This window comes from Planomicrobium sp. YIM 101495, assembly GCF_009707665.1.
Taxonomy (GTDB): domain Bacteria; phylum Bacillota; class Bacilli; order Bacillales_A; family Planococcaceae; genus Planococcus.
Window position 1 is genome coordinate 633,201 of the sequence record NZ_WLZW01000001.1, and the last position, 230,686, is coordinate 863,886.

The 230,686-nt window shown below is 47.8% G+C and carries 248 protein-coding genes, 1 pseudogene and 1 riboswitch (2 of these 250 only partly in view); of the genes and pseudogenes, 16 read left to right on the forward strand and 233 right to left on the reverse strand.

Going from position 1 to position 230,686, the window contains the following annotated elements; genetic code table 11:
• From lhaT to GIW82_RS03365, 35 genes are all read right to left on the reverse strand, one after another.
• On the reverse strand, nt 1-131 hold the beginning of the coding sequence (gene lhaT, locus GIW82_RS03195; RefSeq protein WP_154748457.1) for a lipoprotein heptaprenylglyceryl N-acetyltransferase LhaT. Its footprint begins 481 nt before the window's first position; only the first 131 of its 612 coding nucleotides appear in the window; its start codon is at nt 129-131; its stop codon lies beyond the left edge, outside the window.
• A gap of 98 nt (nt 132-229) precedes the next feature.
• On the reverse strand, nt 230-1,012 hold the full coding sequence (locus GIW82_RS03200) for a menaquinol-cytochrome c reductase cytochrome b/c subunit (protein WP_154748458.1): 783 nt from the start codon (nt 1,010-1,012) through the stop codon (nt 230-232).
• Nucleotides 1,013-1,051: 39 nt separating this feature from the next.
• Complete coding sequence (gene qcrB, locus GIW82_RS03205; protein WP_370455979.1) at nt 1,052-1,726, reverse strand: menaquinol-cytochrome c reductase cytochrome b subunit; 675 nt, start codon at nt 1,724-1,726, stop codon at nt 1,052-1,054.
• A gap of 21 nt (nt 1,727-1,747) precedes the next feature.
• Nucleotides 1,748-2,251 carry a QcrA and Rieske domain-containing protein gene (locus GIW82_RS03210; protein ID WP_154748459.1) on the reverse strand — a complete coding sequence of 168 codons (504 nt, stop codon included), beginning with the start codon at nt 2,249-2,251 and terminating at the stop codon, nt 1,748-1,750.
• Nucleotides 2,252-2,390: 139 nt separating this feature from the next.
• A complete protein-coding gene (locus GIW82_RS03215) occupies nt 2,391-2,855 on the reverse strand; it encodes a DUF2487 family protein (RefSeq protein WP_370455980.1) in 465 nt (154 codons plus the stop codon).
• Nucleotides 2,848-3,411 (reverse strand): ReoY family proteolytic degradation factor, encoded by a 564-nt coding sequence (locus GIW82_RS03220; protein ID WP_154748460.1) that lies wholly within the window; start codon nt 3,409-3,411, stop codon nt 2,848-2,850. Before GIW82_RS03220 ends, GIW82_RS03215 begins: the two co-directional genes overlap by 8 nt.
• A gap of 18 nt (nt 3,412-3,429) precedes the next feature.
• Nucleotides 3,430-4,689, reverse strand: a complete 1,260-nt coding sequence (locus GIW82_RS03225) for a tetratricopeptide repeat protein (RefSeq protein ID WP_154748461.1) — start codon at nt 4,687-4,689, stop codon at nt 3,430-3,432.
• A gap of 84 nt (nt 4,690-4,773) precedes the next feature.
• Nucleotides 4,774-6,057: a 3-phosphoshikimate 1-carboxyvinyltransferase gene (gene aroA, locus GIW82_RS03230; RefSeq protein WP_154748462.1), complete on the reverse strand. Its 1,284-nt coding sequence runs from the start codon at nt 6,055-6,057 to the stop codon at nt 4,774-4,776.
• 14 nt (nt 6,058-6,071) lie between these two features.
• On the reverse strand, nt 6,072-7,163 hold the full coding sequence (locus GIW82_RS03235) for a prephenate dehydrogenase (RefSeq protein WP_154748463.1): 1,092 nt from the start codon (nt 7,161-7,163) through the stop codon (nt 6,072-6,074).
• Nucleotides 7,160-7,540, reverse strand: a complete 381-nt coding sequence (gene aroH / locus GIW82_RS03240; RefSeq protein ID WP_154748464.1) for a chorismate mutase — start codon at nt 7,538-7,540, stop codon at nt 7,160-7,162. Before aroH ends, GIW82_RS03235 begins: the two co-directional genes overlap by 4 nt.
• Nucleotides 7,537-8,613, reverse strand: coding sequence for a 3-dehydroquinate synthase (gene aroB, locus GIW82_RS03245; RefSeq protein WP_370455981.1), 1,077 nt, complete (start codon nt 8,611-8,613; stop codon nt 7,537-7,539). The genes aroH and aroB overlap by 4 nt, the downstream gene beginning before the upstream one ends.
• A gap of 3 nt (nt 8,614-8,616) precedes the next feature.
• The gene (aroC, locus tag GIW82_RS03250; protein ID WP_154748465.1) at nt 8,617-9,789 is read right to left on the reverse strand and encodes a chorismate synthase; all 1,173 of its coding nucleotides are present in this window, start codon (nt 9,787-9,789) and stop codon (nt 8,617-8,619) included.
• 186 nt (nt 9,790-9,975) lie between these two features.
• Nucleotides 9,976-10,422, reverse strand: coding sequence for a nucleoside-diphosphate kinase (gene ndk / locus GIW82_RS03255; protein WP_154748466.1), 447 nt, complete (start codon nt 10,420-10,422; stop codon nt 9,976-9,978).
• A gap of 98 nt (nt 10,423-10,520) precedes the next feature.
• Entirely contained in the window at nt 10,521-11,495 is a 975-nt protein-coding gene (gene hepT, locus GIW82_RS03260) for a heptaprenyl diphosphate synthase component II (RefSeq protein WP_370455982.1), read from the reverse strand.
• 20 nt (nt 11,496-11,515) lie between these two features.
• Nucleotides 11,516-12,214: a demethylmenaquinone methyltransferase gene (locus GIW82_RS03265; RefSeq protein WP_154748467.1), complete on the reverse strand. Its 699-nt coding sequence runs from the start codon at nt 12,212-12,214 to the stop codon at nt 11,516-11,518.
• A 20-nt stretch (nt 12,215-12,234) separates the two neighbouring features.
• Nucleotides 12,235-12,963 (reverse strand): heptaprenyl diphosphate synthase component 1, encoded by a 729-nt coding sequence (locus GIW82_RS03270; RefSeq protein ID WP_195913929.1) that lies wholly within the window; start codon nt 12,961-12,963, stop codon nt 12,235-12,237.
• Nucleotides 12,964-13,076: 113 nt separating this feature from the next.
• Nucleotides 13,077-13,298 carry a trp RNA-binding attenuation protein MtrB gene (gene mtrB, locus GIW82_RS03275; RefSeq protein ID WP_154748469.1) on the reverse strand — a complete coding sequence of 74 codons (222 nt, stop codon included), beginning with the start codon at nt 13,296-13,298 and terminating at the stop codon, nt 13,077-13,079.
• A gap of 24 nt (nt 13,299-13,322) precedes the next feature.
• Nucleotides 13,323-13,907 carry a GTP cyclohydrolase I FolE gene (gene folE, locus GIW82_RS03280; protein ID WP_370455983.1) on the reverse strand — a complete coding sequence of 195 codons (585 nt, stop codon included), beginning with the start codon at nt 13,905-13,907 and terminating at the stop codon, nt 13,323-13,325.
• Nucleotides 13,908-14,408: 501 nt separating this feature from the next.
• On the reverse strand, nt 14,409-14,681 hold the full coding sequence (locus GIW82_RS03285; protein ID WP_154748470.1) for an HU family DNA-binding protein: 273 nt from the start codon (nt 14,679-14,681) through the stop codon (nt 14,409-14,411).
• Between the two features lie 173 nt (nt 14,682-14,854).
• Nucleotides 14,855-15,565 carry a hypothetical protein gene (locus tag GIW82_RS03290; RefSeq protein ID WP_154749582.1) on the reverse strand — a complete coding sequence of 237 codons (711 nt, stop codon included), beginning with the start codon at nt 15,563-15,565 and terminating at the stop codon, nt 14,855-14,857.
• A 10-nt stretch (nt 15,566-15,575) separates the two neighbouring features.
• Complete coding sequence (locus GIW82_RS03295) at nt 15,576-15,776, reverse strand: DUF2768 domain-containing protein (protein ID WP_154748471.1); 201 nt, start codon at nt 15,774-15,776, stop codon at nt 15,576-15,578.
• A 90-nt stretch (nt 15,777-15,866) separates the two neighbouring features.
• A complete protein-coding gene (locus GIW82_RS03300) occupies nt 15,867-16,886 on the reverse strand; it encodes an NAD(P)H-dependent glycerol-3-phosphate dehydrogenase (protein WP_370455984.1) in 1,020 nt (339 codons plus the stop codon).
• 21 nt (nt 16,887-16,907) lie between these two features.
• On the reverse strand, nt 16,908-18,218 hold the full coding sequence (der, locus tag GIW82_RS03305) for a ribosome biogenesis GTPase Der (protein ID WP_154748472.1): 1,311 nt from the start codon (nt 18,216-18,218) through the stop codon (nt 16,908-16,910).
• Nucleotides 18,219-18,513: 295 nt separating this feature from the next.
• On the reverse strand, nt 18,514-19,569 hold the full coding sequence (gene fni / locus GIW82_RS03310) for a type 2 isopentenyl-diphosphate Delta-isomerase (protein ID WP_154748473.1): 1,056 nt from the start codon (nt 19,567-19,569) through the stop codon (nt 18,514-18,516).
• A gap of 1 nt (nt 19,570) precedes the next feature.
• Complete coding sequence (gene rpsA / locus GIW82_RS03315; protein WP_154748474.1) at nt 19,571-20,716, reverse strand: 30S ribosomal protein S1; 1,146 nt, start codon at nt 20,714-20,716, stop codon at nt 19,571-19,573.
• A 68-nt stretch (nt 20,717-20,784) separates the two neighbouring features.
• Nucleotides 20,785-21,375 (reverse strand): lysophospholipid acyltransferase family protein, encoded by a 591-nt coding sequence (locus GIW82_RS03320; protein WP_370455985.1) that lies wholly within the window; start codon nt 21,373-21,375, stop codon nt 20,785-20,787.
• Nucleotide 21,376: 1 nt separating this feature from the next.
• Nucleotides 21,377-22,051: a (d)CMP kinase gene (gene cmk, locus GIW82_RS03325; protein ID WP_154748475.1), complete on the reverse strand. Its 675-nt coding sequence runs from the start codon at nt 22,049-22,051 to the stop codon at nt 21,377-21,379.
• 88 nt (nt 22,052-22,139) lie between these two features.
• Nucleotides 22,140-22,823, reverse strand: a complete 684-nt coding sequence (prsW, locus tag GIW82_RS03330) for a glutamic-type intramembrane protease PrsW (protein WP_154748476.1) — start codon at nt 22,821-22,823, stop codon at nt 22,140-22,142.
• A gap of 163 nt (nt 22,824-22,986) precedes the next feature.
• On the reverse strand, nt 22,987-23,952 hold the full coding sequence (locus GIW82_RS03335; protein ID WP_154748477.1) for an asparaginase: 966 nt from the start codon (nt 23,950-23,952) through the stop codon (nt 22,987-22,989).
• An 18-nt stretch (nt 23,953-23,970) separates the two neighbouring features.
• Nucleotides 23,971-24,933: a YpdA family putative bacillithiol disulfide reductase gene (locus GIW82_RS03340; protein ID WP_154748478.1), complete on the reverse strand. Its 963-nt coding sequence runs from the start codon at nt 24,931-24,933 to the stop codon at nt 23,971-23,973.
• A 39-nt stretch (nt 24,934-24,972) separates the two neighbouring features.
• On the reverse strand, nt 24,973-25,737 hold the full coding sequence (locus GIW82_RS03345) for a metallophosphoesterase (protein WP_370455986.1): 765 nt from the start codon (nt 25,735-25,737) through the stop codon (nt 24,973-24,975).
• 170 nt (nt 25,738-25,907) lie between these two features.
• The gene (locus tag GIW82_RS03350; RefSeq protein ID WP_154748479.1) at nt 25,908-26,537 is read right to left on the reverse strand and encodes a CBS domain-containing protein; all 630 of its coding nucleotides are present in this window, start codon (nt 26,535-26,537) and stop codon (nt 25,908-25,910) included.
• 72 nt (nt 26,538-26,609) lie between these two features.
• The gene (locus tag GIW82_RS03355; RefSeq protein WP_195913930.1) at nt 26,610-27,344 is read right to left on the reverse strand and encodes a LysM peptidoglycan-binding domain-containing protein; all 735 of its coding nucleotides are present in this window, start codon (nt 27,342-27,344) and stop codon (nt 26,610-26,612) included.
• A 79-nt stretch (nt 27,345-27,423) separates the two neighbouring features.
• A complete protein-coding gene (locus tag GIW82_RS03360; RefSeq protein WP_154748481.1) occupies nt 27,424-28,848 on the reverse strand; it encodes a RecQ family ATP-dependent DNA helicase in 1,425 nt (474 codons plus the stop codon).
• Complete coding sequence (locus GIW82_RS03365; RefSeq protein WP_154748482.1) at nt 28,845-29,870, reverse strand: YpbB family protein; 1,026 nt, start codon at nt 29,868-29,870, stop codon at nt 28,845-28,847. Before GIW82_RS03365 ends, GIW82_RS03360 begins: the two co-directional genes overlap by 4 nt.
• A 103-nt stretch (nt 29,871-29,973) precedes the next feature.
• Here GIW82_RS03365 and GIW82_RS03370 point away from each other — a divergent pair, with 103 nt between their 5' ends.
• A complete protein-coding gene (locus GIW82_RS03370) occupies nt 29,974-30,225 on the forward strand; it encodes a ferredoxin (RefSeq protein WP_154748483.1) in 252 nt (83 codons plus the stop codon).
• A gap of 143 nt (nt 30,226-30,368) precedes the next feature.
• On the opposite strand, the gene GIW82_RS03375 is transcribed toward GIW82_RS03370, so the two are convergent.
• The 11 genes from GIW82_RS03375 to GIW82_RS03425 all read right to left on the reverse strand — a co-directional run bounded on the left by GIW82_RS03375 (nt 30,369) and on the right by GIW82_RS03425 (nt 42,207).
• Entirely contained in the window at nt 30,369-30,965 is a 597-nt protein-coding gene (locus tag GIW82_RS03375; RefSeq protein ID WP_154748484.1) for an ECF transporter S component, read from the reverse strand.
• Nucleotides 30,966-31,111: 146 nt separating this feature from the next.
• A riboswitch (FMN riboswitch) is annotated at nt 31,112-31,244 on the reverse strand.
• Between the two features lie 140 nt (nt 31,245-31,384).
• Nucleotides 31,385-32,560 carry a hypothetical protein gene (locus GIW82_RS03380; RefSeq protein ID WP_154748485.1) on the reverse strand — a complete coding sequence of 392 codons (1,176 nt, stop codon included), beginning with the start codon at nt 32,558-32,560 and terminating at the stop codon, nt 31,385-31,387.
• A complete protein-coding gene (locus GIW82_RS03385) occupies nt 32,550-33,083 on the reverse strand; it encodes an RNA polymerase sigma factor SigX (protein WP_154748486.1) in 534 nt (177 codons plus the stop codon). The genes GIW82_RS03380 and GIW82_RS03385 overlap by 11 nt, the downstream gene beginning before the upstream one ends.
• Nucleotides 33,084-33,128: 45 nt before the next feature.
• Complete coding sequence (locus GIW82_RS03390) at nt 33,129-34,910, reverse strand: ATP-binding protein (protein WP_154748487.1); 1,782 nt, start codon at nt 34,908-34,910, stop codon at nt 33,129-33,131.
• Nucleotides 34,903-35,619, reverse strand: a complete 717-nt coding sequence (locus GIW82_RS03395) for a response regulator transcription factor (protein ID WP_154748488.1) — start codon at nt 35,617-35,619, stop codon at nt 34,903-34,905. Before GIW82_RS03395 ends, GIW82_RS03390 begins: the two co-directional genes overlap by 8 nt.
• A gap of 973 nt (nt 35,620-36,592) precedes the next feature.
• Nucleotides 36,593-37,777: a c-type cytochrome biogenesis protein CcsB gene (ccsB, locus tag GIW82_RS03400; protein ID WP_154748489.1), complete on the reverse strand. Its 1,185-nt coding sequence runs from the start codon at nt 37,775-37,777 to the stop codon at nt 36,593-36,595.
• Entirely contained in the window at nt 37,774-39,432 is a 1,659-nt protein-coding gene (gene resB, locus GIW82_RS03405; RefSeq protein ID WP_154748490.1) for a cytochrome c biogenesis protein ResB, read from the reverse strand. The genes ccsB and resB overlap by 4 nt, the downstream gene beginning before the upstream one ends.
• A 12-nt stretch (nt 39,433-39,444) precedes the next feature.
• Entirely contained in the window at nt 39,445-40,008 is a 564-nt protein-coding gene (gene resA, locus GIW82_RS03410) for a thiol-disulfide oxidoreductase ResA (RefSeq protein WP_154748491.1), read from the reverse strand.
• A gap of 91 nt (nt 40,009-40,099) precedes the next feature.
• Nucleotides 40,100-40,831, reverse strand: a complete 732-nt coding sequence (locus tag GIW82_RS03415) for a pseudouridine synthase (protein ID WP_154748492.1) — start codon at nt 40,829-40,831, stop codon at nt 40,100-40,102.
• A 31-nt stretch (nt 40,832-40,862) separates the two neighbouring features.
• Nucleotides 40,863-41,456, reverse strand: coding sequence for an SMC-Scp complex subunit ScpB (gene scpB / locus GIW82_RS03420; protein ID WP_154748493.1), 594 nt, complete (start codon nt 41,454-41,456; stop codon nt 40,863-40,865).
• On the reverse strand, nt 41,434-42,207 hold the full coding sequence (locus GIW82_RS03425) for a segregation/condensation protein A (RefSeq protein ID WP_154748494.1): 774 nt from the start codon (nt 42,205-42,207) through the stop codon (nt 41,434-41,436). The genes scpB and GIW82_RS03425 overlap by 23 nt, the downstream gene beginning before the upstream one ends.
• Nucleotides 42,208-42,266: 59 nt before the next feature.
• Between GIW82_RS03425 and GIW82_RS03430 the strand changes: the two genes are divergently transcribed.
• A complete protein-coding gene (locus GIW82_RS03430) occupies nt 42,267-42,776 on the forward strand; it encodes a DUF309 domain-containing protein (RefSeq protein WP_154748495.1) in 510 nt (169 codons plus the stop codon).
• Nucleotides 42,777-42,831: 55 nt separating this feature from the next.
• Here the strand turns inward: GIW82_RS03430 and GIW82_RS03435 are convergent, their stop codons facing one another.
• From GIW82_RS03435 to GIW82_RS03465, 7 genes are all read right to left on the reverse strand, one after another.
• Nucleotides 42,832-43,203, reverse strand: a complete 372-nt coding sequence (locus GIW82_RS03435; protein WP_154748496.1) for a GNAT family N-acetyltransferase — start codon at nt 43,201-43,203, stop codon at nt 42,832-42,834.
• A 180-nt stretch (nt 43,204-43,383) separates the two neighbouring features.
• Nucleotides 43,384-44,706 (reverse strand): diaminopimelate decarboxylase, encoded by a 1,323-nt coding sequence (lysA, locus tag GIW82_RS03440; RefSeq protein ID WP_154748497.1) that lies wholly within the window; start codon nt 44,704-44,706, stop codon nt 43,384-43,386.
• 61 nt (nt 44,707-44,767) lie between these two features.
• Nucleotides 44,768-46,072, reverse strand: coding sequence for a pyrimidine-nucleoside phosphorylase (locus GIW82_RS03445; protein WP_154748498.1), 1,305 nt, complete (start codon nt 46,070-46,072; stop codon nt 44,768-44,770).
• A 15-nt stretch (nt 46,073-46,087) separates the two neighbouring features.
• Nucleotides 46,088-47,269, reverse strand: a complete 1,182-nt coding sequence (deoB, locus tag GIW82_RS03450) for a phosphopentomutase (protein ID WP_154749585.1) — start codon at nt 47,267-47,269, stop codon at nt 46,088-46,090.
• Between the two features lie 74 nt (nt 47,270-47,343).
• Nucleotides 47,344-48,246, reverse strand: a complete 903-nt coding sequence (xerD, locus tag GIW82_RS03455) for a site-specific tyrosine recombinase XerD (RefSeq protein ID WP_370455987.1) — start codon at nt 48,244-48,246, stop codon at nt 47,344-47,346.
• Nucleotides 48,247-48,330: 84 nt separating this feature from the next.
• On the reverse strand, nt 48,331-48,786 hold the full coding sequence (gene fur / locus GIW82_RS03460) for a ferric iron uptake transcriptional regulator (protein ID WP_154748499.1): 456 nt from the start codon (nt 48,784-48,786) through the stop codon (nt 48,331-48,333).
• Between the two features lie 113 nt (nt 48,787-48,899).
• Nucleotides 48,900-49,442, reverse strand: coding sequence for an NUDIX domain-containing protein (locus GIW82_RS03465; protein WP_154748500.1), 543 nt, complete (start codon nt 49,440-49,442; stop codon nt 48,900-48,902).
• 78 nt (nt 49,443-49,520) lie between these two features.
• Between GIW82_RS03465 and GIW82_RS03470 the strand changes: the two genes are divergently transcribed.
• On the forward strand, nt 49,521-50,423 hold the full coding sequence (locus tag GIW82_RS03470; protein ID WP_154748501.1) for an aldo/keto reductase: 903 nt from the start codon (nt 49,521-49,523) through the stop codon (nt 50,421-50,423).
• Nucleotides 50,424-50,466: 43 nt separating this feature from the next.
• Here the strand turns inward: GIW82_RS03470 and GIW82_RS03475 are convergent, their stop codons facing one another.
• The 5 genes from GIW82_RS03475 to GIW82_RS03495 all read right to left on the reverse strand — a co-directional run bounded on the left by GIW82_RS03475 (nt 50,467) and on the right by GIW82_RS03495 (nt 54,734).
• Nucleotides 50,467-51,414 carry a cation diffusion facilitator family transporter gene (locus GIW82_RS03475; RefSeq protein WP_154748502.1) on the reverse strand — a complete coding sequence of 316 codons (948 nt, stop codon included), beginning with the start codon at nt 51,412-51,414 and terminating at the stop codon, nt 50,467-50,469.
• Between the two features lie 102 nt (nt 51,415-51,516).
• A complete protein-coding gene (locus tag GIW82_RS03480; protein ID WP_255475146.1) occupies nt 51,517-51,951 on the reverse strand; it encodes a GNAT family N-acetyltransferase in 435 nt (144 codons plus the stop codon).
• Nucleotides 51,952-52,156: 205 nt separating this feature from the next.
• The gene (guaC, locus tag GIW82_RS03485) at nt 52,157-53,140 is read right to left on the reverse strand and encodes a GMP reductase (RefSeq protein ID WP_154748503.1); all 984 of its coding nucleotides are present in this window, start codon (nt 53,138-53,140) and stop codon (nt 52,157-52,159) included.
• Between the two features lie 172 nt (nt 53,141-53,312).
• The gene (locus GIW82_RS03490; protein WP_154748504.1) at nt 53,313-53,537 is read right to left on the reverse strand and encodes a DUF3886 domain-containing protein; all 225 of its coding nucleotides are present in this window, start codon (nt 53,535-53,537) and stop codon (nt 53,313-53,315) included.
• A gap of 12 nt (nt 53,538-53,549) precedes the next feature.
• The gene (locus GIW82_RS03495) at nt 53,550-54,734 is read right to left on the reverse strand and encodes an acetyl-CoA C-acetyltransferase (RefSeq protein ID WP_154748505.1); all 1,185 of its coding nucleotides are present in this window, start codon (nt 54,732-54,734) and stop codon (nt 53,550-53,552) included.
• A gap of 77 nt (nt 54,735-54,811) precedes the next feature.
• On the opposite strand from GIW82_RS03495, the gene GIW82_RS03500 reads away from it, so the two are divergent.
• Complete coding sequence (locus tag GIW82_RS03500) at nt 54,812-55,723, forward strand: hydroxymethylglutaryl-CoA lyase (RefSeq protein WP_154748506.1); 912 nt, start codon at nt 54,812-54,814, stop codon at nt 55,721-55,723.
• A gap of 135 nt (nt 55,724-55,858) precedes the next feature.
• On the opposite strand, the pseudogene GIW82_RS03505 reads toward GIW82_RS03500, so the two are convergent.
• From GIW82_RS03505 to GIW82_RS03570, 14 genes and pseudogenes are all read right to left on the reverse strand, one after another.
• Nucleotides 55,859-55,966 (reverse strand): annotated as a pseudogene (locus GIW82_RS03505) (YneF family protein); the annotation flags it as partial.
• A 127-nt stretch (nt 55,967-56,093) separates the two neighbouring features.
• Nucleotides 56,094-56,687 (reverse strand): hypothetical protein, encoded by a 594-nt coding sequence (locus GIW82_RS03510; protein ID WP_154748507.1) that lies wholly within the window; start codon nt 56,685-56,687, stop codon nt 56,094-56,096.
• Between the two features lie 12 nt (nt 56,688-56,699).
• Nucleotides 56,700-57,032 (reverse strand): hypothetical protein, encoded by a 333-nt coding sequence (locus GIW82_RS03515; protein WP_154748508.1) that lies wholly within the window; start codon nt 57,030-57,032, stop codon nt 56,700-56,702.
• A 76-nt stretch (nt 57,033-57,108) separates the two neighbouring features.
• On the reverse strand, nt 57,109-57,417 hold the full coding sequence (locus GIW82_RS03520; RefSeq protein WP_154748509.1) for a hypothetical protein: 309 nt from the start codon (nt 57,415-57,417) through the stop codon (nt 57,109-57,111).
• 49 nt (nt 57,418-57,466) lie between these two features.
• Nucleotides 57,467-58,300: a hypothetical protein gene (locus GIW82_RS03525; protein WP_230309159.1), complete on the reverse strand. Its 834-nt coding sequence runs from the start codon at nt 58,298-58,300 to the stop codon at nt 57,467-57,469.
• Between the two features lie 775 nt (nt 58,301-59,075).
• Nucleotides 59,076-60,455 carry a phage portal protein gene (locus GIW82_RS03530; RefSeq protein WP_230309160.1) on the reverse strand — a complete coding sequence of 460 codons (1,380 nt, stop codon included), beginning with the start codon at nt 60,453-60,455 and terminating at the stop codon, nt 59,076-59,078.
• Nucleotides 60,448-62,040 (reverse strand): phage terminase large subunit family protein, encoded by a 1,593-nt coding sequence (locus GIW82_RS03535; protein ID WP_154748511.1) that lies wholly within the window; start codon nt 62,038-62,040, stop codon nt 60,448-60,450. The genes GIW82_RS03530 and GIW82_RS03535 overlap by 8 nt, the downstream gene beginning before the upstream one ends.
• 3 nt (nt 62,041-62,043) lie before the next feature.
• Nucleotides 62,044-62,433 (reverse strand): hypothetical protein, encoded by a 390-nt coding sequence (locus GIW82_RS03540; RefSeq protein ID WP_154748512.1) that lies wholly within the window; start codon nt 62,431-62,433, stop codon nt 62,044-62,046.
• A gap of 39 nt (nt 62,434-62,472) precedes the next feature.
• Nucleotides 62,473-63,648, reverse strand: a complete 1,176-nt coding sequence (locus GIW82_RS03545; RefSeq protein WP_154748513.1) for a hypothetical protein — start codon at nt 63,646-63,648, stop codon at nt 62,473-62,475.
• Between the two features lie 413 nt (nt 63,649-64,061).
• Nucleotides 64,062-64,241: a hypothetical protein gene (locus GIW82_RS03550; protein ID WP_154748514.1), complete on the reverse strand. Its 180-nt coding sequence runs from the start codon at nt 64,239-64,241 to the stop codon at nt 64,062-64,064.
• Complete coding sequence (locus GIW82_RS03555; RefSeq protein ID WP_154748515.1) at nt 64,238-65,098, reverse strand: hypothetical protein; 861 nt, start codon at nt 65,096-65,098, stop codon at nt 64,238-64,240. Before GIW82_RS03555 ends, GIW82_RS03550 begins: the two co-directional genes overlap by 4 nt.
• 169 nt (nt 65,099-65,267) lie before the next feature.
• Nucleotides 65,268-65,438: an XRE family transcriptional regulator gene (locus GIW82_RS03560; RefSeq protein ID WP_154748516.1), complete on the reverse strand. Its 171-nt coding sequence runs from the start codon at nt 65,436-65,438 to the stop codon at nt 65,268-65,270.
• Between the two features lie 85 nt (nt 65,439-65,523).
• Entirely contained in the window at nt 65,524-66,375 is an 852-nt protein-coding gene (locus tag GIW82_RS03565) for an SU10 major capsid protein (protein WP_154748517.1), read from the reverse strand.
• A gap of 50 nt (nt 66,376-66,425) precedes the next feature.
• Complete coding sequence (locus GIW82_RS03570; RefSeq protein WP_154748518.1) at nt 66,426-66,818, reverse strand: hypothetical protein; 393 nt, start codon at nt 66,816-66,818, stop codon at nt 66,426-66,428.
• A 435-nt stretch (nt 66,819-67,253) separates the two neighbouring features.
• Here GIW82_RS03570 and GIW82_RS03575 point away from each other — a divergent pair, with 435 nt between their 5' ends.
• Entirely contained in the window at nt 67,254-67,817 is a 564-nt protein-coding gene (locus GIW82_RS03575) for a hypothetical protein (protein WP_154748519.1), read from the forward strand.
• A gap of 118 nt (nt 67,818-67,935) precedes the next feature.
• Here the strand turns inward: GIW82_RS03575 and GIW82_RS03580 are convergent, their stop codons facing one another.
• The 11 genes from GIW82_RS03580 to yneA form a co-directional block, all read right to left on the reverse strand.
• Nucleotides 67,936-68,160, reverse strand: coding sequence for a hypothetical protein (locus GIW82_RS03580; RefSeq protein WP_154748520.1), 225 nt, complete (start codon nt 68,158-68,160; stop codon nt 67,936-67,938).
• A gap of 198 nt (nt 68,161-68,358) precedes the next feature.
• A complete protein-coding gene (locus tag GIW82_RS03585; protein ID WP_154748521.1) occupies nt 68,359-68,706 on the reverse strand; it encodes a hypothetical protein in 348 nt (115 codons plus the stop codon).
• A 295-nt stretch (nt 68,707-69,001) separates the two neighbouring features.
• Entirely contained in the window at nt 69,002-69,991 is a 990-nt protein-coding gene (locus GIW82_RS03590) for a hypothetical protein (RefSeq protein WP_154748522.1), read from the reverse strand.
• A gap of 104 nt (nt 69,992-70,095) precedes the next feature.
• Nucleotides 70,096-70,272 (reverse strand): hypothetical protein, encoded by a 177-nt coding sequence (locus tag GIW82_RS03595; RefSeq protein ID WP_154748523.1) that lies wholly within the window; start codon nt 70,270-70,272, stop codon nt 70,096-70,098.
• 104 nt (nt 70,273-70,376) lie between these two features.
• Nucleotides 70,377-70,553, reverse strand: a complete 177-nt coding sequence (locus GIW82_RS03600; RefSeq protein WP_154748524.1) for a hypothetical protein — start codon at nt 70,551-70,553, stop codon at nt 70,377-70,379.
• A 629-nt stretch (nt 70,554-71,182) separates the two neighbouring features.
• Complete coding sequence (locus GIW82_RS03605; RefSeq protein WP_370455988.1) at nt 71,183-72,100, reverse strand: tyrosine-type recombinase/integrase; 918 nt, start codon at nt 72,098-72,100, stop codon at nt 71,183-71,185.
• Between the two features lie 221 nt (nt 72,101-72,321).
• The gene (locus GIW82_RS03610; RefSeq protein ID WP_154748525.1) at nt 72,322-72,579 is read right to left on the reverse strand and encodes a YneF family protein; all 258 of its coding nucleotides are present in this window, start codon (nt 72,577-72,579) and stop codon (nt 72,322-72,324) included.
• Nucleotides 72,580-72,701: 122 nt separating this feature from the next.
• Nucleotides 72,702-74,702: a transketolase gene (gene tkt, locus GIW82_RS03615; RefSeq protein ID WP_154748526.1), complete on the reverse strand. Its 2,001-nt coding sequence runs from the start codon at nt 74,700-74,702 to the stop codon at nt 72,702-72,704.
• A gap of 86 nt (nt 74,703-74,788) precedes the next feature.
• Nucleotides 74,789-75,022 (reverse strand): DUF896 domain-containing protein, encoded by a 234-nt coding sequence (locus tag GIW82_RS03620; protein ID WP_154748527.1) that lies wholly within the window; start codon nt 75,020-75,022, stop codon nt 74,789-74,791.
• Nucleotides 75,023-75,075: 53 nt separating this feature from the next.
• Entirely contained in the window at nt 75,076-75,729 is a 654-nt protein-coding gene (locus GIW82_RS03625; RefSeq protein WP_154748528.1) for a YneB family resolvase-like protein, read from the reverse strand.
• Nucleotides 75,726-76,043, reverse strand: a complete 318-nt coding sequence (gene yneA, locus GIW82_RS03630; protein WP_154748529.1) for a cell division suppressor protein YneA — start codon at nt 76,041-76,043, stop codon at nt 75,726-75,728. Before yneA ends, GIW82_RS03625 begins: the two co-directional genes overlap by 4 nt.
• A 163-nt stretch (nt 76,044-76,206) precedes the next feature.
• Between yneA and lexA the strand changes: the two genes are divergently transcribed.
• On the forward strand, nt 76,207-76,827 hold the full coding sequence (gene lexA, locus GIW82_RS03635) for a transcriptional repressor LexA (RefSeq protein WP_154748530.1): 621 nt from the start codon (nt 76,207-76,209) through the stop codon (nt 76,825-76,827).
• Between the two features lie 56 nt (nt 76,828-76,883).
• On the opposite strand, the gene GIW82_RS03640 is transcribed toward lexA, so the two are convergent.
• From GIW82_RS03640 to GIW82_RS03650, 3 genes are all read right to left on the reverse strand, one after another.
• Nucleotides 76,884-77,315 carry a hypothetical protein gene (locus tag GIW82_RS03640; protein ID WP_154748531.1) on the reverse strand — a complete coding sequence of 144 codons (432 nt, stop codon included), beginning with the start codon at nt 77,313-77,315 and terminating at the stop codon, nt 76,884-76,886.
• Between the two features lie 404 nt (nt 77,316-77,719).
• Nucleotides 77,720-77,959, reverse strand: coding sequence for a DUF3006 family protein (locus GIW82_RS03645; RefSeq protein WP_195913931.1), 240 nt, complete (start codon nt 77,957-77,959; stop codon nt 77,720-77,722).
• Nucleotides 77,959-79,548, reverse strand: a complete 1,590-nt coding sequence (locus GIW82_RS03650) for an S-layer homology domain-containing protein (RefSeq protein ID WP_154748533.1) — start codon at nt 79,546-79,548, stop codon at nt 77,959-77,961. The genes GIW82_RS03645 and GIW82_RS03650 overlap by 1 nt, the downstream gene beginning before the upstream one ends.
• Before the next feature lie 298 nt (nt 79,549-79,846).
• Here GIW82_RS03650 and GIW82_RS03655 point away from each other — a divergent pair, with 298 nt between their 5' ends.
• Both GIW82_RS03655 and GIW82_RS03660 read left to right on the forward strand, forming a co-directional pair.
• Nucleotides 79,847-80,653 carry a DUF3800 domain-containing protein gene (locus GIW82_RS03655; RefSeq protein WP_154748534.1) on the forward strand — a complete coding sequence of 269 codons (807 nt, stop codon included), beginning with the start codon at nt 79,847-79,849 and terminating at the stop codon, nt 80,651-80,653.
• A 22-nt stretch (nt 80,654-80,675) separates the two neighbouring features.
• Entirely contained in the window at nt 80,676-81,173 is a 498-nt protein-coding gene (locus GIW82_RS03660) for a type II toxin-antitoxin system PemK/MazF family toxin (RefSeq protein ID WP_195913932.1), read from the forward strand.
• Between the two features lie 150 nt (nt 81,174-81,323).
• Here the strand turns inward: GIW82_RS03660 and GIW82_RS03665 are convergent, their stop codons facing one another.
• The 49 genes from GIW82_RS03665 to GIW82_RS03900 all read right to left on the reverse strand — a co-directional run bounded on the left by GIW82_RS03665 (nt 81,324) and on the right by GIW82_RS03900 (nt 115,141).
• Complete coding sequence (locus GIW82_RS03665) at nt 81,324-82,748, reverse strand: glucosaminidase domain-containing protein (RefSeq protein ID WP_154748536.1); 1,425 nt, start codon at nt 82,746-82,748, stop codon at nt 81,324-81,326.
• The gene (locus GIW82_RS03670) at nt 82,732-83,013 is read right to left on the reverse strand and encodes a phage holin (RefSeq protein ID WP_154748537.1); all 282 of its coding nucleotides are present in this window, start codon (nt 83,011-83,013) and stop codon (nt 82,732-82,734) included. The genes GIW82_RS03665 and GIW82_RS03670 overlap by 17 nt, the downstream gene beginning before the upstream one ends.
• The gene (locus GIW82_RS03675; protein WP_154748538.1) at nt 83,003-83,542 is read right to left on the reverse strand and encodes a phage holin family protein; all 540 of its coding nucleotides are present in this window, start codon (nt 83,540-83,542) and stop codon (nt 83,003-83,005) included. Before GIW82_RS03675 ends, GIW82_RS03670 begins: the two co-directional genes overlap by 11 nt.
• Before the next feature lie 88 nt (nt 83,543-83,630).
• A complete protein-coding gene (locus GIW82_RS03680; protein ID WP_154748539.1) occupies nt 83,631-84,185 on the reverse strand; it encodes a hypothetical protein in 555 nt (184 codons plus the stop codon).
• Between the two features lie 11 nt (nt 84,186-84,196).
• A complete protein-coding gene (locus GIW82_RS03685) occupies nt 84,197-84,853 on the reverse strand; it encodes a hypothetical protein (protein WP_154748540.1) in 657 nt (218 codons plus the stop codon).
• Nucleotides 84,854-84,904: 51 nt separating this feature from the next.
• Entirely contained in the window at nt 84,905-85,435 is a 531-nt protein-coding gene (locus tag GIW82_RS03690) for a GNAT family N-acetyltransferase (RefSeq protein ID WP_154748541.1), read from the reverse strand.
• 75 nt (nt 85,436-85,510) lie between these two features.
• Entirely contained in the window at nt 85,511-86,095 is a 585-nt protein-coding gene (locus GIW82_RS03695) for a hypothetical protein (RefSeq protein WP_154748542.1), read from the reverse strand.
• Between the two features lie 161 nt (nt 86,096-86,256).
• Complete coding sequence (locus GIW82_RS03700) at nt 86,257-86,478, reverse strand: hypothetical protein (protein ID WP_154748543.1); 222 nt, start codon at nt 86,476-86,478, stop codon at nt 86,257-86,259.
• Nucleotides 86,475-86,981: a LamG-like jellyroll fold domain-containing protein gene (locus GIW82_RS03705; RefSeq protein WP_154748544.1), complete on the reverse strand. Its 507-nt coding sequence runs from the start codon at nt 86,979-86,981 to the stop codon at nt 86,475-86,477. The genes GIW82_RS03700 and GIW82_RS03705 overlap by 4 nt, the downstream gene beginning before the upstream one ends.
• 1 nt (nt 86,982) lies before the next feature.
• Entirely contained in the window at nt 86,983-87,729 is a 747-nt protein-coding gene (locus GIW82_RS03710) for a LamG domain-containing protein (RefSeq protein WP_154748545.1), read from the reverse strand.
• 4 nt (nt 87,730-87,733) lie between these two features.
• On the reverse strand, nt 87,734-88,828 hold the full coding sequence (locus GIW82_RS03715) for a phage upper tail fiber protein (protein WP_154748546.1): 1,095 nt from the start codon (nt 88,826-88,828) through the stop codon (nt 87,734-87,736).
• A gap of 17 nt (nt 88,829-88,845) precedes the next feature.
• Nucleotides 88,846-89,217 (reverse strand): hypothetical protein, encoded by a 372-nt coding sequence (locus tag GIW82_RS03720; protein WP_154748547.1) that lies wholly within the window; start codon nt 89,215-89,217, stop codon nt 88,846-88,848.
• A 12-nt stretch (nt 89,218-89,229) separates the two neighbouring features.
• The gene (locus GIW82_RS03725; RefSeq protein WP_154748548.1) at nt 89,230-90,996 is read right to left on the reverse strand and encodes a phage tail protein; all 1,767 of its coding nucleotides are present in this window, start codon (nt 90,994-90,996) and stop codon (nt 89,230-89,232) included.
• Nucleotides 90,997-91,011: 15 nt separating this feature from the next.
• Nucleotides 91,012-91,758: a phage tail domain-containing protein gene (locus tag GIW82_RS03730; protein WP_154748549.1), complete on the reverse strand. Its 747-nt coding sequence runs from the start codon at nt 91,756-91,758 to the stop codon at nt 91,012-91,014.
• 2 nt (nt 91,759-91,760) lie between these two features.
• A complete protein-coding gene (locus tag GIW82_RS03735; RefSeq protein ID WP_154748550.1) occupies nt 91,761-96,611 on the reverse strand; it encodes a tape measure protein in 4,851 nt (1,616 codons plus the stop codon).
• A complete protein-coding gene (locus GIW82_RS03740; protein WP_154748551.1) occupies nt 96,611-97,168 on the reverse strand; it encodes a Gp15 family bacteriophage protein in 558 nt (185 codons plus the stop codon). Before GIW82_RS03740 ends, GIW82_RS03735 begins: the two co-directional genes overlap by 1 nt.
• 9 nt (nt 97,169-97,177) lie before the next feature.
• On the reverse strand, nt 97,178-97,630 hold the full coding sequence (locus GIW82_RS03745; protein ID WP_154748552.1) for a hypothetical protein: 453 nt from the start codon (nt 97,628-97,630) through the stop codon (nt 97,178-97,180).
• A gap of 78 nt (nt 97,631-97,708) precedes the next feature.
• Nucleotides 97,709-98,161 (reverse strand): phage tail tube protein, encoded by a 453-nt coding sequence (locus GIW82_RS03750; protein ID WP_195913933.1) that lies wholly within the window; start codon nt 98,159-98,161, stop codon nt 97,709-97,711.
• Nucleotides 98,154-98,561, reverse strand: coding sequence for a phage tail terminator protein (locus GIW82_RS03755; protein WP_154748554.1), 408 nt, complete (start codon nt 98,559-98,561; stop codon nt 98,154-98,156). The genes GIW82_RS03750 and GIW82_RS03755 overlap by 8 nt, the downstream gene beginning before the upstream one ends.
• Complete coding sequence (locus tag GIW82_RS03760) at nt 98,561-98,887, reverse strand: minor capsid protein (protein WP_154748555.1); 327 nt, start codon at nt 98,885-98,887, stop codon at nt 98,561-98,563. The genes GIW82_RS03755 and GIW82_RS03760 overlap by 1 nt, the downstream gene beginning before the upstream one ends.
• Nucleotides 98,887-99,228, reverse strand: a complete 342-nt coding sequence (locus tag GIW82_RS03765; RefSeq protein ID WP_154748556.1) for a putative minor capsid protein — start codon at nt 99,226-99,228, stop codon at nt 98,887-98,889. Before GIW82_RS03765 ends, GIW82_RS03760 begins: the two co-directional genes overlap by 1 nt.
• Nucleotides 99,222-99,620, reverse strand: coding sequence for a head-tail connector protein (locus GIW82_RS03770; RefSeq protein ID WP_154748557.1), 399 nt, complete (start codon nt 99,618-99,620; stop codon nt 99,222-99,224). The genes GIW82_RS03765 and GIW82_RS03770 overlap by 7 nt, the downstream gene beginning before the upstream one ends.
• Before the next feature lie 27 nt (nt 99,621-99,647).
• Complete coding sequence (locus GIW82_RS03775) at nt 99,648-99,926, reverse strand: hypothetical protein (protein ID WP_154748558.1); 279 nt, start codon at nt 99,924-99,926, stop codon at nt 99,648-99,650.
• A gap of 11 nt (nt 99,927-99,937) precedes the next feature.
• Nucleotides 99,938-100,771, reverse strand: coding sequence for a N4-gp56 family major capsid protein (locus tag GIW82_RS03780; RefSeq protein ID WP_154748559.1), 834 nt, complete (start codon nt 100,769-100,771; stop codon nt 99,938-99,940).
• A gap of 19 nt (nt 100,772-100,790) precedes the next feature.
• Nucleotides 100,791-101,405 (reverse strand): phage scaffolding protein, encoded by a 615-nt coding sequence (locus GIW82_RS03785; protein WP_154748560.1) that lies wholly within the window; start codon nt 101,403-101,405, stop codon nt 100,791-100,793.
• A gap of 255 nt (nt 101,406-101,660) precedes the next feature.
• Entirely contained in the window at nt 101,661-102,833 is a 1,173-nt protein-coding gene (locus GIW82_RS03790) for a phage minor capsid protein (protein ID WP_154748561.1), read from the reverse strand.
• A 4-nt stretch (nt 102,834-102,837) separates the two neighbouring features.
• A complete protein-coding gene (locus GIW82_RS03795) occupies nt 102,838-104,394 on the reverse strand; it encodes a phage portal protein (protein ID WP_195913934.1) in 1,557 nt (518 codons plus the stop codon).
• Nucleotides 104,395-104,405: 11 nt separating this feature from the next.
• Nucleotides 104,406-105,764: a PBSX family phage terminase large subunit gene (locus GIW82_RS03800; protein WP_154749588.1), complete on the reverse strand. Its 1,359-nt coding sequence runs from the start codon at nt 105,762-105,764 to the stop codon at nt 104,406-104,408.
• The gene (gene terS / locus GIW82_RS03805; RefSeq protein WP_154748562.1) at nt 105,757-106,491 is read right to left on the reverse strand and encodes a phage terminase small subunit; all 735 of its coding nucleotides are present in this window, start codon (nt 106,489-106,491) and stop codon (nt 105,757-105,759) included. The genes GIW82_RS03800 and terS overlap by 8 nt, the downstream gene beginning before the upstream one ends.
• 167 nt (nt 106,492-106,658) lie before the next feature.
• Complete coding sequence (locus GIW82_RS03810) at nt 106,659-107,147, reverse strand: sigma factor-like helix-turn-helix DNA-binding protein (protein WP_154748563.1); 489 nt, start codon at nt 107,145-107,147, stop codon at nt 106,659-106,661.
• Between the two features lie 90 nt (nt 107,148-107,237).
• Nucleotides 107,238-107,765, reverse strand: a complete 528-nt coding sequence (locus GIW82_RS03815; protein WP_154748564.1) for a hypothetical protein — start codon at nt 107,763-107,765, stop codon at nt 107,238-107,240.
• Nucleotides 107,762-107,959 carry an XtrA/YqaO family protein gene (locus GIW82_RS03820; protein ID WP_195913935.1) on the reverse strand — a complete coding sequence of 66 codons (198 nt, stop codon included), beginning with the start codon at nt 107,957-107,959 and terminating at the stop codon, nt 107,762-107,764. The genes GIW82_RS03815 and GIW82_RS03820 overlap by 4 nt, the downstream gene beginning before the upstream one ends.
• 12 nt (nt 107,960-107,971) lie before the next feature.
• Nucleotides 107,972-108,190: a hypothetical protein gene (locus GIW82_RS03825; protein ID WP_154748565.1), complete on the reverse strand. Its 219-nt coding sequence runs from the start codon at nt 108,188-108,190 to the stop codon at nt 107,972-107,974.
• A 9-nt stretch (nt 108,191-108,199) separates the two neighbouring features.
• On the reverse strand, nt 108,200-108,400 hold the full coding sequence (locus GIW82_RS03830; protein WP_154748566.1) for a hypothetical protein: 201 nt from the start codon (nt 108,398-108,400) through the stop codon (nt 108,200-108,202).
• Nucleotides 108,397-108,864: a DUF1064 domain-containing protein gene (locus tag GIW82_RS03835; protein ID WP_154748567.1), complete on the reverse strand. Its 468-nt coding sequence runs from the start codon at nt 108,862-108,864 to the stop codon at nt 108,397-108,399. The genes GIW82_RS03830 and GIW82_RS03835 overlap by 4 nt, the downstream gene beginning before the upstream one ends.
• Nucleotides 108,865-108,876: 12 nt before the next feature.
• On the reverse strand, nt 108,877-109,023 hold the full coding sequence (locus GIW82_RS03840) for a hypothetical protein (protein ID WP_154748568.1): 147 nt from the start codon (nt 109,021-109,023) through the stop codon (nt 108,877-108,879).
• Nucleotides 109,020-109,334 (reverse strand): MazG-like family protein, encoded by a 315-nt coding sequence (locus tag GIW82_RS03845; protein ID WP_154748569.1) that lies wholly within the window; start codon nt 109,332-109,334, stop codon nt 109,020-109,022. The genes GIW82_RS03840 and GIW82_RS03845 overlap by 4 nt, the downstream gene beginning before the upstream one ends.
• Nucleotides 109,324-109,578 carry an MreC domain-containing protein gene (locus GIW82_RS03850; protein ID WP_154748570.1) on the reverse strand — a complete coding sequence of 85 codons (255 nt, stop codon included), beginning with the start codon at nt 109,576-109,578 and terminating at the stop codon, nt 109,324-109,326. Before GIW82_RS03850 ends, GIW82_RS03845 begins: the two co-directional genes overlap by 11 nt.
• Nucleotides 109,579-109,648: 70 nt before the next feature.
• A complete protein-coding gene (locus tag GIW82_RS03855; RefSeq protein WP_154748571.1) occupies nt 109,649-109,858 on the reverse strand; it encodes a hypothetical protein in 210 nt (69 codons plus the stop codon).
• Nucleotides 109,855-110,040, reverse strand: a complete 186-nt coding sequence (locus GIW82_RS03860; RefSeq protein ID WP_154748572.1) for a hypothetical protein — start codon at nt 110,038-110,040, stop codon at nt 109,855-109,857. The genes GIW82_RS03855 and GIW82_RS03860 overlap by 4 nt, the downstream gene beginning before the upstream one ends.
• Nucleotides 110,041-110,051: 11 nt before the next feature.
• A complete protein-coding gene (locus GIW82_RS03865; protein WP_154748573.1) occupies nt 110,052-110,873 on the reverse strand; it encodes an AAA family ATPase in 822 nt (273 codons plus the stop codon).
• On the reverse strand, nt 110,815-111,498 hold the full coding sequence (locus tag GIW82_RS15020; protein WP_154748574.1) for a DnaD domain-containing protein: 684 nt from the start codon (nt 111,496-111,498) through the stop codon (nt 110,815-110,817). Before GIW82_RS15020 ends, GIW82_RS03865 begins: the two co-directional genes overlap by 59 nt.
• A gap of 58 nt (nt 111,499-111,556) precedes the next feature.
• Nucleotides 111,557-112,444: a recombination protein RecT gene (gene recT, locus GIW82_RS03875; RefSeq protein WP_154748575.1), complete on the reverse strand. Its 888-nt coding sequence runs from the start codon at nt 112,442-112,444 to the stop codon at nt 111,557-111,559.
• A 12-nt stretch (nt 112,445-112,456) separates the two neighbouring features.
• Nucleotides 112,457-113,389, reverse strand: a complete 933-nt coding sequence (locus GIW82_RS03880; RefSeq protein ID WP_154748576.1) for a YqaJ viral recombinase family nuclease — start codon at nt 113,387-113,389, stop codon at nt 112,457-112,459.
• 97 nt (nt 113,390-113,486) lie between these two features.
• Nucleotides 113,487-113,705: a hypothetical protein gene (locus tag GIW82_RS03885; RefSeq protein WP_154748577.1), complete on the reverse strand. Its 219-nt coding sequence runs from the start codon at nt 113,703-113,705 to the stop codon at nt 113,487-113,489.
• 12 nt (nt 113,706-113,717) lie between these two features.
• Nucleotides 113,718-113,957, reverse strand: coding sequence for a hypothetical protein (locus GIW82_RS03890; protein WP_154748578.1), 240 nt, complete (start codon nt 113,955-113,957; stop codon nt 113,718-113,720).
• A gap of 164 nt (nt 113,958-114,121) precedes the next feature.
• A complete protein-coding gene (locus GIW82_RS14965; protein ID WP_255475127.1) occupies nt 114,122-114,244 on the reverse strand; it encodes a hypothetical protein in 123 nt (40 codons plus the stop codon).
• Nucleotides 114,241-114,771, reverse strand: a complete 531-nt coding sequence (locus tag GIW82_RS03895) for a hypothetical protein (RefSeq protein ID WP_154748579.1) — start codon at nt 114,769-114,771, stop codon at nt 114,241-114,243. Before GIW82_RS03895 ends, GIW82_RS14965 begins: the two co-directional genes overlap by 4 nt.
• Nucleotides 114,772-114,862: 91 nt before the next feature.
• Nucleotides 114,863-115,141 carry a group-specific protein gene (locus GIW82_RS03900; RefSeq protein WP_370455989.1) on the reverse strand — a complete coding sequence of 93 codons (279 nt, stop codon included), beginning with the start codon at nt 115,139-115,141 and terminating at the stop codon, nt 114,863-114,865.
• 149 nt (nt 115,142-115,290) lie between these two features.
• On the opposite strand from GIW82_RS03900, the gene GIW82_RS03905 reads away from it, so the two are divergent.
• Nucleotides 115,291-115,500 (forward strand): hypothetical protein, encoded by a 210-nt coding sequence (locus GIW82_RS03905; protein ID WP_154748580.1) that lies wholly within the window; start codon nt 115,291-115,293, stop codon nt 115,498-115,500.
• 197 nt (nt 115,501-115,697) lie between these two features.
• Entirely contained in the window at nt 115,698-116,075 is a 378-nt protein-coding gene (locus GIW82_RS03910) for a hypothetical protein (protein WP_154748581.1), read from the forward strand.
• A gap of 27 nt (nt 116,076-116,102) precedes the next feature.
• Here GIW82_RS03910 and GIW82_RS03915 read toward each other — a convergent pair whose 3' ends face one another.
• Both GIW82_RS03915 and GIW82_RS03920 read right to left on the reverse strand, forming a co-directional pair.
• Nucleotides 116,103-116,270: a hypothetical protein gene (locus tag GIW82_RS03915; protein ID WP_154748582.1), complete on the reverse strand. Its 168-nt coding sequence runs from the start codon at nt 116,268-116,270 to the stop codon at nt 116,103-116,105.
• 17 nt (nt 116,271-116,287) lie between these two features.
• Nucleotides 116,288-116,548, reverse strand: coding sequence for a helix-turn-helix transcriptional regulator (locus GIW82_RS03920; protein ID WP_154748583.1), 261 nt, complete (start codon nt 116,546-116,548; stop codon nt 116,288-116,290).
• A gap of 159 nt (nt 116,549-116,707) precedes the next feature.
• On the opposite strand from GIW82_RS03920, the gene GIW82_RS03925 reads away from it, so the two are divergent.
• From GIW82_RS03925 to GIW82_RS03945, 4 genes are all read left to right on the forward strand, one after another.
• Complete coding sequence (locus tag GIW82_RS03925) at nt 116,708-117,073, forward strand: helix-turn-helix domain-containing protein (protein WP_154748584.1); 366 nt, start codon at nt 116,708-116,710, stop codon at nt 117,071-117,073.
• Nucleotides 117,074-117,087: 14 nt separating this feature from the next.
• Nucleotides 117,088-117,576 (forward strand): putative periplasmic lipoprotein, encoded by a 489-nt coding sequence (locus tag GIW82_RS03930; protein ID WP_154748585.1) that lies wholly within the window; start codon nt 117,088-117,090, stop codon nt 117,574-117,576.
• Between the two features lie 72 nt (nt 117,577-117,648).
• Complete coding sequence (locus tag GIW82_RS03935) at nt 117,649-118,095, forward strand: ImmA/IrrE family metallo-endopeptidase (protein ID WP_230309163.1); 447 nt, start codon at nt 117,649-117,651, stop codon at nt 118,093-118,095.
• A 276-nt stretch (nt 118,096-118,371) separates the two neighbouring features.
• The gene (locus GIW82_RS03945) at nt 118,372-119,499 is read left to right on the forward strand and encodes a tyrosine-type recombinase/integrase (protein ID WP_195913936.1); all 1,128 of its coding nucleotides are present in this window, start codon (nt 118,372-118,374) and stop codon (nt 119,497-119,499) included.
• Nucleotides 119,500-119,600: 101 nt separating this feature from the next.
• Here the strand turns inward: GIW82_RS03945 and glnA are convergent, their stop codons facing one another.
• The 3 genes from glnA to GIW82_RS03960 form a co-directional block, all read right to left on the reverse strand.
• Nucleotides 119,601-120,935 carry a type I glutamate--ammonia ligase gene (gene glnA / locus GIW82_RS03950; RefSeq protein WP_154748588.1) on the reverse strand — a complete coding sequence of 445 codons (1,335 nt, stop codon included), beginning with the start codon at nt 120,933-120,935 and terminating at the stop codon, nt 119,601-119,603.
• Nucleotides 120,936-120,976: 41 nt separating this feature from the next.
• Complete coding sequence (locus tag GIW82_RS03955) at nt 120,977-121,360, reverse strand: MerR family transcriptional regulator (protein ID WP_154748589.1); 384 nt, start codon at nt 121,358-121,360, stop codon at nt 120,977-120,979.
• A 123-nt stretch (nt 121,361-121,483) separates the two neighbouring features.
• Nucleotides 121,484-122,704, reverse strand: coding sequence for a methionine gamma-lyase family protein (locus tag GIW82_RS03960; RefSeq protein ID WP_370455990.1), 1,221 nt, complete (start codon nt 122,702-122,704; stop codon nt 121,484-121,486).
• A 196-nt stretch (nt 122,705-122,900) separates the two neighbouring features.
• Here GIW82_RS03960 and GIW82_RS03965 point away from each other — a divergent pair, with 196 nt between their 5' ends.
• Nucleotides 122,901-123,506, forward strand: coding sequence for a trimeric intracellular cation channel family protein (locus GIW82_RS03965; RefSeq protein WP_154748591.1), 606 nt, complete (start codon nt 122,901-122,903; stop codon nt 123,504-123,506).
• Between the two features lie 62 nt (nt 123,507-123,568).
• Here GIW82_RS03965 and GIW82_RS03970 read toward each other — a convergent pair whose 3' ends face one another.
• The 81 genes from GIW82_RS03970 to GIW82_RS04370 form a co-directional block, all read right to left on the reverse strand.
• Entirely contained in the window at nt 123,569-123,868 is a 300-nt protein-coding gene (locus tag GIW82_RS03970; RefSeq protein ID WP_154748592.1) for a rhodanese-like domain-containing protein, read from the reverse strand.
• A 102-nt stretch (nt 123,869-123,970) separates the two neighbouring features.
• Nucleotides 123,971-124,195 carry an RNA chaperone Hfq gene (gene hfq, locus GIW82_RS03975; RefSeq protein ID WP_154748593.1) on the reverse strand — a complete coding sequence of 75 codons (225 nt, stop codon included), beginning with the start codon at nt 124,193-124,195 and terminating at the stop codon, nt 123,971-123,973.
• Between the two features lie 13 nt (nt 124,196-124,208).
• On the reverse strand, nt 124,209-125,162 hold the full coding sequence (gene miaA / locus GIW82_RS03980) for a tRNA (adenosine(37)-N6)-dimethylallyltransferase MiaA (RefSeq protein WP_154748594.1): 954 nt from the start codon (nt 125,160-125,162) through the stop codon (nt 124,209-124,211).
• Nucleotides 125,155-126,075, reverse strand: a complete 921-nt coding sequence (locus GIW82_RS03985; protein ID WP_154748595.1) for an alpha/beta fold hydrolase — start codon at nt 126,073-126,075, stop codon at nt 125,155-125,157. Before GIW82_RS03985 ends, miaA begins: the two co-directional genes overlap by 8 nt.
• Nucleotides 126,072-127,736 carry a glycerol-3-phosphate dehydrogenase/oxidase gene (locus GIW82_RS03990; RefSeq protein WP_154749593.1) on the reverse strand — a complete coding sequence of 555 codons (1,665 nt, stop codon included), beginning with the start codon at nt 127,734-127,736 and terminating at the stop codon, nt 126,072-126,074. The genes GIW82_RS03985 and GIW82_RS03990 overlap by 4 nt, the downstream gene beginning before the upstream one ends.
• Nucleotides 127,737-127,755: 19 nt before the next feature.
• Nucleotides 127,756-129,246, reverse strand: a complete 1,491-nt coding sequence (gene glpK, locus GIW82_RS03995; protein ID WP_154748596.1) for a glycerol kinase GlpK — start codon at nt 129,244-129,246, stop codon at nt 127,756-127,758.
• Nucleotides 129,247-129,260: 14 nt separating this feature from the next.
• Nucleotides 129,261-131,099, reverse strand: a complete 1,839-nt coding sequence (gene mutL, locus GIW82_RS04000; RefSeq protein ID WP_154748597.1) for a DNA mismatch repair endonuclease MutL — start codon at nt 131,097-131,099, stop codon at nt 129,261-129,263.
• A 4-nt stretch (nt 131,100-131,103) separates the two neighbouring features.
• Nucleotides 131,104-133,629 carry a DNA mismatch repair protein MutS gene (gene mutS, locus GIW82_RS04005; RefSeq protein ID WP_154748598.1) on the reverse strand — a complete coding sequence of 842 codons (2,526 nt, stop codon included), beginning with the start codon at nt 133,627-133,629 and terminating at the stop codon, nt 131,104-131,106.
• A gap of 110 nt (nt 133,630-133,739) precedes the next feature.
• Nucleotides 133,740-134,171 (reverse strand): YlbF/YmcA family competence regulator, encoded by a 432-nt coding sequence (locus GIW82_RS04010; protein ID WP_154748599.1) that lies wholly within the window; start codon nt 134,169-134,171, stop codon nt 133,740-133,742.
• Between the two features lie 284 nt (nt 134,172-134,455).
• Complete coding sequence (locus GIW82_RS04015; protein ID WP_154748600.1) at nt 134,456-135,253, reverse strand: TIGR00282 family metallophosphoesterase; 798 nt, start codon at nt 135,251-135,253, stop codon at nt 134,456-134,458.
• Between the two features lie 66 nt (nt 135,254-135,319).
• The gene (gene rny / locus GIW82_RS04020) at nt 135,320-136,876 is read right to left on the reverse strand and encodes a ribonuclease Y (RefSeq protein ID WP_154748601.1); all 1,557 of its coding nucleotides are present in this window, start codon (nt 136,874-136,876) and stop codon (nt 135,320-135,322) included.
• A gap of 279 nt (nt 136,877-137,155) precedes the next feature.
• On the reverse strand, nt 137,156-138,217 hold the full coding sequence (gene recA, locus GIW82_RS04025; RefSeq protein WP_154748602.1) for a recombinase RecA: 1,062 nt from the start codon (nt 138,215-138,217) through the stop codon (nt 137,156-137,158).
• Between the two features lie 174 nt (nt 138,218-138,391).
• A complete protein-coding gene (locus GIW82_RS04030) occupies nt 138,392-139,645 on the reverse strand; it encodes a competence/damage-inducible protein A (protein WP_154748603.1) in 1,254 nt (417 codons plus the stop codon).
• 17 nt (nt 139,646-139,662) lie between these two features.
• Nucleotides 139,663-140,241, reverse strand: coding sequence for a CDP-diacylglycerol--glycerol-3-phosphate 3-phosphatidyltransferase (gene pgsA / locus GIW82_RS04035; protein ID WP_154748604.1), 579 nt, complete (start codon nt 140,239-140,241; stop codon nt 139,663-139,665).
• A gap of 49 nt (nt 140,242-140,290) precedes the next feature.
• Nucleotides 140,291-141,166, reverse strand: coding sequence for a helix-turn-helix domain-containing protein (locus GIW82_RS04040; RefSeq protein ID WP_154748605.1), 876 nt, complete (start codon nt 141,164-141,166; stop codon nt 140,291-140,293).
• A 17-nt stretch (nt 141,167-141,183) separates the two neighbouring features.
• Nucleotides 141,184-141,981 carry a DUF3388 domain-containing protein gene (locus tag GIW82_RS04045; RefSeq protein WP_154748606.1) on the reverse strand — a complete coding sequence of 266 codons (798 nt, stop codon included), beginning with the start codon at nt 141,979-141,981 and terminating at the stop codon, nt 141,184-141,186.
• Between the two features lie 97 nt (nt 141,982-142,078).
• Nucleotides 142,079-142,798: an elongation factor P 5-aminopentanone reductase gene (gene ymfI, locus GIW82_RS04050; protein WP_370455991.1), complete on the reverse strand. Its 720-nt coding sequence runs from the start codon at nt 142,796-142,798 to the stop codon at nt 142,079-142,081.
• Nucleotides 142,795-144,096: an EF-P 5-aminopentanol modification-associated protein YfmH gene (gene yfmH, locus GIW82_RS04055; protein ID WP_154748607.1), complete on the reverse strand. Its 1,302-nt coding sequence runs from the start codon at nt 144,094-144,096 to the stop codon at nt 142,795-142,797. The genes ymfI and yfmH overlap by 4 nt, the downstream gene beginning before the upstream one ends.
• The gene (gene yfmF, locus GIW82_RS04060) at nt 144,089-145,363 is read right to left on the reverse strand and encodes an EF-P 5-aminopentanol modification-associated protein YfmF (protein ID WP_154748608.1); all 1,275 of its coding nucleotides are present in this window, start codon (nt 145,361-145,363) and stop codon (nt 144,089-144,091) included. The genes yfmH and yfmF overlap by 8 nt, the downstream gene beginning before the upstream one ends.
• A gap of 197 nt (nt 145,364-145,560) precedes the next feature.
• Nucleotides 145,561-146,520: an ABC transporter permease gene (locus GIW82_RS04065; RefSeq protein WP_154748609.1), complete on the reverse strand. Its 960-nt coding sequence runs from the start codon at nt 146,518-146,520 to the stop codon at nt 145,561-145,563.
• A gap of 1 nt (nt 146,521) precedes the next feature.
• Nucleotides 146,522-147,571, reverse strand: coding sequence for an ABC transporter permease (locus tag GIW82_RS04070; RefSeq protein WP_154748610.1), 1,050 nt, complete (start codon nt 147,569-147,571; stop codon nt 146,522-146,524).
• Nucleotides 147,561-149,129 carry an ABC transporter ATP-binding protein gene (locus tag GIW82_RS04075; RefSeq protein ID WP_370455992.1) on the reverse strand — a complete coding sequence of 523 codons (1,569 nt, stop codon included), beginning with the start codon at nt 149,127-149,129 and terminating at the stop codon, nt 147,561-147,563. Before GIW82_RS04075 ends, GIW82_RS04070 begins: the two co-directional genes overlap by 11 nt.
• Nucleotides 149,130-149,391: 262 nt before the next feature.
• The gene (locus tag GIW82_RS04080) at nt 149,392-150,474 is read right to left on the reverse strand and encodes a BMP family lipoprotein (RefSeq protein ID WP_154748612.1); all 1,083 of its coding nucleotides are present in this window, start codon (nt 150,472-150,474) and stop codon (nt 149,392-149,394) included.
• 46 nt (nt 150,475-150,520) lie between these two features.
• A complete protein-coding gene (locus GIW82_RS04085; RefSeq protein ID WP_154748613.1) occupies nt 150,521-151,249 on the reverse strand; it encodes a GntR family transcriptional regulator in 729 nt (242 codons plus the stop codon).
• Between the two features lie 1,457 nt (nt 151,250-152,706).
• The gene (locus GIW82_RS04090) at nt 152,707-155,064 is read right to left on the reverse strand and encodes an FtsK/SpoIIIE family DNA translocase (protein ID WP_154748614.1); all 2,358 of its coding nucleotides are present in this window, start codon (nt 155,062-155,064) and stop codon (nt 152,707-152,709) included.
• Between the two features lie 107 nt (nt 155,065-155,171).
• Complete coding sequence (locus GIW82_RS04095; RefSeq protein WP_370455993.1) at nt 155,172-156,839, reverse strand: ribonuclease J; 1,668 nt, start codon at nt 156,837-156,839, stop codon at nt 155,172-155,174.
• A gap of 218 nt (nt 156,840-157,057) precedes the next feature.
• The gene (locus GIW82_RS04100; protein ID WP_370455994.1) at nt 157,058-158,089 is read right to left on the reverse strand and encodes an aspartate-semialdehyde dehydrogenase; all 1,032 of its coding nucleotides are present in this window, start codon (nt 158,087-158,089) and stop codon (nt 157,058-157,060) included.
• An 82-nt stretch (nt 158,090-158,171) separates the two neighbouring features.
• Nucleotides 158,172-159,383 (reverse strand): M16 family metallopeptidase, encoded by a 1,212-nt coding sequence (locus tag GIW82_RS04105; protein WP_154748616.1) that lies wholly within the window; start codon nt 159,381-159,383, stop codon nt 158,172-158,174.
• Between the two features lie 103 nt (nt 159,384-159,486).
• Nucleotides 159,487-161,604 (reverse strand): polyribonucleotide nucleotidyltransferase, encoded by a 2,118-nt coding sequence (gene pnp / locus GIW82_RS04110; RefSeq protein WP_154748617.1) that lies wholly within the window; start codon nt 161,602-161,604, stop codon nt 159,487-159,489.
• A 141-nt stretch (nt 161,605-161,745) separates the two neighbouring features.
• The gene (gene rpsO / locus GIW82_RS04115; protein ID WP_154748618.1) at nt 161,746-162,015 is read right to left on the reverse strand and encodes a 30S ribosomal protein S15; all 270 of its coding nucleotides are present in this window, start codon (nt 162,013-162,015) and stop codon (nt 161,746-161,748) included.
• A gap of 134 nt (nt 162,016-162,149) precedes the next feature.
• Nucleotides 162,150-163,100 (reverse strand): bifunctional riboflavin kinase/FAD synthetase, encoded by a 951-nt coding sequence (locus tag GIW82_RS04120; RefSeq protein ID WP_154748619.1) that lies wholly within the window; start codon nt 163,098-163,100, stop codon nt 162,150-162,152.
• An 8-nt stretch (nt 163,101-163,108) separates the two neighbouring features.
• Nucleotides 163,109-164,032, reverse strand: a complete 924-nt coding sequence (gene truB / locus GIW82_RS04125) for a tRNA pseudouridine(55) synthase TruB (RefSeq protein ID WP_154748620.1) — start codon at nt 164,030-164,032, stop codon at nt 163,109-163,111.
• Nucleotides 164,033-164,105: 73 nt separating this feature from the next.
• Entirely contained in the window at nt 164,106-164,459 is a 354-nt protein-coding gene (gene rbfA, locus GIW82_RS04130; RefSeq protein ID WP_154748621.1) for a 30S ribosome-binding factor RbfA, read from the reverse strand.
• A 20-nt stretch (nt 164,460-164,479) separates the two neighbouring features.
• Nucleotides 164,480-164,758, reverse strand: coding sequence for a DUF503 domain-containing protein (locus GIW82_RS04135; protein ID WP_154748622.1), 279 nt, complete (start codon nt 164,756-164,758; stop codon nt 164,480-164,482).
• Nucleotides 164,755-167,064 (reverse strand): translation initiation factor IF-2, encoded by a 2,310-nt coding sequence (infB, locus tag GIW82_RS04140; RefSeq protein WP_154748623.1) that lies wholly within the window; start codon nt 167,062-167,064, stop codon nt 164,755-164,757. Before infB ends, GIW82_RS04135 begins: the two co-directional genes overlap by 4 nt.
• 4 nt (nt 167,065-167,068) lie before the next feature.
• Nucleotides 167,069-167,386: a YlxQ family RNA-binding protein gene (locus GIW82_RS04145; protein WP_154748624.1), complete on the reverse strand. Its 318-nt coding sequence runs from the start codon at nt 167,384-167,386 to the stop codon at nt 167,069-167,071.
• The gene (gene rnpM / locus GIW82_RS04150; protein WP_370455995.1) at nt 167,383-167,664 is read right to left on the reverse strand and encodes an RNase P modulator RnpM; all 282 of its coding nucleotides are present in this window, start codon (nt 167,662-167,664) and stop codon (nt 167,383-167,385) included. The genes GIW82_RS04145 and rnpM overlap by 4 nt, the downstream gene beginning before the upstream one ends.
• Nucleotides 167,665-167,684: 20 nt before the next feature.
• The gene (gene nusA / locus GIW82_RS04155) at nt 167,685-168,815 is read right to left on the reverse strand and encodes a transcription termination factor NusA (protein ID WP_154748625.1); all 1,131 of its coding nucleotides are present in this window, start codon (nt 168,813-168,815) and stop codon (nt 167,685-167,687) included.
• Between the two features lie 21 nt (nt 168,816-168,836).
• A complete protein-coding gene (gene rimP, locus GIW82_RS04160) occupies nt 168,837-169,322 on the reverse strand; it encodes a ribosome maturation factor RimP (RefSeq protein ID WP_154748626.1) in 486 nt (161 codons plus the stop codon).
• A gap of 124 nt (nt 169,323-169,446) precedes the next feature.
• Nucleotides 169,447-173,754 (reverse strand): PolC-type DNA polymerase III, encoded by a 4,308-nt coding sequence (locus GIW82_RS04165; protein WP_154748627.1) that lies wholly within the window; start codon nt 173,752-173,754, stop codon nt 169,447-169,449.
• A gap of 83 nt (nt 173,755-173,837) precedes the next feature.
• On the reverse strand, nt 173,838-175,541 hold the full coding sequence (locus GIW82_RS04170) for a proline--tRNA ligase (protein WP_154748628.1): 1,704 nt from the start codon (nt 175,539-175,541) through the stop codon (nt 173,838-173,840).
• 75 nt (nt 175,542-175,616) lie between these two features.
• Nucleotides 175,617-176,876, reverse strand: a complete 1,260-nt coding sequence (gene rseP / locus GIW82_RS04175; RefSeq protein ID WP_154748629.1) for an RIP metalloprotease RseP — start codon at nt 176,874-176,876, stop codon at nt 175,617-175,619.
• Between the two features lie 41 nt (nt 176,877-176,917).
• On the reverse strand, nt 176,918-178,063 hold the full coding sequence (dxr, locus tag GIW82_RS04180; protein ID WP_154748630.1) for a 1-deoxy-D-xylulose-5-phosphate reductoisomerase: 1,146 nt from the start codon (nt 178,061-178,063) through the stop codon (nt 176,918-176,920).
• Nucleotides 178,064-178,079: 16 nt separating this feature from the next.
• Nucleotides 178,080-178,871 (reverse strand): phosphatidate cytidylyltransferase, encoded by a 792-nt coding sequence (locus tag GIW82_RS04185; RefSeq protein WP_154748631.1) that lies wholly within the window; start codon nt 178,869-178,871, stop codon nt 178,080-178,082.
• Nucleotides 178,868-179,659 carry an undecaprenyl pyrophosphate synthase gene (locus GIW82_RS04190; RefSeq protein WP_154748632.1) on the reverse strand — a complete coding sequence of 264 codons (792 nt, stop codon included), beginning with the start codon at nt 179,657-179,659 and terminating at the stop codon, nt 178,868-178,870. The genes GIW82_RS04185 and GIW82_RS04190 overlap by 4 nt, the downstream gene beginning before the upstream one ends.
• Before the next feature lie 200 nt (nt 179,660-179,859).
• A complete protein-coding gene (gene frr / locus GIW82_RS04195) occupies nt 179,860-180,417 on the reverse strand; it encodes a ribosome recycling factor (protein WP_154748633.1) in 558 nt (185 codons plus the stop codon).
• The gene (gene pyrH, locus GIW82_RS04200; RefSeq protein ID WP_154748634.1) at nt 180,417-181,142 is read right to left on the reverse strand and encodes a UMP kinase; all 726 of its coding nucleotides are present in this window, start codon (nt 181,140-181,142) and stop codon (nt 180,417-180,419) included. Before pyrH ends, frr begins: the two co-directional genes overlap by 1 nt.
• 77 nt (nt 181,143-181,219) lie before the next feature.
• Complete coding sequence (gene tsf, locus GIW82_RS04205) at nt 181,220-182,107, reverse strand: translation elongation factor Ts (RefSeq protein WP_154748635.1); 888 nt, start codon at nt 182,105-182,107, stop codon at nt 181,220-181,222.
• A gap of 88 nt (nt 182,108-182,195) precedes the next feature.
• Nucleotides 182,196-182,909, reverse strand: a complete 714-nt coding sequence (rpsB, locus tag GIW82_RS04210) for a 30S ribosomal protein S2 (protein WP_154748636.1) — start codon at nt 182,907-182,909, stop codon at nt 182,196-182,198.
• A 1,233-nt stretch (nt 182,910-184,142) separates the two neighbouring features.
• The gene (gene codY / locus GIW82_RS04215; RefSeq protein WP_154748637.1) at nt 184,143-184,922 is read right to left on the reverse strand and encodes a GTP-sensing pleiotropic transcriptional regulator CodY; all 780 of its coding nucleotides are present in this window, start codon (nt 184,920-184,922) and stop codon (nt 184,143-184,145) included.
• Between the two features lie 86 nt (nt 184,923-185,008).
• Nucleotides 185,009-186,409 (reverse strand): ATP-dependent protease ATPase subunit HslU, encoded by a 1,401-nt coding sequence (gene hslU, locus GIW82_RS04220; RefSeq protein WP_154748638.1) that lies wholly within the window; start codon nt 186,407-186,409, stop codon nt 185,009-185,011.
• A 2-nt stretch (nt 186,410-186,411) separates the two neighbouring features.
• The gene (gene hslV, locus GIW82_RS04225; RefSeq protein WP_154748639.1) at nt 186,412-186,954 is read right to left on the reverse strand and encodes an ATP-dependent protease subunit HslV; all 543 of its coding nucleotides are present in this window, start codon (nt 186,952-186,954) and stop codon (nt 186,412-186,414) included.
• A 13-nt stretch (nt 186,955-186,967) separates the two neighbouring features.
• Nucleotides 186,968-187,846 (reverse strand): tyrosine recombinase XerC, encoded by an 879-nt coding sequence (gene xerC, locus GIW82_RS04230; protein ID WP_195914002.1) that lies wholly within the window; start codon nt 187,844-187,846, stop codon nt 186,968-186,970.
• Between the two features lie 86 nt (nt 187,847-187,932).
• Complete coding sequence (trmFO, locus tag GIW82_RS04235; RefSeq protein ID WP_154748641.1) at nt 187,933-189,243, reverse strand: FADH(2)-oxidizing methylenetetrahydrofolate--tRNA-(uracil(54)-C(5))-methyltransferase TrmFO; 1,311 nt, start codon at nt 189,241-189,243, stop codon at nt 187,933-187,935.
• Nucleotides 189,244-189,267: 24 nt separating this feature from the next.
• A complete protein-coding gene (topA, locus tag GIW82_RS04240) occupies nt 189,268-191,337 on the reverse strand; it encodes a type I DNA topoisomerase (protein ID WP_154748642.1) in 2,070 nt (689 codons plus the stop codon).
• Nucleotides 191,338-191,454: 117 nt separating this feature from the next.
• Complete coding sequence (dprA, locus tag GIW82_RS04245) at nt 191,455-192,330, reverse strand: DNA-processing protein DprA (RefSeq protein ID WP_370455996.1); 876 nt, start codon at nt 192,328-192,330, stop codon at nt 191,455-191,457.
• 106 nt (nt 192,331-192,436) lie between these two features.
• Entirely contained in the window at nt 192,437-193,339 is a 903-nt protein-coding gene (gene sucD / locus GIW82_RS04250) for a succinate--CoA ligase subunit alpha (protein ID WP_154748644.1), read from the reverse strand.
• Nucleotides 193,340-193,357: 18 nt separating this feature from the next.
• Nucleotides 193,358-194,518: an ADP-forming succinate--CoA ligase subunit beta gene (gene sucC, locus GIW82_RS04255; protein WP_154748645.1), complete on the reverse strand. Its 1,161-nt coding sequence runs from the start codon at nt 194,516-194,518 to the stop codon at nt 193,358-193,360.
• 616 nt (nt 194,519-195,134) lie between these two features.
• Nucleotides 195,135-195,920: a ribonuclease HII gene (locus tag GIW82_RS04260; RefSeq protein ID WP_154748646.1), complete on the reverse strand. Its 786-nt coding sequence runs from the start codon at nt 195,918-195,920 to the stop codon at nt 195,135-195,137.
• A gap of 57 nt (nt 195,921-195,977) precedes the next feature.
• Nucleotides 195,978-196,856 carry a ribosome biogenesis GTPase YlqF gene (gene ylqF, locus GIW82_RS04265; protein ID WP_154748647.1) on the reverse strand — a complete coding sequence of 293 codons (879 nt, stop codon included), beginning with the start codon at nt 196,854-196,856 and terminating at the stop codon, nt 195,978-195,980.
• A gap of 12 nt (nt 196,857-196,868) precedes the next feature.
• Nucleotides 196,869-197,426, reverse strand: a complete 558-nt coding sequence (gene lepB, locus GIW82_RS04270; RefSeq protein ID WP_154748648.1) for a signal peptidase I — start codon at nt 197,424-197,426, stop codon at nt 196,869-196,871.
• 161 nt (nt 197,427-197,587) lie between these two features.
• Nucleotides 197,588-197,932 carry a 50S ribosomal protein L19 gene (gene rplS / locus GIW82_RS04275; protein ID WP_154748649.1) on the reverse strand — a complete coding sequence of 115 codons (345 nt, stop codon included), beginning with the start codon at nt 197,930-197,932 and terminating at the stop codon, nt 197,588-197,590.
• A 460-nt stretch (nt 197,933-198,392) separates the two neighbouring features.
• A complete protein-coding gene (gene trmD, locus GIW82_RS04280) occupies nt 198,393-199,118 on the reverse strand; it encodes a tRNA (guanosine(37)-N1)-methyltransferase TrmD (RefSeq protein WP_154748650.1) in 726 nt (241 codons plus the stop codon).
• Nucleotides 199,115-199,633, reverse strand: coding sequence for a ribosome maturation factor RimM (rimM, locus tag GIW82_RS04285; RefSeq protein WP_154748651.1), 519 nt, complete (start codon nt 199,631-199,633; stop codon nt 199,115-199,117). Before rimM ends, trmD begins: the two co-directional genes overlap by 4 nt.
• 78 nt (nt 199,634-199,711) lie before the next feature.
• Nucleotides 199,712-199,945 (reverse strand): KH domain-containing protein, encoded by a 234-nt coding sequence (locus GIW82_RS04290; RefSeq protein ID WP_154748652.1) that lies wholly within the window; start codon nt 199,943-199,945, stop codon nt 199,712-199,714.
• Between the two features lie 12 nt (nt 199,946-199,957).
• Complete coding sequence (gene rpsP / locus GIW82_RS04295; RefSeq protein WP_154748653.1) at nt 199,958-200,230, reverse strand: 30S ribosomal protein S16; 273 nt, start codon at nt 200,228-200,230, stop codon at nt 199,958-199,960.
• 103 nt (nt 200,231-200,333) lie between these two features.
• On the reverse strand, nt 200,334-201,689 hold the full coding sequence (ffh, locus tag GIW82_RS04300) for a signal recognition particle protein (protein WP_154748654.1): 1,356 nt from the start codon (nt 201,687-201,689) through the stop codon (nt 200,334-200,336).
• Nucleotides 201,690-201,701: 12 nt separating this feature from the next.
• Nucleotides 201,702-202,025: a putative DNA-binding protein gene (locus GIW82_RS04305; RefSeq protein WP_154748655.1), complete on the reverse strand. Its 324-nt coding sequence runs from the start codon at nt 202,023-202,025 to the stop codon at nt 201,702-201,704.
• Between the two features lie 67 nt (nt 202,026-202,092).
• Complete coding sequence (gene ftsY, locus GIW82_RS04310; protein ID WP_154748656.1) at nt 202,093-203,109, reverse strand: signal recognition particle-docking protein FtsY; 1,017 nt, start codon at nt 203,107-203,109, stop codon at nt 202,093-202,095.
• Nucleotides 203,110-203,121: 12 nt separating this feature from the next.
• Nucleotides 203,122-206,670, reverse strand: a complete 3,549-nt coding sequence (gene smc, locus GIW82_RS04315; RefSeq protein WP_154748657.1) for a chromosome segregation protein SMC — start codon at nt 206,668-206,670, stop codon at nt 203,122-203,124.
• A gap of 1 nt (nt 206,671) precedes the next feature.
• The gene (rnc, locus tag GIW82_RS04320; RefSeq protein ID WP_154748658.1) at nt 206,672-207,427 is read right to left on the reverse strand and encodes a ribonuclease III; all 756 of its coding nucleotides are present in this window, start codon (nt 207,425-207,427) and stop codon (nt 206,672-206,674) included.
• Nucleotides 207,428-207,554: 127 nt separating this feature from the next.
• Complete coding sequence (gene acpP, locus GIW82_RS04325; RefSeq protein ID WP_154748659.1) at nt 207,555-207,791, reverse strand: acyl carrier protein; 237 nt, start codon at nt 207,789-207,791, stop codon at nt 207,555-207,557.
• Between the two features lie 39 nt (nt 207,792-207,830).
• The gene (fabG, locus tag GIW82_RS04330) at nt 207,831-208,577 is read right to left on the reverse strand and encodes a 3-oxoacyl-[acyl-carrier-protein] reductase (protein ID WP_154748660.1); all 747 of its coding nucleotides are present in this window, start codon (nt 208,575-208,577) and stop codon (nt 207,831-207,833) included.
• Nucleotides 208,574-209,509: an ACP S-malonyltransferase gene (fabD, locus tag GIW82_RS04335; RefSeq protein ID WP_154748661.1), complete on the reverse strand. Its 936-nt coding sequence runs from the start codon at nt 209,507-209,509 to the stop codon at nt 208,574-208,576. The genes fabG and fabD overlap by 4 nt, the downstream gene beginning before the upstream one ends.
• On the reverse strand, nt 209,506-210,498 hold the full coding sequence (gene plsX, locus GIW82_RS04340; RefSeq protein ID WP_154748662.1) for a phosphate acyltransferase PlsX: 993 nt from the start codon (nt 210,496-210,498) through the stop codon (nt 209,506-209,508). The genes fabD and plsX overlap by 4 nt, the downstream gene beginning before the upstream one ends.
• Nucleotides 210,495-211,079, reverse strand: coding sequence for a transcription factor FapR (gene fapR / locus GIW82_RS04345; RefSeq protein WP_370455997.1), 585 nt, complete (start codon nt 211,077-211,079; stop codon nt 210,495-210,497). The genes plsX and fapR overlap by 4 nt, the downstream gene beginning before the upstream one ends.
• A 90-nt stretch (nt 211,080-211,169) precedes the next feature.
• Nucleotides 211,170-213,212, reverse strand: coding sequence for an ATP-dependent DNA helicase RecG (recG, locus tag GIW82_RS04350; RefSeq protein ID WP_370456166.1), 2,043 nt, complete (start codon nt 213,210-213,212; stop codon nt 211,170-211,172).
• Nucleotides 213,202-214,101: an L-serine ammonia-lyase, iron-sulfur-dependent, subunit alpha gene (gene sdaAA, locus GIW82_RS04355; protein ID WP_154748664.1), complete on the reverse strand. Its 900-nt coding sequence runs from the start codon at nt 214,099-214,101 to the stop codon at nt 213,202-213,204. Before sdaAA ends, recG begins: the two co-directional genes overlap by 11 nt.
• Nucleotides 214,102-214,116: 15 nt before the next feature.
• Nucleotides 214,117-214,779, reverse strand: coding sequence for an L-serine ammonia-lyase, iron-sulfur-dependent subunit beta (gene sdaAB / locus GIW82_RS04360; protein WP_154748665.1), 663 nt, complete (start codon nt 214,777-214,779; stop codon nt 214,117-214,119).
• 1,279 nt (nt 214,780-216,058) lie between these two features.
• Nucleotides 216,059-217,708 (reverse strand): DAK2 domain-containing protein, encoded by a 1,650-nt coding sequence (locus tag GIW82_RS04365; RefSeq protein ID WP_154748666.1) that lies wholly within the window; start codon nt 217,706-217,708, stop codon nt 216,059-216,061.
• A gap of 18 nt (nt 217,709-217,726) precedes the next feature.
• The gene (locus tag GIW82_RS04370; RefSeq protein ID WP_154748667.1) at nt 217,727-218,089 is read right to left on the reverse strand and encodes an Asp23/Gls24 family envelope stress response protein; all 363 of its coding nucleotides are present in this window, start codon (nt 218,087-218,089) and stop codon (nt 217,727-217,729) included.
• A gap of 220 nt (nt 218,090-218,309) precedes the next feature.
• Between GIW82_RS04370 and rpmB the strand changes: the two genes are divergently transcribed.
• Entirely contained in the window at nt 218,310-218,498 is a 189-nt protein-coding gene (gene rpmB, locus GIW82_RS04375; protein ID WP_154748668.1) for a 50S ribosomal protein L28, read from the forward strand.
• A 61-nt stretch (nt 218,499-218,559) separates the two neighbouring features.
• Here rpmB and GIW82_RS04380 read toward each other — a convergent pair whose 3' ends face one another.
• The 12 genes from GIW82_RS04380 to gmk form a co-directional block, all read right to left on the reverse strand.
• Nucleotides 218,560-219,201: a thiamine diphosphokinase gene (locus GIW82_RS04380; protein WP_370455998.1), complete on the reverse strand. Its 642-nt coding sequence runs from the start codon at nt 219,199-219,201 to the stop codon at nt 218,560-218,562.
• Nucleotides 219,198-219,863: a ribulose-phosphate 3-epimerase gene (rpe, locus tag GIW82_RS04385; RefSeq protein WP_154748669.1), complete on the reverse strand. Its 666-nt coding sequence runs from the start codon at nt 219,861-219,863 to the stop codon at nt 219,198-219,200. The genes GIW82_RS04380 and rpe overlap by 4 nt, the downstream gene beginning before the upstream one ends.
• On the reverse strand, nt 219,856-220,752 hold the full coding sequence (gene rsgA / locus GIW82_RS04390; RefSeq protein ID WP_154748670.1) for a ribosome small subunit-dependent GTPase A: 897 nt from the start codon (nt 220,750-220,752) through the stop codon (nt 219,856-219,858). Before rsgA ends, rpe begins: the two co-directional genes overlap by 8 nt.
• Before the next feature lie 12 nt (nt 220,753-220,764).
• Nucleotides 220,765-222,741, reverse strand: coding sequence for a Stk1 family PASTA domain-containing Ser/Thr kinase (gene pknB, locus GIW82_RS04395; protein WP_154748671.1), 1,977 nt, complete (start codon nt 222,739-222,741; stop codon nt 220,765-220,767).
• Nucleotides 222,738-223,499, reverse strand: a complete 762-nt coding sequence (locus tag GIW82_RS04400; protein ID WP_154748672.1) for a Stp1/IreP family PP2C-type Ser/Thr phosphatase — start codon at nt 223,497-223,499, stop codon at nt 222,738-222,740. Before GIW82_RS04400 ends, pknB begins: the two co-directional genes overlap by 4 nt.
• A gap of 21 nt (nt 223,500-223,520) precedes the next feature.
• Nucleotides 223,521-224,861: a 16S rRNA (cytosine(967)-C(5))-methyltransferase RsmB gene (gene rsmB, locus GIW82_RS04405; RefSeq protein ID WP_154748673.1), complete on the reverse strand. Its 1,341-nt coding sequence runs from the start codon at nt 224,859-224,861 to the stop codon at nt 223,521-223,523.
• On the reverse strand, nt 224,858-225,790 hold the full coding sequence (gene fmt, locus GIW82_RS04410) for a methionyl-tRNA formyltransferase (protein WP_154748674.1): 933 nt from the start codon (nt 225,788-225,790) through the stop codon (nt 224,858-224,860). The genes rsmB and fmt overlap by 4 nt, the downstream gene beginning before the upstream one ends.
• Entirely contained in the window at nt 225,787-226,293 is a 507-nt protein-coding gene (gene def, locus GIW82_RS04415) for a peptide deformylase (protein WP_154748675.1), read from the reverse strand. The genes fmt and def overlap by 4 nt, the downstream gene beginning before the upstream one ends.
• 20 nt (nt 226,294-226,313) lie before the next feature.
• A complete protein-coding gene (gene priA, locus GIW82_RS04420; protein WP_154748676.1) occupies nt 226,314-228,707 on the reverse strand; it encodes a primosomal protein N' in 2,394 nt (797 codons plus the stop codon).
• On the reverse strand, nt 228,697-229,905 hold the full coding sequence (coaBC, locus tag GIW82_RS04425) for a bifunctional phosphopantothenoylcysteine decarboxylase/phosphopantothenate--cysteine ligase CoaBC (protein WP_154748677.1): 1,209 nt from the start codon (nt 229,903-229,905) through the stop codon (nt 228,697-228,699). The genes priA and coaBC overlap by 11 nt, the downstream gene beginning before the upstream one ends.
• Nucleotides 229,906-229,978: 73 nt before the next feature.
• Nucleotides 229,979-230,203 (reverse strand): DNA-directed RNA polymerase subunit omega, encoded by a 225-nt coding sequence (gene rpoZ, locus GIW82_RS04430; RefSeq protein ID WP_154748678.1) that lies wholly within the window; start codon nt 230,201-230,203, stop codon nt 229,979-229,981.
• Nucleotides 230,203-230,686, reverse strand: partial view of a guanylate kinase gene (gmk, locus tag GIW82_RS04435; protein WP_154748679.1) — the 3' portion only. The gene runs 137 nt beyond the window's last position; the window shows 484 of its 621 coding nt (coding positions 138-621); its start codon lies beyond the right edge, outside the window; the stop codon is at nt 230,203-230,205. Before gmk ends, rpoZ begins: the two co-directional genes overlap by 1 nt.

The window sequence follows — 230,686 nt, forward strand, 5'->3', positions numbered from 1 at the left end:
TCGGTCTTTTCGAGCTGGTAGCCGTACCAATAATAGCCGTATATCGTTCCGCCGAGGTTGATGAAGAACAACAAGATGAGGAATGGCCGGAACATCAACCACACGGAAATCTTTTGGATCAATTCGTTCATTGGGGTCCTCCTTTTTGAAATCCACGTAAAATGAATTTTCACACTTCATCGTCTTGAAAAAAAAGAGCCGGATTTCCGGCTCTTTTTCGACTTGATCATTATTCAGTTTCAAGGCCTGCGATGAATTCTGCAAGAACCTGAAGGTCTTCATCCGTTCCATCCCATGATGGTGGCATTGTTTGCGCGCCGCCTTCACTGATTCCGTTCACTGCAATTTCTGCAATTTCTTCAGCAGTAAGGCCAGTGCCGGCAAGGGCTGGTCCGACTGCACCGCTCATGTCTTCACCATGACAGTTAATACAAGCTGAGTTGGTGTAGACTTCGTAGCCTGGTGCAGATGTATCAAGTTCAACCTCTTCTTTGATCTGTCCTTGTGCTTCAGCAGCTTCCCAGTCGTGGTAAGCTACAGACTGCCAAGTCAGGAATACGATAGAAGCGACTGCCAGAAGCATGAAAGCTGTCGGCAACGGACGTTTTGATGGACGTCTTTCTTTTCCGCGATCCAAGAATGGAGCAAGTGCCAATGCACCAAATGCAAGGCCTGGCATGATGATAGCGCCGACGATGTTATATGGTCCAGAAGCGAACTCATATTTCAATAATTGGTACAAAAACAGGAAATACCAGTCTGGCAATGGAATGTATGCTGTGTCTGTCGGATCCGCTTGACCTTCAAGAGGCGACGGGTGAGCGACAGTCAGGAGCAAGTAACCAATAAGGAATACTGCACCGATCATCCATTCTTTCAAAAGGAAGTTCGGCCAGAAAGCCTCGGTTTTACCAGGGTATTCGGAATAGTCTTTAGGGACGTTCGGCATTCTATGTTCTAAGCCTTTAACGCGAGAGTCCCCAACAAATTTCATCCCTTTACCGCGATGCATAATGTCCCCTCCTTTAAAAAATCTTCAAAAAGTTTCAGCTTACAGTGGGCCTGAAATCCCTTGTCTGCGAATCATGATAAAGTGAGCAGCTAGCAACCCAAGCAACGCTGCAGGTAAGAAGAATACATGAATCGCAAAGAAGCGGGTCAATGTTTGTGCACCGAGAATAACGGAATCTCCTGCTAGAAGAATCTTGATGTATTCCCCGATGAACGGTACGGAAGCGGCAATTTCAATACCTACTTTCGTAGCGAACAATGCTTTCATATCCCATGGAAGCAAGTAACCTGTGAAGCTCAGCCCTAGGATTACGCCGAATAACATAACTCCGACCACCCAGTTAAGCTCACGCGGTTTTTTGTAAGAACCAGTAAAGAACACCCGAAGTGTATGAAGGAAAATCATAACTACTACTAAAGAAGCTCCCCAGTGGTGCATCCCACGCACAATTTCTCCGAATGCTACTTCATTCTGGAGATAGTAGACCGACTGCCAAGCATTCTCGATGTCCGGAACGTAATACATTGTCAAGAACATCCCAGATAGGATCTGGATTACCGTGATGAAGAAAGTCAGTCCTCCAAAACAATAGACGAATGCTGAAAAGTGGTGTGCGGGGTTTACGTGTTCCGGTACTTCATGGTCTGCGATATCGCGCCAAATCGGCGTAATATCTAGACGCTCATCAACCCAATCATATAACTTGTTTAGCACTGGTGACGTACCCCCTAACTATTAAACTAAAGTGTTTGCTCTTGGTGCTCCGATGGCGATAAAACCATCTTGCACTTGAGTTTCATACTCGTCAAGCGGCCCAAGCGGCGGTGTACCCGCAACGTTCTGGCCATTTTTTTCATAACGCCCTGCGTGACATGGACAGAAGAATTGGTGTGGCTCTTCTGGATCGCCTGCCCAGTTCACTGTACAGCCTAAATGCTTACATACAGGTGATAGTGCGATAATTTTATCGCCTTCTTTGAATACCCAAGCTGAGTTGGTCACTTCAGATGTGTACCAAGCATCCACTTGTTCAAATGCGAAGTCGACACGTACCGGCTCTGCTGTTAGGTCATCAACGCGCTGATCTGTTAATACGAAGTCGCTCGTGCCTCCTGCTTGCAGGACTGGATCGACTGCGAAACGGATCATCGGCATCAACATTCCTGCTGCCATGAACCCGCCTACTCCTGTCAGTGTGTAACCTAAAAATTGACGTCTTGACACACGATTGTTGCTCATCCTTTTCCCCCCTCTAACATTCAAGGTCAGTCCAACGGACATACTCATTCAAATATAATAACTAGGACAATCTAATGATATATCAATCAAATCCTAAAATCAATAAGACATCTTACGAAAGCGCTAGTTTGTGAACATTTCATGAAGGATTTGTCCACCGTTTAGTGAAAAGCGGCAACACTTGTCTCAACTGGTCTTCCATCACCGATTTCCGGAACGAAGCATCCATGCTTTCGATCGGAATCGCCGGGAGCCACAAGACGTTCTCCAACTGCCCGGAATCCTTCCAGGAAACGTCTGCTGTCATGTAAAAGATGTGCTTGAAATCTGTGCCATCCATTTCCGCTTTCAATTCCTCAGCTAAGCGTATACGATCGGCCTTCTTCGCGTAGGTGATCGGTGGAAATAGAAGCATCCGGCCTTTAAATTGTTTTTCCAGTAAAGCAGTCAGTAGCTGCATATATTCAGAAGCACCTGCACTTGCTCTCATTCCGCCTGCACTGGCATCCAACTCGATGAGCGGGACGACCGCTGTGTCGACGTACTCTTTTTGGTCAATGTATTGTGCGATATCTTTTCCTGTGTAATGCATCTTATCAGTCACACTCCATTTCTTTCTTTGTGACGAATGCGTTCAGTGCTCCAGTCAGCTTCAGGAAGCGCTCACGGTCACCTGCATCAAGTGCTTCGTCGATCTGCTTCACGAGCATTTCCTCCTGGAACGCCATGAGACTCTCTTCCATGATCCGCTCGGCCGCCAGCGCGTCTTTCTTCACTTGCACCGCGTCGGTCGGCTCATATGGATTCTCTTCCAGGACGGACATATAGAGCGGCGACGGCGGGTAGCTCGGGAAATTCAGCTGAACGTACAATTCCTCTTCCGGGTTCAGCCGCAGTTCGTGGAATGACCGCTCCGCATCCGCCGTCATCAAACTCCCTTTGTAAAAACGAAACGGAGCTTCCTCTGATTCCACCGACGACATCATCATCGCACGCGGGCAGTAATGTGCCTGCTCGACAAAGTGGGTGCGTGTCAAAAGTGTATCATTGCTCAGCATGTAATTCAGAATCCAGATGCATTCGCGCCGTTTCAGTTTATAAGATTCCAAAAACCACCGGACAAACTGCTTCTTCTCATCGACAGAGATGGAAGCGGCCATAACAATTCCTCCCTCTTATTATTCCTGTTCCAAGGACTGCGCCCAATCGATCCATTCCGGATTATCCGGCTCCAGTACTTGCAGCTGTTGTATTAATTCAAGAGCGGCAGGGCGTTTTCCTTCTTCTACGAGGAACCTTGCATAAGCTTGCAGAAATTCCGGGTCGTCCGTGAAGGCTGGATACGCTTCTGCATAGTATTGTGCTGCTTTGTCGTATTGCTCCGTGCGGCTATACGCATCGGCAAGCATCGGATAAAGCCCGGACCAATCCTGTCCTTCCGTAATGATCGTCTCGTTCAATTCGATCAAATCGTCATCCTGCTCTTCCGCATGGAAATAAGCTGTCAACGTGTAAATGGCTTCCATGTACTCCGGATCCAGTGCGATGGCTTGGCGTAAATGCTCGATGCCTTCATCCTTCATCCCGAGCTTGAGTGCCAATTTCCCGGCGAACAAGTAAAATTCCTTATCGAACTCATCGCGGCTCAGACCTTCTGTAATCGTTGCGTATGCCGCTTTGTAGTTCTCCTGCATGTTCTCACTTTGCGCTTTCAATAAATACGCGGAGAAATAATCCGGGTCGCTCTCGATCAATTCTGCGAGACGGCTGACCGCTTGATCGTAAGCTTTCGTCTGGAAAGAAGCGACAGCTGCTCCGAACAAAGTGTCCGGCAAGACCATCTTTTTCAATGTCTCTTCATAATAGGGCAGCGCTTCTTCATAAGCGGCTCCCGCACTGTATACTTCTGCCAATCGTTCCGACAAATCGACACCTTCAATGACCGTGCCCTCGTTCTTCAGATCCAAATATATTTTCGCTGATTCCAAATAACGCCCGGAATCAAGCAGCAATTCCGCTTTTGCCTGCAATAGCAGTGGTTCCCCCGGCATTAACGCGATCGCTTCATCCAGCCGCTTCTCAGCCGCTTCCAATAAGCCTTGCATGTGGAACAAGTCCGCTAGTGTTACGAGTGCTTGCGGATACAGCTCGTCGTCTTCTGAAATCTCCATCAAAGCATTCAGCGCATCGTCCTCGCGATCGATTTCGATCAGCAAATTCGCGCGGTCGATGACCAGTTGGGACTCATCCGGCAAAATGAACTGCAAGTGCTCAAGGATTTTCACGGCCTCTTCCACATAGCCGATATCCGCTAGCCATTCGGATACATCGTATTGTTCATCCGGACTGCCTGACAGCAGGAAACCTTCCAACGCTTTATCCAGTGCGACGGGGCTTCCGGCCTCGACAGCCTGTTGTATTTGTTCTATATTCGCCATTTCCTCACCTACTTCATAATCTCTCTTATATCCTACACGAAAGCGGGCTTTGCTCCCAATCAAAAAGACTTCCCCGAAGGAAAGTCAGCGAATCATAGACTCAAGTTGTTCAAAAAAGTTCGGATACGAAACGGCGATGCATTCCACATCATCGATTTCAACCGGTCCATCTGTAATTAATGCCGCTACTGCAGCCATCATTCCGAGGCGGTGATCTCCGTATGATGCAAGCTTCGCACCGTTCAGTTTCGTCGGTCCATTGATGACCATCCCGTCTGTGGTCGCTTCGATGTCAGCACCAAGCTTCTTCAGCTCCGTGACGACTGCGTCGATGCGGTCCGTTTCTTTCACACGCAGCTCTTCTGCGTCTTTGATGACCGTCGTCCCTTCAGCTTGTGTCGCAACAAGTGCAAGAAGTGGAATTTCATCGATCAAGCGTGGGATAACCGCTCCGCCGATTTCCGTCCCGACAAGCTTGGAATAACGGATCGTCATGTCGGCAGAAGGCTCTCCTGCTCCGTCACGCTCCACTAGTTCAAAGTCCGCACCCATCGCCTTGATGACATCCAAGATGCCCGTGCGCGTCGGGTTCGTCCCCATCTGTTCAATCGTGATGTCGCTTCCTTCTGCAACTAATGCGGCACCGATCATGAACGCTGCAGATGAAATATCTCCTGGCACTTCAACATTCGCTGTCTTCAATTGCTGGTCGCCCGAGATTTCGATTTTGCTGTCTTCTTGGCTCAATTGAACACCGAACGTTTGCAACATGATTTCCGTATGGTTACGCGAAGGAACCGGTTCGATGATTGTCGTCGTACCTTCCGCGTTCAGCGCAGCGAGTAAAATCGCAGACTTTACTTGCGCACTGGCGACAGGCATCGTATATTCGATTGCCTTGAGCGTCTTGCCTTGCACCGCGACCGGCGTATACTGACCGCCTTCACGGCCACGGATATCCGCCCCCATTTCTCTCAGTGGATTCAGCACACGGTTCATCGGACGCTTCCCGATCGAAGCATCCCCTGTCATGATTGAATGGAAGCCGGTACCCGCAAGGATTCCGAGCATGAGCCGTGTCGTTGTGCCGGAGTTTCCTGTGTACAGCACTTCGGCAGGTTCCCTCCAGGCGTTCATGCCTTCACTCTCAACGGTTACGTGCCCACCGTCCTGTGTGATCTGGACGCCTAACTGCCGGAAGCAATCGATCGTCCGCAGACAGTCCTCTCCAGCAAGGAAACCAGTGACTTCCGTCTTCCCTTGTGCCATTGCACCGAACATCACTGCCCGGTGAGAAATCGATTTATCGCCAGGTACCTTAATGTTCCCGTTCAATACAGGTGACATGTAATTCAGCTGTTTACTCATCCGCTTCCATCCTTTCAGGAAATATACGTATCGAAATCGGTTCTCTTCGACAGACACCGCTCAGCATCCGCACGATCTTCTGACGTTTGGAAAGAAATGACGAGTATCCCGAAGACATCTTCACGCGTCTCCAAGATGCGCAAGTTAACGATACTGATCTGCTCTTCCGCAAGATGTCCCATGACTTCTGCCAAGACACCGGGAACGTCAGGCACATCGACATACAAGTCGAATGCTGAATAAAACGCACCGTGACCAGCAATCGGCAATGCATCACGCACTTGTTTTGCGTCATTGAAGTATTGTTTGATGGAATCGCCATTGTTCTCTGTAAGCAATTGTTTCAAGTCGGCCATTTCAGCCATCCAGTTATCCAGCTGCGCGAGGATTACCGGGTTGTTTTGGATCGTGATATCCCGCCACATATCCGGATTGGACGAGGCGATACGGGTAATATCACGGAAACCACCTGCTGCAAGCTGCTTCGCAAACGGGTACTGTTCTTGTTTGTCCAGCTGGTGAACGAGCGACGCCGCAATCAAGTGAGGGAAGTGGCTGACGATCGCCGTCATTTCATCATGTTCGAACGCTTGCATGACATGGACTTTCGCCTTTGTCACTTTTAGCAGCTCATGCAACTGTTCCACTTCTTCTCCGCCGATTAGTGCGGCTGTCGGCGTCAATATGTAAAATGCATTTTCGAACAAGACATCTTTCGCAGCTTCTACGCCGCTTTTATGTGAACCTGCCATCGGGTGGCCACCGATGAAGCGAAGACCGAGCCGTTCGGCAGCTTCCATGATGATCACTTTCGTACTGCCTGTGTCAGAAAACACAGCCGTATCTTTCGTTTCCCACGTTTTGCATTGTTCCATCAAAGTAAGTGTCGCACCGACCGGCGTTGCGAAAATAATCCAGTCGGCTCGTTTGACACCTTCTTCGATGTTCCGAGGCGCTTCTTGCACAACCCCCATCTTAAGTGCTTTCGTCACCGCCAGCGGATCGCTGTCAAAGCCGGTGACAAGAAGATTTTCGTTCCGTTGCAAGGCACGTGCAAGAGAACCTCCGATCAAGCCGAGTCCGATGATGAAGACGTGGCGCATCATACAGACTTCACCTGTTTCTGTACAAGGTCAGGACGCAGTTTGGTGGCATCATTCAAATAGATGTGCCGGATTTCCTGTTGGGCGATCTTCGTGTTGACATGCATCATGAGACGGATGCAGCGCGGCAAAGAGTTCGGCACGCTCATCTCATGCGTGCACATGACCGGCACGTACGTCCATCCTTCGATGGTGCGGATCGCTTTTGCCGGAAAAGCGGAAGAAAGATCCGTTGTTGTTGAAATGATAACCGATGCGACTTCATCAGGAGAAATAGAATTTTCCGCTACCATCTGCAAAGCAAGCTGGCGTGTTGCTTCGAAAATTTCATCTGCATGGTCTTCCGTTACTGTGGTCGCGCCTCTGACTCCCCGTATCATGCAATCATCCCCTTAATTAATGATTTCAATTCTCCATAAGCGGCTGTTGCTACTTGTTCATCGATTGTCTGCATGAACGGCTGTCCCGTCTGTTCAAGCATGACAAAATTCAATTGGCCGTCCGAAGACTTTTTATCTTTTTTCATGTATGGCAATAGTTCGGTAAAATCCGTTTCTCTCAGGCGTCCGAGCGGGTAATCGTTCTGCTCGGCCCACGTGAGGTAAGCAGCTAGCTTATCGTGGCGCGACAATACAAGGGCATAGGCCATTCCTAGGACGACCGCTTCACCGTGTGTGATGTTGCCATAGCCCCAGTACCCTTCTAGTGCATGCGCAAGCGTGTGGCCGAAGTTCAAGAACTTCCGCACACTTCCTTCGCGCTCATCTTCAGAGACGATGGCCGCTTTCACCAAAATGCCTTTTTCCAGGTGATCCGCTAACACTTCTTCCGTCATGTCCGAAAAGCTTCCAGCTGTCAAAAGTTCTTCAAGCCAGCCTTCATTCGAAATGAACGCGTGCTTGATCACTTCCGCCATTCCGGAACGGACTTGTTCAGGCGGGAGACTCGTCAGGAGTGATGTCTCATAAACGACCGCTGCGGGCTGATAGAACGTGCCGACCATATTTTTCCCTTGTGGGTGGTTGATCGCCGTCTTCCCGCCGACTGCACTGTCATGAGCCAAAATGGTCGTCGGCACTTGAATGTACGGAATGCCGCGCATGAATGTCGATGCGACGAATCCGACGACGTCTCCTGTTGCACCCCCGCCAAAAGCGATTAGCACAGATTTTCGTGAGAATCCTTCAGTCAGCAAGAACGTTTGGCAGTCCATGAAGACGTCCACGGATTTCGCCTGTTCGCCGGAAGGGATGACTTTCGTCAATACCGGTAAGCCATCAAGTTCTTTCATCAGCTTATCCAAATGGAGCGCCGCGACCTTCTCGTCCACTATGACCGCAATTTTGTCCGCCTGTCCGAGAAGCTCTCCGTACACTTGACTGAAAAGCCCGAAGACACCGGCACCGATATGGACGTTGTATGGTTCACTTGCTTGGACCTCCAAAGTTTTCACGGTTCAGTACCCCTTTGCGTATTGTTTGAACTCTTCGATATTCGCCTTCAAGCGTGGGAGTTGGTCAGCATCGAACTGCTCAAGCAACGCTTTTGCCACTTCGAATGCGACAACGTGTTCTGCAACGATCGACGCTGCCGGTACTGCACAGCTATCCGAACGCTCGATACTTGCTTGGAACGGCTCTTTTGTGTCGATGTCGACACTTTGGAGCGGCTTGTACAATGTCGGGATCGGCTTCATCACACCGCGTACGACAATCGGCATCCCCGTTGTCATGCCGCCCTCTAATCCGCCAAGACGGTTCGTTTTGCGTGTGTAGCCCTGCTCTTCGTCCCACAGGATTTCATCGTGCACTTCGCTTCCAGGTTTGCGTGCCATTTCGAAGCCAAGACCGAACTCGACGCCTTTGAACGCATTGATGCTCATTACCGCACCAGCGATTTTCGAATCAAGCTTGCGGTCGTAATGGACGTAAGATCCAACTCCTGCAGGCATGCCTTCGACCACCACTTCGACAGTTCCACCGATCGAGTCTCCGTTTTTCTTCGCCTCGTCGATTAGGTCCGTCATTTGTTTCGTGACGCTTGGATCTGCACAGTACACTGCGTCTTCTTCGACGATTGCGCGGATTTCACTCGCTGATTTGCCTTCGTATGTTTCCGGATTCGTCCGGATGCCTCCGATTTCCGTAACGTGAGAGACGATTTCAACGCCGAGCTCTGCAAGCAGCTGTTTCGCTACTGCTCCAACTGCAACGCGTACAGTCGTTTCACGTGCTGAAGATCGTTCAAGGACGTTACGCAAGTCGCGGTGGCCATATTTCATACCGCCGTTCAGATCCGCATGTCCTGGACGTGGTCGCGTAAGCTGACGCTTCACTTCTGCATCGTCTTCGACAGGTTCGATACCCATGACGTTCGTCCAGTGCTTCCAGTCATCATTTTTCACGACAAGAGCAACCGGGGAGCCAAGTGTCAAGCCGTGGCGCACGCCGGAAACGATCTCCACCGTGTCTTTCTCGATCTGCATTCTTCTCCCACGCCCGTGACCTCCTTGGCGCCGTTTCAACTCTTTGTTGATCATTTCTGCAGTCAGTGGCATTTGAGCCGGTAAACCTTCTATAATAGCTGTCAATTGTGGCCCATGGGATTCTCCCGCTGTTAAGTAACGCATCGACACTTTCCCCCTTCAACGTGCTAAAGTATTATATATATCACTATAACATATCATATTCGTTCAATTCTATATGATTTCACTGAAAAACGAAACAATCAAAAAAGTGTTGCAGGTGTAATAGAAAAGACCGCTCGGACAACCAAATAATGGCTGTCCGAGCGGTCTTTTGCCGAAGCTTGGGAATTAGTTTACCCAGCTAGACATTGTTTTTTCGTATGTTACCAATTCTTCTTCTTTGAAGAACAAGCCGATTTCGCGCTCAGCGCTTTCAGCTGAATCCGAACCGTGGATCATGTTTTTGCCGACAGTAACTGCGAAGTCTCCGCGGATTGTTCCTGGAGCTGCATCTTTAGGGTTTGTAGCGCCCATCATCTGACGTGCAGTCAAGATAACGTTTTCACCTTCCCAAACCATTGCGAATACAGGACCTGAAGTGATGAAGTCAACCAATTCACCGAAGAATGGGCGCTCTTTGTGCTCGCCGTAATGCTCTTCAGCCAATTCAGTTGGGATCTGCATCAATTTCGCTCCAGCAAGGTTGAAACCTTTTTTCTCGAAACGTGCTACGATTTCACCGATTACGTTGCGTTGAACGCCGTCTGGTTTTACCATCAAAAATGTTTTTTCCATTTTATAAACACTCCTCTTTCCCAAAATCGGGCGTGTTGCCCACCTTAAAAAATACTATCATTGTCCACTTAAAAGTCAACTATATATATCGAATCAAATCAAAGTTTCCGATTGCCCATCGTCAAGGCAATGCGTCGCATCATTTTGGTCGCAGAGCTTTTAGGCAGCTCGTCCAGTTCATCAAGTGCTTTCTGCAAATAACGGTCGCTCAGTGCACGCGACTGCTTCATCGCGTCACTGTCCCGGACCGTCGCGACGATCTCGAGCCGTTCACTGTCCGTCAACTCACGTTCGTTGCCGCTTTTCAGCAATGCATAAATTTTCGGGTCTTTCCGCGCATACAGGACCGGCAATGTGATATTGCCTTGCATGAAGTCGCTGCCCGATGGTTTCCCGAGCACTTCATCGGAAGACGTGAAATCAAGGATATCATCGATGATTTGGAACGACATCCCCATGAAGTAACCGAAGCGGCGAAGATGTGCGGTCGTCTTGGCATCCGCACCAGCAGCGACGGCACCAAGTTCACAGCTCGATGAAATGAGCAGTGCGGTTTTCCGCTTGATGCGCCGTAAGTAGTCACGGAGGTTCTGGTCCAGCTTGAACTTGTCTTCGATCTGGATGATTTCGCCTCTGCACACCTCGATGATCGTTTTCGATAAGATTCGATGAATGACCGGCGACTCGACACGCGTGATGTATTCGAGTGAACGGCCCAGCAAGAAATCACCAGTATACATCGCAACGCTATTGTTCCACTGCGATTTGACCGTCGGACGTCCTCTCCGGATCTCCGAATCGTCGATGACATCATCGTGCACGAGCGAAGCCATATGGATCAGCTCGAGTGGCACCGCGATCTTTTTCAATATATCGATGTTGTAATCACCGAATTTGCCTGCGAGTAACACAAAAATCGGCCGGATCCGTTTCCCTCCGGCCTGCAATAAATGAAGAGAAGCATCGTTTAGTAGGAGAGATTCGGAATTCACTGCCCGTTCTAATTCTTTTTCGATCACTTCCAACTCAGGCTTTATGTCGGAATAAAGCAATTTCAACTTCATCTTTTCCACTGATGAACCTTCTCCCAACTTTACTTTTTCGTACCAAGGTGAAGCGCAGCGGCTCCGCCTGTATACGGCTTATATTTCACGTCTTTGAATCCGATGCGGTCGAACAGCTTCGCCAGCTCTTTCATCCCAGGGAAATCTTTCGCAGATTCCTGGAGCCATGAATATTCCTTGTAGCTCTTAGCGAACAGTCTTCCGAATGTCGGCATGATAAAGCGGAAATAGAAGCGGAATGCCGGCTTGAACAGCATGTTGTTCGGCTGTGAAGTTTCCAGACAGGCGATGACGCCACCCGGCTTCAAGACACGGTACATTTCAGATAGTACCTTTTCGTAATCAGGTACGTTCCGAAGACCAAAACCGATCGTCACATAGTGGAAGGAGTTATCTGGAAACGGCAATTCCATCGCGTTGCCGCGAATCATCTCCACTTGTGGATAACCTTTCGTCTTCTCGATGCCGACATCAAGCATGTTCTGGCTGAAGTCCAATCCTGTGACACTGCCTTCCGGTCCTACCGCATCCGCAAGGGCAATCGTCCAGTCCCCCGTGCCGCAGCAAACGTCAAGTGCTGCCGTGCCGGGTTGTACGTCCATCTTCTCCATCGTATCCTTACGCCACTTACTGTGTTGCTGAAAACTGATGACACTATTCATTTGATCATAGTTACCTGAAATCTTCTCGAAAACTTCATGTACACGCCGTTCTTTAGATGTCTGCATTTTTTCTCATCCTTCTCATCTCAATTGCTCAGCTTGATGCTGATCTTATGCGGAATTAATTGATGCAAATAGTGATCTGCTGCGTACGGCAGCGCACATGCGCGTGCTGCTTCGGAAATCTCCCGCTCGAGCGCTTCGAGTTTTCCTGTGAGCCACGCTTCTTTCGCTGCCGGTTCAGGGAAGTGATGGTCCAGCTTGCGCAAGATCGGCGTCGTACCGCCTGCCTGCATCAGCTGCAGCTCCTTTGCATAACGCTCGTAGACAAGCACCAACCTGGAGAGGTCGCTGTATCGTTCATATCCATAGAAACGATAGAACGCTTCTATGAGTGACGACTCAATGGAGTGAATCGAGCGATCGAAGTCAGCGAGCGAACCGTTCGCCGCTGTATGGAACGAAGCCCTCTGTTCACTAACTGTGACGACGGCAGATGCCAGCTCCCTGATCAAGTCGATGTTGTCCAGATTGGCGAGCAGTTGGTAGTAGATGCCGCTATAGAAATCCCCGGCCAGAACCGTCAATTGCTGCTCTTTTGTCGCCGTCCCGTGCTCTTCGATCAAATCATGCGCATGGAGTGCCGCATAAATGATTGCAACGGTCTTTGCAGAAGTCCGGATCTCATCCGACCAATGCATACCCCCGAACTCCGGAATCAGCAAAAAAAACAAACGGGCTCGGGAAATGACCGGCCCAGCTGTATATTGTTGCAATGTCCGCTGATGGACCATTTCCTGAATCTCAGCTTCCATTGATGAAATTTTTAACGGTATCATTTGTTCGTTCATACTGCTTGCTCCATTCATCAGTTAGCCACACTTTACTAGTATAGCACAGGCAGCTGCAGCCTAAAGGGGCATCGCGCCTATTTTTTCGATTCGCTTTCAATCACACCATGGGCTGTGTGTATCTCGGCTTTCCCGCGGATCTTCATCGCTGAAGTATGCTCTGTAAACTGTGCAATCATGACTTCGCCGTCGTCCAGCTTTTCGGTATGGTGGAATTTCGTGTTATTGCCACGCGTCAGTCCGATGACGTTGACGCCATCTTCCTGTGCACGGATTACAATGTATTCTGTTTGGGACATTCTCTTCACCCATCTCTCTCGTCATTAGTTCCGATTGATATACGTAATCACTTCTGAACGTTTCACATCGTCCGTTTCGAGGAGTCCGCGTGAAACCGCAGTGACCGTTTGTGCCCCCGGCTTCTTGATGCCTCTCATCGTCATGCAGAGATGCTCCGCTTCGACCATGACATACACACCATGTGGATTCAACGTCTCCATCAGCGAGTCTGCGAGAGTCGAGGTAATGCGCTCCTGCAATTGCGGCCGTTTCGCGACCGTCTCAACAGCACGCGCTAATTTACTCAGACCAGTGACGACTCCATCACGCGGAATGTAAGCAATATGCGCTTTGCCGAAGAATGGGACGAGGTGATGCTCGCACATGGAGTAGAACGGAATGTCTTTCACAAGAACCAATTCTTCATGCCCTTCGTGGAAAACCGTCTGGAAGTATTCCTTCGGGTCTTCTGACAGCCCTGAAAAAACTTCTGCGTACATCCGCGCAACACGCTTTGGCGTATCCTGCAAGCCTTCCCGCTCCGTATCTTCACCAACAGCTTCAAGAATCATCGCAACCGCTTTTTCTATTTTATCCAGATCAACTTTACCTGCACCGATATCAATCACTCTGCTTCCTCCTGTAAGGGCATCAAGTCATGCCTATTCACCAGAAGCTGCAAGGACGCGCAGCTTTCTGCAATTAGTCGTTATCAAGAAAATTCTAGCACAAGGGCCCGCGTTTCGCAAAAATGTGGGCTGACCGAAAAGCGCAAGCGCCTGTCCAGCTCTGACAGGCATAAGACGGACCCGCGAAGCGACGCTCTTTGCCGCTTAGTTGGGCCGGATTATGACCCGAAGAGCTAGGCGCTGGAGCCTAGACACCGAAAAGCGCAAGCGGCCGTTTAGACCCGACAAGCGCTGGAGGCTTTGCGAATGATGGCGCACTTCAGCCTTCAGGCGTAAAGACGAAGCGTCTCGAGGGGCTGGCCGCTGGAGCCTGGACACCGAAAAGCGCAAGCGGCTTGTTCAGATTCGATGGGCATAAGCCCTATGTATACATTCAAGAAAAAAGAATGGCTCCCGCAGACCAGAAAGTCCGAAGAAGCCATTCTATGTACAGTGCTTTGATTATTTCACAGCATCTTTAAGAGCTTTGCCTGGTTTGAATGCTGGAACTTTACTAGCAGCGATCTCGATCTCTGCGCCTGTCTGCGGGTTACGGCCTTTGCGGGCTGCACGTTCGCGGACTTCGAAGTTACCGAATCCGATCAACTGTACTTTTTCACCTTTTGTCAATGCGTCTTGAATTGCATCAAAAGCTGCATCGACTGCTTTAGAAGCATCTTTACGTGAAAGTTCTGCTGCTTCAGCAACAGCGTTTACTAGTTCTGTCTTGTTCATACCATTCACCTCCTCTCAAAGGGGATGCAAATCGTTCAAGCCTGTAAAAAGAGTATCACAACGAAAAACGCATAGCAACAACAATCCTCGGGCTTTTTACCGAAAAAGAAGAGATTCGGCGTGAACATTTCAACTATATGCTTTTTTAGCGAAAAAATTGTGCTTTCGGTTCCTCAGTTCTCTAGGAAAACCGGTTCGCCGTTTTCATCCACCGTATAAGGAAGTGAGTACGCAGGAACGACTGGATGGTCTGCATATAGCAGGAATCGAATATCTTCCCCCCGCTCGATTTCCCCGTCGTATTCCTGAAGAGCACTATACAGGTCGATCGAATAGTCGACGAAGACCTGTCCCTTCCCGTTCACGATAAACGGCAATCCGCGCCCTGTATAAGGACTTGTAACTTCCTGGCTACCCGAGAATCCCATCGCTTCATAATTGAGCTTGTATACATTGTCCGCAATGGTCTCAGCGATCGGTGCTCGGCCTCCGTTAGCGCCTTTGCGGATATTGATGGAACGGATCGATTCCGGAATCTGCAGATCCACCAGCTTGACTGTCGGATTCTCTTCCACATCCATCAGCACGTATTGGAAAATGCCACCCGTCTCGAAAGCGTTCGGTGGAATCTCCGGCATATAATCCGGCACGATCTTTGCAAAATCTATCGGATATTTGATGTATTGGTCGACCTCTTGATCACGTGTCTTGATCGGCAATAGGCCGCCAGACGCTTCCTGATACCGCTCGACCGCGTTCTGGACGGATTGTATTTGTTCTTCATAAGGAATCATCGTGCCCGCCTTTTCGCTATCCGGCATCATGCAGCCTGACAAGATCAGCACACTTCCGACCAACGTCGCCAATAATGCTTTCATCTTCATTTTCACTAGGTCAACCCCCTGTCGGTCCAGTGAATACAGTGAATACCATAATAAAGAAACCAAGGATCAATAACACATATGCAACTAATGCAACTACGAATTTCACAGGGCCGTATTTAATTTTGTAACGGCTCAAATAGATCAGTACCATTGACAGGATCAAAAAAGCGATGCCTGCAAAGGAAACCCACATTTTATCTAACGAACTCATTGGATTGCCGCCTTTCTAAAAAGTCTCACCGCTTAGTATAACATAGAAAAAGAAGAGCCAAAAAGAGCTCTTCCCTCTACTTTGTGACAATTATAGCAAGTCGATCAAATCGGCCATTTCGTTCTTCTTCATCCGATTCATCAAGTTCCCGACCGCTTCTTCTGTCGTCGTCTCTTCGAACAGCACTTCGTATAGGGCGTTCGTGATCGGCATCAGAACATCGTACTTGGCAGCCAGCTGATACGCCGCTTTCGTTGTGCGGATCCCTTCCACGACCATTCCCATTTCACTCAGCACTTCTTCGATCGATTTGCCTTTGCCGAGCATGTTCCCCGCACGCCAGTTGCGTGAATGCGGGCTTGTGCACGTAACAATCAAATCACCGACACCTGACAGGCCAGAGAACGTCAATGGGGTTGCGCCCATCTTGACGCCGAGCCGGGCGATTTCAGCCAAGCCACGCGTCATGAGCGCTGCTTTAGCGTTGTCGCCATATCCTAGGCCGTCCGTGATGCCGACAGCGAGGGCGATGATGTTCTTCAACGCTCCGCCGATTTCGACACCGATGACGTCCGTGTGCGTATAGACGCGGAAATAATGGTTCATGAACAAATCTTGTACCCGCTTCGCAGAAGCTAAGTTCTCACATGCTGCTGTGATCGTTGTCGGATGCTCAAGAACCACTTCTTCTGCGTGGCTTGGACCTGACAAGACTACGACGTCCTCGATCCATTCAGCCGGGATTTCATCCCGGATCATCTCGGAAACACGCTTCAGCGAGTCTGGTTCAATCCCTTTGGACACATGGACGAAAAGGACCGGCTCCTCAAGACGCGCTGCGATATCGCGGCATACTTCACGAATCGCCTTCGTTGGCACTGCAATAATGAATACTTTTGCGTGCGCAACTGCTTGGTCGATTGACGACGTTGCTCGAAGCGTTTCCGGCAGACGGATTTCTTTTAAATACTTTTCATTCGAATGAAGATTGATTTCCTGTGCCTGGTCCGCGCGGTGTGTCCACATAAGCGTGTCACAGTCGTTTTGGGCAAGCACGTATCCAAGGGCCGTTCCCCAGCTGCCCGCTCCGAATACTGAAACTTTATCCACATTAACCCCTCCTAGACATAGTCACGTCCGTGCGCGTGTGATGAGGTGAAGGGGTGTCCCTTCGAAATCAAAGCTTTCACGCAGACGGTTTTGAAGAAAACGCTCATACGAGAAGTGCATGAGATCCGGTTCGTTTACGAACACGACAAATGTTGGCGGCTGTACAGCCACTTGTGTCGCATAATAAACACGGAGACGTTTCCCTTTTTCCGATGGTGCCGGATTTCGTGCCACAGCATCTTCAATGACTTCGTTCAAGACACTGGACTGGATCCGGCGCATGTGGTTTTCGTTAACGCTATTGATGATACCAAGCACTTGGTGGACCCGTTTGCCGCTCAATGCGGAAACGAACATGATCGGTGCATAATCAAGGAATTGGAAATGCTCCCGGATGGTTTGCGTCATCACGTTCATGGTTTTCTCATCTTTTTCGACAGCATCCCATTTGTTGACGACGATGATGACACCTTTACCCGCTTCGTGGGCATAGCCTGCAATCTTCTTGTCCTGTTCCTGGATGCCTTCTTCGCCGTTCAGGACGACGAGTACGACATTCGAACGTTCGATCGCCCGCAGTGCACGGAGCACACTGTATTTCTCAGTCGTCTCATACACTTTCCCTTTTTTGCGCATTCCGGCTGTATCAATGATGACATACGGCTGGTCATTGTATTCATACTGCGTATCCACTGCGTCGCGTGTCGTACCAGCGACGTCGCTGACGATGACCCGCTCTTCTCCCAAGAATGAATTGACAAGCGAGGATTTCCCTACGTTCGGACGGCCGATCAACGAGAACTTGATTGTATCATCCGGGTATTCTTCTTCATCTTGTTTCGGGAAGTTCTTCGCGACTTCATCAAGCAAGTCCCCAAGCCCTAGGCCGTGTGAGCCGGAAATCGGATATGGCTCACCCATGCCAAGTGTGTAAAAGTCATACAGCATGTGGCGCATTTCCGGGTTGTCGATCTTGTTGACTGCAAGAACGACCGGTTTTTTGGCGCGGTAAAGAATCTTCGCAACTTGCTCATCTTGCACAGTTACACCGTCGCGACCGTTCACAAGGAAAATGATGACGTCCGCTTCGTCCATTGCAATCTCCGCTTGTTGACGGATCTGCTCAAGGAACGGTTCGTCGGACAGGTCGATTCCTCCTGTGTCGATGATATTGAATTCGTGTGTCAGCCACTCTGCGGAACTATAGATACGGTCCCGTGTGACGCCTGGGATATCTTCTACGATCGAAATCCGTTCACCGACGACGCGGTTGAAGATTGTCGATTTCCCTACGTTCGGCCGGCCAACGATTGCTACTACCGGTTTAGACATAAATTTTTCATCCTTCCAATTCTGATCTGCATATGTTGAACTTAATGAACTAAACTACCGATATTCCGTAAAACAGCTACGCTCTTTTACTCCATATCTCTTCACTATCATTTGTGAGAGCGGATGACGAGCACCATCTCTCTTTATTTAGAAGAAAAAGCGGAGAACGTCCGCTTGGAGCGATTTCTTCCAGCTTTTTTGAATTAAAAACTCTTCCGTTCAACCTATATTGCTATTATACACGAAAAAGGCGATGGCATCTGCTGAATGGCCACCGCGCTCAAACGTGAAATTTTCAGTTTTTTCGTTCCTTTGCATAAATGCTCGCATCAAATCCGCGCATCGTCAAATAATGATGCAGTTCACCGGAGAGAATTGCAGGGCATTTCTTGATTTCGGGAACAGTCTTCGCTCCGAGCGCCGTCATCATGAGACGCAAGTCGTCGTGAAGGTCTACAACCTCCATAATGAGCGCTTCTTCTCCGTCTTCGATGGCTGTCCGGAGAAAACTGCCGGCAAGGCCGCATGCATTCGCGCCGAGCAGCAAGGACTTCAAGACATCTTCGCTCCCACGGATTCCGCCAGATGCAAAAATCGGCCGTTCAAAGACACTTTTCGCTTCAATGATTGCAGCGGGTGTCGGCACTCCCCACGACTGGAAGAATGCAAGCTTCCGCTGACGGCGTTCGTTCTCTACTGCCGCAAAGTTTGTCCCACCGCAGCCACTTATATCCAGTGCGGTGATGTTGATACCGGCGAGTTTCGCTGCCGCTTCAGCAGAAATGCCGAATCCCGTTTCTTTGACGATGACCGGGACATCCACTGCGTCTGCAATCGCTTCGATACGTCCGAGGGCTCCTGTGAAATCCCGATCCCCTTCAGGCATCGTCAATTCCTGGATGACGTTCAAATGGATCTGGATGGCATTCGCGCCGATCATATCGATCGCTTGCCTCGCTTGCCGAACGGTCACTTCACTTCCCAAGTTGGCGAAAATGATGCCGTCCGGATTTTCTTCACGGACGCCAGCATAACTGGCGATTTCTTGTTCGTCTTTCAAGGCTGCCATCTGTGAACCAACAGCCATTGCAATTCCCGTCTTCTTTGCCACTCTTGCAAGAAGGCAGTTGATCTCTTCGGTTTCCAGTCCGCCGCCACCTGTCATGGCATTGATAAAAACAGGCGACTTGAGCTGCAAGTCGCCTGTTTCAGGAGTTAGATCAATATCCCCGATGCCGATATCCGGTAATGCCCGGTGGACAAGTCGGATGTCGTCAAAGAGGTTGCGCAGTTCCGTGGAAGTCGAAAGTGCATGCTTTATATGATCCCGCTTTCGTTCTGCACGAGACATATTACTCCGGTTTAAAACCTTTCAGTTTATCGCCGATGACGTCACTGATTGAGAAGCCTGTAGATTCTTCCGGCATTTCATAATCCGAATGGTCTTCTTCCGCCTCTTTCTCGACCATTTCCTTGATGCTGAGTGACAGGCGTTTCTCTTCTTTGTTCGCATCCAACACTTTCACTTGTACTTCCTGACCTTCCGTCAGTACTTCGTGAGGTGTTGCGATGTGTTTATGTGCGACCTGGGAAATGTGGACGAGTCCTTCTACTCCAGGAAGCACTTCGACGAATGCACCGTAGCTGACAAGGCGCTTCACCGTTCCTGTATGGACCGATCCACGCGGAGCCTGCTCTTCGATGTTTTCCCATGGTCCAGGAAGAGTATCTTTAATCGACAAGGAGATGCGCTCGGAATCACGGTCGACAGAAAGGACTTTGACTTTCACTTCCTGTCCTTCCGTCACAACATCGGACACTTTCTCGACATGCTCATGCGACAGCTGGGAAATGTGGACAAGTCCATCCACTCCGCCAATGTCTACAAACGCACCGAATGAGGCAATGCGCTGTACTTTTCCATCAAGGACGTCCCCAGCATGGATATTGCCCATGACTTCTTCTTTCTGGGATTCCTTCTCTTGCTCGACCACTGCCCGGTGAGACAAGATCAAGCGATTGTTCTCTTTCTCCATTTCGACGATTTTGAACGTCAATTCGCGTCCTTTATAATCTTCGAAGCTCTCGACGAAATAGTCTTCAACTAAAGAAGCCGGAACAAAGCCACGGACGCCTAGGTCCACTACGAGACCACCTTTGACGACGTCCTTCACTTCCGCAGTAATGATTTCACCTGATTCGAATTTGCTTTCCAAGTCATCCCATGCTTGTTCCGCATCGACTTTACGCTTGGACAAGACAAAATTCTCATCTTCCACTTTTGTAATGATCAATTCGAGTTCATCGCCGGCCTTCACCGAATCAGAAGCTTTCTCGATATGGAGACTCGACAATTCACTAATCGGGATCACACCATCAAATGGAGCACCTTCAATCGTTACTGTCACTGCTTTGTCTTCGATTTTTTCAACGATACCTTTTACACGGTCCCCTACTTGAAAACCGCTGTTTTCCATCATGTTCGTTTCCTCTGACATAAGTAGCCCTCCTTCACAAACTATCCAACTTCTATTTTATGCGAATTCTCTAATAAAAACAAAAATTATCACTTATTATTATGGTATTCGTCCAGAATTCCCTGGATATTCGCCATAATCACTTCTGTCACTTCTTCAGCCGATGCTTTTCGCTCACGATAAGGAGCCATGAGAATCGGTTCTCCAAAGACGATTTGGACTTTCTTGAAGCGGCGGTAGGGTCCGATAATGGCACATGGAACGACATCCGCATCTCCGCGCAGCGCAAAGAAACCGGCACCGCTCAGGCCTTTCTTCAAGACACCATCAGTTGAACGTGTACCTTCCGGGAACAGTCCGACCACTTCTCCACTTTTCAACTTCTTCAATGCAGTCCGCAGTGCTTCCCGGTCGCTCATCCCGCGTTTGACGGGAAATGCATTGACCTTCGGAAGGATCTTACCCAGAACCGGTGCATTGAACAGTTCTTCTTTTGCCATGAAGTGGACCGGTCTCGGAGCCGACATGCCGACCACCGGTGGATCCAATGCATTGATGTGGTTCGTGCACAGAAGGATGCCCCCTTCTTTAGGGAATTTTTCCGTGCCGATCACCTCGAAACGGTACATCGGCTTCAAGACGATGCCAACCAAAGCTTTTCCGAATGTATATAAATTCACATCAGCTCAACCTTTCCTCTGCAAGTGCAAGAATTTCATCCGCTGCCTGCTCGATCGACAGCTCCGTCGTATCCAGATAGATTGCGTCTTCCGCCTGTTTCAACGGCGCCACTTTCCGCTCGCTGTCCATTTTGTCCCGCGCTGCGATTTCAGCCTGCAATTCCACTAGCGGTGTCTCGATGCCACGCAAACCATTTTCCGCAAAACGGCGTCTCGCACGCTCTTCGACAGAAGCAGACATGAAAACTTTCAGCTGTGCTGCAGGCAATACGTGTGTTCCGATATCACGGCCATCCATGACGACTCCGCGACCTTCTGCAAGGCGCTGCTGTAATTCCGCCATCTGCATCCGAACGCTTTCGTGTGCGGAGATCTCCGAAACTGCAGCAGTAACCGCCTGCGACCGGATTGCTTCCGTTACATTGTCTCCGTCCAAGAAGACAAGCTGCCCACTGTCTGATGGCTGCAGATCGATGTCCGTACTTTCCAGCAGCGCACCGATCTTTTCATTGCTCGATAGATCAATGCCTTTGTTCAACGCTTTCAATGTGATCGCCCGGTACATAGCACCCGTATCGATATAAACATAGCCAAGGCGGCCCGCAACTATTTTCGCGATCGTACTTTTCCCCGCAGCTGCCGGACCATCTATTGCAATTTGAATTTGTGTTGTCAACCTTGTCACCTCATCATCAGTAGTGAATATATTTTAGCATAAAGAAAAGAATTGTCCCAAAAGAGATGAGGACAATTCCGTGTCAATGTTATTTTGATAGCTCTTGTGGGTTGTTATGGTAATGCGTGACAGACAGTTTGTGTGCCTGTTTCACTTTCTTCAGCCCGAACCACCAGAGGAACAGCATGAACGGGAAGATCGTGTAAAACCAGTTGAAATCCATATAGAGCGCCGAATTATACAAGATATGTAACAGGAATGCAGTGCCGAGTGAAGCGACCAGCCACTTTCGTCCTTCCTTGTCTGGCAGGAACTTCGCCTTCCCGAAATAGTAGCCCATGACCACTCCGAAAAGTGCATGGCTCGATACCGGCAGGAACGCTCGTAAAAACGCTGTCTGCAAGCCGAATTCCATTAAGTACAAAATATTCTCGACAGTCGCGAAGCCAAGTGAAACGCTCGCACCGTACAAAATGCCATCGTACGGATCTTTGAAATCGATGTGTCGGTAGATAGCGATAATCAACACAAGCCACTTAAAAAACTCCTCGATGCCGCTCGAAAATAGCACCGTCTGTATGAATGTATTCGCAAATACGCCTTCCTCATTGAAGACGTATTGAAGGAACAAAATCGGAAATGTCAGGATTGCACCGTAGACGAAACACTGGAAAATCAGTCTCGATGGCTCCTCGGAGAATTGATCCCGCAAATAAAAATAGCTGAACAAAGCCAAACTTGGAGCAATCGCTACAGTTAATAAAATGATCATCAGCATGCTCCTCTTTCAGAGTTTGGCAAAGTACGGCTTTTTACTGAAGGATAACTACAGTAAAATGTGTCTTTGATGTCTTCTGCTGCATTGAGACAGTAGAAAATCCCCCTCTATTATAACATGGATGCTTTACTTGAATGAATCATTTCCCGATATTTCTTCAATGGTTGAAATCCGCTGCCGTCACAGCACTTTTTTCTGCCAGCACGACAGACAGTTTGATCCGGGCTTTCTTGCTGTCGTAATCACTTCCAAGCAAGACCCCGCGCTTCAACAGATCGTGGGCGCTTCCCGGATAACCATAACTCGGATACGCATTACCTTCTTCCGCGCTCGATGTCAAAATGACTACGACGCCTTTTGAAACAGCCCGTTCGATGGCATCGACCATGTGGGGTGAAACTTGCCCCCGACCAGCCGCTTCCAAAATGATGCCAGCGGCTTTCTCGGCAAGCATGTCGATGATATACCCGTCTTGTCCGGAATGGCATTTCACGATATCGACACGCGGAATTGGCGACTTCGCCTGGTGGACATCACGTGTCACTGGCTTCTGATAAACCCACACGTCATCGTTGTCGATGATCCCCAAATAACCATGGCCGAACGAATCGAAGCCTTGCAAGTTACTCGAATGCACTTTCTTCACATATTTCGCGGAGTAAATCCGCTCGTTGAAGACGACAACCGTTCCGACACCGTAAAGACTTTCGTCAACCGCTGCATAGACCGAATTGCGCAAGTTCGAATACACATCCGTTCCGACTTCTTCAGGGGCACGCTGTGAGCCTGTGACGACGACTGGTCGATCGTCTTTGATCGTCAAGTCCAGGAAATACGCCGTTTCCTCAAGCGTATCCGTCCCGTGTGTCACAACAACTCCAGCCACTTCCGGGTCTTCCAGTTCTTTGTCGATCACGTCTGTCAGCTTAAGCATCTCATCGAATCCGATGTGCATACTCGGCAACTGAAACAAATCGACGACCTTCATTTCGATATGTTCCGGCAATTGGCAGAGCTTCGCCAATTCCTCACCCGAAATAACTCCGGAGCGAAGCAGCCCCTTCTCCACTTCCTTCGAAGCGATTGTTCCCCCTGTCGTAATGAGCGTCACTTTCTTTTTCATCACAAAATCCCCCTTGCTTTACTGTCTTAAGCCAGCGATTGCCTGTGCAATTTGCTTGCCGTGGAAACGCCCATTTTCGATGAAAATCTCATTGGCATTGTTTCCTGCAGCGATGACACCGGCAATATAAATACCAGCCATATTCGTTTCCATAGTTTCTTCATCGAACATTGGACGGCCGCTTACCGGGTCGATCTGGATTCCCATCGTTTCCATGAATCGATAGTCGGGATGATAGCCGATCATCGCAAACACGAATTCGTTTGGAATCGTTTCAAGCTGATCGTTGACCGTCAGCTCGACGGAGTCTGTCCCGATGCGATTGACCGTCGAATCAAACAGCATACGAATTTCACCGTTACGGATCAACGAATCGAATTCCGGCAGAATCCACGGTTTGACACTCTTCGAATAGCTCGTCCCGTGATACGAAACGGTGACGTTACTACCAGCTTTATGCAGCTCAAGCGCTGCGTCGACGGCGGAGTTCTTCCCTCCGATTACTAAGACGTCGCGCCCGAAAAACGGGTGGCCTTCCTTGAAATAATGGTGTACTTTCGGGAGGTCCGCTCCTGGAACGTTCAATGTATTCGGCTGTCCGTAATACCCCGTCGCAATGATGACATAAGTGGCTTCGAATTCACCTTTCGATGTGCGGACGAGGTACTTCTCCCCTTTTTCGACTGCCAGTACTTCTTCATACGGCCGGACATCGAGTCCGCTCGCCTTCACGACTTCACGATAATAGACGAGTGCCTGGTTGCGTTTCGGCTTGCGTTCTTCCGTAATGAACGGAACGTCTCCGATCGACAGCCGTTCACTTGTCGAGAAAAAGGTCTGGTGCGTCGGGTAACGATAAATCGCTTCGACGATATTGCCTTTTTCGATGACGGCTACATCTAGACCAATGTTCTTCAGCTCAATTGCCGCAGAGAGACCGCATGGACCTCCGCCAATGATAATGGCATCCTTTTGTTCCATTTTTTTCATCTCCTGACTATTAGTTAAGTTCATTTCAGTTCAAATGTGTGAATCTGCCAACTCCGGTACGAGATGCAGGAGATGATATTCCCCTTGCGTTCCGAGACGCAGATGCAAATGCGTGGTACCGAATCCATTACTGACGAGTTCCACAAAGCCATTCCGCTTTCGGAAACTGCCCTTTTCATAAATACCGAACGGTCCGAAGCGGATCTGGCCGCCGTGTGTATGACCTGCCAGCAATAAATGTGGTGCGTATTTCTTTTCCACTTGCTCGAAGACGAACGGAGTATGCGTCGCGAAGATGACCGTGTCATCTGCTGCGACATCGGCAAACGACCGCTTGAGACCGTCTGGGTCAAACCTGAAATAATCGTTTCCGACAAGTTTGACATGCGGGTTACCCACCAGTTCGACCGACCGGTTCGCGAGCACTTCGACGCCACAGCGCTTGAAAACATCCATCAACTGTTCGATATCTGTCTCGCGGTCATTGTTTCCCCATATGAAATAGACGGGTGCGATACGGGAAAGCTTTTTCAAGTTCGCTTCGACCCGGGCAAGCGGCACGCCACCTTCTAATAGATCCCCACCGATCAAGACTACATCGGCTTTCTCTTCCATCATTTTTTCCGGAATTCTCCGGCGATGAATGTCTGAAATGAACAAGAGGTCGATCGGTTCGAATGGTTTCACTGCAGGAAGTGGTACTTCATGCGTGCGGCGCTTGCAATCAAATGCATTTTTGGCCATAAAAAGAAGCAGCGTAGAAGCTGCCAGACCCAATTGGTATATCTGTTTCACATAAAGCTTCCTTTCGATCGATAATCACCGGTTTTCTTCACGTATCAACCCAGTTGTACGAAAAGGAAGTGTGCATCACGCAAGAAAACTAAAGCAGATGGAGAGGTATCGCCCGACCTCCATCTGCTTTCAGTTGACCGTTGATGATCCTTATTCGTTCACGATGCAGGTCAATCTTCTGAAACATCCAGGACGCGGAACCCCGCAGCTTCCAGATGCTTGACGAAGAGAGCGATATTATCTTTCTTTCTGATTTTCAACACAATGCGGCGGACCACTTTATCGGTCTCGTCGAATGTCACAAGTGAAATGACGGATTCCTTGAACTTCTCGATGATTTCACCAAGCCGACCGATTCGTCCTTCCGATTCGACAGACGTGAACGTAATGCGCGTGCCTTTTTGATTCATCCCGAATGCGCTTTGGAGTTGGTTCATCAGGTCGAAGCGTGTAACAATTCCTAGAAACTCGCTGTTTTCGACAACAGCGATGATCGGGAAGTCACTCACTTCCACAAGTGCCTTCTCGTACACGTCATCGATGCCAAGATAAACATCTTCATTGACCAGAATGTCTTTTATTTTCGTTGATGCATTGAACTCCTCTTTGGTTTGCCCGGAGTAAAAGTATGCACGGTATGCATGGTACCAAGTGAAGATTCCTTTATAGGTAGTCCCTTCGACGACCGGCAGTGCATCTACTGTGTAACGCTCCAGAATCTCCAGTCCTTTTTCGATCGGATCATCAGGTGTCACTGTGTATACTTTTTCTCTGTTGACCATGACACTTTTTACAAACATCCCATTCACCTCTGCTTTTGATTTCTTGGTAATATAATACTCTATTCGATCTAAAGCTTAGCGAATCCTCTTTTATGGCAGAATTAATGTTTGCCCGACGCTGATCTCATTGGAAGTCAGGCCATTTGCCGCTTTGATCTTGTCAACAGCGTCTCCTGATCCATAATAATTCACAGCGATCCGGTAAAGTGTCTCACTCGCTTGAACTGTATGTGTCCGCTGGGAAGCTGGCGGGTCTTTCTTTTCAGCTTCTTCACGTTCACGTGCTTCTTTCTCTGCTTGTGCACGCTCTGCTGCTTCACGTTCAGCTTGCTCTTTCGCAGCTTGTTCTTTCGCAGCTTGTTCTTTTTCGGCTTGCTCTTTCGCAGCTTGTTCTTTTTCCGCCTTCTCTTTGGCAACCTTCTCTTGTTCCGCCTTCTTCTTAGCTGCAGCTTCTTTCGCAGCATTTTCTTCCGCTACAGCATCGGCTTCGGGTTTGGGTTTGGTTTCTTCTTGTTCTTCATCGTCCTCGGTCACAACCTGGTCCGATCCGGATGGGCTCGTATTTGTCTCTACGCTCACTTCATTTTCATTCGCAGAAGTCTGTAGCATATCGTCCGGTTCATATACGAATGCCACGTAAATGAGAATGGACACGGGAATCAATATAAAGATGAAAAACAAAGAAGGCAGTAAAAAGTTCCGATTCTTCTTCGGCTTTTTCCCGGAAGAATTCCGCTTCGCTACCCGTGAAGGCACGTGCCGGTTATCGGAAGCCGAACCCTGTAATTGGCTATGATTCATTTCACGCTGTTTTTGTTTTCCCATAGTTGACTGCCCCATTCCTCTCTAATAATTCTATTATGCCGAAATTCGTTCCATTTGTAAACGTTCCAAGCAATTTCCCTCAGTCTGGAAGTAGTCTCGCCAGCCTTGCTTGCCATCCTTCCACCCGTACTTGTGGAGACGACTTCGTCCCTGTCTCGAAAGTGGTGTAATCGATTCCCTCAAAACAACAACAATTCGATGGTTTCCCCTGTATGGTCTGGTCGAATGATTGTGCAATATAGGATCGGACGCACCCTTCTCCGGTTACGAGCTCACTGACTTTTCGTCCTTGCCACCATTTTTCGTTTTGCAGCTTGCGGATCTGCTCGATTGTCTTCTCGATGGTCATTTGGCTCAGCCAGTAGGCACCGACCCGCAGCGCCGTCTCGCGAACGATTCCTTGATCGACGAGAAGCTGACGATTTTCCGCATCGTGAATTGCCCGAATCTCGAATTCAGTCGGCAGCTCGTCCATAAGCAAACTTTCCATCAACGCTTCATCACCTTCTGCGTACATCAAAGTCGCGAGTGACGGGTTGCCGTCCCTTCCAGCACGTCCGACTTCTTGGACGTAGCCTTCGATGGACGTTGGTAATTGATAGTGGATGACGTGGCGGATGTCCGGGATGTGTACACCCATACCGAACGCATTCGTCGAACATACCCACTCAAGCTCTCCATTTTGGAATTGCTGCTGCACGAAGATCCGGTCCTGCTGCTCCATCCCGCCATGATAAAATGCGGCGGATTCCCCTTTTTCAATCATCAGGGCTGCAAGCTCCTCCGCTTTTTTTCGCGTTCCCGCATAGACGATACCTGGTCCACGATAGCGATCTGTGTAATGGAGCAGCCAATCAGTCTTGTCTTTATGGCTGTCGAACTTTTTGATGTCATACACAATGTTTTTCCGGTCGATCGGATGCTCGTAAAGGAACGCTTCCGGAATGTGGAGGTATTTCCTTATATCTGCGACAACTTTTTTCGTAGCAGTCGCCGTCAATGCCAGCACTTGTGGATTGCCGAGATGCGGAAGCATATCTCCGATGCGCAAGTAATCTGGCCGAAAATCGAAGCCCCACTGAGAAATGCAGTGCGCTTCATCCATAACGAGCAAGGAAATCTGGATCCGTGCGAGCTGCTGCCGGACAAACGGCTGCGCCAGCATTTCAGGTGAGATGAAGATGTAACGGTATGTCCCGAGCGTGCGCCACACTTCTTCTCTTGCACCTTGCTTTAGAAAAGAGTTGATAGCAACAACACTCTTCTCTCCCAGCTTCTTCAGTTGCGCGACTTGGTCCTGCATCAACGACAGGAGCGGTGAAATGATCAGCACGCTGCCTGGCAGGAAACGGGCTGGAAACTGGTAACAAAGAGATTTCCCCATCCCAGTCGGCAGTAAAGCGATGACGTCTTTGCCGTCCAGCACTCCTTCTATTACTTCACGCTGTCCCGGACGGAACGCCGAGAAGCCATATGTCTCTTGCAATACTTGCTCCAAGTTCATTTCGCTCCTCCTTGCGTCGCGAGTGCCAGGCGGATCTGAAAATAGCCAGCTTCCGGCAAATGCTCTTTTATATCCCGCAGGCGTTTGGACTGCGTCAACTTACTCGTGGAGATGATTTGTTCATAAAGCGGAACAGGAATGAACGGCCTGAAATCGAACGAAGGATCGTTGATCGCCATCTCGACGAAATGGTCTTCGATCGTGCTGGTTTTCAACGTGCGCCGCACCGCGATCTCTTCAAGTGATAACCCTTGCTCGAACAATCGCTTCGTGTGGACGGCGGACTCGGTCATTGCTGATTGCTGTGTGATATTTTCCAGCAAAGGCAGGAGTAACGGATAATTCCCGCGCTCGATTTCACGCATCCAGCCGTGGAGTGTCTCCACACCGCTCAATTGCACATCAAGCGGTTTCAGGCCGGTTGACGTCGCTATCTGAAGCCATGTGAGCCCGCTCACTTGAAAGCCTGATAGACGGTTCATGACGACCTGTTTTCCGGCATCCGGCAGTTGGACTGCGATCATGCTTGCGAACAGCTCCTGCTTGAAAGATTCCGCAACACCAGCTTCACGGAAGGAAATCATACTTAAATAGCGCTTTACCCAACGCTGGACGTCTTCCTCGGTCTGAACCGGGTCGAAACGACGGATTTTATGTGTGGCATGGGAGAAAGTTTGAACAATTAGTGACAACCGCTTGAAAAACAGGGTCTCTTTGCCACGGTATTTCCAGCCATCCAAGCAACTTTGCATACTGAAAACGGTTCTCGACTTGTCTGTTAATTGAATCATATCGGTCCCTTTTACGAGGAATCCGTCATTCTCCAATGCCGCGATTTCTTGGTCATACAGCGCCTTATCAAGCTTCGGAAACAGTGCAAAGTAGGCGTGCAGATTGAAGTAGCCGACATCTTGAATGGTCTGGCCGGATTTTTTGCCTTTGAGTAGATGGTAGGGAGAAGAGACCGTCCGCTGACCGTCGATGCTTTTCATGATGCCTAGAATCAACTCACTGAATAGCATTGCGAACACCTCCTGCTTTAAATTGTTGAAAAAACGGAGAAAGACCTATAGAATGAATACGGTGGATATACGACTTGCAAGGAGATAAAGGAGAGGAAACATAATGGCTAAATATACAATTGTCGATCAGGATACTTGTATTGCTTGCGGTGCATGCGGAGCAGCAGCGCCGGATATTTATGATTACGATGACGAAGGGATTGCATTCGTTATTTTAGATGATAACACGGGGACCCAGGAAGTGCCAGACGAATTGCTGGAGGACATGGAAGACGCATTCGAAGGCTGTCCGACGGATTCCATCAAAGTTGCAGACGAGTCATTTGAAGGCGACCCGCTTAAATACGAAGACTGATAAAAGAAGAGCCATTCCGGAAAAGCCATGTCTTCATGGTTTACGGAATGGCTCTTTTTTTCGTGAAAAATAGTTGAAGCCGGTCGGATGCATTATGCACCCGTCCAGCTTCGCTGTCTTCTATCTATTATGAGTGCCGCCGATTAAACGGTGCGGCTTTTTGGTCGGTAATAATTACGCTGCTTCTCGATCCACGGCTGGATGCTATTGAACATCAGCAAGGTGATCGCAGTCAGAATGAATCCTTTGACGATATTGAACGGCAAAATCCCAAGTACGATTGTCGTGAACAATGCATTGCCTGTTTCAGCAGGGACGTTCAAGAAATACGTGTACATCGGCAGGAAGACGAAATAATTCAAGACGCTCATCCCAATTGCCATTGTAATCGTACCAAGTACTAGTCCTGCAATAATGCCTTTTTTCGAAGCGATCTTCCGGTAGATTACATACACCGGCAGAATGAATAAGATACTCGTCACCAAGTTCGCCATATGGCCGACTGGAACGCCCGTCGGACTACCAGCAAATAGCCAGTCCAATACGTTCTTGAAAAATGCTACGAGTATGCCGGCAACCGGCCCCATCGTGATCGCTGCGATCAACGCTGGAATATCACTGAAATCAACTTTTAAAAATGGTGGCAGTGCCGGCAGCGGGAAGTTGAATAGCATCAATACGAAAGAAATACTGCTCAACATGCCGACGACAATCATCGCCTGAAGCTTTTTGTTCTTCATGTTCCTCTCTCCTTATATGATTCACCAGAAGAAAGGTTTGATTTGCTGCCGTTTCAATAGAAAACCCCTAAACGAAAAGACGTTTAAGGGAGAGAAAGCATGCTTTAAGAAGCGTCTCGTTTCTAAAGAAACTGACACAATCGCACCTCCATCTTCTCCCATCCAGACTATACTGTCGGCTTTGGAATCTCACCAAATCCTGCGTTTTACGGCTCGCGGGCTTATGAACAGTGTTCAATTACCGCCGGTAGGGAATTGCACCCTGCCCCGAAGATGAATCGTTATTTTATTCTATCCTAATACTAGTATAAGAAAGGAGAAATGTAAATAAGTTTGCTCACATTCCTCCAACATTATTCAAACTATTCTTATCGCGCCAAAATTTCTTTGTTCTATTACACAAGATTGGGTCATTTTTTTCAGGAATTCCAGTCCAATCGGTTCGGTGCGACAGGAATCGGAATTGGCGATGTGAAATCAAAGCCGCTCCAGTCCGACTGGACAACCCCTTCAAACAGCAGCTCTTTGTCATAAGAACCCGCTGTCAGCGCCATGCTCTCGATCATGCGCATCACGTCAGTAGACGGCAATGATGCAAGATCCAACGAATCGAATGCTACAATCAGCTGCCGTTCCGTTTCGCGAACAGAATAGCCGATACTCTCCGGAACGGTCGCCTGCTGCAAATCATTCGGCGACGTGGCTAGTGCCTCGAGTGCCGCTGCACCGCTTTCGTAGTCCCCACTCCAGTCCGGGACGAAATAATGCGTGCCGTTGTTTAACTTGAATTGATAAAATGGCGTCCCGCTATCTGTCGGTGTAATGTCTTCCAACGGCCCAACCTGGTCAAATTCAGCAGGTGCGCCTTCCGTATCGAGGATGCGAAACACTTCTGCCTCGCCGAACGTCGCCAAGAGCGATTCCAAGTACACATTGATTGACGCGGATGCCAGATCATATGAATGATCGTCCGGCAGCCTGTGTTCAATCGCTGCTCCTTCAGCTGCAAGTGAACCTGCATACGGGTGGTACTCGTCAAAGCCAAGTGCCGTCTCATCGATCAGCGGTGCCAGCTGTTCATAGAGCTCCACTGATCCTAGACCTTCAACATCTTCTCCCGGGACCAAGAATGTAAGAGGAACGACAACTGCATTCTCCGTCAGACCGATCGTGAACGGTATGCGTCCTTCCAGGTCGTCAGCGTATACAGCTGTCCGCTCTTCCACCACCATGGAAGTTGCCGTGTTGTTCGATTCGGCCGCTTCCTCCGCGGAGTCGGCACTTGATGATTCTGTTTCTTCCGCTCCGTCATCCTGGTGGTACATCTCCGTCGAAGCGTTCTCCGAATCTTCGCTTGTCAAACTGTCGGATGCCTGATCGAACGAGGTGTTCGATGTGAGCATCGCATAAAGCAGACCAGCTGCTCCAATGAACACTACAGCTGCAATCAAATAGCGCGGCCATGTTACTTGCTTCTTCATTTTCTTCGGAGGAAAGAGCTTGGCATGCACTTGTTCTTTCGTCCGGTCGTCTTCGATGTCAGGGAAATCGTTCAATAGTCTTTCGATCTTGTCGTCATCCCATTTATCTGCCATGCTCTTCCCCCCTTTCAAGCGCATTCATCCTTTCACGCAATGCTTTGATGGCCCGGTGTTGCGTCGTCTTCACTTTCGACTCGGTCCAGTCGAGCACATCAGCAGTCTCCGCAATCGATAGATCTTGGAAAAAGCGTATGATGATGACCATCTTCTGATCACCGGTGCACGCATCGAGCGCACGATAAAGCATGATCTTGTCCTCATTCAATGCCGACACTTCTTCCGGCAGCCGCTCCGAAGATACGAGCTGCTCGGTTTCCCAATCGAAATTGGCGACTGCGCGTTTGCGGCGGACGGCCATCTTCCGGAAGTGGTCGATCGAGACGTTTTTGGCAATCGAAAATAGCCATGTCTTTTCTGTGCTTTTCCCTTCGAATCGGTCGAATGCGCGGAATGCCCTAATATATACTTCATGCATCAAATCCTCCGCCGTCTCCCTATCTTTTATGAGATAGACGAGAAACTGGAAGACGTCGCGGTGATAATAGTCATACAATCGATGAAAAACGGAGTCGTCCATCTACTCCCCCCGTTCAATAGATTAGTTGTGCAGCTTCGCAAAAAGTTACATATTTTTCAACGGCAAGAGGAAGTAAAATGTCGAGCCTACCCCTTCTTCACTTTCGACACTGATTTTTCCGCCATGCGCTTGCACGATATTCGCTGCAATCGCAAGTCCGAGGCCCGTGCCGCCTTTTCCGCGTGTTCTCGCTTTATCCGCTTTATAGAACCGTTCGAAAACGAATTCCAAGTCTTTACCGGAAATTCCCGGTCCTGTGTCGCGAATGGAAACTTTCGCATAGTCGCCTTCTTGCTCGACTTCGACTTTCACTTTCCCATCTTCCGGTGTGTGACGGATTGCATTATCGATCAAGTTCGTAATGACTTGCTCGACGCGGTCCTCGTCGATTTCGGCGATTGCCCAGTCCGTCAGATGTGAATCGAACGACAATTCAATCCCCTCTTCTTTTGCCGATTGGTAAAACTTCGTTGTCATGCGTTCGAGTGATCCGTTCAGTTGGACGTCTTCCTTGTAGAGGCGCATATGGCCCGATTCCATCCGGGCGAGATTCAAGAGGTCTGTCACTAGACGGCCCATCCGCTGTGACTCGTCGTAAATAATGCGCATCATTTCATGACGTTCCTCTTCGGACGCGACCATGTCGTCGAGAATCGCTTCACTGTATCCTTGCAGCATCGCGATTGGTGTACGCAACTCATGGGAGACGTTCGCGATGAAGTCTTCCCGCAGTTTTTCTAATTTATGCTGTTCTGTTAAGTTGTAGAGAACCGCAACGGCTCCGCGAATCGACGCTTTGCTGTAAAGCGGGCTGATCGACACGGCGTAATAGTTCCCGCCCATCTCCAGCTCCTCCTCGACCTCTTCCTCGAAGGAAAGAACGTGGTCCAGCATGTGTCCAATCTCCGGCGGCAACGGCTCTCCCGTCTGCTCGCCGGTTCCTAGACGCCATTGCTGCAGGAACTTCTCAGCAGGTGGGTTGCTCAGTAAAATCGTACGGTCTTGATTAAATGTGATGACGGCATCCGCCATCGAAGTCAAAATGCTCGATAATTGTTCTTTTTCTTGATTGATGACTTCTACATGGTGCTTCAATTGAAGTCCCATCTGATTAAACGCGATCGCCAATTGGCCGATCTCATCACGGGAAGACGCTTTCACTTTCGTATCGAAATTCCCTTTTGCGAGCTCGAATGCTCCTTCACGAAGCTTGCGAAGCGGCAGCGTAATGCGTGTAGATAGGAAAAATGCAAAAAATGTCGTTAACAAAAATGCAAGAAACGCCGATAGGAAGACGATATTCGTCGTACGCTCTGACGTCCGGTCCATCACTTCGAGTGATTGATAGATGAACACTGTCCCGTGCAACGCTTCTCCCGTATCGATCGGACTCGCGAGAACGATATACGGCTCAAGAACATCTTCCTTGGACGCAGATGGCAATAGCATCTCTTTCATGACGGTTTGGTCGGTCTGGAATACTTTTTGGAAACCTTCCTCTTGCAGGATTGCCTCTCTCACCCGTTCCCCGTTCAAGCCATCATGTAGGAAAAACGTACTCTCAAACGGCTTCTCCGCGATGATAACGTTCGTCTCTGCGCCGAGCATGTCGTCGACAATCGCCAATGAGTTCTCAAATTCATAGTGCCCGTTGAAAATCTGGGCGATGACCGCTGCTTCCTGATTGAGCGTCTCTTCCACTTGCTCGCTGTGGTAATTCCCGAGAAACTCGAGCAGCAGGATCGTCACGATAAACAGGACAAAGGAAACGAGAAGCAATATGGTGATCCATAGCTTCCCGACAATACTATTCCATATTCTATTCATTCGGTACCTCGAATTTATAGCCAACGCCCCATACCGTTACGATCATTTTGGCAGCTGGTTCAGAGACACGGTTCAATTTTTCACGTAAGCGTTTCACGTGCGTATCGACTGTACGCAGATCACCGAAGAAATCGTAATGCCAAACCTCCTTCAGCAAATGTTCACGGTCGAACACTTTGTCGGGCGATTTCGCCAGGAAATAAAGCAGTTCGTACTCTTTCGGTGTCAAATTGACTTCTGTCCCGTCCGCTGTCACACGGTGTGCATCGTGGTCGATTGACAGATGCGGGAAGACGACTAGATCTTTCGAAACCGGTGAGTTGGAAATTTGTGCAGCGGCAGATGAGCGACGCAGAATCGCTTTGACGCGGAGCACGACTTCACGCGGGCTGAACGGTTTGACGATGTAATCATCGGCACCCGATTCGAACCCTTCCACACGGTTCGCTTCTTCACCTTTTGCCGTCAGCATAATAATCGGCGTAGTTTTCTTTTCACGTAGTTCGTTCGCTACTTCAATTCCATCTTTTTCAGGCATCATCAAATCAAGCAGGATGCAGTGGTAATCTTTTTCAAGTGCGAGTTCGAGCGCTTGCACACCATTCTCCGCTTCTTCTACCAGATATCCTTCGCGCTCAAGATACATCTTCAATAATCGACGAATTCTTTCTTCGTCATCTACTACCAATACCATGATCTCTTCAGACATCGGAATCCCTCCAAGTTTCTTCTCTTACCTATTGTACCGATAAGCGTCTTAAAAATAAATAGAAATAGCCTTGTGGGTGGATTTTGGGGTGAAGGCAAGTGTTTCATAAATCTTCGCTTCAGGGATTCGGACAGGGCTCCCGGAAGAAATAGTGGTGAGGTGGAATTTTCGTTTTATTCTACTGTTGGTGTTGGGTTAAATGTTTGGGCGGCTGACTGCGTAGGCCGCCGATGTTCTGATCTGGCGAGAGAAAAAGAATATTGGATGTCGCGTGAGAATCCGCTTCGTCGCTGCGGACAAGGCTCCCGGAAGAAGCCAAGCTGAAGGACGCTCGTCTTCTTCCTCCGCCCAGTCCAAACCACCTCCTCCGCTGGGTGTTGTGGGAGAGGTGGTGATGAGATACAATTTTCATTTCTCTCTACTGTTGGTGTTGAGGTAAATGCCTAGGCGGCTGACTGCGTAGGCCGCCGCTTTCGGATGATTTTGTGTGTACAAGTTATCGGGAGCGCATCAGTATGGATCCCTTCTTATCCAGCATCGCATTGCAACTAAAAATTGATGAGATATGACGAGATGCTCACGAGTCTCAATTGAATTTGAGATGACAAACTTCCTGAAATTGTCCGCCAATACCCGACACCTTCTGATAGAACGAGAAGAAGGCACCTTATGCTGGGATCATCCCAATCACTGAAATTCTATATAAACCACAATTCTCGAACGAGCTGAGCCAGAATGGAAGAGTGAACGTGCCGGAGTATTAGAGTGAATCCGAGACCCCACAGGTTGCGATAGCGACCGAGGAGGCTCGGGTTTGCTCCTCCAGCACGTGAAACTCTGGAATGGAGGTCAGCCGGACTCCGCATAAATCATTTCCAATCTTCCTCACGATAGAAGAAGCCGCTCCGACATGTTTCCACATCGGAGCGGCTTCTCTTTATTCATACCGGACGCGTAGTCCAGTCATTTTTGATTATGCGTAAGAGTGAAGGCCAGCGATGATCAAGTTGACAACTACGAAGTTGAACATGATGATTGCGAAGCCGACCACGCCAAGCCATGCCGCCCGTTCGCCGTTCCAGCCTTTACCGAGACGAAGATGTAGATACGCTGCATAGAAGAGCCACGTGATAAGTGCCCATACTTCTTTCGGGTCCCAGCCCCAGAAACGGGACCAGGCGATTTGTGCCCAGATCATCGCGAAGATCAACGCACCCAATGAGAACAATGGGAAGCCGATGATGATCGCGCGGTAACCGATTTCGTCCATCAGTTGCAGGTCGACGTTTTTCACTAACGGCTGCAGCAATTCTGCCAAACGTTTACGTGTGATGAGCCGGATTAGCAGGTAGAGGACCGTACCGAAAACGAACGACCAGAAGATCGTTGTCAATTTACCAGCATCGATGACTGGTGGCATTTCAACAAGTGGTGCCATTGTGCCTTCTGTCAATGAAACGTGTTCGTTCATTCCGAAGACCGGTGGCAAGTTGTAGACCATTTCTTGGTCCTTGCCGTCTTTGTCGACGTAAGTGAATTCCGCTTCGTAGTCCATCACGTTGAACGTTACACTCGCGATGATGAAACCGACAACGACAACCAATGCGTAGAGCATTGTTTCAAGCCAGAAACGTTTCTTCGATTTCGTTTTCATGTCGACGACTTTCAGCAAGTAAACGATTCCTGCTGCAGCACTCATCGACAAGATCCCTTCAGAAATAACCGTTGTTGATACGTGGATTGCTAGCCAGTGCGACTGCAATGCCGGGATCAACGGGCTGACTTCGCTTGGGAACATCGAAGCGAATGCGATTATCAGTAAAGCGACCGGCAAGACGACCATGCCGAGAACCGGTGTTTTGTAGATTGCGTACAGGATGACGAATCCACCGACGATCGTCAAGCCGAATGCCGTAGCGAACTCGAACAAGTTACTCAGGGGTGCGTGTCCTGTTGCACCCCATCTTGTGAAGAAATACCCTAAGTTTGCAGCAAAACCGATCAAGGTGATGATGAATGCCACTTTACTCCAACGTTGCTCGGATTTGAACGTGCGCTGTTTGTTTCCTTTGACTGCGCCCCCGAAGACAAATGTTGCGATTAAGTACGCGAAGAATGCAACGTACAGTAAATTCGAACTAATATCGGCTAAACTCATGACTTGTTGTCACCGTCCTTTTTCTCTTGATTCTCTAACTCTTCCTGCTGGTCCATGTAGGCTGGCAATGATGCATGTTCAGTCACTTGATCCAGGTCCTTCTTCAAGCCAAACCAGTTTTTGTTCGTATGTCCTGCTAGAATGACCGTGCCATCTGCTTGCTGCTGAATCCACAGCCGGCGGTGGTTGAAGTACATTCCCTGACAAACACCGATCATGAAGATCAATCCGCCGATGCCGAGTAGTGGCAAAGTGCGGTCTTTACGTACAGTCAATCCAGACACATCACGTGTTTCGACGTTTTGGAATGATAGCTTATGTGTATTGTCGCCGAACGGTTCGATTGTGTTCTGGATCAAGACGAAACTGATTTCGCCTTCAGGTGTATCGGGCGTGAACAGCTCGACCAAGAATCCTGGGTTGTTCGGGATCGGTGTTGCGGTTTGTGGCTCGCCGTCTACGAAGCCGGAGAAGTCCGGGTAGTAGCCCATCAATTCGACGCGTGCACCATTGCCAAGATCATATACTTCTTCCGGATTCGTCAGATCGATCGTCAATTCGCCGAACGATTCTTCCGTTTCCTTGTTCGTCAAAGCGAATGACATGGCTTTCAGTTCATCCAAGCGGAAGTCCATTTGGTAAACGGCATAGCCATCGAACTTGAGTGGTTCGTTCACGAGGATCGAATACTCTTTTTCCACTTCGATGTTATCGGTTGCGCCTGGTACGCTATCGTCAGTGTTCTTATAAAGAACGACATCCGATCGGTACGTTTTGACGACGTTTCCGACGCGGTCGATCGCTTGGCCGAAGACCTCTTCTTCTCCCTCACCCGTATATGTTTCCAGTATGAATTCTTTATTCTCTAAATAAAAGCCGGGTGCTTCAGGGATCGAGCGTGTTTCACCTTCACGCAGCCAAAGCATTTCATCGACGTAAAAGCCGGGAACCATGCGCAGCATGACGCCACCGAGGAAGATGATGAGTCCTAAATGGTTGACGTAAGGGCCCCATCTGGAGAACCTGCCTTTTTCGGCAAGCAAACCATTCTTGTCGAATGACACGTTGTATTTCAGTTGTTTCAGCTTTTCGCCTGCTTTTTCCAGACTGTCGTCAGCTGCCGCACCGTTCGCATAAATGCGCTGCTTCGACATGAAGCTCGGGTGGCGCAGGACGCGCTGATTTTTCAGCGAGCGGTAAAGCGGTACGACCCGGTCGATACTTGCGATGATCAGAGAAATCGCAAGCATGCCGACAAGGATGATGAACCAATAGGAATCATACAAGTCATGCAACCCGAGGAAGTAATACACATCACCGAAGATGCCGTAAACTTCACCATAATACTCTTTTAATCCTGCTTCGTCATTTTCGGCTACCGGTACGTACTGCTCCTGCGGCAAAATAGTGCCGAGCGCAGCTGCGACGAGCAGGATGACGATAAGTGAAACACCGATCTTGACGCTCGAGAAGAAGTTCCAGGTTTTGTCGATGATCGACTTGTTATAAGTCTGGGAGCGGCGTGCCGTCCCTTCATAGCGCATGTCGACCAGCTTTTCCTTTTGCCCCTCTTCCGTCAAAGAACGCCCGCAGGACTCACATAGAAGAGTACCTGCGGGGTTAATGTGTCCACATTTACATTGAACTTTTTCCATCAGAAAAACTCCTTATTCCGGGCTGATTTCTTCCAAATAGCCTGCAATGTCCTGTTCCGTCATCTCCCCAGTGACAATCCGTTGAATCTTGCCTTCCGGATTGACCAGAACAGTTGTCGGCAACGGTTTGATGCTGTAAGCTTCCATCACGCTTTTGTTCGAATCGATCGTTACAGGGAAGGACAAGTTAAAACGGTCGATGAATGATTGGACTTCAAAATTCGATTGAGCAATGTTGATGGCAAGGATTTGGATTCCTTGCTCCTTATACTCTTCATATTGACGGTCCATCGCCGGCATCTCACGGACACACGGCTCACACCAAGTCCCCCAGAAGTTCAAGAAGACGCCCTGCCCTTCGTAATCCGAAAGCTTATGGCTGTTCCCTTCCATATCCGTCAAGGTGAAGTCAGGTGCATTATCTCCAACTTTCATGACGCTTACATCGCCAGCAGTCGCACTATTGTAGATCGTATAGCCGATTGCTGCCACGAGAAGTGCCATGATCGCCGTCCGCATGATGGTCCTATTGCGTTTTTTGTTGCGTTTATTCGTATTCTTATCGTTGCCGCTCATGTTTATCCTCCTTCTGAGGGGGTGAATGCAAATAACATTATAACAAAGATCGAGCACCCTTAATCCCTTAGTTTTGAAGGGTTTGTGAACGTTAGCCGCGCTTGCCGGTCTCCGCGTGGACACGCAGGACTTTCACTTCGTGCGCTGTCAATTCCCGGTATTCGCCGGCATTCAAGCCGCGCAGGTCAAGGAAGGCAAACTGCTCCCGGCTCAACTTCTGGACCGGGTATCCGATCGCGTCGAACATTCGCCGCACTTGGCGGTTCCGTCCTTCATGGATCGTGATTTGGACGATCGCTTTGCTCTGTTTTTTCTCGGATGACAGCATTTTCACTTTTGCCGGTGCCGTCATGCCGTCTTCCAGTTTGATGCCGCGCTCGAGCTTCTGCAATTCCTCTCGCTTCGGGATGCCTTTCAAACGGGCCACGTATGTTTTCTCGATTTCGAATTTCGGGTGTGTAAGCATGTGTGCGAATTCCCCGTCATTGGTCATGAGGATCAAGCCGGACGTATCATAATCAAGACGTCCTACCGGATAGACACGCTGTTCGATGTGCTGGAAGTAATCAGCGACCACTTTACGGTTCTTGTCGTCAGACACAGCGGAAATGACGCCGCGCGGTTTGTAGAAGAGGTAATACACTTTCGTTTCTTTCTCCAATTGTACGCCTTCGACTTCGATCTTGTCATTTGCGGATACTTTTACGCCCAGTTCCTTGACGACTTCCCCGTTGACCCGGACTTTCCCGTCTTGGATCATCTGTTCAGCTTTTCTTCGCGAAGCGACGCCGGCGTGTGCCAGCACTTTCTGTAATCTCTCCATATAAGCACCTTCTCTTCTTTATTGGTCGTCCTCAAACTTTGACTGGTTCTTTTTTGAATGTTTCCTGCAGCTTGGTCATGAACAAATCTGTTTCCTGCTCTTCTTCATATGCCGCTTCCTGTGGCAACGGCGGTAGCTCTTTCAAGCTTTGGAGGCCGAAGTAGTCCAAGAATTCCTTTGTCGTGCCGTAAAGGATCGCGCGTCCCGTCCGTTCGGCGCGGCCCACTTCCTGCACAAGCGCTTTTGCACTTAATGTGTGCAGCGCCTTTTCACTTTTCACGCCGCGCAAATCCTCGATTTCGACACGGGTGATCGGCTGCTTGTATGCGATGATCGACAAGACTTCCAGGGAAGCCTGCGACAATGCTTGAGCTGTCGGGTTATCCGCAAGCTTCTGGACGGTGTCCGCCATCTCAGGACGCGTCACGAGCTGGTAGACACCCGCCAATTGCTTCAGCATGATGCCGCTGTCGTTCTGGTCGTATTTCCCTTCCAGCAGTCCGAGATGCCGTTTCAATTCCTGTTCGTCCGATTCAGTCAGGAAAGACAATTGCTTGATCGTCAATCCGTCATCACCGGCAACAAAAAGAAGTGCTTCGATTTTACTCGAAAGTGATGTCTTCATCTTCCCACTCATCCTTCCTTAATTCCACCATCAAATCCGTGAAATTACCTTTCTGTTCGACATGGATCACCTGTCGCTTCATCAATTCGAGAACCGATAAAAATGACACGACAAGCACCGAGCGTTCTATTGAATCGAAGAGTTCGGAAAAATTCGTTCGTCCATTCCGTTCCTTGAGCCTTCCGACAATCGATGTCATTTGGTCCTTGATCGAGATTTCCTGTCGCGCAATACGCGTCGATAGTGGAGACTTCAGCTGTTTCCGTCTCAAGAGTTTCTGGAATGCTGCGAGCATATCGTAAACATTAACGTCCATATCGTGTTCTTCAAAAGCTTCCAGCGGCTGGACCGCCGATAAATCCATCGGGGCTTTCGTGAAGATGGCCGCCCGCTCCGCCTCGAGCTCCTGCAGCCCGACAGCTGCCTGCTTGAATCGCTGGTATTCCACAAGCCGTGAAATCAGTTGTTCCCGCGGGTCTTCTTCCACATATTCATAATCGAATTCATCCTCTTCAGATTCATGCACCGGCAGCAACGTTTTGCTCTTGATTGCGAGTAGCGTAGCAGCCATTACGAGATATTCGCTCGCTTCATTCAATTCCAAAACTTGCATCGCGCGGATATGTTCCATATACTGTGAAGTGATTTCCGAAACCGGAATATCGTAAATATCGATTTCCAAACGCTGGATTAAATGCAATAATAAATCTAGAGGCCCTTCAAACGCCTCCACTTTCACTTCATAAGACATACCATTTCCACCTGACTTTAAAAAGATACTTAACATATTATAGTAGAAAGGGGTCCAAAATGCACCCGCTGCGCCATCCGCTCTTTATCCGTTTTATCATCCATTTCAATTATGAAGCAGATTATTTCGAATGCCATGAAGTCGGTGAAGATTACTGGAAGCAAATCGCCCCGAAAGATAAGACCCACCCATTGACTGGCTGGATCCAAGTGGCCGTCGGTATGTACCACTGGCGACGAAGCAATTATCCCGGTGCGCTCCGCTCCTTCATCCGGGCGAAGCCGAAGCTTACCGATGCCGGTGTCTGGACGGAAGGCTTCGATGCCGATTCTCTGATCGAACAAATCGGGACGGCGATCGAAGCCGTTACGAAACGCGAGGAGTTTCAACCCTTCAAGCTACCGCTCATCGGCGAGGAACTGACGAAGGAAGTCGAGACCACGCTATCCGCTTATACATTGACAGAAGACGATGTATATTACTTGATGCACAAACATCGACTTCGCGACCGCAGTTCCATCATCTCTTTGCGCGAACAAAACAAGCGGAAGAATTTCGATAAATTCTGAACACTTCATTCAAAAAGCGGGCTGCACAGGCAGCCCGCTTTTTTACGCTTTTTGATTAATCCGCAGCCACATGGCCGTCGTCGTCTTCAAATATTTTCTTCAGGAACGGCTCCGTCTCTACGGTCATTTTCATCCCCCGCTGTTGCATCATTTCCGTAATCTTGCGGACCATCTCATGTCCGACCCCCTCACCGCGGTGTGATGGGTTTACAGAAATATGATGCACGGTAAAAATGAACTCCTCGACTTCGATTCCGATCAGTCCCACAAAATCCTCATCTTTTTTCCATAAGAACAATTGCCATTCCGGCTCTTCTTCATAAATATGCATCGTCTGCTGCAATTTTTTCAAGTCACGCTCATTCGGCATGAATGATAGGAGCCCCATTGCGATTTTTTGGAATGATTTCTTATATCTTAATAACATAATCGAATCCCTCTTTTTCATCTGTTGCGGCTTTTTACATCCTACTATATTGCCTGCCATAACTCAAGAGTCATTCGGCTCATGAACCGATTACGTTATCCGCAAAAAAGATCCAGTAAACAAGTCCCCATCCTATCGCCATGACCAGGATGAATATAAATAATAAAATATTCTCTTTCTTCATTCTTGCAACTCCTTCTTGCCATATGACAGATCGTGGCTGATCAAATCTTCGAGCGATTCACGCCGGATCACAAGCTGGGCCCGGGCATCTTCCACAAAGACCACTGCCGGACGCGCGAGACGATTGTAATTGCTCGCCATCGAATAGCCGTATGCCCCTGTACAGAATACCGCCAGGATGTCGCCTGCCGTAACGGCCGGAAGTTGCGCCTCTTCGATCAATTTATCCCCCGACTCACAGCATTTCCCTGCGATCGTATACGTTTCGGATAGAGTTTCCTGTGCGCGGTTCGCAAGCACTGAGCTATACTTCGCACCATACAATGCGGGCCGGATGTTATCGGACATACCGCCGTCGACTGCCGCATAATTGCGGATGCCTGGCACTCGTTTCGTCGCACCGATCGTGTACAACGTCGTCCCTGCATCACCGATCAAAGAACGGCCTGGCTCGATCCAGATTTCCGGCACCGGATAGTTCGAATCTCCTGCGACAATTTTCACTGCCTCGATCATTTCCTTTACGTAGACAGATGGCTCGAGGGGCGTGTCTTCTTCAGTGTAACGGATGCCGAAGCCCCCCCCTAAGTTCAGAACTGAACACGTGTAACCATGCTTGTCATGCCACTCCGCCATTTTTCCGACCAACTTCTCTGCTGCTAAGCGGAACGCGGACGTTTCGAAAATCTGTGAGCCGATATGGCAATGAAGCCCGAGCACATTCAGCCGGTCTGCTTGCATCATTTGCAAGAACGCTCGATCCGCCTGGCCGTTCATCAAGTCGAAGCCGAATTTCGAGTCTTCCTGACCTGTCGTTATGTAATCATGTGTGTGCGCTTCGATTCCTGGTGTAACGCGCAGTAACACCGGAATCGTCCGGTCATACTCCTGTGCCAATTTCGTCAACTGTTGGATCTCGTAGAAATTGTCGACGACAATACAGCCGATCCCTTCTTCGAAAGCCATACGCAGCTCTGCATCACTCTTATTGTTGCCATGGAAGTGGATGCGTTCCCGCGGGAAGCCTGCCTGGATTGCTGTGTATAACTCTCCGCTCGATACAACATCCAGCGATAAGCCTTCCTGTGCTGCCACTTGATAGATCGCAATGCTCGAAAATGCCTTGCTCGCATAAGCGACTTGGTAGGAAACGTCTGCTTGCTTGAATGTTTCCTGGAATGCCCGCGCACGTTCGCGGAACAATTGGATATCATAAACAAATAAGGGCGTCCCGTATTCAGCAGCTAGTTGTGTCGCGTCCATCCCGCCGATTTCCAAGTGGCCGCTCCCGTTCACTTTTTGTGTGCCATAAAGGTGCATCGTTATCCTCCTCCATTTGCGCAAAGAAAAAAATCTTGCCGGAAAGGTCCGGCAAGATCGATCATTCAGTGATCAGCGCAGAAATCAATTCCTTCTTCTCGGTTGGTTGATTCGTGATTTCCATGCTATTATATATCATTTCCACACATTTCGCTATTGTCTCCGAATTGGCATGGACTGTTGCAATCGCTTCACCTGCGGCAATATGGTCCCCGACCTTCTTATGAAGGACGATGCCGACAGCAAGATCGATCTCGGAATCTTTCGTTGCACGCCCTGCTCCCAGAAGCATAGCAGCCGTCCCGATATCGTCCGCTTCCATATGCGCGATGTAGCCTTCTTCGCGTGATAGGACCGGTGTTACGAATTCCGCTTGCGGAAGCAACGTCAAGTCGTCTGCAACAGCCGCGTTCCCCCCTTGGCTTGCAATGAACTCCTTGAACACTTCCAGCGCTTTGCCACTTGAGATCGCCTCTTCAAGCATTCCACGTGCTTCCTCAAGTGTCTCAGCGCCGCCTCCGACAACGACCATCTGGCTGCCAAGCACCAGGCAAAGCTCCGTCAAATCTTCCGGGCCATTCCCTTGAAGCGTTTCAATCGCTTCTTTCACTTCAAGTGCGTTCCCGATTGCAAAGCCGAGTGGCTGGCTCATATCGGAAATGATTGCCATCGTCTTACGTCCGACTGCATTCCCGATGTTGACCATCGCTTTTGCAAGCTCTACCGCGTCTTCGTGCGTCTTCATGAACGCACCTTCCCCGGTTTTCACATCAAGAACGATTGCGTCAGCGCCTGAAGCGATTTTCTTGCTCATGATCGACGATGCGATCAATGGGATACTGTTGACTGTTGCTGTCACGTCACGAAGTGCGTACAATTTCTTATCCGCTGGCGTCAAGTTCCCGCTTTGGCCGACGACTGCCACTTTCAGATCGTTCACTTGTTTGATGAAGTCTTCCGTCGACAATTCCACGTGGAAGCCTTCAATCGCTTCAAGTTTGTCGATTGTACCGCCCGTGTGGCCAAGGCCACGTCCGCTCATTTTCGCAACCGGCACGCCGCAAGCAGCCACAAGTGGCCCAAGAACAAGCGTTGTTGTATCGCCCACGCCGCCAGTGGAGTGCTTGTCGACTTTCAACCCTTCAATTGCAGACAAGTCGATCTGGTCGCCTGAAGCCGCCATTGCCAGCGTCAAGTCAGCACGTTCGCGCTCTGTCATGTTCTTGAAGTAAATCGCCATCAAAAATGCGCTCATTTGGTAATCTTCGATGTCCCCAGCTGTATAGCCGTTGATGATGAATTGGATTTCTTCGGTCGACAATTCGATACCGTCCCGTTTTTTCTCGATCAAATCTACCATTCTCATAAGTTGCATCCACCTTTATTGGTTTAGTTTGGATAAGAAGCTCGTACCGAATTCCGGAAGTTTCGCGCCGAAGTTGTCTGCAATCGTTGCACCAACATCAGCGAATGTCTCTCCTAGGCCAAGTTCATTCCCGACTGTCAGACGCGGTGTGTATGCAAGTAACGGCACAAATTCACGCGTGTGGTCCGTCCCGTAAAACGTCGGGTCGTTGCCGTGGTCTGCTGTGATGATCAACAAATCATCCGCATCCATCTGTTCGATCAATTCCGGAAGACGGCGGTCGAATGCTTCAAGCGCCTGTCCGTACCCTTGTGGATCGCGGCGATGACCGTATAGCGCATCAAAATCGACGAGGTTCAAGAAGCTCAGGCCGTTGAATGGTTTCTTCGCGACTTCGATGATCTTGTCCATCCCGTCCATGTTGTCTTTTGTGCGGACCGCTTCCGTCACCCCTGCACCGTTGTAAATGTCGTCGATCTTGCCGATCGCGATGACGTCTTTCCCGATGTCTTTCAGCTCGTTCATGACTGTGCGGCTGAATGGTGCAAGCGCATAGTCATGGCGGTTCGATGTACGCTGGAAGTTGCCTTGCCCGCCGACGAACGGACGTGCGATGACACGTCCTACCAGGAATTCCGGTGACAGCGTCAATTCACGTGCCGCTTCACAAATTGCGTATAGCTCCTCAAGCGGTACAACTTCTTCGTGTGCTGCAATTTGCAGGACAGGATCCGCTGAAGTATAAACGATGATCGCGCCTGTATCGATATGCTCCTGTCCAAGTTCATCCAAGATCGCTGTGCCACTTGCCGGTTTGTTGCCGATCACTTTGCGCCCGATTTTCGCCTCGAGCTGCTCGATCAATTCTTGCGGGAAGCCTTCCGGATACACTTTGAACGGTGTATCGATGTTCAAGCCCATGATCTCCCAGTGTCCGGTCATCGTATCTTTGCCGACAGATGCTTCCTGGAGCTTGCCGAAAGAAGCTGCCGGTTCTGTGGCCGCTTCGATCCCTTTGACCGGCTTGATATTGCCTAGCCCCATCTTCTCCATGTTCGGCATATATAAACCGCCCACCGCGTCCGCGATGTGGCCTAGTGTATCAGATCCTTTGTCTCCGAAGGCATCTGCATCCGGTGCTTCTCCGATTCCGACTGAATCAAGGACGATCAGATGGATCCGGTTATACGGTTTCATTGTCATTATAATTCCTCCTTGTCTACGCTTACATTTTATCACAGATGATGCTCTCGTCGGAAGTCAGACTTCCTTCATGCTCTTGGATGAAATTGTGAATAGACTTCTTTCAGTCGCGTTTTGCTAACGTGTGTGTAGATCTGTGTCGTTGAAATATCGGCATGCCCAAGCATTTCCTGGACTGCACGCAAGTCCGCACCGTTCTCGACCAAATGTGTGGCAAAAGAGTGACGAAGTGTATGCGGTGTCAGCTCTTTCTGAATTCCGGCCTTTTGTGCATGCTGCTTCAGCAATTTCCAAAAACCTTGCCTTGTTAACCGTTTTCCCCTTTGATTGAGGAATAATGCATTTGTCGGTTGAGTATTTTTCGCGAATTCGCCGCGCGCTTCCCCGAGATATGTCTGACAAGCCCCGAGCGCTGACTGGCCGAGTGGCAAAATCCGTTCTTTCCCACCTTTCCCAAAACATCTGACAAACCCCATCGTCAAGTTGATGTCTTCTGCATCCAGCTGCAAGCATTCACTGATGCGCATGCCGCTGCCGTAAAGGAGTTCGAGCATTGCGCGGTCCCTGACGCCATTCGGCTTCGAAGTATCCGGGCTTTCGATCAGCGCATCCACTTCCTCGATCGACAAGACGTTTGGCAATTTCTTCTCCATTTGCGGCATCTCAAGATGAATCGTCGGATCGCCTTCCACGATGCGCTCCCTGACGAGGAACTGGTGGAATGAGCGGATCGAGGAAATATGGCGCGCAATCGTCCGTGATGCATGTGTCTGTTCCTTCAAATGCCTCAAATGATTCAAGATATGTACACGTTCCACTTCGTTCAGCGACTTCAACTGTTCGACCTGCTCGATGTAGCTCAAGTAACTCTTCAAATCACGTTCATAAGAACTCAATGTATTATCAGCCAATTGGCGCTCAATCCGTAAAAAATGGAGATAATCAGCAAGTGCATCTTTTGCCTTTTCCACCGTCCTGCCCCCTTCGTCGTTCTACTTCTAGAATATTTCGCTCTGGAACCAAAAAGAAGGACGCCCGCGGGTCATCCTTCTTTTTCACTCTTCTACGCTTCCGCGATCATTACAGCGCCAGCAAATGCCATGGAACGTCAGGCGGTGGTCCTTCACAAGGAAGTTCCATCGTTTCTCGACGACCTGTTCGACATCTTCCAGCAAGTCTTCCTGAATCTCATCCACTGCTCCGCACTCTATGCAAACTAGATGGTGATGGAAATGCGCAGCACCTTCTTGGCGCAGATCATAGCGGGCGACTCCATCGCCAAAGTTGATTTTATCGACAATCTTCAGTTCGGTCAGCAATTCCAATGTCCGGTAGACAGTCGCTAATCCGATTTCAGGTGCTTTATCTTTCACGAGCAGAAAAACATCCTCTGCACTTAAATGGTCTTCTTCATGTTCCAATAGTACACGTACAGTCGCTTCACGCTGTGGCGTCAATTTGAAACTCGCAGCGTGGAGTTGCTTTTTTATTCGATCGATTCTGGTTTCCATGTGACGCCCTCCCTCAAACTGCCTCTATTATAGCAAAAGAGCGTTCTCATTTACAATAGAAAGAGCGCCTTCAGATAATAATGATTATTAATTAATAATTTGTTTTATTATCATTAACTTGTTGTCATTTTTGCCCATAGAACAGCAAACGCTGTTTTGGCATCGTAAATCCGCTCGTCTTTCATCATTTCTTCCGCTTCCTCAATCGTCACTTCCATCAATTCCACGAATTCATCTTCGTCCAGCAATGCTGGTTGCTCGACTCGTTCGAGACCGGTCGCTTCATATAAATGGATGATTTCGTCCGCGAACCCCGGTGAAGTCGAGAAGGTCTGAATGTGCTTCCAGTCAGCTGCACGGTAGCCCGTCTCTTCTTCGAGTTCCCGTTTCGCTGTCGTTTCCGGCGCTTCGCCCGGCTCCAGCTTGCCTGCCGGGATTTCGATGATTGACCGCTCCAGTGCTTTCCGGAATTGCTCGACCATGATTAGCTTCCCTTCATCCGTCAGCGCAATGACTGCGACGGCACCAGGATGCTCGATCAGTTCGCGCTTCCCTTGCTTGCCGTTCGGCAGTTCGACGTCGTCTACTTTCAAATTGATGATTTTTCCTTCATAAAGTCTTTCGGAATGGATTGTGCGTTCTTCAAATTTTTTCATGATGGTCCTCATTTCGTTTGTGGATTGTCTACCAAAAAGTATACCATAGAAGAAACAGATGGATGGAGGTGCTTGATCTTGAAGAACAACCGATTAGGCAAGAGTGAGTTGGAAGTAAGTGAGATCGGACTCGGCTGCATGTCGTTGCCGAACGATCTTGAAGTGGCGAAATCAATCATAGACGAAGCATTCGATCACGGCATCCGCTTTTTCGACACTGCCGACTTTTATGGCAAAGGCGAGAACGAGCAATTGGTCGGAGCTGCACTGAAAGCAAGACGACAAGATGTCATTCTCGCGACAAAAGTCGGGAATGAATGGCAAGCCGATTCCGACGAAGTGAGCTGGAACGCGACGAAGGAATACATCACCGAGCAAGTGCATAACAGTCTGCACCGCCTCGGCACCGACTACATCGACTTGTATCAGCTGCACGGAGGGATGATCACTGACGATACAGAAGAAACGATCGATGCCTTCGAGACACTCAAAAAAGAAGGGCTGATCCGTGCTTACGGGATTTCCTCGATCCGTCCGAACGTCATCCGCCGCTTCCTCGACCAGGCGGACTTGGCATCCATCATGATGCAGTACAGCCTCCTTGACCGCCGCCCGGAAGAATTCCTCGGGCAAATTGAGGATGCAGGCGTCTCCGTCATCACACGCGGCAGTCTCGCACAAGGCTTATTAACGAATTCCGGACTGAGCCGTGCGGAAACGAAAGGCAACTATATGAGCTACGAAAAAGAACAATTGGCGAAAACCATCTCCGACTTGACGGACGTCCACGGAGACTTGCATGCACTGGCGCTCCATAGCGTGCTCCACAATCCGGCAGTGGCATCCGCCATTACAGGTGCAAGCTCACAGACGCAGCTGCAAGACACGCTGCGTGCTTATCACGAGCAAATACCGGAGGAAACGATTCAAGATGCATTCCAGCAAGTGAAACAGGAGAACTATACACAGCACCGCGAATGATCATAAGCAAACAGCCCGGGAGAATTACTTCCCGGGCTGTTTTTTAATGCGCATGAGGATGGTCTGTTTGTGATCGAGTCCCTTGGCACAACATCGACTCGACGTGCGGATGGTCTTTTCCTTCTAATTGCAGTGTGACATGTCCGATCCGCTTCGCTCCGAGCTTCTTCTCAACGTCCCGCAGCAGCTGCTGGCTTTCCGTGAACGTGATGCCGTCTTCGATGACGACGTGCCCGGATAACGCATGGTCTCCGCTCGTGATGCTCCATACATGCAAATCGTGCACTCCGCATACTCCCGGAACCGCAATAATCACGTCTACTATTTCATCAAGGTCGATATTTTTCGGCGTTCCTTCCATTAAGATATGGACCGCTTCTTTCGTGACACGCCAGCCGCTGATCAAGATCAACACCGCAACGATAACGCTGGCGAGTGGATCCGCCCACATCCAGCCGAACGCAAAGATGAGGATCGCCGCTGCAATCGCTCCAACCGAGCCGAGCAAATCACCAAGCACATGCAGGAAAGCTGCACGCATGTTCAAGTTGTCTTTCGTATCGCCGCCGCGCATCAAGATCCAAGCAACCAGCACATTGACGAGAAAGCCGATGACCGCAATGATAAGCATGCCGCCGGAAGCAATCGCTTCGGGTGACGTGAAACGGTGGAACGCTTCATAGAAAATATACAGGCTGACGAGCACGAGCGTCACACCGTTGAAGACCGCCGCCAAAATTTCGAACCGTTTGTAGCCGTACGTTTTCATCCGGTCCGCTGCCCGTTCCCCGAACGTGAAGGCGAGGACACCGATCAATAACGAAATGGAATCGCTGAGCATATGTCCCGCATCCGCAATGAGCGCTAAACTATTCGTCAGCCAGCCACCGACCGCTTCGAAGATCATGAAGACAGTCGTGATGGCGAATGCGATCCATAACGTTTTTTTATTGTTGCCATGTGTATGGTCGTGATCATGAAGATGTCCCATGGAATTCCCCCGCTTTTGATTTTTACTTATCCTATCATATTTCAAAAAACAAGGTGCTTCTATTCTGCTTCTTGGCTTTATCGCTAGCTCAACCGTCTGGCATTATAATCCTTCAGTCTTTTTTCGCAATACGTATTGAATCAATCGGCTGTTCTCCCCCAGGTATTCTTCATAACCTTCCTTTCCTACCTCTTCAAAGCCAAGTTGCCAAAGCATTTTTCTTGAACGCAAATTGGTTTCATGAGTTTCAGCGCTGAAATTGGATATCCCCAAAACATCTGCACCATAGGCCATCATACTCTTTGCGGATTGAGTCCCTAGCCCTCTTCCCCATAAAGCAGATTCTCCGATTGCAATGCCAAATTCTGCAGAGCCATCTCGAATGCAGGCGAGATCTGCATAGCCGATCAAGCGATTTTCATATTCAATTCCCATCCTGCAAAAATCAGGCTTTGTATCCTTTACACAATATGTCCACCATTTATGCAATTCAGTAGCTTCCCTATCTTTTTCCCACCCGTTCGCTTCACAAAACAGTTCATCTTAACTCCACCTTTTGACTGTCTGATAATCTTCTATTGATAACTTCCTTATTTTCATGTGTTCTGAATGTACCAAATCTTTCCTTCCCCTCCGTCACAACCTTATTGTTCTCTAATTATACTTTAAATTTCCTCTAAAATACAAAAATGTCCCAGGAGCCAAGATGATGGCTTCTAGGACAAGATTCGGTCGATTCGGTTCAGTAAACTTTATCACCATTGAAAATCGAGTTTTTCACGATGACGTAATCAACGTTGCGGATTGCGCTTAATTTGTCGCCACCTGCGTATGAGATCGATGACTGAAGATCTTGTTCCATCTCTGTCAACGTATCTTTTAAAGCACCGCGGTATTCCACGAACATTTTTTTGCCTTCGACGTTCTTCTTCTCACCTTTTTGGAATTCCGAAGCCGAACCGAAGTACTCTTTGTACATTTTTCCGTCTTTTTCGACCGTCTGGCCAGGAGATTCTTCGTGTCCTGCGAACAGTGACCCGATCATGACCATTGATGCCCCGAAACGGACAGATTTTGCGATATCGCCGTGCGTCCGGATGCCGCCGTCAGCAATGATCGGCTTGCTTGCTGCTTTAGCACACCAGCGAAGTGCTGCCAACTGCCAGCCGCCTGTGCCGAAGCCTGTTTTGATTTTCGTGATGCACACTTTCCCTGGTCCGATGCCGACTTTCGTTGCATCCGCACCAGCATGTTCCAATTCACGGACCGCTTCAGGCGTTCCGACGTTCCCAGCGATGACGAAGCTAGCCGGGATGCGTTCTTTGATGAACTGGATCATCTTGATGACCGAGTTCGAGTGGCCGTGTGCGACATCGATCGTGATATATTCCGGAACTAATCCTTGTTCGACCATTTCTTCAACGAATGTATATTCCTCAGGCTTGATGCCCACGCTGATGGAAGCGTACAGGCCTCTGCCTTGCATATCTTTAATGAAATCGATGCGCTTTCCAGGTTCGAAACGGTGCATGATATAGAAATAATTATTTTCAGCCATTTTAATGGCAATAGTTTCATCGATAATCGTCTGCATGTTTGCTGGTACGACAGGCAATCGGAATGTGCGTCCTCCGAACTCTACAGATGTGTCACACTGTGAACGGCTGTCGACGATCGCTTTTGCAGGTACTAGTTGAATATCTTCATAATCAAATACGTTATCCATTGATGTCACTCCTAAAATACGAATATTATATAGATACGGACTCGTTATCGTTCGTCCATATGACACTTTACTGCATTCTAATATAGATGTCAAAGGGAAATATCATTAATTCACGTTTATTTTTCAATTTACGAAAAAATCCGCAACCTTTTTTAAGGCTGCGGATCCATCATTAAAACTTATTCCCTTTGTCGCCATACCGTTCAAGCAATTCCCCGAACGACATGTTCTTTTCCCGTTGCTTCCGTTCGAATACACGCTGGGCTTCTTTCTCTTCTTCCTGCTTGCGCTCTTCTTGCTGAAGCTCTTTTTTTGTTTCTTTCAGCTTCGCCAGCATTTCATCCGAGAACAAACCATTCGGCTCCTCTTTCGGAGACTGTTTTTTCTGTTTTGCCATTGCGTTCGCTCCTTATGGACGTTTTACGATTGTAGCAACACCTTGTCCGCCACCGATGCAAAGCGTTGCAAGACCGGTCTTCGCATCACGGCGCTGCATTTCGTGAAGCAATGTCACGAAAATACGTGCACCACTCGCGCCGATCGGGTGTCCGATTGCAATCGCGCCACCATTGACGTTCAAACGTTCTTGGTCGAATTTCAATTCGCGGTCAACCGCGATGGATTGTGCTGCAAACGCTTCGTTCGCTTCGATCAAATCGATTTGACCAAGCTCCATGTCTGCGCGCTTCAATGCATTCTTGACAGCTTGAACCGGTCCAATCCCCATGACTTCCGGCGCTACACCCGCACTGCCATTTGCAGCGATCACCGCTAGTGGCTTGATGCCAAGCTCATCCGCTTTTTCTTTCGACATGACTACGACTGCAGCTGCACCATCATTGATTCCCGATGCGTTACCTGCTGTTACGCTACCATCTTTTTTGAATGCCGGACGGAGTTTCCCGAGTTTCTCTTCCGTAGATGAAGCTTTGATGTACTCATCTTGATCGAAGATGATCGGATCGCCTTTACGCTGCGGAATTTCCACTGCGACGATTTCTTCCGTGAACTTGCCGGATGCTTGTGCTTCTGCTGCACGTTGCTGTGAACGCGCTGCGAATGCATCCTGCTCTTCACGCGAGATTTCGTAACGGTCACACAAGTTTTCCGCTGTGATTCCCATATGGTAATCGTTGAACGCACAAGTCAATCCGTCTGCGACCATGCTGTCGACGACTTTCTGGTCTCCCATACGGTAGCCTTCACGCGCTTTCGGCATCAAGTATGGTGCCTGGCTCATGTTTTCCATTCCGCCTGCTACGACGATATCTGCATCCCCCGCATAAATCGCTTGATAAGCAAGATGGATCGCTTTGAGACCCGAGCCACATACTTTATTAATCGTCATGGAAGGAACCGTTTCCGGCAATCCTGCTTTCATCGCTGATTGACGTGCAGGGTTTTGGCCAAGACCTGCTTGTAAGACGTTCCCCATGATGACTTCCGATACAGCTTCCGGCTTGACGCCTGCACGCTCGATTGCTTGCTTGATGACGATTGCTCCCAATTCCGTTGCCGGTACATCTTTCAGTGAACCCATGAATGATCCGACTCCGGTTCTGACAGCGCTCACAATTACGATTTCCTTCGACATTTCATTTCCCCCTTGTTTATAAAACCATTTGCTTGTTGCTCCACCCTATCGATACAATAGTATCGAGGAGGGATTACATGTTCAGTTTACCAAACAACGCAACAATTATCGAGGTCGGCCCGCGTGATGGCCTGCAAAATGAAGCAGCGCCCGTCAGCACCGAAACGAAACTCGCCTTTATCGGCGCACTGCAAGGAGCCGGCGTCTCCGAGATGGAATTGACATCGTTCGTTTCACCGAAATGGGTGCCACAAATGGCTGATGCGAAAGAGATCGTCGCCCGTGCCGAAAAGGTCGGCCGGCAATTCGTCTTGACGCCGAATGCCCGCGGGATTGAAGCTGCAACAGAAGCAGGTGCAGACGCCTATGCTGTATTCGTCGGAGTGTCGAATACATTCAATCAGAAGAACATCAATAAATCCACACAGGAAAGCATGGATGCACTCGAACCGCTTATCAAAGATTTGAAAGTGGAAGGAAAGTTTGTTCGTGCTTGTATTTCAACAGCTTTCTACTGCCCGTTTGAGGGGGCGATCGATCCGAAAGAGACAATCGAACTTTGCCGACAATTCGTTGAGCTCGGCGTCGATGAGCTGAGTGTGGCGGATACGATCGGCATGGCGAACCCGAAGGAAAGTTACGAGCTATTCGCTGAGCTGAAAAAAGAATTCCCGGATACATTAATCTCCGCCCACTTCCATGACACACGGAAAATGGCACTGGCAAACATTTCCGCTGCTCTACAAGCTGGTGTCGACCGATTCGACTCATCGGCAGGCGGACTCGGCGGCTGTCCGTTTGCTCCTGGCGCAACTGGCAACGTCGCAACCGAAGATGTCGTTAACATGCTCCACCGCATGGGTGTCGAGACAAGCATCGACGTCGACGCACTGTGCGAAGCGGTCGCGGAGATTGAATCGCATCTATCCGGTCCAGTGCAAACTGGGATGTATACACTTTATAAAAACCGGAAACCAGCAGAAGCTTAAGGTTTCTTCTAGATAAAAAAAGCGACCGAACGGGTGATTTCACTTGTCCGGCCGCTTTTTCTAATTTGAAACAAAAGAAGCTGTCCTAAAAATCATATGCATGATTTTTTAAGACGGCTCCTTTTTTTAAAAAAATTATTTCTTCTCTTTCACTTTTTTAGTTCCAGATGTAGATGCTTTATTCATTTGAGTCATCATTTGATTGATTTTCTTCTGCGACGGTTTTTGTCCCATTTGCATCATCCGTTGTTATATCAATGTTTGTAAGTAGTTTAAATCCACTATTTCTGTTTAGAAAACTATACCATTAGGATTTTAATTTGTCTATATCCTTAACCAACTTCTAGGATTTATGCTTTAAGGTGTGTGATTAATAAGGGGGTGTTTTCCCCGATTTAATGAATAGCAATCCTAATAAGCCATTTTGTGATAAGTCGTGCATGACTACAGATACAGCCATTCCCTTAATGGTATAAACATTATTGATTTTAAACTGCTCTCTCGCTTCAGGAGTATCACGCACATCAACAAAGAAAGCAATTTCCATCATTTGCAGAGCAAAGGCATCATTTAAGCTACGTTCCCATTGTTTCATAACTCCATGAATCAAATAAGGATCGGAATAAGCGTCTACATAGATTGGTCTTCCTAACTCATCAAATCTATCAATGACTCTTCCTAAGAAATCACGAACCTCTATAGAAACGTTGCAACTAGTCATAGTAGCACGATATTTATTATGGCGTGGCGTTTTGACTTCTTCATTAACAATATACAAATGTCCTCTATGCTCAACATAATCCCCTCTTCTAAATGGCTGCAAGGAACTGATATGACGATTCTCTACCATCCCTAAATAGGCAGTAGCAATAATGGCTTTCTGCGGTTCACCATTAATCAATACAGTTTCAGAAAGAGAATCAAATGTATCATTAATTAAAGTGTAATTCGTTAATAGATTCATCGTTCTCCCCCCTTAATTAAATAGCATGAAGAAATCAGATTGATTATTGTCTGTTCTCATGCCACGAATTTTCTTCTCTAGTTGATCTATGCGGTCTGTTAGATTCTCATGGAACTCTGAAACCGTCATATCATCCAATTTAACGTTACGCATCATTTCAGGGTTGTTAGCGACTGACTCCAATGTAGATAATGCAGTTTGGAAAATAGCTTTCTTAGCAGAAGGAGATTGAGCATTATATTCCTCATGCGGTTGCAATCCGTTTTCCTGTAGATAGATAATTAGTTCCTGCTGCGATAGAGCAATCCCCTTTGTTTCCATTTCTAAGCGTTGAATATTTTTCATTTTATCTTTCCTTTCTATAGTTGGTTGAAAACGAGCATAAGAAAAAGCCACATCATTAAGATGTGACTCAAATTCATTAGTCTAATAGAGGTAATAGCTTTCTCAAGTCAGTAAGAGCTTCCCCAAGAATTTCATTGTATTCATCGTAATCAATGCTATTGTCGGACAAAGTACTATATTGTGATAAGAAATTATCTATTAGTATCCTTTGATCTTTATTCCCGTATTTAAAATAAGGCGATAAAGTCGCACTAAGAACATAATATCCCATTCCTACACTGTTAATAGTATCAGCATCAATTAAACCATCCAAACCGCCTCTATCTTCAATATTTAAAGCTTTCCTACATGTAGCTTCCATAAATAAAGCATTTTCACGAGCCATTAAATTCACCTCCTCTCATTTTCAATTACAAAAATTTAAAGAGGTAAAATTAATCTTGAAAGCTCGTTAAGATTCCATTATCAAAATACAAATATATCCCATTGTCATATACCCATTGCTCACTTACAGTTGATTGAGTCACAGTTCTATTAATCTTATTAGGTTTTCCTAGTGTAGATTCCAATACTTGATCGGTGGTCATTCCGATTCTAGCTTTAAATTCTGATGCGTTTGCTTTTTTATAAGCATCTTCCCATACAAATAATCTGATTCCCTTATCATTTAAAAACTTAGTAATTTCTCTTGATCGGATACCTTTATATGGTGGTTTTACATTTGTATAAAGTTTTTGATATGCAGCAGGACTATCTTGATTCATTAGAAGGTTTACATATGCGTCTAATGCTAATACCTCTTGACTGTTAGAAAGATAACCACTTGTACTTATATATCCTAGTTTGGTAGTAGGCTTAAAGTTTTCATCCATATTTTCTATATATTGATCCAGATTGCTAATTGCTTCTTGTTCATATTCGTATTTGGCATTTTCAATATAGTCTTTTGTTTCATCATACATATATTCTTGCGTAAAACTGCTTTGATCTCGCAAATATTCTTCTAAATCATCGTCTACAGAATTAACAATTGCTCTATTATATATGTCGGCTAATTCAGTATCGTTTTTATGAGCAATTTCACCACTTGCTACTTTGTCATTATAGTCTTTGAAAAGTGTTAATTCATGACCACGTTCTAAATACTCTTCGTATTCAACAAGTAACTCTTGAGTTATGTCAGAATTACCTACTGAATTTTCTTCTACTGTATTAGCTTCCTCATCACTACAGGCAGATAAGAAAGCTACAGATAATACAATAGTCAAAACACCCCTTTTAACCATCAGATTTCCCCCCATTTATAATTGATAATTAAATTGTACCATTACTATATAACCACTCGATAGGGGGGAGCAGGGAATTTTCTAAATATTATGTGGGTGAAAAATCGTGAGTGGTGGGCGCACTGTTTTAGCTTTTGGGGCATCGTGTGAATAAGAAATGTATAAAAATATCTCTACTTCCGATAACTTACCTTATGTCAACTTAAATGAACGTCTAAAACCTTGATATGACTCAGTTTGTATATATTGATGTATTATGCACTCTAAAGTCACATGAATAACAGGATTTAAATATGCGATTATTTGTATATATTATGGTATTTCTATACATTTAGCAGTTTATAATATTTATTCTCTATTTCCACCGAATAAAGGTTATATAATTCACATTATGACACCTTTTTATAATTTCGATCTCTCAATTGAAGTTTTTAGATACATGAAATTTTCTTCCAATATAATGGAAAAGAGTGCAAGGATCATTTTCCCCTGCACCCCTTTTTTAAAATTTTTTTTGGAATCGGCTTCTCATATAACAGAGAAAAATTTCTGATATTACCACTAATCTCATCCTCCCCTATTTTCCCCATGTTTCCTCATAATCGGATGAACAGTAAACTTCATCTATCCTCACCATATTTTCATACCATTAACCAAACACTTCACTACACTAAAGTATCTGATTCACTTCAAATATATTCTCAGGATATTTTCAGGATATTTTCATATTTTTTTCAGAGATGATCTAATTCTATTATCAAATCTGAATGGGTTCTGCTTTCCCATCTACTTCAATAGCCTTTCCATCTTCCTCTAACTTCATTCTCTCAATCTCCTGCATTACATCAGTTGTGTAAGGCGAATGTTCAAGCAAGCTCTCCATGCTGATAGCGTTCATAGCTCTAAGCTCTTTCAAGTCCTTCACTCTCTCGCTCTCATTAGATGGACGGTTATAAGTAAAGAGTAACGAAAGAGTAGCATACTGTTCATCTGTGATCGTCACGCCTTTAAAGCTCAATAGCTTGCGTACCTTGTCATAACGCTCCATCATACCATCACGCAAATAGCTTTCATTCTCTGCTGCTTTCACTTCTGCCAAACTGAATAGCATCTTAATACTAACCTCTGATAGATTGCTCACATCACTCTTATTCATAGAGACAGCAGGAGTAGCAGATACATCTAATAGGCTCTGATTCAATTGGTTATATAATGTTTCAAATGCGTTAATGTCCAGATCATTACTCTTAAAATCAAATGTTGAGCCATCATCTAGCACTAATCCACCGCCGATAATCTCTTTAGGAATACCCCCTGTAGTTAGACGTTGCCCTGTGATAACTGGAATCCCCTGAAAATGAGTATAAGTAGCATCGACAGTTTTCGACAATAGCAATTCCATATTGTCTAAGATGCCAATGAAATCATCTAATACGCTTGATCCCTCAATGTCTGAGTATTCGTTATGAGTATGATAGTGAATAGGTAGTCCACTCAGGTTAGCAAATTGATTTACAAGATTAACTTTCCCACCCTCATTAGTATATTCTTTAACTACATCCTCTTCATAAAGTGTGTAGTAAGAAATCCCATCAAATACAAATGACTGAACAAAAGCGATCATTTCATTTTGGTGATTGTAGATAGGCGTTCCTTCGTCAGAGGGAATAATTTTAGAATCAATATATCCTTTCTTATTATAGTAGACATATTCAGCACATGAACCGAATTTGAGAAGATTGGAAAGGATTTTCAAGTTTTTAGCATTATACTTTCCTAGCTTATTTACCTTATTCAATTCATCAATCATCTTCTCATTGCCAGTAAGTACAATGTCATTTTTTAGAAGAAATTGCGTATGGAATTGCAATAACGTCTTTGCGGTCTGCAATACAATCTTTCTAGGCGTTACCAATTCACCGTTATACATAAATGAAGGTAAGTTCTGGACGTTATGATAACCCATTAGATAATCCTTTTTGGCTTCTACATTTAATAGTCGCTGCTGATTGGCAACGCTGTTCACTTCTTCAATAAACCAATGCTCATTATTTCTATGTTTGACTTTAATATATTCTTCTAAATTCATTTGAACACCCATCTTTCTATTTTGGTGTATGTCCAAAAAATTAGACATACCACTTTCCTTCTCCCATTGCTACATTGGCTAACATCATGCTAATTACTAAATCGTCCTTATTTTTTTCCCCACGCTTGTTCCCTAACTTGCCATCTTTTTCGACAAAAATCGTCATTTGTTCCAGCAGTGTTTTACACTCTATATTTATCATGCCTGTTTCAAAGTTCTGTCTGAAATTAGAAATGGCTATCTTTTTAGAGCTTTCTGTAGTAAGGAATCCTAGCTTTAATTTCTTCCGTCCACGTTCATCAAAAGACTTCATTTTATACAGGTTCATATATTCATGGACTTCTCTAAGTTGCTGCAATACGACTGATCCATAACTGTTTCTCTCTACACAAAGAAAACTGTAGTTATAATATCTGCCAATTGTATTGATGATTTCAGCAAATTCATGAGGACTAACTTTATTTGAGAAGAATGCTAAAACTTCCTGTCCATCGTCATTCAGCATACTTAGGGTTGAATCATCTCCCCCAACACCAGCAGCCACATCAATTCCTGAGTAGTAGCGTTTACCACGCTTAGGCAAATGATAAATTTCTAATCCACGACCAATAAAGCGATAAAGTGATTGAGGGATTTCCTCTTCAACTTCATCACGCTTCAACGGCTCTATAATATGCTCCATGCGCTCCAATACCTTAGATTGCTTAAATAAGCCATTTCCTGACGCTACAAAAGCTTCATATAGATTGGATGGGTATTCCTGGTGGAACTCTTCTAACTCCATATCAAGTAGCTTAAAACGTCTCCACATGAGGGAACGAATAGCGCACCCTTTTTCATGGAGAATCTTTTCATCTTCTTCAAAATCCTTAGGTGACATTCTAGTACCGCTATTGGTTGATTTAAACCATGCTTCGGCTTCGTCCATTTCTGTTTTCCATTGCTTCAAGTACAATCTATGATAGAAAGGAATAAAGTACATTTTGAAACGGCTCTTCCCTTTATCTGCGTTCATGCAAAGCTCATGAAAAGAGTTCATCCCTTTTGCTGTAGATTCTATAATCAATCTGCTGTGCTTTCCTTTGGCAAGTGATTGAATAACTGATAGCAACTGCCTATCAATATCATTGTAAAAAGCAAGCTCTGACAATAGGCAGAAGTCTATTGTAATTCCTCGGCCAATATCCTTATCCCCTGCCGTTGTGGATGTGATACGTGAACCATTCTCAAAGAACAATTCTGATCTGTTCTCACGCTTTACTTTAGGGAAAGCATTAGGATATTTCTTTCTCGGCAAAGTAGAGTTCATATCTTTTAATTTGTCGAACAAAGATTTAGCGGAAGCACCTAAATAACTGACAATCAATATATTTTGATTAGGAACGGTACAAGCAAGGTGTAGAGCTTTCGCAAGCATGTAAGTTGTAATCCCTGCCTGACGACTTTTCGGCACAACTAAAAATTTGTTATATTTAAGCAAGTTCTCTATATCTAACTGAGCTTCATTTAAAGTAAACTTCTGACGCTCACCATCATTATTCTGTATCTCTACAAAGTTCTTAGCGAACAACTCAAAGTCATTCATTACGGTTTCTAGCTTGTTTGTCGGTTTCTTTTCTATAGCTACTACCATCTATTACAACTCCAAATCATCAAATGAATTAGAATCAGATGGTTTAACATTGCTTGCTGCCTTATTGAAAGAGCGAATTTCTTTCTGAATCTGCAAGAGCAGTTTAATGCTCTTTTCATCTGCATCTTCCTCTTTTGCTCTTTCGGCTGTATTGGTATAGACTACTTCCAAATCATTAGCAAACTTTGATTCTAAATACAGAGAAAGCAATTGCAAATACTGCGGTGTCCGTTCCCATTTGATGTATTCATTCATAGACTTCACCTGAAGCTTATCCATAATTTCCTCAGCCGTTTCTTTCTCTTTGGTCTGGTTATAGCTAATGTCATGCTTCCACGTAAAATACAACCGCTTTTTCCATGACACTTCTTTTAGTGCTTCATAAATATTCATACTGATCTTCTCCTTTAGATTTTCTGCACAAAAAAACCATCAAGCAGTATGCTCAATGGTCTGTCCAAATCCTTTTGGTTTTTCTTCTTCCTCTTCTAATAATTTTGCTTCAACATATCTGTCGTACATGGTTGCAAATCGCTTTTCTAAATTTGTAGTTTCTTCTTCAATAATAGAGAGTTGCGATTTACTCAAGTAAGCTCTCAACAGAATACAGACATTTAAAAGGTAAAATTCTTTAGAAAGATATTGGGAATTTTTATATTTTTCTTTCTTTTGCTTGTCTTGAGCCAATGAAATGAAATTGTTGCACCATGCTCTATTTACTTCTTGTTCATCAAGCTCTCTAACTACCTTCTTATTTACGACATCTACAAACAGGCGTTCAAATTCATAGTCAATTTCTTGATCCTTTAAGTGCTGTTTCACGATTTTATTACATTCTCTTAATTCCTCAGAGTGAAAATTATTGAAACGTCTGGCGTTCATATAGTCTTGATATGCTACTTCTTGTTCCTCAACTAAAATCTTAATGTCCGCTTTCAATTCCCTATATTCAATGACATCAACGACTTGTACATTGCCGTCAATTTTTCGGAAATAGTACAGAGGTGTAATTTCAATTCTGTTTTGCTTCTTTAAGTGGTTAAAAGCATTTCTAATAATATCTACGTTTCTACTGTTAATGACTGAATTGATCTCCCTAATAGTCTTATTAATAACCTTTTCAGTATTCTCTCCTAAATTGAACGAATATAATTCCTTCATTTCTTCAAATGCTGCTTTTAAAGAATTGTCGTCTAATTTTGGCAAACCGATTAAGGAAGTCCATCTAGTAATGCTAAGAGTATTAGTTTTGATTTTCAACAACCGATTGAACACATATTCAATCATGATATTTCCCTCTGGAGTAGAAGCAAAAGAATTATAATTAAAAACCCTTTCTGTCTGAATCTCTTTTTTCCCCCAAAGGATATAATGTCTGCCTTTACCCTTGCCCTCTACTTGCACATTATGATAAAAAGTTTTTAATTTTGCTATTAAAGCTAAGATAGCTCTATCGCTAAATTCGCCTGTAACTTTATCCTTAGTGCCATCAAGTGCGCCATTCTTTTTCCATTTGGCAGTATTAAACTCATTGCCTTCAAAACCGTACTCCATTGTAAGTAAAATTGCTTCATACTCTGTAAGTGTAATTTTCTCTATAAGTGTCATTCTATAAGTCCTCTCAATTCTATAAGTTAATTTTGTTTTGCGTCCACTTCTCTAAAAGCAGGGACAACGACTCGTTTTGCGTAAACACCCAAAAAGTTTTTTTCGTTTCTGAATGAGCCATACAATGAACAGGAATTTGCCCATTTTCTAATAGATACTTCATTTGTTTATAGCTAAAACAATTATAATTTTTCATATAAGATTCCCTTCCATTTAAAAAGTTTAAAATTCCTACAACCTTCTTATAGATAAATATATATATTCTATAGGATAGTTGTAGGAATTTATTATAAAAATAAAAAACCTACGTGCGTAAGCACCAACTGGCGATTGAGTAGCGTAGCGAAACAATTGCTAGTTGCAAGATATTTGATAGTATACATCATTCTCCTGAAAACTCCAAAAGCATAAAATTATGCACCGTATTCATCTAGTGCCTGTTGAAGTTGTGAAGATTTCTGATACAGAGTAAAGGTTTCACCATTCTTAATAGACTTAGCTTTAAAGATATAGTGGAAACCTTGATCTCTAAGATAACAACTCATAGACTTCTTATAGCAAAAGAAAAAATCCTTATCACTCAGTTGCTTCATTGCGATTCTCCTTTCATGTGAGTTGAAACTTTAACTTTATCCTTATAGACGAAAGCATAACTAAAAGACTCTTCAATTTTTGTTTTCGTCAGTTCATGCCATTCAAGCTTTTCATTCTCTAATTTCTGTATTTCAGTAAATTCGCCTTTAGGAAGCTCAACCTTAAAGCCGACTGTTTTACTTAACCAATCTAAATCTACTTCCTGCTGATCCCATTTAATAGAACGACCAGTTTCAATAAATTTAAGCTTGTTGTTTTTCCTGTTAAGGACAATAGAAGCGTCTAAATTATTTACCTCCTTAAAGTAATACATATCTGCAATATGGGTTCTCTCTAAGACTTCTGCAAAATGGCTCATTCCTAATAAATCTAAATGATCCATGAAAATATATCGGTATTCCTCAGGATAATAACCTTTAAATCCTGAATCCACCGAAAGCAGAAGCTTAATTAAATCATCGGACAGTCCTTCCGTTTCCATGCCTAATAATGACCACAACATTATGAAGGTACTCATAGCAAATTTTTTATTATAAGTATCTCGGCTAATGTTCAGCAGGTTATTGATATTGGCCGAATCAGGGTTTTTATAACTGGCTGCGTCAAGCATGGTTAAATGATTGCAGTAGGTATAGCCTTTAACTAGAGCGAGATCAACGCCTATAGATTTACGCTTATCCTGTAAATTCAATGCTGATACTTTACTGAATGAATAGAAATAATTAATCTCATAGCCAAAAACGTGTTTCAATAAAGCACAGGATAATAATGAATCAAGATCATTTGTTAAAGTTAAATTTCTGTCTTGCTTTAGGGTTGCCCATTCAGGTATCAATTCTAGTAATTCTTGTTTCATAAATAATGATTCTTCAAAATAATTTTCCTTAGGTAAAGCTTCCTTTTCCTCAAAGGTTTCTAAAAACCAGTAAAATAGTCAACGGTCTGACTGCTTACGAGAAAAAGGAAAGCTAAGTTGAGTGAGTCATTTTTTCACTCCTTCTCATATGGGATTTTCTTTTATGTGATTAATAGTTCTCAATGAACTGCTTATAAAGAATTTGCTTATTGATGTCTAAATTAGCTTTGTCATTCTCAAAGAGTGAGAGCATTGCAATAGAACAGTCAATAAACTCCGCAATTTCTCTAAGCTTAATTTGCTTTTTTCTTCTAAGTAAAAATAGCTTTTCTTTTTCCATCTTCTTTCCCTCTTCTCATTTAAATTTTTGACTTCCATTTAAAAATAGAAAAGACACTCACCGTTAAGGCAAGTGTCTTATATGATTATGCTTCTGTTACTTCAAAAGATGCTGCTGCTTTTTCGTTCAATAGGGAAATACCTAGTTGAGTCTCAAGGAATACAGATTGTTTAGAACCTGATACTGGCTCAACTTGACCATGCAAAGGAATTAGGACAGGCATTTCAATATATTCAGGGTTAGCGATGAACATTTTGCCTTTACCTAATTCCTCTGTAAGGCAGAATGTGACCTGCCCATAGACCGTAGAGTAAACATCTGCGTCAAAGCCCATGAATTTCTCACGTGCAAGGTGAACAACGTTAGCAGAATCAACAAGATTTTTCTTCATAGATGCAGGAAGGAAAGCAATCATGTTGTCAGAAACGCCAGCATCATATAGTTTTTCTACAACTGATTCAAAAGCAGCGTCATCAAAGAAACCGCCTTTTAGTTGATGATCTGCGTCAATCTGCTCAAGAATACCAGAAGTGTGATAAGTACCTGTAGAAGCGTCATAAGAGCCTTTTCCGTGGATTAGCTTATTTTCTACACGCCGTTTAATAGCCTTAGTTTTAGAATCTACTTCTTTAGCAAGCAAATCACTAATACCATGATGGCTAGAGTATTGAGCAGTGTTAGAAACTGTTGCAGTATTTGCGAATAGCTCTAAATAAATCTGCTTTAGTTCCTGACCGTCTTTAGTATATTCAGGAGCATCTCCGCCCTCCTGTAGCGTTACGGCACTGTCTGCAATTTCTGTTTGAATCCAGTTATAAACGGGAGCAGTTGCTTTTACCTGTTTTGAAAGCAAGAAAGTTGTAAATGGGTTCTGTTTTTTATTTACCTCTACTAGCACGTCACGCAAATCAATTACTTTATCTTCTACTTTAAACATTTAATATTCCACCTTTAGGTTTTAGTTTTAGTCAATTTAAAAAGCACTAATCAGCGGTTACCGAAAAGTGCTTTAATCATTGATTTCGAATCTCCATTTTGTTTAGCTACTGTATATGAATCTTGCTTAGTGTTATCGGTTGGTTGATAGGAAAGAGAAACTTTCAGATCGTTGACAATTGCAGAGAGCTTTTTGATAGTCTCTTTTAGCTCTTTTTCATCGGCTATTGATACAACTTCCGCAAACTGCACAAGTCCATTTTCTTTAAGCTCTGCTTTTACCTCACGCTGAAACAATTCTTTTTCACGCTGTTCTAATTGCTTATGAGCTTCTTCCAGTGGATCAACTTCTGCTGGTTCTGTATCAACAGTTTCAGTAACACCCTCATTTTCTACTGCATCTGTTTCTGTAGTTTCAATTACTGGCTCTGTTGCATTTTCCATAATGATTCTCCTTTTTCTTAATTAAATTTGACTTGAATTAGTTGTCTCGCAACTACTGGCTTACCATAAATACCGCTAAACTCAAAAATAAAATCTGAGTCAGCCGTGTAATTGTAGTCATAATAAAAAGACCCTTGAGATAAATCCTAACCCGTTCGGTTCACTGGTACAAAAACCCGAATAACATCTGAAATCGCAAAGATTTTAGCAACAAATAATCACAACTTTATAACAACAAATAGTACCTCAATTCGTACAGGTTTAATCAACCTAATTAATGCGAATCGGCGGTGCTATTTTTCTCGTTCATTTTTCTCGCCTTTTTAAAATTTTTCATTAAGTAAGCTTCTTTTATTGAAAATTAAGGTAAAATGAGATCAAGGAGGAACTTAAATGGTAATATACCGTTTAAGATTTAAGAAAGGGGGATGTACTATGAAGCAGAAATCTAAATTATTCATTTCAATAATAGCGTTGAGCATCGGATTAATATCGGTATTTACCGTATGGTCTATTTCAGAAATAAAAATTTCTTATGATGAACCTCAGGAAGCATTATTGGCTGAGAATGAGGATGCAATCTTAATTCCCGCTTATGTAACGGAGGACAAAGCCTTATTCTACTTCATCACAGATTCAAACAACATTGGCGCAGCAAAGATTAACAAAGGACTATTTGGCTGGAAATCGGATTACCAAGTATGGAACGAGCCTATTGGAACTATATCTGACGAAAAGTTTAACGGATACCAAAAATATGGGGATGAAATAATATTTGGCTTGATGGAAAACGGCGAGGAACTTACAGTAATGGCCGATGATATACCTGCCAACAAAATCAACTTGAAAGGTTCTTTGTATGATGAGTCGATTGAGATGGAACTAGAAAATGTATACCTATGGTACTTTGAGTCAGACAATTTATCTCAAATAAATGAATTGAGTTTGATTAATCAGAATACAAATGAAGAATTAGACACTCACCTATATGAAAATTAAATCAAATCATTAACATCGCATTTTGCGATGTTTTTTGTTTGAAAACAAACGGTGGCTACTTAACAAAGTCTTTTCAACAAAAAAGCTTCACCAAGATTTTGGCAAAGCCCTCGAAGTTTTAACGTTTGTAAATAATGTCTTCCCACGTATACACCTTGTCAGCGATGCCGAGTCGTTGAGCTGGTGTTTTCTTCTCACCATTCGAATTGAACGGCATACAGAAGTTATAGTAAGTTCTCAAAATCGTGATGGCCATTTGTGAGTACCTCGGATTGAAGTTCGAATAAATATAACTCTTACCATCTCCACGTGCCGTTACAAGAGGTCTTTCTAAAATCGACAATCTACGCCTTACCGTTTGAAAGAACCCGTTTATCGCATTGTCATTCACTTGTACTAACAGGTCAGCCAGTTGCTTATCAGATAAACTCCACGTGTCTGTTAAAACATCCAAATGACGATGGCCACGATCACTTGTAGGAATTGGGTGTTTCAATGATTAATGGATTAGATTTAGTTCCAATTCCTAACATTTAATCACCTACAATACTTGCGGAATTTGAAGCTTATGAATAATTGTCAGTTCATCATCAGCCGACTCAAATGTAAAGCTAGTGAAGTTTTCAGTAGTAATTGCGTTAGCTCCAGTAGGTGAATCAAACACAACTGATTTCCCGACTGTTTGATTAGTGAATAAAGCGTCTGAGCCTTTGATAATGAGCTTGTATTCAATTGTTGGGGTGTTTGCACTTCCAGCGATTTCAAGGCCGTCAGCAATACCAAAACGCTTTAAAACTGTACCATCCGGCTTCCGCAACTCTAGGTATTTCCAATTTGCAATTACAAACTCTCGAATCTTTTGATAACCGTATTGATTGATTTCAGCCACAAAATGACCACCTTTTCATTTAAAGATTTTATTGAAAAATTTGATTGATAGACATAAAAAAAAGAACCCTAATGGCGTAAGGTTCTAAAAAATAAACTACAAAAAATTTGCATTACAGAATGAACTATAATGACTAAAGTTGAACAGAGGTCTTGACTCCTCTTTATTGTTCATTAGGTGTAATACGTAAATCAATCTGGAGGAGAGAATACGCATCTGAGGAGCAAAAAAGATTGACTTTTCACCCCTACACTAGTACCTAATTATACTCAAAAAGTGTTACGTTTTAGATTGCTTAAATCGCTTCCAATTGTTCTTTAGTTACCTTAGACTTTTCTTTCAAGCGTCTAAGTCTATTTTTGAAAGCAGATTCTTTCATATTCATCTGCATAGCAAAATATCTTTTATTAAATCCGATCAGATGACCCTTTTCATTAAATGTAAATGGTGCAATATTGATAGCGTCAATTTCCTTCTGTATCACATTCTTTAACATGCTATAGAAAACGGCTTGATTGCTAGTAAGATTGTCTTCATTCACCTGCAAAATATATTTGGCACTAGTTTTAATAAATTGTTGCTTGCGGATTTCTTCTTTCGTCACATAATACTTTTCGCCATTGATGTTATGGACTTTCGTTCCCAGCAACTTAGTAAGTTTACGGTCAACTTTCCTTTTCGTACTTATAGCAATAAAGCCTATAATTTCATCTTCTGATCTAGTTAGATCAACGCTCGACAGTACCTGATTCAATGACTCTAATATTAGAGGTGTATACTGATTAAGCAATTTGCTCTTTTCTCTATTAATTGCAGGGAGAATATTTCTAAACTCCATAAATTCATCATATACGTTCCCATAACCTATCTTATCCCATACTTTAGATGGTACTTTGTCAAAATCGTCTTTGTAGTAATGAAAGCCATGTTCTGCAAAAGTGCTATAAATCGTATGCAGAGCATCATCATCATATATTGACTGCTGGCTTCCTTCAAAAAGATACTTTCTTCGCATGCCATTAGCTTTTTTAGTGTACCTAGCTAACCAAATTCTAATATTGTATGCTAGTCGGTATTCAGCAGTATTTTTCTTAACAGTATACTTCGGTCGCCAACGATTAAATGTTAAAGTGTAATGTCCATCTTCCTCATTATAAAACTCTTGCTCGACTTGCTTGCAGATCATTGTAGTCTTAACCATTTCTGATTGAGCCAACTTCATTAATTCAGCAGCAAAATCATGTTCCCCTTGTTGATGCGCTTTAATCTTCTCTTTAAAATCCATTTTCATTCCTCTTCTCTTTTGTGTATATCCTCCAAAATAGAGGACTACCAAAAAGAACATATTATTATTATTCTACCCACCAACTTCAAATTCATCAACGTGATTTAGAAATATTTATCTTTATTTTCTTCTTCTTTCTCTTCTCTATCTCCAATGTCAGCATAAACCTCTTGTATTTTTCTTGCAATCCGTTCAATTGTTTCATCTGATAGCGCTTCTCTACCTACTCTTTCTAGTTGCTCTAAGTATTGTGGATTCTTAATAATTTTTGATTTCGACATATTCACTTCTCCTTCTTTTAAGTAAGTTATAATAATACATAGTGTTTAAATACATATTTTACCAATTAACTTACGTCTATCTTACTCTATTTCTTTAGGTGTGTCTATTCAACTACTGAATCCTGTATCTCACGTTCTAAATACCTCACATAAGCAGCAAGATTCTCTATGTTCTCTTCATTCTCCCCCTGCACCATTAACCCCCATAATTTCTCTTTAGCTTCCTTGATCTCACTTTCTAGCTTTTCTCTAGCGTTATATTCCTGCTCTAAGTTCCTCATGGTTATCTCCCTCCCTCTAGTTATCTTCATCCCTAAAATTCTTTTGTTTTCTTGCTCTATTTCACTTGACCTTTAACGCTTTTTGACAGCAGAGTTGGAGAAAAATAGGAAATTCGTAAAATTGTTGCCTTACTTTCAGACACAAATAAAGCTATGTCTGAAAGTAAAGCAGCAATCACGTTTTTAACAGCGTCATTGTGTCAAAATGAGGTTCGTCCGTCTTTGTCTAATTGGAAACTTTCGTTTCTTATATCCCCATCTGCTTACTGCCCACAGATGATTACAGGAGTATAATGCTAGTGCCGTAACACTTCAGTAAGCTCTCTCCTAGCCTTTAAAGGTAGCTACCACCCTTCACTGCTCACCGAGACAAAGAACGGCTAAAAGAGCAGTATATCCGTACTTATTGCATCGGGAACGGAAAACCCTGTCAATTTTAGATTAGTGTCGTGTTACTAGGCATTCCACGACAAGAACACTCCCGAAAAATGACATTACTTAATAAGCCTTGCAATATCACATTTTTTGCGATAATATTAAGGTACATTTTGAATACGGGAGTATTCTATATTTAGTTGGAAGATCAGTGATTGCCGTCACTGGTCTTCTTTTTTTGTGCAGAAAACTAATTAATCTTTTGTTGAAAATCTCCCCATGAGAGGACTGGAATTAATAGCTTTAGTAATCAATTGCTGATCGCTCATACTGTGCAAATACCGCTGCGTAACACTAATATCAGAATGTCCTAAGAGTCTCGACAAACTGTAAACATCCATATTAGTATTGTCTAACCATTGGACAGCATAGAAATGCCTGAATGTGTGCGGAGAAACCCTTTTCCCTTCCACCCCTGCCCTCTTACCTGCTTGCTTTACAACGCTGTCTAACGCCACATGAGATAGCCCACGCCCCTGATAAGAAAGAAAGTATTCGTCTGTAGTTTGTCTATCTTTGAAATTTTGTTTTCTCAGACGTTCATACTTGATAAGGATTCTTTTCAATGCAGGGCTGATGAAAATGATCCGTTCTTTATTCCCCTTACCATTTACAAGTATTTTAGTTTCACTAAAACTCGCTGTCTTCAATGTCCTCAATTCCATTGCTCTGATTCCTGTATCCGCTAGAAGCGCTATAATGGCTTTATTTCTCGCTTCTAAATACGTCTTATAAGAAAATGAATTAATCATGGCGTGAACCTCTTCCAGAGTGAACCCATTTAACACTTTCTCAGGCACTTTAGGAAGCTCCACTTTTTTAGCAATATTCTCAGAAAGATACTCTTCCTTTTCACACCAATTAAAAAATGATGCAATCATCTTAAACATGGAAACAATGCTTTGTGGCTGCAATCCTGCTATTTGCTTTTGTCTTACATAGGCTTTTAGATCATAGACCGTTACAGATTGAAGCTTAGTGATCCCCCTGCTTTCTGCTAGATAGGACTTCAACTGTTTTAACTCTTGCCTTTTGTTAATCATCGTTTTTGCAGTGAATCCCTTTGCCTGACAGAAATAATAATACTCATTGATTACATCTTCTAACTCCACGAAAAAAACCACCCTTCTGCTTAAGTTTCAACAGAAAAGTGGTTTTTTGAACTAAATACGAAAAATTAATCAACAAGCTAAATGAGTTGCAAAGGAAAATTCACCTCATAGCAATGAAAAAAAGAATCAATCAATAAATAACTTCATTTGATTCATCGACAAACCCTTTTAAAAATCGCTTAGAGAATCAGAAGAAGCTTGATGTATAAGGGTTTATCCCCTTACTTTTTCTCGCCTCTGACTTTTGCTTTCTTCTCAGGTTTTGTAGATGCTTTATTCATTTGAGTCATCATTTGATTGATTTTCTTCTGCGACGGTTTTTGTCCCATTTGCATCATCATGATACGCAGCATGTCTTCGTTAATCGGTGGGTTTTCTTCCAAATACTTCATCATGTATCGGCGGGAAATGAAAAAGCCGAGCGCAACACCCCCGAGTAAAGCGACAACAACGATCAAAATCCAAATCCATGTATCCAAAAAAGTTACCTCCCTCGTGTTGCATATATAAGTGCACCAAAGAGGATTATACTATAAAACCGCCTATCTGACTATAAGAAAAGCAAGCAACCCGAATTCCGGATTGCTTGCCTAAAGGTTGATTAATTTGCGAGCAACGCTTTTACTTTCTCTGCAACGTTGTTCGCTGTGAAGCCGAATTCTTCCATGATCTTCTCACCAGGAGCACTTGCGCCGAAACGGTCAATCGCAAGGATATCCCCTTCGTCACCCGTGTAACGTTCCCAACCGAACGAGGAGCCCACTTCGATCGCAAGACGTTTCTTCACGTGTTTCGGAAGGACGGATTGCTTGTAAGCTGCATCCTGCTTCTCGAAACGATCCCATGATGGCATCGAAACAACAGACACTTGGATGCCGTCTTCTGCTAGCTGCTTCTGGGCTTCGACAGCTAGGCTCACTTCAGAACCAGTCGCAAGAAGAAGTGCTTGTGGGTTTTCTACACCAGACACAGTGTATGCACCTTTGCTGACGCCTTCTTCAGCCAATTCGCCTGATTGCTCAAGGACTGGAAGATCTTGACGAGACAACACAAGAACTGTTGGTGTGTCTTTTTCAGTGATTGCGATGCGCCATGCAGCTTTCGTTTCGTTCGCGTCTGCCGGACGGATCAACCCAAGGCCAGGCATTGCACGAAGTGATGCAAGGTGCTCAACTGGCTCGTGAGTCGGTCCATCTTCGCCGACTGCTACACTATCGTGTGTGAAGACGTATGTGACAGGCAAGCCCATCAAGCTTGAAAGACGGATTGCCGGACGTACGTAGTCACTGAAGACGAAGAACGTTCCGCCAAATACACGTAGACCGCCATGAAGCGCCATCCCGTTCAATGCAGTACCCATTGCGAATTCCCGTACACCAAACCAGATATTGCGGCCGGCCGGGTTCGAAGCATCGAAATCGCCGCCGTCTTTGATCGATGTTTTGTTCGATCCTGCTAGGTCAGCTGAGCCACCGAAGAATGATGGAACAGTTTTTGCGATTGCGTTGATCATCTCACCAGAAGATGCACGTGTCGCCTGTTTCTTGCCCGCTTCGTATGACGGGAATTCCTTGTCGAAATCCTCCGGAAGCTCACCAGCGATGGCTGCTTTTAATTGGGCAGCAAGTTCAGGGTATGCAGATTCGTAGTTCTTGAACAATTCGTTCCAAGCTTCTTCCGCCTTACCGCCAAGCTCTTCGGTCGCTTGCTTGAACGTTTCGTAAACTTCTTCAGGCACATGGAAATCCTCGTCGAATGTCCACTTGTAATATTCTTTCGTCAATTTCATTTCAGCTTCGCCAAGGGGAGCACCGTGTACATCCGCTTTACCAGATTTGTTTGGTGAACCGTAGCCGATCACTGTTTTCACTTCAACCAATGTCGGGCCGCCAGTTGCATTCTTCGCTTCTGCAATCGCAGCCGAAAGCTCGTCAAGATCGTTCCCATCGTTTACGCGCAAGTAGTTCCAGCCGTATGACTCGAAACGTTTGCGAATATTCTCAGAGAAACTCTTGTCCAAGTCACCATCTAGTGAAATATCGTTACTGTCGTAAAGAACGACAAGTTTGTCCAATTGCAAGTGGCCAGCAAGTGAAATTGCTTCGCCTGCTACCCCTTCCATCAAGTCCCCGTCGCCACAAAGTGCGAACGTATGGTGATCGACAATATTGAAATCGTCTTTGTTATAAACCGAGCCGAGGTGACGTTCTGCCATCGCCATGCCGACAGCCATTCCGATTCCTTGTCCAAGTGGACCCGTCGTTGCTTCAACCCCAACTGTGTGGCCGAATTCCGGGTGTCCTGGTGTCAATGAGTCCCACTGGCGGAAATTACGGATTTCCTCCATCGGCAAGCCATAGCCGCTCAAGTGAAGCAAGCTATAAAGCAGCATTGATCCGTGGCCCGCTGAAAGTACAAAACGGTCGCGGTTGAACCACGTCGGGTTTTTCGGGTTGTGGTTCATATGTTTTGTCCAAAGTGAATAAGCCATCGGTGCTGCACCCATCGGCAACCCCGGATGGCCAGAGTTTGCACGTTCGATTGCATCGATGGACAATGTACGAATAGTCGTCACTGCCAATTGATCGGTATGGTTAGACATTAAAACATCTCCTCTAAAAGTAAGTATAATCCTTCTATAGTTTAGTCAACATTGCGTAAGAATACAACGAAAAAGGAGAATACGCATTAGTTCAAATACTTATTCTCCCGCTTGTTTTTAATTTTGTCCGGCGTAACGTCTTCACCCGTCGGATCGATCACTTTGACATTCTCGATCGTATCGCGCATCGAATTACGGAACGTCTGCAAATATTCTTCACGAAGTGCCGCTTGTTCTTGCACTTCTTCAGGCATCAGCCCTTCAGCTTTCGATTTTTTGGAAAGCTCATTAATTCGTTTGATCTTTTCTGGAGATAACATGAAACCCCGCCTTTCTATGCACTTATCGTACAAAAAAAGCGGGGTTTCCGCAATCATTCCGATTGCGCCATATTTTCATATTCCTTATAGCGACGATGGACGGTCGCTTTGCTTGCTTTATAGCCGAATCCTTGCAGTGTCACGGCAATCTCATGGAATGTCATGCCGTTCTGTTTCAGGTTCACGATCTGTTCCACCGGGAGGTCGAGTCGCTCGCGTCCGTCCGGATTCCCTTTGCCTTTCAAGTTGCGTTCAGGCTTATAGCCGTTCTCCACAGCTCTTCTCATGCCACGTTTGATCTTGGCGTTATGTATCTTACGCTGATACTCTTCAACGATCGCTAAGATCTCGAGCACCATGTCATCCATGTCGCCCAGTGAAATCGGTCCATCGTCCGACAATGCGAACACTTCGACTTCCTGTTTTTGCATGACATGTAAGAGTGCGATGCGGGCATGGCCGCGGCCGAGGCGCGTCTCATCCTGGATGAAGACCGCATCGACACGCTCCGCCTTGATGAAGTTCAGCATCTCGAGCAGTCCGTCACGATCCATCTCGTAACCGCTATGCTGATCCTCGAATACTTCCTTGACGGAAAAGCCTTGTGTTTTAGCGAACTTGGTCAGTTCTTCCCGCTGGCGCTCGAGCGAAGTCTCCTGCGTTTCTTTCGTTGTGCTCACACGGCAATAAAGGACGGCTCGCTTCATTCTGAATCACCGGCAAGGTGGACCGTCTCGTCCGGCGCAAAATCCAATTGTTCGCTTGGAATGGCGATCGACTGGCCTGCAGCGATCCGGTACGTATCTAAATCGTTCGTTTCCATGATGGTTTCGATCCATTCCTGGTGCGGAATATTTCCGCTATAGGATTCCGCTAGTGACCAAAGTGTATCTCCCTGCTCGATGTGGATATAGCTGACATCCATTTTTTCGCTATTATGAGAGAGAATCGTACCGAATGACAAGAGAAGGACAAAAGAAAATAAAAGGACGATAAAAGAATTTCTACGGATAACTGCCATAATAAATTACCTCCTTGGAATGTATGTTCGGAATGTATGTTCCCATAATAATACGAACAAACGTTTTTGTCAACGAGGAAATTCGAACCTATGTTTGCATTTCAATATCCGAGTTGGTATACTATAAATAATAAATATGACGTTTCAAGAAGAGGTGAATAAAATGAAAAAAGTATCCAAACGCCAAGAAGACATACTGACTTTCATAAAAGATGAGGTTCGCTCGAAAGGGTATCCACCGTCTGTCCGCGAAATCGGCGAAGCGGTTGGCCTAGCATCCAGCTCAACAGTGCACGGCCATCTAGCTCGATTGGAAAGTAAAGGCTTGATTCGTCGCGACCCGACGAAACCGAGAGCGATCGAAGTGATCGGCGTCGAAGATGAGATGGTCGAGAAGAGCGCAGTGATCCACGTTCCCCTCATTGGGAAAGTGACTGCCGGTATTCCGATCACTGCCATCGAGAACGTCGAGGAGTACTTCCCGCTGCCGCAAAACTACGGCAATGAAGACGACCAGATTTTCATGTTGGAAATCATGGGAGAAAGTATGATCGAAGCCGGAATCTTGAACGGGGATTATGTCGTTGTTAGACAGCAGCAATCCGCGAATAACGGGGACATCGTCGTTGCAATGACCGAAGACGACGAAGCGACGGTCAAACGCTTCTTCAGGGAAGATCATTATATTCGCCTCCAGCCTGAGAACTCCTCTATGGAACCGATCATTGTCGAAAATGTCGTGATCCTTGGGAAAGTTGTCGGTGTTTACCGTCAGATCCATTAAGCAAACAACCAAAAGAGGGAAAGCAAACGGATTGCTCCACATGCTTTCCCTCTTTTTTATTCATTTTGATAGATTTCTTTATAAGCAATGACTTTCAGCGCTAGTAACTCTTCCTCGGTCAAGGTTCCTTCAAGCTTGCTGATCATCTCATCGATTGATGCATTGCCGCTCTCCAGTTCACTTTGCATTTGGGCAAGTTCTGTAACGCCGACCTTCTTAATTAACAGCCGTGCTGCGTCCCCTTTCGTCTTTACCACTAAGTCCGCACCTTCTGCTTCAGCTTTTTTCGCTTCCTCTACATATCCTGCCAATTGAGGATTTTGTTCGATATATGTTTTCGCTTGAGTTAGCTCCCTTTCCCCGACGAACTCTTCCGTCGCTTTCGCGGCAACTTGCTCAGCGGCATAATCCACTGCGAAATAATAAATTGCGCAACCGGCCGCTCCTACAATCGCAAGCACGACCAAGAGCCGTAATATCCATTTCATGCTCATCCCTCCACTTCTCTCTGATTTTACAGGATGCATTGGGTTGTGGGAAGTTTCATGCAACAAGCGATAGTAGTTAAAACACGAAAAAACCGCCCGAGCCCCAAAGCCCCAGCGGTTATTTTGATTAGTACATTTTCAGATATTGTTCACGTTCCCAAGGATGTACACTTGTTCTGATTGTGTGCGATGGATATTTAACAATCTTTATCCATTTTCGACTGCGTTGTACTGCGGCTTTCACCCTTCTTCTATATATAAAGGTTTGTGTTTGTATTTGGGCATTGGGGTAATTTTGGGGGCAATTAAAAGTCTGTTGTGGGGCAATACAAATCTACGTGTTACGGTTGGGATTAAATATGAAGAAACCCGCCAGCTTTTTTGTGCTGACGGGTTCTCTTGTATCAATGTTTATTTTTCAATTTCTCAATCAGATCTGCAACTTCCTGTTTCCGATCTGCTGTTTCTTTTTCAAGCTTTAGGATGTGGTAGCCAGATTCGTCTTTGCTGATCTGGACGATCGTTCCCTCTGTCAAAGAAACGGTTACTTCATTTTCCGGAATCAGCAATTGATTCTCTTCAGCACCTTTTTCTACGAATACATAGAAGCTGTCATCCAACCGATCAAGTGTGTATCTTTTCATTACGCTTCGCACGCCCATCCGTCTTTGTCGCGGTCATGTTTCGATTGATATGCTGGATGACCTTGCTTAACTCCGATTGGATAATACTTGCGCATCTCAGTACAGTTTTTGAAGCTCGTTGGAGCCCCTGGAATGACATACAAACCAGAGCCAAAGTCAGGTGCAGGCGGTTTCGGTGTCGGTTTTGGTGTCGGTTTTGGTGCAGGAGCCGGCTTCGGCGTTTCAATTACCATTTGTTTTGCTGTCGTGCTGTGTGAATTTCCATCAGTCGTTACCGTAATGTCTCCAGCAAGAGCTGTCGAGTAAACTTTCGATTTGACGTTATTCAAACGCGTCAAGACTTCTTTATGCGGGTGGCCATAGGAATTGTCTTTTCCATAAGAAAGGACTGTGCCTGCTGGGCGCACTGCATTGATGAACGTTGCAGACGAGCTTGTATTCGAACCATGATGGCCGGCTTTCAGGTACGTAGATTTCACTTCGTACTTTGTCGTCATCGCGTTTTCAATTGATGTTCCTGCGTCACCAGTCAGCAGGAAGCTCACTTTTCCGTACTTCGCTCTCAATACAAGAGACGCGTCGTTATTATCACTTGCATTCGGCGCAGCGTTCAGCACTTGCACATCCATGACATTGTCGAATGCCAGATTCTGGCCGGCTTTCGGCACTTCAAATGGAATGTTCTTCGCATCAATCAATTGAAGCAATTCGAGATACGTATCAGTAGTATGCGCTTTTCCAGAATCGATGAATTTCCCAACTGAGAAATTATTCAGCACAGAAATCAATCCGCCGATGTGATCGGCATCCGGATGCGTTGCAACGACGACATCCAATTTCGTCACGCCTTTCGATTTAAGGAAGGAAACGACTTTCGCCCCCTGGCTTTTCGTACCTCCATCAATCAGCATGTTCTTACCGTTGCCGGATTGAATCAGGATCGAGTCGCCCTGTCCAACATTGATGAAGTGAACTTTTGCTTGTTTGTTGCCAGTTTCCTGGATAACCAATGCACGTGCAAGGAATGCAGTCAGTTGGCCTTTTGTAAGCTTATCATTAGGCTTATATGTCCCGTCTAGGTTTCCAACGGTAATGTTAGCCGCTACAATGCGTTTGATGTATGGATATGCAGCCATGTTCGGGCTGATGTCCTTAAACGTTTTTGAAGATTCTTGCGTCAGGTTAAATGCGCGAGAAAGAAAAATCGCCATTTGCCCACGGGTTACAATTTCTTTCGGCTTATAGGATCCATCCGGATAACCCGAGATAATGCCTGCCTGGACAGCTGAGTTGATGTAGCCAGACCATGGCGAGCTTGCATTCACGTCTTTAAATTTAGTGTTTGTCGGTTTCCCGTCCAATCCTAGTGACTTTGCGATCATGACCGCTGCTTCTTCGCGCGTGATCAGTTTGTTTACCCCAAAGTGCGTATGCTTGCCAACTACCCCATTTTCTAGCAAGTACGTCACATCATCGTAGAAACGATGACTGTTTGGCACATCGCTATAGACAGCCGCTTCTACATTTTTCAGTGGCATCAGAGAAAATACCAAGATGGCAGCCAGTGCTAACAGGACTATTTTCTTCAACTTCTCTCCCCATTCCCTAAGTTTTTTGTCTTCATGGTCAATAATATATCCATGCGCTAGGAATGTCCATACAAATTATGATAAAATAAGGAAGTAAACTAATCGAAGAGACATCGGGTATTAACTCCTACAAAAATATGCACTCCGCTATTAAAATTCATCTTCAAAATTTCTGCTGATTGCAGTTATTTGCAGAGTGAGGCATAGCATTAAATTACGGTTCAAAAAGCTATTATAGTGTGGTTTCCAAATTCTTGTTATAATTACGAAAACAAATATGTGAAGGAGATTCTCTGATATGTGGAAAGAAAATCCTAGTATTTTGTCCGATTGGCCTGAAGAAGTGGAATATGTTTTAGCAATTGACGAGAACGGTACAACGGACTTAAAAGGCGTTATTCACTCTCCTAACGACCTGCTTCAATGGTTCACGATATCAGGAATCCTTTTTAATAGGAGTGAATTTATTGCTAGCCGTGACGCATTTGTAAAATTGAAACAAAAATACTGGAAAAATGGTCTTTTTAAAAATGACAGGGTTGTTTTTCATTCTAGAGATATTAGAAAAAAGATTGGCCCTTTTAATCCAAAGATTATTAATTACACTGAGTTTCTTGAAGAACTAAACTTTCTTTTGTCAGATTTAGATTACAAAATATATACATCTTCAATTGATAAATTTGCTCATACCAGACAATATATCTCCCCTTATCCAGTGTATGAATTGTGCTTAGAGTTTGTTATCGAACGCTTCTGTCGGGAACTTAATAAAAGCGGAGCAAAAGGGATTATTGTAATGGAGTCAAGAGGTAAAAAGGAGAATAAAATTCTACTTGAGACCGCTGTTAAACTAATTGAAAACGGAAACAAGTATCATGATCCGCCATTCTTTGAGAGTATTCATAGTATAAACTTTAATCCTAAAAGAACTTTTGATAGAAAAATGTCATTCTTCCATTTAGAGATTGCCGATTTAGTCTCTTATCCTATACATCAGTACGTAAGATATCGAATAAAGGAGAATGAATACCTTAATATCGAAAACAAAATATATAATTATCCTGGTCATATGGGATATGGGATGAAGATATTTCCCAAACCATAAATTTATGAAGGAAGTGGATCATTTGTCTGAACAGATTCTAAAAGCTAAACAAAGTAAATCTCAAAGCATCAACAGTTGGGTTAGAGATAAAGAGCGCCTATCACATGATTTTATCGAAGACTCAATAAACATTAAGTCTAAGCAAATAAATATTGGAGATATATATACTTGTGAGATTGGCGAAAATATTGGTGAAGAGCAATGTAATTCCCGGCCAGTGTTAGTAGTTTCCAAGACTTTTTATAATAACCACTCTTCAAATGTCACTGTAGTTCCATTAAGTAAAACGATATTGACTAAAGTGGTAATCAAAAATGGTAAAAGAAGAACCTCTTTAAAGGTTAGAACACACTTTAAGTTGAAAAAGACCGATTTTCCATTCCTTGATGCAGACTCAGCTGTAAAGTGTGAACAGATTAGAAGTATTAGTAAATCTAGATTATCTGTAAAAAAAGGTACGATTGACACAGATACTTTAAAAAAAGTTCAAACTCGGCTTAAGGACTTGCTTGACCTATAAAGATTAATGTTTTAAAATAATACTTAGTTCGATATTTTGCCTATCTAGTCATAGGCACTTTGCGCGAGAAATTGGTTTGAGGCTATCTCAAACGCATGCTCGATGGCATGTTGTTATTGCGCTTTTTCTTAGGACCCTCAGGGTCCTTTTTTATTTCCATTTTTTACTTTCCATTCCACGTAAAACCATTACAGCCACTTCCGCTCGGGTTGCTTGCCGATTGGGATAAGTCCCGTCTGTGATGCCGACTTCAACAGCTTCACCGAATTCTTTTTGCAAAGATGCAGACGGCTTTGCATGCTTATCATCTTTCTCCACTGGCTTCTCCTCCTTCTTTGGTTCTTCTTTTTTACCGCCACTGTGGACGAGCTTGCCGGATTCGTCATAGACGTTAAGGCCGGCATCATCCGCAGCCTTCTTCGCAATCGCGAAGCTCATGAACGCGCCGACTTGTGACTTCGCATCTGTCCAAGACTTCCGGACGCGGTAGAATTTCTCTCCGCCGGACGATGCTGTTTCCGCCTGCCCCTTCTGCAACCCGAGATATTCAGCAATCCCTTGAGCGATCGCCACACCTTGCACCATCAATTTTGCATCGTTCCGCATGGCCTTGATGTCGATATTCGAATCCATGAAGCCGCCCTCGGTCAAGATGGCCGAACCTTTAAACTCCCGCACCATATGGAGGTTGCCGCCCTTGATGCCGCGATTGCCGAGCCCCATCGCTTGGACAATTTTCGGATGCACTCTATCGGCCAGTGCTTTTGATTTAGGATTCCGCGAGACAGGTGTATAAGTGAATGTTTCCACACCGCCATGATTGCCCCATCTTCCGGTCATCGCGTTATGATGAACGCTGACCAGTACATCTGCTTTAAACGCATTGGCGCGATCGGTGCGTGTTTTCAAAGGTACGTCAGTTCTGCCTGTCGGATCGTCCAGCCGGAGCACTTCCACATTGCTGTAAGTATTCAACTCAGCAATGGCTGCCCGAACGACCTTATCATTGAACGACCATTCCCGCTCTCCTGCAGGCGTGCGCTTGCCAGCTGTATTCATGCCATGACCGGCATCGATAGCTACTTTTTTGACCACACTGCTCACTCCTTCGTCATATTTCGACAAACCATATTGTTCAATCACTTTAATCAATTTTTCAGGATAGGCCGGATCCGTTGCGTAGCCTGCAGCAAATACAGCCTGCGCTGCCTTCCGGTAATCCGTTTCATCGATCACTGCTGCATACCGGTTATGCTTCTCCCAATCGAGCCCATGCGTGTATTTATGAAGCAAATCTTCCACACATTCAGCGTACGATGGATACCTGCGAAATTCTGAGACAGCTGAATACCATCCCCGATCGGCGCTCCATTCCTTCGAATCTTTTGCGTAGACTTCGCCGCTCCAGCCGCTGCCCTTCTTGATGCCAAACAGATTATTGGCTTTGACAGCTAGCTCTGATGTTCCAGAAGCAGATTCGAGAATTCCTTGTGCAAGCAAAAGAGAAGGCAGCACGCCGGCCGCCTTCCCATATTTCTGCGCAATAGGCGCGAGTCGATCAATAAAGCTTGTCATTTTTCTTCACGTTCGGCGCCGGTTTCTTATAATCTAGCCCTCGACGGCTATCGCTAAGACCTTCCGTAATCGGATCCGAAACAAGGCCCAGAAACACGAGGATGCTGAGTACAGTATTAAAAAGGGCTTCCGCCTGTTCTGTAAAAGCGTCGCTGATTCCATAACCAAACATACCAAGAATTTGCTGCACAAATAAAAACACCAAAGAAAAAAGCCCGACCAGGAATGGCCCGTGCTGTAGTCGTACTTTCCAGTTAACCTTCATCTTTCGTTTCCTCCTTCTTTGCCACCTGGTGCTGTAGCATTTTGTTTTCCTCGATCAGCTTAAATTTGTCCACTTTGTCGAGCGTCTTGTCACGAATAACCATCTGTTCCTTTCCCGCCGGATCTTTGTTCAATTTCTCGAGCGCGTTGTACAACATCGGCGGAATCGGCACGCCCAGCTGTGCAGCATTCTCCAAAATCGACAATCCTTCATTGACCAGGAAGAAGCTTGTCACGCCGAGGATGATCCAACCGCCGGTGTCTTGACCAATCTGAATGAAGAAATACTCGACCGCTGCAGTCAACGCCAAGATGATGAACACCGCGAACTTTTTGATCAACCCTGCCATGCCGAGTGTGGAATTTAGAGACTTTGTGACATACGCCCTCAACAATCCCGTGATCATATCCAAAAACATTGCAAAAACCAAGATGACGGTGACCTCGTTAACGACTCCCGCCAAGTACGCGCCGAAGCTCGTGACGGCTGCCATTAACCCTTTCACCGCACCTACCTCCCATCTGAGCATATGACTCCTCCTTCATATTCTCACGCCCCCTTATGTGATTTTCTCTCTAGTTGGTAATGTAAAAAAAGAGCGCCCATATGGACACTCTCTAAACCAGCGTTTTCCATTCTCCATTTTCTTTGATGAGCGATTCGACAATCGGACGTGGCTCACCGTCTATCATCACGAATCCCTCCACAGGCTCTTTCCAAGCGCCGTCTACTTTAATCTGTGGAAAAGGTGCGTAACGTTCCCCGCGTACGTACCAGTAACTTCCCTGGCGACCATCAATCGGATAGGCACCTTCATCTGCGATGACTTCGTCCACATATGTTCCGCGAGAATAGTTTGTTTGCACCTCGTATATTTCTCCAACGGCGCTTGTCCCGCTTCTGCGCAGCTTTAGGAGCGTTTGCCCTGACGAGATACCTCCCGGCGGGTTTATTACTTCATCTTCATTCGACCCAGCTCTGTAACGATCCTCTCCTGTTGTCGGAACGGAAGTGTGGTTGCCCGAGACAGTGAACATTCCTGTGAGAGGATTTAAAGTGTAGCTTTCATACCCTCTTGTGGAAAGCATACTACCGAGAATGCCAGCATCTTTCACAAATTCCTCTGAATAATTCGTCCTCGCTAAATACCGCTGATAAACATACTTAGCCATCCACACTCACCTCACTCATATCGGAAATACACCGACCCGTCTTCTAATCCCGCTGGCGGTGCGCCTGTGCCAGTCAGAATACGTCGGTGTCGATCTGTTTCCGCTAAATGGTTTTCGATTGCACTAATCCAGAATAATGCTTCCGCAAGCTCAGCTTGGACGGTGCTGTCGAATTCGGTTTCGGTACGGAACACGATGTCTTCTGCCTCTGGTTTGTCAGACAGGTCGGCATAGGAGCCGCTGAACAATGCCTTCCCCGCTTCTTTATCGACTTTTCCCGCCAGCTGATTAATGATATTCGTGGCAAAATCCGGATCGTTGTTGAGGGCTGCTGCAATCTCGTAAAGCGTGTCCAACGCTTCGGGTGAACCGTCCACCATTTCCGCTAGTTTTGTGACGGTATACTGCCGAGCTGTGGATAGTGCCGCGTCCGCTTTTGCCTGTGATCCGTCTGGTGTTTCCTTCGCATCCAGTTCACCCTGCAGCCCGTCCACATCCGCAATGTGATGACGATGATCGTCGAAGTACGGATCGGATGGGTACGTCGCGAGCAATGAAGCGACGTCCGCCTGTAGATATTCCGGAACACGAGCAGGATCGAAGTCTTGGTAATAAATAAAATCCGCATAGATTTTGACTAGCGGATTTGGCTTGGTTTCTGTTGCCATTCATTTTTCCTCCTTTCGAGAATAGAAAAAAGAGCACCTAAAAGGCACCCTTTAAACTTCCACATATGTTCTTCCATTGTCATGCGATTCCAAATGATAACGTGGACCTAACTCCAAGAAAATGCGACCTTGTGGATCGATCTCAAATCCATAACTCTTGTAATAACCGAGTTGTCTTTGATTTTGATCAGGTGATTGAAATTTTCTCTTTCCATAAATTTTTGAAATGTCTCGTTTGTAACATTCGTCAATGGCGATTGTCATTAGGGCCGTTCCGTAGCCTTTGCCGAATGGTGGTTTCCCTTTTGGCGAGTGACCGTCTCCTTCTAGGACACCAACATCACCAATCATTAGGGCGTCTTTCTCAAATACACCGGTCAGATAGGAAGAATAAATACCGTACCCGTCCGTGTAAAACAACTCAATTCGTAGCGTGTCACCCGTTGAGCGATTCTGATTCATTAAAATCCACTCTGCATATTTCGTAGAAGCGAGTTTCAGATCGGTGCCTTTCGCGAACCTTAACAATTTCTTCCGTTTAAGGTATGCGGTCAAGCGTGAATCAAATTTCGGTTTTCTCATTCCCATCCCCCTTTGTGTGTCTAAAAAGGTTTATTCGACAGGTGGAAGGGAATTCCTCTTTTGGGAATAAGAATTTTAATCATTAGCATCTGAATTGCTAGTTATAAAATTTTGCAGAATTTCTAAATCCTTTAGCTGTAAATCCATGGATCTTTCTATCATTGTAAAGGTAGATAATAATCGCTCTATAACAATAGTAGAACACAAATACGATAAAATCATTCGAACCTTGCTAATAAAATCAAGATTTTTGAACTTGATACCCTCGGGTAAAGTACCATGAAATTCTTTTAAACTTTTCTTAGACAATGGAGATTTGAGGTAATCTAATTCTCGTTCACCCATTTGAAAGTTTAAATTATGAGCATACGAGTTCCTGATGTCATTAAGCTTAGTTAAAGAAGCATATGCATCTTTTTCCACCAATCCAAGTGCATAGACAAGTTGTAGTTTTTCTGATAGATACTTTAATTTTAATGCTTCAGGATTTACCATTACCTTTTCAATAATTTTATAAAGTTCTTGTTCTATAAACATATGCGCTTTCAGAATGATTATTAATAAATTATCATGTTCAGTTTCGAGTAAAAAATCATCTCTTACCTTAATAAATTCTTTAAACATCTCTTCTTTTTGCTTCTCGCTTAATTCTTTATCCATTATTATCTCGCATCCCTTCCTTTTAAATATACTACAAGGGATAAAGAGAAAATAATACTAATATTCTTTATAATTCAAATTGAGAAAACTGAAAAGCAAAGGATTTAAAAAATTTTAGGTATTCTTTAACCATTCATCTAATTAGAAAAGAATTTGAAATTTTATTCCTCTACCTCCTCCATAAACTCCCCCTCAATCACCCGCGCAAACGCCGGCGAATCAATATCATAGGTCTCCACCTCCGGATTGCCGTCGAGATCCACGAGCGTTCGTGCGAATTTGTCATGGCACATGGCTTTTGTGCCGTTGATGGACGTGCGCCAGTTCGATGTATCAAAGCCGACTGATTGCCAGTATGCGATTGTTGCGATGCAAAATTTCATAAGTTCCAGCGCTCCTTTTCGAGTTGGTAGTTGTGCGCGACTTCTTCGGGTGTTAGGGCACGGTTGTAGACGCGGGACGTATACAAGACTCCTGAAAATAAATAACCAGTTCCCGTATGCCTAGACCAGTTCCCGAGGCCGATATACCCACCCTGTACCAACTTATGCTCTTTACTAGATATATATATACCATTGATATATAAATGAAAACTGTCGCCATCATAAGTCACTACTATATGGTACTTCTTGTCGAAATCCACACTATCTCCCGAGAAATATAGGTGAGTGTATGCACCCACCCCATCTCCCGCAGAGACGACAACTCTTCCTCTTCGGATTGTGACCGCAAAACCCGTAGAAGGTTGCAGTATATTCAAGGAGCTTAATGGTGCACCCCATTCAGATGTATCTGATTTCAAAGATGTGGTTTCATAAGTGCAAACAACCGAAGGAGATAAGTTTATATTTCCTTTATCATCCACCCCATCAAAAACCAAAGCCATTTTAAATCCCCCACCTCTCTTTTTCCATTTCGAAATTATGCTGGATTTCTTGTTCGGTTAGTGCGCGGTTGTAAATGCGCGCAGAAGAGATGCGCCCTGCGAAAACTTGTGCGGCAGGATTCATCGCTCCAATAATTAAATTAACCCTTGAATAATTTAAACGCCCTGGAGCATCTCGGATGAAATCTGCTTTCGCATTTATAAATAGAGATAGGGTTTGCGAAGCGAAATCAAACGTTGCTACAACATGATATTGTGTGTTCTTTTTGAGGTTCCGCACACTGAAGTTGTTAGGTGACGCCAGTCCCCCTATGTTTACATTAAGTCTGTCGTCACTCCATAGGGCAAGACTGAAAAATGACCAGTTTTTATCAATAAGTCTCTGCCAAGTGCTGATTGAGCCCGTAGTAAAAGTAAGTTCTAAAGACATGCTTTGAATGTTCTCCAGTGTTGGCGGATTCCCTATAAAGACCAAATCATCCACGCCGTCAAAGTTTACCCCCCCCGAATTTCCATAACCTTCCACATACCCACTACCTTCTTCGAAAGCGAAATTCACCAGTTCCCCGTGATTGCCGTTGCCGCTTAAGTCCTCCGCCACCGCACGCTGGGCATCGCTGTTTGTTCTGCCCATGAAGTCGTACCACAGAACCAAGCCGTCCATTACAGGTGACGGATGAATAATATCCCCGCCTTGATAAGCACGAGCGATTTTATTCTCGCCGATATAAGCGTCTTTGATTTTCATGCACTCACCCCCTCACCCAGTACAGAATTGAGTCGTCTTTTTCTGGAATGGCGTCGTATTCTGCGAGTGTGCCTGTCCACAGACGGATTTGCCCGACGCCATTTTCATTATGGTCGCTCATGGCTTGTCGGACGAATTGGTCGGTTTCTGCGACGGATGACGCGATATCCGGAAGGAATTCTTCCTGGATGTATGCCATTTGTACAGCCACCGTGCCTATCTGTTGCAGTTGATCCGCACTCTGCTGCTGGGCGATATTCCCCTGTTCCGTCGCAAATTCTCCCGCCTCATTCGCCCCGTCCCGCGCCTGTTCTGTTTGCGGAATCAATTCTTCCACAGACGAGCGCACCATTTCCGTCGCTTCCCGCTCTTCCGATGTCGCCAATCGTTCCGCTTCTGTATTCTGCCGGACAGTTTCGGTTTCTTCCTTCGTCTGATTCGCTAAATATGCCGCTGAATCCGCATCATCTGCCGCACCGTCTGCACGAGTAGCTGCTGCATTCGCACCATCCCGCGCGGTATTCGCTTCCGTAACCGCTGTTGACATCTCGTCGAGCGCCACCTTCTTATCTGCTTGCAAATCTGCAAGCGCCCCGTTAACAGCGCCAGTCAATTCTTCCCGAGCCTTAATAGCCGCCAGTGTCGCTGCTTCGGCTTCTGCCATGATTTCCGGACCTCGCACAAGTACCTGTTCAATCAGTGAACCTTCACGCTCCGACGGCACGTATTCGCCTGTTAAATCCTTGTCGACCTCGTATCTAAATTGCGCTGACGTGTTACGACCGTCCACAGAATAGAGCTGGACAGCTGCACGCACACTGCCTGTTAGGAGTGTTTCATCTGTGCCGAGGTGGAACATGACTCCATTCGTCCCTTCCACACGCTCGCCTAATACATAAAAACTCTTGCGGTCCGGTCGCTCACTTGTCATCGTGATCGTCGGGAAATTGTCTAGCAGTCCCTGATCGCTCCTCCCGTCATCGGTTACGCGGACAAGAAAAAACGTCGCCGTGTCGCCTTGTGTGACGGTCGGGACGTAATACTGAGTTTCCTGCTTTAAGTCCACCTCAATGATATGTGGCACTGGTTTAGTTATCATTATGAGACCTCCTTTCGTTATTCGGGTTTAATCGCGCCGAACCCTGTAATCCGTTGCGTTGCATAAGATCCGATTAGCGCTCCAGCGAATGCGACAAACTCCCCGCGCGAACCATTAAACTGGCTTGTGGCGCTGGTGAGTTCCTCGTTATCCTCCGCCTGTACAACCACTTTCGTGCCCGTGTTTAAATACACGTCAAACAGATTATCCGTTGCATCTTCCGGCAAGACTGGCGCAACCATTGCGATATTCCCTTTTCTCTCCATGATTTTCGGTCCAATGTTGATAAATTGAGCACTCGGGTTCGCGAATGTACTTTTCAGCATGTCGATGTCCACGTCTTTTATTGTCCAAATAACCCCGTCTTGTGTGTAAATTTTAAAATCCATCAGTTTTCCTCCTTAAATAAATTGCAGTCTACGGCGTGTACCGTTGCCGTCATACACATTCAAAAAGTTTCCATCGATTCCAAGCGCCAGCCGTTGATTCAGCGACGTTCCCGTGAGCACAGGCATGTCGTTCCCGAAAGACGGATGACGAGCTTCGAGAAGTCCGCCCGCAATGATGTAAGATGCAGATAAGGTGATGCTGTCCCCTTGCGAATAGACAGTCGCTCGGCCGTTATTAAAGCTCAAGCCTTTTAGCTGGCCATTATTCGCTCGACCAAACTCAACTCGATCCGCAACTCGGACGATCCCTTCCAGCTCTATTTTGGTAGCACTGATCAACGCACCCGCAGGAGCCAACTCAATCCGGTTGATGATGTTCGCGCCTGTGTAGTCGGTATAGCTCACTTTTTGCGTAAGCGTGCCCGATACAGCATCCAAGTCTTGCTCCACTGTTGTAATCTTGGTTCCGAGCGCGGTAACGGTAGTGTTTTCCGCCTTCGAACTGATACGCCCCGACAAGATGTTGAAGTTTGCCGTAGCTGTATTTTGGACTTTTCCGACTTCCGCGTCTGTATAACTTTTTGTCGTTTGAACAGCCGTAGTAACTTGACCAGCAAGAATGTCGAAATTTGTTGAAGCTTCTTCTCTGACCTCTCCGAGTTTTTCGTCGGTGTAAGTTTTATTTGCAAGAACCTCTCCGCGAATACCATCCGCTTCAACGATCCAGGAAGCATAGGCTTCCACGATTTCACCATCTAATCGCTCCGCTTCTTGGGTGATGCGCTCGTTCGTCTGTTCAAACTTGGTTTGGTTCTGCTTGTCGTTTTCGTCGATTTTTACTTTTTGTTCAATTAAAATATCCTGCAGCGTTTTCTGTTTGGCATTCCCGAGAGTGATCGATTTCGTGACCCACTTGCCGTTTCTGATGATAGTTTTTTTAGCGTAGATGCGAGTTTTGAATTTCAATTCCATGCCCTCGTATATCAGCCAAACACGCTCTCCAAGATCTCTATCCTTTAGTTCAAGCGCATCAAGCTCATAAGAAATGTCCGGATAATCTTGTAGCTCACGTTTAATGCGCTCAGTCAGGGACGCAGGGATCGTGTACCGCTCGTCTCGTACCGGTTCCGCTTCACGGTTTTGTGTGCCGTAAATATCCGCGAGAGGAGAAACGTAGGTGACTTTTAATCCATTCGCACCGTAACCCGTAATCCACGTACGGAGGTTGCTAGCATCCACACTTTTCGAGAGAGCTCTGATATTGTGCTTGTAGCGATACTGAGTGTCGTGGTCGCCACCGATTTGTTTGGAAAAATGCACGCGATTCCCGGGCATGATTTTGAATTCACACTCGAAGGCTGCACACAAGTCCTGAACCAGCTTAATAACATTCCCTTCGCCATAATTCGGAATCAACGCGGATCCGATCACGTCGCTTGAGAACACCCATCCCGTGCCAGTGAAAACGTGACTCGCAAACTGCTGGAGGGTTCGAGTGCCGCCGTAAATTCCTTCGCGTCTGTGCCCGATCAAGTCGTAGAATGTTGACAGGGCTGTAACGGTCTTCTTTCTTGGTGTTTCTTTGAGTTGCTTAATCCGGAAGTCATAGCCGTTGGCGGAAATGATGGCTTCTTCTTCTATTAAAGAGTGCCCCGGATTATTGGCATGAAAAAAAGAAGTAAAAGAAACCGTAAAAGTCCCGTTCACTTCTTCATTAATTTCGGCATCTTGAAAATTATTAATTCGTTCTTTCTGTCCGTTATTCGTGACTGTTAGCACATATCTTCATCCTCCTCACACGAAATAGAAGCGCGTGGATATCGACAATACAAAATCTCCAGTTGCTCCACTAATCTTAATTTCGTTGTTTCCGGGAGCGAAACTAATCATTTCTTGGTTTGTATTTCCGAACACCGATAGCCCGTTCTTCAGGGATTGGACACCGACCAATCTCAATTCATCATTCGCGACGGTGTTACCGTTGTATCTCCAAACATCTCCAGTAGTGAGGTTCGTGATGGTGAGCGATCTTGACGCGCCACGAAAAACAATTTCCGTTTCGTTCTGGGATCTCATGTCTATTGCTTCCGTTCCTGGATTCTTGAAAATGAAAGAATCGGTGTCAAAGTTCCGGGTGAATTTAGACACGGTTTCGGCAAACGGCGAAAAGGCGACTAGTTGAATGTCAGCAGTGCCAAAGCGAGAAACGCGTTGAAGATCAAATTCTCCGCTACATTTTACTTTCCACCGCTTTCCTGCTGCATTCTTATCCATTAAGTAAAACGGCTCCCTGCTACGGAATATTTTAAAGATCAAATCACGTTTGCGGACAAGATCCTCTGTGTTGATTCCCTGGACTTTCAGTCGACATATTAGTGTGCGCGGAAGGATGGTCGTCTCTAAGTCGTGGTAGCCGTCCTGCCCATCCGCTTCGAACGTTTCGTAAGCATATGCAGGGGAAGATACTATGAAGTCCAAGACCCTCAGACCATTTTTCTCTAAATCGTAGAATTCTCCGTTTAACCTCTTTATTGTCAGCAAAACTAACCCCCCTTTACAATGGACTGGATAGACATTTTCCCCGCCTGGTCCATACCAACCGCATCGCTCATCGCTCGCCCCATCTCCTGACTGTCCACCATTATCACGTTTTCGATAACGAGCTTGTCGCCAGTTCTCGGTTTCGGACTTGCTGCTTCCGTGGCATACTGCCGATCATTTCGGTATGGGGTAGCCGATTTTGCGTTTCTGACCATGCTTCCGGTTCCCAGCGCGACTTCGGGAGTTGCCCATACGTCCATTCCTGATGAGAGGGAATTCAAAGCTTCGTAAACAGCTTTCGCGTTTTCGTCGATTCCTAGTGCGATACCTGCCGGAATCATTTTCCCAATGTCGTCCCGCATCAAGCGAGATGGCGAATGAATGTCGAGAGCCGACTTAATGGTTGACTGGATGCTGTTTGCGATACGTTTGGCTGTCGACATCAAAGATGATTCATTGGCCAGCATACCCTTTTCCAAGCCCTTAATAGCGTCGAGGCCAACCTGATGCATGCTATCAAACTCTTTTTTTGTTCCAAGGACTATTTTTTTAATTGCGTCCGTCCATTCTCGGTTTACGACTTCAAGTTCTTTCTGTGATTCATAATTCAATTTTTTGATTTGTTGAGTAATGTCATCTTTTAGCGGCTCTAATTCCCTACTGGCTTGGCTTCTAGCGAGTCTAAACCTTGTTTCATATAAACTAGAGAACTCCTGCAATTCACTATTTGAGAGAGAGTTCAAAGCCTTTAATTCAGCAAGAGATTTCGGACCAAGCGCCTGCAGCTCTTCAAACAGCGCATCGTTATCAATACGAGTCCCTAAACTCGAAATGACTGCCGTATACTGCGTGAGTGCGGTTACTTGAGACCGCAAGTTATCAATCAGCTTCTGCCCGGACACCTCTTCTTTCTCCGCGTATTCATCCAATAAACCGACGAAGTTCACAAGACTGCTCACACGGTTAGAATATGCCTGGTTATACTCATCGTTTAATTTCTGAGTATCGTCGACGAGTTTCTTGTCAATCTCGACAATGCGCTTCGTATAATCCTCATTCGTCTTCTCCATCTCGGACCGCATCTGCTTGACTACACTCTGGTGGTTCTGCAAAGCTTTTTCATATTCTTCGCTTCCAACTTTGGACGCGCGTTTCATCTCATTCCAGAAATGTCCTTCTTCTTTCAAATTCATTTTCCCTGCTGCTGTTTTATCTTTGACATATTTCTCAGCGATTTGGATGAGGAGTTTACTGCTTTCTTGAGCAATCTTCTCCCGTTCCTGTGCCATCTTCTCCTCAATCGTGACAATTTTCTTGTTTGCGTCTTCAGTTATTCTGCGAATTCTAACCGTTTCATCCTTAGTCAAAGCACGCTTTGCTTTGGATGCCTTTGCCTGGATCGAGCTGATGTCTTCTTTTGATCGCTTTTCAATCGTCTTGATTTCCGTGTTATGTTTGGCAGTGTCGTCTCTGACATCTTTGTTCATCTGTTTGATGATGCCGGCAATTGTGTCCGCCATTTTCTTCGATGTCGCGTTTACTGCCGACTGCTTGTCTTTCAGCCCTAGGTTGACCCCTTCACCTGTCTCGTTCCCGATTTTCCGAGTAACGCGAGAAGGTGAATGGATTTGAAGCGCCGACCTCATTGTTCTAGCCACACTGTTAGCCAAGGCTCTCGCTGTAGACAAGACCGCACCCTGCCCTGCGCGTAATCCGGAGTTCATGCCCGACATCGCTTCCCGACCAATTTGACTGAACTGCGCGGGAGTGTTGTTGAAAGGACTCAGCAGGTCTTTTGATAACGTCTTCATGACGCTGACTTGTTGCGGTGCTCCAGTTTTCAAGCGTTCGAGCATCTGGCTCATGGATTTCTGAGCAATCCCCGGGAGTTTATCGAGTGACTTTTCAATTTTTTTGATTTCTGCATCATAATCTCGAGCCAACTTCTTCATCGTCTCGATTTGCAGACGACCGCTTTCTTTCAACTTATCTAGCACATTTTTCATGGCTTTTTGTGTGACTACTGGCAATTTATCAAGAGATTTCTCAATCTGCTTGATGGCATCGTCGTAGTTCCGGGTAATATCGCCAAAGTTTTTGCTTGATTCATTTTGGACAGATTGGAACATTTTTTGAATCGCTTGGATGACCTTCGCCGTCCCATCATTAATGCCGAGAGCAAGACCGTCTGTGACATCTCCACCGATTGCCTTGAATACACGGGAAGGACTATGACTGTCTAATGCAGCCTTTGCGGCCTTCGTCGTTTCGTCAGCCATTTTCTTGGAAGAATTCGTCGCGTCTTTGATGCCTTCGTCGATACCGCTCGCAAATCCGGACGTTACATCACCGCCAATGCCAGGAAAATCTGCTGCGGCAATATCTGATTTAAGCGAGCTTTCCATCCCTACAACCAAGTGACCGACCGCATCCAACACACCGGAGTCTTCGATGCCGAGCGACTTGCTAAGCGCGTCTGTGGCCACGTCACCGCCCTCAGAGAACGCCGTGCTGAGTCGTTCCAATTCCGCATCGGAAGCATTGACAAGTGCGTTGACGTGTCCGGCCGATTCCGGACCAGCAGCTCTCAGTGTTTCGAGCAGCCCTTCATCTACGCCTCGTTCGGCGAGCGTCGCGATGTTTTCGGCCCATTCGCCGATGATCCGCTGGTTCTCTTCGAGATTTGCGGTCATTTCGCTGACGGACAGTTCCGATTTGTCAGTCAGCGTATCAAACATATCAGTCGCCGCAGCGGCGTAGTCTTCCCAGGAAGATTTCATCGATTCAACCGTCGTTTTTTGCGTTTCAGACAATTCATCGAGCATCAACTTCTGACGACCGACATCCTGTTCCGCTGCCGCTGCGACCGCTGCAGAAGACTCGATGATTTGCTGGTCAATGGCTACGCGCTCTTCGCCGGCCAGTTTATTGGCTTCTTTGAGCGAGTCTTCTTGGAGTTGCAGTTCTTCAAGTGCTGTTTTGTGTTCTTTACTTTTCACGGTGCCGTCTTCTAACTTCTGGCCCCATTCTTCTCGGAGCAAATTGATTTCTTCGAGTTGCTTCTGAATTTCAATCTGCTCTTTCATGACTTCAGTTAAGCGCTCCTGCGCCGCGTGAAGTTTTTCTTCTTCCATCATGAGGTTAACCCGGTTCTGGATTTGTTCGGAAGACGCACTCAGAGCGTTTGCTTCCTCGCCGTATGCAAGGTTGAGTCCATCCACATTCTGGTTAAGCTGTTCGATGTAGCCGGCCAACTCTTTCTTTTCTTCACCCGTCAGTTTTTCCTTAGCGGCAAGTTCTTCCGCTCTTGCTGCAAGCTCTGAATAGGCCTGTGCGTTCGTTTCGATATGCCCCTGGTTCTTTTCGTAAGCTAGCGCATTGTCTTCCACAGAGGTCTTGAGGTTATCTGTGGCGGTCGCGAGTTCTTCTGTTTTCGCACCCATCCGCTCGCCCTCTTCGGTCGCTGCGTTGAACCATTTTACAATGCCGACCACGCCGGCAACAAGAAGACCCACAGCTGTGATAATCAACCCGACAGGCCCCAACAAGAAACGAATTGCCGCCCCAAACGCATAGCTCGCTGTGGTTGCCACGATCGTCGCAGCCGTTTTCAGGGATATGGTTCCTGTCAATACCCCAATCGCAAATGTGCTGAGCGTAATCGCACTGGTCTGCGCGACTGTGGCTGCAGCGCCCGCCCGGTCAACGGTGGTTGCCGTGATCTGTGCCGCGACTCTTGCATTCGTAGCGAGTGTAAGTGCCATTGTTGTTGCTCGAGCCGCTGCAATAGCTGTATTCGCCGCTGTGATGGCCGCCTGCGCTTTCGAAATGACTGTATAGGCCGCGTATGCCGCGACGAGCCCGATGATGGCCGGGGTCAATGCCTGGACAACTGGTATCGCCGCTTGAACGGCCGACACGAATACAATGACGACTGGTGCAGCTCCTTCGATGACCGAGCCCATAAATTTAAAGGCAGATCCGACTACAACTTTCAAGCTGTCCAGGTTTTGAGCAATGTTTTTTCCGGTTGTTGCCTGCGCCAGTCGGTCGAATGAGCCAATAATGTTCGCAATCCCGACCGTTACGGCGTTCTTCAAGTTTCCGAGAGACGTTGCAATACCCGCACTACCGGATGCTGCCATATCAGCGAACCCGCCTACTCCCTCGTTCAATTCGATTAATTTTGCGTTGAAATCACTGAATACGATATCACCGCTTTTCAAAGCCGCGTAGAGATCGTTTTGCGCCGAAGCTCCTGTGAATCCAAACTCTTTAGCGGTCTCTTTGAGCGCGTAGCCCATCGTCTCCTGCAAGGTACGCCAGGACATGATATCCACAGAACCTTTTGAGAGCATTTGGACGTACTGTGTGAGCCCTCGTTCTGCATCCCCTGCACTGGCCCCAGATGCCAGGAAAGCGTTATTCAGCGCTAACGCGGTATCTGTTGCCATGTCCAGGTCACCGGTCAATACCGCTATCCTTTGCGTACTGGACACGATGCCATCGAGTGTTGTCGGCAAGCCTTGAATACCGTCTGATAGTTTATTGATGGACTTCTGTGCCGATTCACTGCTAAAACCCATCCGTTCCATAACGGTCGGGAAAGCGTTCAGCGTATCAAACCGCGAGATTGCCCCACCAATTGCAGATTTCAGGACGTCCATTGCCTTGGCTGCGATTGCTACAAGACCGAGAGACGTGGCTAAATTTTTGAATCCTGTGGTTGATTTCTCCACTCCCTGCCCCGCCTGAACTGCTGATGTTTCCAATTTCTTTAAGTCGTCACCGGCGCGGACAACCGTCCTGGAGTCAACTTCTACGTCAATACGAATACTTCCATCTGATGCCATTATTCTTCCACCTCCTCGCCTAGTGAGTAGGCTCTCTGCAGTTCACGCATAGTCTGTTTCGTTTCTTCGGAATCCCCTTTAGAAGGTTCCCATAGACGTATTTGGATAATGCGCTGCATTACGGTGTCACTCGGCAACCCGTTCAATAATGCCTTGAACTCATGCCAGTGTAACTTCCCCTGCTCTTTGTACAAATTTATGTTATAAGCCTGTTGAAACGAGGCGAAAATGTAGTCTGCGTCTTTATCAAAATCAATCACCTGCTGCTGCTCTTTTTGGACAGGCAGCGGATTTCCTTTTCGGTCCACTTCAATCGTATGCTTTTCATCGCTGTGGATGAACGTTTCGTAGATGTGATTCCATAGAGGAAAAATTAATTCCTGGCTGTTGGGTTCTTCAAGCAACAAAGATAAACAAACTTCCACGCGTTCGAAATCCCTAAGTGATTCATCCTCCAGCACATCGAATGCATCCAAAACATTGTCAAATGCTAAATCAATGGCGTATACTTTGCCACCGAATTCAAATTCCGTAACCAGTGGATCATTTAAGCGCATAGCCCCGACCTACTTCTTTTTAACTTTTTTGTTCAGGTATTCCGCTTTCTTTGATTCGGTTAGTTTCGTGCGCTCGACCTCTAGTTCGACGATTCGCTCGCTGATGGCCGTGCCTACCAATTCCAGTGTCTGTTCGAGAGCCATAACATCCGGATAAGCTTTATAAACCTTCTTGAACGTACCGTCACCGAAAATGATGTCGTATTGTGCCGCAATAAACTCTTTGTTGACGTCGAACGCCGCATCCACCGTTTTGATGTCCACTTTTTCATAATCAACATCATCCGGAAAATGAATGTGCTTCGCCTTTTCCTGTGCTTCCTTCAATTTTTCCTGTGCAATCGCATCCAAGTCGAAGAATCGTCTTAGATTCTCCAGTGAGCTGTCAAACCACAATTCGATAGAACCCAGTTTCACCGGAAAACCAGTGCGTTTTATGTCAATAATCAAATCTTTTCCCATGCTCATCCTCCTCAATACAAATAAAAAGATGCCCTGAATGAATCAAGGCATCTCACTCATATAAACTTCTCTTACTACTCAGCCTTCAGGCAAAACTGTCTCTTTCGGAATGCTGTCGAAACGGATGTTGCAGCTGAATGTTTCGTAGGCGCTTGCATCTCCTGCGCCAGCTACAATAGCCGTAACCGTTGCTCGGCCTACCCACTCTTTGCGACCGTCAGCAGATACCACACGGTGCCAAACTTTCCGGCCTTCCCCAACTTTGTATTTCAAGCTGGCAATCAGCTCCTGTGCCGGATCTTCCGGATCATAATAACCTTCTGGCGTGTAAGCGCCTGCCACAGAAGTAACCGTGGTTTCCGGTGTACCATCCCCGTCGTAAAACGCTTCATCTTCCGTTGCTTCTTGTGTATCGTCCCCGATTGTAGAGATTTGGTGAGCCAATTCTAGCCATTCCTCGCCCGGCTCCGTCTCTCCTGGTGTGTAAGGTTGTAGAAAATGTCCTCGTAATGCGTTCTTCGATTTAGCCATTCTTTTTTTCCTCCTTGAGTACTGTAATATTTGCTTGCACATTCAATAAAAAAACGAACCAGTCTTGATCATCGATTTGATTGATAAAAGGCTTGCTCGTGATGACGATTCCCTCAAATTGAAAGCTGTTGTTCTGACTTTCGATTTTCTCCAGTTGTTCAAGCTCGTTCTGAATCATCCACAATGCGCTATTGATTTTATTGCTGGACTTCGACTTCATGGCGATCTCATAATTCAGCTGCTGATCCTTCGTGCCGTCCATGTACTCGATTACGGTTCGCGAGCCGGGTAAAGGGTATAGAACCAAAGATTCCGCAACACCGAGATAGCCAAGCACACAAGTGGCAGGGAGTCCTGGTATTTCATTTATTTTGCCTTGCAATCTTTGCATAAAATCCATTACCAATCTGCCCCCTTCACAAATGCGTCAATCCAACTACTCATGAACATGCGTTTCGCTTTGATGTCCCAGCGTGGACCAGTGCCGGGCGTCGTGTAATTCCGCATGTACATGTAAAACATTCTGGCCGCATACGGCGAAGAATAGATGATAGAAGATCCATCACTGGAGATATGCGATTCCATTCGCAAAATCCCTTCACGCATCGGGACGAAGGGGTTCATATCCATGATGGCCTGATTCGCCATTGCGTAACGGCCTCGGTTGATCTTCGCTTGGCTCAGCTTCGCCTTTGCCGGTTCCAAGTTGATTCTCACCTGTGCCATCAGATCACCTCTATTTCAACTGAATAGAGAGTAGAACTGAAGGCTTCGTGGACTGGTACGACTTTCGTGACCGTGTGTTCAATGCCATCGAATACCAAGACGGATTGCGGTTTGAATCTCGGCACAGGAGACGTGATCCCTGCGTAGCAAAAGACAAGCGCGTTATAGATCAGTTGCTTCCCCGTGGACGTCGTTGAGTATTCAGCACCGCGGTCAATGCGGCAACGGTTAATAATTACAGGCTTGGCGTATTCAGCTTCTGACCAGTCGTTCAGGCCCACATACTCTTTATAAATAAACGAATCGACACAGAACGCAGCTGGCGGTTTAGGGGTTACCATGTACTCACCCCACTAAACGTCAAACCCGTTCCTTCAAGAAACATGAACACTTCTTCCGCCACAAGCGACTTGCTCTCGTTTTCTCCTGCCGGATTGAAGCGACTTGCGTTTGATACCCTTGTCCGACCGGCCGAGAAGCTCTGTGGTGAGCTGTTGATCCCTTCGAAGGTAGTGGTGCCCAACGCGTTGAAGTATTCAATCTGACTGCTCAACGCAAGTTTAAACTGTTTTACACGCCACGGGTTGTCCAGTGACATCGGATATCTGACATAAAACTGACTGGTCACATTGTCCAGGACCGCCGAAGCTTTCGGCAGCAACTTGATGAACTCCCCTTCAGAAAGCTCATCGCTTGTAAGCCTCTGAAACTCTTCATACGTTAGATAAGGCATGTTACCCCTCCTCAAGAAGAGGAAAGGTTACTCACCCTTCCCCTGCTTTTCCTTTTCTTTATCAGCTGGCGGTGCGTCCTTGCCATCCGGTGAATCTTGCTTACCCTCGCCACCTGATGGATCGCCAGGCTTATCAAGGCGCTCATAGCCGAAGTCTGCGTATTCTTTGTACGTGGCGCTCTGCGCTTTGATGTTTTTTACAACTTCGTCCGCGCGTTTGACCGTCATCTCGACGAGCTCTTCCGCTTTGACTTCACGTTTCAATTCTTTATCACGATAGTTTCGATTGAATTTGAATTCTGCCATTTAAATCACCCTCACCCTTCTGGAGTTGTTGCCGCACCGATGCGAACAATGCGAGACTCATCGACTAGCGCTACTGAATAGTGTTGGTCAGCGTTGAATTTCGTCAACTTCCGGTCCATGTCTCGTCCGGTTTCTGGTAGCAACTGACGTTTCAAGTACGTTTTAAGAGCACCTGCTTTTACCGCGAACCCTGTGCCGTCTTCAATTTTTTGCGAACGGACGATTTCCCAGCCAAACAATTCCCCAAAAGCGCCGGTTACAAGGATGCGATCACCTAATTCAGATGAGCGCGTCCATCCGTTCATTGCTTCTTTGCGGAGTTTTGCAGCGTCTTTGTAAGAAAGGAACAGAACACCTGTTGTGTCGACATTCTCGAAGTTATCCGGTGCATCTACGAACGTCGCTTCCAATGCATCAATCAAGTCCAAGTTGATCTCGTGCTCGATGGAAAGTGGCGCTGTCATTGCGGTGTCCACAATGTCGTTATCGACTTTAGATGCGATGGACATTCTGACTTGGCGCTGTGCTTCTCCGACAGGATCCCCATATCCGGAGAGAACGGCTTCATCCGTGAGAATTACCCCAATACCTGCTTTTTGGATTGTGTATTTTGCCGAGTCCGTAGTGAGCTGTTCGTACTGGATCGGTTCGCCTTCCGCTACAATTTTAGCGTCGCCAATGTACTTGAATTTTGGCACTGTGATCGTCGAGCCTGGCTGCCCTTCTAAAGTATTATCGATTGGCGCAATTCCACTAAATTTAATCGCTTTCGGAAGCTGCGCGGAAATAATGGCAGCCATTACCTCCGGATCGATTAGGTTTTGTAATTTAGTTACTGATGGCATGTTACATTCCTCATTTCTTTTATTTTGTCAGTTCGGTATACAATTCTGGATTGTTGGACTTCAATTCGCTTAATTCTTGGTAACTCATTTCCGATAGACTCTTTGTCGTATTCGTTGAGCCTCCGTTCGGATTGCCCGGCGTTACGATGTTGGGCGTGTTGGGCGGCGTTTCTTCCGTTTCGAACAGATAAGCGTCAGATTCCTTTAGTTTTGCGATCTGATCGTCCAGTCCTTTGATGGATTCGCCGTCCAGTTTGATTGTGTCCATGTCCAGCAGCGCCTTGATGGCTTTCACGTTTTTCACTTTTGCGCCGGACAAGGAGTTTTCGAGTTTGTGTTCAAAAGCCTGCGTGTTGAGCTTTTCCTCGTACTCCGCTTTCGCCGCCTCGTTCTGAGACTTCAATTCATCGATCTGGGCAGTCAACTCTTCATTGCCTTTGGCTTTTTCGCCGAGCTCCTGCAGCTGCGTGTCGCGATCCGTCAGCTGCTGCTTATAATCAGCGACCTGGCTTTCCAGTGCGTCCACTTTATCGGCCTTTTCTTTCGTTTCATTCAGCGTTTTGCCGTGCTCGGCCATGATTTTATTGACTGCTTCGTCTTCGAGGCCTAAGCCTTTTAGAAATTCTCTGTTCATCATATCCTCCTACATTTGTTGACGCGGTAGTGTCCGCGATGGATTAGCTAGTTGACGCATAGCTGCGATTTATTACATAACAAAAAAGACGACACCTCGCCGCCTTCATGATTGACCCCAATACGCCCTTTCAGGCGACAGCACCCATTGTCAATCTTCCCGTTGCTCTTAAGCCCGAGACGGCAGATGTGATGGATCACCTTAACCTTTCCGGCATATCGCCTGCTTATGGCAAAGCAAAATCCATCACCCCTTTCAATCGTAGTATTTGAAGTCCCTAACGAGCGAATCAAGCGGCGTATAGACCCGCTCACGCGCATAATTCCGGCGCAGGTACTTGTCATTGCCTGCCAAATGCTCCCGCATCACGCCCTGTCGTTTTCGCACCATCGACTTCCAGTATGCCGCGCGTTCCGCTGTGCCCATTTCCTGCGAGACCATCAAGTTCTTCTTGTACTTCACAATCTCACGCTCAATACGGCGCTGTTTGTTCTGGGCGGCCGCCACCTGTGCATTCGTCTCCGCATCGTATTTCGGCTGATTGTTCGTATTGACGCCAGGAACGAAAGGTACGTGCAGATGGCGACAGTTGACGCCCCTGTGCCCACCAGGCTCGCCGTATTCAGCCTGCCAGTACGCATCGTAAATGCTCCGATAATCGCTGTCCGGTGGAATCTCATGCGGCTCACGCAGATCCACGACATTCCCTTGAATACGAGAACAGGCAGCCCGCGCGCCCATGTGGCTGGTGACAAGCACGGTGTATACGCCGTATTCGCTCATGCGCTCTTTCCGGATGGCGTCATACGTATTACCGAGTGTGGACTTGAGTACCGTCCGGGCGTAACGCTCCAGGCTCCATGTGTTTCCGCCTCTGTCCCGCAGCACCGTCTGGATGCCGCGTTGGGCCAATTCCTGCACAGATTTCTCGACCGCTTGCTCGAATGTATAAATGCCGGCGTTGAACATTGCAGAGGTGCGGTTCAGTACATCCTGATAGGCGCGCTGTGCAGAACCGGCACCGAACACCGTCGTCAGCAGTGTCTGGTTCACGTAATTGTCGATCTCCCGCCAGACCTGATTGTGATAGCCCCGCATAATCTGATTAAGGTCTGCCGGTACCGGTTTGTTCGGATAAGGCATGGCCGTGTCAACATCATGGACGACGCCTTCCCCGACGTCTTGGAACATCCGGAGCAATTCGGGTTCGGCCACATTCGTCACTTTGGACAAGAGCCTGGAAACGTCTGCATTGAACAGATGAAGCTCAGCAAGTTTCTGCGCCTGCCAGTGCGTAATGTCGGAGTGTCCGGTATTCAGCCGCCGGATGATGAGACGGATGATTTCACCTTCCAGGGCGTTATAGAGGTGTGACATGTTACCGGTCCATAAGTCCAGTTGATGCGGAGTAACTTTTGGACGAGCCATTTAATCACTCCTCTTCGCCGAATAAGAGTTCCGCTTTTTTCGTGTCCAGGTTCATCGGATCCATATCCGCCTGCTCGTTCTGAATTTCTGCCAGCCACTGCTCAGCGGTCGCTTTCGGCACTTTGAACACGCGCTGGATAATCTCTACGGTAGGGATCAATCCGAATGTCTTAGCTTTTCCGTAGAATGTCAGCAAGGCGTTCCGGTCTTGGAAGACGCCATCGTCGAAATCAACACCGATGTGTTCAAATGTCGGAATCTCCCCGTCAAACAGCTTTCTGCCGTTCCAGGTCGTTGCCTTTGCTAGCTCCAAGACAGAGACCACCAGGCCCTTGATAAATTTCTCGACTTCCTGGACGTGATTGTTGCGCGTCCGGTAGGTCAGATCGTTCTCGCTCACGACTTCGGTTGCAGTTTTCATGGAGCGTCCGTCAAATGAGAACGTGCCAACCGACAGTTTCAGCTCCATCTCCAAGTTTTTCAACGTCTGGTTGATGGCGGCAATGTATTGCTCTGTCCGGATATCACTTGTGACGTCTTTGATCAGTTCATCGCCGCTGCTCATGCGCATCGACTTATAGACGTTGGTGTCCGGATCAAAAATCTGCCGTGGGGGCATGCCATTTTCCGATGGCAGCAAGTTGAGCATCTGATCGCTCACAAACACAGTGCGTTGCCCCATGCGAATTTCCCAGTTGAATTGATCAAATGTATCGTTGATTTGTTTGAGTGTGTCTTTGCTATTGTCCGTAATACCAAGACCCAGCGGTGAGTGCGGGTTGATATTGTTAAAACCGAACGGCGTCACGTAATTGAACAGCGGCCTGCTCAGTTTGGTAATTTCCGCTACCTCCGGCAAATCCTTGTACAGCTCACTTAACGGAACGCGCTTGCCAACTTCGCCTTTTACAAGGGATTTGTACAACTCATTCGTAATTACGTAAACGTCGCCACTCCATTCGTGGAATTCCAGTAGCGTGTAATATTGCTCTTTTCCATTCTCAATTTTCATGGTGACCGACTTCATGACACCTTCTGAAATGCCGTTGCTGTTGTGTCGCAAAGGATAGAACGCATTGGCTAGTGCCCAGGAAAACTCAATCTCACCCTTCGCCTGGTCGACGTATGGTCTGACCATCAAGCCACCGGTTGCATACATCGGATCTAGATATTTTGCCAGGTTTTTCTTGAAGTCGTTATGTTCAAAGACATGCTGGATGAAATCATCTGCAGACTTGTATGTGTTTTCCGGCTTTTCTTCCTGGCTGTCGGAGATAATCACTTCACATTGTTCATTGAAGACTAAGCCGGATAAAAGTTCTGAACTCAATTTAATCATGTTGATTGTCATGTATTTTCTTTTCTTCAAATCCCCCATTGAGTTGTAATACTCAACTTGTGGATAATCGCCTTTGTATTCTCGAAAATTGCGGTCGATCCTTGCGAGTTCTGCTGGATCGATGTTAATTTTCGGGTGATCGTTAATCACTTTTAATGTCTGGCCAGTCAATGCGTACCCTCCTTTCCGGAATATATTTTTAATACGCTCAATGATTTGCAAGTTCTCACCTCCTATACCTTCAATCCGAGATCTCTAGCGTTGCTCACGCACATGTAAATAAATTGGTCAACGGTATGATCATCTTCTTTGACCACCCGCGGATCGTCGGAGTTCAACGTCTTCGGATCCCAGGCGAACTTCTTGTGCTCTTCAATAAAGATTTCGTTGCTGTCCGCGTGCGGAAGCCCGGTCGGGTAAGGATTTTTGAGATAATAAAAACGCCCCTGCGCTAAAAGGTCGTGGACGTAATCGATCATATCGACTTTTTTCTGTTTGTGGACGCCGTTCAGATGCTGCCCGTAATCTTTATAGTATTGGTTTTTGAGGGCTGCTTCTGCACTGTCTATCGTCCGATTCATAATCCTTGCTCCCTTCCACATTGATTGTGTGGACGTCTTCGAGATAAAGAAGTGTAAGTCTTTTGATAGCTGACTTGGCGCTTTCTTGTCGACTTTCCCAGCAGGGCTATAATAGTAAGTGTTTAAAAGAATTACTTTGCCCTTTGCAGTCAGCCCGTAAACGCCATGCGTGGTAGCCGAGACAGCGTGTCCGCCATCCGTTGAGTAATAGAGGGCGATTACTCTATCGTCGCTAGGAAGTTCGTCTAACGGTTTAAAGAGGTTCATATTGTAGACGTTTGTGCCGAGACCGACCGGTTCGCCTAAATAGATATAGCGGTAGTAATCGAAGTCGTTGTTCTTGATCCGTTCTATATCTTTCAGCATCTGGTCCGTTACGAATCCCAGCTCGTCGTCCAGGTAACTGGATTCATGTACCAGGTAGTCTTCCTCGCCAGTCATCCGATCTGCCCATTCATTTATCCAGTGATAGGGATTGCGCGGAGGGTTATAAGACCAGAAGAACTGCACGTAGGCAGCAAGCAGATGTTTCTGTCTCATGAAGGTGACGTTCGTTTGGTCGAACTCCTCTTCACTAGCGAATTCCGCACCTTCCTCGTACCAAACGGCGATGATGTTTTCAATGTCATTCGATTTCAGCTTTTGGAAGTCATCCTGCCCGTAGAAATAGAACGTGCTGCCAGTTTTCCTGTGCGTAATCTTAAATGGAGAAACAGTGGCTTTAAATCTGCCAGACATTCCGAACAGCTTAATGGCCCACTGAATTTTGTTGAAGACGGAATCCCGGATCGTGTTGCCGACCTTGCGGATCACGACCACGTTCGCCTTTTCGCCCATCGTAATGTACAGAATCATCATGTAGACCAGCTTTAATGCGATGACGGAGGACTTAAAGGAGTTCCGGCCGCCTTTCAGGATGTTGTATGGTTTGTCGGACGTCCACACGCTCTCAAAATTCGGGTTGACGTTTTCCTGGACGTTGAAGATGACCTTTTTCTTTTCTTTAAGCATCACACTTACCCCATTTATCCACGATGACGATTTCTTCCGCGTCCTCGCCTTCCTCTTTACTGATGCGATCGGCTTCAGCTCGTGTTTTATCGATGCCCACTTGCATAGTTTCAAGTTTCAAACGGCGCTCATCAAAAGCATCCGTCATTTCTAAGAACTGCTTTACTAGATTTCGATATTCAGCCATCGCTCTCGTCTGTGCTTTGATATATGACTCATAGCGCTCATAGGCGAATGCTACTTTGTAAGTCGTCCCGCCACCTTCTATGGAAGAGTGATAACCACTCTCCTCTTTCAGATGGTCCTCAGCATCTCCGACCCACATAATCTTTTGCATCCGGATAATTGCGGAGAATTTGATTTCGATTTGCAGCCATAATTGATCAGTAAAATCCATGTCTGCCATCGCATCCATAATCTCCACTTGCTCCTCGTGCAAATACTTGCTGAACAGTCCATGCTTCCTGCTGAAGCTGTTGCGTTTCGGAAAGCTCTGTGAAGGGCTGGGGTTACCACTTCTCTTTTGCTGCCGCTGCTGCTTTCCATTCTTTTTCTTCGTTGCAACACTGCTGGTACTTCCGGAACGTTGCGTTGCATCGTTGCGTTGCCATTTTTCGCGATTCTTTCGGCTGCGGATCGTGGCATCTTTTAAACCGTGCTTTTCAGCTAATTCCTTGAAAGTGATTTCGCTTGATTCCCATTCGTTTCGTACTGCTTCCCAATTCACTTCACTTCACCACACCTCCGAAGACGTAATAAAAGACCTCGAGGGGCCTTGTTTTTTGTTCGTATCATATGGGGCTGATGGAGGGAATTAGCGCATCGCACGCATCCCCTCTTTTATTCTCCCCTTCACATATGCAGACTTCGTAAGACAAAAACGGAAAAATAAATTCAAGAAACAATTTTTTTCACTTTTATTCGGGCACGTTCGATGTATTTTTGCGCCGTGCCTTTCTTAATGCCAGCCTCCTTTGCGACTTCCTCCACACTCATCTGCTGGGTCGTGTGAAGGAGATAGCACTGCCTTTCCCTCGTAGACAGCACCGCTAAAACGTTTGTGATCTTGATGCGCTGGTATGGGGTCAACCGAAGCTGATGATCATTGATATCCAATTGCTCTGCAATATCCGGGATAAAATCCATCGTTTCAAACATCATCTTCTGATACACCGCCTTTTTATCGATTCCTTGATAAACATTAGGTTGTCGACCCGAGCGAAGCCATTCGATGGCGTATTCCATATCGGCGATCATGTCTGTGACCAATCGAATATCCACTTCATTGACAACTGCATCTTGCTCCAGTAATTTCAGCTTTTTATTTAAGTCCGATTTCCCGCGTCGGTATTCTTCGATCAAACTGTCAGCCCATCTATCCATCACGCGATCCCCCTCTTTCTGCAGGAAATAAAAAAAGAGGACACCAAAACAGCGCAATGCTGTAAGGTGTCCTCCAGTTGACTGGTGGGACTAATTATTATTCAATTCAATAGTTCTTTTGCCTCTAAGCTTCTTATTAGCAATATTATATGAAATTGATACCTTATCGCCTGTTTTATAAGGTATGTCTTCTAAATTAAAATTCGCCCTAGCCTTGAGATAAAACATTTGTTTTGGGCCAATGTTTAAGTGTCGAACCTTGTCGAAATACTTAAACATTTGGTCACTCCTTAGAGAAGCCGCATCTTCAATCTCTACCTCATAATCCTTGGATTCTGAATGTATTACAAATTTCAAATCGTATATAGCTCTCAAAACTTCGGAAGTATTCTCAAAAAGAATGCCGCTATTTATATCATAACCTACTGTGTGGGACCTACCATCCCCGCTTGGATCAGGCCCTAAATATCTTTCATTAGCTTTGTCCTTGAAATAATCTACGTGTGGTTGTACTGTTCCCCAGTTTTTAGTGATAACGTTAATTCCTAAAGAGAAAATAATCCCTAGCAAAACTCCAATAACTCCTTGAAATTCTTTAAGGTACTCCAGTAGTATCAAAAATCCACCCCCTCATCAAAATTCACACGCTTCACTTTCCCCTTGTAAGTGACGATGCTCGTTTCTGCATGGGCAGGAAGTTCGACCAGCTTCACTTTGCCCTCCGAGATGATGAGAGCACAATTTATAGGTAATTCCATTATATCCAATTTCAGTTCACCTGTCTCTGAAATTTCCACTTCTTGCAACCTCATTCTCCAGCCCCCTTACAGTCCAAACATGCCGCTATCCCTGCTTTTAATAATCCCGCGCTCCGCATGGTCGAACACAAGAAGCGCAATCTCCGATGGACGGCGCTTCATCTTCTTCGCGATGTTCTGCAGGCTGATCTCGGCTTCCCACAATTCTTTGAAATCTGCAAGCTCGTCTTCCTCAAAGACAAGGTCCAGCTTCAAATCATCATCTTCGAAAAGGAAATATCCCATGTCTCCACCTCAATCCGAGTCCTTTTCTCCCCATTTCACCACATACACTTCTTTTTCAACCTTCTCGATCTTCACCTGAACACCTTCCTGGTAGCCAGTATCAAATCCATATTTCTTCCCTCGGTTGAAAGAGACGCCATTGCTGACACCTAGTATCACAGCAAACAAAACAGCTACGAACACTGCCCAAAGAATTGTTTCTAATATCATTTCCTCACCCACTCCTTCCCTTTTCGCTCGATGACGACCAGCTCTTTCCCATACCGCCGCTCGAACAGCTTCTGCCGCAGCGGGAAGTCCCGGCTAACAGGACCGCCCTTGATATCGATCACCTCTTCAAACCCATCGATATACGTCACCCGAAAATCTGCTGTGTACCCGATTCCCGGCTTCTCCCGCCTGCCAACGCCTTTACACAGCCGACAGTTGACAGGGTTGCCTGTGCGTGCGCTAGGGAGCTTTCCGGTGCCGCTGCAACGCTTGCACTCGACTTCGTAGCGATCGACGAGCTGAAAGGCCGGCTGCAGTTCGATGTCCTTTACCGCCTGGTCCTGCTTTAAGTATTTGTAATAAGCCATTTCTGTAAGGGAATCGAATTCATGCCCATCGTACTCGGCCTTTTTGGAAATATACTGCCGGGCTTGTCGCTTTGCGCGTGGTCTACTATTTCGCAATGGATCACCCCTTCACTTCAATTTCAACAAGCGCTGATATTCTTCCACAATCCGACGATCCGTCATGTCCGCATAATAGACCGAGGGGCGCATATTCATGATGGACAACGTTTCAATCATGGCTGCTCTGTCCTCAGCGGAGAGTCCCGGCTCTTTCATTCCTTCCCCTCCAAATCACTGTTCTTCACAAACGTCCCACCGACCATTCTTCCCTGCCGGTCTTTGATTTCGCTCCAGGCAAGTTCAGCGCATTTCTCTAAAGACGTGCCCAGTTGCTGCGCCATAATGGAAAGGACGACGAACATATCGCCGATTGCATCCTCTGCGTCTTTCTGGTTTTCTCGCAGGAGCGCCCGGCATAATTCGCCGTATTCTTCTCCAAGCTTCACCGACTGAATGAGCGGATCCGCTTTTGCCAGTCCGCGTTCTGTTGACCATTCTTCCACTCTCTCCACCAATTCAGTAACCATGTAATTCCGCCTCTTTCCTTAATCGATTTACTTCTTTCCGCAGCGTTCGCGCTTCTTTGATCGTCGCTGGATACACCGTTTTGTAATAATTCACTTGACTTTGCAGCATGCGCTTTTCTTCTTTCGCCCGATCCAACGCGTTTTTATAGTCAAGTAACGCTTCCACAAGCGACACCGGGAGCGTGACCGTGTTGTGATACGGTCGTTTACTGATGCATTTTTGGATTTCTTGCAGTTGGGTCATGATGTTGTCTCCACTCCTTCCAGGAGCCGGAACCGATTGCCTTTCTTGAGTGCAAGCATTTGCTGGTAAGTCATGTCATCACCCTTCTGCGTTTGTCCTCCGCTTTGCGCCCAGTAGCAGATTCGTATTTTCTGCGGCGATTGCGCGTGTTCTCCGCACGGTGATCCAAGATGTAACGGCTGCCGCTGATCTCTACGACCGATGGTTTCCCGCCGCTTGTTTTGGCGATGGTGACGATCGGGCGGTAGCGGTCGCCTTTTTGCCGTGTGTCGCGGTTCACGCCGCCACCTCCCCAACTGGATGCTCGTTGATCAACGCAATTGCCTGCTCCCGGTCCAAGCCGCTCACCTGCTGCAGCATGTCCAGGTTCTCCGCGAATTGCCGTTCCAGTTCCTCGTCGTTGCAGCCGGCCTGTTGCCATGCCCCGGCAAGAAATATAAGGTTTCTGATGAATTGATTCATGTGGGTTCCTCCTAGATTTTGATTTGTCGGATCCGTTTGTCCGAGGTGTCTTGAAAATCAATCAGCGCCATCGTCGCCTGCAAACGGCTGACCAGTTTCGCGTCATACATCTGCACGAGTTCCGGTTTTGTTAGATTTGTCGTCACGAGCGTGCATTTATCCTGCCTGGCGTTGGCGATGGCATACAGAACGCGCAACGTGAAGTCCGTGGCCCGCTTCGTGGTGCCGGTGCCGCCTGTTTCTGCTCCGAGGTCATCCAGTACAAGGAAATCCGCTTTCGACAATAATTCGACAAAGTAGTATTCCGTGTATTTGCTTTCCTTGTTGTCAAAACTGTTCCGGATCCGCAGAAGCATTTCATCAACGCTGACGAAGATGCACGATCGGTCCTGCTCTCCGGCTTCGTTGAGATTTCTGAGAATACTCATGGCCAGATGGCTTTTCCCAACTCCCGGAAGTCCCGTGAACCACGCATTGAAAATCTCGCCGCGGTTGTATTTCTGAAAAATCTTCACCGCTCGCTCCTTATTGGCAGCTTCTTCAGCTTCGGCTGTTTCGTAATTGCTGAAAGAAGCCTGGAATAGATCCGTGTTGGTCAAGACGCTCTTCTCTTCAAGCGCCTTATAATTCTTCCGAGTCATCGCCCGCCGGATCTTCTCTGATTCTCGCTGCGAGAGCAATTCATTTTCGCGGTCACGTTCACAGATCGGGCAGATTTCTTTGCCGTCAACAACAATCACTTCGACTTTCTTTCCGCCGTGCAAATCGCATTGCTTACCAGCTGATGCCAGAAGTGTCGTTTGATTTTTGAGGAACTGGCTGATGGGCTCCATACGATCTCGCTCCTTTCGGTTTTCTGGAATTCGGATTGTTCAAGATGGCCCGAACGTATTTCAGGTTACGAGCGCCATTCAGCACCGCTTCTTTCATCGCTGCTAAGACCCGATCTTCGCCAAAGCTGTCTACAAGATCACCGAGCTGTTCCCCAACGAACGAGCTGAGGGTTCCGAATCCTTCTTGCTCGAAGAAACGGAAAGGATTGATAGGCGCGCGCGTTTTATCATCATCTTCTTTTGTTTCGTTTAGTTTTGTTTCGTTTAGTAATGCAGAAGTATTGTCGGAAGGACTGTCGGAACCATTGCCGGAAACACTGTCGGCTAGTTTGTCGGTAACTGTTACCGACAAGTCTATTAATTGGTACAAAGCTGACTGGTTTCCCTTCCTCGATTTGTACTCAAGATAGCCTTTTAAATTCAATTCATTCCGGGCGTTGGTTACACTTTTCTCTGACAATCCAGACTTAATACGTAACACCGATACAGCCACCGAGAACTCATTTCGCCATCCAGTTTTATTGTTTACGTGCACTAGAGCGTGCCATAAGGCAATTGCGGATGTGCTCAGCGGGTTCGTTTCGAGCCGATCATAGAACGCATTAAGTAATTTGATGTAATTCACGTGTTCACCGCCTTATTTAACAGAGAAGGGAGAAAAGCTGCTCCCCTCTCCGCGGGTCTTATTGCTGATCCATTAATTCTTTAGCAGAAGGCTTCTTGTCTTTTTTCGGCTCTTCCGCTGGCACGAGTTCCGGTTCTTCTTGTCCGACCTGCGGCATCTCAATCAAATCGTAGTCCGGCGCTTCGACAAACACGTCGTTGTCTTTCGGTGTGATGTCCCGGATGTTCCGTCCTGCCCCTTCGTCGTAAGCAACTTGCTGCTGGACCTCAACAGAGATTGGCAGGTACTTCCACATGTGCCGCACAACCGTTTTCTTTGCCATTTCCTCGTAGTCAGTCGTCCACGGGGAGTAAGAGGAATTTCCGGCCTTCGAGCGGCTTCTGCGCTTATCGATGTCCGTCTTGCTCATGAATTCGAACTGATGGCCGCCATCTTTGAAGTGTGCAACGGCATAAGCGCCGATGAACTTCCCACGGTCGGCTTCCATTGTCGGGCGGTGTACCAACTTCGCTTCCAGTCCAAGCTCGTACTCGAAATCATCGTTTTCATGTACCGCGTGCGAATAGATGGACTGGATGTGACCCGAGCGTCGTGCCAGGTCAATCATCCCTTTATAGCCAATAATAAATTGCACCTCCGTGATGCCTTTCTTATTGTTTTTGAATGGGAGCAAGTAACATTGCCCGAGAAGTCCTGGTTCCAGTCCGAGTTGTGCAGCCTGCATGACAGCGCCGAGAAGGCTTCCCACATCCGCTTCTTTCAGTTGAGGCGTCGTGCGAATCGTAGTCATCGTGAGTCGTGTGAGGCGGTCGATGTCCATGTGTTTCGGGAGTGCTTCTGCCATTGCCGGTGCCATTTGCTTGATGTAATCGTCAATCGTCTTTGCTTTCGGAGCTCCGACTTCGTTTTTCTTGACCGTTTCTTTGAGTGATTGATTAGTTGCCATTATTGTTACCTCCTAGTTTTCGACTTTCTTGATCCGCAATGTGCGGGAAGTCGTTGTTTTGGTGTACTGTTCTGCCAGTTCCGGTCGTTCTGCTTTCAGCCGCTTCGAGTCGATGGTCTTCCGTTCGGCCGCCTTGTAGGTGACCTGGTATTTTGGCGACACGCCCTGCGCAGCTTCTTCCAGTTCCATCTTCAGCTGATTTTCGTACTTGTCTTTCAGGATTTTGAGCTCGTCCATTTCCCCTTTGACGGCTTCGAGCGCTTTGAGCAATTGGTCTTCTTTCTCCGTCAGCATGATCGTCTCCCCGTTGTCTTCCGGATAGAGCTTCTTAAGCAATTCGCCTGCAGCCGGACTGCCATCGATTGGCGGCGGGTTGTGCGCTAGGACATTGTTTTCCCAGAAGTCCTTTTCGCGCTCGATGAGGATGTCAATCAGTTCCTCGTCCCGCTCGACCTCTTTCCAGACAAACTGATTGCCGCCGATCAAGACTGCAATGTATGCCTTCTCGTAACCCGTCACCGCCATGTAATGCTGCAGTTGGCACAGATATGCTGCCGGGACGCTCTCGCCCTCCCAGTCCGCTAAGTTGTAGGCGGATGTGGTTTTGCATTCGAGCAGCGCCTTTTCGCCGACGACCACGCGGTCTAAGTTTGCGATCATGAATTCGTGCTCCGGGTGGATCAGCATCTGATTGCGCCGGCGTACTTTCTTGCCGCTCCGCTTTTCAAACTCCGAAGCGACTAGGTCTTCGAGTAAATTTCCGAAGTAAACATATTCGTTATCCACTTCTTCGTAATACTCACCGACCTTCTCAAGATAAAGCTGAAAGGGAGACTTCCACTTGTTCACACCAAGCAGGACAGCCGCTTCGCTTCCCCCAATCCCTCGAGAGCGAAGGGCGAGCCATTCTTCCCGGCTCATATCTTTCGTATTGATCGTGACCATAAAACCCCTCCTATTGAATTTTTGAGGGTTCCGACATATAATGGAGAAAGAATATGTTTGTCAGAACCCGAAGTCGCTGTTGCTGCAGCGGCTTTTTTCATTCCCGAAATTCCGGAAAGCTGTACATGTACTTATAACGGCTCCATTCACCGTATGGCATGCCGTCCGGCCACTCATTGGCTTCCACCGCCTCGCGCATTTCTTCTTCGAAGCAGTCGTCGCATTTGTCCGGAAAGCCAGCTGGATCGGCAGCGAGGAAATCACCGCATGTTTCACAGAAGATTCCTTCCAGGACCATTTCAGCATGTTCGTCCATTGTGTTCACCTCTCACCATTCAATTCGCAATCCACTTTCTTCAAAAGTTACTGTGAAACCGTGCATTCTGAAAAGTGTTGCAGCCATTAACCCGTGTCTCGTGCTGCCATCTCCCACATCGTCGTATGCAATCAGGATGTACTCTAATCCCTGATTGGCAGTCGTAAACATCTTGCCACGCATCTCAGCCATTTCTGCACCCTTATCGAACGCTTCTAAATCATATGCAGATTGTCCTTGCCCGTATTCCATTTCTTCACCTGCCTTCCTGATGGTTGAATCCCATCAAGAAACTCAGGGGGGAGGAATTACCGGCCAACCAAACCGTCACTATCCTGAGCTTCTTGACAGGAGCCAAAGCTCCCGTATAATACGAAGTAACATTCTTTTTTTGTTTTCGGCCGACTGACTGGACCTCAGTCGGTTTTTTTGTTGTCATTTTTCAAGACGCTCCCCACTTGCATGCCGAGCAGGAAGATGATCAGTGCCGAAAAGAAAATCAATCCGTAGATGTGTAGTGGCTCGCCATATTCGATCATTCAATCCATCCCTTCACTTTCCAAGTTGGCAAGAGCGCTTTAATACGATCCATGATAGAAATTTTGTATTCTTTTTGAAGCTGTTTCAGCAAGTTGTCGATATGGATGCGTGCTTCGATCAATTCATCCATCATACTTCGGACGCCTAGCCGTTCATTTTCATCAATCATGCTAGGCGGTTTCGCCAGACAAACGTTCTGAATCCGTTCGAGTGCTTCTTCGATCTCTTTCTTTGCGTATGCTTCCAATGTCATCCGGTGCTGTTCAACAAAACGCCCTCGCAGGACTGGTGACGTGAACTTGCTTGAGAACTCATACAGAATGTCCATCGTGTATTCCGGATTGTCGTACAAAGCAATAGACTCTTGTGCAATGTCGGCTTGCATTGTGCGTCGCTCATTCTTTATGTGACTAATCAATTGCGGAGAAACATTGAAGTCGATGGCCAACTGCTCCCCCGTCGCTTCTTCTGTTTCCATCAGCCGGTTGATTGCTTTTCCGACCATGGCTGATTTTTTGATATTCATTATTTGTCCTCCTTTTTGTATTGGGAATGTGATTTTTATATACAGAGAAATTTCGTAGAATGGAGTTAAGTAAGAGAGACAAGACCTCGCCTTATCCCTCCGCTTGCTCCCTCAACCACGTCAGCAGAAATTCTTCTGTCTCTCTTGCTGGCATCAGCCACTTCTGGCCAATCTTAAATTTCGGGAAATCTGGGTGGTAGAACAATCGATCCAGAATGAACGAACGGCTCATGCAGGTCTGCCGTTCTAGCTCGTTCATATCCCAGAAAGTGTGCCGGTGTTCCAATTGCTTTAACCGACTCTGTAACTCCTCCCGGATCATCGCCTCGATCTGATCGTTATTGATTTGCAACTGCAGTAATTGACCCACTTAATTTCCTCCCTTCTTGATGACTCCGCTGGACAATGCGAGTAAGGCTTGGAGTTTTGCGGTTTTGCGTTTCATTGAATCCCTCCCTACCAAACTGCTGATCGTTATTTCTCTCTTCTGTTAAACTATTTACAGAAGGAGGTGTAAAAATGGAATACAATAACATTGTTCGAGTTGTTGCTACATCCAATGAAAAAGAAGCGAATCGGATGCTTGAAGCCGGATGGGTATTGTTATCTTCTGGCTTCTGTAGAGGCGAAGTTCCCGGATACGACTACCACTCATATTCTTTAGGTCTACCAAAAGACGTTGCAGCGTCTATAGGCGACGATGAAGATGAAGATGATTACGGATTCTAAAGCTTCGTAAGGATGTAAATGAAACCTCTTCCAGTGGGTGTGGAGCTCCTAACGTCTGTCAGCTTCCACCCGCTCTTCAGTAAAAGATTTGTTTGATCTTCGCTTGCGCAGTGAACTCTCATTTAATCCCCTCCTTTCTTAAACCGCTGATTAGTTTCTCTCTTCTGTTAAACTGACTACAGAAGGAGGTGATCATATTGACTGAACTTAAAGGTGAAACTAAACCCGAATTAGTCTCGACAATTACCGGGAATTGGTACAAATTCGAACGCTCTCCACAAGTAGATTTATTGCTGGATTTGCCGAACAAAATGATTCTTGGGGTGTCCACATCCATTTCAAGTATTGAGTGTTATATCCCGGGATCCGATGATGTTTACTACTACGCCGGAGACTTGAACTTCAAGCAGACTGAGACTTCGTATTCAGTCGACTTTCACGGGCGCTCGATTGAATCGTTGAGTTTTAATAACGAAAAAATTCAAGTGCCTTCGGGCAGTGATGCTTTAAGTGATGTGCGAATCGGACTGGATGTAGAAAAATCAATAAATTGGTTTAAAAACAGCAAGTTTTAAATTCTCAGTTCCGAAGCTCCGTTATCGCTAGTAGCGGGCTTCGGGATTCATTACCTTCTCCAGCGCCTTCTTCATTTCAAGAAGCATTCTTTCGTGTTCGAAATCTCCTGCAGTTTGTTCATGCTTCAGTTTTCGGTTCTCTCTTTCGAGTTCTTCGATTCTCGCTGCCATGCGTGATATTATGCCCTGATTCACCTACCCCCCCTCCTTCCTTAGACTGCTGACTTCTTTTTCTCTTTAGTTACCTTTTCGGTAATTATTTCTTCAAAAAAAAGCTTCTTGATTGGTGTCTTGAGGACATAAGCAATTTTTGCAATGTCTTCAGCGCTCATTTTTCTGATCCCTTTCTCTTTGTAGTAGTACGCTTGATAGCCTTCGTAACCTAAGAGCTTAGACATTTCCTCGATAGATAGACCTCTTTCGATGCGGAGTTCTTTGATGAGCTCAAGATTAACGACCTCTTTTCCAGTCATTCTTAACACCCCTTCCACTTACCTTTTCGGTAACTTAACTTAATCATAAATTACCTTTTCGGTAATGTCAACTATTTTATTACCTTTTCGGTAATTTTATTTATTACCGCATTGGTAAATGATAAGATAATAATAAATTATAGTTTTAGGAGGATTAGAATGTCACTAGGGAGAAAGATTAAGCAGCTCCGAGATCGCGAAGGGTACCAACAAAAAGACTTCGCTACTAAATTAGGCGTGTCCAATGTTGTTCTGTCCCGTTATGAATCGGATGAAAGGAAGCCTGACTACGACACCCTCCTAAAAATAGCCGACTTATTTGAAGTAAGCGTCGATTACTTACTTGGTAGAACAGAAAAGACGGAATTAAATGAGGATGAAAGAACCAGAAATCATTACATGTCCAAAATCAGTTCGGAATTTCCTGACATGGAATTGATGTTTGATGAAATGGAATCCTTATCCGCAGAAGACATGCAGGAAGTTTATGAGTATATTAAGTTTAAGAAGAGTCAAAAGAGGTGAAGGGGTGAAAGTCTGTGAGGAAACTATTCCTAGTTTTGTTTGTATCTATATCGCTCGCTGGATGCTCTTCGAATGAAAATTCAGCAGAAAGCGTAGACTTAACTGCCGAAGATGAAAGTCAAAAGCATGAAGATATTTTACCCATCGGCATTCTTGCTTATGCTGAACAAATTACAGGAAAATATATAATGACTGACATGTATGAAGATGGAGAAGAAAAACAACTGCAACTGTTAACTAAAGCTTCTATAGATGTAGAACTTGCTATGATAGAATTGGAAGCAGACTATGACCCAGATATTCCCGCAGTCAAAGATTTAATTGAGTTAGCTGTCAGCGTTGACAACGCTTTAGATGAAATGATTATTGGAGAATTCAGCACTAAATATGACAATTCTGTAGAGGCTGGCCAATTACTAGGTGAATTATCAAGAAATTATCTTGACGGCGAACTTCCTCCGACGGTTAAGGCTTTTACCGAAAAAGAAAGCGCAAACGATTAAATTTGGGTGTACTTAGTACGCCTTTTCTTTCAATCATAAAAAGAACATACGTTCCCAATTGGAGGTCATTTCTTGTACACGCATCTGGAGGACTACATACACGAGCTGTATAAATCGATTGGCATCGCCAATCCGGAAGACCTGAACATGTTGCACATAGCCAAAAAGTTAGACGTTGAAATCACATACAGCAACAGAGCATTTCGATTTGATAATGAAATTGTCATTCGCAGAGGAACCAAAAGTGAGGAATGGTTGATGTTCGGCCATGAGCTCTGTCATTACCTCAGGCATAGCGGCAATCAATTGAAGATGGGCAAGTTGTTTGTCGATCTGCAGGAATGGCAAGCGGATAATTTTATGTATCATTTCTGCATTCCTTCCTTCATGCTTCGAAGGATGAATCTGCCCGATAACGAGCGCGACGCCGTCTGGCTGCTCCAGGAGGTGTATGGCGTGACTGCTGAGTTCGCGCAGAAGCGCCTGCAACAATACATGCAGAATCTAATTTATCGATAGGAGGAGAAAATAGTGAAAAAGAAAAAATACATTCAGTTACATCCCAATGAGCCCAGAAAACAGCCGAACTATCATTTGACCGGCATACCGATAATGGGAAAAATCAAAGAAATGGATGGGAAGCTGTTCACTGAGATTATCGGGTACCGTATGCCATCCAACAACTCGATCAGCCTTGAAGAGTCCAACCCGGAAGAAGAACTATGAATTTGTATATTAAATCGTCTTGCGATATACATGACAGTCGTAAATCATGAATTTAAAGGAGGGATTGTGATGGCAAGTTTCCGCAAGAGGGGCAAGACGTGGCAATATAGGATTCGCGTGAAAGACCCCTATACGAATAAAATGCGCGAATTTACCGAAGCTGGATTTAAAACGAAGGGAGAAGCGAAGCAGGCCTCGCTTGATCGAGAACGGAAGATTATGAATGGTATGGAGCTCGGAGAAATTGTATTCGCTGACTTTGCTCAACACTGGCTGGACAACCACGTCAAAGGGAAATTGCGGCCGAATACGTATCGCACTTACCGGAACGCACTCGAAAAACATGCAATTCCATACTTCGGCGTGATTACGCTCCGAAAACTTACCCCGAAGAAGTACCAGGAATTCATTGATAGCCTTACCGAAAAGAATTTATCGATTGAATCTGCCAGGCGAGTCCATAACGTCTGCTACCAAGTATTCAAGCGAGCAATTATCTATAAGTACTTGGTCAGTAACCCCGCGCAAGATGTTCATATCCGGAAAAACGAAACAACCGATCTGAAGTTCCTAGATCCTTCCTTCCTCTCGTCGTTTTATAAACAGGCATACAAACGTGGGCAAATTTATGGCTTGTTTTTCAAATGCTTGTTTGAAAGCGGTTTGCGAAAAGGTGAAGCGGCTGCATTGCAATGGTCTGATATTGATTGGAAGGAAGGCACCTTGAATATCACCGAGACACTGGACTTTCAGCCCGAGGAAGGCGATCCATTATTGGGACCGGTTAAGAAGTTAGCCTCCAAGCGAATCGTTAAAATGAGGAAATCATTCATGATTGAACTGCAGGAGCATTTGAAATACCAAAATCAGCGAAAGTTATACTTAGGAGATGCCTATCGCCATGATCTGAACCTCGTTTTCTGCCGAGACGATGGGACGCCGCTGCCGAAATCCACATTGTACAATGCGTTTAAGTCGTGTTTAGAGAAAGTTGGGGCACCGGTACTCCCTATCCACTCCACTCGTCACACACATGCAGTTATGCTGATCGAAGCCGGCGCTGATATGAAGTACATTCAGGAGCGATTGGGTCATGGCAGTTTCGCTATTACGAGCGACACATACAGTCATGTTTCGAAAACGATAGAAAAGCGTTCAATCGATAAATTTGAGGATTACATGCAGAATTTAAAATAAAATGGGGCAAAAATGGGGCAGATTCAACTTCTTGCCCCATTTCATTGTTTTAGGGGAAATAGAAAAACCGTTGGAGCCTTAGAGCCCCAACGGTTTGCTGATTAATACATTTTCAGATATTGTTCACGTTCCCAAGGATGTACACTTGTTCTGAACATATCCCATTCGATCTCTTTCGCTTCCACGAAGTTCTTGAAAATGTGTGAGCCGAGTGAGTTGATGATGACTTGGTTGTTTTCCAGCTCGCGGATTGCAGCGTACAACGTCGCTGGCAGATCCTCGATTCCGACTGCTTCGCGTTCTTTGCGGTTCATCGCATAGATGTTGCGATCAACTGGTGCTGGTGGCTCCAATTCGTTCTTGATGCCGTCAAGTCCAGCACCAAGCAATGTTGCCATTGCCAAGTATGGGTTCGCCGATGGATCCACCGAACGGACTTCCACACGTGTCGACAGGCCGCGTGAAGCTGGTACACGTACCAATGGGCTACGGTTCTGGCCGGACCATGCGACGTAACAAGGTGCTTCATAACCAGGCACTAGGCGCTTGTATGAGTTGACCGTCGGGTTCGTGACAGCCGTGAATGCTTTCGCGTGCTTCAAGATACCAGCCATGAACTGATAAGCAGTCTTGCTCAGCTTCATATCGCCATCTTCATCAAGGAATGTGTTGACCTTTCCATTGAAGAGCGAAATGTTCATGTGCATGCCTGATCCACTGACACCGAACAATGGTTTCGGCATGAATGTCGCGTGCAGACCATGTTTACGTGCAATTGTTTTGACGACCAGCTTGAATGTCTGGATATCGTCACATGCACGGATCGCATCGCGGTATTTGAAGTCGATTTCGTGCTGACCAGGTGCCACTTCGTGGTGGGATGCTTCGATTTCGAAGCCCATCTCCTCAAGTTCAAGGACGATGTCACGTCGGCAGTTTTCCCCAAGATCGACTGGTGCCAAGTCAAAGTAGCCGCCGTTGTCATTCAAATCGAGTGATGGCTCACCGCGCTCATCCAGTTTGAACAGGAAGAATTCCGGTTCCGGGCCAAGGTTGAAATGCGTGAACCCTAAGTCTTCCATCTCTTTCAACACACGCTTCAAGTTCGTACGCGGGTCACCAGCGAATGGCTTGCCGTCAGGGCTATAGATGTCACAGATCAGACGTGCCACTTTCCCTTTCCCTGTAATCCATGGGAAGATCACCCATGTATCAAGGTCAGGATACAAGTACATATCGGATTCTTCGATGCGCACAAAGCCATCGATCGAAGATCCGTCGAACATCATTTTATTGTCGAGTGCTTTGTCCAACTGAGAAGTCGGAATTTCCACGTTCTTAATGATTCCTAGTACATCCGTGAACTGCAAGCGAATGAAATTCACCTGTTCTTTTTCTACAAGCTGTCTAATGTCATCTTTCGTATACTTCCCCATCTTCTTTTCACTCTCCTATAATTTTTATGTAAGGCCTGTTCCTATTGGAAGAAACGGGCCAAATCCCCACTTCGTAAACTTCCTCGCCCGCGGTAGTGCGAATGGATCATTTCTTCTCTCAAGATCGCACGCAGATCATCATCCGTTAATGCAGGTTTCGGCATTGTCGCAGCGGCTGGCTGATTTTTTAACTCAAATAATTTCTTGATGCCGGCCAGATTCAGTCCTTCATCCAAAAAATCTTTGATCTCAAGCAGCACGTCCACGTCGTTCAGCGAAAACATCCGCTTGTTTCCATCCGTCCGAGCAGGAGCCACAAGTCCATGCTCTTCATAATAACGAATCTGACGTGCAGTCAATTCCGTCAATTGCATGACGATGCTAATCGGTAATAACGGCATCGAACGGCGCAACCGGTTTGTCATATGTTTCACCTTTACTTTCATCTCTTTACTCAACTTATTATAAATGATGTTAATTCTCCTGTCAAATCAATGTTAGGTTTTCTAACACAAAATTTTACCCGCATGAAACATGCGGGATTAGGTTCATAATAAATTGTCTTCTTGCAGTCGTTTGACCGAATTTGTCACTGCTATTTTGACATGTTCGTACGTTAATCCACCTTGGATGAATGCAGTGTAAGGTGGACGGATCGGACCGTCTGCTGTCAATTCGATGCTGGATCCTTGGACGAATGTTCCAGCCGCCATGATGACGTCATCAGCGTAACCTGGCATATACGCCGGTTCTGGTGCAAAGCGTGCATTAACCGGTGAGTTCGCCTGGATGGACTGGCAGAAACGAATCATTTGCTCTGCTGTCTTGAACGACACAGATTGAATCAAGTCCGTACGCGGTGCCGTGTGGTGAGGTGAAGTCACCATTCCGAATGAATCGAGTAGCGCAGCGGTATATATTGCACCTTTCAATGACTGCGAAACGATATGGGGTGCCATGAAAAACCCTTGGTACATATCCGGCAAAGCGTTCAATGAAGCTCCCGCCTCTCCTCCTATACCCGGAGAAGTCATACGATAAGCACATTTTTCAACAATATCTGCTTTCCCTGCAATATATCCACCCGTTTTTGCCATTCCACCACCTGGATTCTTAATGAGTGAGCCTGCCATCAAGTCTGCGCCAACTTCTGTCGGCTCCAGCGTCTCGACGAATTCTCCGTAGCAGTTGTCGACGAAGATGACCGATTCTGGAACAATCGTGCGGACGCAATCAATCATTTCACGGATTTTCTCGATCGTGAAGGATGGACGCGTGTCGTAACCACGTGAACGCTGGATGGCGATCATTTTCGTTTTTTCAGAAACAGCTGCTTCAACAGCTGCCCAGTCGATGTCGTGATCTTCAGTCAAATCGATGTGGCGGTAAGAAATATCGAAGTCTTTCAACGAGCCTGTGTCTTTCCCGCCGCCTGAAACGATCGAAGCGAGCGTATCATATGGCTGGCCCGTAATATAAATCAGTTCATCTCCTGGTCGCAAGACACCGAAAAGTGATAAAGTGATTGCATGGGTACCTGAAATGATCTGCGGACGGACAAGTGCCGCTTCCGCTCCGAACACATCTGCATAGACGCGCTCCAATGTATCCCTTCCTTCGTCGTCGTAGCCGTAACCAGTCGACGGATTGAAGTGATGGTCGCTCACGTGCTGTTCTTGGAAAGCACGCAGCACTTTTTGCTGGTTGAACAGTGCGACATCATCTGCCAACTGCAGTTCGCCTTGAATATTTTGTTCGATTTCTTTCATTAAATTAATCATTAGAATCCCCTATTCTCTTTGATCCTGTACGAATCCGGATCGTTTTTCCACTGCCACTTTTGTCAGAATCTTTTTGATTCCCATGCAGCTATTTTTGTTTCACTTGTCTATTATGCAACCGAACTTGAAATTGCGTCAAATTCTGCTACAATTCATACAGTTGCTGCCGAAAGGATTGTTGAAAATGGCTTGGGAAATATTCAGTGCAATCGGTACCGTCGCGTTCGCGGTTTCGGGGGCGATCATTGCGATGGAAGAAGAATACGACATATTCGGTGTGTACCTTCTCGGCGTCGTCACGGCGTTCGGTGGCGGGGCTGTCCGAAACTTGCTGATCGGCGTACCGATTTCTGCACTGTGGGAGCAAGAGCTGCTATTTCAGTTAGCACTCGCTTCGGTGACGTTGATGTTTTTATTCCCGAAAAAGCTGCTATCTCACTGGAACCGGTGGGGCAACTTTTTCGATGCCATCGGACTGTCAGCATTTGCAGTCCAAGGCGCCATGTTCGCAGTTGAATTAGAGCTGCCTGTCTATGCGGTCATCGTCGCTGCAGTCTTGACAGGTTCCGGTGGCGGAATCATCCGGGATATGCTCGCCGGCCGGAAACCCCTCGTCCTGCGCGCCGAGATTTACGCCGTCTGGGCTGCGATCGCGGGCCTATTGATTGGCATCGGCGTGTTCCAGACAGATGTAATGCTCATCGTTCTCTTCGTCTTGATTTCGATTTTGCGCATCCTATCCTTTATGTACAAATGGCGCCTTCCGACACGGAAGCTGTCGGAAGATTGAACAGAAATAGAAAAACTGGCATGGGAGCGGATATCCGCTTTCCGTGCCAGTTTTTTAATGGATTAAGCGATTGTTTCGCCAGCCCAGTCTGTCATTCCACCTTCAACGTTCACTGTTTGAAACCCTTTTTCTTCAAGGATGCCACATGCCATTTCGCTGCGGCGACCGGCACGGCATACGAGGAAATATTCCTGTCCTGCATCCAGTTCATTCGCCCGCTCTTCCACTTCGCCAAGCGGGATATGCTTCGCACCTTCAATCATCCCTACTGCCACTTCATCATCTTCCCTTACATCGATGACGTTCAATTGTTCGCCTGCTTCTAGACGGTCTTGCAATTCTTTTGTTGAGATTGTCTTCATCCGAATCACTCCTTCGATTTATGTATCCAAAACTTAGCTTAGTCGGCGACTAGCATCTCTGTCAATAAAAAAGACAGCCGGACTCATCATCCGGCTGCGCACTTATTCCTGGTGTTCGATCGATACCGGTTTTGCCGGTGAAAATGTAGAGATGGCATGCTTATAGATTAGTTGCTGTTTGCCGTCCGTCTCAACCAGCACCGTGAAGTTATCGTAAGATTTAATAGTGCCTTTCAATTGGAAGCCATTGAGTAAGAAGACTGTTACAAAAATATTGTTTTTACGGAGCTGATTCAAATAGACATCTTGGATATTGACCGCTTTCATCTTTTTATCCCCCTTATCGACCCAGTTCTTTTTTGTCCACCTCTACTTCTTTTCGACACGTGCTTTCTTTATCCTTCAAAATATGGATAATTTTTTGGATATTGTGTTCTGTTCCCTCAAGCGCATCCATCCACTCGATCGGTAATTTGTTTTTGAAATACGTAAATTGCCGCTTTGCATAGCGTCTCGAATTTTGTTTCAGCTTGGAATATGCCTCTTCCAGTTCCACGCGGTTATCCAAATACGCATACAATTCCTTATAACCGATTGCTTGGACCGACTGCACGTCACGCAAGCCTTTTGCGTGTAATCCGCGCACTTCTTCCAGCAACCCTTCCGCGACCATCGCGTCGACGCGTTCATTGATGCGTTCGTACAATACATCCCGCGGGATATCCAAGCCGATGATCGTGCTGTCGTAAAGCGGCTCCAACCCTTGCTGACGGTTTGGTTGTTCGTCACCGGACATGGCGATCTCAAGTGCCCGTATGACACGCCGCGTGTTATTCGGATGAATATCCACTTTCGGTGCGAAGCGCATCAATTCCGCATGCATATGTAGTGGTCCCTTTTCTTCCAGCTGCTCATTCAAGCGATTGCGCAGCTCTTCATCGACTTTATTGTCCGGGAACCGGTAGTCGAACAAGACAGCTTGCACATATAAGCCAGAACCTCCAACAATGATCGGCAACTTGCCGCGCGCAGTGATTTCACTGATTTTCTCGCGGACAAGCCGCTGGAAATCCGCGACCGAAAACGATTCGTCCGGGTCGCGTATATCGAGCAGATGATGTGGAATGCCTTTCATTTCTTCCGGTTTGATTTTTGCGGTGCCGATCGATAGTTCCCGGTATACCTGCATCGAATCCCCGTTAATGATTTCGCCGTCCAGCCGCTTCGCGAGCGCGACGCTGAGCGCTGTCTTCCCTGAAGCCGTGGGACCGACGATTGCGATAACTCTATCCATACTGCACCATCCATTTATGAAACAGCTCGTATTGCTGCTCTTTATTCGTTTCATGTAGCAATTCATGACGCTTCCCTTCGACTAGCTGTACAACAAGGTTTTGGATCCCTGCATCGCGGTACTGCCTTGCTGTCAGAAAAACGCCTTTTCCGGAATCCCCGACTGGGTCGTCATTGCCGGAAATGAGTGTAATCGGTAAATCTTTCCGGATGCGGGCGATTTCATCTTTTCGATTGATGACGCCAAGCCCTTCGAACAAGTCGACGTAAAATTGGTTCGTCATTTGGAAGCCACATAGCGGATCCTCCTCATAAGCACCTACTGCACTGCGGTCCGTCGTCAGCCAGGAAAACTCGGAGCCTTCGTGCCGGAACTTCGCATTGAATTGACCGAACGTCAATTTCGTCAACGCCGGATTCACCGCTTCTTTCCCCATCCACTTAGCGGAACCGCGTGCTAACGCAAGGCCAGCCAGCCGGAGTGGACCTGGATCCCCGCCAGTCCCACTTAAAACGACCGACGAAAGGAGATCACTATCCAACTGGATGAATCTTCTCGCAACGAACGAGCCCATCGAGTGGCCGAACAAAGTAAAGGGCTGCTCCCCGGTCCCTTTCTTTACATGTTCAATGACTTGCCGCGCATCTTCCACCACACGGCTGAACCCGTCGACCGGTGCAAAATAACCGAGCATTCCATTGCGTTCGGCAGTCCTGCCATGCCCGCGGTGATCGTGTCCTGAGACCGAGAAACCACGCGCAACCAGGAAACGAGCGAAGGCGTCGTATCGGCCGATATGTTCAGACATCCCGTGCATCAGATGGATGTGGTGCGCGGGGTGATCCTGCTTGTACAGCACATAATAAATTTCGTGCCCGTCACTTGCACGGACGAAGTTCCGTTCGATGATCATTCGCTCACCCCCTGACGATGTCTGCTTGCCACCTGGATCGCATCATCGAGCTCCCGGCGGTAACGCTCCGACTCTTCGATTGAGTAACCGAGACGTGCCGCCATATACGCAAGGACGCCTTCCTTGAACCGGAGGACATCGTCCAAATGGAAATAAAGGTCGCCAGTTCGTCTGACGAAGAAATCGGCAGGCGTATAGGTCATTTCCTCCTGGATGCCGTATTCGACCGTAGCAGCAAGTGTCCGCGGCAAGTTTCCTTCGATGGATGCAGGCAAGTCCCGGTAGATTTCGAACACTTTGAACGCATTAGTTCCGAAGAACTGGGCGAACATGCGTGCATCGTGGAGCGGCAAATTGAATTCCCCTCCACGCAGGGCTGCCGATTTGACGAATTTCGTGAAATTGCGCGACCCACCGAAATCCCCACCGGACAGTGCCAGCTTTTTCGTTCGGGATTTGCCGACGCTCTTATGCCCTTTTTTCTTCAGTGCAGCATCGACCCGGTCGACGATGGTCTCGCCCATTTTTCGGTAACCTGTCAATTTTCCGCCTGCAATGGATAGGAGCCCGTTTTCCGACTCCCAAATTTCATCTTTCCGGGAAATTTCCGACGGGCCTTTGTTCGGCTCGCTGATTAACGAACGGACGCCAGCCCATGTCGACTCCACTTGATCCACCGTCAAAGAAACGTCCGGGAATTGGTGTTTGACCGCTTCGATCAAATACTTGATGTCTTCTGCGTCCGTTTCCGGCGAGATGAGATCTGCTTCATAAAATGTATCGGTCGTGCCGATGTAGATTTTCGTATCCCGTGGAATCGCGAACACCATCCGTCCGTCCGGTGCATCGAAATAAACCGGATTGTGTAGCGGGAAGTCACGCTGTTCCACGACGATGTGCGAGCCCTTAGTCCAGACGATTTGCTTCTGTGCGGCAGCAGAATCGATTTGGCGCAAGCCGTCCGTCCATGGACCAGCTGCGTTGACAACGACTTTTGCTTTGATATCGAACGCTTCATCCGCTACAAGGTCTCGCGCTTCGATTCCTGAGACTTTCGCATTTTCATAAAGAAAATCTTCCGCTGCTGCATAGTTTAAGCACACGGCACCGTATTCAGCCGCTTTCTTCAGCACTTCGATCGTCAGCCGTGCATCATCCGTCCGGTATTCGACATACGTGCCGGCACCTTTCAACCCTTCTTTACGGAGCAATGGTTCCCGCTCCGCAGCTTCCTCGGCAGACAGCATTTTGCGGCGCTCGCCTTTTTTGACCCCCGCCAATTTGTCATAAACTTTCAGCGCGGCCGCTGTGGTAAGCGGACCGAATGTCCCCCCTTTATAGAAAGGAAGCACTAGCCGATTCGGTTCTGTCACGTGCGGTGCATTTTCATAGACGATTTCGCGTTCCCGACCGACTTCCGCCACCATCCGGAACTCCAGGTTCTTCAAATACCGAAGGCCTCCGTGAATCAATTTCGTCGAGCGGCTCGAAGTTCCGGAGGCAAAGTCCTGCATCTCGATCAACGCAACCGACAGTCCGCGCGTGGCAGCGTCGAGCGCAATTCCCGCTCCTGTGATCCCTCCTCCGATTACCGCCAGATCGAATTCTTCGTTCTTCAAACGGTTTTTTAATTCATTTCGTTTGTCAGCTGAGAACATCATCATCGTCCCTTTCCGTAGATTATTTGAAATGCCTAGCGGCCGCGACCGCTTTCGTCCATCCTTTGTACAGCTCCTCTGCCTGCCCGACTTCCATCGACGGTTTGTACGTCTTCTGGATGGTCGACAGTTCACATACTTCTTCCATGCTGCTCCAGTAACCGGTCGCGAGTCCTGCGAGGAACGCTGCGCCGAGCGCAGTCGTTTCATTGAGCCTTGCCAGTTCGACTTGTTTCTGTAAGAGATCCGCCTGGAACTGCATGAGGAAGGAATTACCGACTGCACCGCCGTCGACGCGCAAGTCACTCACTTTAATGCCTGAGTCCTGCTCCATGCAATCGAGGACATCCTTCGTCTGATAAGCGAGAGACTCCAGTGTGGCACGGATAAAATGTTCTTTTTCCGTTCCACGGGTCATGCCGAACACCGCTCCACGGGCGTCCGAATCCCAGTACGGCGTGCCGAGTCCGACAAACGCCGGCACGACATACACACCGTTCGTAGAATCCACACGCTTCGCGTAGTCCTCCGAATCTTTCGCGTCCTTCAACATCCGCATGCCGTCCCGCAGCCACTGGATTGCCGAGCCGGCGACGAAGACACTGCCTTCAAGGGCGTAGTTCACTTTCCCCCCATATCCCCACGCAATTGTTGTCAGCAGGCCATTTTCGGAATCGACCGCCTGTTCCCCAGTATTCATCAGCAAGAAACAGCCGGTGCCGTATGTATTCTTGGCCATGCCTTTCTCGACGCAGTTCTGTCCGAATAGCGCTGCTTGCTGGTCACCGGCAATACCGGCAATCGGAATTTCAGCACCAAAAAATGTCGAGCGGTCCGTCTTCGCATACACTTCGGAAGAGGATTTCACTTCCGGCAGCATCGACAGCGGAACGTCGAGCTTGGCACAGATTTCTTCGTCCCACTTTAGCTCATGGATGTTGTACAGCAACGTTCTGGACGCATTCGAATAGTCGGTGACATGCGTCTTGCCATCCGTCAGCTTCCAGACGAGCCACGAATCAATTGTCCCGAACAGTAAGTTCCCTTCTTCTGCAAGCTCGCGTGCGCCGTCCGTTTCGTCCAGGATCCATTTCACTTTCGTCCCGGAAAAATATGGATCGAGAAGCAAGCCGGTCTTCTTGCGGAACCAGTCTTTAAGCCCTTCTTCTTTTAACGCATCGATGATTGGCTGTGTCTGGCGTGATTGCCAAACGATCGCCGGTGCAACCGGTTGTCCTGTCTTCTTATTCCAGACGACGGTCGTCTCCCGTTGATTCGTAATGCCGATTGCGTCGATCTGGTTTTCGCTCGTGCCGCTCTCTGTCAAAACAGCTGCGAGCACTGACAGAACCGTTCCCCAAATCTCGTTCGCATTATGCTCGACCCAGCCAGGCTTTCGGAACGTTTGCTTGAACTCCCGCTGTGCCGAGTGGAATACTTCCCCTTTTTTATTGAATAAAATCGCCCGTGAACTCGTCGTTCCTTGGTCGATCGCTAAAATGTACTTTTCCATGCCATCTCCTCCTGTCAGTTCATGACGCGTTTAAACATCTTCTCGATATCATAGGTCCGGAAATGAACGATGACCGGACGACCGTGCGGACATGTGAATGGTTGCTCTGCCAGCTTCAAATCCTTCAGCAGCTGCTCCATTTCGTGTTTCTGCAAGAAATGATTCGCTTTGATCGAGCGTTTGCAGCTCATCATGATCGCAGCGTCCTCCCGCAACTTACGTACATCGGTCTTCCGATTCTTCAGCACTTGCTCGATCAGCTCTTCAATGACTTCCTGCTCGAAGCCGCGCGGGAACCATGTCGGGTATTCCCGGACCACGAAAGATGTGTCGCCGAACTCTTCCAGGAAGACCCCGCCTTCCGCGAGCGCCAGCATGTTTTCTTTCAAGCGGAGCGCTTCATCACGGCTATAATGGAACGTCAGCGGCAACAGCAGTGCTTGACGCTCATCCGCATCGATGTCTCCTACCTTTTCCCTGAAATACTCATACTTAATCCGCTCTTGTGCAGCATGTTGGTCGATCAAGTAAAACCCGTCCGTGCTCTGCGCCACGATATACGTGCCGTGCACTTGCCCGACCACTTCCAGTTCAGGGAATTGCGGCGCTTCGTCATCGATTTCGGGCAGCGTCTCTTCCTGCTGCTGTGTCGGCAAGTCAGGCGGAGTAACTTCGGTATATTCAATTTCGGCTGCGACAGTTTCTTCTCTCGGCGCTTCCACTTCGACGGTTTCTTGCTCCGTTTGTTCTGGAAGCGTGTGTGAAATGGTTGGTTCCTTGACGCTTTGGAACGATTTCCACAAGTCCAGCTGCGCTGTCGGAGCATGCTTCGGCCGTTTCGGTTGTTCTTTTCTCACTTCCGGTGCCCGTACTGCCTGCCGGATCGCTTGATGAATCGTCGTGTGGATGAGTTCCATCAGTTCTTTTTCCTTACTCAAGCGGATTTGCTGCTTGGCAGGATGGACGTTGACGTCTGTCAAATAAGGGTCGCCTTGAATGTTGATCGCAACGATCGGTTGCCGCTCCAGCGGTAAGAATGTATGGTATGCCTTATAGATCGTATTGGCGATGGCGTAATGCTTAACCCAACGGCCATTGACGAAAATGGAGATGTAGTTTTTGTTGGCACGCGTGATTTCCGGAAGTGATGCGAATCCGGACACATGATAATCGGCAGATTCACCGGAAAACGGAATCATTTTCCGCGCGATTGCGGTGCCGTAAATATCCGCGAGCACCCGCTTCAAATCGCCGCTCCCAGCTGTCTGCAAGATCGTCTTGCCGTCATGGACGAGCTTGAAGGCGATGTCCGGATAACTGAGCGCAAAGCGGTTCATGAGATCGATCGAGTGGCCGAGTTCCGTCTGCAGCGTCTTCAAGTACTTCAAGCGCGCCGGTGTGTTGAAGAACAGCTGATCGACTTTTATATCGGTTCCTTGGCGCAGAGCTGCTGGGCGTTGTTCGACGACACGTCCGCCTTCCAGTTGCAGATAAGTGCCGGTCGCGCCGGTCGACGTGATCAACGTCAATTTCGAGACCGACGCGATACTCGCAAGTGCTTCCCCCCGAAAACCAAGTGATCGGATGCGGAACAAGTCATGTTCGTTCATGATTTTGCTGGTCGCATGACGAGCGAACGCCATTTCAGCGTCTTTCGTATCCATTCCTTCCCCGTCATCGATGATCTGGATCGACATGAGCCCCGCCTCCGACAGGATGACGTCGATCGTCTTCCCACCGGCGTCAATGGCATTTTCGACAAGCTCTTTGACGACAGAAGCAGGCCGTTCGACCACTTCCCCTGCCGCGATTTTATTGGAGAGCGGTGCTTCCATCAATCGGATGCGTCCCATTCAATCACTCCTTCCCGCTAAGTTTCCGTTGCAGGGCATCGAGCATCTGCAGCGCTTCAAGCGGCGTCATCCGCGTGACTTCAAGGTCGGCTACTGCCTGCAACACTTCCTCTTGCAGCGGATCCCGCTCATCGAAAATCGACAATTGCTCGACGTGCCGTTCTTCTTCCCGTTTGCCTTCTTCAAATGTCTTCAATAGTTCACGTGCGCGCGAAATGATCGTCGCCGGCAATTCTGCAAGTTCCGCGACGTGGATTCCGTAGCTCCGGTCAGCCGGTCCTTTTTTCACTTTGTGCAGGAACACGACTTTCCCGCCTTGCTCGGTCGCTGCAACGTGGACATTCCCTAGCCGCTCCAACGATTCATCGAGCACGGTCAATTCGTGATAGTGCGTTGAAAACAGTGTATTCGCCCCGATCGTTTCGTGGATGAACTCGATCATCGACTGGGCAAGCGCCATGCCATCGTACGTCGAAGTTCCGCGCCCGATTTCATCGAATAGCAGAAGGCTGCGTTCTGTCGCATGTGTAATGGCATACTGAGATTCCATCATTTCGACCATGAATGTACTTTGGCCGGACGTCAGGTCATCCGCAGCACCGATGCGCGTGAAAATCTGGTCGACGATTGGCAATTCAGCAGACTCTGCCGCAACGAAACTCCCGACTTGCGCCATGATGACCGTAAGCGCCACTTGCCGCATGTACGTACTCTTACCGGACATGTTCGGCCCTGTGATGAGCAGCATGTTTTCCCGCTCCGTCAAGACACAATCGTTCGGGACGTAGTGCTGCTTGTTCAACATCTTCTCGACGACCGGGTGCCGTCCTGCTTTGATGTTGATTTCCTTCGATTGGTGGAACACCGGTTTCACGAAACGGTTCTTCTCAGCCACTTCGGATAAGCTCGCAAGTACATCAAGTTCACTTAGCAGTGAAGCAAGGTGCTGGATGCGGTCAATGAATTCCTTCGTCCGCTCCCGGATATCGACGAACAATTCGTATTCAAGCTTCAAACTTTCTTCTTCCGCAGTTAAGATCAAGCGCTCTTTCTCTTTCAATTCCGGCGTCACGTAACGTTCAGCATTTGCCAACGTTTGTTTCCGTTCGTACCGGTCCAGATCAGCAAGGTGCATATTCGCTTTTGACACTTCAATGAAGTAACCGAAAATACGGTTGAAACCGATTTTCAATGTTTTGATGCCGGTCAAGCCGCGTTCTTTTTGCTCCAGTTCGGCGATCCATTGCTTGCCGTTCCTTGAAGCATCCCGGTACTCATCCAACTGTGCATGAAAGCCATCACGGATGACGCCGCCTTCTTTTGCGGAAAGTGGCGGGCTGTCGCTGATCGCTTCCAGTAACGCGCACACTTCCTCGCAGCGGTCGAGCATCTCTCCGTATGCTTGCAAGATGTCCGTGTCCGCTCCTGCCAACACTTCTTTCAGACCAGGGATTCGGTTCAACGAATTGCGCAGCTGCGCAAGATCCCGACCACTCGCGCTGCCGAATGCGACGCGGCCCGATAACCGCTCCAAGTCATAAACTTCTTTCAACAGACGCTGAATGTCTTCGCGGACGAAAAACTCTTTCATCAATGCTTCGACCATGAGCTGGCGGTTCTCGATTGCCGCGCGATCCGCTAACGGCTGGTGCAGCCATTGTTTCAGCTTACGTCCACCCATTGCCGTCACCGTCTCATCAAGCAGCCATAGAAGCGTCCCTTTCGTTTCTTTCCCGCGAATCGGCTCGAGTAGCTCCAAGTTACGTTTCGAGTGGAAATCAATCGACAAGAGCCGTGAATGTTCGTTAAAGACAAACGGCTGGATATGGCCGAGCGTCTGCTTTTGCGTACGTGCAATATAGGAAAGGAGGCGTCTGCCGGCTTGCTTCAAATCATCCGGGCAAGCAGCGAGGATGTCTTCATCCACCACTTCCGCTCCTTCCATTGGCTCGATGGAAAATACAAGCTCCGGCGCTGATTCGTTCAACAGCAAATACGACTGTTCTGAGACGACCAGTTCGCGAATATGTAATGACCGCAACTCCTGCAAGAGCATGCTATCCGTTCCAGGGATATAGGTGGCTGTCGATTCGCCTGTCGAGACATCGACATACGTCAGCGCGTAGCCATCTACCAGCGGCTCTGCAGCTGCCAAATAATGATTGGTCTTCGAATCGATGTTCTTGCCTTCTGTATGCGTCCCTGGTGTGATGAGGCGGACAACTTCCCGTTTGACGACGCCTTTCGTCAATTTCGGATCTTCCACTTGCTCACAAACGGCAACTTTATGCCCTTTCGAGATGAGCGTATCGATATAGCCCTGTGCCGCATGGTACGGAACACCGCACATCGGGATGCGGTCTTCTCCGTTGCCACCGCGGCTCGTCAGTGTAATTTCGAGAATATGGGATGCTTTCAGCGCATCCTCATAGAACATTTCATAAAAATCACCAAGTCGAAAAAACAGGAATGAATCCTGGTACTCGGACTTCACTTGTAAGTATTGTTGCATCATTGGAGTAATCGCCATTGTTTTACCTCTTTCAAAAAGATCTGATGATCCTATTATAGCAAAGTCCGAAACGACAGAAAAACGCTTGAGGTTATTTTCCCTCAAGCGTTTCATTTACACGTTATCGATTAAGAGCAGCTGCTGCCGCCTGCATCGTTTTGAACACGTGAACCTGTCTCACCGCGCAGAAGATCGCCTTCTGTCGATTCGATCACTTTGTTTGTTACACGGTTTGCAATTGTCGTTGAAACAAGCTGTAGAAGTGAGTTGACTTCCACTTGTGATTGTTTGAATTCTTGAACAATTGGTACTCCGTCAATTTCTTCTTCGATTTTCTCGATTTTCTTCTCGACCAGGCCAAGTGCACGTTCTTTTCCGTATGCCTGGAAGTTGACAGCCTGTTTTTGAAGGCTGCGCAACGATGCGATTTTTTCACGGATTTGTTGGTTTCCGTTGATTTGTTCTTCTGCACGTTTGAAAAAGTCGACTTCTTCCGTTTCCGCGATCATGTCGGCAACTTCACGTGCTTTTTCGATGATTTGATCTTTTGTATAAGCCATTCGTAGACACCCATTTCCCGGCCTCCATCGACCGTATACCATCCACCGTCGAGTGACCATATTTTAATTTCATTCATTTCATCTGGATAACTTGTCGATTCCGATTCAGGTTAAATCGTTAAAATTCATACGGAACCTTTTTATGGCGTCCCGAAAAAACAGTTACGTTTATAACGACATCGACAAACGAAAAATCTCTTCAACCAATTACCTATTATACTGAACAATGGGTCCAAACGACAAGGAGAGTGCTCGGATTGTCGAAGATTCGTCACGAATGTTTGTCAGCTTTCGAACGGATAGTCCGCGTTAATGTAAACACGCTCGCAATGCGTCGCTTTCCCAGTCTTCCCGTCCGCTTCCATGAAGAAGCCGCTGACGACCGGACGCCCTTTTTTCGGCACTTCGAAACGCGTCGGCATATTCGTCTTGAAGCGGTACAGGACGGATTCCTTCTGCATGCCCAAAATTTCATCGTATGGGCCAGTCATGCCGACGTCCGTGATATACGCAGTGCCTTCCGGCAAAATACGGGCATCAGCTGTCTGCACGTGCGTGTGTGTGCCGACAACGCCGGATACGCGTCCGTCAAGGTGCCAGCCCATCGCGATTTTCTCACTCGTCGCTTCCGCATGGAAATCGACGAAGACGAGAGGTGATACTTCGCGTGCTTCACTGACCAGTTCGTCGGCCATTCTGAATGGATCTTCATGCGCTGGCAAAAAGACACGTCCGTGCAAGTTAATGACTGTCAGCGTCTCGCCGTTTTTCGTTACGGACACCGTGCCGCGCCCTGGTGCTTCTTCGGAAAAGTTCGCCGGACGGATCAAGTAGTCGACATCATCGATAAAGTCGAAAATCTCTTTCTGATCCCATGTGTGATTACCCATCGTCAAGACGTCGACTCCCATGAACAATAAGTCCTGGTAGATGGATTTCGTGATGCCGCGTCCTGCAGCTGCGTTTTCACCGTTCGCGATGATGACATCCGGTGCATATTTCCTTTTAAGCCTTGGCAAATAAGATTCCAATGCTTCTCTGCCGATCGATCCTACGATATCTCCAATAAATAAAATCTTCATTTCATCACTCTTCCCATAAGAAAAAGGCTTCGCTGATCACAGATTCACCGAAGCCTTCCCTTTTCATTATTTTGCGTATTCAACAGCGCGCGTTTCACGGATGACCGTTACTTTAATATGTCCCGGATAATCGAGTTCTTCCTCGATTCGCTTGCGGATGTCGCGTGCTAAGCGGTGTGCAGTCATATCATCGATCTGTTCCGGACGCACCATAATGCGGATTTCCCGTCCTGCCTGGATGGCGAATGATTTCTCGACGCCTTCGTAGGATTCAGAGATCTCTTCCAGTTTTTCAAGTCGGCGAATGTAGTTTTCCAATGTCTCGCTTCGTGCACCTGGGCGCGCTGCAGACAATGCGTCCGCTGCCGCTACGATAACAGAGATGACCGAAGTCGCTTCCGTATCGCCATGGTGAGAAGCGATCGCATTGATGACGACCGGATGTTCCTTGTACTTCGTACCAAGTTCCACACCGATCTCAACGTGGCTACCTTCGACTTCATGGTCGATTGCTTTCCCGATGTCATGCAGAAGTCCTGCGCGTCTCGCTAACGTTACGTCTTCTCCTAGCTCAGCTGCCATCAAGCCAGACAGGAATGCGACTTCCACTGAGTGTTTCAGGACGTTTTGTCCGTAGCTCGTACGGTAACGGAGACGACCAAGAATCTTGATCAAGTCAGGATGTAAGTTGTGGATACCGACATCGAATGTCGTTTGCTCACCGATTTCACGGATTTGCTCATCCACTTCGCGTCGCGACTTCTCAACCATCTCTTCGATGCGTGCCGGGTGAATCCGGCCATCAGAGACAAGTTTTTCAAGTGCGAGACGAGCTGTTTCACGGCGGATCGGATCGAATCCAGATAGGATAACCGCTTCCGGTGTGTCATCGATGATTAAGTCGATGCCCGTAAGTGTCTCCAATGTACGGATATTCCGTCCTTCACGTCCGATGATGCGGCCTTTCATTTCGTCGTTCGGCAAGTTGACTACCGATACGGTCGTTTCCGCTACATGGTCAGCAGCAAAGCGCTGCATCGCAAGCGACAAAATATTTTTCGCTTTCTTGTCCGCTTCTTCTTTCGCGCGTAATTCGGATTCTTTCACCATGACTGCGATATCCGTTGAAAGTTCGCTTTCTACTTCCTGTAGGATGATCCCTTTCGCTTCTTCCCGTGTCAATGATGAAATGCGTTCCATCTCCGTCTGTTGACGGCGAACCAAATCTTCCGCTTTGCCTTCCATCTGAGCAATATGCTGTTGTCTGTCAGCGAGTGCCTCGTCCTTACGCTCGAGTCCCGCCTCTCTTTTATTCAATGCATCATCCTTGCGATCTAAATTTTCTTCTCTTTGTAGAAGCCGGTTTTCCTGCTTTTGCAGTTCTGCACGGCGTTCACGAATTTCAGATTCAGTTTCAGTACGCAATTTATGATTTTCGTCTTTCGCTTCCAATAATGCTTCTTTTTTCAGCGCGTCTGCTTCGCGTTTTGCATCTTCAACTAGTTGCTCTGCAGTTTGTTTCGCACCGGTAACCTTGGAATCGTTTGATTTTTTCAATGCATAAAATCCAACAAGCACACCGACGATGATACCCAGCAAAGCGAAGATGATCTCATAAACCATTCAGACACCTCCCCTTGCTCTTTTTTTAAGTTTTACATTTTTACGAGTGAATTGTCATACGGGTCTTACTCAATCAAATAAAAATTAGTAAAATCTACAATTTTAATTGTATAGATGGACGGATTCGCTGTCAACCCATCGGAACCGCGCTTTCCCGCCCTTTCGCAACGGGTGAACGAAAATTCCCATCTTTCCGAAAGGTGTGCATATCTAATTTATTTCGGGATGGAAAAAGCGGAGAAAAGGAATCCTTTTCTCCGCAGTCCGATCTATGTGATTTTATTCTTCGTCGATCAGCAAGTTGAAGTCTTCTTTTTTATCAGACTCGTCAAGAGCTGCAATCGAATACGATGCCGCTGCCATTCCGTAATGCTCCCGGATTCTCCCTGCAATCTCATTGCGGATATTTTCGTTTTCACGAAGGAATTGCTTTGAATTTTCACGACCCTGTCCGAGACGTTCACCGTTGTATGAATACCAGGAACCGCTTTTCTCGACGATTTCAAGTTCTGCACCCAAGTCGACGATTTCACCTTCACGTGAGATCCCTTGTCCGTACATGATGTCAACTTCCGCCGTACGGAATGGTGGTGCCACTTTGTTTTTGACAACTTTGATCTTCGTACGGTTTCCGATAATCTCTGTGCCGTTCTTCAATGCTTCCGCACGTCTTACTTCGAGACGGACAGAAGAATAGAATTTCAATGCACGGCCGCCCGGTGTAACTTCCGGGTTCCCGAACATGATTCCGACTTTCTCACGGATTTGGTTGATGAAGATCGTGATTGTGTTGGATTTGTTGATTGCGCCGGATAGTTTACGAAGTGCTTGGGACATCAGACGCGCTTGAAGACCGACGTGCGCATCGCCCATCTCGCCTTCGATCTCCGCTTTCGGTACAAGTGCTGCAACCGAGTCGACGACGACGATGTCAACTGCTCCACTGCGCACAAGTGCTTCAGCGATTTCAAGTGCTTGTTCACCTGTATCAGGCTGTGACAGAAGAAGCTCGTCGATGTCGACGCCAAGTTTCTGTGCATAGACCGGATCAAGTGCATGCTCAGCATCGATGAACGCTGCTGTTCCACCGGATGCTTGCACTTCTGCGATCGCATGAAGCGAGACAGTCGTTTTACCCGAACTCTCAGGTCCGTAGATCTCGATGACACGCCCACGTGGGTATCCGCCTATGCCGAGTGCTGCATCGAGTGCCAAAGAACCACTTGATACTGTTGAAATATTCCGGTCCGTCTTCTCTCCCAATTTCATGACCGAACCTTTACCGAATTGCTTTTCTATTTGTTTCAGAGCCATATCTAACGCTTGTTTACGATCGCTCAAAAAAAGTCCTCCTCTTAGTAAAAACGATTTTTCTAACTGTCTCTATTATACTCGCTCATTGAGAAATACACAAGAAAAAAGCGAACGTTTATTCGCTTATTGCATGTTAATTCTAATTTTTGATTTGTACCTATGAGGTATTTTCCACATTTGGCCGAGAAAAAACACGCAAAATTAAATTTTGCGTGTTTTATTATTCGTTAACGTACGAATCAAATACGACAGGGCAAGTTTGACTGCACGCAATCGGTTGGTGTTGCGCATGCCGGATAGTTGCAGGCGATACGCATTGACTCCGTCAGCGGTCGCAATGCCGATCCAGACGGTGCCAGCCGGCTGATCGCCGTGTGCGTCGGGACCCGCCGCGCCAGTTAGCGCGACACTGACGTCGGTTCCGAATTTTCGGCGGCATGCTTCAGCCATCGCGATTGCTGTGTCTTCACTGACGGTGCCATGAAGCTCGAGCAGTTCCGGGCTGAGGCCCAGCTGATCCTTTTTCGCTTGTTCGCTGTAAGTGATGACACCGCCTTCCAAAACTGCGCTCGCACCGGGAATGGCTGCAAGTTCGGATTGGAATAGGCCTGCAGTCAAGCTTTCTGCAGCTGAAATGGTCTTTCCGCTCTCACTGAGAAGATCCACCACTTTTGAAGCAAGAGAGTCGTCGTCATAGCCGTATAAGTAATCACCGACACGCGCGAGAATCGCTTGCTTCTCTTTTTGGATCAGTTCCCATGCTTCCTCTTCCGTATCGGTTTTCGCGGTGATGCGCAGTGTCACTTCTCCGTCAGATGCAAGCGGTGCGATCGTCGGGTTTGTTTGTGCGTCCAATATGTCCTGCAAACGGTCTTCGAGTTCCGCTTCCCCGATGCCGTAAAAGCGCAAAACGTGTGACAGAATGACTTCGGCTTTGTTCAGCATATGCGCAAGCTTTGGCTTCGCTTCGAACTGGAACATTGGTTCGATTTCTTTCGGCGGCCCCGGAAGCAGCATATAAACACGATCATCGTGTTTATATAACATGCCCGGTGCCATGCCGTGCCGGTTCACGAGGACGTCACTGCCTGCCAAGACAAGCGCCTGCTTTTTATTATTCTCCGTCATCGGCCGTTTCGCACGTATGAAGAATTCTTCGATTGATTCGAGTGCTTCTTCGTCCATCGCGAGCTCAGTGCCGAGATGCCTTGCGATCGTCTCTTTCGTCAAATCGTCTTTTGTCGGACCGAGCCCGCCGGAAAAGATGATCAAGTCCGCACGCTCTTCAGCGATGGCGATCGCCTTTTCCAATTGGTCGGCATTGTCGCCCACTACCGTATGGTGGTATACATTGATGCCAAGTTCAGCTAGGTGCATCGATAGGAAACGGGCATTCGTGTTTGTGATCTGCCCGAGCAGTAACTCCGAACCGACTGCGATGATTTCTGCGTTCATCCAGATCCCTCCTTCTGTTATTTAGAAGCCAGCAATGCGCGGCGATTGGCATAGAAATAATCCCAGCCGGACCACAGCGTAAAGATTAGCGCGATGTACAGCATGATTTCCCCGAAAGGCACACCGATCGACACAAAGATCGTATTGTAAAGCAACAGTGAAGCGATCGCTAAGATCTGGGCAGTCGTCTTGATTTTGCCAAGTCCGCCAGCCGCGACAACTTCGCCGCTGCCTGCAAGAACAAGACGAAGACCGGTCACTGCGAACTCACGGCTGATGATCAAGATGACAACCCATGACGGTGCAAAGCCCATTTCGACAAGGACGATCAAAGCCGCTGACACAAGCAGTTTGTCTGCAAGTGGATCAAGGAATTTACCGAATGTCGTGACCAAGTTATATTTTCTCGCGTAAAATCCGTCGACCCAGTCTGTAAGTGAAGCAAAAATGAAGATAAGTCCTCCGACAAAGTGGTTGACCGGCATCGTCGCGCCGAATAGAGTGATTGTTCCCCAATCAAAATCGACAAGCATGAAAACCATAAAGACCGGAATAAGTAAAATCCGGGATATCGTAATCTGGTTTGGTATGTTCATAAAGAATCTCCTTTCCGTTCGTCAAGAAAAATAGCCATCTGAACGATGGCTATTGCACGTCTGTAAATTGGATGATGATGTTTTGCGTGATGAGGTCGACTGCGTATTCGATTGGTTCTCCATTGATCGAAAGGGTAACGTTCCCACTTGCGCCGAGGCGCACACGCACTTGTTCAGCAGTCGACAAATCGATTGTTTCCGAATCGCCTGCCTGCATCGTCCGCGCCGGACTCATCAACTCGGCTTGGTTATGATCTGTTGCAGATACCCATGAGGCCCCTGAAGCAGTAATGACCATTTCACGGGTTTCTGGGCCAGACCATGTATAGGTCGTCGTTTCCCCTTGTGTCCCGACTACAGAAAGAGTCGCTGCCGGTTGTGCCGGTTCTTCCTCTTTCACTGGTTCTTCTTCTACATCAGCCGGCTCTTCAGTTGCGCCGTCGCCGTCCTGTCCTTCATCATTCGATTCGTCGTACTGGACACCAGCATCGTTGACAGGTGTCTCCGCCGAATCTCCGTCCTGCAATTGCTGGTAGAAGAACCATGCAACCGCAAAAATGACGACGATGAACAGTCCGACAAGGATCATCGGCATGACTTCGCCTAGACGATTGGATGAACTTCTTGAAAAAGTCTCCCGTCGTGATGGTGTCGGTGCAGCCATTGTCGGACGTACCGGTTCTTTCACCGTCTCCGGCACTTCTGATTTGTATTGTTCTAATATCTCCTCTGGATTCAGTCCGACCGCTTCTGCATATTGCTTGATGAACGCACGAACATAGAACGTTCCGGGCATCATGCTGTAATTACCTTCTTCGATGCCTGCCAAATAACGTTTCTGTATCTTCGTGACGTCTTGCAGATCTTCTAGACTATACCCTTTTGCGACTCTCGCTTCTCTCAGGCGAGTTCCCAATTCGCTCAAAATGACCACCTGCCTGCTTAAAAGTTAAATCCACCAAACATTCCATTTTGGCCTCTGTCATCCATAAACGTGTTCTTTTCCAGCACTTCATACGTAATTTCCTCTTCAGGGTGGTGACGCAGCTCAATGATGTAATCGAAATCATCCATATCGTACTCAGAATGCTGGACAAACATGTCCGGATGTTCAATCACTTTGATCGTCGGCATGCGCATCATTTCACGGACCAGCTGCAGATGGCGTTCATCCGAAGCTTGACGTGTGACAATCCCGTCGAGGATGAAGATGTTGTTATCACTGTGTTCATCGCCCATCAGTTGATTGCGCACCGTTTGTTTGATCATCGTCGATGATAGGAAAATCCATTTTTTATTGGCGCTGACACTTGCAGCGACGATGGATTCCGTCTTACCGACCCGCGGCATCCCGCGCAGTCCGACAAGCTTATGGCCTTCCTGCTTGAAAATCTCTGCCATAAAATCGACCAAAAGCCCGAGTTCATCACGCACGAAACGGAAGGTCTTCCGGTCATCCGCATCCCTCTGGATATAACGGCCATGCCGCACCGCTAAGATATCCCGGAGTTTCGGTTCGCGATATTTCGTCACTTTGATTGTATCCATCGTCTGCAAAATATGTTCGAAACGCAGCAGCTGTGTATCGTGTTCCGCCCGCAGCAGCATTCCGCGACGGCCTTGGTCGACACCATTGATCGTCACGATATTGACACGCAGCATTCCGAGCAATGAAGAAATATCCCCCAACAGCCCGGGACGGTTCACTTGAATTTCGTATTCAAAATACCATTCGATCATTCGTCTCCGACCTTCCGTTTCAGAATTTCCTGTCCAAACTCCCTCTCTCCTATAATAGCTGATTTCAGGAGCCAAGAAAAGGGCAGCTTCTTTATTATTAGATATACCATCCGCCGTTGACACTCATCGTCTGGCCAGTCACGTAATCCGCTTTTCCACTGACCAAAAAAGCGGTCATGTGCGCGATATCCTGTGGTGCGCCGATGCCGAGTGGAATGTCTTCCACAATGGCTTCCAGTTCTTCCTGGTCCAAGTGGCTGTTCATCTTCGTCATGATGAACCCAGGTGCGATGGCATTGACGCGTGTACCAACTGGCGCCATTTCTTTGGCGTACGCTTTGACGAACGCCAATTGTGCCCCTTTCACCGAAGAGTATATCGTTTCCATCGACGCGCCGGCCTGTCCCCAAATCGACGAAATGAAGACGATGTACGTTTTCGGATGACGCTGGAAGAACGGTGAAATCTTCCGGATGCTTGCGACCGGATTTTGGACGTGGACCCGCCAGAGCTTGTTCATGTCCTCCTCCGTTGTATCGATTAACATCTTCACAAGGTCATGACCGCTAGCGACAATGATGCACGATGCATCGAATACCGCCTGCGCCAACCGGTCCGCCCCGTCCACTTGCGAAAAGTCCGCTTGTACCGGAATGAATTCCTGCCCCGCGAATTGCTCCGCAAGCGCTTCTGCCAGTGGCTCGATGTTCCGGCTATGCCAGTGCAGATATAACGACCAGCCTTCTCCCGCAAGTTCACGGGCGATGCTTTCCCCGATTTCCCCGGACGCACCGAGTATCACTGCAAAGCGCTTCACTGTTCCGCTTTCTCCGGCGAAACGATTGTGAAGACAGAACGCTGCTCTTTCGCACTGACAAGTGAAAATGCTTGTTGCAGATCTGCCATCTTAATTTCTTCAAGCACCGGCACTACATCAAACAAGTTCATGTCATTGAAGGCATAGCGCGTGAACTGATTCGCGATGTATTCCGGCGAATTCATCGCACGCAAGAAGAATCCGATACGCTTGCGACGGACACGATCCAGTGCATCTTGACCGAAAGACCATTTCTCGATGGTACGGTCGAATACTTTTTCGACTTGCTCCGCAAATACTTCCGGAACTGTCGTATCCGTTCCGAACAACGCATAGCCGAAGCCTTCCTCGATTGAATAATCGAAGGAGTACGACTCATCGATCCAGTCGTTTTCATATGCTTCGTAGTAGAAGTCTGAAGTGCGACCGAACAACAGCTCGAATGCAAGCTGTGCAGACAACTCGTGCTTCAGCATTTCTTTTCCTTGGAAATCAAGTCGTTCAGGTTTCACACCGACAAATACTTTTGGCTTTTGGACAGCCATTTCAAGCGTCCGTTCTTTGATCGCCGCTCGTTTCATCTCTTGTGGATATTTACGTTCGATCGGCGCTGGCGGATCGAATTGCTTCGACGCTTGGTTCGTACGGATGAAATCCATCATTTCTTCCGGCTCGACCGCTCCGACAACGAATAACATCATGTTCGACGGGTGGTAAAATGTTTCGTAGCATGTGTACAAATGCTCTGCCGTAATGTCCTGGATTGAATCCACTGTCCCAGCGATATCGATCTTCACCGGATGTTCTTCGTAAAGGTTCTCGATCATGCCGAAATATAGGCGCCAATCCGGCTGGTCATCATACATCGTGATTTCCTGTGCGATAATGCCCTTTTCTTTATCGACTGTCTTTTCTGTGAAATACGGGTTTTGGACGAAGTCGAGCAATGTGCCGACGTTCTCCTCGATCTGCCCTGTAGCTGAGAACAAGTACGCCGTCCGTGTGAAGGATGTGAAGGCGTTCGCAGAAGCACCTTGCTTACTGAACTCCTGGAAAATGTCGCCTTCTTCCTTCTCGAACATTTTGTGCTCCAGAAAATGCGCGATGCCATCCGGAACTTTTACTGCTTCCGTTTCGCCGTGCGGCACGAAATGGTTATCGATCGAGCCATATTTCGTTGTGAATGTCGCGTACGTTTTCGAAAAGCCTTTCTTCTGCAGAAGATACACTTCCAAGCCGTTCTCTAGACGCTCGTGGTAAAGTGTTTCATCCACCTGTGCGAATTCCACTTTATTCATCGTCAGACCCCTCCTTGCCGGATAAGAAATACGTCATTTCCAAAGACAGCAGCTTAGCCGCTTCGGAAACGTCTTCTTTCGTTACATTTTGCCAGTTCTCGATCAAGCGTTCCGGCTCTAAACCACCGGCCATCTCTGTATATTGATCATCCAATTCGATTTGGCCACGTGCCGAGTCGAGTGATTCCTTCAACGAGTTGATGAGGAGCGCTTTCGTCTGCATCATCTCTGTATCGGATATGTCTCCTGCTTTGACGCTATCCAACTGTTCTAGGACGAGCTTAACTGCTTTTTGTTCCATCTCCTGATCGATGCCCGCCAGAACGAACATCAAGCCGAAGTGTGAAGCGTAAGAAGATGATACGTAATACGCCATGCTTTCCTTCTCGCGAATATTCGTGAAGAGCTTGGAATGTGCATAGCCACCGAGCACGCCGTTCATTACTTGCATGACCGGGAACTGTGCGTCGCGGAATGTGACCGGCGTATAGAACGCCATGTGAAGCTTCCCTTGCTTCATCTCCGCCGTTTCAAGCACGTGGGATTGGGCTGGCTTCGTAAGGACGAGCGCCGGCATTTTCCCTGGAATTTCACGGCCTTCAAACGGGAAGTACTGCTGTACTTTCGCAGCCATCTCTTCTGGATCCACATCACCGACGATGTAGATCTCGACTTCGTTTTCCTCAAGCATCGAGCGGTATTCGTCCATGACTAACTGATTCGTCAAGTTCTCGACTTCTTCGATCGTTCCGTTCGATGGAATCGATGCGGGATGTCCCGGGAGTGCTAATTCAAGCATCCGGTGCTGCGCATAGCGCGTCTTGTCGTCGATTAACGATTCCAAGCGCTGTTTGACGTTGTTCTTCTCGCGGTTGAATATCGTTTCCTTGAACAAACCTTGCTCCAAGTTTGGCTCGAGTAGCGCCGCCTGCATGATCGCGAATACTTGATCGAGTACGCCCTGCTCCGACAAGTACTGATCGTTCACCGTTTCTGCATGCAAGTTCATCACGTGCCCATTTCCACGCTTAGCGGAATCTATGTACATCGATGTACCGTATAAGTCATCCAATGCAATGCGGAATGCCATCTGGGACGGGTACTTCGCATTGCTGTGCTGTAAAATGTTCGCCAGTACAGAACGCGCTGCAGCTTTTTGCTCGGTCAGCTTGCCCTTGAACCGGATCGATAGATTAATCGTTTTGAATTGCGCCGTCTGATGCACGTGCAACTGCACGCCTGCCGCTAATTTTCTAGTTTGAAACATCTGTATGCCCCCTCATCTTTCCTGCTCTAACTATACCGAAATCCACGCATCAATTGCAAATATCCGGAAAGCCGGAGTAGCGCGTAATCCTTCTCACTCCATAAAGAAAAAAGGCTGCCCCGGCGCCGCTTTCGCGACCATTCCGGGGCAGCCTTATCGGCTTTCCAAAATGTCCAGCGATCATTCCGCTTAGGAAATCAGCGCTGTCCTTTAATATATGGTTCACCATTCGCTTTCGGGGCATTGGCACGGCCAATGACACCAGCAAGCGCTAAGATCGTCAAGACGTACGGCAATATTAACATAAAGACGTTCGGAATTTGATCGACTCCAGGGATTGCATTCCCGACGATTGATAGAGACTGTGCAAGTCCGAAGAAGATTGCCGCTCCCATCGCACCGAGTGGATGCCACTTACCGAAGATAACTGCAGCAAGTGCCATGAATCCTTGTCCATTGATCGTCGCATGGCCGAAGTCGCCCGTGATCGTCTGTGCGTAGATCGCGCCACCGATTCCGGCGAAAGCTCCGGACAATAGAACTGCGATGTAACGCATACGTGTTACGTTAATCCCCATCGTATCCGCTGCCATCGGGTGTTCCCCTACTGCGCGGAGACGCAGGCCGAACGGTGTTTTGTAAATGACGAACCACGAGATGATCGCGATGGCGATCGCCAATACAGATGTTGCATAAATAGAAGAGAAGAACAGCGGCCCAATGAACGGGATATCCGATAGGAACGGAACATCTTTACGCGGGAAGCTCGTTGTGATGAAGTCCGTTTGCCCTTTATCGAAAATTCGTTTAACCAAGTAAATCGACAGTGCCGGTGCCAAGATGTTGATGGCAACTCCAGAGACGACCTGGTTCGCACGGAATGATACCGATGCGACTGCGTGCAGCACAGACAGGAGCAATGCAGCGAGCATCCCGGCAATAAGAGATAGCCAGGGCGTCAAGCCGCCGAATGTGTCAGCAAACATCAAGTTAAAAAGAATCCCTGCAAATGCACCCATGACCATCAAGCCTTCAAGACCGATATTTACAACACCGGACTTCTCGGAAAATACTCCGCCCATTGCAACCAAAATCAGTGGTGCTGCGTAAAAGATCGCTTGAGGAATGATGAAATATAGAATCTCTAAAAAGCTCATCTTATTTCGCCCCCTTCTTGCTAGCCATTCTCTGCAGAAGCAGACGGATGATATAGCCCGATGCTACAAAGAAGATAATGACTGCGATGACGATTTCCACGATTTCAAGCGGAATACCTGCAGCGTTCGGCATATTCAATGCCCCGTACTTCAAGGAACCGAACAGTGTCGCACCGAAGATGACGCCAAGTGGTGTATTCATCCCAAGAAGTGCAACTGCGATCCCGTCGAACCCGATCCCAGTAAATCCACCTTTGGATGAGATGTACTCGAACGTTCCGAGTGCTTCCATCGCTCCGGCAAGACCAGCGAACATCCCTGAAATGACCATCGCAAGAATGATGTTTTTGTTGACGTTCATCCCAGCATATTCAGAAGCGTTCTGGTTGAACCCGACTGCTTTCAACTCGTAGCCAAGCGTCGTTTTTTCCAGCAGGAACCACATGACACCAACCATGATTAGTGCGATCAAGATTCCGTAGTGCAAACGAGAGAAATCAGTCAAGTTCGCAAGGAATTCCGAACGGAGAGATGCACTCGAGAAAATACGCTCTGTGCGGTCACCGCCGTCTGAAACTGTTTTGATCAATGCGTTCGTCACGTGAAGTGCAATATAGTTCATCATGATTGTGACAATAACTTCGTGTACGCGGAATTTCGCTTTTAGTAAACCTGGTACGAAGCCCCATAGTGCACCCGCAAGCATCGCTGCAATGAGCGAAAGCGGCAAGTGGATGATTTTCGGAAGGTCTTCGAAGACAAGTCCGACGTAAGCTGCTGCAAACCAGCCGACGATCAATTGCCCCTCTACCCCGATGTTGAACAGGCCGGAGCGGAATGCAAAGGCAACCGCAAGACCAGCTAAAATATAAGGAGTGATCTGGCGGATCGTCTCACCGATCGTGTATGCATCCCCGAAAATACCATTCCAAAGTGCGATATAACCGTCAATCGGGCTGAACCCACTGACAAGCATGATGATGGCTCCAACAATGAGACCAAGAATTACAGATACAATCGGGACCAGTATATTAGTGACTCTATTCGACATGCTGATCCTCACCTTCTTTCGACAAAGAAACTTTGTTTGATCCATCCTCATCCAATGACTGTCCCGCCATGAGCAAGCCAAGCTGCTGCTCAGTCGTTTCTTCCGGCAGGACGATGTCGACGATTTGTCCATCATAGATTACTGCAATACGGTCTGAAACGTTCATTACTTCATCAAGCTCGAAAGATAGGAGCAATACAGCTTTCCCGTTATCGCGCTGTTCAATCAGTCGGCTATGGATGAATTCAATCGCTCCAACGTCAAGTCCACGCGTCGGCAATGCCGCAATCAGCAAGTCTGGATCACGGTCAACTTCACGGCCGATAATCGCTTTTTGCTGGTTCCCCCCTGACAATGCACGGGCAGGTTCGTGAGCACCTTGAGTACGAACGTCGTACGCTTCGATGATTTCTTTTGCTTTCTTATCGATTTTCTTATAATCGATGATGCCGTTTTTAGAAATCGGCTGTGTGTAATACGTTTGCAAAGCAATGTTATGCCCAATCGGGAAGTCCAGAACCAGCCCGTGACGATGACGGTCTTGCGGGATATGTCCGACGCCAGATTCCGTCACTTTACGTGGTTTGAAGTTCGTAACATCTTTGCCGTTGATTTTAACGGTTCCACTCTTCACTTTCCGAAGACCCGTAATCGCTTCGATCAATTCGCTTTGTCCGTTGCCATCGATCCCGGCAATCCCGACGATTTCGCCTTTGCGGACGTTCAAGTTCAAGCGCTTAATCTTCTCGATTTTACGATAGTCTTCAACGACCAAGTCTTTGATATCCAATACTTCTCCATTTGGATTCGCAGGTCCTTTGACCGTCTTGAACGTAACTTGACGACCAACCATAAGTGAAGCCAGATCGTTCGGTGAAGTCTCGGATGTCGTGACTGTACCGATGCCTTGCCCTTTACGGATAACCGTAACTCGGTCAGAAACGTCCATGATCTCTTTCAGCTTGTGCGTGATTAAGATGATCGACTTACCTTCAGCGATCAAGCGTTTCATGATCTGAATCAACTCGATGATTTCCTGCGGTGTAAGTGACGCAGTCGGCTCATCGAAGATCAAGATCTCCGCTCCGCGGTAAAGTGTTTTCAAAATTTCCACACGCTGCTGCATTCCGACGGAAATATCTTCGATGATCGCATATGGATCGACATTCAGTCCGTATTGTTCAGATAATGCCTGAACTTTCTTGGCCGCATCTTTCTTGTTCGTTATGCCGAATTTTGTCGGCTCACTTCCGAGGATGATGTTTTCCGTCACGCTGAAGTTCTCGACGAGCATGAAGTGTTGGTGCACCATCCCGATTCCAAGATCATTCGCAACGTTCGGGTCTGTAATATTCACTTTCTCTCCTCGGACAAAGATCTCTCCGCCTTCCGGCTGATACAAACCGAACAACACGTTCATCAGTGTTGATTTGCCTGCACCGTTCTCGCCAAGCAACGCATGGATTTCGCCTTTCTTCAGCTGCAGCGTGATGTTGTCGTTTGCTACAAAGTTGCCGAACTCTTTTCGGATGTTCCGCATTTCGATTACGTATTCCACTGTTTTCACTCCCTCGAAAACTGGTAACTTTTTATTTTGAATAATTAATACAGGAAAGATTTCCGTTTTCATATAAATTGAACCGTGCACCGTCAATTGAATAGATAAGATGTATTATGGCTTGTGTATGGAACAGGTCTGCATGTTTCTATCCAATTTATATAGAAATCTTTCGTCTATTAACCGCATTAAGAAATAGGCGAAAAAAAAACATAAAGACCGGGACTAACCGGTCTTTATGGTGACCGCACATCGCAGGTGATTACTCGACAGTTTCTGGAACTTCGATGTCACCATCAGAGATTTGCTTTTTGAAGTCTTCTACCTGAGCCATGACGTCATCTGGAATCGCACCGCGTGAATCCGCAAGACCTACTCCATCTTCAGCCAAACCGTATACCAATGTTTCGCCGCCTGGGAATTCACCGTTCTGTGCTTGTTCAGAGATTTCGATAACTGCTGTTGATACGCCTTTAAGAACAGATGTCAACGTTACGTTCATGTCGCCAGTTTGTCCTTCGTCGTATTGGTCAGCGTCAACTCCGATAACCCAAACGTTTGCATCCGGATCTGCTTCTTTACGCTCTTTTGCTTCAGTGAACACACCGTTACCAGTTGCTCCAGCAGCGTGGAAAATGATATCCGCTCCGTTTTGGTACATCAAGTTAGCAGTTGTTTTCCCAAGCTCCGCTTTATCGAAAGCACCTGTGTACTGAACATCGACTTGTACGCTCGGGTCAGCAGCTGCTACCCCTTCAAGGAATCCTGCTTCAAAACGCTCGATTACTGGAATTTCCATCCCACCAACAAATCCAACTTTACCAGTTTCAGTCATCAATGCAGCAGCTACACCTGCAAGGAATGCACCTTCCTGCTCTTTGAAAAGAACGCTAGCAACGTTCGGCTGGTCAACGACTGCGTCGATGATTGCCAGTTGAGCATCCGGGTTTTGTGAAGCGATTTCGTCAATCGCACCTTCCATCAAGAAACCGATACCGAATACGACGTCGAAGTCACGGCGGATCAAGTTGTTCAAGTTCGTGTTATAGTCTGAATCAGACTGAGACTGAAGGTAGTCATACCCTTCTTTTTCTGTAAGACCGTTGTCTTTACCGAACTGTTGGATCCCTTCCCACGCTGATTGGTTGAATGATTTGTCATCCACGCCCCCAACGTCTGTGACCATCGCTACTGAGAAGTCGCTTGTCTCTTCAGTGTCAGCATCTCCACCGTTGCCGTTGCCATTGTCGTTTGTCGATGTGTCATCGTCGCTACCGCATGCAGCAAGCATCGTTCCAGCAGCAAGCATCAATGATAGACCTAAACCAAATTTACGTTTTGTCAATGTGATAACCCCCAAGGTTTTGATATTTTAGCAGGAATACATCGTCTTACACTCTTTTTCTTACTACGTGGAAGCTGAACTTGTCAGCCCTGAAATAATTCTTAGAATAGAGTACCATTCGATCTTCTTCATCGTAATGAAGCTGTTTTAACACTAGAAGCGCTGTTTCCGGGTCGCACTGCAGAATAGGTGAAGCGATTTCATGATAGCCTGCTGGATCGATGAAAGTCACAGCATAGGAGATCCGCGTCTTGCCGGATTCCTCGATTGCGGAAAACAAGGAACTCTCGGTTCGTTGCAGGAAATCTTCCGGCAAATCGGCTGACAGGACTTTGTCGATACAGTAGACGACCGGCTCTCCGTTCGCGGTGCGGACCCGTTCAATTGTAATTACAGGATCATCGTTCTTGCAATGAAAGCGGTTAACATCTTCATCAGAGGGAATAGACTCGGCTGTGCTTAAATAAATACCCCCGGGTTCCATACCTGCTTGGCGAATCATATCGGAGACACTGGTCAGCTGTTCAATACCGGACGTAAAGACCGGTCTCGGGTTGACGAATGTTCCGACGCCATGGCGTCTGACGATGATATTGTCCTCTTCCAGGAGACGGAGCGCTTCACGAAGAGTTGCTCGGCTCACCCCCAAGGTCTTTGATAGTTCAAATTCGGACGGCAGCTTCTCTCTCTCTTTATAAATACCCGCTGCGATGTCTTTTTTCATCCTGTCAATAACTTGAAGATACAATGCACGATGATCTGATTTGATTGTCATACGATTCACCACCCATGACAGAGATCAGACATCTGATGTAAAACGTTCCTACTAATCAGAAATACTATAACATTGATTGAAGTTTAAATAAATAGTGTTTTGATGATTTTCTTTATTTTTTATAGGCGGTCTTACACAAGTTGTAATCATTTTGTCATATTAAGCAGGAACAAATCATTATAATACTAGAAAAAATTATTGAAGTGAGGTCAAAAAAGTATTGGTTATATGTTATCCCGGGTGGATATATTTGGTCCAATTGATTCAGAAGAATAATTTGAATAGGGTTTGTTTTCGGACTTTAGGCTGTTTTTTAATATGTATTTCTTTTTATTTGGAAGATCGAAATGAGATGGAATAGAGAATGGGGTTGGGGAGAAGATTGAGGTGCGGATTGAGGCGAACTCCACTTGTCGCTTCGGACAGGGCTCCCGTGATAAGCCGAGCTGAAGGGCGCTCGTCTTCTCACTCCGCCCAGTCCAAACCAGCCACTCCGCTTTGGGTGTGGGTGAAGTTTTGGAGAGGATACATTTTGATGCGTTCTGTTGATTTCGTCGGCTATGTTGTTTGGCAGCTGACTGCGCAGGCCGCTGGTTCTATTGGCGGTGTGTAGCAATGTGAGGTCGGTTGTCGCAAAGGAGACCTCTTTTTTCGTCAGAGGGGCAAAAATAGGCGTAGTTTTTACCTCTATTCTGCAATTTCCGGCATTTCCGGCTCGAATAACAGGAATTTTTGCCTTTATATCGTCGAAAGTCGTTCAATTTGCCATCTCCGGAGCCAATAAGGGTATTTTTTACCCTTATTGGCTCTCATTTTACTCATTCCTTCAAGATAAGAGGAATTTTTACCGTTAAGTGATGGAACCGCAGATGGAAAAGTACTCCTCATGAAAGCGCGGGATACTGCTTTGCAACTTGAGGTGCGACATGCATGCTTGGCTCGCCCATTTTCAGGTGCCAAAAAATTGAATCGAGACTGTAATGTGATGATTCACGATTCAATTCTGTGACTCGCGACTAAATCCAGAATCAGTATGAAAATTGAAATTCTCACCTACTCCCTGACACCTTCTGTGAGAATACGACGATGGCTACTACACCTGAATCATCCAAATCACTAACATTCAATCCAACACCACTTATCGAAAGAGCTGATCCGGAATGGAAGAGCGAGCAAAGCATTGTCCGAACTTCCTTCGGCCATTACTTCGTTGGAGGGGCAAAGCTAAGACGGGCCCCTGCAGGTTGCGCAAGTGACCGAGGAGGCTAGAGGGCAAAGATATGCTCCTGCATCACTTCGCTAGCTTCGTCGCAAAGACATTGACCGATTTCCATTCGATCAACGTCTTCTCAGCGCCTCTAACGTGCGAAGCTCTGGAATGCAGGTCAGCCGGTCTCCTTTTCATCACACAAACAAAAAAAATAAACCCCAGCAAATTTCTCCGCTGGGGTTTGTCATTAGTACTCTTCTTGTTTTTGGACGAGGACGGTCCGGGGCTTGCTGCCTTCGTACGGACCGACGACACCTCTCAGTTCCATTTGGTCGATGATGCGTGCTGCGCGTGAGTAGCCGACGCGGAACCGGCGCTGGATCATCGAGACCGAGGCCGTTTGCATTTCGGTGACGAGTTGGACAGCTTCGTCGTACAGTTCATCCGTTTCTTCGTGTGGTGCGACTTGCTCCACTTCCGTCGGGATCATGTCTTCCTGGTACTGAGCTTTTTGCTGCTCGATGCAGAAGTCGACTACTTTCTCGACTTCTTCGTCTGACAGGAACGCACCTTGTACACGGACCGGCTTGGATTGGCCGGCGCCAAGGAATAGCATGTCTCCCCGTCCGAGCAGTTTCTCCGCTCCACCACCGTCCAGAATGGTTCTGGAGTCGACGGATGATGATACCGCAAAGGCGATACGAGAGGGAATGTTCGCTTTGATGACACCAGTGATGACGTTGACGCTCGGCCGCTGTGTCGCAATGATGAGGTGGATACCAGCTGCCCGCGCCATTTGTGCAAGGCGTGTGATGGAATCTTCCACTTCGTTCGACGCGACCATCATCAAGTCTGCAAGCTCATCGACGATAACGACGATGAATGGCAGTTTCGGATGTTTTTCTTCGTTTTCATCGTTGAATGTCTGGACGTAGTCATTGTACCCTTGGATATTTCTCGTGCCAGTGTGGGAAAACAATTCGTAGCGCCGCTCCATTTCAGAGACGACCTTCTTCAATGCTTGTGCCGCTTTGCGCGGATCCGTAACGACTGGTGCGAGCAAATGCGGAATGCCGTTGTAGACATTCAGCTCGACCATTTTCGGGTCAATCATCATCATTTTCACTTCATGTGGTTTTGCGCGCATGATGATACTTGTGATGATGCCGTTAATACAAACGGACTTCCCGCTCCCCGTAGAGCCGGCTACGAGAAGGTGAGGCATTTTGTTCAGTTCGGTCATGACTGCTTTGCCCGTAACGTCGCGGCCGAGGCCGAACAGTAATTTCGAGTCCGGCTTGGCGTTTTCTTCGGATTCGAGCACTTCGCGCAAGGAGACGATCGCGACTTCCGAGTTCGGAACTTCGATGCCGATTGCTGATTTCCCAGGGATTGGTGCTTCGATGCGGATGTCTCTTGCGGCAAGCGCAAGTGCGAGGTCATCGTGAAGCGAGACGATTTTGCTTACTTTGACGCCTGTATCCGGCAAGACTTCATATTTCGTTACGGCTGGTCCTAAGTGGACTTGTGTCACTTTTGCCCGCACGCCGAAGCTTTGGAATGTTTTCTCGAGCTTTTTGACGTTTTGCTGGATGCCCGTATATTCTCCACTCTGGTCGCTATGCGGTGGCGCTGCAAGCAGTTCAATCGGTGGCAGTTGATACTCTTCGTTTTCTTGTTCCTCTGCTGGTGTCAGGAGGATCGGACTTGGGTCCAGGTCATCTTCTGGTTCATCCATTCCAGCTGGCCCTTCCTGAGGTGGTTCCGGCTCCATTTCCCTCTCCACTTCCGGCTTCACTGCCGGACGGACATTTTCGGTGAATGCCGAAATGATAGGTTCTTCGTGATCTTCATACGTCAAGTCACTTTCTACCAGTACCGGATCATTGTCGAACGTCAGCTGTACTTCTCCATTTGCTTTCAGCTTCGCTCTTCTTTCGCGCGGCTTCCGTTTCGCCGGTTTCATTTTGCCGACCAGTTTTTCAAGCACTGGGCGCAGTGCAGGGATTTTCTCTGCAATGTACGGCGCTGCTGCTTTACCGCTCAAAATGATTCCGCCAATCGATAGAAGTAAAATTGCAACGATCCACGTGCCTGCTGTGTCGAACAGCAGATGGAAAATGCTATATAAGAATGCACCTATGATTCCGCCGCCTGTGGCTGTGTAGGCGGTGACGAGCGTGCCGGTGAAGCGTGTTGCGCCGAGCGTTTCCCTCATAACGTTGGAGGAAGTGATCGGCAAGATCGTTCCCATCGCCCATATAAGATGGCAGACCAGCAGAATTCCAGTTCCAATCAAAAGTGCACTGATAGCCACTTTGAAGCGGATTGAAGGTCGTTTCCGTTTCACCATAAGATAGAGTGCCAGGGCGAACAATGCGAATGGTAAGACGATTGCCATATAGCCTAGCAGCATTTCAGCGGCATTCGCTAGGATTCTTCCGACGAGGCCGAGCTGGAACAGCATAAGTACAGAAGCGACGATCAAGACGAGACCGGCCACTTCATACCAAAGCACCTGGGACTTCTGTTTTTTCTTTGTCCGCGGCTTTGCTTTCGCTTTTGCTTTGGTTTTGTTTTTTCCTTTCGGACGGCTCTGTGCCATAATTTCCCCCTCTTTTCCATGCTGTGACGTAAGCATCCGTTTTTCCAATTCATGTGAAAAAGGATTTCCGCCCCATATCCGGCTTGGAAATCCTTCCACTTTAGTTCTTAATACTCCATGATGATCGGGATGATCATCGGACGGCGTTTTGTTTGCTGGAATAAATAAGAATTCAGCGTGTCCCGAATTTCCTGTTTGATGTTATTCCATTCGAACGCGTCTTTCGCGACGTACTTCTCGACGATTTTTGTGACAAGCTTCGTCGACTCGTCCATCAATTGCTCAGATTCGCGCACATAAACGAATCCTCTTGAGATCAATTCCGGACCGGAAGCGATTTTCTTCTGCTTGCGGTTCAATGTCACGACGACGATGAAGATTCCGTCTTGTGAAAGAAGTTTACGGTCACGCAGGACGATATTCCCTACGTCTCCGACTCCGATTCCGTCGATCAGGACGTTGCCTGCAGTGACGCGTCCGCTCATCCGGACTTTGCCGTTCTTGTATTCGACGATATCGCCTTTGTCCGCGATGAAAATATCGGACTTCTGGATCCCGACTTGCTGTGCCAGCTTCGAGTGGCCGATCAGCATTTTGTATTCGCCCTGGATCGGGATGAAGTATTTCGGTTTCATCATGTTCAGCATCAACTTCAAGTCTTCTTGGCTGCCGTGTCCTGAGACGTGTACTTTGCGGTTGGATGTCAGTACAGTCGCTCCGGCTTTTGCCAATTTATTCATCGTTTGATACATTTGCACTTCCATGCCCGGTGACGGCGTGAACGTAATAAGGACTGTATCTGTTTCTTTGATGCGCACATCTTTATGCTGCTTGCGGATCATCTTCTCCAACGCTTCCAAAGGTTCTCCTTGATTGCCTGTTACGATGACGACGACTTCACGGTCATCGTACTTGTCTAAATCTTTAATGGAAATGACGGTTTCTTCGTCCACTTCCAAATAGCCAAGACGCAATCCGACTTCATAGCTGTTTTCCAAACTTTTCCCGACAACTGCCACTTTCTTGCCTGTCGCACTTGCGATGTCGAATACTTGCTGGATCCGGATGAAGTTCGATGAATAAAGCGATACGAGAATACGGCCTTCAGCTGAACGGAATGCTGACATGATGTGGTCAGCAACGACGGTCTCGGACGTTGTATAACCCGGACGTTCTGCTTCAGTCGAGTCAGACAACAGCATCAAGACGCCATCTTCTCCGAGTTTCGCCATTTTCGCGATGTCTGGACGGTAAGCACCTTTTACAGACTGATCGAATTTGAATTCCCCAGTGTGAACGATTGCTCCTTCAGACGTGTGGAACACGATCCCGAACGAATCCGGAATACTGTGCGTCGTATGGAAAAACGTCACGTGTGTTTTGTCGAAGTTCATTCTGCTTTTGTTCGTCACTTCGAAGAACTTGTAGTTTTTCAATGAGCCTTGCCCTTTGACATGCTCTTTTGCCAATGCGATCGTCAATTTCGATCCGTATACAGGCGCTTGTACTTTCTTCAATAAATACGCGATAGACCCGATAGCATCTTCGTGGCCATGCGTCAGGAAAATCCCTTTTACGCGATCTTTATTTTCTTCAAGGAACGTCATGTCCGGGATGACGATGTCGATACCGAGCATCTCATCTTCCGGGAACATCAGGCCGCTATCTACGATGAACAAGTCTTCGTCGATATCGATGACGTACATCGCTTTCCCGATTTCTCCGACTCCTCCGAGCGGGATCACTTTAATTACTTCATTTTTAATTTTACTCACATTATTTCCTCCTACTTTAATTTCACCCGTACACATCCATAAAGTTCATTATACGTGAATGGGGCGTGACATGTCCAAACAAAAAAGGGAACGATCCGCGGAAAGCGGTCTGCTTTTGCACTTTTCCGGCTACAGCGCGCGGAAAATGGAAAAAGGCCGCTTACAAGTCTGTGGAATCGGACTTGTAAGCAGCCTTCTTAACATAGATACGGATTCGATTAGTTGAAGCTCTCGACGAATGCTTCGGCGATTTGGACTGAGTTAAGTGCAGCGCCTTTGACCAAATTATCCGAGACGATCCACAAGTGGAAGCCGTTCGGATTGTCGAGATCTTTACGGATCCGTCCGACAAATACTTCGTCCAGGCCTTCGCTTAGGAGCGGCATCGGATACACTTGGTTCACCGGGTCGTCCTGCACTTCGACGCCAGGTGCGCCAGCCAGTGCATTCCGGAACTCAGCAAGTGATGGTGCGCCGTCCAATTCCACGTAAACGGATTCGGAGTGGCCTGTCACGACCGGCAGACGTACGCATGTCGCAGCTACTTGAAGCGTGTCGTCATGCAAAATCTTCTTCGTTTCGTTGATCATTTTCATTTCTTCAAACGTATAGCCGTTGTCTTCGAATAAATCGATCTGCGGGATGACGTTGTAGGCGATCGGATAGTGCTTCTCTGCAGATTTGACCGGCAGGATTTTCGCATCAGCCGTCTTTGCCTCTTCGTAATCAGCCGCTTGGTTTTGCAGTTCGTCGATCGCGTCGATTCCCGCTCCGGAAACAGCCTGATACGTCGAGACGATGACTTTTTTCAAGCCGAACTGTTCTTTCAGCGGTTTCAATGCGCAAACCATTTGGATTGTCGAACAGTTCGGGTTGGCGATAATGCCTTTATGCTTACCGATATCTTCTTTATTCACTTCCGGAACGACAAGTGGAACTTCGGGATCCATGCGGAAGGCGCTTGTGTTATCGATGACCAATGCACCGTGTTTGACTGCTTCTGCGGCCAATGCCTTCGATACACTGCCACCTGCACTGAATAGAGCGATATCGATTCCTTTGAATGATTCAGGAACCGCTTCTCTCACTGTATATGTTTTTCCATTGAATTCGATCTCCGTACCAGCGGAGCGGCTTGATGATAGGAAAACGATGCGGTCAATCTTTAATTTCCGCTTTTCAAGTTGTTTCATCATTTGTTGGCCTACTGCTCCAGTGGCACCGACAATTGCTACGTTTACTGTTTTCACCCTATTCTCTCCCTTTCGTCTATTTGCATTATTGTAACATAATTATGTGTAGGATCGGGAGCCGGGATTTCTAAAGCAACCTTTAGTGGGCGCTGACAATAGAAACTGCCGGTTCAGTGAAGTTTTCCTTGAGCATCTTCATGACTTGTTCCTCTGTTACCGCATCGATTTTGCGGAGTGCTTCTGCCGGCGCTTCTAACTTTCCAAGCAGCAATAATTGTCTGCCATTCCGGCTCATACGGGCACTCGTGCTTTCAAGTCCGAGCAGAAGACTGCCTTTCAGCTGTTCCTTCGAGTCTTCAAGCTCCGTTCCTTTGATACCTTCGTTGCGCAATTTCTCAATCGTCGTACCGATGACTTCACGCAATTGTTCCAGCTGATCGTTTGCTGTACCGGCGTAGATGGCGAACGTACCGTGGTCGTCGTACGCGGAGTGGTACGAGTAGATGGAATAGGCAAGGCCCAGCTCTTCCCGAACTTCCTGGAACAACCGGGAACTCATCGTGCCGCCGAGCAGATTGTTCAAGACCGCTGCCGAGAAAATTTCTTCATCAAGCAGACCGGCTCCCGGGAAGCCCAGGCAAAGGTGCGCTTGTTCCGTATCTTTTTTCTTCATCGATGTACCAGTCACGAATACAGGCGTTTGCTGCGGCTCTTCCATCCATTGTCTTTCGAATGTACCGAATTTTTTTTCGATCAGCTCGATCAACTTTGGCTGGATCCGTCCCGCTACAGAAATGACCGTGTTCTTCGGAATATAGTGTCGCGCCATGAAATCGCGGATGACCGGCGCATTGAAGCTTGCCAGTGTTTCTTCCGTTCCAAGAATCGGTGCTCCGATTGAATTGCCCGGGTACATGACCGCCCACAGTTGTTCGTGGACATCGTCGTCCGGCGTGTCTTCTGCCATATGGATTTCTTCGAGCACCACTTGGCGTTCTTTAACGATTTCATCTTCGTTCATAACGGAGTTGAAGTACATGTCCGCCAAGACATCGACAGTGCGCTCCGCATGTGCGCTCAAGACTGTCGCGTAGTAGCATGTGTACTCTTTCGACGTATAAGCATTCATGTCGCCACCAATGCGGTCGAATTCGCGCGCGATGTCTTTTGCCGAACGCTTCACGGTCCCTTTGAATAGCATGTGTTCGATGAAATGGGTCAGCCCATTTTCATGTGGGGCTTCGTTTCGTGATCCCACTTGCACAAAAACCCCGACCGAAGCCGACTGGGCGTGTGGAATATTTTCTGAAACAATGCGCAGACCATTGGCGCATTCGTGAATATCGATCAAGTGAAATTCCTCCTGTCTAAAATGGCTTCCTGGGACCTGTGCCTTTAGAAGCCTGCAAATAACAAAAAAATTGCCAACGAATGCTGGCAATTTGATTTGTCGATTATTGTGATTCGTCTTTGCCGGCAGCTTCTTTCTCTTCTTTCAAGACTGCTTTCCGGGAAAGGTTGACGCGTCCTTGACGGTCGATTTCGATGACTTTGACTTTCACGATATCATCCAGCTTCAAGACATCTTCCACTTCTTTCGTTCGCTCTTCTTGGATTTCAGAAATGTGGAGAAGGCCATCTTTGCCTGCGAACAATTCTACGAACGCGCCGAACTTCTCGATGCGTTTCACTTTGCCTTCGTAATATTCGCCAACTTTCGCTTCGCGGACGATGTTTTCGATCATTTCTTTCGCTTTCGCGTTCATATCCTGGTGAATCGAGGAAATGAAGATCGTTCCATCTTGTTCCGTATCGATCTTAACGCCAGTTTCATCAATGATTTTATTGATGACTTTTCCGCCAGGTCCGATGACATCGCGGATCTTGTCTGGGTTGATTTTGACCATGATGATCTTCGGCGCATACTCGGAAAGTTCCGTGCGTGGCGCAGCAAGCGTCGCGACCATCGACTCAAGAATGTGCAGACGCCCGACTTTCGCCTGTGCGAGTGCTTCTTCAAGGATGTTGCGTGACAATCCTTCGATCTTGATATCCATTTGTAGCGCAGTGATCCCTTCAGCCGTACCGGCTACTTTGAAGTCCATGTCGCCAAGATAGTCTTCCATGCCTTGAATGTCCGACAGAACCGTGTAGTTGTCGCCCATTTTGACGAGGCCCATAGCGATTCCTGCAACAGGTGCTTTGATCGGTACCCCTGCATCCATCATTGCGAGTGTCGATGCACAAATACTCGCCTGAGAGCTGGAGCCGTTCGATTCCAGCACTTCCGACACAAGACGGATCGTGTACGGGAAGTCTTTTTCATCCGGAATGACCGCTTCAAGCGCACGCTCACCAAGTGCGCCGTGACCGATTTCGCGACGTCCAGGTGCGCGGAGAAAACCTGTTTCTCCAACAGAAAAATGCGGGAAGTTGTAATGGTGCATGAAGCGTTTCGACTCTTCCATGCCAAGGCCGTCAATGATTTGAACGTCGCCAAGTGCGCCAAGTGTCGCGATGCTAAGTGCTTGCGTTTGTCCACGCGTGAACAAACCTGAACCGTGCGTACGTGGAAGAATGCCTGTTTCAGAAGCCAACGGACGGATTTCAGCTGGCGTACGGCCATCTGGACGCACTTTCTCCTCCGTGATCAAACGACGGACTTCGTCTTTGACCATTTTATCAAGGATTTTTGCCGCTTGTTTTTTCACTTCATCTTCAGATTCTTCGTATTCGACCATAACGTTCGCTTTCACTGCGTCAATCGCTTCGTTGCGTGCTTGTTTTTCTTGTACTTGAACAGCAGCGTTCATGTCCGCTTCAACAGAAGACACGATTTTCTCTGTCATTTCTGCATCCAATTCGTCAAGGACGACTTCCATTTTCTCTTTGCCGACTTCAGCAGCGATCTCTTCCTGGAACGCGATCAAACGCTTGATTTCTTCATGACCGAACATGATTGCTTCAAGGATCGTTTCCTCGGATACTTCCTTCGCTCCCGCTTCTACCATGTTGATGGCATCTTTCGTCCCTGCAACCGTCAAGTTGATCGAGCTCTTCTCAAGTTGCGCGTTCGTCGGGTTGATGATGTATTCACCGTCAACCAGACCGACGATGACACCAGCGATCGGGCCGTCGAATGGAATATCGGAAATCATCAAAGAAAGTGAGGAACCGAACATGGCTGCCATTTCAGAAGGGCAGTCCTGATCGACAGACATGACCATGGAAATGACTTGCACTTCGTTACGGAAACCGTCCGGGAATAGCGGACGGATCGGACGGTCAATCAGACGGCTGATCAATGTCGCCTTCTCTGATGGACGTCCTTCACGTTTGATGAAGCCGCCCGGGATTTTCCCGACTGCGTAAAGGCGCTCTTCGTAGTTTACTGTAAGCGGGAAAAAGTCCAGTGGTTTCGGTCCTTTTGAAGCCGTTGCAGTAGATAGTACTGCCGTATCTCCATAACGGATCAATGCAGCTCCGCCTGCTTGCTTAGCCAATTGGCCCACTTCGACCTGCAGTTTACGACCTGCCCAGTCCAGCGTGTAGATTTTTTTTGTTTGCTCCATAATCGAGCTCCTCTCATGCGTTAAATACTCAGATATATGTACCTTTAAGTAGTGTATCAAAAATGACTGCACGATGCGAATGCAGATTCGTTTTTTTCCATAAAGAAAAAGCGGGACGAATCCCGCTTTCCTCAATTGCTATTATCGGCGCAAGCCCAGTTTTGCGATAAGATCACGGTAACGAGCTACGTCATTTTCGCGAAGGTACTTAAGCAAGTTCCGACGGCGACCGACCATTTTGAAAAGACCACGGCGTGAGTGGTGATCTTTCTTGTGTGTACGCAAATGTTCATTCAAGTTGTTGATGTCTTCTGTAAGAATGGCGATTTGAATCTCTGCAGAACCAGTATCGGTTTCGTGCACTTTGTATTCGTTGATCAACTCATTTTTACGTTCTTGAGTGATTGCCATACTGTTCACCTCCTGATTATAATATCCCCAATTACCCAGCGGACGTTGGTGACTCGTTCAGCCAAGCAATGGTTCATGCTTCTAGGGCACTTATAAATAATAGCATAAAGAATTGTAGGACGCAACCGGTCCGGTCAGCGGTTTTCGTTAAAAAATCCGATCACGGTCGCTTTGTCTTTCTCGATCTGCGCTTTCAATTCATCGATCCCCGCGAATTTCTGTTCGCTACGGATCCGCTCGTACCATTCCACTTCGACTTCTTCTCCGTAAATCGATTGCTCGAAGTCGAGGATATACACTTCGACGGTCCGTTTCGCGTGTTCGGGGTCGTTGAATGTCGGCTTAACGCCGATGTTGCAGACGCCGTCATACCAAACGCCTTGGACGAAGATGCGCACCGCATAAACGCCACCTGCTGGAACGAACGAACCATGTTCAGGTTCCACGTTGGCTGTCGGAAAGCCGATTGTGCGCCCACGCTTGTCTCCGTTCACGACTGTGCCTCGGATCGTATGCGGACGGCCGAGGAGTTGTGCTGCCTGCAAGACGTCCCCTTCCTGCAGGAGTCCCCGGATGCGTGTCGAGCTGATTTTCTCAGCTGCCGACTCCTGCTTTTCCACAGTCGTGACGCTGTACTTGCCGTCACTTTCCGCTTCCAGCAGTGCCATATCCCCTTTGCCGAACTTGCCGAATGTATAGTCGAACCCTGCTGTGCAGTGAACGACACCGAGCTCTTTGACGAAGTGTTCGATGAATGCTTCCGGCGTCAAATTCGCCAGTTCCGAAGTGAAACGGACGATGAAGCAAATGTCCACGCCTTGTGCTTCGAGCAACTCGATTTTATGCGACAGCGGCGTGATGTAGAGAAGACATTCTTTTCTTCCGCCAAGCACGAGCGACGGATGTGGATCGAATGTCATAACGGCCGATTTGATCCCGCGTTCTTCCGCTGTCTTCATCGCCTGGCCGATCACTTGCTGGTGCCCGCGGTGGACACCGTCGAAAAATCCGAGCGCAAGTGAAATCGGACCGAGTGATTCAGGGATAGTCAATTGGTTCGGATAACTTAAATGAATAATTTCCATAGTGCACCTCATTCAGTTTCAGGCAAGCCGAACATTTTCTCGGGTTTCATCTTGTCCTGTTTTTCTGGATGCTGTTTGTAGATTGCGAGCGGTTCCCCCTGCCACGTCAAGACGAGCAGCGGATGCTCTGCAAGCAGTGGATGCATCGGCAATACTTGGCCGTTCTTCACTGCGAACAGATCTGCCTCTTCAAGTGCCGTCGTGGCGAAATCGCTCAAGGCATCCTTCAATGGCTTCAAAGCAGCATCAATAGTTCCATTTTGCGCAAGTTCTTCCGCTTCGGCAAGTGTTACGCAATCTTCCCGCAAAAAACTTCCGGAAGCAGTACGCGTCAGCTTTGACATATGCGCAGGGTAGCCGAGTGCTTCCCCGATTTGCACTGCCAGCGTGCGAATATAAGTTCCTTTGCCACAAACGATGCGGAGCGGGAATGTGATTCGCTGTCCTGTCCATTGCGTGCTGTCGTCGAGGAGCTCGATGGAGTCAATTCGGACAATTCGTTTCGGACGTTCGACCGTCTGCCCTTTACGCGCATATTCGTATAGCTTCCGGCCGTTCACTTTCACTGCTGAATACATCGGTGGAATCTGAGTGATCTCGCCGGTCAGTTTTTCAAATATTGCGATGAGCTGTTCACGCGTCACCTGTTTTTCACTGTTGTCTTCTTCGACTGTCTCGCCCGTCGCATCTTCCGTTTCGGTTGAATATCCGATTGTCACTTCCGCTTCGTACGTCTTCCCTTGATCCGTGACGTACTCCGCCACTTTCGTTGCTCTGCCGATACAAAGTGGTAAGATGCCGTCCACTTCCGGGTCAAGCGTGCCGGTATGCCCGACTTTTTTCGTCTTCAAGATTCTGCGCGCTCGGATGACGCAATCGTGCGAAGTCATCCCTTTTTCTTTCCATAAAGGCAAGATGCCGTTCAATGCCATTCTCCCTCACTCCCATCCCTCTATTTCGTGGCAGAAAAAAAGCCTGCTGTTCGAAAACACAGCAGGCTAAATATTATTGATTGTCGTTCGGTTCTTTAATATCACGAAGAAGCGATTCGATCCGGTTCCCGTAAGCCACTGACGTATCGAATTCAAATGATAGTTCAGGGGTTTTCCGCAGACGAATCCGCTGTCCGATTTCAGAACGGATAAACCCTTTTGATTTGGACAAGCCAAGTAATGTCTCTTCCTTCGCTTTGTCGTCACCAAGCACAGAAATGTAAATGGTCGCTTGCTGAAGATCTCCGGTCACATCAACATCTGTGACGGTTACAAAACCGATCCGGGGATCTTTCAGTTTACGGCTGATGATCTCGCCTAGCTCTTTTTTCATTTGCTCTGCTACACGGTTTGCGCGCATTGTCATGCTCTATTCACCTCGTCATTTTACAAATATTCTTTTTGGATATCCAGGCATTCCCATGATGGATTGCTTTCCAGGAAACGGAGCACATGCGCCATTTCCCGGTCCGCGGCATCCCCGGATGAGGAGATTGTAACGAATGCAAGGCGCGTCCGTTGCCAGACGTCCTGATGGTCGATTTCCGCCGCAGAAACATTGAATTTCTGCTTCGTCCGTGTCATCATGCTCCTCACGACTGCCCGCTTGTCTTTCAAGGACGTTGCGGACGGGATGAAAAACTCACATTCCATCAATACAATCATTTCCGTTCGATTTCCACCATGATGTATGCTTCGATGATATCAAGTTCTTTAATATCGTTGAAGTTCTTGATGGTAATCCCGCACTCGTAACCTTGTGCGACTTCTTTCGCATCGTCCTTGAAGCGCTTCAGCGTATCAAGTTCGCCTTCGAAGACGACGATGCCTTCACGAATGACACGGACGCTGCTATCACGTGTAATCTTGCCGTCGATGACATAGCTTCCTGCAATCGTACCGACTTTGGAAACTTTGAATGTGCTGCGGACTTCTGCTTGTCCGATCACTTTTTCTTCGTATTCCGGATCCAGCATGCCTTTCATCGCCGATTCGATCTCTTCGATGACGTTATAGATGATGCGGTGCATACGGATGTCCACGCCTTCCGCTTCAGCTGCACGCTTCGCGTTGACGTCCGGACGTACGTTGAATCCGATGACGATCGCATTCGATGCTGCTGCCAAGGAAATATCCGACTCCGTAATTGCGCCAGCGCCTGTGTGAATGATTTTCACGTTGACGCCTTCGACATCGATTTTCATAAGAGAGGCTGCCATTGCTTCAACTGCCCCTTGAACGTCAGCTTTGACGATCAAGTTCAATTCTTTCATTTCGCCTTCTTTTAGGTGGTCGAACAAGTTATCAAGCGTGACACGGTTCTTCTCAGCACGTTGCTCTTGAAGAGCTGACGTGAAGCGTGTTTCCCCGATGCTGCGTGCCGTTTTCTCGTCTTCGAAGACTACAAAACGATCGCCTGCCTGTGGTACTTCACTTAGTCCAGTGATTTCTACTGGAGTTGAAGGTGCCGCTTCTTTCACTCGGCGTCCAATATCAGATACCATCGCGCGGACACGCCCGAATGTATTCCCGACAACGATCGGATCCCCGATGCGAAGTGTTCCGTCCTGAACAAGCAGTGATGCGACTGGGCCGCGTCCTTTGTCCAATTCAGCTTCAATTACTGTACCGACAGCACGGCGAGCTGGAACTGCAGTCAATTCGCCGACTTCAGATACAAGCAGGATCATTTCGAGCAATGAATCGATGCCGTCACCAGTCAATGCTGAAAGTGGTACGAAGATTGTGTCTCCGCCCCAAGCTTCCGGTACGAGGCCGTGTTCCGTCAACTCTTGCATGACACGGTCTTGGTTCGCTGCTGGTTTGTCGATTTTGTTCACTGCGATGATAATCGGCACTTCTGCTGCTTTCGCGTGGTTGATCGCTTCCACTGTTTGTGGCATAACGCCGTCATCCGCTGCAACAACGATGATCGCTATATCCGTCACTTTTGCACCACGTGCACGCATTGTCGTGAACGCTGCGTGTCCAGGTGTATCAAGGAATGTAATTTTCTTGCCTTGTTCTTCCACTTGGTAAGCCCCGATATGCTGCGTGATACCACCAGCTTCACCTGCAGTTACTTTCGTGTGACGGATCGAGTCAAGAAGTGTCGTTTTCCCGTGGTCAACGTGACCCATGATTGTTACGACTGGAGGACGCTCAGATTTCTCTGTCTCGCCTTCGACATCCGTCTCGAAATAAATTTCGAGGTCAGATTTGTCGACAAGGATTTCCTCTTCGACTTCTACTTCATATTCCGCACAAACAAGTTCGATTGCGTCTTTGTCCAGCTCTTGGTTGATGGTCGCCATGACACCAAGCATGAACAATTTCTTGATGATTTCAGATGGCTCGCGGCCTAATTTCTTCGCCAGCTCACCAACTGTCAATGATTCTGTAAACGTAATTTTAGCCGGTAGCTCTTTTTCACGTTTTGGCATTGGTGGCATCGGATTCGGGTTTTGTCGCTGTTGCCCTTTGCCTTTCCGGTTCCGGTTCTGTCCTGGACGACCTGAGTTGTTACGGCTCGGGCGCTGACCTGGGCCTAATGTCGGCTTAGCAGCTTTCGGCGTGAAGTTCGATCCTCTCGCTGGCTGCTGATTGCCAGCAGACGTCCGTTTTTGTCCGCCTTGTGTGCTTTGTGGACGTTGAGCGTTTTGCCCTTGTGGACGGCTCTGTCCTTGGCCTTGCGGGCGGCTTTGCCCTTGCCCCTGTGGACGGCCTTGGCCTTGTGGGCGGTTTTGTGGACGGTTCTGTCCTTGTCCCTGCGGACGGCTTTGCCCTTGAGATGCCGGACGTTTGTCCGTTGCTGGTTTCTTGTAGACCTTATCCAATTTTGAAACAGCAGCATCCTCCAAAGTCGCCATATGGTTGGAAACTTCCACGTTCATTTTAGCTAGTTCGTTGATGATCTCTTTGCTCGGTTTGTTCACTTTTTTTGCGTATTCATGCACTCGAATTTTGGTCATCTGCTCACCCCCGGTTATTTTCGTCGAGCAGGCTCACCATCTTCTTTGCAAATCCTGAGTCATTGATTGCAATAACGACGCGCTGCTCTTTGCCAATCGCGTGACCAAGTTCAGCACGGTTGCTGAACTCGCGAAGATTGACCTTATATGTTTTACATTTATCCTGCATTTTTTTCTTGGTGTTTTGCGAGGCGTCTTCGGCAATAAAGACGAGACGCGCCTGGCCATTCCGGACATCGCTCAAAACGAGCTCTTCACCTGAAATGATTTTTCGTGCTCTTGCTGCCAATCCAAGTAATTGCAGGATTTTTTTGTCGTTCATTTACTCAACTGCTCTCTTTTGACGAGTCGTAGCAATTCATCGTAGATGCTGTCAGGCACTTGTGCTTCCAATTGCTTGTCCAACACTTTACGTTTCTTCGCCAGATCAATCGCCTCTTCGGTTTTCGACACGTAAGCACCACGCCCGGACTTCTTGCCTGTCGGATCGACGGTCACTTCGCCTTCCTTCGAACGGACGACGCGTGTCATTTCTTTCTTAGGATACATCTCCCCTGTAGCTACACATTTCCGCAACGGAATTTTCTTTTGTAGTGCCACTGGACATCACCTATTCTTTCTTAGTTTTCCTCACTGTAGAAGTCGAAATCCTCTAGGTCTTCTTCAGATGATTCTTCGTAAATGACAGTTGCGTTTTCATTTGGATAGATTCCAAGTTCACGTGCATCCGTCTCGCTCTTGATATCGATTTTCCAGCCGGTCAATTTCGCTGCAAGGCGCGCGTTTTGTCCACGCTTACCGATTGCAAGTGAAAGTTGGTAATCCGGTACAACGACAGTCGTCGATTTTTCTTCCTCGTTCACTTGAACGTCCAGCACCTTGGAAGGGCTAAGTGCATTCGCTACGAAGATCGTCGGTTCTTCCGACCATTCCACGATGTCGATCTTCTCGCCGCTCAGTTCATCGACGATCGTTTGGACACGTGCGCCTTTAGGACCTACACATGATCCGACCGGATCGATGTCTTCACGCGTTGTATGAACCGAGATTTTCGAACGGTCTCCCGCTTCACGTGCGATTGATTTGATTTCGATGATGCCGTCGAAAATCTCCGGCACTTCATTTTCAAATAGACGGCGCAGTAAACCTGGGTGTGTACGTGATACGAAAACTTGCGGTCCGCGTGTCGTGCGCTCCACTTTCGTGATGTACACTTTGATCCGGTCATGCGGTTTGTACGATTCGTTCGGCATCTGCTCCGTCTGCGGTAGGACCGCTTCGACTTTGCCGAGGCCGACGTATAGGTTACGTGCATCCGTCCGTTCAACGATTCCGTTGACGATATCATCGGCACGGTCTACGTATTCCTCGAAGATCAAGCCACGTTCTGCTTCACGCACACGCTGCGTCACGACTTGTTTCGCGGTTTGCGCTGCAATGCGTCCGAAGTCGCGTGGTGTGACTTCTTCCTCGACAACATCTCCCAGTTCATAGACAGGATTGACCGCTTTTGCGTCTTCCAGTGAAATGTGAAGTCGTTCGTCTTCGACTTCTTCCACTACATCTTTACGGGAATAGACCAGCATCGTTCCGTTATCGATGTTCAAATCGACGCGGACGTTCTGCGCTTGGTTGAAGTTACGTTTGTAAGCTGTCACCAAAGCCGCTTCAATCGCTTCGATCAGGACATCACGTGAAATCCCTTTTTGTTTTTCCAATGCATCCAATGCATCCAGCAATTCGTTACCCATTTCAATTCACTCCCAGCTTATTCAATCAAGTTTGGCGGAAAAGTCGATTGCCAGACGGATGACAGCAATTTTGCTGCGTTCGATGGCGATTGTTTTCCTGCGTGTCTTGATTTTGATTTCAATTGTCACTTGCTCGTCATCATATGCGTTTAAATAGCCTTCGAATTCCTTCTCGTCTTCGATCGGCTCATACGTTTTGATGTAGATGAAGCTTCCAAGCGCTTTTTCAAAGTCTTTTTCTTTCTTCAAAGGACGTTCCGCTCCCGGAGATGAAACTTCCAGGAAGTAGTTCTGCTCGATCGGATCGTTCTTATCCAGTACTTCACTCAATTTTTCGCTGACGACTGCGCACGAATCGATATCGATCGGTGCCTCCGGATTGTCGACATAGACCCGCAAAAACCAGTTGCGGCCTTCTTTGACAAACTCGATGTCCACTAGTTCCAAATTCAGTTCTTCCATGATCGGTAGTACCATTTGCTCTACTTGTTCTGTAATTTTGCTCATTTATGCCTCCCGCTTGAATTGTGCCATAACAACAGAAAAGAGCGGGAGAACCCACTCTTCTGCGACAGAGCTATCAGTAAATGTTACTTCTATATTACCACAACCCACTACACGGTGCAACAAACTAGAAGAGCGACAGCTGGTTGGCATCCGGCAGTCCTTCGAGACAGCCGTGATCATCCATGTACTCGATGATGGTCTTCGATACCCGACCACGCTGCTGCAGATCTTCTTTGGATAGGAAAACCCCATCCTTACGTGCAGCAACGATTGCTTTCGCCGCGTTCGTCCCAAGTCCAGGAATGGCGTTGAACGGTGGGATCAGCGTATCGCCTTCGATGATGAATTCCGCTGCTTCCGATTTGTATAAGTCCACTTTCTGGAATGACAGTCCGCGTTCGCACATCTCAAGCGCCAGCTCCATGACCGTCATCAAGTTTTTCTCCTTGGTCGATGCTTCCAACCCTTTGGAATTGATTTCCTTGATAAGTGAACGGAGTGACTGAGACCCTTTCGCCATTGCATTGACGTCGAAGTCTTCCGCACGCACTGTGAAGTACGCTGCGTAATATAACGCCGGGAAATGCACTTTGAAGTAGGCGATGCGCACAGCCATCAAGACGTATGCCGAGGCGTGGGCTTTCGGGAACATGTACTTGATCTTTTTACATGATTCGATGTACCAGTTCGGTACTCCCTTCTCTTTCATCGCCGCTTCGAATTCAGGCGTCAGCCCTTTCCCTTTACGTACCGACTCCATGATCTTGAAGGCCAAAGATGATTCGAGCCCTTGGTAGATCAAGTAGACCATGATGTCATCCCGACAGCCGATGACGTCGGATAGCTGGCACGTGCCGTTATGGATCAGTTCTTGGGCATTGCCGAGCCAGACGTCTGTTCCGTGTGACAGTCCGGAGATCTGGACAAGCTCGGAGAATGTCGTCGGCTTCGTATCTTCCAGCATTTGCCGGACGAAGCGCGTCCCGAATTCCGGAATGCCGAGTGTACCGGTCTTACAGCCGATCTGTTCTTCCGTAACGCCGAGCGATTCGACGCCGGAGAAAATCTTCATTACTTCCGGGTCATCCGTCGGAATGGTCTTCGGATCGATACCGGAGAGATCCTGGAGCATCCGGATCACAGTCGGGTCATCGTGTCCGAGTATATCCAGCTTCAATAAGTTGTCGTGGATGGAGTGGAAGTCGAAATGCGTCGTCTTCCATTCGGAGTCCTGCGCATCCGCCGGGAACTGAATCGGCGAGAAATCGTAAATGTCCATGTAATCCGGCACTACGATGATTCCTCCCGGGTGTTGCCCGGTGCTCCGCTTCACGCCCGTACATCCTTGCACGAGACGATCCACTTCCGCTCCGCGCAGTGTCATGTCCCGGTCTCCTGCGTAACCTTTCACATAACCGTAAGCCGTCTTCTCTGCAACCGTTCCGATAGTTCCGGCACGGAATACATTGTCTTCCCCGAACAGTTCTTTCGTGTAATTATGTGCGCGCGGCTGGTAATCGCCGCTGAAATTCAAATCGATGTCGGGAACCTTGTCTCCCTTGAATCCGAGGAAAGTTTCGAACGGGATGTCCTGTCCTTCCTTCTGGTAAGGGATGTCGCAGTCCGGACAGTTTTTGTCAGCTAAGTCAAACCCAGAGCTGACGGAACCGTCATCGAAGAACTCGGACTTCTTGCACGAGCGGCAAATGTAATGCGGCGCCAGCGGGTTCACTTCGGTGATCTCTGTCAGTGTTGCGACAAGAGACGAACCGACCGAGCCACGGGAGCCGACAAGATAGCCGTCGTCGAGCGATTTTTTCACGAGTTTATGCGAAATCAAGTAAATGACCGCGAAACCGTGGCCGATAATCGATTTCAATTCTTTCTCGATACGCGCTTCGACAATTTCAGGAAGGGGAGTACCGTAGATGCTTTCTGCCATCGTATAGCTGAGCTCGCGGACTTCTTCATCCGCTCCTTCGATTTTCGGCGTATACAGATCGTCTTTGATCGGTTTGACGTCTTCGATCATGTCCGCCACTTTCAACGAGTTCGTGACGACAAGTTCGTGCGCTGTCTCTTCCCCTAGAAATTCGAATGCATCGAGCATTTCGTTTGTCGTCCGGAAATGGACTTTCGGCAGCTTCGTCCGGTTGAGCGGGTTCGCCCCGCCTTGCGAGCCAATAAGCACTTGGCGGAAAATCGCGTCGTTCTCATCCAAGTAATGGACATTCCCGGTCGCGACAAGCGGAATATCTAGCTTCCGGCTCACTTTGACAAGTTTCCGGATGATGTCTTCCAAGTTCCATTCGTCACGCACCAATTCACGTTCGATCAAGTGGGAGTAGACCTCTTTCGGATGTACTTCCAAGTAGTCGTAAAACTTCGCGACTTCTTCTACTTCCTCGATGGACTTTTGCATGACCGCTTCGAATACTTCGCCTTTATCACATGCCGAGCCGATGATCAGCCCCTTCCGGTGACGTTCTAAAACTGAACGTGGGATCCGCGGCACGCGGTAAAAATAATTGATATGCGAAATCGAGACGAGCTTGAACAAGTTCTTCAAGCCTTCGTCGTTCTGTGCGAGTAACGTGACGTGCGTCGGGCGTGCGCGTTTATATGCGTCGCCGACTCCGACATAGTCGTTCAGCTCGTCGTGGTAAAGGATCCCTTCATCATCAGCTTCTTTAAGTAGATGCGTCAACAAATAAGCTGTCGCTTCCGTATCGTAGATCGCGCGGTGATGCTGGGTCAGTTCAATCCCGAATTTCTTCGCCAGCGTATTGAGTCGGTGGCTTTTCAGTTCTGGATGAAGCATCCGTGCAAGTTCCAGCGTATCGATTGTGGCATGTTTCATCGTGATGCCGAGCTTCTTATAGGCAACATACAAGAAGCCCATATCGAACGAAGCGTTATGCGCGACCATGATGTGGTCGCCTGCCCATTCATGGTATTCCCGGATGACGTCTTCCACTTCCGGCGCATTTTTGACCATGTCATCGGTAATGCCGGTCAATTCGATCGTCGTCGCGGATAGCGGATGGTGCGGATTCGCAAACCGCTCGAACTTGTCGATAATATTGCCACCTTTGATTTTCACGGCTGCAAGCTCGATGATGCGGTCATACGCTGCAGACAGACCCGTCGTTTCGATATCGAACACGACATACGTTTCGTCCGTCAAAAGCGCATGGCGTTCTTCGTATGCAATCGGGACACCGTCATCGACGAGATTCGCTTCGAGGCCGAAAATGACTTTGATGTTGTGTTTCTTTCCTGCCGCATAGGCATCCGGAAACGCCTGGACGCCGGCATGGTCAGTGATGGCAATCGCTGGATGCCCCCACTTCGCCGCCTGGCCAACCAATGAATCGATGGAAGATACTGCATCCATCTGGCTCATCGGGGAGTGCAAGTGCAGCTCCGCCCGTTTTTCCTTCGCCGTATCCTGGCGCAAGGTCGGCTTGATTTCGATTATGTCCTGCCCCATCATGACAAGGTCGCGGACGAATGTATCCATTTGGATCGATCCTCGCGCTTTCAGCCAGACGCCTTTTTTTAGCGCGGCCATACGTTCCGCATCTTCTTTATCACGCGAGAACATTTTCACGAGAATGGAGTCGGTGTAGTCCGTTATCTTAACGGTTAGGAGAGAACGCCCACTGCGCAGCTCACGAACTTCCACATCGAAGACGTACCCTTCGATCGCTACGCGGCGCTCTTCATCGACAATCGCCTGGATCTCCGTAATCTCCTGATCCGGCTTGATCGCGATACCCATTTGGAATGGTCCTGAAGGGACGCCTTGGTCTTTCCGCTCCGTCTCCCGTTTCTTCATATCGGAGAGCGCGCGCTGTGCGAGCGCTTCTTCTTCCGCTTTCCGTTCTTCCAGAAACGCTTCATGCGCCGCTTGCTGGGAGCCTTCTGTGAACTGGAAATCAACTGCAAGACGCGGGAAGCCGAGCTGTTCGTAAACATCTGCGATCCGGTCGCTATATTTGGATTTCAATGCCATCATTTCATGCTGGTGACCACATTGCAGGATTAATTTGTTTCCTTGCCACTCGGGTTGCTGAGACAAGCAGCACTCACGGAGCGGTGGTGCCATATCTGATAGCTCTTCGATAACGAATCGCCAATAATCAGTGACTTGCTGACGGTCAAGCTCTGTCTGGTCTGTTTCGATCGTCAACTGAACCGTTGCGATCGCTGAGAACGCAGTATTCAATTTACTGCGTAACCTCACAAATAATTCAAAAGGAAGCACCGCTTGCATCTTCATCAGGAAGCGCCAGGTACGGTCTTTCTTATGGACCGTCATCCTTGTCAGTTCGGCATCTTGGAAATATGCCACCTCGGCGTCATCCGTCAAATCCAGGTGCTGAAGCAATAGTTTAAAACGCATTTTTGGATCTTGCTGGTTTATCATAACAATCTCCTTCACATCGAATTTCCAGAAAAAAGAAGGAAAGTACGATTGTACTTTCCTCCCCATCATATCAGATTCAGTCGTTAAATCTTAAAGAATTGCTGGAGGTGATCCAATAATTCCTCACGCTTCCATTCGAATGTTTCACCTGTGCTTCGAACTTTCACTTCAAGAATGCCTTCTGCAGCGCGTTTGCCGATCGTGATGCGGATCGGAAGACCGATCAGATCAGAATCTGCAAATTTTACGCCAGCCCGCTCGTTGCGGTCATCCAGCAATACTTCATAACGGTAAGATTTCAATAGTTTATACAAGTCTTCCCCAAGTTCACGCTGTGCCTCGTCCTTCATGTTGACCGGTACAAGGTGGATATCGTATGGTGTGATGACATTCGGCCAGATGAAGCCTTTACCGTCCTGGAACTCTTCAGCAACCGCTGCAAGTACGCGCGATACGCCGATGCCGTAACAGCCCATAATATATGGCTTCGCTTTCCCTTGATCGTTCAGGAAGGTCCCGTCCATTGCTTCACTATAACGTGTGCCCAGTTTGAAGATGTGACCGACTTCGATACCTTTTGCAAAAACGATCGTGCCGTTGCCGTCCGGTGATGGGTCTCCTTCTTGGACAAAACGGAGATCCTCATAAGAATCAACAGCGAAATCTTCTTCAGGTGTCACATTGATCCAGTGCATGCCAGCTTCATTCGCACCAGCAATGCCGTTTACGATTGTCTTGATCGCATTGTCTGCAATCACGCGGATGCCTTCTGGAAGTTTCACTGGACCGATTGAACCGACCTCACAAGAAAGAAGTGCTTCCACTTGTTCCGGTGTCGCCATTTCAATCACTTTCGCACCAGTCACGCGCTTCACTTTGATGTCGTTGATTTCGTGGTCACCTCTTGCAAGGATCATCACCAATTCTTCGTCAGCAGAGAAGATAAGTGTCTTGATGCACTGATCAGCAGTCGTTCCGAAGAATTCAGCAACTTGTGCAATCGTCTTTTGATCCGGCGTTTCTTTCTTCTCCATCTCTTTCACTGCTTCGTCGGGACGGTTGTAATCGATGTTCACTTCTGCCATCTCGATATTTGCAGCGTAAGAAGAGCTGTCCGAATATGCGACCGTATCCTCACCGATATCAGACAGGACCATAAACTCGTGGTTGTCCGTTCCGCCGATTGCCCCTGAGTCTGCAAGAACTGCACGGAAGTTCAATCCAAGGCGTGTGAAGATGTTCTTATAAGCCTGCATCATTTGGTCGTAAGTTTCGTCAAGACTTTCCGTTGTTGCATGGAAAGAATAAGCGTCTTTCATCAAGAACTCACGACCGCGAAGCAAACCGAAGCGTGGGCGCTTCTCGTCGCGGAATTTCGATTGGATCTGGAATAGGTTCAATGGTAATTTTTTGTACGACTTGACTTCATCGCGCAATAGACTTGTGATTACTTCTTCGTGCGTTGGCCCAAGAGCAAACTCACGGCCGTTCCGGTCTGTCATGCGCATCAATTCCGCTCCGTAAGAATACCAGCGGTCCGATTCCTGCCAAAGCTCAGCTTGTTGCAGAGCTGGCATCGCGATTTCCACACTGCCTGCCTCTTCCATTTCCTCACGTACAATTGCTTCTACTTTTTGAAGCACTTTTTTGCCAAGTGGCAAGTAAGAATAAATTCCGCTCGTGTTCTGGCGGATGAATCCCGCACGCAGCAAAAGCTGGTGGGATTTGACTTCTGCATCTGCAGGAGTCTCCCGTAATGTCGGGATGAATGTGGCCGATTGCTTCATAGTCATTACACCTCTGTCAAAAGTTTAATTTTATCGAACTTGATCCAATACCTTTGTTTACTGCGCCATCCTTCGTCAAAAGAAGAAGCGCTGAATATCATTCCAGGTGACGACCACCATGAGTAAGAGTAGCAGCATAATCCCGACGAAATGGACCATCCCTTCTTTCTGCTTGTCGACCGGCTTGCCCCGTACCGCTTCAAAGAGCAGGAACATCAGGCGTCCACCGTCAAGTGCCGGCAGTGGCAGCAAATTCATGATGCCCAGATTGATCGATAGCATCGCTCCCCAGCTCATCAATACGAAAATTCCATATTGCGCGACTTCCTCTGTCGTCTTATAAATGCCGACCGGTCCGGATAATGCATCAATCGTCAGCTGTCCAGTAAACAGCATTCCAAGGAGACGGAAAATCTCCTTGAACCAGAAGACGGTCTGTTCAGCCCCATAAACGAAGGAGCCGAAGAAATCACGTTCTACCGGGCTCTGGTAAAGGACACCGATGACACCTGTCTCCTCTGCTGCACCTTCTGCAAGCTCAGGCGTGATGTTCAGCGACATCGCTTCTCCGTCACGTTCAATGTCGAATGCCAAGTCATTTCCTGCATTCACTTGTACGATGTCGACAAGCTCATCCCAAGAAGTGACCGGTTGGCCGTCAATCTGCTTGATCAAGTCATTGTCTTGCAACCCTGCTTCAGCTGCACGGCCATCTTCCACAACTTCCGTGATGTACGGTTCGTTCGTCGGAATGCCTTGCAACATCCCGAGTGATACGAAAATCAAGAATGCCAGAATGAAGTTAAAGAGTGGCCCTGCAAACATCGTCATGAAACGATGCCCGACACTTTTCGAATCAAACTGGCGATCGTACGGCGCAAGAATCGTTTCTTGGCCATTCTCTTCGACCACTGCGTCCCGCTTGACTTCAATGCGGACCATCTGTTCCTCTTCATCATATCCTCGAATGAACAGTTCTTTTTCAAGATCCGCTTCCTCTACTTCAAGCAGTAGAATGTCCGGGTACATTTTCTTTTGGTTCATGACAATTCTCTTTGCTTTGCCTTCTTTATTCAAAAGCACACCGATACGGTGACCGGCCTGGATTTGGACTGTGTCGAAATCCTCGCCCGCCATTCGGACGTAACCGCCGATCGGCAATAGACGCACCGTATAAAGTGTTTCTCCCTTGTTCAAGCTCAAAATCTTAGGGCCCATCCCGATCGCGAATTCACGGACGAGAATGCCGGCACGTTTTGCAAACAGGAAGTGGCCTAGTTCATGAAAGAATACAAGGGCGCCGAATATGATAATAAACGCTAAAACGGTTTCCATTTCAATCCATCTCCATATGCCTGATAGGCTTTAGTCTGTCGTTATTTTAGCATGTCTTTGACGGATTTTCTCGTTTCAGCATCTGTGTGCAGGATGGTCTCGAGATCCGGCTGATGAATGAGGGCATGTTCGTGCATCGCCCGTTCGATCAACTCTTCGATTTGTAGGAAGCTGATCTGTCCATCCAGGAACATCGCTACCGCCTGCTCGTTTGCTGCATTCAATACCGTTGTCATCGTCCCTGCAGCGCGGCCGGCATCAAATGCCAGTTGCAGTGCACGGAAACGCACGAAGTCCATCGGCTGAAAATGCAGCTTGCCGATCTCAGCCAAGTTCAGCCGTTTGGCCTCCGCTCGCGGGAAGCGATCTGGATACGTCAATGCGTATTGGATCGGGACACGCATATCCGGTGTGCCAAGCTGTGCCATGACGCTCGTGTCTTGGAATTCGACCATCGAGTGGATGATGCTCTCACGGTGCAAGAGCACTTCGATGTCATCATAATCAAAGTCGAACAGGACGTGTGCTTCGATTACTTCGAGTCCTTTGTTAACCATGGTCGCAGAGTCGATTGTGATCTTCGCGCCCATCGACCAGTTCGGGTGGGCAAGTGCTTCTTGCACCGTAACACCTTCCAGCTCTTTGCGAGTACGGTCACGGAAACTACCGCCTGACGCTGTCAAAATCAATTTACTTGCTTGTTCGCGCTTTTCACCATTCAATGCCTGGTACAGCGCTGAGTGCTCACTGTCGACTGGCAAAATGACTGCGCCGTATGTTCTGGCGTGTTCCATGACGAGGTGTCCCGCCGTGACAAGTGTTTCCTTGTTGGCAATTGCAATCGTCCGACCGAGCTTGATGGCCTCGAGCGTCGGCTGGAGACCGACACTTCCAATGACCGAGTTCAAAAGCACGTCCGCTTCATATGTAGCAATCTCGATGAGTCCTTTTTCACCGTGTAGGACAGTGAGTCGCGGGAACTGTCGCGAAAGCGCCAAGGCATCCGGCTCTTGTTGTACGCAGACAATCTCTGGCTGAAATTCATTGATTAATTCCACTGTTTTCCCGATATTCCGTCCAGCAGAAAAACCCGTCAGCTGAAACGCTTCCGGGTGCTCTCTTACAATATCCGCAGTCTGCAGACCGATTGAACCGGTCGCTCCGAGCAAAATAATTTTCTTAGTCATTCAGTTGCTTCCTCTCTCAAATGAAATGTAAAAAATGAAGCAGCGGCATGACGAACAGAATACTATCGAACCGATCAAGCATCCCGCCATGCCCTGGCAAGATCGTCCCGGAATCCTTGACGTTGAAATGGCGTTTCAATGCTGATTCTACCAAATCACCCATCTGTCCGAAAATAGAGGCGAGGATCGTCACAAGGACCAACAGAATGATCGGTTTTTCCAAATCTACGAAGTAGTTGAAGATCAGTGCAACCGCAATCGCCCAGACAATCCCACCCAGGAATCCTTCCACTGTCTTGTTCGGAGAGATTTCCGGCCATAGCTTGCGCTTCCCAATCTTCCGGCCAGTGAAATATGCGCCCGAATCCGTGCTCCAGACAACAAGAAGTGCGTACACAAGGAACGCCAAGTGCACATCGCGCGTTTCGATCAAATACAAAAAACCGATCCCGATATATAGAACACCGAGAATGGCAAATGCAGCGTCATCAAAAGTAAAGCTATTCTTAACGACGACTGTATGGATCAATAATAGAATGACTGCCATGAATGCAAATTCAACTTTCATATACCCCGTGATTTCGAACACTTTCGCTGCCCATTCTGCAGGCATCATGAAGGCAAAGAGAGCCGCTAGGGAAATAAGACCAGGGATGCTCCACAAGGTCCTCCCTTTCATTTTCAACAATTCTTGCAAGGCGATAGTCGCCACTGCATAGATGAGCAAAGTGAAAGCTGCGCCGCCGATAAGGACGAAAGGCATGAATAATGCGAATGCGACGAGCCCTGTAATGATTCGCTGCTTCAAACTTCTTCTTCCCCTTTCAATCCTCCAAAGCGGCGGTTTCTTTTTTGGTAATCTTCGATTGCCTCGACAAGTGTCAACTCATCAAAGTCCGGCCACAAGGTTTCTGTGAACCACAATTCAGTATAAGCAAGCTGCCAAAGCATGAAGTTACTCAAGCGCACTTCACCACTCGTACGAATCAACAGATCCGGCTCCGGTAATTTGCTCGTCAACAAACGGTCCGCAATATCCGACTCCGTAATGTCTTCGGGATTCAATTGTCCAGCTGCAGCCTGTTCCGCAATCACCTTTACTGCATCGACGATCTCTGAACGGCTTCCGTAATTCAACGCGAAGTTCAAGATCAGTCCTGTATTGTCCTTTGTTGCTTCTTTCGCTTTCCGAATCGCTTCAAGCGTATGTTGCGGCAAATTCTCATGATATCCCATCATCTCGACACGGACGTTCTCTTCGATGAGTTCAGGTAAGAACGTCGATAGGAATTCCTCTGGAAGACGCATCAAGAAATCCACTTCAAGTTTCGGTCGTTTCCAGTTCTCAGTCGAAAAAGCATATAGGGTCATGACATCAACGCCGAGATGGCTTGCTAACCGTGTAATCTTGCGGACAGTTTTCATTCCTTCATGATGTCCTGCAATCCTTGGAAGTGAACGTTTCTTCGCCCATCTGCCGTTGCCGTCCATGATGATGGCAATATGCGAAGGTGGCCCTTCTTTGCAAATTACGGATTTTCGTTCTTCAAGTCCCAGAACTGCTTCTGGTGCTCGTCTCAATATTTTATTAAACATAGTTTTCCTCCACTTATAACAAATCAGCATGTCTATTGCTTATCATATCAAAAAACGGCATCCTGTGCGCTGTCATTCACATGGAAAGCCATTTTTTGCCGAAAAAATCCTATTCCTACAACCTTGCTCTTCTTGTATGGAAGGGATGCAATAGAAAAACGCCCTGTTCAACAGGACGCTCCAGCTCAGTAGAAGTTCGCTTACACTTCCAAGATTTCTTTCTCTTTCTCTTTTGCGATGTCATCGATGCGTGTGATGTTGCTGTCCGTCAGCTTCTGGATATCGTCCGTGTAGCCGCGCAGATCATCTTCTGTGATTTCGCTCTTCTTCTCTAATTTCTTCAGTTCATCGTTGCCATCGCGTCGAACGTTACGGATTGCGACTTTCGCTTCTTCAGCAACTTTCTTAACTTCTTTGACAAGATCTTTCCGGCGCTCTTCCGTCAAAGCAGGAATAGCGATACGGATAACAGATCCATCGTTCGTCGGGCTTAGGCCAAGATCCGACTTCATGATTGCTTTCTCGATATCTCCAAGTACAGACTTATCGTATGGTTGAATCATGAGAAGACGCGCTTCAGGAACCGAGATGCCTGCCACTTGATTGACCGGTGTCGGTGCTCCGTAGTAATCGACTGTCAGACGGTCCAGGATTGATGGGTTTGCACGTCCTGCACGGATAGTTGCTAATTCACGGCTGTACGACTGAATCGCACCTTCCATTTTTGAAGTTGTTTCACTGATAATCGTTTTCGGCATTATAAAGTCCTCCTCACTACTGTCCCGATTTTTTCACCTTGGACAGCTCGTTTGATATTTCCATTTTCCATGATCGAGAAGACGACCAATGGAATGTCGTTATCCATGCACAGTGTGGATGCAGTTGAATCCATCACTTGCAAACCTTGTTGAATGACATCGAAATAAGAAAGTTCGTCGTATTTCAAAGCGTTCGTATCAGTTTTTGGATCAGCAGAATAGACGCCATCTACATTATTTTTGCCCATCAGGATCACGTCGGCCTCAATCTCGGCAGCGCGCAGTGCAGCGGTTGTATCTGTCGAGAAATAAGGATTCCCTGTTCCTGCAGCAAAAATGACCACCCGTTTCTTCTCAAGATGACGGATTGCTCTTCTGCGGATATACGGCTCAGCAACTTGACGCATCTCGATGGAAGAAAGCACGCGTGTCTCAACGCCCTGCTGCTCCAATGAATCCTGGAGCGCCAAAGAGTTCATGACCGTCGCAAGCATTCCCATGTAATCGGCAGTTGCACGGTCCATACCCATTTCCGATCCAATCTTGCCGCGCCAAATGTTTCCACCGCCGACAACGACTGCTACTTCCACACCCAGCTCTACGACTTCTTTCACTTGGCTTGCGACAGATTTGATGATTTCCGGGGACAGGCCGAAACCTTTCTCTCCTGCCATCGCTTCTCCGCTCAATTTTAATACAATACGCTTATATTGCTGAACACTCATCGGAACCCTCCATTGACCTTTTATTGAAAAATAGGGAACACTGGATTGTGTTCCCCGGCATTACATATGATTCGATCTTAGTTATCTTTGTTAACTTGGCTCATAACTTCTTCCGCAAAGTTATCTTCGCGTTTTTCGATGCCTTCGCCTACTTCATAACGGACGAATCCTTTAACAGCTCCGCCAGTGGATGCTACGAAATCACGTACTTTTTGGTCAGAGTTTTTAACGAATGCTTGGTCAAGCAAGCAAACATCTTCGAAATATTTGCCAAGGCGGCCTTCAACCATTTTCGCAACGATTTTCTCAGGTTTGCCTTCGTTCAATGCTTGTTCCGTCAAGATTTTGCGCTCGTGCTCTACTTCGTCAGCAGAAACTTCGTCACGTGAAACATAAGTCGGGTTGATTGCCGCTACGTGCATTGCGATGTCGCGTGCAGCTTGCTCGTCTGTAGTACCTTCCAGGTGTACAAGAACCCCGATGCGCCCGCCCATATGCAAGTATGGACCGAAAGCGTCGTTGTCTGATTTTGTCATGATTTCGAAACGGCGAAGTGTAATTTTCTCCCCGATTTTCGCGATTGCGTTAGAGATGTGATCTGCTACAACCAAACCGTTAGACATTGTAGAAGCTGTTGCTTCTTCAATCGTTGCCGGTTTTGTTGAAAGAAGGTGCTCGCCCAATTCTTTCACCAATGTTTGGAAGCCTTCGTTTTTCGCTACGAAATCAGTTTCAGCGTTCACTTCATAGATGATTGCTTCGTTTCCTTCAACGACAACTGAAGTGATTCCTTCTGCTGCAATGCGGTCCGCTTTTTTAGACGCGCTTGAAAGGCCTTTTTCACGCAGGAAGTCGACTGCTGCTTCAATGTCCCCGTCTGTCTGAACAAGTGCTTTTTTACAATCCATCATACCCGCACCTGTTTTTTCACGCAATTCTTTTACCATTTGTGCTGTAACTGCCATGATTAAATTCCTCCTTGTAAGTAGGTCTCTTTTCTCAAAAAAAGGTGATAAGAGGGGTTGGCCGCTTATCACCTGTCATGCTTGTAGATTACTCAGCAGATTCAGCTGCTACTTCTTCTTCTTCCGGTTTTGACTCAAGCAAAGCATCAGCCATTTTACCAGTCAATAGTTTAACTGCACGGATTGCATCGTCGTTTGCAGGAATCACATAGTCGATTTCGTCCGGATCACAGTTTGTATCTACAATACCAACGATTGGAATGTTCAATTTCATTGCTTCCGCAACTGCGATACGCTCTTTACGTGGGTCAACGACGAACATTACGTCCGGTAGACCGTTCATGTCACGGATACCGCCCAAGAATTTAGTCAAGCGTTCGTGTTCTTTGTTCAATTGAACAACTTCTTTTTTAGGAAGGACTTCGAAAGTGCCGTCTTCTTCCATGCGCTCGATCTGTTTCATGCGGTTCACACGTTTTTGGATCGTGCCGAAGTTTGTCAATGTTCCACCCAACCAACGTTGGTTGATGTAGTAGTTGCCAGAACGTTCTGCTTCTTCTTTGATTGCATCTTGTGCTTGTTTTTTCGTACCAACGAAAAGGACTTTGCCGCCTTCTTCGCCGACTTGGCGCATGAAGTTGTATGCTTCCTCTAGTTTACGTACTGTTTTTTGTAGGTCGATGATGTAGATGCCGTTACGCTCCACGAAAATATATTTTTTCATTTTCGGGTTCCAGCGGCGTGTCTGGTGACCGAAGTGAACACCAGCTTCAAGCAATTGTTTCATAGAAATTACTGACATGTTTTTTCCTCCTGATAGGTTAATTTTTCCCTCCGCATTATTCCTTTCTGCACCGTTACCTCATAGAGGCACCTACAGCGCAGATCCAAATGCGTGTGTATTTAACACCATTTGAAATTATACCACGGGCCACTGTGGTTCTGCAACTGGTTTCTCTTTATTGTTGGAAAAGGGATGATTGGGTGTCGCATAGGAATCCGCTTCGAGGCTTCGGACAGGGCTCCCGGGATAAGCTGAGCTCAGAAACGCTTATCTTATCCATCCGCCCAGTCCAAGCCAGCCATTTCGCTGAGTGTGTGGGAGAAATAGTGGTGAGGTGAAATTTTGTTTCATTCTATTGTTGGCGTTGTGATAAATGGTGGGGCGGCTGACTGCGTAGGCCGCTGGGATTCTAATTTGGTGGGCGAAGAATATATGGGGAGCTTTTCATCATCGAGCAATACTTAGTTAGCATCACATTGATCCTAGAAATTGACGAGATAGGACTGCATACTCATAAGGTGCGAGAAGCGGAATCGACCTGCTCATTATTAAGTGCAAAAACTGCGAGTCGCGACTAACTCCAGGATGAGTATGCCAGCTGAACTTGCCCGCTAACACCGGACACCTTCTAGTAGGAAGCGACAAAGGCATCCTATGCAGGGATCATCCCAATCACTGAAATTCTATATAAACCACAATTCTCGAACGAGCTGAGCCGGAATGGAAGAGTGAACGTGCCGGAGTATTAGAGTGAATCCGAGACCCCACAGGTTGCGCAAGCAACCGAGGAGGCTCGGGTTTGCTCCTCCAGCACGTGAAACTCTGGAATGCAGGTCAGCTGATCTCTAGTTCACCCCACACGAAACACCAGCTCAGTTATGCTCGACCACACCTGAACTCGCCCACATAATACCCGACACCTTCTAGTAGGAAGCGACGAAGGCACCGTATGCTGGGATCATACCACTCCCTGAAATCCTATGAAACTCTTATTATCAAACGAGCTGAGCCGGAATGGAAGATCGAGCGTGCCGGAGGAGCAGTGAAGGAGCACAGCGAATGAGCGACTCTTGGAGACCCCGCAGGTTGCGAAAGCGACCGATGAGGCTCAGTACCGCGTCTCCAACTCGCGATACTCTGGAATGCAGGTCAGCCTTCTATTCTCCTCCCATCTTCCATCAGAAACAAAAAAGACCGCCCCGAAGAAGTCATAGTTCATGACTTTTCGGAACGGTCCTTTAGTTTTGTGGATTAGTTCATTTTAAGCTGTTCAAGCTCAGCAAGGAATTTTTGGTTCAATACTTTGATATATGTCCCTTTCATTCCAAGTGAACGTGATTCGATAACGCCAGCACTTTCAAGTTTGCGGAGTGCGTTGACGATTACTGAACGTGTGATTCCAACACGGTCAGCGATTTTAGAAGCGACGAGAAGTCCTTCGCTGCCATCAAGTTCTTCGAAGATGTGCTCGATCGCTTCAAGCTCACTGTAAGAAAGTGACGAGATCGCCATTTGGACGACTGCTTTGCTGCGTGCTTCTTCTTCGATGCGGTCGCCTTTTTCGCGGAGGATTTCCATTCCAACCACTGTTGCACCGTACTCGCCAAGGATCAGATCGTCATCCTGGAATACGTCTTTTACACGGCCCAGAAGCAATGTTCCAAGACGCTCTCCGCCACCGTTAATTGGGACGATTGTTGTAAGACCTTCTTCGAACAGTTCGCGCTCTTCGATCGGGAAGATTGTGTGCTCGCTGTTAACGTCAAGGTTCGCAGATGTTTCTGTGACGCTCGAAAGATTTTGTGTGTACTCTGTTGGGAATTGACGTTCTTCCAACATGCCTTTCATCCGTTCGTTCTCGATCTGTTGGTTGATTGCATAGCCGAGGACTTTCCCTTTTCGGCTGACGACGAAAACGTTCGATTCGATTACTTCGCTCAACGTTTCTGCCATGTCTTTAAAGTTTACCGGTTTCCCACCAGCTTCTTGTAGCATTGCGTTAATTTGTCTTGTTTTGTCTAATAAGTTCATTGACATTTTCCTCCTACGGTAACATTAGTGTATTTATTAAATATTCTAAAGGTTTTTACTACTTAAGGGAACTGTTTTGCATCATTTTACAAAATAAATTGTGACAAATCTTTGTTCTTCGCCACATTTGCCAGCTTTTCGTCCACATACTGCGGCGTGATGTGGATTTCGGCAGGCGCAATTTCGGAAGCTTCAAAAGAAAGTTCCTCAAGGAGTCGTTCGAGAATCGTATGCAGACGACGAGCACCGATGTTATCAGTGTCCTGGTTCACTTCAAATGCGGTTTCAGCAAGTCTGACAATTGACGCATCAGTGAAGTTTATCACAATTCCTTCTGTTTTGAGAAGTTCTTTATACTGGTTAATCAGAGAATGTTTCGGCTCTGTCAAAATTTGGACGAAATCTCCCACTTCCAATTTCTGCAGTTCGACCCGGATCGGGAAGCGCCCTTGCAGTTCAGGAATGAGGTCAGAGGGCTTGGACATGTGAAATGCCCCCGCTGCTACGAATAGCATATAGTCCGTCTTGACCGCTCCATATTTTGTCGAGACCGTCGATCCTTCGACAATTGGGAGGATGTCGCGCTGTACGCCTTCTCTGGAAACATCCGCAGAGGATGAGTTGTTCTTGCTTGCGATTTTATCCATTTCATCGATGAAGATGATCCCTTGTTGCTCAGCGCGTTGAATCGCTTCAGCCGCGAGTTCTTCATCATCGATCAGCTTAGCCGATTCTTCAGCAGTGAGTAGCTTTCTCGCTTCTTTCACTTGTACACGGCGTTTCTTTTTCTTTTTCGGCATGAAGGAAGATAGCGCATCTTGCATATTAGCTCCCATTTGTTCCATTCCCGAACCTTGCAGTGCGTCAAACATGGAAGGCATACTTTCTGCCACCTCAATCGTCACCCATTGGTCTTCCAATTTCCCGGCTGCCAAATCTTCCGACAGTTCCCGACGTTTCACCCGCACTTCCACTTCCGCATTCGGATCTTCCTCTTGCTGCTGTTCACCGTTTTGACCAAAGAGCATTTCGAATGGATTTTGGGTTTGTTGTTTCTTACGAGTCGACGGGGCAAGCAGTTTGATGATCCGTTTGTTCGCAGCAGCTTGCGCCTTCTCTTTCACTTCATCGAACTTCTCTTCTTTGACGATGCGGATCGAGGCTTCAACCAAGTCACGCACCATCGATTCGACGTCGCGGCCGACATAGCCGACTTCCGTGAACTTCGTCGCTTCGACTTTGATGAACGGTGCACCGGTCAATTTGGCGATGCGCCGGGCGATTTCTGTCTTCCCTACACCGGTCGGCCCGATCATAAGAATGTTCTTCGGAATGATTTCGTCGCGGATCTCTTCATCCAGCAAGCTGCGGCGGTAGCGGTTCCGTAGTGATACGGCGATCGCGCGCTTCGCATCTTTTTGGCCAATGATGTATTTATCCAGGTGTTCCGTGATTTGACGCGGTGTTAATTGCATCTGGTTTTTCATGTTCACAGTTCCTCCAGTATGATTTGATGATTCGTGAAGACACAGATGTCGGCTGCTGTTTCAAGCGCTGACTGTGCGATTGTCGCAGCGTCCAAATTGTCTCCAGCATACTTTTTCAGTGCGCGGCCGGCCGCAAGCGCATAGTTACCACCTGACCCGATTGCAAGAATGCCGTCGTCCGGCTCGATCACTTCACCTGTACCGGAGACAAGCAGCATTGTTTCTTCGTTCATGACGATGATCATCGCCTCCAGCTGACGCAGCATCTTATCTCCGCGCCATTGTTTTGCAAGTTCTACGGCAGCGCGTTGCAAGTTGCCGTTGTACTCACCGAGCTTTCCTTCGAACATTTCGAACAAAGTGAACGCGTCCGCTACTGTTCCCGCGAATCCTGCGAGTACTTTTCCGTTGAACATTCTCCGGACTTTCTTCGCGGTATGCTTCATGACGACTGAGTTGCCGAGCGTCACTTGACCGTCACCGGACATCGCGCTTTTCCCATTGTGCTGTACTGCAAAGATCGTTGTTGAGTGAAATTGTTCCATGTATATTTTCCTCCTAGGCTCTTGGATGGGTTTTCAAGTATGTGTTGCGCAAGTGTTCTTTCGTCACGTGCGTATACACTTGTGTCGAACTGAGGTGCGAGTGGCCAAGCAATTCCTGGACCGTCCGCATGTCCGCCCCGTTATTCAACAGGTGAGTTGCAAATGTATGCCGCATCATGTGCGGGTAAATGGTGGAGTTTAGTGAAGCCTTCTTCATGCATTCGTTCAAGATGTGCCGCACACCGCGGTCCGTCAGCGCTTCCCCGCGGCTGTTGACGAACAGGAAGTCGTGTTCTTTCCGTTTCATCAACTTAGGACGAGCGGTCTCCATGTATTGTTCCAGCGCATCGTGGGCGAACTGGCCGTAAGGGATGAACCGTTCCTTCCTTCCCTTCCCCGTCACTTTGACGATCTGCACGACGCGGTCCAGGTCCTTCAGCCGGATCGCCATGCACTCACTCACCCGCATTCCTGTCGCATACAGCAATTCCACGAGTGCCCGGTTTCGTACAGTCAACGGCTCCGGTCCCTGCAAGGAATTGAATAAGGTCTCCATCTCTTCTTCATAGAAAAATTGCGGAAGCCGCTCCTCTTTTTTCGGATGGTACAACGAACGGAATGCTTCCTCACTCAAGCCGAATTCCCGGTTCGCAAAGCGGTAAAACGACCGGATAGAAGAAATTTTCCGCGACACGGTCGTCCGCGCAAGTTTCACATGATACAGCTTCGTCATATAGTTTCTTGCATGTAAATACTCGACCTCTTCGATTCTCTCGATGCCTTCACCGTGCAAAAACAGAAAAAAATCCTCCAAGTCTTTTTCATACTGGCGGATGGTGTGCTCTGAATAGTTTTTCTCAAGCTGAATATATGTTTTGAAAGATGACAGCATCTCCTGTTTGTCCAATTGAGCAGCCCTCCATTTTCAACCACAATAAAAGCCTCTAAAGTATAACAAGCTTTAGAGGCTTTTTTCAATTAAACCGTCACCGTATTCACATAATTACGAATTGCATCCAGTGCACGTTCTGCATGTTTCTCAGCACGTTCCTGCTTGGACTTGATGCGTTCACCGAGGTCGGGGAACAGTCCGAAGTTGATGTTCATCGGCTGGAAGTTTTCACCGTCAGCTTCTGTGATGTAACGAGCCATACTACCAAGCGCCGTTTCTGCAGGCAGGACCGACAACTCTTCCCCAAGTGCCAGTTTCGCTGCGTTGATGCCTGCAAGCAAGCCGCTGCCTGCAGATTCCACATATCCTTCGACCCCGGTCATTTGTCCAGCGAAGAAGATGTTTTCGTTCGCTTTCAACTGGTACGTCGGTTTCAAGACACGCGGCGAGTTGATGAACGTGTTGCGGTGCATGACACCGTAACGGACGATTTCGACGTTTTCAAGCCCTGGGATCATCCTTACCACTTCTTTTTGTGGGCCCCATTTCAAATGTGTCTGGAATCCGACAATGTTGTAAAGGGTGCCTGCAGCGTCGTCTTGGCGAAGCTGGACGACTGCATACGGGCGTTTGCCTGTTCGCGGATCTTCCAGTCCGACCGGCTTCATCGGACCGAATGTCAATGTTTTCTCTCCGCGGGCAGCCATCACTTCGATCGGCATACAGCCTTCGAAGTAAATCTCTTTTTCGAATTCTTTCAGCGGGACTACTTCCGCTTCCACTAACGCTGTGCGGAACCGATCGAACTCTTCTTTCGTCATCGGACAGTTCAAGTAAGCCGCTTCACCTTTGTCATAGCGTGATTTCAAGTACACTTTGTCCATGTCGATGCTGTCTTTCTCGATGATCGGAGCTGCAGCATCGTAGAAGTATAAGTAGTCCTGGCCAGTCAGCTCACGTACTTTTTCGGCGAGTGCCGGAGATGTCAATGGACCGGTCGCGATGATCGTGATGCCTTCCGGAATTTCCGTCACTTCTTCGTTGATGACTTCTACAAGCGGGTGGTTACGGACTTTTTCCGTGACTGCACCGGCGAATTCATGCCGGTCGACCGCAAGCGCTCCGCCAGCGGGAACCGACGCTTTGTCGGCCGCTTCGATGATGACTGAATCTAAATGGCGCATTTCTTCTTTGATGACGCCGACCGCATTCGTCAATGAATTGGCACGTAACGAGTTACTGCACACAAGCTCGGCAAATTTGTCGGTATGATGCGCTGGCGTCTGTTTGACCGGACGCATTTCATATAGCCGCACCTTCACGCCTCTTTTCGCGATCTGCCACGCTGCTTCACTGCCGGCAAGTCCGGCACCAATTACATTTACTACTTGTGTCATAGTCAAGCACCTCTTCTTTGTTCGTTATTGGACTTCTTCTTTATATTCACATTCCGTACATTGGATCTGTACGCCTTTTTTGACTTTCTTTTCGACGAGCAGCTGCTCGCATTTCGGACATGGCCGTTCGATCGGTTTGTCCCAGGAGACGAATTCACATTCCGGATAGCGGTCGCAGCCATAGAAGATGCGGCGCTTCTTGCTCTTGCGCTCGACGATTTCTCCTTCTTTGCATGTCGGACATTTCACACCGATGTATTTGACGATGGCTTTCGTGTTGCGGCATTCCGGGAAATTGCTGCATGCCATGAATTTGCCATAGCGTCCCAGTTTGTAGACCATCGCGGAGCCACATTTTTCGCAATCCTCGCCTGCCGGCTCATCTTTGATCTGGACTTTCTCCATCTCATTCTCAGCCAGCTCGACGTTTTTCTCGAAGTCTTTGTAAAACTCATCGATGACTTGCACCCATTCCTTGATGCCTTCCTCGACGCCGTCCAGATCGGACTCCATCTTGGAAGTGAATTCGATGTTGACGATGCCAGGGAAGAATTCGACGACTAAGCCGTGGACGATTTCACCGAGCTCCGTCGGAATGAAGCGTTTCGCATCCAGTGTAACATACCCGCGGCGCTGGATTGTATCAAGCGTCGGCGCATACGTAGACGGACGTCCTATTCCGAGTTCTTCCAGCGTTTTGACGAGCCGCGCTTCCGTATAACGGGGAGGTGGCTGCGTGAAATGCTGCTTCGGTTCGATATCGAGCGCTTTGACTGTATCGCCTTCTTCCATTTCCGGCAGGATGTTGTCTTTCATTTCTTCCTTATCATCCGTGCCTTCAACGTAGAGCTTCATGAAGCCTGGGAATTTCACTTGCGAGCCGTTCGCACGGAATACCGCTTCACCGTTCTGGAGCTCAGCCATGACCGTGTCCAGTACTGCTGGCGACATTTGACTCGCGACGAAGCGTTCCCATATCAATTTGTAGAGACGGTACAGATCGCGTGACAGGATGCTTTTAAGCGACTCCGGTGTGCGGCGTACGCTTGTCGGACGGACCGCTTCGTGCGCATCCTGTGATTTCGAACTCTGCTTCTTGGCCGTCGCTGTCGTCACAAACTCTTCACCGTACGTTTCGTTGACGAATGCGACCGCTTCCCCTTTCGCCGTATCCGAAATACGCGTGGAATCCGTCCGCATGTATGTGATCAAACCGGTCACGCCTTCTTTGCCGACGGAAATTCCTTCATACAATTGCTGTGCGAGCATCATCGTCTTCTTCGCTCGGAAGTTCAACTTGCGGGCAGCTTCCTGTTGGAGGGATGAAGTTGTAAACGAAGGGGAAGGATTTCTCTTTCTCTCTTTTTTCACGACGCGGTTGACTGTAAATGCGTCACCTTTGATTGTAGCCATGACTTTCTTGACGTCTTCTTCATTCTTTAATTGTAGTTTCTCATCCGGACTTCCGTAAAATGATGCTTCGAAATTCTTCGCGGATTTCTCGAATTGTCCAGTGATCGACCAGTATTCTTCCGGCTCAAAGTTCTTAATTTCGTTTTCACGATCGATGATCATGCGGAGTGCAACGGATTGTACGCGTCCCGCAGATAATCCTTTTTTGACTTTCTTCCAAAGCAGCGGACTGATGCTGTAACCGACGAGACGGTCCAGGATACGGCGCGCTTGCTGTGCATCGACGAGATCCATATCGATCGATCGCGGATTCTTAAAGGAATCCTTGATCGCATCTTTCGTGATTTCGTTGAAGACCACGCGGCATTCTGTTGAGGGATCAATGCCAAGTGCTGTAGCCAAGTGCCAAGCGATCGCCTCTCCCTCTCTGTCGGGGTCAGCCGCGAGAAATACTTTCTTCGATTTCTTCGCTTCTTTTTTCAGTTCCTGCAGGATCGGGCCTTTGCCGCGGATCGTAATATAGCGCGGCTGGTAATTATTTTCTGTATCAATTGCCATCGTACTGCGCGGCAAATCGATTAAATGACCGAGTGATGCCCGTACTTTATACTTCTTCCCTAAATAACGTTCGATTGTTTTCGCTTTAGCGGGTGACTCAACGATCACCAAATAATCCGCCATCATCTTTCCTCCCCATAGAGGTACTCGTTTCTCTTGTTGCGTTAATTAGCCTGTGCAAAATGTATAATAGATTTTCAGTTAATGCAAGGCTTTCCTTTTTCTTTCCTGTTTTCCCAATCAATTTACACGAAGTTCGGCAAGCACTTGAAAACCATTCCATACCGGCTTTGCACCTTCTTCGATCAGCTTATGCGGCCCGCCCGACAGTGGAGAAAAGATCGATCCCGGCACGGCAAAGATCTCTTTTCCATGATCCAGTGCGTGTTCGATCGTGCTCATCGTCCCACTCCGATTCTCGGCTTCCGTCACGATGATCCCTTCAGACAAGCCGCTGATGATGCGGTTCCTCATCGGGAAATGCCACTTCTCAGGCTTTACGTAAGGTGGATACTCCGTGAGACAGAGGTGACTTTCAGTGATTTCCTTGAACAGTGCATTGTTGACTGCTGGATAAGGGTGCAAGAAACCACTCCCGATCACCGCGATCGTCTGTCCGCCGAGGTCGATCGCCTGCTGATGCGCCATGGCATCTGCGCCTTTCGCCAATCCGCTGACGATTGCGAAGCCGCCTTCGACGAGCGGGGGCAAAATCGTCTCGATCGCCTTCATTGAATAAGAAGATGCTTTCCTTGATCCAATTACCGCGATTCTTCTCTTCGTCTCGAGTAATCCAATTTTCCCTTTTGCATACAGTATGATAGGCGGGTCAATCAATTCCGTCAAGCTTTTGGGATAAGCAGGGTGTAAATAGGAGATAGGTTTGATGAAGTGTTTTTCGTAGGAAGCGGTGAGCGGCATAGTGATTGCGCGGCGGTACGCCTGCAGAATACGTGCAGCTTGCGACTCCTGAGTGTTCAGGCAAAATGCGAGCTTTCGGAGTGACCAGTCCTGGAACAGCTTCAGTTCAGGATCATGCTCAAGCAGCCCTTTCCACTTGTTTAATGGGCGGGGATGTACATAATGAAATGCCAGTAGTCTTTCTTCAAAACTCATCGTCATAGAAGCCTCCTTTTTCTGAATAGAAAGTTTTTTCGAAAAGTGTACAAAAAACAGGCGGAGAGGTTCATTCGTTTCTCCGCCTGCTGCACCGATCATTGGATCAGTGAGTTTTACACTGGTCGTATAGACCTTTTTCTTTGATCACTTTGATCAACGTTTCACCGATAACCGATGGCGTATCCGCCACTTCGATACCAGCAGCGTTCATCGCTTTGATCTTGTCTGCAGCTGTACCTTTACCGCCTGAGATGATCGCACCGGCATGGCCCATGCGTTTCCCTTCAGGAGCAGTTTGTCCGCCGATGAAGCCGACAACCGGTTTCGTCATGTTCTCTTTCACCCATGCAGCTGCTTCTTCTTCAGCAGTTCCACCGATTTCACCGATCATGACAACAGCTAGTGTGTCTTCGTCTTCGTTGAACGCTTTCAATACATCGATGAAGTTCGTCCCGTTGACTGGATCTCCGCCGATACCTACAGCAGTAGATTGACCGATTCCTTCTTGTGACAACTGGTGAGTCGCTTCATACGTCAGTGTACCGGAACGTGAAACAACGCCGACATGACCTTTTTTATGGATATAACCAGGCATGATCCCGATCTTACACTCATCCGGCGTGATGACGCCAGGGCAGTTCGGACCGACAAGACGTGTCTTTTTGCCTTCCATGTAACGTTTCACTTTAACCATATCAAGTACTGGGATATGCTCAGTGATACAGATTGCCATATCAAGGTCTGCGTCCACTGCTTCCAAGATTGCATCTGCTGCAAATGGAGCTGGAACATAGATGACTGATACGTTAGCGCCTGTTGCCTTGACAGCATCTTCCACTGTGTTGAAGACTGGAACGCCTTCTGCTTCAGTGCCGCCTTTACCAGGAGTAACCCCAGCAACGATTTTCGTGCCGTATTCTAGCATTTGCTTTGTATGGAAAAGGGCAGTCGACCCTGTAATTCCTTGTACAAGCACTTTTGTGTCTTTATTAATATATACGCTCATGTTTGTCCCTGCCCTTCTTTAGCCTACAAGTTCTACGATTTTTTTCGCGCCATCGGCCATCGTGCCTGCTGCAACAATATCAAGACCGGATTCATTCAGCAATTTCTTACCAAGTTCCACGTTTGTTCCTTCAAGACGGACAACAAGTGGTACTTGCAAGCTAACTTCTTTCGCTGCTTGAATAACGCCTTCTGCGATAATGTCACACTTCATGATTCCACCGAAGATGTTGACAAAGATTCCTTTAACATTCTGGTCAGACAAGATGATTTTGAATGCCTCAGTTACTTTCTCAGCTGTCGCACCGCCCCCAACGTCAAGGAAGTTAGCGGGTGTTCCGCCGTAGTAGTTGATCGTGTCCATCGTTGCCATCGCAAGACCAGCACCGTTGACCATACAACCGATATTCCCATCAAGAGAGATGTAGCTCAAGTCATATTTAGAAGCTTCGATTTCTTTCGGATCTTCCTCATCGTAATCACGCATTTCCATGATGTCTTGATGACGGTACAATGCGTTACCATCAAAGTTGAACTTCGCATCAAGAGCTACGACTTGATCGTCACCAGTGACAACAAGTGGGTTGATCTCAACGATTGACGCGTCCTTCTCAACATACGCCTGGTAAAGGCCAAGCATCAATTTAGAAGCTTTGTTGACCAATTTCGCTGGGATGTTCATGTTGAATGCCATACGACGAGCCTGGAAACCAGACAAGCCGACAACCGGATCGATTTCTTCATAGAAAATACGCTCTGGTGTGTTAGCAGCAACTTCCTCGATGTCCATTCCGCCTTCTTCAGAACCCATCAACGTAACAAGTGAAGTTTCGCGGTCAAGAACCAGTCCAAGGTAGTACTCTTTCTTGATGTCGCTTCCCGCTTCAACGTACAAGCGTTTCACTTCTTTCCCTTCAGGACCAGTTTGGTGAGTGACTAGCACTTTCCCTAGAAGTTCCTTCGCATAAGTACGCACGTCTTCCAAGTTTTTCGCAATTTTGACCCCGCCAGCTTTGCCGCGGCCACCTGCGTGGATTTGTGCTTTAACTACGACAACATCCGTACCAAGCTCTTTTGCAGCTTTCACTGCTTCTTCAGGAGAGAACGCGACATGGCCTTCAGGAACGGCTACGCCATACTGTTTCAGGATCTGTTTTCCCTGATATTCATGGATATTCATCTTTTGTCCTCCAATCAAACGTCTATCTCATAATTTTCGTACCTCTATCATTGTAATAAACCTGACACTAAATGTCCACAGGCTCATTTTTTTATATAAGTTGAACTAATTAATTCGTATTTTTAAAGTTACAAGAAATCGCTCCAGGCGGACGCTTTCCGCGGGAGCAAGATGTTGAACGAAGGTAGTTCGGTCAACATCTTTGCGACGAAGCTAGCGAAGCGATGCAGGAGCATATCTTTGCCCTTTGAGCCTCCCAGTCCCTTCGATCCCTGCGGAGTCTCATCACTACTCTACTCCCGCAGGAGTCGCCGCCTTCCGCTTTTTCTTCTTAATGAAGTGTGGTGGCACCAGATATCACCCCTCATCATCTATGAGAAGATATGGAGTAAAACAGCGGAGACTCCTGTGGAATAGCGAAGTGTCGAGATCCACTCTGGAGAGCGTAGCGATTAAGAGTTAGCTAAGAGTGGGCTGAAGGAAGTTCAGTCCATTCTTCTGCGACGAAGCAGCGAAGCGATGCAGGAGCAAAAGCACTGGACGCGGAGCTGTTTTATGGAATATCGGAAAATCCATTTATTAATCTCAATTTATATAATTTTTCGTCCTCCACTCATCATATCTTGTCGGATAAGTTTGCATTCTTCTGCATCGACCGGATCGGTTCGAATGTTTTCCGATGGATCGGACTCGGCCCGAGCAGTTCGAGTGCCGCCAAATGAACTGCCGTCCCGTAGCCTGCATGGCGCGTGAAATCATAGCCTGGATATGTCTCGTCATACGCTTCCATTAACTGATCCCGCTCTGTCTTCGCAAGAACCGATGCAGCAGCGATTGCTAAACTTTTCGCGTCTCCTTTAATGATTGAATGACAAGGAGTCGCACTACGGAGCTGCATCGCATCAGCTAAGATTACGTCCGGCCGCACGGAAAGTGCGGCGACTGACGCTTCCATCGATTGCTTTGTCGCTTCATATATATTGAGCCGGTCGATTTCTTCCACCGATTGGATATGGACGGCGTAGCTAATCGCAACTCGTCTTACTTCATCTGCGAATGCTTCCCGCTTCACTTTCGACAATTGCTTCGAATCGTCTAAGCCGATGAGCGTTCGGCAATTTTCAGGCAAAATGACCGCTGCTGTCACGACAGGTCCTGCAAGTGGCCCGCGTCCTGCTTCATCGGTACCCGCAACCAATTGTCCTGATGCAGCGCGAAATGATGCATCGAACGCTAATTTCACCGCTAATTCATCCGCGACCTTCTGTTTTGCGAGCTGCTTGCGCTGCCATGCTCCTAGAAGCGTCTGGACGCCTTTACGCGGGTCTTCCGCGAGTTCCTGCATCCATTCCTCGTACTCTTCCGCGGCATTCAACTTCGCCCGTATTTCGCTAATACTCATCCCTTCACCCTCCAAAAAAAGCGCACAGCCAAATCGTCCCGGCTATGCGCTCTGTTGCTAGTTCTCTTCTTCAAGCTGTTCTGCAGTCATTTCGTCTTTGAAATCGAATGTCACGCGACCAAGGTGCTGGTTCCGGACATCCCGGACGATCACTTCCGCAGTCATTTCGTAATCCGTCTCACCGTTCGGATAGAGACAATGTCTCTTCTTGCCGATGATGTCGAATGTCACTGCGACGTCTTCGTCGACGTTGGCAATACCGTAACGCGCTTCTAAGCGGTCCGGGTAATGCATCTCGAAGAACTTCAGCGCATAGATTGCGAGTTCCTGCATCTGGATGACCGAGTCTTTGATTGCACCGGTCACTGCAAGCTTCAGTCCCGTCTCCGGATCTTCGAATTTCGGCCAAAGGATTCCTGGCGTATCGAGCAGTTCGATCTCTTTACCGACTTTGATCCATTGCTGGGCCTTTGTGACACCAGGCATGTTGCCGGTCTTCGCCAAGCTCTTCTTCGCCAAGCGGTTGATGAGCGTCGATTTTCCGACGTTCGGAATGCCGACGATCATCGCACGGATTGCACGCGGCTTGATGCCTCGTGCTTTCATCCGGTCGAATTTCTCTTCCAGGATTTCTTTGGACGCTTTCGTGACTGCCTGCAGCCCTTTGCCTTCCAATGAATTGAGTGCGACAGCGCGGAGGCCTTGCTCCTCAAAATACGAAATCCATTTCTTTGTTTCTTTCTCGTCCGCTGTGTCCATTTTGTTCAAAATGATCAGGCGAGGTTTTTGTTGCGTCACTTGGTCAATCATCGGATTGCGCGAGGATAGTGGAAGCCTTGCATCCACCAGTTCGAAAATGATATCGACCAGCTTCAGCTTTTCGGTAACTTCCCTCCGCGCTTTCGCCATGTGACCCGGAAACCATTGAATGGTCATTCCAAACACTCCTTATCTGACAACGCCAGCTTCTCCAACCGGCCAAAAAATAAAATTCGTACTCCCGATGATTTCATCCATTGGAACAAGCCCGATATGACGGCTATCTTTACTGTAACGGCGGTTATCCCCCATTACGAAAACAAACCCTTCCGGAATCGTGCTCTGATCGATCCGTTCTTCCAGCGTGAAATCTTCTGTCAATGTCCCGCTGATACCGATCTTGTATTCATCCAAATATGGCTCCGCTACCGCTTCGCCATTGATGTATAGTTGATCGTCCTTGTAAGCGACGTGATCACCGGGCAATCCGATAATCCGTTTGATGTAGTCTTTTTCTTCAGGCGCATGGAAGACGACGATATCGTACCGGTCAGGCTCACCGACTGTGTAGCCGATCTTGTTGACGATCATCCGGTCTCCATCCTCCAGCGTCGGCATCATGGATTCTCCATCCACTACGATAGGTGTAAAAAAGAAAAAACGGATAATCGCTGCCAAACCGAAAGCGATCAGCAATGCCTTTGACCATTCCCATAATTCATTCTTCTTCTTGACTTCTGTTTCCATAACAGTTCCTCCTACCTATGCCGTGTGTCTTCATTGTACAAGCAAAAGACGTTTTAAGCAAAAGAAAATACCGCGTCAAATCAACCTCGGACAATCACTTTTCTTCTTTTTTCAAAAAAAAAAGAAAGAGGGGAATTCCCCTCCTTCTGCAGTGTTGATGATTAGCGACGTTCTTTGATGCGTGCAGCTTTACCGCGTAGTTCACGCAAGTAGTAAAGTTTCGCACGACGGACTTTACCGCGACGAGTCACTTCAAGTTGAGCGATCTTCGGTGTGTTGACAGGGAACGTACGTTCAACGCCTACACCATAAGAGATTTTGCGGACAGTGAATGATTCGCTCACTCCGCCTCCACGACGACCGATAACGACTCCTTCATATACCTGGATCCGTTCACGTGTACCCTCGACGACTTTCACGTGTACGCGCACAGTGTCCCCAGGACGGAAGTCAGGAAGATCTGTACGGATTTGTTCTTTAGTGATTTCTGCAATAATGTTTTGCATGTTTTTCTCTCCTTCTACAGATGCTCTTGCACGCATTCTATGGCCGCAGCGGAACACCGTGATCTAGTACTTTACATAAAAGTACAGAATCCATGTTACCACTATTACCTGCTGCTTGCAAGGCTTAGATTGTAAAAAATAATTGGGATTTTGAAAATTAAGATTTTCAGTTAGAGATGGGAGATATTCCATAAAAAAAGCTACGGTTCTGGTGGTCTGGTGGACCGGTGCTCCTGCATCGCTGCGCTGCTTCGTCGCAGAAACATCGGTCGGACTACCTCCGACCAATGTTTAGCTAACTTGTGCTCACTACCTTCGCCCAAGTGGATCTCGGCACTTCGCTTAGTCCCGCAGGCAACTCCGCTTTTTTACTCCATATCTCTTCACAAAAGGTGGTGTGGGGTGACAGCTAGTATCGTCCTCACTCCGTTTAGAAAAGAATAAGAAACTTGCAGACCGCTTATCGCTCGTCCTTTAGGCGCTGGAGCACTTTTTTCTGTGCCGGAGTGAGCTCGAGTTGCTCCAGAAGGTCTGGACGGCGCTTGAGTGTCCGTTTCAACGTTTGTTCTTCCCGCCACGCATCGACACGCGCGTGGTTTCCGGATGTCAGGACGTCCGGTACCTTCCAGCCTCTGAAATCGGCTGGACGCGTGTAGTGTGGGTGTTCGAGAAGACCGGTCGAAAAGGAGTCGAGTACGGGTGAGTCAGCGTTGCCAAGTACACCTGGCAGAAGACGGACGATGCTATCGATGATCGGCAACGCCGCCATTTCCCCGCCAGTCAGAACGAAGTCGCCGACCGATAGTTCATCGGTGACGAGATGTTCGCGGATGCGTTCATCGTAGCCTTCGTAATGACCGCAAATGAAGATCAAGTCTTCTTCTGCAGAAAGCTCTTCCGCTTTTTTCTGCGTGAAACGTTCGCCTTGCGGGCAAAGAAGGATGACGCGTGGCGTACGACCTGCCGAAATCGTCTCTACAGCTTCGAATACGGGCTCCGGCTTCAAGACCATACCTGCACCGCCACCGAATGGATAATCATCGACCTGACGCTTGTTGACGGCGTATTCACGCAAGTTGTCAACATTCAATTCAACTGCGCCTTTGTCTTGCGCTTTTTTCATCATGGACGAACCGAAGACCCCTTCGAACATTTCGGGAAACAGTGTCAAGACGTTGATCCTCATTCGGACAACAGTCCTTCCATCGGATCGATGATGATTTTCTTCTCATCCGGATCCACTTGCTTCACGATGGCTTCGATATACGGGATGTAGTGTTTCTTGCCACGTTCAGGTGTCACTTCCCACACATCGTTCGCGCCTGTCTGAAGGATTTCAGTGACCTTGCCGATGTCACGGCCTTCAAGCGTGAACACTTGGCAACCGAGAATCTCGTAGTGATAGAAAGCATGTTCTTCGAGATCTTCCAGTTCGTGTTCAGATACTTTCAACATTGCATTCCGATAGCCTTCAACTTGGTTGATGTTGAAATGCCCTTCGAATGTGACAAGGTCGAAATTCTTATGCTTGCGATGGCTTGTGATTTTGACCATGATCGGCTTTTTCTCATCCGGTTTGAACAGACCCAGTTTCGAGCCGACCGCAAAGCGCTCCTCGGGGAAGTCGGTACTGGAGATCACACGCACTTCTCCGCTGATGCCATGGGTGTTGACTATTTTGCCTACGTTGAACCATTCCATAGGATACAACCTCCTTGTGATCCGCCGTCATCACTTTCTCACAAAAAAAAGAAGGAACCGGAGCTCCTTCCATTTTTGTCAATCAACGATATCGACGTAAGTTCTTTTCTTATGACGGCTCCCTGCTGCTGAATACACGATCGAACGGATAGCTTTCGCTACGCGTCCTTGCTTACCGATCACTTTCCCTGTATCTTCCTGATGCACGGAAAGCTTGTAAACGATGCGGCTCGCATTTTCCTCTTTATCGACCCGGACATGATCCGGGTGATCGACAATCGGTTTCACGATGCTTTCAATCAGCTGCTTCATAAAAAAGTCTCCTTATTTGTTCAATTTTTCGTTGTGGAATTTCTCCATGATCCCGTTTTGAGAGAACAAGTTGCGAACAGTGTCAGATGGTTTAGCGCCATCATGAAGCCATTTCAATGCTAGTTCTTCATCAATTTTCACTTCAGCTGGAACTGTCAACGGGTTGTAAGTTCCTACTGTCTGGATTTGACGGCCGTCACGTGGAGCACGTGAGTCAGCTACTACGATACGATAGAAAGGAGTTCTTTTAGCTCCCATACGTTTTAAGCGAATTTTTACTGCCATTATTAAAGCACCTCCGAATAGTTTCACACAAGATATTATATTAGCAAGCTTCTAAAGCTTTGTAAAGTATTTTTTCTTAACACCTTGATTTTTTCTGTATTTCTTACTTGAATAAGGAATCCAAGCCCGGCATTCCCATCTTCTTTTTGCCCTTCTGGTTCATGCCGGACATTTGTTTCATCATCTTCTTCATGTCATCGAATTGCTTCAATAGACGGTTGACGTCTTGGATCGACGTCCCGGATCCACGTGCAATCCGCTTCTTGCGATTGGCGTTGATGATGTCCGGTGTTACTTTTTCCTGCGCCGTCATGGATTGGATAATCGCTTCGACCCGGTCCATCTGCCCTTCATCGACTTTGGCGTTTTCCAAACCTTTGATTTTATTGGCACCCGGGATCATCTTGAGGATTTCATCAAGCGGTCCCATCTTCTTCACTTCGGACATCTGTTCGAGGAAGTCATCGAACGTGAAGGAAGAAGTACGGAACTTCTCTTCCAGTTCTTTTGCTCTCTCTTCATCGACGTTCGTCTGTGCCTTCTCGATGAGTGACAGCATATCGCCCATCCCGAGAATTCGGGAAGCCATACGCTCCGGATAGAATGCTTCGAGAGCGTCCATCTTCTCACCCATCCCGACGAACTTGATCGGCTTCTGCGTGACCGCCCGGATCGATAACGCCGCTCCGCCTCGCGTATCCCCATCAAGCTTCGTCAAGACGACTCCAGTGATGCCCACTGCTTCGTCGAAGTTCTGTGCAACGTTGACTGCATCTTGCCCTGTCATTGCATCGACGACAAGAAACACTTCGTCAGGCTCTTTCAGCCCACGGATATCTTTCAATTCCTGCATGAGGCCTTCATCGATATGAAGACGACCTGCTGTATCGATCAATACCGTGTCCAAATGTTCCGCTTTCGCGTACTCGATTGCTTGGCGTGCGATCTCGACCGGTGAAATGTCCGTTCCCTTCGAAAAGACCGGTAGCGCAAGCTGCTTGCCGATCGTCTCAAGCTGCTGGACAGCAGCCGGACGGTAAACGTCTGCAGCGACAAGGAGTGGCTTCCGGTTATGCTTCTTGCGGAGTAAGTGAGCTAACTTCCCTGTCGTCGTCGTTTTACCGGCACCTTGCAATCCGACCATCATGATGACTGTCGGCTGCTTTGTTGCGAATTCGACTTTGCTTTGTTCGCCGCCCATCAGCTCCGTCAATTCATCACGAACGATCTTGACGACTTGCTGGCCTGGCGTCAAACTCTTCATGACGTCTTCCCCGACTGCGCGCTCACTGACTTTCTTGATGAATTCCTTCATCACTTTCAAGTTGACGTCCGCTTCGATCAAGGCGAATCGAACTTCGCGCATCATTTCTTTGACGTCTGCTTCGGACACTTTCCCTTTGCCTTTGATCTTTTGGATGGTGCCTTGCAGGCGTTCGGATAATCCTTCAAATGCCATTTGTCCAGCCTCCTAATCCAATTCTTTCAATTGTTCGAGAAACTGGCGGATCCGTGCTTCGGTCGGTTCATCTTGCTCGAACTCTGCCACAAGCTCTTTCCGCTTCCCGAACTTATCGAACAATTGCAGTTTCGCTTCATATTCTTCCAGCATTGCTTCTGTACGGCGAATATTGTCATAAACCGCCTGGCGGGAAATCTCATATGCTTCTGCAATTTCCCCGAGCGAATGGTCATCCAAATAATAAAGCATCATATAGCTGCGCTGTTTCGGTGTCAGCAATTCCTGATAGAAATCGAACAAATAATTCATTCGTGTCGTTTTTTCCAAACCCATCAAAAACGCTCACCTCTTTTCCGCTACTGTCACCTTAACGGATGACAGGATAGTGTGTCAAGTGTTTTTACTTGTCTGCTTCTTCATCCTCTTTTTTATCTTCCAAAAGAAGCCCGTCAGCAAACAAGCCGTACACATATTTCTCTGGATCGAATGGCTGCAAATCCTCCATCTGCTCACCAAGTCCAACGAACTTCACTGGGATGTCGAGCTTGCGGCGGATCGCAAGGACGATCCCACCTTTCGCTGTTCCGTCAAGCTTCGTCAAGACAATCCCAGTCACATTTGTCGCTTCTTTGAACGTCTGCGCTTGAATCATCGCGTTTTGGCCAGTCGTCGCATCAAGCGCTAGCAACACTTCATGCGGCGCTCCCGGGATTTCACGGGAAATGACGCGGTGGACTTTCTCGAGCTCGCTCATCAAGTTGACTTTGTTCTGCAAACGGCCAGCCGTATCACAGATCAGGACATCGACACCGCGCGATTTCGCAGCACGGACGGCATCATACATGACCGCAGCCGGATCGGACCCTGCGCTTTGTTTGATGACATCGACGCCGACACGCTGTCCCCATACATCAAGCTGCTCGATCGCTCCAGCACGGAATGTATCACCAGCAGCAAGAAGGACGGTTTTTCCTTCACTTTTCAGACGGTGGGCAAGCTTGCCGATTGTTGTCGTCTTGCCGACACCGTTGACGCCGACGAATAGGATGACTGACAATTCATTGTCCAGCTGTAGCTCGTGCATCTGCTCTTCGCCCGATTCGTAAATTTCGACGAGCTTCTCGGAGATAACCGACAAGATTTGTGATGTATCTTTGACGTTTTGGCGCTGCACTTCGTAACGCAGCTGATCGATCAATTCCATGACCGTCTCAAAGCCGACGTCCGCTTGCAGCAAAACTTCTTCCAGCTCTTCGAAGAAATCTTCGTCGACTTTGCGGTAACGCGCGACAAGGTCGTTGATTTTCGATGTGAAGCCTGTGCGTGTTTTCGTCAGGCCTTCTTTGTATTTTTCAGTGGATTGCTCCGCTTCTTCGTTTCCAGTAAAGCGGCTTTTCAGTCTTTTAAAGAAACTCATACGATCACTCCTTTATTCTACTTCCTGCAATTTCACGGAGACGAGCTTCGAAATGCCCGATTCCTGCATCGTGATGCCGTACAGAACATCTGCCCCTTCCATCGTCCCTTTGCGGTGGGTGATGACGATGAACTGTGTATCCGCGCTGAAGCGCTTTAAGTACTGGCTGTAACGTACAACGTTCGATTCATCGAGCGCGGCTTCCACTTCATCCAGCACACAAAACGGCACCGGACGGACCTTCAGGATGGCGAACAACAAGGCAATGGCTGTCAATGCACGTTCTCCGCCCGACAGCAAGCTCAAGTGCTGCAACTTCTTGCCTGGTGGCTGGGCGATGATATCGACGCCAGTGCCAAGTAAATCTTCGGGATCCGTCAGCACTAAGTCTGCCGCTCCTCCGCCGAACAACTCGCGGAACACCACTTGGAACTGGTCGCGAATCGCACGGAACGTCTCATCGAAACGGGAAGTCATCTCCTCATCCATCTCTTCGATCAATGTGCGGAGTGTCGTCTTCGCTTCGTTCAGGTCATCGCGCTGCTCCGTCAAGAAGCGATGTCTCTCGGAGACCATATCAAATTCTTCGATGGCGTTCAAATTGACCGGACCGAGCTCTTCGATCGACTGCTTCAACAGCTTGACCTGCTTGCGGACGACGTGTTCTTCTTCTGTCATTTCGTAAGCGGCAGCATCTTTGGCAGTCATGTTGTACTGCTCTTCCAGATGCAGTTCCAAGTTCTGAATCTGCACTTCCACACGCGTCGACTTGACGTTGCACGTCTGGATCGCTTCCGTGAAGCCTTTATGAACACGCTGCGCTTCTTTCAGCTGCTCCGCAAGCTCATCCATTTGACGCTGGACGTCGCTGCGGTCTTTCTTCAGCTGTGAAAGCAGCTCTGCTGTCTGTTCTTTTCTTTTGCTCCAGTGCGCGATCTTGTCGACGACTTCTTCGTCGGCATACACTTTTGCAGCACCGTCTGACTTGAGCCATTCCAGCTCTTTTTGCAGCGCAGCAAGTTTCACTTTGCTCGCGGCAAGACGGTCGGCCAATTCCCGTTCGCTTTGCTGGAAGCGGGAGATCCGTTCTTTCGAAACGGCAAATGCAGACTTCTGATCGGCTAGCTGCGTCAAAATGGCATCGCGCATCGATGCGTCTTTTTCTTTCAGTTCGGTCATTTCATCGATTTTCGCAGTCAGTTCCGCCAAGTCCTTCTCTAGCTGGACAGCATGGCTTTGTGCAGCTTCCTGACGTTTTTCGATCGCTGTCCGGTCATCTTCTTTATGCGTTTCCTCTGCAAGGAATAATTCGTAGCGGCTCTTCGTCGTTTTCCACACCGCTTCGATTTCGCGCAAGCCGATCAACTGGTCAGCTTCTGTATTCCGGACACCCTCGCCTTCTGTACGCAGCACTTCCGCCTGCTGTTCAGCGACAGCGAGTGTCTTCTGTTCTTCCTGTACGGATTTCTCCGCGGAAAGAATGGTTTCTGCAAGGTCTGCCGCTTTCACTTTCAAGCCTTCAAGCTCAGCTTTCCGTGTGAAGAGCGACGATTGGTTCTTGCTTGCGCCCCCTGTCATCGAGCCGCCTGCGTTGATGACGTCTCCTGACAGTGTGACGACACGATAACGGCTCATGAGCGATTTCGCGATCGTCGCAGCGCCTTTCAAGTCTTTCGCAATAATGACGTTGCCTAAAAGGTTCCAGACGATCTCCTTGTGTGCGGTGTCGCTTTTCACGAGTTCCGCTGCAACCGAGACAAACGTTGGATGCTCTCTCACAGCAGCTAGCATTGATTCCGGAACCGTCCGCGCTTTCATGACGGTCATCGGCAAGAATGTCGCGCGTCCTGCTCGTTTTTCGCGGAGCAATTCGATCGCTGAACGTGCATCTTTTTCGCTCGCCGTAATGATGTGCTGACTTGCTGCGCCGAGTGCGGTTTCAATTGCTTTCGCATGCTCATTATCAGCCGTCACCATTTCCGCGACAGCTCCGATGACACCAGGCAGTTGTCCGCTTGAACGTGCTTTCAGTACTTCCCGGACACCTTGGAAGAAGCCGGAGAAATCCGCCTCAAGTTCTTCTAATGTATCGATTCGCGCAGCTAATTGCTTTTGCGATTGGTACGCTTGGAAGAGCATCGACTGCTTTTCTTCGAAGTTTTCTTTCTTCGCTTTGAAGCTGCTGTCCGCTTCACGGTACGCTGTCCGTAATTCCGCCAGGTACGCTTGTGTCGTTTCCAAATCTTTTTGTGCTTTATCTTTTTCAGCTTCCAGCTTCGTCAAAGCCGTTTCGTAGTGCGAACGTTGTGACTCAACACGGTTGCTCGTCGCAGATAACTGTTGCTTCTGCAGCTCGATGTTTTTCAATTCATTGCGGATGCCTGCCTGTTCGTTCAACAGGTCGATGTAATCCGATTTCAAGGATTCGATTTCTTTTTCAATATCCGCCGGCGATAACGTCAGCTGGCTGTTCAAGTGCTTCAGCTTGTCCGAAATAACGCCGTGCGCTGCGCGCTCTTCCTGCAATCTGTCATTTTCCTCGGAATAGCGCTTGCCAAGCGACTCAATATCCGCCTGTTCAAGCTCCAAGTTCTTCTTCAGCTGATCCGCCTGTTGCGCTGCATTGCTGCGCTTTTCGGACATGAGCAGCTTGCGGCCTTCCCACTTCTCGGTCTCAGCACTCGCTTCGACCAAAACGTTTTGATTTTCATCGATTTTTTGGTCATGCCCGCTCAGTTGCTTACGCAGCTTTTGAACGAATGTTTCCTTCTCTTCGATTGCCGCTCCGATTTCCTGCTCTTTGCCGGACAGAGCAGCCGATTCTTCTGCAAGCCCCGTCAACTCCTTTCGGAAAGCTGCTAAGTCGAATGACGTCAGAGCGAGATCCGATTCCTTCAGCTCACTGCTCATCTCTAAATAATCATGAGCAGCTGACGCTTGCATCTGGAGCGGTTCCATCCGGTCGTCGAGTTCATGGAGGATGTCGAGCACACGGCTCAAGTTCTCATCTGTCTCGTTCAGCTTCACTTCTGCTTTCCGCTTCCTTTGCTTGTACTTCAAAACACCTGCCGCTTCTTCGAAGATTGACCGGCGTCCATCTGCTTTGCTGTTAAGAATCTCATCGACACGTCCTTGCGAAATGATCGAGAACGCTTCTTTCCCAAGACCCGAATCCATGAACAGATCCGTGATGTCTTTTAGGCGACAAGGCTGCTTATTCAGCAAATAGGCACTTTCTCCACTTCGAAAAACCCTCCTCGTTACACTGATTTCACTGTAAGCGAGAGGGATCCTTTCATCCTTATTATCGAGCACCATTGTTACTTCAGCCACGTTCAAGGACTTTCTCGAATCACTTCCTGAAAAAATGACGTCTTCCATTTTTGCGCCGCGCAGGGACTTGGCGGATTGTTCGCCAAGCACCCAGCGGATTGCATCCGTTACATTACTTTTCCCGCTGCCGTTAGGACCGACAACAGCCGTGACTCCAGGGACAAAATCGATGCCGATCCGATCAGCGAACGATTTGAATCCCATGATTTCCAGACGCTTCAAAAACATGTTAATCCTCCATCGCTTCCTGCAACTTCCGAATGGCCAGCTGAGCCGCCTGCTGCTCCGCTTCTTTTTTCGAACGGCCATTTCCGATGCCTAATTCTTTTTCCGCAAGCTTTACCCGAGTAACGAATGTCCGGCTATGCGCCGGTCCTTTTTCTTCGATGATTTCGTACAATAATGCACCTTGGTTTTTTTGTTGGATCAGCTCTTGTAATTGACTTTTATAATCCATCACATGAGAAAAAGCACCGACTTCCACTTTCGGGAATAAGACAACTTCCAGGAATGACACGACAGCATCCAGTCCCTGGTCCAGATATAACGCACCGATGAACGATTCGAACACATCCGCAAGCAGTGCTGGTCGCGTCCGTCCGCCCGTCAATTCTTCGCCTTTGCCGAGCAAGATGTACTTGCCGAACCCAAGTTCATTGGCAAATAGGACAAGCGATGGTTCGCAAACGATCGCTGCACGCAGCTTGGTCATTTCGCCTTCGCTCATTTGAGGGTACTTCATGAATAAATACTGGGAGACCGACAGTTCCAAGACGGCATCGCCTAAGAATTCGAGTCGTTCGTTGTCTGTAAAGTATTTCCGCCGATGCTCATTCACATAAGATGAATGGGTAAACGCCTGATAAAGAAGGGACGGATCCGAAAATGAGATCGACAATTCCTTCTGCAATTCTTCAAAAATCGCCTTGACGCTGTCTTTCAGCGTACCTGGCTTTTGTTTATTCGGTTTTCTCTTCATCGCCATATGCATTCTGCCTTCCTCAATAACATCTTCTTTTAATTTTAACCGTTTTTCGCCTTTAGTGCAAAAATGTCAATAGACGCACAGCTACTCGTTTAAAAGCAGCTGTGCGCCAATGGAAGTTTCATCATTATTTTTGGTTTTTCTCGATGTACGTTACTGCATCGCCTACTGTAGCCATGCCTTCTGCGTCCTCATCAGAGATTTCCATATCGAATTCGTCTTCAAGTTCCATAACCAATTCCACTACATCAAGGGAATCAGCGCCAAGATCACCTGTGAATGATGCTGCAGGTTTTACTTCGCTCTCTTCTACTCCAAGACGATCCACGATTACTTTCGTTACGCGCTCTAATACTGTTGCCATTGCCGTCACCTCCCCTCAAATAGTATACAAGAGAATCTTTTACATGACCATACCGCCGTCAAGATGCAACGTCTGTCCTGTCATATAGGATGCTGCATCCGATGCAAGGAACAGGACCGCTGATGCCACTTCGGACGGCTTTCCGAAACGGGCAAGCGGAATCTGTGCAAGCATCGCCTGTTGGATGTCGTCGTTCAGTCCATCGGTCATATCAGTCGTGATAAAGCCCGGGGCGATAGCATTCGCAGTAATCCCGCGGCTTGCCAGCTCACGTGCAGTCGTTTTTGTCAGTCCGATAACGCCTGCTTTCGCCGCCACGTAGTTTGCCTGTCCGGCATTCCCCATGACGCCGACGATCGATGCGATGTTGATGATGCGGCCCGAACGCTGCTTCATCATTTGACGAGTTACAGCCTTCGTACAAACGAAGACGCCTTTCAAGTTCGTGTTGATGACGTCATCCCACTCATCGTCTTTCATACGCATCATCAAGTTGTCGCGTGTGATGCCTGCGTTGTTCACGAGAACATCTACGGAACCGAATGCCTCTAACGTTTTCGTGACTAATTCTTTCACTGCGTCTGAATCTGATACGTTCGCTTTAACCGCGATGGCTTTGCCGCCCTTGCCTTCGATTTCAGCTACGACCGCTTCCGCTTTGTCCTGACTGCCGCTATAGTTCACGACCACATTCGCGCCAGCTGTTGCGAATGAACGGGCGATTTCCGCTCCGATTCCGCGCGAACCCCCAGTGACGATCGCTGTCTTCCCTGTCAAATCCATCATTTCGCCAACTCCTCAACCGCTTTTTCGAATGACTCAAGATCAAAGACCGGCACTGTTTTCACAGAACGATCTATTTTCTTCACTAATCCGCTCAATACTTTCCCTGGTCCGATCTCGACGAACACTGTCACGCCAAGGTCGATCATTTCGCGCACTGACTGTTCCCAGCGAACCGGAGAGTACATTTGACGTATAAGCAGGTCCTGAATCTGTGCTGCAGCCGTTTCGCTTTCCGCATTGACGTTGGAAATGACCGGCACTGCCGCGTCTTCCAATGCCAGGCTGCTCAATACTTTCGCCAAGTTTTGTGAAGCTGGACGCATTAATTCAGAGTGGAACGGTCCACTCACATCGAGTGGAATCGCACGTTTCGCACCGCGCTCTTTTGCGACGATACACGCTTGCTCAATGCCTGCATTCGTTCCGGAAATGACGATTTGCCCCGGGCAGTTTAAGTTCGCTAACTGGACGACGCCGTGTGAGTCCGTCACTTCATTCGTGACTTTCTCCAATTCCACCGCATCCATTCCAAGAATCGCTGCCATCGTCCCTTCACCTGCTGGAACAGCTTCATTCATGAACAAGCCTCTTTTATGTACAGTTTCCACAGCTTGCTCGAATGTCATCACGCCGGATGCTACAAGTGCGCTGTATTCCCCTAAGCTATGGCCGGCTGTGTAGTCCGGCTTAATGCCAAGACGGCTGAACCGCTCCGTGATCATGCTTGACACTGTCAGAAGTGCCGGCTGTGCATGATATGTCAATGTCAAATGCTCTTGTGGACCTTCGTTCATCATATCCGCGAGCTTAATGCTCAAAACCTCATCAGCTTTCGTGAAAAAAGACGCGCTAACCGGATCTTCCAGAAAGCTTGCGCCCATCCCGACCGTCTGGGAACCTTGTCCTGGATAAATAAATGCGATTTTCGTCATTCGGCTTTCTCCTCTGTAATCGTTTTGTATATCACGCCCGTTACATCGTGCTCCACCATCGTCTGGGTCTGCCGGATGGCATTGAATATCGCATTGGCATTAGATGAGCCGTGCGCTTTGATGACAGGAGCTTTCAATCCGAATAGTCCGGCGCCGCCGTATTCGCTGTAGTCAAGCATGCCTTTCAAACCACCAAGCTGATCTTTGACGAGCAACGCCGCCACTTTCGTCTTGGCCGATGATTTGAAGACGTCTTTGATCATGGCGAAAACGTTCATCGCCGTGCCTTCGATCGTCTTCAATACCATGTTTCCTGTGAAGCCATCTGTTACGACAACGTCGGCTGCGCCGTTCAACAAGTCCCGCGACTCAACATTCCCGATGAAATTAATCGGCGCTTGCTGCAGGAGCGGATACGCTGTTTTCGTCAGCTCATTGCCTTTTTTCTCCTCAGTTCCGATGTTCAACAAACCGACCGTCGGATTTTCGATTCCGCGTACTTTCGCTGCATAAATACTTCCCATGATAGCATATTGCACAAGGTGCTCAGGTCTAGCTTCCGCATTCGCCCCCATGTCCAGCATGACAAATCCTTTACCATCGGTCGTCGGCAGTGTTGGCGCTAGTGCCGGTCGGTCAACCCCATCAATCCGTCCAACAATGAACAAGCCGGATGACATCAAAGCACCCGTGTTGCCCGCAGAAACACACGCATCCGCACGTCCTTCTTTGACAGCCGTCGCCATCTGAACCATCGAAGCATCTTTCTTACGACGGACCGATCTTACCGGGTCGTCTTCCGCTTCAATTATTTCTTCACAGTGGATAACGTTCAGTCTTGCATGCTCTCGCAAGTAAGGCTGCATCTTTTCCTGATGGCCGTAAAGCTCGACCTCTAAGTCTGTGAACTCGTCGAGCGCCTTCAAGACACCAGCGACGATTTCCTTCGGAGCGTTGTCCCCGCCCATTCCATCTACTGCAATTTTCATTTTAATCCACCTTCACTTTGTTCCGTCATACGGTACATCTCGAATGTCCCGATCAACACCGTCACTTGATCGACTGAAGAAACAACCTTGACGAATGCCCGGTTCTTCTCTTCCTGTCGTTCGATGACCTGCGCTTTCGCGACCACTCGCTGCCCGGATGAAACGGGCCGGATGAACTGCAATTCCGATTTGACCGTCAATGCCAGCTCATCGTTCATGACTGCAACCGCCAACGAGTTTGCCTGTGCAAACAAGTGGTGGCCTCGCGCGATTTTATTGCGCTGGAATACATGCTCAGGTTTGACGTCAAAAATGGAAATGGCGCGTTCATCCAATTCAATATCGATAATCTCTCCGATCACTTCATCGATCGGCAATGATTTCACTTCATCATCGAATGTTTTTACCGCTACGTGCTTGATACGTTCGCGCAATTCCGGAATCGATAATTCCATCCGGTCAAGCCGGATTGTCTGGACGCTCACATCAAATGCAGCTGATAACTCTTCATCCGTCACAAAAGGGTTTTCTTTGATCAATGATCTCAATTCTTCCTGCCGTTGCTTTTTCGGCTTTTTCACATTGTCACCGCCCGATATTAGCACTTGGTACTAATATGAGTATATAAACAACAAAAAAAGAATGCAAGGAAAAAATGATTCCTTGCATCCTTAATCAAGTCTTCCGGTCGAAAGTGCACCGGATTGTTCAATGCGCGAACGCAAACATGCCGTTTGTTCCGACTGCCAGAAAAAGTCGCTGGCGATCAATTTCTCCGCATCCGCCCGTGCCGTCTCAAGCACCCGGTAATCGTGGATCAAATCCGCCATCTTGAATTCCGGCACACCGCTCTGCTTGCGGCCGAAGAAGTCTCCCGGTCCGCGCAGCTGTAGGTCTTTCTCCGCTAAAATGAAGCCATCGTTGGTCTCAGTCATAGAGCTCATCCGCTCCTTGCCGACTTCCGTTTTCGGATCGGCAAGCAGGATACAATACGACTGTGCACTGCCACGTCCGACGCGTCCGCGCAATTGGTGCAGCTGCGACAAACCGAACCGCTCAGCATCGTAAATGAGCATGAACGACGCATTAGGCACGTTGACCCCAACTTCGACGACGGTCGTCGAGACGAGAACCGCGAGTTCCCCTTCGGCAAAACGGCGCATCGTCTCTTCCTTCTCGTCCGGATGCAGCCTGCCGTGCATCAGCCCGACTTCGAACTTGCCTTGGAAATAGACGGACAGCTGCTGGTACAAGTCCACCGCGTTTTGGTAATCGAGCTTCTCCGACTCTTCAATCAACGGCGCGATGACATATGCCTGCCTGCCGGAAGCGAGCTCTTTTTCCATGCGTCCGACAATTTTCCCAAACATCTCTTTTTTCATCCAGTAGGTCTCGATTTCTTTCCGTCCTGCCGGCATTTCATCGATGATCGACACATCCATCTCACCGAACGCCGAAATCGCGAGCGTTCTCGGAATCGGCGTCGCCGTCATGAAAAGAACGTCCGGGTGATACCCTTTGTCTTTCAGGACACGGCGCTGTTCCACGCCGAAACGGTGCTGCTCATCCGTGATGACCAGTCCGAGACTCTTGAATTTCACATCCGGCTGGATCAGTGCGTGCGTCCCGATCAACAGATCGATATTCCCGGCTTCCAACTGTTCCAGCAGCAGACGCCGCTTCTTGCCTTTCACCGAACCGGTCAACAGTGCTGTTGTCACACCGAACGGCTCGAACCATTCGGACAGTGTCGTGGCGTGCTGCTCCGCTAAAATTTCGGTCGGCGCCATGAGCGCACCTTGCTCGCCTGCAGTGACCGCTGCATATAAGGAAATCGCCGCAACGACCGTCTTCCCGGATCCGACATCTCCTTGTAGCAATCGGTTCATCCGGTAAGGCTCCAGCAGATCTTTACAAATTTCGTTGACGACCCGTTTCTGGGCATCCGTCAAACTGAACGGCAATTTCGCAATGAACCCTTTTAGTCTTTCCAAATCATATTCCAAACGAGAACCTGGTTCTTCTTCCCGATTTTTCTTCTTCAACGCCTGCATCTTTAATTGGAAAATGAGTAGCTCTTCGTAGACGAAACGTCTTCGCGCTTGCTTCAACGCCTGCCCGTCCACCGGAAAGTGGACAGATTCGAGCGCTTCTCCAAGATCCGCTAATTGATAACGTTGCCGCATCTCAACCGGCAAGCAATCTTCGAGTTCATTCTTTGTCTCGTCAAGCGCTTGTCGCATCCACTTGCGAAACGTCTTTTGGCGAAGCGTGCCTTTCAAGCTATACACTGGTTCAAAGTCCGATTCTGCACTTTTCGGTCCGACCGAGTGATGCTGGACCGTAATCATTTGACGGCCACGATCCCATTTACCGGACAGCGTGACCATTTCACCGATATGCAGTTTCCCTTTTACGTAGTGCTGATTGAAAAACACAGCCTTGATCAAATGGCGACCGACGAGCACGCGTACGGTTGTACGGGATTTATTTTTCCCTAAAAAAAGGACGGAAGGCTCACTTTCGACCCTTCCCTCCACTGTCACCCGTTCGTTATGTGGGGTGTCCGCCAAATCTTTCAGCTGAAAATCTTCATGGCGGTACGGAAACGTGAGAATCAAATCTTCGACCGTTTCGATCCCCATCTCACTAAGCGTCAGCAACGCTTGCTTCCCGATTCCTTTCATCGTGGCGACGGATTGGTTACTGGCCACTGCCGACGACAGCTCCGCCAAAGATCTTGCGCTCCAACCATTTACCGGTCGGCGTCGCTGCAAGACCACCTTTTGCCGTTTCGCGCAATGCACTCGGCATCGACTGGCCGATCTCGAACATCGCACCGATGACTTCGTCACATGGGATGCGGCTCGTCACGCCTGCAAGTGCCATATCCGCTGCGACAACCGCATTGGATGCGCCCATCGCATTCCGTTTCACGCAAGGCACTTCCACTAATCCCGCCACTGGATCGCAGACAAGTCCAAGCATGTTCTTCATCGTGATTGCAAATGCTTCAGAGCTTTGCTGTGGCGAGCCGCCAGCCATCTCCACGATAGCCGCCGCTGCCATTGCTGCAGCTGATCCGACTTCCGCCTGACAGCCACCAGCAGCGCCTGAAATCGAAGCGTTATTCGCGACGACAAAACCGAATGCACCGGAAGTGAACAGATAACGGATCATTTGTTCACGTGTTGGCTTCAATTTATTTTGCACCGCAAACAAGGTCCCCGGCACCACTCCTGCAGAACCTGCAGTCGGTGTCGCACAGATTGTTCCCATCGCTGCGTTCACTTCGTTCGTCGCGACCGCTTTACTGACCGCGTCTAAAAGTAAATCACCAGACAACGTATTGCCCCGATCGATATACGCTTGCAACAGAACTGCGTCTCCACCCGTTAAACCTGAAACAGATTGAACACCTTTCAGTCCTTTTTCGACCGCTTCTTCCATGACCGTCAAGTTCCGGTCCATCTGTTTCATGATGTCGTCGCGGCTGCGATCCGTCATCATCATTTCCTGCTCGATCATAATTTCGGAGATCAGCTTGTTTTCCTGCTCAGCTCTCTCCACCAATTCCCTGACATTACGGAACAAAGCTTCCATCAAAATCTCTCCTTTTTAATCCGCAATTCGCGTGACTTTCGTGATGTTCGGAAGTTCCGACAGTTCTTCCAGGATCGGCAAATCCACATTCTGATCGACTTCGATAACCATCAATGCCATGCGTCCCCGTTCTTTTCGTGAAACTTCCATATGTCCAATGTTGATGTCGTATTTATATAAACAATTCGCTACGTTCGCGATACAGCCGGATCGATCATCATGTACAACGAGGATCGCCGGGTGATTCCCTGACAGCCGCAACTCAAAACCGTTCAATTCCGTGATTTCGATCTTGCCTCCACCGATTGAAATGCCGACGATTGACATTTCCGATGTGTCATCCCCGACGACGATGCGCGCAGTGTTCGGATGGTCGACATGGCCGGATTCCGGAATGAATTCATAGGACATTCCTGCGCGGTCAGCTTCTTCGAAAGCGGTTTTGATCCGCTCATCGAATGTGTCGTAATCTAGCAGTCCTCCGACGATCGCGACGTCTGTGCTGTGCCCTTTGTACGTTTCGGCAAACGAGCCGTAAAGATGGATTTTTGCCCATTTTGGCTGCCTGCCAAAGAGGTCGCGCGCGACGCGTCCGATGCGCGCTGCTCCTGCTGTGTGTGATGATGATGGGCCGACCATGACTGGCCCAATGATATCAAATACTGATTTGAACTTCATAACCGCTCAAACCCCTTCCCCCAATGTATGTTCCTGCATTTCATTTTACATGATTTTGTCATTTAAACAAAGCAATGCAGGATGGGGGTGGGAGATTAGGCTGGGAATATACGAAATTGCGTAGGTCTTCGTGCGTGAGAGTGATAGGTGTCGCGTGGGAATCCGCTGCGTCGCTTCGGACAGGGCTCCCGGAAGAAGCCAAGCTGAAGAACGCTCGTCTCCTTCCTTCGCCCAGTCCAAACCACCTCCTCCGCTGGGTGTTGTGGGAGAAGTGGGAGTGAGGTGGAATTTTCATTTCATTCTATTGTTGGTATTGAGTTGAATGTTTGGGCGGCTGACTGCGTAGGCCGCCCGGGTTCTAATCTAGTGAGTGTAAAAGAAAGAGCGAGTGTCGCGTGGAATCCGCTGCGTCGCTTCGGACAGGGCTCCCGGAAGAAGCCGAGCTGAAGAACGCTCGTCTCCTTCCTTCGCCCAGTCCAAACCACCTCCTCCGCTGGGTGTTGTGGGAGAAGTGGGAGTGAGGTGGAATTTTCATTTCATTCTACTGTTGGTGTCGAGGTAAATGTTTGGGCGGCTGACTGCGTAGGCCGCTGTGGTTCTGAGTTTGATAGTAGAAAAGCTAGAGCAGACGTCTCCTTCTTAGTCAGTGGTACAAAAAAAGGCGTATTTTCTATCTTTATTCTACAATATGCGGCATTTCCAGCTTGAGGTACGACATTCATTCTTCTGCTCGCTCATTTTCAAGAGTGAAAAATTTGAGTCGCGACTAGTTTATGTTGAGTCGCGACTGCAAGTGCCTGAGTCGCGATTAAATTCTGTGAGTCGCAACTAAATCCAGAATCAGCATGAAAAATGAACACATCCGCTACTATGCGACACCTTCTGCTAGAATGCGACGAAGGCTGCTATGCTTTAATCATCCAAATCACTAGTATTAGACTCCATTCCCTTTATCGAACGAGCTGATCCGGAATGGAAGAGCGAGCACGTTGGAGGGGGGAAACTAAGACGAGACCCCGCAGGTTGCGATAGCAACCGAGGAGGCTCGGCTCAGCGCCTCTAACGTGCGAAGCTCTGAAATGTAGGTCAGCCGGTCTCCATACATTCCCCCCTCCTTTCACTCTAACACCTCAGCCGGTCTCTGATTAAGTCAATCTCAACGGAAGAAATGCAGGTCAGCCGTTATCCAGCTAAGTCAATCCCTCTCTATTTCGAATAAAAGCAAAGAATCACCCACGCCTTGTCGACATGGGTGATTCCTGATTAGACCGGCCCATACTCACTCAACTGACAGGATGAATGGGTAAAGCGGCTGCTTGCCGTTGTGGATCTCGACCTCGATGTCGCCGTTTAAGGACTCGATGAAGCTGCCGAGTTGTTCTGCTTGTTCTTCTGTTGCATCTTCGCCGTAGAGGATCGTCGCAATTTCAACTTCTTCGTCGACCAGCTGTTTCACGAGTTCTTCTGCAACTGTTTTCAGGCTCTTGTCAGCGATCATGATCTTGCCGCCTGAAATGCCCATGAAGTCATCTTTTTTGATTTCGACGCCGTCAATCGACGTGTCACGTACTGCATATGTCACTGAACCGGATTTCACAAGTTGTGAAGCCGAGCTCATTGATTCTTTGTTTTCATCGACAGAAGCAGATGGATTGAAGGCTAGAAGCGCCGCCATTCCTTCCGGCACGTCTCTTGTCGGCACGACTGCCGCTTCGATGCCTGCTACTTCAGCTGCTTGTTGAGCAGCCATGACGATATTTTTATTGTTCGGCAGGATGATAGCGCGTTCTGCACCGACCGCCTTGATCGCCGTAACGATGTCTTCCGTGGAAGGGTTCATCGTCTGGCCGCCTTCGATGACGTAAGAAGCACCGATCGAGCGCAACAATTCTGCAACGCCTTCGCCCATTGCGACAGTGATGATTGCATATGGATGCTTCAGGCCTTGCTGCTGTGCCGCTTCCGGTTTTTCGCCGACGATGTCGATGTGCTGCTGGCGCATGTTCTCGATTTTCATCGAGATCAAGCTGCCGTATTCCTGACCGTATGTAAGCACTTTGCCCGGTTCTTCGGAATGGATATGGATTTTCGCAATTTCGTCATCCGCGATGACAAGCAGGGAATCTCCGTAAATGCTCAAGTCATTACGAAAAGCGTCTTCGTTGAATGATTTTTTGCCATCTTCGAATTTGACCATGAATTCTGTGCAGTATCCGAATTCGATATCCGCTGTATCCATGAAGCTCGCAATGTTCTTATGGTGCTCAGCTGAGACCATTTCATCCATGATGCCGCTAGTTTCTCTTTCTGGAAGCGCTTCGCCTTTCAAGCTCGCCAAAAAGCCTTCGTAAACATAAACAAGGCCTTGCCCGCCGCTGTCGACCACACCGACTTCTTTCAAGACCGGAAGCAGGTCCGGCGTGCGTTCGAGTGAAGCCTTCGCTTCGACAACCAATGCTTCGAAAAGAACGATGATGTCTTCCTCATTTTCGGAGACTTCCATCGCTTTCGCTGCAGCGTCTTTCGCCACTGTCAAAATTGTTCCTTCCACTGGCTTCATGACCGCTTTGTATGCCGTCTCGACGCCGTGCTGGAATGCTTCCGCCAGCTGGCGTGCAGACAACTCGTCAAAGTCCGTTACATATTTCCCGAAACCGCGGAAAAGTTGCGACAAGATGACACCGGAGTTTCCTCGCGCACCCATCAATAGGCCTTTCGATAGCGCTGCAGCCGTTTGGCCTAAGTGTTCTCCTGCATTCGCTTCCGTTTCCTTCGCACCTGATGTCATCGACAAGTTCATATTCGTTCCCGTATCGCCGTCAGGCACCGGAAAGACATTCAATGCATCCACGTAATCCGCGTTCTGATACAGATGATGAGCACCCATCTGCACCATTTCTGCGAATTGTATACCATTTAATGACTTCATAACAGACATTTCCTCCTCTTACGGGTTCGTCACACGAACTCCCTGCACATAGATATTCACTGCTTTCACAGTCATACCCAGTGTCTTCGTAATTGTATATTTTACTTTGGACTGGACTTGATAAGCCACTTCCGAGATCTTCGTTCCATAGCTGACGATGACATACATATCAACCATCAAATCGCCATCTTCCTGGCGCACGATCACACCTTTTGCAAAGTTTTCCTTGCGCAGGATGTCCGTAAGCCCATCACGGATCTGGTGTTTGGTCGCCATGCCGACAATTCCGTAGCATTCAATGGCTGCACCGCCTGCTATTTGGGCGATCACGTCATTGGAAATATCGATTTGACCATATTCATTCGTTAATTCAATCGACATTGACAATTCCTCCTTGAGTCCTATTTCACTTCTTACATTCTACATCAAACTGCTTTATATTAAAAGTAACCGTTTTGGGGTGTAAAGGTTTTTTTCTTGAAAGGTTGTCTAAATCGGTTGCAAAGCGATTTTGTCTATGGTAAATTATTAAAGTATGTGAAACGAAAACGAACTGAAATGCTATTATAATTTTCAGCTTCACTTGTGAGGAGGGACTTACATGCCTAAAGTATGTGCAATCAGCGGTCGCAAAGCTCGTTCTGGAAACACTCGTTCACACGCGTTGAACTCGTCAAAACGTACATGGGGAGCAAACCTTCAAAAAGTTCGCATCCTTGTAGACGGTAAACCGAAACGTGTATGGGTTTCTGCAAGAGCATTGAAATCAGGAAAAGTTGAACGCGTTTAATCTGCGTTCTTGAAAAAAGCCGATTTGGACTCCGTGTCCAGATCGGCTTTTTTTGTTTTCTTTAAATGTCGCTGCTTTCGATCATCAAACAATTCCCCCGGCCGATGACGACCATTCCTTCGCCGTCCAGTTCATTCGACACGAAACGGGTCGAGCCGAACGGGATCGTCTCGTCCACGACTTCATATTTGAAGCCCTTCAAATGAAAACCTTCGATCGCCTCGCTGAACGGATAAAACGAAATATATTTATAAGCTGGATCGCTCCCGACTTGATGCTCACCAATGCTGAGAAAACGGAGCCGGTTCCGGTAGTTGACGATTTCGAACGCCACATCCGAATAGCGCTCTTGGTAGTTGTAAACTGCGTGGAGCGCGCTCATGTAATGGTCGAGCCGGCCACCGGTAACTCCGATTACGGTGATGTGGTTCCCGCCAAGTTCGACAGCTTTTTGCAACGCCAGTTCTGTATCAGTTTCGTCTTTTTCGGCAGACACTTTCTCCAAATCCGGAAACATTCCACGTAGATGTTCATATTCCGCGTCTGACACCGAATCGAAATCCCCCACGACCGCAACCGGGTGAACCCCTTTTTCCAGAAGCGTCATACAGCCTGCGTCGACGCCGACGTATGAAACATCCTCCCATAGAGAAAAGTCCGGCAGCTCTGCTGCCGGCCCTCCTGCTGTGATGACGATCTTCACGCCAGCGCCTCTTGTCCTGCACGCTTAATGCGTGTCAAAGCTGCTGCGCGGTCTTCTTGGTTATAAATCGCAGAACCTGCAACAAAGACGGTCGCGCCCGCTTCTGCACATGGGACGATCGTCTCGGCATTGATGCCTCCGTCGATCTCGATTTCAATGTCCAAGCCTTTTTCATCGATGATTTTTTTCAATGCCGCCACTTTCGGCACAACAGAATGAATGAACTTCTGTCCGCCGAAGCCTGGGTTCACAGTCATGAACAAGACGACATCGATGTCTTCCAGCACGTGCTGGATTGTTTCGATCGGTGTATGTGGATTCAAGACGACTCCCGGCTTGACACCGAACGAACGGATCAGCTGAAGTGTACGGTGCAGGTGCGGACATGCTTCCACGTGTACCGTGATGATGTCAGCGCCCGCTTTTGCGAATGCTTCGATGTAACGATCTGCGTTCTCGATCATCAAATGGACGTCGAGCGGCAACTCGGTCAATGGACGAAGTGCATCCACAACAATCGGTCCCATCGTAATGTTTGGAACGAAATGGCCGTCCATGACATCGATGTGGATCCAGTCCGCTCCTGCGGCTTCGACGTCTTTCACTTCTTGTCCCAATTTCGAGAAATCTGCTGCTAAAATGGAAGGTGCAATTTTAATCATTGGAATACCTCGGCTTTCGTTCTGTAATTTCTTCAAGAAACTTTACATAATGATCATATCGGTAAGTGGAGATTTCCCCGTCTTCGACTGCCCGTTTCACTGCACATTTCGGCTCGTTCGTATGGAGACATTCCCGGAATTTGCAACCGCCGGAACGCTCCGCCATTTCTGGGAAGCACGCGGATAGCTGTTCTTTGTCCAGCATGTCGAAGTCGAACGAACTGAAGCCCGGCGTATCCGCCAGCAATCCATCACCGACTTCGATCAGCTCCACGTGGCGAGTCGTATGCTTCCCACGGTTGAGCGCTTTCGAGATGTCATCCGTCTTCAACTGAAGTTCCGGGAGCAGCGTGTTAAGTGCTGTCGACTTCCCGACACCAGATTGCCCCGCCAGCACACTGACTTTCCCCTCGAGAACAGGTAAGATTCGTTCTGCAAGCTTCGGATCTCCTTTGAACGTCTCGATCACTTCGTAACCAATTTTGCGGTAATCTTCGCTGTACTGCACAATCGCCTGCTTCTCGTCATCTGCCAGTAAATCGATTTTTGTCAGCAAGATGACCGGTTGGATATTATGCGCTTCGATCGCCGTCAAGAAACGGTCAAGGAGGAGCGGATGAAAGTCCGGTTGCTTCGCAGAGAATACAAGCAAGGCTTGATCGATATTGGCGATTGGCGGACGTACCAATTCATTATCCCGCTCGTGGACGTGCATCAGCACGCCGTCCGATCCTTCTTCGACTTCGTAATCGACCCAGTCTCCGACAAGCGGATGGACTTGCCTGTTGCGGAAGACGCCGCGCCCCCTGCACTGGATGTTGCGTCCGGTTTCTTTATCGTAAACGTAGTAAAACCCGCTTAGCGCTTTTCGAATCTGCCCTTTCGGCATAAAGCCCCTCCTTTATTCAACGTTATTGTAATTGATCGTCTCTTCAATAATGACTTCTCCGTCACGTGTCACACGGTAAGTGGCAGAAGCACCTTCTTCGATTTGCATTTGGATGCGGCGTGATTCATTCTCGATGATCGTGAATGTCTCGACTGGCTCATCCATCGTGCGGTTGGAATCCTGGATGAAGATCCGAATTTCCTGCTCGAGCGGCTCTTCTGTCTCTTCCGCGTCATACGGGATATCGATTGTCTGGATGTATGTCTTCATTGGCAAGGCAGGTGTTCCCAGTGAGAGCGTCACTTCGATGTCCCCGCCAGCTTCGACTTCCGTGCCCGCAGCAGGACGCTGCGACAGGACATTCCCTTGTGGAATCGTCGTCGAATTCTCTTCTCCGACGACGCGGATATGGAATCCGGAAGAGCGGGCGTATTCACGCATCTCTTCTTCAGTGAAGCCTGTCATGTCCTGGACTTCCCGCATATCCTTCCCTTTACTGACGACGAACCGAATTGTCGTATCGCTGACAGCCACTTCGCTTCCCGGTTCAGGAAGCTGCTCCAGCACCGTGCCTCCCGGCTGATCGGAAAACTGCTCTTCCTGTTCGAACTGCGTGAAGCCTTGTTCTTCCAGAAGTTCTGTAGCGCGTTCAATCGTACGTCCCGTGTAGTCCCCGAGTTCTTTCATGACTTTGCCGGAGCTTATATAGAGCTGCACTTCCGCTCCCGGATCGCGCAACTTGCCAGCTTCCGGTATGGTCCGGATGACAAGCCCTGCTGCCACTTCTTCAGACGCCTGCTCCGCTTCTTCCCCGAGCTCGAAGCCATTCGCACGCAGCTCTTCCCTTGCCTCGTCACGTTCCATCCCTGCGACGTCCGGCACTTCGATCTGCTTCGGTTCGAACAGGTCAGGGAAAGCGAGCGCTGTGACGATCCCGCCGATAAGCAGGAAGGCAATCACAGAAAGCAAAATGACCGGCCATTTCTTCCGCTTCTTCACTGGTTTCGCCGGTTTTTGTTTCACCGGTTCGGCAACCGGTTTCGCAGCGGTCGGCACAGCTGTCTTCGTTTCTTCAACGTTGCCATACGCAGCAGCATCTTTAATGACCGGCATGGCGCGCGTTTCATCATCATCGATCGGAATGACGAATTTCGGTTCATTCAAACGTTCCGGTAACAGAGCTGTGGATAAGTCCTCTTCCATTTCCCCGACCGTCTGGTAACGGTGTTCCGGTCGTTTCGCTGTCGCTTTCAAGACGATGTTCTCCAAGCTCTGCGGCAATGTCGGAACGATCTCGCGCAAAGATGGTGTTTCTGTCTGCAAATGCTTCAATGCGATGGAAACAGCGGATTCTCCTGAAAACGGGAGTCTCCCTGTCAGCAGTTCGAACATGACGATTCCGAGCGAGTAAATGTCGGATTTCTTGTTCGCCATACCGCCTCGCGCTTGTTCAGGCGACAAATAATGGACCGTTCCGAGGACGGAGTTTGTTTGTGTGTAAGAAGTCGCGCTCAGTGCCATCGCGATTCCGAAATCACTGATTTTCACATTGCCTTCCGCGTCCATCAAGATGTTCTGCGGTTTGATGTCCCGGTGGATGATCTGATTATGGTGGGCATGTTCAAGCCCCGACGCCAATTGCTTCATGATTTGCACTGACCGCTCCGGCTCTACCGGCGCAAAATCGATGATGTAATCTTTCAGCGTCTTCCCTGGTACATATTCCATGACCAAGTAATGCATATCTTTGTCTTCCCCGACATCGAAAATGTTAACGATGTTCGGATGCGCCAGACTCGTCGTCGACAGCGCTTCACGCTGGAAGCGACGTCGCAATTCTTCCTCATTCGAAAAATCATAGCGCAAAATCTTGATGGCAACGTCTCGATCGAGGATCACATCATGGGCAAGGTAAACATTCGACATACCTCCGCCGCCTATGAGTTCAAGGATTTTATAGCGGCCATTGATGCGTTTTCCGATGATCATGGATTCCCCTCCTCAATCTTCGAGGACAGGAGAACTAAGGAGATATTGTCTTCTCCTCCACGTTCATTGGCCAAACCGACCAATGTATGGCCTTTTTCGGTCAAAGCCATCTCCGACGTGACCAATTCGGCAATTTCTGTGTCTTCCACTTTGTTCGTCAAGCCGTCCGTGCAGATCAGGAAGTAGCTGTCGCGCGGAATGGCGAATTGGATCAATTCCTCATCGATCGATGGTTCTGTCCCAAGTGCTTTGACGATCCAGTTTTTCTTCGGATGCATCTCCGCTTCTTCCTGGCTGATCTCACCGCTGTCGACAAGAACGTTGACGTAACTATGGTCACGCGTCAATGGTACGGCCAAGCCTTCGAAACCGATCAAATACGCACGGCTATCGCCGATGTGGCACATGATACAATTCCCATGGTCGATCATGGCTGCAATCAGTGTCGTCCCCATGCCTTTACATCCTGGAGTCTTCTCCGAGTACTCGAAGACTTCGCGGTTGATACGCCGGACATGTTCCGACAACCAGCTTCTTTGTTGCTCCGCTGTCTTCAATTCCGCGCCTTGCTCTTCCGAAAACTGTTCGATGAGGGATTTCACTGTCATGTCACTGGCGACGTCGCCGGCGTTGTGTCCGCCCATGCCATCTGCTACAACAGCAAGAAGGAGACCGTCCGAACGTTTTGCCACTGCCACACGGTCCTCATTGATTTCTCTTTTCAATCCCGTATCACTTTCGATTACATATTGAAACAAGTCCCATTCCCCACTTCCTCATTACTGGCCGTTTTTACAGAAAGCGGACACGAACGAGCCGTCGCCGCCAAAATCCTGTGGAAATACTTGTACAAAGTGTTGTTCATTTTGTTCTTTTGTAAAAGGAAGCTGGACCGGAACGGATTCCATTTCCGGATGCTCTGCCAAGAAGCGGCGAACCGTTCCTTCGTTTTCTTCTGCATCGACTGTACATGTGCTGTAGACGACGATGCCGCCGACTTTCAGCATAGCTGCTGCTTCATCGAGCAAATCCAGCTGGATGCTTTGCAGTCGTTCAAAATCCGCTTCCTGCTTGGAATATTTGATATCCGGCTTCCGCTTGATGACGCCAAGGCCACTACACGGTGCATCGACGAGGATGCGATCGAATGCTGCATCTCCGAATTGCTCACGGATTTTCCGGCCATCTCCCGCTTGCGCTGAGATGATCGTATGGCCGAGACGAGTCGCTGCTTGTTTGATGAGCTTCACTTTATGGTCGTGCAAATCAAGTGCCTGCAGTTCCCCTTTGTTGCCCATCTTCTCAGCAATGTGCGTCGTTTTCCCGCCAGGTGCTGCACACAAGTCGAGGACGCGGTGTCCTGGTTCTACTTGCAGTGCATACGCCGGCAGCATCGAGCTTTCGTCTTGGATCGTGATGAAGCCTTGCGCGAAAGTATTGGAACGCGCCGGCTGCCCGCCCGTCACCATCAAACATTCCGGTACAACACCGCTTGCTTCCGCTATCATGCCTTCGTCTGCAAGCATCTTGATGGCTTCTTTCACCGTCGTCTTGACCGTGTTGACACGGACCGTCTGAGGCGGGATCTTGTTGTTTTCCAGTGCCATTTCGCGCGTCTTGTCATAGCCGAACTGGCCGATCCAACGTTTGATGAGCCACACCGGGTGACTCGTCTCGATTGACAGTCGCGTCACTTCGTCTTTGATGTCTTCGAAGTTCCGGACGCCGTTTCGCAAAACAGAGCGGAGAACGCCGTTGACCATCGAACCGATACCAGCATGTCCGCGTTTCTTGGCGATTTCTACTGCTTCGTTGACGGCAGCGTGGTTCGGGATGCGGTCCAAATAGACGATCTGGTACAACGACATGCGCAACAGCACGCGTACCCACGGCTCGACCTTCCCTTTAATGAACGGCTCCAAATAATAATCGAGCGTCATTTGGTGCTGAAGTGTACCGTATGTGATTTCGGTCAAGAGGCCACGGTCTTTCGGTGCGACTGCATGACTGTCCATCGTTTTTGTCAGGAGTAAGTTACTGTATGCTTGTTTGTTTTCGACTGCCCATAGGATGGTAAAAGCCGCATCCCTGACGTTGCCGGTAATTTTTTTATCTTTCATTCAAACAAGTCTCCCGCCTGCAGTTTCGGCGCTTGTAAATAGTCTTTCGCCGTCATGCGCTTTTTGCCGGAAGGCTGTAGTTCAGTGACAGCGATTGCACCAGTGCCCGTTTTGACGATGATGGCATCTTTATCGAGTGCCAACACTTGACCAGGGTTACCTGCCGCATCGTGTTCACTTACTGCTGCTTTCCAGATTTTCATCGTACCGTCGTTGAATGTCGTGAAAGCGACCGGCCACGGAGACAAGCCGCGTACTTGGTTGACGATTGCCTGAGCTGGTTGTGTCCAGTCGATGCGTTCCTGTTCGCGTGAAATATTGCGAGCGAACGTCGCTTCGTCGTGGTTTTGCGGAATGCGCGCGTTCGTGCCGTCGATGATCGATGGCAATGTTTCTTTCAGCAAATCCGTACCAACAACGCTCAATTTATCAAACATCGAGCCTGTGTCGTCTTCCGGCGTAATCGCTTCTGCTTGTTGGGAAATGATGTCCCCAGCATCCAATTTCTCTGCCATGTACATGATTGTGACGCCCGTTTCATCTTTGCCGTCGATGACCGCTTGATGAATCGGCGCGCCTCCTCTGTATTCCGGGAGTAGAGATGCATGGACGTTGATTGCGCCAAGCTTTGGTGCATCAAGCAGCTCCTTCGGCAAAATCTGGCCGAATGCTGCCGTGATGATGAGGTCCGGCTCCAGTGCAAGCACTTCTTCCAGCTCTTCCGGATTCTTCAGTTTTTCCGGCTGCAAGACCGGCAGTCCTAGACGCAACGCCTCTTCTTTGACCGGTGTCGGTGTCATTTGCTTCTTGCGCCCGACTGGACGGTCCGGCTGCGTGACGACTGCGATGATGTCGTGGCCCTCTTCTGAAAGCATACGCAGGATCGGTACCGAGAATGCAGGCGTTCCCATGAATACGATTTTCGTCATGCCTGTTCCTCCTCTTCCCCTTGCGCGATGATCGCGTCCAATTCTTCTTGTGTGATGTATGTCGAAATTTTGCTTGTGAACAAAATGCCGTTCAAATGGTCGATTTCGTGCTGGATTGCACGTGCTTCGTATCCTTCTGCTTCAAGTTCATACCATGAGCCGTCACGTTCTTGTGCGCGAATCTTCACGTGGTCCGGGCGTTCCACTTCTCCGTAGATGCCTGGGAAGCTGAGACAGCCTTCGATGTCCGTTTCCGCCCCTTCAAACAGGACTAGCTCCGGGTTAATCATTTCAATCGGGTCTTGGCCTTCGCCAAAATCAACGATCGCTGCGCGGATGTTGACACCGATCTGTGGTGCAGCAATGCCGACACCATCCGCGTCAATCATCGTTTCGTACATATCATCGAGTAATGCACCGAGCTTCTTGTCGAATTTCTTGACGTCGCTGCATTTCTCTTCCAATTTACCGTTCGGGTGTTTCACAATTTCCAGAATAGCCATTTCCTAATCCTCTTCCCTATTTACATGACCGTTGTCGGGTTCAGGTCGATCGATAACGTCGCACCTTTTTTAAGCCAATCGGTTCTGTATACTTTGATCAATTGCTGCATGACTTCTGCAAGCCTTGGTTCTTTTTTGTATTTTATCAAACATTGATAGCGATATCTATTGTTGATACGGGCGATCAAGGCAGCGGACGGGCCGATGATGACCGTGCCCGGCGACAATTGCTGGGCGAGGTAACGGACCGTCTGTTCAGCGTATGTTGCAGCCGTCATCAAATCTTCGTGTGTGAACTGGATATTCGCCACGAAATAATACGGCGGATAGCCACTCGCTCGCCGCATGGCCATTTCCTGTTCATAGAACGGCTCATACAGCTGATCCTTCGCGAGCGTCACCGCGTAATGCTCCGGCGAATACGTCTGAATGTACACGGTACCCGGGAGCTTGTCCCGGCCAGCGCGTCCACTCACTTGCGTCAGCAGCTGGTACGTTTTCTCCGCAGCACGGAAGTCCGGCAAATTGAGCGTCGTATCGGCAGACAGTACCCCAACAAGCGTAATGTTCGGGAAGTCGAGCCCTTTGGCAATCATTTGGGTGCCGAGTAAAATATCGGCCTTCCCTTCGCCAAACGCAGCCAAGATCCGTTCGTGCGAGCCTTTGTTCCGTGTCGTATCGACGTCCATCCGGAGCACACGTGCTTCTGGAACCAGGCGTGCCAATTCTTCCTCGACTTTTTGCGTCCCCGTTCCGAAAAAGCGGATGTGCTCGCTTTCGCATTCCGGACAGCTCGTCGGGACTGGCTCATCGTGGCCGCAGTAATGGCAGCGGAGCGCTTCGCTCGAACGGTGGTAGGTCAATGAAATATCACAGTTCGGGCATTGCACCGCTGTCCCGCAATCACGGCACAGGACAAACGATGAATACCCACGTTTGTTCAAGAACAGCACAGTTTGCTGGCCATTTTCGATGCGTTCCCGGATGGCTTCTGCCAGTGGAACCGAGAACATCGAACGATTGCCGTTCCGCAGTTCCTCACGCATATCGACGATGTTGACGGTCGGAAGCGGCTGGTTCTTCGCCCGTTTGTCGAGCACCAATAGACCGTAGACACCTTTTTGCGCACGCGCATACGATTCCAGCGAAGGCGTTGCCGAGCCGAGAATGACTGGGCACTGATGCCTGCCACTTCGGTAAATCGCGATGTCGCGTGCATGGTAGCGAGGTGAATCGTCTTGCTTGTAGCTGCTTTCGTGCTCTTCATCCAAGATGATCAGCCCGAGGTTCTCGAACGGGGCAAAGACCGCTGAACGCGCGCCGACAGCCACCTGCACTTCGCCGCGCTGGATTTTGCGCCATTCATCGTATTTCTCTCCTGCCGACAATCCACTATGAAGAACGGCTACTTTGTCACCGAAACGTTCTTTGAAGCGGAGTGTCATTTGTGGAGTCAAGGAAATTTCCGGCACCAGCATGATGGCTTCTTTTCCTTGCTTCAAAACTTGATCGATCGTTTGCAAATAAATTTCCGTCTTGCCGCTTCCGGTGATACCGTGGAGCAAGAACGTCCGTGAAGTACCGAGTGAAGCTGTGATAGCGTCATATGCGTCCTGCTGCGCAGGCGTCATCGCGAGCGCGTCTTTCTTCTCCGCCTCTTGCAGCATCTTCGGATCGCGGTAATGTTCTTCATTCGACAGTGACGCCGCTCCTTTATCCACAAGGCTATAGATCGTCGGTAACGTCACACCTGCTTGCTTCTGCAGATCGGCCGACTCGAACGCTTCACCAGCATGCGCACGCATAAAGTCCAGCAGTTTCTCCTGCTGCTTCGCATTTTTCCGGATTTCGATGGAGGCGAGCTGCTCCGCTTCCGCAAAATGGACGATGCGCACTTTCTTGATAGCTGTTTGCTGGCTGATGTCGGTGTCCGCTGTAATCGTTCCTTTGTCCATCTCTTTTTTCAAAAGCGGGTAAAAGTCCGCCGCGTCCTGCATTTTTACAAATGGCTTCTGGTCGAACAAAGGATGCAGCTCAGGTGCAATTTCTTCAAGCCGTGCGTTCAATACGAATCGTTTTTCATACTTCGCACGGAGCGCCGCCGGAATGAGCACTTTCAATGCATCGATCTCGAAACAGACGGTCTCACGTTTCATCCATTTGGCCAGGTCGAGCAATTCTTCGTTCAATACAGGTGCGACGTCCATCAGTTCGTGGATTGGCTTCAGCTTCTTCGGGTCAAAATCACTTGTTTCTTTGATTCCTGTAATGAATCCAAGCACTTTTCGTGGTCCGAACGGCACTTTGACGCGCATGCCCGGTTCGATCAATGCAGTAAATTTGGCCGGTATTGCATAATCGAATGGCCGGTCGATCGGATGTGCTGCGACATCGACGATGACTTCAGCGATCATGGATATTTTCCCGTTCCACAATTAGTTCAAGCAATTGCTTCGCCAAAACCGGTTTCGGCATCAAATCGAACTGCTGCTGGAAATCATCTTTTCCAAATACCGTTACTGCGTTCGTATCCGCGTCGAAGCCTCTTTGCGCTTTCGACACATCGTTGGCGATAATGTAATCGACATTTTTCTTCTCTAATTTCCCTTTTGCATACGTGTCGACGTCATTTGTTTCAGCCGCGAAGCCGATGAGCAGCTGGTGCTGCTTCATCGAACCGAGCGTTTTCAAGATGTCGTCTGTACGTTCTAACTCTAAAACGGATTCCCCGTCTTTTTTCTTCACTTTCGACGAAGCGATGTGTTTCGGACGATAATCCGCAACCGCTGCTGTCTTGACGACGATGTCCGCATTGTCATATTGCGCAAGCACTGCGTCGTACATGTCTTTCGCGCTTTCCACCATGACGCGTTTCACACCGGCAGGTACAGGCAAGGAGACAGGGCCGCTGATGAGGATCGTCTCAGCTCCAAGCTCAGCTGCCGCTTGTGCCATGGCATAGCCCATTTTGCCGCTCGAGAAGTTCGTCAAGAAACGGACCGGGTCGATGCGTTCGCGCGTCGGTCCGGCTGTTACGACGACTTTTTTGCCCGTCAACGGACCTGGTGCTGCCGTAAAGTGTTCTCCGACAAGTGCCGTGATTTTCTCTGGCTCCTCCAGACGGCCTTTCCCGACGTAGCCGCATGCAAGGAAGCCTTCAGACGGCTCGATGAAGCGGATGCCGTCTCCATACAGCCGGTCGATGTTCCGCTTGACCGCAGGGTGGTCATACATATGGACGTTCATCGCAGGCGCGACCCAAATTGGTGCTGTCGCCGCTAGCAATGTTGTCGTCACCATATCATCCGCAATGCCGTTCGCAAGTTTGCCGATGACGTTCGCCGTGGCTGGTGCCACAAGAATCAAATCCGCCCAGTCAGCAAGGTCGATGTGTGCGATGACAGACGAATCTTTTTCATCGAACGTATCGAAATACACATCGTTCCGCGACATCACTTGGAATGCCAGTGGCTGGACGAACTCCCGTGCCGATTCAGTCATGATCACTTTCACGTCCGCGCCCGCCTGGGACAATTTGCTGACTAATGCTACCGCTTTATAAACTGCGATACCGCCAGATACACAAAGAAGGATTTTCCGGTTTTCCAACATATTTTACACCCTTTCTAAACAACAAACTCCCAAAGAACAAATCTGCTCTGGGAGTTATCGGTCTGTTTCATCTTTAAATTTCGTCTTCGTAGATCGCTGATTCGTCCTGCTGTTCTTGTTTCAAAACACCAGCTGCGATTTCTTCAAGCGCTTTGCCAACTGGTTTCGCAGACGTGTACTCTCCAAGCATTTCCTCTTCTTTTTCATACAGCTCACGTGCACGTTTAGAAGCGAGTGCAACCAGTGAGTATTTCGAGTTGATCTGTGTTTTCAATTTATCGACTGATGGATATAACATTAAGCATTCTCCTTTAGCATATCAAAATAGCGTTTCTCTACCCGTTCACGGCGACAATGCTCAGCGATGATGATCGCATTGATGCGGTCACATGCCTTCTCGACTTCATCGTTCTCGACGACATAATCATACAGGTTCATCATCTCAAGTTCTTGTCGTGCGGCAGAGATGCGTGAAGCGATCACGTCGTCGCTTTCCGTTCCACGGCCGACAAGGCGCTCCTCAAGCTCCGACAAACTCGGCGGTGCCAGGAAGATGAACAATCCGTCCGGAACCTTCTCCCGAACTTGTGACGCTCCTTGCACTTCAATCTCCAAGAAAACATCCCGACCTGCATCGCGCATGCGGTCGACATATTCAAGCGGCGTGCCATAATAATTGTCGACGTACTGTGCGTACTCGAGCAGTTGGCCTTGTTCGATCAGTTTTTCAAAATCGCCTCTCGTCTTGAAAAAATAATCGACTTCATCCACTTCGCCTTCA

Coding starts and splice junctions, on each gene's coding strand:
- GIW82_RS03390 (WP_154748487.1), bottom strand. CDS start 34,910: ATGAATAGAATATGGAATAGTATTGTCGGGAAGCTATGGATCACCATA.
- GIW82_RS03695 (WP_154748542.1), bottom strand. CDS start 86,095: ATGGATAAAGAATTAAGCGAGAAGCAAAAAGAAGAGATGTTTAAAGAA.
- sucD (WP_154748644.1), bottom strand. CDS start 193,339: ATGAGCGTATATATTAATAAAGACACAAAAGTGCTTGTACAAGGAATT.
- GIW82_RS03745 (WP_154748552.1), bottom strand. CDS start 97,630: ATGGGAAAAGATTTGATTATTGACATAAAACGCACTGGTTTTCCGGTG.
- fmt (WP_154748674.1), bottom strand. CDS start 225,790: ATGACGAAAATCGTATTCATGGGAACGCCTGCATTCTCGGTACCGATC.
- codY (WP_154748637.1), bottom strand. CDS start 184,922: ATGAACTTATTAGACAAAACAAGACAAATTAACGCAATGCTACAAGAA.
- GIW82_RS04120 (WP_154748619.1), bottom strand. CDS start 163,100: ATGGAAATTATTCATTTAAGTTATCCGAACCAATTGACTATCCCTGAA.
- GIW82_RS03885 (WP_154748577.1), bottom strand. CDS start 113,705: ATGGACGAACATGCTGAAATGGTCCTGGAAGGAATCTTCTGTGAAACA.
- rsgA (WP_154748670.1), bottom strand. CDS start 220,752: ATGCCGAAAGGGCAGATTCGAAAAGCGCTAAGCGGGTTTTACTACGTT.
- GIW82_RS03265 (WP_154748467.1), bottom strand. CDS start 12,214: ATGCAGACATCTAAAGAACGGCGTGTACATGAAGTTTTCGAGAAGATT.
- miaA (WP_154748594.1), bottom strand. CDS start 125,162: ATGGATAGAGTTATCGCAATCGTCGGTCCCACGGCTTCAGGGAAGACA.
- GIW82_RS04190 (WP_154748632.1), bottom strand. CDS start 179,659: ATGTTTAATAAAATATTGAGACGAGCACCAGAAGCAGTTCTGGGACTT.
- GIW82_RS03425 (WP_154748494.1), bottom strand. CDS start 42,207: ATGTCTTATGAAGTGAAAGTGGAGGCGTTTGAAGGGCCTCTAGATTTA.
- yfmF (WP_154748608.1), bottom strand. CDS start 145,363: ATGTTTCAAACTAGAAAATTAGCGGCAGGCGTGCAGTTGCACGTGCAT.
- GIW82_RS03675 (WP_154748538.1), bottom strand. CDS start 83,542: ATGCTCAGATGGGAGGTAGGTGCGGTGAAAGGGTTAATGGCAGCCGTC.
- GIW82_RS03530 (WP_230309160.1), bottom strand. CDS start 60,455: ATGTCTAATTTTTTGGACATACACCAAAATAGAAAGATGGGTGTTCAA.
- GIW82_RS03785 (WP_154748560.1), bottom strand. CDS start 101,405: ATGAACAGAGAATTTCTAAAAGGCTTAGGCCTCGAAGACGAAGCAGTC.
- ffh (WP_154748654.1), bottom strand. CDS start 201,689: ATGGCATTTGAAGGATTATCCGAACGCCTGCAAGGCACCATCCAAAAG.
- GIW82_RS04135 (WP_154748622.1), bottom strand. CDS start 164,758: ATGATTGTATTGATGGAATGTGAGTTTTTCATCCCGTCCGCAACGTCC.
- aroA (WP_154748462.1), bottom strand. CDS start 6,057: ATGAGTAAACAGCTGAATTACATGTCACCTGTATTGAACGGGAACATT.
- der (WP_154748472.1), bottom strand. CDS start 18,218: ATGTCTAAACCGGTAGTAGCAATCGTTGGCCGGCCGAACGTAGGGAAA.
- GIW82_RS03575 (WP_154748519.1), top strand. CDS start 67,254: ATGAAGCAGAAATCTAAATTATTCATTTCAATAATAGCGTTGAGCATC.
- GIW82_RS04090 (WP_154748614.1), bottom strand. CDS start 155,064: ATGGCACAGAGCCGTCCGAAAGGAAAAAACAAAACCAAAGCAAAAGCG.
- GIW82_RS03375 (WP_154748484.1), bottom strand. CDS start 30,965: ATGAAGAACAAAAAGCTTCAGGCGATGATTGTCGTCGGCATGTTGAGC.
- rseP (WP_154748629.1), bottom strand. CDS start 176,876: ATGGAAACCGTTTTAGCGTTTATTATCATATTCGGCGCCCTTGTATTC.
- GIW82_RS03905 (WP_154748580.1), top strand. CDS start 115,291: ATGGAATACAATAACATTGTTCGAGTTGTTGCTACATCCAATGAAAAA.
- GIW82_RS03340 (WP_154748478.1), bottom strand. CDS start 24,933: ATGGAACAAAAGGATGCCATTATCATTGGCGGAGGTCCATGCGGTCTC.
- GIW82_RS04145 (WP_154748624.1), bottom strand. CDS start 167,386: ATGAACGACAAAAAAATCCTGCAATTACTTGGATTGGCAGCAAGAGCA.
- fur (WP_154748499.1), bottom strand. CDS start 48,786: ATGGAAACCAGAATCGATCGAATAAAAAAGCAACTCCACGCTGCGAGT.
- GIW82_RS03290 (WP_154749582.1), bottom strand. CDS start 15,565: ATGAAGATGAAAGCATTATTGGCGACGTTGGTCGGAAGTGTGCTGATC.
- rpe (WP_154748669.1), bottom strand. CDS start 219,863: ATGATTAAAATTGCACCTTCCATTTTAGCAGCAGATTTCTCGAAATTG.
- GIW82_RS03540 (WP_154748512.1), bottom strand. CDS start 62,433: ATGAATATTTATGAAGCACTAAAAGAAGTGTCATGGAAAAAGCGGTTG.
- fabD (WP_154748661.1), bottom strand. CDS start 209,509: ATGACGAAAATCGCATTTATTTATCCAGGACAAGGTTCCCAGACGGTC.
- GIW82_RS03780 (WP_154748559.1), bottom strand. CDS start 100,771: ATGCCATCAGTAACTAAATTACAAAACCTAATCGATCCGGAGGTAATG.
- GIW82_RS03295 (WP_154748471.1), bottom strand. CDS start 15,776: ATGAGTTCGTTAGATAAAATGTGGGTTTCCTTTGCAGGCATCGCTTTT.
- GIW82_RS03670 (WP_154748537.1), bottom strand. CDS start 83,013: ATGAAGGTTAACTGGAAAGTACGACTACAGCACGGGCCATTCCTGGTC.
- ndk (WP_154748466.1), bottom strand. CDS start 10,422: ATGGAAAAAACATTTTTGATGGTAAAACCAGACGGCGTTCAACGCAAC.
- topA (WP_154748642.1), bottom strand. CDS start 191,337: ATGGCGGATTATTTGGTGATCGTTGAGTCACCCGCTAAAGCGAAAACA.
- GIW82_RS03665 (WP_154748536.1), bottom strand. CDS start 82,748: ATGACAAGCTTTATTGATCGACTCGCGCCTATTGCGCAGAAATATGGG.
- rbfA (WP_154748621.1), bottom strand. CDS start 164,459: ATGACAATGCGCGCAAACCGTGTAGCAGAGCAAATGAAAAAAGAGCTA.
- GIW82_RS03535 (WP_154748511.1), bottom strand. CDS start 62,040: ATGGTAGTAGCTATAGAAAAGAAACCGACAAACAAGCTAGAAACCGTA.
- GIW82_RS03385 (WP_154748486.1), bottom strand. CDS start 33,083: ATGGACGACTCCGTTTTTCATCGATTGTATGACTATTATCACCGCGAC.
- deoB (WP_154749585.1), bottom strand. CDS start 47,269: ATGAAACCGTATAACCGGATCCATCTGATCGTCCTTGATTCAGTCGGA.
- GIW82_RS03685 (WP_154748540.1), bottom strand. CDS start 84,853: ATGGCAACAGAAACCAAGCCAAATCCGCTAGTCAAAATCTATGCGGAT.
- def (WP_154748675.1), bottom strand. CDS start 226,293: ATGGCTATTCTGGAAATTGTGAAACACCCGAACGGTAAATTGGAAGAG.
- GIW82_RS03990 (WP_154749593.1), bottom strand. CDS start 127,736: ATGATGTTCTCAGCTGACAAACGAAATGAATTAAAAAACCGTTTGAAG.
- rpsO (WP_154748618.1), bottom strand. CDS start 162,015: ATGGCAATCACTCAAGAACGTAAAAATGAGTTGATCAACGAATACAAA.
- GIW82_RS03435 (WP_154748496.1), bottom strand. CDS start 43,203: ATGTTATTAAGATATAAGAAATCATTCCAAAAAATCGCAATGGGGCTC.
- GIW82_RS04365 (WP_154748666.1), bottom strand. CDS start 217,708: ATGAAGTCATTAAATGGTATACAATTCGCAGAAATGGTGCAGATGGGT.
- GIW82_RS03645 (WP_195913931.1), bottom strand. CDS start 77,959: ATGAAAAGATACACACTTGATCGGTTGGATGACAGCTTCTATGTATTC.
- GIW82_RS03945 (WP_195913936.1), top strand. CDS start 118,372: ATGGCAAGTTTCCGCAAGAGGGGCAAGACGTGGCAATATAGGATTCGC.
- GIW82_RS03960 (WP_370455990.1), bottom strand. CDS start 122,704: ATGAAAGAAATCGAACAAAATATTCAAGGCGAACTGCAGTTGGCAGAT.
- plsX (WP_154748662.1), bottom strand. CDS start 210,498: ATGAAAATTGCAGTAGATGGAATGGGCGGGGACAACGCTCCGAAGGAA.
- glpK (WP_154748596.1), bottom strand. CDS start 129,246: ATGGAAAAGTACATTTTAGCGATCGACCAAGGAACGACGAGTTCACGG.
- sdaAA (WP_154748664.1), bottom strand. CDS start 214,101: ATGGAAGCTTTGTTCCGTAATGTCAGGGAATTGGTGGAGAGAGCTGAG.
- GIW82_RS03775 (WP_154748558.1), bottom strand. CDS start 99,926: ATGGCAGAATTCAAATTCAATCGAAACTATCGTGATAAAGAATTGAAA.
- GIW82_RS03825 (WP_154748565.1), bottom strand. CDS start 108,190: ATGGGATATTTCCTTTTCGAAGATGATGATTTGAAGCTGGACCTTGTC.
- GIW82_RS03595 (WP_154748523.1), bottom strand. CDS start 70,272: ATGTCGAAATCAAAAATTATTAAGAATCCACAATACTTAGAGCAACTA.
- frr (WP_154748633.1), bottom strand. CDS start 180,417: ATGCCGAAAACGATTATCAGTGAAACAACTTCAAAAATGGAAGGTGCG.
- GIW82_RS03865 (WP_154748573.1), bottom strand. CDS start 110,873: ATGGAGCCCATCAGCCAGTTCCTCAAAAATCAAACGACACTTCTGGCA.
- GIW82_RS04010 (WP_154748599.1), bottom strand. CDS start 134,171: ATGGCTTATACAAAAGATCAAATCATCGAAAAAGCACGTGAAGTTGCC.
- rpsA (WP_154748474.1), bottom strand. CDS start 20,716: ATGTCAGAGGAAACGAACATGATGGAAAACAGCGGTTTTCAAGTAGGG.
- aroC (WP_154748465.1), bottom strand. CDS start 9,789: ATGCGTTACTTAACAGCGGGAGAATCCCATGGGCCACAATTGACAGCT.
- pknB (WP_154748671.1), bottom strand. CDS start 222,741: ATGATCATCGGAAAACGCATCAATGGCCGCTATAAAATCCTTGAACTC.
- truB (WP_154748620.1), bottom strand. CDS start 164,032: ATGGCATTGAACGGCATCTTGCCTTTATGGAAAGAAAAAGGGATGACT.
- ftsY (WP_154748656.1), bottom strand. CDS start 203,109: ATGAGTTTCTTTAAAAGACTGAAAAGCCGCTTTACTGGAAACGAAGAA.
- GIW82_RS03820 (WP_195913935.1), bottom strand. CDS start 107,959: ATGAGGTTGCAAGAAGTGGAAATTTCAGAGACAGGTGAACTGAAATTG.
- mtrB (WP_154748469.1), bottom strand. CDS start 13,298: ATGTCCCAAACAGAATACATTGTAATCCGTGCACAGGAAGATGGCGTC.
- sucC (WP_154748645.1), bottom strand. CDS start 194,518: ATGAATATCCATGAATATCAGGGAAAACAGATCCTGAAACAGTATGGC.
- GIW82_RS04260 (WP_154748646.1), bottom strand. CDS start 195,920: ATGAGTATTAGCGAAATACGGGCGAAGTTGAATGCCGCGGAAGAGTAC.
- GIW82_RS03360 (WP_154748481.1), bottom strand. CDS start 28,848: ATGAACTTGGAGCAAGTATTGCAAGAGACATATGGCTTCTCGGCGTTC.
- tkt (WP_154748526.1), bottom strand. CDS start 74,702: ATGTCTAACCATACCGATCAATTGGCAGTGACGACTATTCGTACATTG.
- GIW82_RS03850 (WP_154748570.1), bottom strand. CDS start 109,578: ATGACCCAACTGCAAGAAATCCAAAAATGCATCAGTAAACGACCGTAT.
- GIW82_RS03715 (WP_154748546.1), bottom strand. CDS start 88,828: ATGATAACTAAACCAGTGCCACATATCATTGAGGTGGACTTAAAGCAG.
- GIW82_RS03760 (WP_154748555.1), bottom strand. CDS start 98,887: ATGGCACAGGTGAGAATCAACTTGGAACCGGCAAAGGCGAAGCTGAGC.
- GIW82_RS03765 (WP_154748556.1), bottom strand. CDS start 99,228: ATGGTAACCCCTAAACCGCCAGCTGCGTTCTGTGTCGATTCGTTTATT.
- GIW82_RS04045 (WP_154748606.1), bottom strand. CDS start 141,981: ATGATCGAATGGTATTTTGAATACGAAATTCAAGTGAACCGTCCCGGG.
- GIW82_RS03985 (WP_154748595.1), bottom strand. CDS start 126,075: ATGATCATCGAACGGAACTTCGTCCGTGCAAGTGACGGGCACGAAATT.
- GIW82_RS03620 (WP_154748527.1), bottom strand. CDS start 75,022: ATGTTATCTCCAGAAAAGATCAAACGAATTAATGAGCTTTCCAAAAAA.
- infB (WP_154748623.1), bottom strand. CDS start 167,064: ATGACCAAAATTCGAGTGCATGAATACGCAAAAAAAGTGAACAAACCG.
- hslU (WP_154748638.1), bottom strand. CDS start 186,409: ATGAAAAACCAGATGCAATTAACACCGCGTCAAATCACGGAACACCTG.
- GIW82_RS04370 (WP_154748667.1), bottom strand. CDS start 218,089: ATGTCGATTGAATTAACGAATGAATATGGTCAAATCGATATTTCCAAT.
- rpsP (WP_154748653.1), bottom strand. CDS start 200,230: ATGGCAGTAAAAATTCGCTTAAAACGTATGGGAGCTAAAAGAACTCCT.
- nusA (WP_154748625.1), bottom strand. CDS start 168,815: ATGGGTAACGAATTGCTGGATGCATTGGATGCATTGGAAAAACAAAAA.
- GIW82_RS03895 (WP_154748579.1), bottom strand. CDS start 114,771: ATGAATATCAAAAAATCAGCCATGGTCGGAAAAGCAATCAACCGGCTG.
- GIW82_RS03220 (WP_154748460.1), bottom strand. CDS start 3,411: ATGGCCGCTTCCATCTCTGTCGATGAGAAGAAGCAGTTTGTCCGGTGG.
- GIW82_RS03380 (WP_154748485.1), bottom strand. CDS start 32,560: ATGGCAGATAAATGGGATGACGACAAGATCGAAAGACTATTGAACGAT.
- tsf (WP_154748635.1), bottom strand. CDS start 182,107: ATGGCAGTTACAGCACAAATGGTAAAAGAATTGCGTGAAAAAACAGGT.
- GIW82_RS03550 (WP_154748514.1), bottom strand. CDS start 64,241: ATGAAGCAACTGAGTGATAAGGATTTTTTCTTTTGCTATAAGAAGTCT.
- ylqF (WP_154748647.1), bottom strand. CDS start 196,856: ATGACCATTCAATGGTTTCCGGGTCACATGGCGAAAGCGCGGAGGGAA.
- pnp (WP_154748617.1), bottom strand. CDS start 161,604: ATGGAGCAAACAAAAAAAATCTACACGCTGGACTGGGCAGGTCGTAAA.
- GIW82_RS03490 (WP_154748504.1), bottom strand. CDS start 53,537: ATGGCAAAACAGAAAAAACAGTCTCCGAAAGAGGAGCCGAATGGTTTG.
- fni (WP_154748473.1), bottom strand. CDS start 19,569: ATGTCTCGTGCAGAACGAAAGCGGGATCATATAAAGCATGCACTTTCG.
- GIW82_RS03235 (WP_154748463.1), bottom strand. CDS start 7,163: ATGATGCGCCACGTCTTCATCATCGGACTCGGCTTGATCGGAGGTTCT.
- GIW82_RS03890 (WP_154748578.1), bottom strand. CDS start 113,957: ATGGAATACGGGCAAGGACAATCTGCATATGATTTAGAAGCGTTCGAT.
- recT (WP_154748575.1), bottom strand. CDS start 112,444: ATGGCAACTAATCAATCACTCAAAGAAACGGTCAAGAAAAACGAAGTC.
- GIW82_RS03335 (WP_154748477.1), bottom strand. CDS start 23,952: ATGAAAAAGAAAGTGACGCTCATTACGACAGGGGGAACAATCGCTTCG.
- yfmH (WP_154748607.1), bottom strand. CDS start 144,096: ATGAATAAAGTGGAATTCGCACAGGTGGATGAAACACTTTACCACGAG.
- GIW82_RS03690 (WP_154748541.1), bottom strand. CDS start 85,435: ATGAGAAAACCGAAATTTGATTCACGCTTGACCGCATACCTTAAACGG.
- GIW82_RS03200 (WP_154748458.1), bottom strand. CDS start 1,012: ATGCATCGCGGTAAAGGGATGAAATTTGTTGGGGACTCTCGCGTTAAA.
- lexA (WP_154748530.1), top strand. CDS start 76,207: ATGAAAAAAGTATCCAAACGCCAAGAAGACATACTGACTTTCATAAAA.
- GIW82_RS03925 (WP_154748584.1), top strand. CDS start 116,708: ATGTCACTAGGGAGAAAGATTAAGCAGCTCCGAGATCGCGAAGGGTAC.
- trmD (WP_154748650.1), bottom strand. CDS start 199,118: ATGAGGATCAACGTCTTGACACTGTTTCCCGAAATGTTCGAAGGGGTC.
- dxr (WP_154748630.1), bottom strand. CDS start 178,063: ATGACTAAGAAAATTATTTTGCTCGGAGCGACCGGTTCAATCGGTCTG.
- GIW82_RS03750 (WP_195913933.1), bottom strand. CDS start 98,161: ATGGCTAAATCGAAGAACGCATTACGAGGACATTTTCTACAACCTTAC.
- GIW82_RS03810 (WP_154748563.1), bottom strand. CDS start 107,147: ATGGATAGATGGGCTGACAGTTTGATCGAAGAATACCGACGCGGGAAA.
- GIW82_RS04290 (WP_154748652.1), bottom strand. CDS start 199,945: ATGAAGCAGCTGATTGAAAGCATCGTGAAACCGATTGTCGATCACCCG.
- GIW82_RS03680 (WP_154748539.1), bottom strand. CDS start 84,185: ATGGCTAAGTATGTTTATCAGCGGTATTTAGCGAGGACGAATTATTCA.
- dprA (WP_370455996.1), bottom strand. CDS start 192,330: ATGAGTTTTGAAGAAAGACTACTGGCATTTCATTATGTACATCCCCGC.
- GIW82_RS03705 (WP_154748544.1), bottom strand. CDS start 86,981: ATGGCTTTGGTTTTTGATGGGGTGGATGATAAAGGAAATATAAACTTA.
- GIW82_RS03800 (WP_154749588.1), bottom strand. CDS start 105,764: ATGCTTAAAGAAAAGAAAAAGGTCATCTTCAACGTCCAGGAAAACGTC.
- GIW82_RS03720 (WP_154748547.1), bottom strand. CDS start 89,217: ATGGATTTTAAAATTTACACACAAGACGGGGTTATTTGGACAATAAAA.
- xerC (WP_195914002.1), bottom strand. CDS start 187,846: ATGCTGTCATCTTTCAAAACATATATTCAGCTTGAGAAAAACTATTCA.
- GIW82_RS03625 (WP_154748528.1), bottom strand. CDS start 75,729: ATGAAGCGAGCCGTCCTTTATTGCCGTGTGAGCACAACGAAAGAAACG.
- GIW82_RS03495 (WP_154748505.1), bottom strand. CDS start 54,734: ATGTCGAAGGAAATCGTAATTGTGAGCGCTGTCAGAACCGGAGTCGGA.
- GIW82_RS03350 (WP_154748479.1), bottom strand. CDS start 26,537: ATGTTTGTAAAAAGTGTCATGGTCAACAGAGAAAAAGTATACACAGTG.
- lysA (WP_154748497.1), bottom strand. CDS start 44,706: ATGCACCTTTATGGCACACAAAAAGTGAACGGGAGCGGCCACTTGGAA.
- hfq (WP_154748593.1), bottom strand. CDS start 124,195: ATGAAAGCGGTCAATATCCAAGATGTCTATTTGAATCAGCTCCGTAAA.
- rny (WP_154748601.1), bottom strand. CDS start 136,876: ATGGTTTATGAGATCATCTTCGCTTTGCTGGGTATCATCGTCGGTGTG.
- GIW82_RS03640 (WP_154748531.1), bottom strand. CDS start 77,315: ATGAAATGGATATTACGGCTCTTGGTCGTGCTTGCGATTGTAGGAGCG.
- GIW82_RS04085 (WP_154748613.1), bottom strand. CDS start 151,249: ATGACAATCAAATCAGATCATCGTGCATTGTATCTTCAAGTTATTGAC.
- GIW82_RS03510 (WP_154748507.1), bottom strand. CDS start 56,687: ATGAATCTATTAACGAATTACACTTTAATTAATGATACATTTGATTCT.
- pgsA (WP_154748604.1), bottom strand. CDS start 140,241: ATGAACATACCAAACCAGATTACGATATCCCGGATTTTACTTATTCCG.
- GIW82_RS03415 (WP_154748492.1), bottom strand. CDS start 40,831: ATGGAGAGATTACAGAAAGTGCTGGCACACGCCGGCGTCGCTTCGCGA.
- GIW82_RS04070 (WP_154748610.1), bottom strand. CDS start 147,571: ATGTCGAATAGAGTCACTAATATACTGGTCCCGATTGTATCTGTAATT.
- GIW82_RS03370 (WP_154748483.1), top strand. CDS start 29,974: ATGGCTAAATATACAATTGTCGATCAGGATACTTGTATTGCTTGCGGT.
- GIW82_RS03555 (WP_154748515.1), bottom strand. CDS start 65,098: ATGAAACAAGAATTACTAGAATTGATACCTGAATGGGCAACCCTAAAG.
- GIW82_RS03285 (WP_154748470.1), bottom strand. CDS start 14,681: ATGAACAAGACAGAACTAGTAAACGCTGTTGCTGAAGCAGCAGAACTT.
- aroH (WP_154748464.1), bottom strand. CDS start 7,540: ATGATACGGGGAGTCAGAGGCGCGACCACAGTAACGGAAGACCATGCA.
- smc (WP_154748657.1), bottom strand. CDS start 206,670: ATGTTTTTGAAGCGTCTGGAAATCATGGGATTCAAATCGTTCGCTGAT.
- GIW82_RS03600 (WP_154748524.1), bottom strand. CDS start 70,553: ATGAGGAACTTAGAGCAGGAATATAACGCTAGAGAAAAGCTAGAAAGT.
- GIW82_RS03365 (WP_154748482.1), bottom strand. CDS start 29,870: ATGCTATTCAGTGAGTTGATTCTAGGCATCATGAAAAGCATCGACGGT.
- rplS (WP_154748649.1), bottom strand. CDS start 197,932: ATGCAAAACATTATTGCAGAAATCACTAAAGAACAAATCCGTACAGAT.
- GIW82_RS04305 (WP_154748655.1), bottom strand. CDS start 202,025: ATGGGTTTGGAAAAAACGACACGAATGAATTATTTGTTCGATTTCTAT.
- ccsB (WP_154748489.1), bottom strand. CDS start 37,777: ATGAGTTTAGCCGATATTAGTTCGAATTTACTGTACGTTGCATTCTTC.
- GIW82_RS03430 (WP_154748495.1), top strand. CDS start 42,267: ATGCACCCGCTGCGCCATCCGCTCTTTATCCGTTTTATCATCCATTTC.
- prsW (WP_154748476.1), bottom strand. CDS start 22,823: ATGATCATTTTATTAACTGTAGCGATTGCTCCAAGTTTGGCTTTGTTC.
- GIW82_RS03270 (WP_195913929.1), bottom strand. CDS start 12,963: ATGGAAGCTGAGATTCAGGAAATGGTCCATCAGCGGACATTGCAACAA.
- GIW82_RS03845 (WP_154748569.1), bottom strand. CDS start 109,334: ATGGTTACTGAATTGGTGGAGAGAGTGGAAGAATGGTCAACAGAACGC.
- rimM (WP_154748651.1), bottom strand. CDS start 199,633: ATGGAATGGTTCAACGTAGGCAAAATAGTCAACACCCATGGCATCAGC.
- GIW82_RS03520 (WP_154748509.1), bottom strand. CDS start 57,417: ATGGCTCGTGAAAATGCTTTATTTATGGAAGCTACATGTAGGAAAGCT.
- GIW82_RS03735 (WP_154748550.1), bottom strand. CDS start 96,611: ATGGCATCAGATGGAAGTATTCGTATTGACGTAGAAGTTGACTCCAGG.
- priA (WP_154748676.1), bottom strand. CDS start 228,707: ATGATCGCTGAAGTCATCGTCGATGTCGCAGCACATCCGATCGACCGG.
- fabG (WP_154748660.1), bottom strand. CDS start 208,577: ATGATGGATTTGACAGGGAAGACAGCGATCGTCACTGGGGGTTCGCGC.
- acpP (WP_154748659.1), bottom strand. CDS start 207,791: ATGGCAACAGTATTAGAGCGCGTAACGAAAGTAATCGTGGATCGTCTT.
- GIW82_RS03700 (WP_154748543.1), bottom strand. CDS start 86,478: ATGAAATTTTGCATCGCAACAATCGCATACTGGCAATCAGTCGGCTTT.
- pyrH (WP_154748634.1), bottom strand. CDS start 181,142: ATGAGTGTTCAGCAATATAAGCGTATTGTATTAAAATTGAGCGGAGAA.
- GIW82_RS03860 (WP_154748572.1), bottom strand. CDS start 110,040: ATGAATCAATTCATCAGAAACCTTATATTTCTTGCCGGGGCATGGCAA.
- GIW82_RS03445 (WP_154748498.1), bottom strand. CDS start 46,072: ATGAGAATGGTAGATTTGATCGAGAAAAAACGGGACGGTATCGAATTG.
- GIW82_RS03590 (WP_154748522.1), bottom strand. CDS start 69,991: ATGGATTTTAAAGAGAAGATTAAAGCGCATCAACAAGGGGAACATGAT.
- GIW82_RS03355 (WP_195913930.1), bottom strand. CDS start 27,344: ATGGGAAAACAAAAACAGCGTGAAATGAATCATAGCCAATTACAGGGT.
- GIW82_RS03790 (WP_154748561.1), bottom strand. CDS start 102,833: ATGGCTCGTCCAAAAGTTACTCCGCATCAACTGGACTTATGGACCGGT.
- trmFO (WP_154748641.1), bottom strand. CDS start 189,243: ATGACACAAGTAGTAAATGTAATTGGTGCCGGACTTGCCGGCAGTGAA.
- rpoZ (WP_154748678.1), bottom strand. CDS start 230,203: ATGTTATATCCATCAGTCGATAAATTGAAAACACAGATCAACTCGAAA.
- GIW82_RS14965 (WP_255475127.1), bottom strand. CDS start 114,244: ATGATCGAATATGGCGAGCCACTACACATCTACGGATTGATTTTCTTT.
- hslV (WP_154748639.1), bottom strand. CDS start 186,954: ATGGAACAATTTCACTCAACAACGATCTTTGCAGTACAGCACAATGGG.
- GIW82_RS03655 (WP_154748534.1), top strand. CDS start 79,847: ATGTGGAAAGAAAATCCTAGTATTTTGTCCGATTGGCCTGAAGAAGTG.
- GIW82_RS03965 (WP_154748591.1), top strand. CDS start 122,901: ATGGCTTGGGAAATATTCAGTGCAATCGGTACCGTCGCGTTCGCGGTT.
- GIW82_RS03970 (WP_154748592.1), bottom strand. CDS start 123,868: ATGAAGACAATCTCAACAAAAGAATTGCAAGACCGTCTAGAAGCAGGC.
- GIW82_RS03755 (WP_154748554.1), bottom strand. CDS start 98,561: ATGGATTTTATGCAAAGATTGCAAGGCAAAATAAATGAAATACCAGGA.
- yneA (WP_154748529.1), bottom strand. CDS start 76,043: ATGGCAGTTATCCGTAGAAATTCTTTTATCGTCCTTTTATTTTCTTTT.
- GIW82_RS04030 (WP_154748603.1), bottom strand. CDS start 139,645: ATGAACGCAGAAATCATCGCAGTCGGTTCGGAGTTACTGCTCGGGCAG.
- GIW82_RS03565 (WP_154748517.1), bottom strand. CDS start 66,375: ATGTTTAAAGTAGAAGATAAAGTAATTGATTTGCGTGACGTGCTAGTA.
- GIW82_RS03880 (WP_154748576.1), bottom strand. CDS start 113,389: ATGGTCACGATCAATACGAAAGATATGAGCCGGGAAGAATGGCTCGCC.
- GIW82_RS03740 (WP_154748551.1), bottom strand. CDS start 97,168: ATGCGCTTAAATGATCCACTGGTTACGGAATTTGAATTCGGTGGCAAA.
- GIW82_RS03840 (WP_154748568.1), bottom strand. CDS start 109,023: ATGAAAGAGCCGGGACTCTCCGCTGAGGACAGAGCAGCCATGATTGAA.
- GIW82_RS04165 (WP_154748627.1), bottom strand. CDS start 173,754: ATGATAAACCAGCAAGATCCAAAAATGCGTTTTAAACTATTGCTTCAG.
- GIW82_RS03770 (WP_154748557.1), bottom strand. CDS start 99,620: ATGCCTTATCTAACGTATGAAGAGTTTCAGAGGCTTACAAGCGATGAG.
- mutL (WP_154748597.1), bottom strand. CDS start 131,099: ATGGGACGCATCCGATTGATGGAAGCACCGCTCTCCAATAAAATCGCG.
- GIW82_RS03710 (WP_154748545.1), bottom strand. CDS start 87,729: ATGAAAATCAAAGACGCTTATATCGGCGAGAATAAAATCGCTCGTGCT.
- glnA (WP_154748588.1), bottom strand. CDS start 120,935: ATGGGGAAGTATACGAAAGATGACATTAGACAGCTTGTAGAAAAAGAA.
- GIW82_RS03955 (WP_154748589.1), bottom strand. CDS start 121,360: ATGACAAACCGGTTGCGCCGTTCGATGCCGTTATTACCGATTAGCATC.
- guaC (WP_154748503.1), bottom strand. CDS start 53,140: ATGGATAACGTATTTGATTATGAAGATATTCAACTAGTACCTGCAAAA.
- GIW82_RS03570 (WP_154748518.1), bottom strand. CDS start 66,818: ATGGAAAATGCAACAGAGCCAGTAATTGAAACTACAGAAACAGATGCA.
- resA (WP_154748491.1), bottom strand. CDS start 40,008: ATGAGCGGCAACGATAAGAATACGAATAAACGCAACAAAAAACGCAAT.
- scpB (WP_154748493.1), bottom strand. CDS start 41,456: ATGAAGACATCACTTTCGAGTAAAATCGAAGCACTTCTTTTTGTTGCC.
- rsmB (WP_154748673.1), bottom strand. CDS start 224,861: ATGAAAGATAAAAAAATTACCGGCAACGTCAGGGATGCGGCTTTTACC.
- lepB (WP_154748648.1), bottom strand. CDS start 197,426: ATGGAAACAGAAGTCAAGAAGAAGAATGAATTATGGGAATGGTCAAAG.
- GIW82_RS03920 (WP_154748583.1), bottom strand. CDS start 116,548: ATGACTGGAAAAGAGGTCGTTAATCTTGAGCTCATCAAAGAACTCCGC.
- GIW82_RS03225 (WP_154748461.1), bottom strand. CDS start 4,689: ATGGCGAATATAGAACAAATACAACAGGCTGTCGAGGCCGGAAGCCCC.
- rpmB (WP_154748668.1), top strand. CDS start 218,310: ATGCCTAAAGTATGTGCAATCAGCGGTCGCAAAGCTCGTTCTGGAAAC.
- rnc (WP_154748658.1), bottom strand. CDS start 207,427: ATGGCGATGAAGAGAAAACCGAATAAACAAAAGCCAGGTACGCTGAAA.
- GIW82_RS03395 (WP_154748488.1), bottom strand. CDS start 35,619: ATGTCTGAAGAGATCATGGTATTGGTAGTAGATGACGAAGAAAGAATT.
- GIW82_RS03500 (WP_154748506.1), top strand. CDS start 54,812: ATGTTCAGTTTACCAAACAACGCAACAATTATCGAGGTCGGCCCGCGT.
- resB (WP_154748490.1), bottom strand. CDS start 39,432: ATGGAAAAAGTTCAATGTAAATGTGGACACATTAACCCCGCAGGTACT.
- GIW82_RS03475 (WP_154748502.1), bottom strand. CDS start 51,414: ATGGGACATCTTCATGATCACGACCATACACATGGCAACAATAAAAAA.
- GIW82_RS04170 (WP_154748628.1), bottom strand. CDS start 175,541: ATGAAGCAATCGGCCACATTCATCCCGACATTACGGGAGACTCCTGCA.
- sdaAB (WP_154748665.1), bottom strand. CDS start 214,779: ATGAAGTTCAAATCAGTATTTGATATCATTGGGCCAGTCATGGTCGGC.
- GIW82_RS03515 (WP_154748508.1), bottom strand. CDS start 57,032: ATGAAAAATATTCAACGCTTAGAAATGGAAACAAAGGGGATTGCTCTA.
- rimP (WP_154748626.1), bottom strand. CDS start 169,322: ATGAGCAAAATTACAGAACAAGTAGAGCAAATGGTACTACCGATCATG.
- mutS (WP_154748598.1), bottom strand. CDS start 133,629: ATGGCGATTACTCCAATGATGCAACAATACTTACAAGTGAAGTCCGAG.
- GIW82_RS04015 (WP_154748600.1), bottom strand. CDS start 135,253: ATGAAGATTTTATTTATTGGAGATATCGTAGGATCGATCGGCAGAGAA.
- coaBC (WP_154748677.1), bottom strand. CDS start 229,905: ATGTTGGAAAACCGGAAAATCCTTCTTTGTGTATCTGGCGGTATCGCA.
- GIW82_RS03545 (WP_154748513.1), bottom strand. CDS start 63,648: ATGACACTTATAGAGAAAATTACACTTACAGAGTATGAAGCAATTTTA.
- GIW82_RS03830 (WP_154748566.1), bottom strand. CDS start 108,400: ATGATATTAGAAACAATTCTTTGGGCAGTGTTCGTAGCTGTTTTGTTT.
- GIW82_RS04065 (WP_154748609.1), bottom strand. CDS start 146,520: ATGAGCTTTTTAGAGATTCTATATTTCATCATTCCTCAAGCGATCTTT.
- GIW82_RS03560 (WP_154748516.1), bottom strand. CDS start 65,438: ATGGAAAAAGAAAAGCTATTTTTACTTAGAAGAAAAAAGCAAATTAAG.
- GIW82_RS03210 (WP_154748459.1), bottom strand. CDS start 2,251: ATGAGCAACAATCGTGTGTCAAGACGTCAATTTTTAGGTTACACACTG.
- GIW82_RS03465 (WP_154748500.1), bottom strand. CDS start 49,442: ATGAAAAAATTTGAAGAACGCACAATCCATTCCGAAAGACTTTATGAA.
- rpsB (WP_154748636.1), bottom strand. CDS start 182,909: ATGTCAGTAATTTCTATGAAACAATTGCTTGAAGCTGGTGTTCACTTC.